This is a genomic window from Pseudarthrobacter sp. Y6, assembly GCF_050156205.1.
Taxonomy (GTDB): domain Bacteria; phylum Actinomycetota; class Actinomycetes; order Actinomycetales; family Micrococcaceae; genus Arthrobacter.
This window is the reverse complement of the sequence record NZ_CP189574.1, coordinates 1698157-1928842: the sequence shown is the minus strand read 5'-3', so window position 1 is coordinate 1928842 and position 230686 is coordinate 1698157. Positions and strand designations below refer to the sequence as shown.

Below are 230686 nucleotides of genomic sequence, written 5' to 3'. Positions count from 1 at the left end.
CGGCCCACGCTTCCGCGCGACATCAAGGTGATGCTCGCTGCGGCGTTCCTGATTGCCCTCGGTTTTGGGCTGGTGGCGCCCGTCTTGCCCCAGTTCGCTACCACTTTCGACGTCGGGGCAACAGCCGCCGCCGTGATCGTGAGCATCTTCGCCTTCATGCGGCTGGTGTTCGCGCCGGCGGGCGGGGCCTTGATTGCCCGATGGGGTGAGCGGCCGATCTATGTGGCGGGGCTGCTGATTGTTGCGGTTTCAACCGCGGCGTGCGCCTTTGCCCAGGACTATTGGCAGCTCCTGGTCTTCCGGGGGCTTGGCGGTGTGGGCTCGGTGATGTTCACGGTGGCTTCCATGGCCCTTGTGGTGCGGCTGGCGCCGCCGGAAGGCCGGGGCAGGGTATCCGGCGCTTACGCGTCCGCGTTCCTGATCGGCAGCGTCCTGGGCCCGGTGGTGGGCGGGCTGCTGGCTGGATTCGGCTTGCGGGTACCGTTCCTTTGCTATGCGGCCGCGCTGATCCTTGCTGCCGCTGTGGTGCAGACCCAGCTCAGCCACGCGCCGTCCGCGGCCCGGTCCGCAGTGGGCCGCGCCCCTGACATGCCGTTCATCGAGGCCTGGCGAGTTGGTGCGTACCGCTCGGCGCTGATGTCCAGCTTCGCCAACGGCTGGGCCACGTTCGGTGTGCGGATGGCCACCGTCCCGCTGTTTGCCGTTGCTGCGCTCGGCGCCGGTCCGGAGGCTGCGGGCCTTGCCCTGGCCGTTTTTGCTGCGGGCAATGCCGCCGCGCTGACGTTCTCCGGCCGGCTGGCTGACAGCCTGGGCAGGCGGCCGTTGATGGTTGTTGGGCTATTGGTCGCCGGGCTCGCCACGGCCGCCATCGGCTTCACGTCCCACCTGGGATGGTTCCTCGCCGCGTCTGTTGTGGCCGGGGTGGGGTCCGGCCTGCTGGGACCTGCCCAGCAGGCCGCCGTCGCGGATGTCATCGGCAATGAGCGGTCCGGTGGGCGGGTCCTGGCCGCGTACCAGATGACCTCGGACGTCGGGGCGATCGCCGGACCGGTGCTGGTGGGGGTCCTGGCGGACCGGCTGGGCTACGGCTGGGCATTCGGAGTCACGGGCGGCGTGCTGGTGCTCGCGGCGACCTGCTGGTCCGTAACGCGCGAGCCGCTAAAACACAACGAGGGGTGAGATCCCGCCGCCATAGCTTCTGCATAGCGGCCGGATCTCACACCTCGTTTGGGTGAACCCAGTGTTTGCCTAAACTCGCTCCCTAGTTCAGCAGGGCGTCGACAAAGCTCTCAACTTCAAACGGAGCCAGGTCATCGGCGCCTTCGCCAAGACCGATCAGCTTGACCGGCACGCCGAGTGATTTCTGGATGGCCACCACGATGCCGCCCTTGGCGGTCCCGTCCAGCTTGGTCAGGACAATGCCGGTGATGTTCACTACCTCGGAGAAGACGCGCGCCTGGTTCAGGCCGTTCTGGCCGGTGGTGGCATCCAGCACCAGCAGAACCTCGTCAACCTCCGCCAGTTTCTCGATGACGCGCTTGACCTTGCCGAGTTCGTCCATCAGGCCGGTCTTGTTCTGCAGGCGGCCGGCGGTGTCAATCATGACAACGTCCACTTCCTGGTCAATGCCGGCCTTGACTGCCTCATAGGCGACGGACGCCGGGTCTGCGCCGTCGACGTCGGACTTCACGGTGGGAACACCCACGCGCTGGCCCCACGTGGCCAACTGTTCGGCGGCTGCGGCGCGGAAGGTGTCCGCTGCGCCCAGCAGGACGTCCTTGTCCTCGGCAACGAGCACGCGGGCGAGCTTGCCGACAGTGGTGGTCTTGCCCACGCCGTTAACGCCCACCACTAGCACGATGGCCGGCTTGTCCGCGTGCCTGTCAGTGCGCAACGCGCGGTCCATGCCGGGATCCACCAGCTTGATCAGTTCCTCGCGGAGCAGTGCCTTGACCTGCTCGGGACTCCTGGTGCCGAGCACTTTAACGCGCTCCCGGAGGGCATCGACAAGCTGCATGGTGGGTTCAGTGCCAAGGTCGGCCAGCAGGAGGGTCTCCTCCACTTCATCCCAGACGTTCTCGTCGATCGTGTCGCTGGACAGCAACGCGAGCAGGCTCTTGCCGAGGATGTTGTTCGACCGGACCAGACGCTCGCGGAGGCGGGTCAGGCGGCCCGCAACGGGAAGGGGGGTCTCAACCTGGATGGTTTCCAGGCCTGCCACATCATCAGGAACATCGGTTACTTCGAGGTCTTCGAGGCCGACGCCGGCGGGAGCGTTAGGCTCGGCCGGAACCCCGGGCGCGTCCTCGAGCAGTGTTCCGCCGCCTGTGACGGGGTCATTGGCGTCGCGCGTCCCGCGGTACTGGGTGATGTTCTTCCGCGTCTTCAACAGGACCGGGATCAGCCCGCCAATAACCGCCAGGGCAGCAACAATGGACAGAATAATGGGGAGGATGTCATTCACTCCCCTAGCTTCTCACAACGTTTCGCACAGGCGTCACGAAGGCGTCACGCTCGGGTGGTTGGCACTGGGGACAGTTACACGTCGGCGCCCAGGCGCTGGCTGATGACGGTGGACACTCCGTCGCCGCGCATGGTGACGCCGTACAGCGCATCCGCCACTTCCATGGTCCGTTTCTGGTGCGTGATCACGATCAGCTGGCTGGACTCCCGGAGCTCTTCGAAGATGGTGATGAGCCGGCCGAGGTTGGTGTCATCAAGGGCCGCTTCAACCTCGTCCATGACATAGAACGGCGAGGGTCGGGCCTTGAAAATAGCCACCAACAGAGCGACGGCGGTGAGGGACCGTTCGCCTCCTGACAGCAGTGAGAGCCGCTTGATTTTCTTACCGGCCGGGCGCGCTTCGACTTCGATGCCGGTGGTGAGCATGTCCGAAGGGTCCGTGAGGACCAGCCGGCCTTCGCCGCCAGGAAAGAGGCGTTCAAAGACGTGGACGAACTGGTCCCGGGTGTCCTCAAAGGCCTCGGTAAAGACGCGCTGGACCCGATCATCCACTTCCTTGATGATGTCCAGCAGGTCCTTGCGGCTGGATTTCAGGTCCTCCAGCTGGGTGCTGAGGAACTGGTGCCGTTCCTCCAGGGCCGCAAACTCCTCCAGCGCCAGCGGGTTAACCCTGCCCAGGGCTGACAGGTCCCTTTCGGCTTTGCGGAGACGTTTCTCCTGCTCGTCCCTGACAAAGGGTTTGCCTTCGGGGACCGGTGTGCCGTCATCGTCCACGGGTGTCCGCAGTGCCGCCCATTTGTCCCCGCTTTCCTCCGCGGGGACGGGCACGGGAACGTCCGGGCCGAAGTCCGCCACCAGGACGTCGGGGGTGATCCCGAGTTCCTCAATGGAACGTGTTTCCAGGGCTTCAATCCGTGCCCGCTGCTGGGCGCGGGCCAGTTCGTCCCGGTGAACCGAGTCCGTCAGTTCTGCCAGCTCGCGGGCCAGGGAGTCATTGGTTGTCCGAGTCTCCAGCAGTGCACGGTCCCGCTCTTCCCGGTTCTCCTCGGCGAGGTCGCGTTCATGCCGGGCCAGCTCAACAGACACGTCGATGAACCGGATTGCCAGCTCCACCGCAGCGGAGACGGCGGCTGCCCGAATGGCCTGGATCCGACGGCGGCGCGCCCGTTCGGCAGCCTCTTCACGTGCCCTGCGTTCGGTGGCCGCTGCCCGTTCCAGCGATAGAGCCCGGTTGCGGGTGGCGGTCAGCTGCTCTTCCGTGCTGCGGAGCGACAGCCTCGCGTCCATCTCCGCAGACCTGGCCAGCGACGCCGCCAATGCGAGGGCATCACGCTGCTCGGTGGGGGGTTCCTCTTCGGCCGGCGCCTCCTGCGCCGCAGCCAGCCGCGCCGCAACGGCGGCGAGCGCCTGCTCCTCTGTAACAACATTGGCCTCCGCCTTGGCCAGCGAGGTGGCCAGCCTGTCGCTTTCGCCGACGGCGCTGCGCAGGATGGAGTTCAGGTGGCCGAGCTTTTCGGCCACGGCCGCGAGCCGGGCGTCAGAATCGTGCAGGCGGTCCAGGGCAGCCTCTGCCCTCGTCCGGGCTTCGGCGCGCCGGACCTCGGCGCCGGCCAGGGCGAACCTGTTCCGTTCCAGATCCGCGGTGACAACGGCCAGCCGGGCCTCGGCGTCGTCCACGGCGGCCTGCACCTCAAGCAAGGACGGCGCCTTCGCCGAGCCTCCCGTCACCGTGAGGGCGGTAAACACGTCCCCTGCCCGGGTCACGGCTGTCAGGTCCGGGCGTCCGGCAACCAGCAGCCCTGCACCATCCAGGTCTTCAACAACTGCCACCCCGGTCAGGAGCGCGGCCACCGCGGGGGCGGGCCCGCCCCCGGCGGATGCCAGGTCCGCAGCCCAGCGTGCGCCCGCCGGCAGGGGTCCGCCCATGGCGGAGTTTGCGTCCGGCATCGGCACAGCAGACGCCAGCAGCAGGGAGGCACGCCCCGCATCGTCGTCCTTCAGGAGTTGCACCACAACGGCGGCCACGGCCGGATCCCGGACCACGATCGCTTCAGAGGCATCGCCCAGCGCCGCGGCAATAGCTGTCTCGTACCCCGGGTGAATGGTGAGGGAGGAGACAAGGGTGCCCACAACACCGTCCAGTCCGGAGTTGAGGGCGTGCGCCGTGCCGTCTTTGCGGTTGAGGCCAAGCTGCAGTGCATCCCGGCGGGCCACGAGGGCGTCACGCTCACGGACAGTTTCTCTCCCCGCAGCGGTCAGGTCGGCAATCTCCTGCACGACGGCGTCGAGCTCTGCGCTGGCGTCCTCGTAGTCGGCGTCGAGGCTTTCCTCGCCTTCCTCGACCCCCGCCACCTGGGTTTCCAGGGCGGTGAACTCGGACTGGGCCCGGCGGCGGCGTTCCTGTCCGGCGGCCAGTGACTCCCGCAGCCTGCCCAGCTCGGCCTGCGCGGATTCAACCCGCGATCTTGCGGCACCAACTTGTCCGGCAAGCTTCGCCAGACCCTCGCGGCGGTCCGCTGCAGCCCGGAGGACGGCAGTGAGCCTTTTCTCCTCGGCAGACGCCTCGAGTTCGGCCCCGTTCTTCGCCGCCGTCGCTGAGTCCAGCGCGCTGCGCCGGTCAAGGATGTGGCGCTCCAGCTCCGTCAGCTCATCCCGGACCCGGACGGCCTGCCGTTCCAACTGCTCAGGATCCCTGCCCGAGTACGGTTCAGCATCAACGGCGCCCAGGAGCCGGCCGCGTTCCTGGGCCAGCGACCCCAGGGAACGGAGCCGTTCCCTGGAAGCGGAGAGCCGGTACCAGGTATCCCGCGCGGCGTTGAGCCTTGGCGTGGCCTCGGCTGCGAGCTGTTCCACAGCTGCCTGTTGACGGCGCCCCGACTCCAGTTGCTGCTCCACTACCGCGCGGCGGGCCTTCAGTGCCGTTTCGTCCGCCACGTCCTGCTCGAGTGAATTCTGCTGTTGGACAAGGTCGTCGGCCAACAGCCGTGCGCGTGCGTCCCGGACATCGAACTGGACCCGCTGGGCGCGGCGCGCCACATCAGCCTGCTTGCCGAGTGGCGTGAGCTGGCGCCTGATCTCACCGGTCAGGTCGCTCAGCCGTTGCAGGTTCGCCTGCATGGCTTCCAGCTTGCGGACCGTTTTTTCCTTGCGGCGGCGGTGCTTGAGGATCCCGGCCGCTTCCTCGATGAAGCCTCGGCGGTCCTCCGGGGTGGCATGCAGGACCTTGTCCAGCTGACCCTGGCCCACAATGACATGCATTTCCCGGCCCATACCGGAATCCGAGAGCAGTTCCTGGATGTCGAGCAGGCGGCAGCTGGCACCGTTAATAGCGTATTCAGAGCCACCGGTGCGGAAGAGGGTCCGCGAGATGGTGACCTCGCTGTACTCGATGGGCAGTGCGCCGTCGGTGTTGTCGATGGTCAGGGAGACGTGGGCCCGGCCCAGCGGCGGCCGCCCGGAAGTCCCCGCAAAAATGACGTCCTCCATTTTGCCGCCGCGGAGCGTTTTGGCTCCCTGCTCCCCCATCACCCAGGAGAGGGCGTCCACCACGTTGGACTTGCCGGAACCATTCGGCCCCACCACTGCCGTGACTCCGGGTTCAAAATCGAAGGTTGTGGCCGACGCAAACGACTTGAACCCACGGACGGTAAGGCTTTTGAGGTGCAAGGTGTTTCTGGTCTCCTGAGTGGCTGAAGCGGCTGCTTTGCTTTCCCAAATCTACTGCGTCGGCGCGGAATTCCGCGGATTTCCGGGCGATTGTCCGCACCCCGGCGCTTCCGGCGGATGATGTCCGGCGGCTGGCGGGTGGGGACTACCAGCGGCCGTTGCGCGGGCGCGGCTGACAGACCGGGCAAGTGTAGGACGAGCGGTTCATGAACTGTTCACGGCGGAGTAAGGAGTTGATTCCGACGGTTGCACAACGGCTGCAGGGTTTCCCTTCCCGCCCGTAGGCGTTCAGGGAGCGGTCGAAGTAACCAGAGGCCCCGTTGACGTTGACGTACAAAGAATCGAAGCTGGTGCCGCCGGCCGCGAGAGCGTCCAGCATGACCTCGCGCGCACTGATGATGAGCCGTTCCGCGTCGCCTCGGCGCAGCGTGTCGGTGGGTCTGGCGTAATGCAGTCTTGCCCGCCACAGGGCCTCGTCTGCGTAGATGTTGCCGATTCCTGAGATGAGTCCCTGGTCCAACAGGGCGCGTTTGAGGCCCGTCTTGCGCATCCGCAGCCGGCTGTAAAAAAGGTCAAAGGAAAACGCCGGGTCCAGGGGGTCCCGGGCGATGTGGGAGGCTTCCTCGGCGATCAGTGCAACGGGAGATTCCGCCTGGCCGCCCGGGCCGCCGTCGTCCGTGGGAACCATGCCCGTGACGAACAGCCCGCCGAAGATCCGCTGATCAACAAACCTGAGTTGTTCAGGCATTCCTGCCACGGGGCTCAGGCGCAGCCTGACCTTGAGGTGTTTCTCATCCGGCACTTCGCCGTCCTGCATCAGGAGCTGGCCGCTCATCCCGAGGTGGGCCATCAGTGCGACACGCGGCTCGCCGGCGGCCTCCGCAGTCTCGCTCAGCGGCATCCACAGGAATTTTCCGCGGCGCACCACGTCCACAACCGTGGTGCCTTGGAGGTTGCCCTTGAAGTCCTCCGGGCCCAGGGCATGGCGGCGGAGGGAACGTGAGTCCAGCACGTCTACCGATGTGATGGTCCGGCCGCGGAGCCAACTCACCAGTCCGCGGCGGACCACTTCGACTTCAGGCAGTTCGGGCACGGCTCCGCCTAGACGCTGCGGGAGGACTCTGGTGATGCGCCCTCCGATGCTGAGGCCACGGCGGCTCCCGCCTTTGGGGAGAGCTGACGCCAGGCGTCCGCGGCAGCTTCCTGCTCTGCTTCCTTCTTGGAGTGGCCTGATCCATTGCCGTATGGCCTGCCCCCGATATTCAGGACAGCCGTGAAGGTGCGGGCGTGGTCCGGGCCGGCCCCCTCAACGGCGTAGTAGATAGTGCCAAGCTGCCGGCTGGCGGCCAGTTCCTGGATGCTGGTCTTCCAGTCCGTGCCGGCGCCGAGTGCGGCAGCATCCTTAAGGAGCGGGCCAATCAGGCGCATGACCAGCTGGCGGGCAGTCTCAATGTCGTTGGACACGTAAGTGGCACCAATGAGTGCTTCCATGGTGTCCGCCAGGATGGAGGCCTTGTTCTTGCCCTCGGTGAGCTTTTCGCCCTGCCCCAGGTAGATGTAGTCGCCGATGCCGAGGCTTCGGCCGATGCCTGCGAGGGCGCGCGTGCTGACCACCGCAGAGCGGCGTTTGGCAAGGTCACCTTCGGGCAGCGTGGGGTTGTCCCGGTACAGGGCATCGGTCACGGAGAAGCCCAGGATGGAGTCGCCCAGGAATTCGAGCCGCTCGTTGGTGGGGATGCCGCCGTTTTCGTAGGCGTAGGAACGGTGCGTGAGAGCAAGACGAAGCGTCCCGGCGTCAATGGAGACACCGAGACGCTTCAGAAGCTCTTCAGTTGAAGACATCATGTCAGCCCAAGCGGCCGATTAGACGTCTGCGACCTTGCGGCCCTTGTACTCAAGGAACAACGCAGTGCCAGCCGAGTCGGTGACGACCTTCGCCTGGTGCGGCAGGCTGTAAGTAACCTGGCCGTTCTCTACGGTCTTCACCAGGTGGGGGGCAGTTGCCTTCCACTGGGAGCGGCGGGCGCGGGTATTCGAGCGAGACATTTTCCGCTTGGGAACAGCCACGGCTAACTCATTTCTCTCTAGACAAACACGTACAAATCAATTTTGCCGGTCAGGCTTAGCCATATCAGCTAGGGCAGCCCAGCGAGGATCCAAGACCTCGTGGTGGTGCCCCGGCTCGTCTTCCAGGCGAATTCCGCATTCGGAACAAAGGCCCTGGCAGTCTTCCCGGCACACCGGCTGGAACGGCAGCATGGTTACAACTGCGTCCCGCAACACCGGTTCAAGATCGATCAGATCGCGCTCGACTCGATATTGCTCTTCTTCGTCTTCTTCGTCCGACAGCACAATGCCCTCGTAGAAGAAAAGTTCTTGCACATTGACCTCAAGGTCATACGCAAGGGGATCCAGGCATCTGCCACATTCGCCTTTTACTTCGGCGACAGCGGTTCCTGATACCAGAATTCCTTCGTGTACGGCCTCAAGCCTCAGATCCAGCTCGATATCCGAGCCTTCCCGAACGCCAATGAGTGCCACACCAAGATCACTTGGTGCGGGTACATGTTCCTTCAGTGTCCGCATGCTGCCCGGGCTGCGCCCGAGATCCTTGACGTCGAACGCCAAGGGCGAACTAGCATCTCGTTTAATGAGAACTCCTGTTGAACATATGACCGACGTACCATCCTAGCCTGAAGAACCGCAGGGACTCAAACCAGGCGACGGACGGCCGTCGAAGTACCGGACTAGCCTACCCTCTTGGTGGCTGATCGGGTGCAGACTCGCCAGCGAGCACCCTTTTATGTCTCGCCCGCGAGTAACCTTTTATGTACTGACCGGGGCACATAGTCGGACACGCTGCCACCCAGGCCCGCTACCTCTTTAATGAGGGTGGACGACAAATGAAGATAGTGCGCCTCGGCTGGCAGGAACACCGTTTCCACGCCGCTGAGCTGCCGGTTCATCGTGGCCATCGGAAGCTCGTAGTCGAAGTCTGAGGATGAGCGGAGTCCTTTGACGATCGCGGAGACACCGCGCTGGCGGCAGTACTCAGCCAGGAGACCATCGCCCACCGGTTCCACCACAATGCCTTTCAGGGACGCCAGCGTTTCGCGCGCCATATCCAGGCGGTCCCCCAGGCTGAACCTGTACTTCTTCGCATAATTGGTCGAAACCGCCACGATCACCTCATCGAAGAGGCCGGCGGCACGGGCGATGACCTCGAGATGGCCGTTGTGAATGGGGTCATAGGATCCGGGGCAGACAGCGCGTCTCATGCACCGAACCTACCGCATGGGACGGCCGGGATACCATGACTGGATGCATCCACCACGGGACCTTTCCACGCCCGCTGCGCCTGCTCCGTGGCAACGCACGGCTTCAGGCGCCAACCTGCTCGGACCCGCCGGCCAACTGGGCGTCACCATCTTCGAGGAGATGACCACCCTGGCGGCGCAGACGGGCGCCATCAACCTCGGGCAGGGCTTTCCGGACGAGGACGGCCCCCTGGAAATCAAGGCGGCAGCGATGGCCGCCCTCGAGGCCGGGGCCAACCAGTACGCGCCGGGCAAGGGCATCCTGGAACTGCGTGAGGCCGTGGCTGCCCACCAGGAGCGGTTCTACGGGCTGACCCCTGACCCGCAGACCGAGGTCATCATCAGCACCGGCGCCACAGAGGGGATCGCCGCAACGTTGCTGGCGTTCGTCGGCCCCGGCGATGAGGTGCTGACCTTCGAGCCGTTCTATGACTCGTACGGCGCCGTCATCGGCCTGTCCGGCGCCACCCACGTCACGGCCCCGCTGCTGGCTCCCGACTTTTTCCCGGACATGGCGGCCCTGGAAGCGGCCTTCACCGACCGCACCAGGGTGGTGCTGTTGAACAACCCGCACAATCCCACCGGTGCCGTCTTCCCCCGCCATATTCTTCAGCGAGTCGTCGAGCTTGCCGCAAAGCATGACTGCCTCATCATCACCGACGAGGTGTACGAGCACCTCACCTTCGGCGCCAGGCACATTCCTGTGGCCACCCTGCCGGGTGCAGCTGAGCGGACCATCACCATCTCGTCCGCCGGAAAGACCTTCTCCTTCACTGGCTGGAAGATCGGCTGGCTGACAGGCCCGGATCACCTGGTGGCGGCTGTCCGCACGGTCAAGCAGTTCCTGACCTACAGCTCCGGTACACCGTTCCAGACGGCCATTGCAACCGGCCTGGCACTGCCGGATGAGTTTTACCATGGCATTTCAGCCACTCTCCAGAAGAAGCGGGACATCCTCAGCGAAGGCCTCCGCGCCGCAGGATTCGACGTCTACACGCCGCAGGGCACATATTTCGTCAACGTGGACACCGCACCCCTTGGCATTGGCGACTCCGTGGACCTGGCCCGCAGGCTCCCCGGACTGGTGGGAGTAGCGGCGATCCCCGTCCCGGTGTTCTGCCACCCGCAGGGCGCGGAACGGACACGCAGCCTGCTCAGGTTCGCGTTCTGCAAGAAAGTAGAGGTCCTCGAGGAGGCCGCTGCCAGGCTGGCGACCCTCAGAGGAAAGCTCTGATGGCGGCTCCGGGCGGCACACGTTCCACGCGGTTCCTGCGGACCACGGGACAGCACGCCTCCATCGAGCCCGATGCCTTCACCGACGGCGGCTACGTCCTGAGCATCGGCGGGGCCGAGCAATCCCACGTTAACCTGGCGCACCCCGAGGAGATCTTCTACGAATACCTGCGAAGGATCGGCCACCTGGTGGATCTCGCCGCTCCCGAAGGCCAGCCGATCACAGCCCTGCATCTTGGGGCCGGGGCTCTGACCCTCGCCCGCTATGTCCAGGCGACAAGGCCCGGATCCGTCCAGTACGCGGTGGAGCTGGAACGGGAACTCCTCGACTTTGTCCTGCAGCAACTCCCGCTGCCTGGCGGAACCGACCTGCATACTGTGATCGGTGATGCCCGCGACGCACTGGCGGACCTGGACACGAAACTTCAATTCGACGTCGTGATCCTGGACATCTTCTCTGGTCCGGAAGCCCCGGCCCACATCGCCTGCCAGGAGTTCTACCAGGAGGCCCGTGCACGCCTTGCACCGGAAGGGTTGCTGATCGTCAACGTGGGCGACGAACCGGGCCTGACCCTGGTGCGAAGCCAGGCCGCCGCCATGCGCCGCGCCATGACCGACGTTGCAGCTTTCGCCGAAACCGGAATGTTCGCTGGCCGCTACCCCGGCAACATCATCCTCGCCGGAACGCAGGCTCCCTGGCCCGAAGCCTGGACAGCCGAACTGACGGCACGCGGCCCCCACCCCGCGAAGGTTCTGGCCGGCGTGGACCTGGATGGGCTCGCCGGCTGAGCCAGGACTCCCTGCGCCTCAGGCGTCCCGGGCCTGGCCCAGCTCCTGCTCCTCAATAACAACGTCCGGAGCGATGGCGTCAGGCACGAAGGGCTCCGCGAACCAGAGCCGCGTTTCGCCGTACTTCTTCTCGGCAAACCGTTCCAGGCCGGCGGGCCAGAACGGCTCCGGTGAACGCGAGGACCGCTCCACCACAACCACCGCTGCCGGAGCCAGATGATCGGCTAGTTTGCCCAGCACCGCGGACAGGGCAGGGTCATCCAGCGGATACGGCGGGTCCAGGAACACGAGGTCCCAGCTGGCCGTCTCCGCCGCGCGCTCCAGGAAGGACTCCACCTTGGACCGGTGGACCGTCACACCTTTGCGGCCCAGCACGCCGTTGATCAGGTCCGCGTTGCGCTGGCACACGGAACTGGCTTTGGCGTCGAATTCCACGAGGTCCACGGCCTCGGCGCCCCTGCTGCCGCTCTCCACTCCCAACGATCCGGACCCTGCGTACAGGTCCAGGACCCGGGCACCGGCAATGATTCCGAAGGCGTCGAGCCTGGAGAACAGTGCTTCCTTGACCCGGTCGGTAGTGGGCCTGGTCAGGGAGCCGGGGACGCTGACCAGGGGGGTCCCGCCCGCGGCGCCCGCGATGATGCGGCTCATGGCCGCCTCCTATCCGCGCTCAAGGAACGCCTCCTTTTCGGGGTTCAAGTACTCGTCAATGGCCTCCGCCAACCGCGGATGCCGCGCCAGGTCCGGATCCGAGCCCACAATTTCCTGGGCGTCCTGGCGCGCCTGCGCAATGATGTCCTCGTGCTCCAGCACGCGCAACAGTTTCAGGGTGGAGCGGCCGCCGGACTGCGACGCGCCCAGGATGTCGCCTTCGCGGCGCAGCTTCAAGTCCTCCTGCGACAGTTCGAAGCCGTCGGTGGTTGCCGCCACGGCGTCCAGCCGGCGCCGGCTGGGGTGCCCGCGTTCCAGGCTGGTGACCAGCAGGCACGTTCCAGGAAGCCCGCCACGGCCCACCCGGCCGCGCAGCTGGTGCAGCTGCGAAATGCCGAAGCGGTCGGCGTCGAGAATCACCATCAGGGTTGCGTTGTGGACATCGACCCCCACCTCGATGACCGTGGTGGAGACCAGGAGCTTGGTCCGGTTGGCCGTGAAGTCTGCCATCGCTGCGGACTTGACTGCGGGGTCCAGGCGGCCGTGCATTGGCCCAAGCGGCACACCGGCCAGGGCCGGTTCCTGCTGGAGATGTTCGACGACGGCAGTCACCGACGCGAGCTCACGCGCGGCGCCGTCACCCGCCAGGTCAGCCGCGGAAGGTTCCGCTTCCCCCGGACTGAAGTCGCCGTCGTCGTCCGTACCGATCCTGGGGCACACCACGTACACCTGGTGACCGGCGTCGATCTCCTCACGGGAACGGGACCAGATGCGGTCCGCCCAGCCGGGGTTCTCGGCGAGGCCCACCACATGCGTGGAAATCGGCGCCCGGCCGGCGGGAAGCTCGTCCAGGACGGAGGTTTCGAGGTCGCCGAAGACCGTCATGGCCACGGTACGCGGAATGGGCGTGGCCGTCATGACCAGCAGGTGCGGCGGCTTGTTGGCCTTTGACCTGAGAACGTCCCGCTGCTCCACACCAAACCGGTGCTGTTCGTCCACCACGATCAGGCCAAGATCGTAGAATGCGACGTTATCGCTGAGCAGCGCGTGTGTACCGATCACGATCCCGGCCGCGCCGGATGCGGCGTCCAGCATGGCCCGTTTCCGGGCGGCGGCTGGCATGGAGCCGGTGAGGAGAGTGACCTGCACGGCCCCTTCGGCCAGGCTGCCCAGCAGCCCGTCCGGGGACAGCATCGGGTCGCGGGACAGGGAGCCCAGGGTCCGCCGGATGGATTCGAAGTGCTGGGCGGCGAGGACCTCCGTTGGCGCCAGGAGCGCAGCCTGCCCGCCGGCATCCACCACCTGCAGCATGGCCCGCAGCGCGACGATGGTCTTGCCCGATCCGACCTCGCCCTGCAGCAGCCGGTTCATGGGGCTGTCCTGCGCCAGTTCCGCGGCCAGCGTTTTTCCGACGGCGGCCTGCCCGGCGGTGAGCGTGAAGGGAAGCTGCTTGTCGAACGCCGTCAGCAGCCCGTTGGTGGCGGTGCGCCGCGCCGTGGCTTCCTCGGCCGCAAGCTGGGCACGGCGCCGGGCCAGTGCCGCTTGCAGGACCAGGGCCTCCTGGTAGCGCAATCGCTCCTGGGCCTTCTTCCAGTCAGCGTGCGATTCCGGCTTGTGGATGAGCCGGTAGGCATGGGCCACCGGCAGGAAATCCTCCCGCGCAGCGACCGTCTCCGGCAGCGGATCCGGCAGTGCGTCCAGATCCACGGTTTCCAGGAGCGTGGAGATGACTTTCTGAATCGACCAGCTGGTGAGCTTTGCGGTGGCCGGATACACGGGAATCGGCATGGCGGCCAGCTTTTCAGGGTCCATACCGGGCATGTCCGGGTCCTCGTCCAGGAGGTGGAAGTCCGGGTTGGTCAGGCCCAATGACGGGCCGTACCGGGTCACCTTTCCCGAGAACATCACGCGCCGGCCGGGCAGGAGTTCGGCCCGTGCCCGGTGGCCGCTAAAGAAGGTGATCTTGAGCGTGCCGTGCCCGCTGCCGGGGCCTACTGCCGCAAGGCGCGGACGGCCATGGGAGGCGGCGTCGTCGGTGATAACGACGTCGGTGATGGAACCGCGGCGGGTATGCATCTTGCGGGTGCTGTTGGAGAGTACCCGCGCAATGAGGGTGACTTCCACGTCCACAGGCAGCTCGCTGATGGGGGTCAGCTCGCCGCGGTTCAGGTAGCGGCGGGGGAAGTAGTTCAGCAGGCCGCCGACTGTGACGATGCCCAGGTGCTTCTCAATAGCCGAAGCTGACCGCTTTCCGATCAGGCGTTCCAGGCCCAGGTCGAGTTCAGCGCTCATGCCCACTGGAGTTCACCGGAGCTGGTTCGGGATCGCGGGCCAGGGCGAGTTCGCTGACCGAAATGTCGCTGGGTTCGCCGAGGGAACGGATCAGGGCGACCGCGCGTGCGGCTTCTGGGACGTGGACGTGGACCCGCCACCGGTAGCTGCCCTCAGCATCTGCCATGCTGTCCACCTGGCTCATGATGACGGACTCACCGATCTCGTCGAGCCGCTGGCGTAGCGTTGCCGCGCTGAGCGGCGAAAGGCTGATGGTGCACATGACCTCAACGCCGTCGTCGTCCGGCATGTCGGCGTGGATGTGGGGGTCTTGGACGTTATAGCCGTGCAGGCCGTCGAGGAGTTCGCCCTGCAGTTCTTCGCCTAGGACGGCGGAGCGCAGGCAGTCGAGGATGAGCAGCATGCCAACGCCCCCGGCATCGACCACGTGGGCGGCTTCGAGGGCGGCCAGCTGGCTCTCCGTGGTGACCACTGCTTTCAGCGCGCCGTTGACGGCAGCGTCGAGGGCTTTGCCCAGGGCGTGGTTGCTGTCGTCGCCGTTGTGGCCTGCGTCCACTGCCGCGGCGGCACGGGCGGCGGCTTCCATGACAGAAAGCATGGTGCCTGGTACGGGATCGCTCAACGCGGACCAGGCCCGGATCTGGGCGCGGTTCAGCGCGGCGGCCAGAAGGGTTGACGTCACGCGGGTGTGACCGGCCAGGGGCTCAGCCGCGGCGCAGAGGAAGACTGAGAAGAGGGTTCCGGAGTTGCCGCGAGCCTGCTCCATCGCGGCCCTGCCGGCGCGCGCCAACACTGCTCCGACATCCGCCTGCCCGGCGTCAGCGGGGACTGCCGCACCGTGGCCCGCCGGGTCGCTGTGCAGGGCACGGGCGGCCGCCCGAACCGTGAGGTAAAGGTTGGTGCCGGTGTCACCGTCCGCCACGGGGAAGATGTTGATGGCATTGAGGCGGTCGCTGTGGTTGGCAATGGCGGTTTCAGCCTTGTCCAACCACCGCTTCATCGCTTGCGCGTTGGCGGCAACCTTAGTCTGCAAAGTGATCCCATCCCCCGGTGCCAACGGCGTGGCCCGCAATTGTGACGCCCGGAGGTGTGGAGCTTTCCGGGGCTTGTACAGAGCCTATCGCAGTGAATCCGGCCGGCAGCTGAACGTCGGCCGGGAATGTGGCCAGCAGCCCGTGGTCCTCTCCCCCGCCCAGCACCCAGGCCATGGGGTCAGCTCCGAGAAGGTCCGACGCCGGCGTGAGCCCTTCCGAGAGCGGTTTAAGTGCTGCGGGGTCAAGGTCAAGGACGATGCCGCTGGCGAGGGCCAGCCGGGTTCCGTCGCGGACGAGGCCATCGGAGATATCCAGCATGGCCGTGGCGCCGGCCGCCATGGCCAGCGGCCCGGCGGACAGGGGCGGCCGCGGCCTGCACTGCAGTTCCACGAGCGCCCGCTGCGCCGGCGCCAGGGACTGCACGGCGTTCTCCGATTCCAGGAGCGCAAATCCGGCTGCGGCCCGGCCCACCGTCCCGGCCAGGGCCACGACGTCGCCGGCACGGGCCCCTGACCGCAGGACCGCCTCGCCGCCAGCCAGTGAGCCCAGCACGGCGACCGTCACGGAGATTTCCCTGCCGCGGCCCAAATCGCCTCCGGCGACCGAGCAGTCAAGGGCCCCAAGTTCGCTGATTCCCGCAGTCAGGCCGTCGGCCAGGTCCGCCACCCAGCTGACAGGAGTTTCGGGCGGCAACGTCAGGCTCACCACCAGCGACATGGCCACGCCGCCCATGGCGTTGATGTCGCTGAGGTTCTGGGCCGCCGCCTTCCAGCCGACGTCGTACCCTGTGGTCCGGTAGCCGTTGTTCCACTCGAGGCGGAAGTCCTGGTCCTGGGTCTGGGTGTCGATGGAGATCAGGGTCCGGCCGTCAGGGGCCGACACCAGCGCGGCGTCGTCCCCCGGACCCAGCAGTGTGGCCGAACCGTGCGTTCCGCCCATTTCCAGCCGCGGAAAGATCCGGGCCAGCAATTCGGCTTCGGACAGCGCGGCGACAGTCAGAGTGTGTTCAGTCAACGGAATTTCAGGCACGCCCCTACGCTACAGCGCGGCACTGACATTGCTGATCCGCCCATCGCTGATCAGGTGCTCTCAACGGGCGTACGGTCCTTCGCACCTCCCGCGCCACACGGCGGCGACGCTAGGCTGGATGGATGCGCAATCCCCGTTTCCCCTTGCCTGTCCGCGTGTCCGGAATCCTTCTGACGGCGACCCTCACTGGAGCCGTTCTGTCCGCCTGTGCCCCGACTGTGGATGTCACCGCCGCCAGCGATGCGGCGAACCCTGCGTGCGCTCCGATGATGGTGGCCCTCCCGGACGCCATCGGGGATGCTGCACTGAGGAAAACCAACAGCCAGGCCACCGCGGCCTGGGGGGAGCCTTCACAGGTGATCCTGCGCTGCGGCGTCAACGTTCCAGGCCCGACGACGGACCGGTGCGTGAGTGTCAACGGCATCGACTGGGTCATCAAGGAGGGCGATCCGGTGTGGACACTGACTACCTTCGGCCGCGAACCCGCCACGGAAATCCTGATGGATCCGGAGAAGATCAGCTCCGCGACGGTCCTGGCTGACCTTTCCGCCTCAGTGGGAAAGATTCCGGCCAGCCGGAACTGCGTGGGTCAGGAAGACCTGCAGAACCAGCCCACCACCCGGTAGGGTGCCGGTGGGGGCCCACGCCAGCAGGGTTCCCTGGCCGAAGCGGAGCGAGGTTAGGGTGCCGGTGGGGACTATCGCAGGCCGGTCTTCCGGTTCAGGGCCAGGTAGATCAGTTCGTCGATCAGGTCCGCATAGTCCAGGCCTGATGCTGCCCACATCTGCGGGTACATGCTCTTGGGCGTAAACCCCGGCATGGTGTTGATCTCGTTGATGATCAGTTCGCCGTCGGGCGTATAGAAGAAGTCCACGCGGCTCAGGCCTTCGGCTCCGACAGCATCAAAGGCGGCCGCCGCGAGTTCACGGACACGAACAATGGCTTCTTCGGGAAGGTCGGCGGGGCAGCTCAGCGCGGCGGCGTCGTCCTCAACATACTTCGCGTTGAAATCATAGAATTCGTGCGTTCCGCCGGCAACGGAGATTTCACCCGGCATGGAGGTCCGGGGGGAATCGGTCCCACGGCCTTCCAGGACGGCGCACTCAATTTCACGTCCCACGATGCCGGCCTCGATGACAAGCTTGAGGTCGTGGCGGCGGGCTTCCTCGACGGCGGCATCGAGTTCGTCCAGCGAGTCCACTTTGGAGATCCCCATGGACGAACCCGCCCGCGCCGGCTTGACGAACACGGGAAAGCCGAGCTGGTCAACCTGTTTGCGGACGGACTCCGCGTCCTTGACCCACTGACGGTCCGTGACGGCAGTGTAGGGCCCCACGTGCAGCCCGGCGGCCTCGAAAACAACCTTCATGTAGTGCTTGTCCATGCCCACAGCCGATGCGAGCACACCGGCGCCGACGTAGCGGGTGTCGGACAGTTCCAGGAGTCCCTGGATGGTGCCGTCCTCGCCAAAGGGACCATGGAGAAGCGGAAACACAACGTCCACCGTGCCGAGTTCCTGCGGGACCTGGTTCGGTGAGGCGACGATCAGCTGGTGCTCGCCGCCGATCTCGGCCAGTGTCACGGTTTCCGACGACGGCGGGACCTCCGGCAGCGACGACGCGGACAGCGACCATTGGCCGGTGTCGCCCGAGGCCAGCACCCACTGCCCCGATTTGGCGATGCCGATGGGGATGACATCGTACTTGTCTTTGTTGATGGCGCCCAGGACGCCGGCGGCGGTCACGCAGCTCACGGCATGCTCGCTGGACCGGCCACCAAAAAGCACCGCGACGCGGGGTTTGGCCCGGGGAGCTGGGTCCGCGGCGGTCAGGTTTTCGTCGGACATCGTCAGTAATCGCCTTCGGGTTTCAGGTCCCGGGCCAGCAGCAGCGGCCCCAGTTGGTCAACGGATAGTTTGCCGGCCAGGACGGCTACGACGGCGGCAGTAATGGGCATTTCGACGCCCATTTTCCCCGCAAGCTCATGCACGGCCTGGCCTGATTTGATTCCTTCGGCGGTCTGGGTCATTTTTTGCGCCACCTCATCCAGGGTCAGGCCCTCGCCCAGCAGCCGGCCTGCGGTGTGGTTGCGCGACAGCGGGGACGAGCACGTGGCCACCAGGTCGCCCAGCCCTGCCAGGCCCGCCATGGTCTGAGCCTCGCCGCCGAGCGCGAGTGCCAGCCGGGACGTTTCCGCGAGGCCCCGGGTGATCACGGAAGCTTTGGTGTTGTCCCCCATCTGCTTGCCTTCGCAGATGCCTACCGCCAGGGCGATGACGTTCTTCACGATGCCGCCGATCTCCACGCCCACAACGTCCGCGGTGGTGTAGGGACGGAAGTACGGGGCCGTGCAGCTTCTGGCGATCCAGCCCGCGGCCGCCGCGTTGGTACAGGCCACCACGGAGGCCGTGGGTTCCTCGCGGGCGATCTCCATGGCCAGGTTGGGACCGGAAACCACGGCGATACGGTCTGCGGGAATCCCCAGTTCTTCGCTGATGACCTCGCTCATCCGGGCGTCCGTGCCGAGCTCCAGACCCTTCATCAGAGATACCACCACGGCGTCAGAAGCAATCAGCGGCTTCCATTCACGGAGCTGGAGGCGCAGCGACTGGGCAGGGACAGCGAGGACCACCAGGTCCGCGCCCGCCAGCACGTCACGGACGTCCGTGGACGCCGTGATGCTGGACGGCAGCTCGGTGTCCTTCAGGTACTGGACGTTGCGGTGGGAGCTGTTGATCTGCTCCACCACTTCGCTGCGCCGGCCCCAGATCCGGATGCTCCGCTGTTCCCCCGCTGCCCGGGCTGCATCAGCGAGGATCTTGGCGAATGTGGTTCCCCAGGAACCGGCGCCCAGGACGGCGACAGACCGCGCGGAATCCTGACGTGCTCCGTCGGCCATCAGGTGGCATCCGCAGCGTCGTCAGGATTTCCCCGCTCAATGAAACGACCGTGCGTGGCTTGGTTGTGCTTGGAAGGGTCCCAGCGTTCCGCGGGAGGCTCCTCTCCGCGGATGCCGGCCAGCAACTCCGTCACGGCGTCCATGATCGCCTCAGTGGCCGCGGCCAGCGTTGCTTTGTCCAGTGGCCGGTCAGCGTAATGACTGAGGTCCACGGGCTTGCCCACCATCACGCGGGACGTCTTGCGCGGGAAAACGTGGAACCGTTTCGCATAACGCGGGAACACCTCATGAGCACCCCAGTGCGCGATCGGCACCACGGGAATTCCAGCCTCCAAGGCGAGCCGGGCAGCGCCGGTGTGACCCTTCATCGGCCACAGCGCCGGATCACGCGTGAGGGTGCCTTCGGGGTAGATGATGATTGCCCCGCCGTCGGCCACAATCTCCTTGGCGAGCTGCAGCGAGCGGTTCGCCCCCGCCGTCGAGCGTTCCACAGGGATCTGCCGGGTGGCCCGCAGGACCGCGCCCAGGACCGGAACCTTGAACAGCCCGGCCTTGGCCAGGAAATGCGGGGCGCGCTTCTGGTTGTAGAGAATGTGCCCCACGATCAGGGGATCGATTTCCGTGCAATGGTTGGGCGCGGCAATAAACCCGCCGGCGGGGAGGTTCTCGAGGCCTTCCCACTTCTTGTTCATCATTGCGTTCAGCACCGTGCGCACTATGGCTGCGACCACAACGAATGTGGCCTGGCTCTTGGCCGTTTCCTTCACGTACCCACCGCTACTTTGTCGAGGTGATGTCGAAATCGGCGCCGAGGCCGGCCAGCTTTTCGGTAAAGCGTTCGTATCCGCGGTTGATGATGTCGATCCCGGTCACGCGGGACGTGCCGGAAGCGGCAAGCGCAGCGATCAGGTGACTGAAGCCGCCACGCAGGTCCGGGACGTCGATGTCGGTGCCCTTGAGCTGGGTGGGGCCAGAGATGACGGCGGAGTGGAGGAAGTTGCGCTGGCCGAAGCGGCACGGCACGCTGCCCAGGCACTCGCGGTGCACCTGGATGCTGGCGCCCATCCGGATGAGCGCATCGGTGAACCCGAACCTGTTTTCATAAACGGTTTCGTGGACGATCGAGACGCCTTCGGCCTGGGTCAGTGCCACCACCAGGGGCTGCTGCCAGTCGGTCATGAAGCCGGGGTGGACGTCCGTTTCCAGGACCAGCGGGTTGAGCTTGCCGCCTCGGTGGTAGAAGCGGATGCCGTCCTCGCCGATATCCATGCCGCCGCCTACCTTGCGGTAGGTGTTCAGGAACGTCATCATGTCCCGCTGCGAGGCACCTTCGACGAAGATGTCACCGCGGGTCACCAGGGCTGCGGAAGCCCACGACGCCGATTCGTTGCGGTCCGAGAGGGCACGGTGGGTGTAGCCGCCCAGATCCCGGACCCCTTCAATGCGGATGGTCCGGTCGGTCTGGACACTGATGATGGCGCCCATCTTCTGCAGCACGGCAATGAGGTCGATGATCTCAGGCTCGGTGGCGGCGCCTGAAAGCTCGGTGATCCCTTCGGCGCGGGTGGCGCTGAGCAGTACCTGCTCCGTGGCACCTACCGAGGGGTAGGGCAGATTGATCTTGGCGCCATGGAGGCCCTTGGGCGCCGAGATGTGAATGCCGCCCGGGCGCTTTTCCACCACGGCACCGAACTGGCGGAGTACGTTGAGGTGGTAGTCGATGGGCCGGTCACCGATCTTGCAGCCGCCAAGGTCCGGAATGAAGGCCTCACCGATCGCATGGATCAGGGGTCCGCAGAGCAGGATGGGGATCCGCGAATCACCGGCGTGGGCATCGATCGCAGTGCTCGGGGCGGTTCTGGCCGCCTTCGGATCCAGGGTGAGGTCACCGCTGACGGGATCCTTGACCACCGTCACTCCGTGCAGCTGCAGGAGCGAGGTGACAACCTCCACATCCTTGATCTCCGGAACGTTCCGCAACACCGACGGCTCGTTGCCCAGCAGTGCTGCCACCATTGCCTTGGGAACAAGGTTTTTGGCCCCCCGGACGCTGACGCGGCCTGTAAGCGGGACTCCGCCGCGGATTGTCAGAACACTACTCATATACCGGTTTCCTTACGATTACTCGCCCCAAAATCCTTGCAAAGGCTCCAGCTAAGCATAGGAGGTTGCGTTACCGAACCGAAATACGGGCGCCGAAAGCCTCCGGCGCGTCGCCGCGAAGGCGGCTCCGTCCGGGGCGGGAAATTCCGGGCTCCGGCTCAGGAAAGGCGGGCCGGAAGCGTGGTGGGCTTGAAGGTGGGGCGGGTGGCCTCGTACGCGGTGATGTCCTCTTCGTGCTGGAGTGTCAGGCCGATGTCGTCCAGGCCTTCCAGGAGGCGCCAGCGCGTGTAATCGTCGATTTCAAAAGGCGCCACGATGCTTCCGCAGCTGACGGTCTTGGACGGCAGGTCAACGGTGACTTCGGTGCCCGGGGCGTTTTCCAGTTCCTTCCAGATCAGCTCGATGTCGTCCTGCGCGAGTTCGGCGGCCAGCAGCCCCTGCTTGCCGGAGTTGCCGCGGAAGATATCCGCGAAACGGGACGACAGGACAGTCTTGAAGCCGTAGTCCTTCAGGGCCCAGACGGCGTGCTCACGGGACGAGCCGGTACCAAAGTCCGGGCCGGCCACCAGGACGGATCCGGCGTTGAACGGCGCCTGGTTCAGGATGAAGGACGGGTCCTTCCGCCAGGCGGAGAAAAGTGCATCCTCGAAGCCGGTGCGGGTGATCCGCTTGAGGTAGACCGCGGGGATGATCTGGTCCGTGTCAACGTTGCTCTGGCGCAGCGGGACCCCGATGCCGGTGTGGGTGGTGAATTTTTCCATGGCGGTCTCCTAGGCTGCGTCGGTGCGGATGGCGGTGGATTCGGGAGCCGGATCGAGGTCCGACGGCGAACTCAGGGTGCCACGGATGGCCGTGGCCGCTGCCACCACCGGTGATACGAGGTGCGTGCGGCCGCCCTTGCCCTGGCGGCCCTCGAAGTTACGGTTGGACGTTGAGGCGCAACGCTCCCCCACCTCCAGCTGGTCCGGGTTCATGCCCAGGCACATCGAGCAGCCGGCAAAGCGCCACTCGGCGCCGAAGTCCTTAAAGACCTTGTCCAGTCCTTCCGCCTCTGCTTCCAGCCGCACGCGGGCCGAACCGGGCACCACCAGCATGCGGATGTTGGGGTCCTTCCGGCGCCCGCGGATGACGTCCGCCGCGGCCCGGAGGTCCTCCATGCGTGAGTTGGTGCAGGAGCCCAGGAACACCGTGTCCACCCGGATCTCCTTCATCGGCGTGCCGGCCTCGAGCCCCATGTACTGCAGGGCGCGTTCGGCGGCCGCCTTGGCGTTTTCGTCGCCGAAGTCCTCAGGGAACGGAACCCTGGCGGAGAGCGAAACGCCCTGGCCCGGGTTCGTGCCCCAGGTAACAAACGGCTCCAGCGTGTCGGCGTCCAGGTCCACCTCGACGTCGAACGTCGCGTCGTCGTCGGTCCTCAGCGTGTTCCAGTACTCGAGCGCGGCATCCCAGTCCGCGCCCCGCGGCGCGTGCGGGCGTCCGTCCATGTAGTCGTAGGTGATCTGGTCCGGGGCCACCAGGCCGGCGCGGGCACCGGCTTCGATGGACATGTTGCAGATGGTCATGCGGGCTTCCATGGACAGCGCGCGGATGGCGGAACCGCGGTATTCCAGGACGTAACCCTGGCCGCCGCCGGTGCCGATCTTGGCAATCACGGCCAGGATGATGTCCTTGGCGGTGACGCCCGGGCGCAGGGTGCCTTCGACATTGATGGCCATGGTTTTGAACGGCTTCAGGGACAGCGTCTGCGTGGCCATGACGTGCTCCACCTCGGACGTGCCGATGCCCATGGCCAGGGCACCGAACGCGCCGTGGGTGGACGTGTGGGAGTCACCGCAGACAACGGTCATGCCGGGCTGGGTCAGGCCAAGCTGGGGGCCAACAACATGCACGATGCCCTGCTCCGCGTCGCCGAGCGAGTGAAGGCGGACGCCGAACTCTGCGCAGTTGTTGCGCAGCGTCTGGATCTGCGTACGGCTGGTGAGATCGGCAATGGGCTTGTCGATGTCCAGCGTGGGAGTGTTGTGGTCCTCCGTGGCGATGGTGAGGTCCGGGCGGCGCAGCTTGCGGCCGGCCAGGCGCAGACCTTCAAATGCCTGCGGAGACGTCACCTCATGGACAAGGTGAAGGTCAATGAAGAGGAGGTCGGGCTGGGCATTGGCTCCTTCGCCGTCGCCTTTGCGCACCACGTGTGCGTCCCAGACTTTCTCGGCCAGTGTCTGTGCCACGGCCATCTCCCTTCACTGCTGTTTGGTTGTTTGGTTCCACTGAACCAGCAGGGCTGCAATATGTGCCAGCCCAAAGATTTGCATCTCAGATAATGAGACGGCAATATCATTACATGGACAATTCTAGTGGAGTCGGTGTCATTGATAAAGCGGCCCATGTGCTTGATGCACTGGAGGCCGGACCCACCACGCTGGCACAGCTGGTGGCCGCCACAGGGCTGGCCCGGCCCACCGTCCACCGGCTTGCCCTGGCCCTGATCCATCACCGGCTGGTGAGCCGCGACATCCAGGGCCGGTTTGTCCTCGGCAGCCGCCTGGTGGAGCTCGCCTCCGCCGCCGGCGAGGACCGTCTCATCGCTTCCGCGGGGCCGGTCCTGATGCAGCTGCGCGACGCCACCGGCGAAAGCTCGCAGATCTTCCGCCGCCAGGGCGAATGGCGTATTTGCGTCGCCTCCGCAGAACGCCCCATTGGCCTGCGCGACACCATCCCCGTGGGCACGAAACTTTCCATGAAGGCCGGCTCCGCCGCCCAGGTACTGCTCGCCTGGGAAGACCACGACCGGCTTCTTGAGGGCCTGCAGGCCGCCCGTTTCACCCCTACCGTGCTGGCAGGCGTACGACGGCGGGGCTGGGGCCAGAGCCTCGGCGAACGCGAGCCTGGGGTCGCCTCAGTCTCGGCGCCTGTTCGGGGACCGTCCGGACGCGTCATCGCCGCCGTCTCGATCTCCGGCCCCATCGAGCGGCTCACCCGCCAGCCGGGCCGCCTCCACGCCGAGGTGGTCTGCAACGCAGCGCGGCTCCTCACCGAGGCCCTGCGCAAGAGCAACGACTGAGGGCCTCGCCTCGGTCCAAGCCTGGCTGCCCACGGATAGGCTGTCGACATGAACAGCTACGCAGTCTTCCTCCGCGGGATCAATGTTGGGGGCATTAACATCAAGATGGCGGACCTCAAGAACGCTCTTGCATCACAGGGGTTCGGGGAAGTCAAGACACTGCTGGCCAGCGGCAATGTGGTGCTTGCCAGCGACGAGGATCCTGCCGCGGTCAAGCGAAAGATTGAAAAGTGCCTGCGTGGCGCGTTCGGCTACGACGCCTGGGTGGTTGTCCTGACGGCACAGCGGGTCTCCGAACTTGTGGCGGCCTGCCCGTTTCCGGCGGACGACAAGGCAACACACGCCTACATCACGCTGGCCTCGGACGCGGCCAGGCTCGATGAGCTGGATGCGGCCGGCGCAGCCCTTGAAGGGACTGAACAGAAACGGCTCGGCCCGGAGGCGCTGGCCTGGCTGGCTCCGGCTGGCGGGACGCTGGACAGCCCCTTCAGCAAGATCTCGTCCAAGGCAAAGTTCAAGGCAACCACCACCACCCGGAACCTGCGGACGCTGATCAAGGTCAGGGACGCCGCAACCGCCCTGGCGTAACGGCCTCAGTTTCCAGCCGCGTCCTTCAGCGCCCCGTTGAAGGACGCGAGCCTGCTGACCTCAACTTCCACCGGCTCCACCACGAAGTCCCGGGCAACCTCGCCCACCGCTGCCCTCAGCCGTTTCCTGGCCTTGGCTGCACGCGCCCTCGCGGCTCCTGACCCAATGAACATTCCGGTCAGCGCCAGGAAGGTCCCCAGCACCACCCCGCCGGCAATCATCAGCGTCGGCACAGGCCAGCCTTCGACCCTGGGCACCTCAGGCACCGGCATCTGAAAATACGCCAGGCCCGCCAGGACACCAAGCCAGCCCAGGCCACCCAGGACTGTCAGTAGCCCAAGCCATTGGACCACGTTAAACACCCCCCACCACCAGGACTTCCGGGACGCCATCAGGTCCGTGCCTGCGATGGCCTGGTCCAACGCATCCGGCAACTGCTCCCGGCCTTCGCGGGCAGCACCCCGGATCGCGGCACGCCATGGTCCGGGCGCGCCCGCACTTGCCGCGTCCGCAAAATCACGGACAGCAGCATCCGTCCGGGCGCGTTCCGGAGCGCCCGCGGCCGGGAGCGAGGTCCGGTTGAGTTGGGACGGGGACGAACTTTTCAGATTGAGCCGGCGGAGCGGATCCGGCCGGAACCGCACCAGCCACCGCGTCGCCGGCCACCCCGTGCGGCGCGTCGACTCGATGCGGTAGGACCGGGCGACTGCGTCGACCACCACGGGCACGTTGGCAGCCGTCGCCAGCTCATCGGTCAGCCGGGATCTGGACGCCGGTCTGACGCCGGCGGCTTCCCCAACGCCTGAGGCTTCCCGGAGCTGCCCGGAGGCCCGCGAAACGTCCGCGGCCAGCCGCTGCGAAAGCGCCTGGCGCTGCACCACCACATGCCGGATGGCGCTCCGGACCCTGTCCACGCCGGTTCCCTTTAAGGCGGATGCTCCCAGGACCTGCACTTTTCCGAGCCCGTCGCGGGCAAGGATCCCTTTCAATGACTCCAGCACAGGCTGCACATCCCGTTCGGGCAACCGGTCCACCTGGTTGAGGACCACCAGGGTCACGGCTCCATGGGCGGACAGGGGCGCCAGGAAATCGTTGTGGACTGCCGCATCGGCGTATTTTTGGGGATCCAGGACCCAGACCAAGACATCGACCAGGCCAACCATGCGCTCCACGATCTCGCGGTTCGCGGCCCTGGTGGAATCGAAGTCAGGCAGGTCCAGCAGGATCAGCCCCGTGCCCTCGTCCGCGAAGCCTGCCACGGGCCCGGCATGGTGGCGGTTGCGCACCTCAAGCCAGTCCAGCAACGGCTCACTGCCCTCCGCGCCCCAGACACCTGCCAACGGTTCCGACGTTGTGGGCCGGCGGGCGGCCGCCGTCGCGATTTCAGCCCCGCTGACCGCGTTGAAGAGTGACGATTTTCCGCTGCCGGTGGCACCAAAGAACCCCACAACGGTGTGATCAGCCGACAGTGACCGCCGGGAGCTCGCGCGTTCGAGGAGATCGAACACCTCCTCGAGTGCGGCGTCCGGCAAGACGCCTTCGGCGAGTTCGCGGGCATCATTGAGGGCTTCGAGCCTGCGGTCCAGCTGCGACGCTTCACGGGCAACACTGTGGCGGCTCATGCGTTGTCCGCCAGCCGGGCCAGTGCAGCGGCGTGGTCCGTCAGGATCCGGGCGGTGTCCGTGCCGCCCTCCGGCAGGCGTTGGAGGAACTTCTGCTGCTCTGCCTGCAGGAGGCGCTGGCAACGGGCATGGAGGTCATCCCGCGCCGTCTGCGCAAGCCGGCGGACCGCGCCTTCGCCGAACGCTGCCTCGAGCAGTTTCTGGCCGACGACGGCGGTACCGCCCGCCACGCCGATCTCCAGCCCGGTGAGGCCGGCGGTCATGGAAAACACCACGATCATCAGCGCGGCACCAAGTCCGTTTATGCCGAAGGAGAGCCATCTGGCCTGCGTGCGCTTGCCTTGCCCCTCTGTGCGGATCAGTTCCATGAGGCCGGCCTGCCAGGCCCTGATCTCCGCTGCGGCCACATCGGCAAAACCGGGGCTGGTGCCGGACAGATCGTCCGTCGCCAGGAGCTCGCGGCCGGCCGGGTCGGAGCGCCACCGCCGGTCAGTCTCTTCGCCGGCGTTGGCGGCCTCGTCCAGGATGACGGCCTGCAACCCTGTTTCGATGGCGGCCTCGACCCGTACGGCCGGCGTCGGTTCACCCCGGAAGAACGCGCCCACGCGGTCCCGCAGCCGTCCGATGTTCTGTTCCAGCGCCCGGAAGAATTCACCTGTTCCGACGAAGTCCTGCCAGCGCGCCAGTACTTCCCCGCGGAGGAGGGCGCCGTCCTTTGTTGCGTCCAGGATCCGGGTTCCGGCATCGCGGTAGGCGGCCTCAGCGTCTGCCCGGAGCGAGGCCGCGGCCCGTTCCTGCCCCTGGACCGCGTGCGCCACAGTGCCCACCCGCCCGGCCAGCGCCTTCACCGTCCCGTTGAGGGTCCGGCGGGCAATTTCGGACCGCCCCGCGGCGTCAGCTGCAAGGTCCTGCAGCCAGCGCCGCAGCGGCTCCACGGCGCCCGTTGGCAGCATGCCGAGATGGTCCAGGGCGGCCTCCGGCACAATGAACAGTCCGGCATCGCCGAGGCCTTCCTTCTGGAGCAACGCGCGGAGATCGGCGCTGACTTCGGCTTCCGCCTCCGCCGGCACACGGTCCAGGACCACGGCCACCATGATGTCCCGCGAGGACGCGTCCAGGAGCAACTTCCACGGGACCGCGTCTGCGTAGCGGTTGGCAGTGGTCACAAAAACCCAGAGGTCCGCGGCGGCCAGCAATTGACCGGCGAGCCTGCGGTTGTCATCGGAAATGGAGTCGACGTCGGGAGCGTCCAGCAACGCGATCCCCTGCGGTACAGCCAGGTCCGCCACCAGCACCAGGGAGGAAATGGCCTCCGCATCGGGTGTCGCGCCGGCCCGGCTGGCCGGGACGGGTTCCGTGGAGACGGTGTTCCGGATCCGGCTAAGGGTGGGCAGCACACGGTGGCCTTCGAACCAGCCGGCATCGGCCGGGTGGTGCAAAAGAATGGGTTGCCGGGTGGTTGGCCTGATGGCGCCGGAGCGTGTAACCGGGTGCCCCACCAATGCGTTCACAAGCGTTGACTTGCCGGCGCCCGTGGAACCCCCGACGACGGCAAGCAGCGGTGCGTCCAGGCTCCGGTACCGCGGCAGGATGTAGTCGTCCAGCTGGGCGACGGCGTTCCGCGTGTCCTGGCGTGCCTGTTCGACGTCCGCAAGGGCGAGCGGCAACGACACCGCGGAAAGATCCCCACGCACCGCCTCAAGCAATGCCACGGCTGGCTCCGACGCCGGGTTGGGCGGGCCAGCCGGCAATTTCGGTGCGCGCGTAGGCGGCAGAGGCTGCGTGGGACGAAGTCCGTCTGAGGAGGTCACAGCATCATCATGCCAGTTGCCGCAGCTTTTCCACCGGGCCCCGGTTGTCCCCTCACCGACACGGCGGCGTCCACAACGAAAAACGGCCCCGGGCTGATGCCCGGGACCGTTCAATGGTGACCCCAGCGGGATTCGAACCCGCGTTACCGCCGTGAGAGGGCAGCGTACTAGGCCGCTATACGATGGGGCCGCGTACTTCCAGGAAGTTTTCACTTCCAACCGGCGCCAGGCCGGTTTGCTAAGTGAGTATTTCATACACTCAGCGCGTGTTTCAAATCGGCGAACCGACCTGAAACCACTGATTTGCCGCGGTTAGCCTGCGACCAAACAGAGCTGGGATACCAGGACTCGAACCTAGAATGACGGTACCAGAAACCGTAGTGTTGCCAATTACACCATATCCCAATGATACTTTCGGGCCGGAGTTTCAGGCTTCAAGCCGCGCTCCGTGCGCCTCAGCACGAGAAATTACTTTACCCGAGACTTTGGGCTGGCACAAATCGGCGCTGACGGCTTGAGCGCCGAAGCCCTTGCCAGATCCCCCGGAGTAAGTTTACTCTCGGTAAGTTACTAGAGAGTAACCACCTCCTGCCTTTGCTGCAGGCACTTCGGAATTTTGTTTCTCGTCCGAGCTGCCGCCTGGTCCAGGTGTGTGGCCGGCAGCTTTCACTGCTGGCAAACCGTCGAGAGGACCCACCGTGACACAGAGTCGTGCCGCCGCGCCCACCAAGACCCGAACCCGGGCACAGCAACTCACTATCGCTGCCCTGGCCCTGATGCTTATTGCTTTGCTTGGGTTTTACACCCTGGTCACCGGCAGGATCACCGACGGATCGGCCAAACTGCTGGACGGTGCGGGCCAGGCCTCGGCTGGCGCTGAGCAGCTCAAGGACGGCGCCGGTCAGCTGGCGGCTGGTGCGGGCATGGCAGACACCGGTGCCGGCAAACTCTCCTCCGGCGCCGACAAAGTCTTTCTGGGTGTCAGCGAGAGGCTGGCCCCGGGTGCTGAAAAACTGCAGGCCGGCGCCGACAAGCTCGCCGCTGGCGCTGTCAAGATCGAGACTGACGTCAACAACAAACTCGCGCCCGGCGTCTACAAAGTGGACGATGGCGCCCGGAAGCTCGCCGCCGGAGCCACCCAGCTCGCTGCGGCGCTGACGCCTACTGCCGCTGGAAACGCCGAGAACAACCTGGCGGACGGCGCTACTGCGTTGGACGCCGGAGCCGCCCGCCTGAGCTCGGGGACCGGCGAGCTTGCCGCTGGCGCGGCACAGCTGAAGGGCTACCGTGGAGCGAACAACTCACCCGAGGCAGGCACCGGCACGGCAGCCTTGGCACAGGCCCTTGAGCTGCTGGAGGCGGCAGCCTCGGACCCGCTTCGGGGGCTGGTTCCACTGGCCGTTGTCAAGGACAAGATCGCCAAGATCACCGCCGGAGCCCACAAACTCGACGCCGGGGCGTCCCAGCTGCAGGCCGGCGCCGGGAAGCTCAATGACGGAGCCGAGCAGCTGCATACGGGAACAGGGCGCCTCACCGCCGGCTTCGCCACGCTGGGTGAAAAGCTCAACAGCCGCGATCCCAACAACCCGGGCGTTGTGCTCGGTACCGAACTGCTGGCCGCCGGAACATCCCAGATCCGCACCGGCATGGATGGCGTGCCCGGCAATGCCGACCGCCCGGGCCTGATCAATGCCGTCGCCAGCATCACTGAGGGCAGCTCACGGCTGGCGGACGGCACGTTGGCACTGAATGCCGGCATCAAGGGCGATCCGGCCGATCCCGGGAACCCCGGCCTGCTCCAGGGCTCCCAGGCGCTGGCTGCCGGCGCTTCGGAGCTGGCTACAGGCAACACCAAGCTGGCCTCGGGAACGACAGAGTTGGCGACCGGTGCCGAGAAACTTGCTGATGGCAATGCCCGGATTGCGGATGGCACGGACACCCTGCACTCCAGCGCAGCCGCCATCTCGCCCACCAGCATGGTGGGGAAGTCGGATACCGCCGTTGCCTTCGGCCTGGTTGCTGTGCTCGTGTTCGGATCCGTGGGCATCTATATCGTGCTGTGGAACAGGCGACGGCTGCAGTCTGCTGAGTAACCGGCCGGTCAGCCCAGCAGCTGCGACAGCGAGCTGACCGCGTGACCGGCGAAATCCGGCGCCGGCTCCCCCGCCCTGTTGAGCCAGACGCCTACCAGTCCTGCCGACGTCGAACCTTCAGCGTCCAGCATCCTGTTGTCCCCCACATAGAGTGTCTCCTCCGGGACAGTCCCCAGCAGGCGGACGCCTTCGAGATAGATGGCCGGCTCAGGTTTGGCCACCCCTAGGGTGTCCGTGCCAACCAGACGCATGACACGTTCCAGGCCGGCGCCGTCGAGCTTTGCCCGCTGGTAATCGTGGACGTTGTTACTGACGGCACCGTAGGGGATGCCGGCCGCGTCCAGCAGGTCCAGGAGCGGAAGCACGTCCGCGAAGGTCCGCACATAGGTGGGCTGCAGCCGGCTGTAGGCCGAGAGCCACCGGTGCGCTTCTTCGCCGTCGGCAAGATCCACCCCGAAGTGCCCCAGGGCGGCGCGACCCCGCAGGAGGCGCTGGTCGTTGAAGGTCAGCTCCCCCGCCAGGTACCTGTCGTAGTAGTGCGTGGTCTCGTGCGTGAAGATCCTGCCGAAACGCTCCCACCCGGTCTGGTCCAGACCGGGCAGGAGGTGTTCGCTGACCTCGCGCAGGGCGGTGGTCATGGCGTATTCAAGATCCACCAGGGTGTCGTCGATGTCGAACAGGACGCCCCGGATGGTCCCGAAGCGCGTGCTCAGGACTCCGCCAGCCGTGGTGCCGGTGGTAGACATCAGCCGCGGAAGGTGCGGAGCCGGCTCAGGGACGAATTCTTGCCCAGGATCACCATGGATTCGAAGAGCGGCGGCGAGATCCGGCGCCCGGAGATGGCGGTGCGGACGGGACCGAAGGCCAGCCGCGGCTTCAGCCCGAGGTCCTCCACGAGTGCCTGCTTCAGGGCCGTCTGGATGTTCTCCGGGTTCCAGTCCTGAACAGGCTCAAGGGCCGCCAGGGCGGCGTCCAGCACTTCGGTCAGGTTGGCGGGCAGGCCCTTGCGGGCATCGTCTGCGACATCGATGGCGTCGTCGGCCTTGAACAGGAAGGCCAGCATCTCCGGGGCCTCCCCCAGCAGGGTGATCCGTTCCTGGACGAGGGGTGCGGCCTCGGTGAGGATCTCTTCCTCCCGGTCCGTGAGGATCTCCCCGGCCAGGTCCGCGGCCCGGAGGTACGGCACCAGGCGCTCACGGAAATCGGCCGCCTCAAGCAGCCGGACGTGCGTGCCGTTGATGGCCTCTGCCTTCTTCAGGTCAAAACGCGCCGGGTTGGCCAGCACATCGTGGATATCGAAGTGCTCCACCAGCTGCTTGACGGTGAAGATGTCCTCGTCGGCGCTCAGGGACCAGCCCAGGAGGGACAGGTAGTTCAGCAGGCCCTCGGGGATGAAGCCGCGTTCGCGGTGCAGGAACAGGCTGGATTCGGGGTCGCGCTTGGAGAGCTTTTTGTTGCCCTGGCCCATGACGTAGGGAAGGTGGCCGAACTCCGGCATGTACTCGGCCACGCCGATGGCGTAGAGGGCACGGTACAGGGCGATCTGGCGGGGCGTGGAACTGAGCAGGTCTTCGCCGCGCAGCACGTGCGTGATTCCCATCAGGGCATCGTCCACCGGGTTTACCAGCGTGTACAACGGCGCGCCGTTGGCCCGGACCACCGCGAAGTCCGGCACGGAGCCGGCCTTGAATGTGATGTCGCCACGGACGAGGTCCTTGAACGTGAGGTCCTCCTCCGGCATCCGTAGGCGCAGCACAGCCTGGCGGCCTTCGGCCTTGTACTGGGCCAGCTGTTCCTCGGTGATGTGCCGGTCAAACCCGTCATACCCCAGCTTGGGGTCCCGGCTGGCCGCACGGTGGCGGGCTTCGATTTCGGCGGGCGTGGAGTAGGACTCGTAAATGTGGCCGCCGGCCTTCAGCCGAGCGATGACATCCTGGTAGATGTCGCTGCGCTGGGACTGGCGGTACGGCTCGTGCGGGCCGCCCACCTCCACGCCTTCGTCCCAGCTGATGCCCAGCCACTTCAGCGCGTCCAGCAGCTGGTGGTAGCTTTCCTCGCTGTCCCGCGCCGAGTCCGTGTCCTCGATGCGGAAGACCAGGGTGCCCTTCGTGTGCCGGGCATAGGCCCAGTTGAACAGCGCCGTGCGGATCAGGCCCACATGAGGAGTGCCCGTGGGTGACGGGCAAAACCGCACCCGGACCGGGGTATCGGCAGTGACGGACGGGATGGCGGCAGGGTTCAGCGCGGAGGCAGTAGTCATAGTGGTTCCAACTTTACCCGTCAGCGGCGGACCACCGGGTTGGACAGGCGACCGATGCCCTCTATCTCCACGTCGTAGCGGTCCCCCGCGGTGACGAGGTCGACGCCGGCCGGGGTGCCGGTCATGATGACGTCACCGGGGAGCAGCGTAAAGGCCCGGGACACGATGGAGACGATTTCCCGGACGCCGCGGATCATCTGGCTGGTGCTGCCGTCCTGGCGCAGTTCGCCGTTGAGCCAGCCCTTGATGGCCAGGTCTTCGGTGTCCAGCTCGGTCTCGATCCAGGGTCCGAGGGGTGCCGATGTGTCGAAGCCCTTGGCCCGGGCCCACTGCAGGTCCGTTTTCTGCACATCGCGGGCGGTGAGGTCGTTGCCGCAGGTGTAGCCGAAGATGACGTCGTCGACGCGGTCTTCCGGGACGTCCTTGCAGATCCGGCCGATGACCACACACAGCTCGGCCTCGAACGAGACTTCGTCGGAGAATTCCGGCAGCACGATGGGGTCGCCGGGGCCGATGACGGAGGTGTTCGGTTTCAGGAACAGCAGTGGCTGCTGCGGGACTTCATTGCCCAGCTCGGCTGCGTGCTCGGCGAAGTTGCGGCCCACGCCGATCACCTTGCTGCGGGGAATGATCGGCGCCAGGAGCCGGACGTCTTCGAGCTTGTGCTTAACGTGGGTGCGCTCCACCCCGTTGAAGAAGGGGTCGCCGTTGATGACAGTGATTTCCTCACTGCCGGGCTCGCCTTCAACAACGCCGTAGAGGGGATCAGAATCGACTACAAACCTGGCAATACGCATGGGTGCTAGCCTACCGTCTCGAGCGGTAGCCCCTGCCCTGCGTCTCGTCGTACTGTCAGGCCTCAGGCTGCCCACGGAGGTAGTCAAGCTGCGCGGCCACCGACATTTCGGCCGCCCGCCGGACGGAAGGTTCGACGTCGGCGTACACGTCGTCTGCCACGTCCGCCACGGTGGCGTCCCCGCCAAGACGCACCAGGGCCGCGCGGATCTGCGCCAGCCTCTCGTGCCGGTGCTCGCGGTAGGCGCGGGTAATGACCGCCAGGGAAGGCAGCGCCGGGCCGTGGGCCGGCAGGACGGTGGCCTGGCCAAGGGCTTCAAGCCGGTCCAGGGACTCGAGGTAGTCCCCCAGCCTGCCGTCCGGGTAGTCCAGCATGGTGGTGCCGCGGCCCAGGATGGTGTCGCCGGTCAGCACAGAGCCGTGCTGGCCGTCGTCGGGAAGGTGGAAGCAGACCGAATCGGAGGTGTGGCCAGGCGTGGCCAGGACCTGGACCGTCACTCCCGCCGCCTGGATGGTTTCACCGTCCTGCAGGGGCTCGCCGCCGCCGTGGCAGTGCCGGGGATCGGCCGCGCGGACCGGGGCGCCGGTGAGCTCATGGAGCCGCAGGGAGCCCGCCGTGTGGTCCGCGTGCCGGTGCGTCACCAGAATGAGTTCCACGGAGCCTACGTCCGCGAGGCGGCGGAGGTGGTCTTCGTCCGCGGGGCCCGGATCCACCACCACCGAGGTACTGGCTCCGGGCGCGGAGATGACGTACGAATTGGTGCCGTCCAGGCTCATGGGCCCGGGGTTGGGTGCCAGGATGAAAGCCGTCAGCGGGCTGCCGGCATGGAGAGAGCCGCTCGAGGTGGAGTTCACTGCACCATCTTCGCATCACGTCGGCACGGAATAACCTCACCCCCGGTGCAGGTTATGGCTGGTGAACCCACCGCCAAGAGAGAGCAGCCACCCACGCCCATGAGCACTTCATCCACCATCTCCTTGCCCGAACTGTTGTCGGGCGCCGACGCCGCGGGACACGATCACGCACTGACAGAGAAGAACAGCGGCCTGCAGCACATCCACAACCACGCGACGGGCACCATTGTCTGGTTTCCCACGTGGCAGAAGTTCCGTGAGACCACTGACTGGAGCGAGGCGGTGGACGGTGTCGCCGAGGATTTCCGGTCAGGTTCAGCACCCATCGAAGAATGGGCGGCCACCTTCCTGGCTGCAGACCTGGACTCGCTCCTGAAACGCGCTGCTGCCTCCAGCGAGGCAAACATTTTTGTCCAGGAGAACCTCACGCACCATCTGACACGGACCTGGGCTGTGGGCGACGCCGTCGCGAAGGCAGCAGGGACGGATCTGCCCACCGGCAGCACCAATCCGTCCATCTTTGCTGACTATCCCTATGACGTATATGCCCAGGACGGCGGCGCCTTCGCCACCGCACTCTGGAACGACGTCATCGACGCCCGCCGCAACCGCGCCCTGGCCGACGAAGCGGCGCGCAAGGCCCTGAAACCGGTCTCCCGCAAGGCCCTGAAGAACGCTGCCCGGAAGGCAACCGGCCGCTAAAGAACAACGCGGGGTCACTTAGCGCCCATCCCGATGGTAGAAATGGGCGCTAAGTGACCCCGCGTTGTGGTGGTCAGGGTTGTTGTGGTCAGGCCAGGCGGGTCAGCCAGCCGTGCGTATCCGGCACGGTTCCGGTCTGGATGCCGAGGAGCTGTTCGCGGATGGCCATGGTGGTCTCCCCCGCCTTCGCGTCCTCGGAGCCGATGAATTCGGTGGTGTCCTTCAGGACACCGATCGGGGTGATCACGGCTGCGGTGCCGCAGGCAAAGACCTCGGCGATCTCGCCCGAGGCCACGCCGTCGCGCCATTCCGCCAGGGTGATCTTGCGCTCGGTGACCTCCCGGCCCATGTCCTTCGCCACCTGCATCACGGAGGAGCGGGTGATGCCTTCCAAGATGGTCCCCGTGAGCGCGGGAGTGACCAGGGAGCCGTCCTTCATCACAAAGAACACATTCATGCCGCCGAGCTCTTCCACGGCGTCATCGTTGAAGTGATCCAGGAACAGCACCTGCTTGCAGCCGTTGGCTTCGGCTTCCTGCTGGGCGATCAGGGAGGCGGCGTAGTTGCCGCCGCACTTGGCCGCCCCGGTACCGCCGCGGCCTGCGCGCGCGTACTCGCGGGAGATCCAGATGGACACGGGCCTGAGCACGCCGCCGAAGTAGTTGCCGGCGGGCGATGCGATCACCCGGAAGGACACCTCACGCGCGGCCCGGACACCCAAGAACGCCTCGGTGGCGATCATGAACGGGCGCAGGTACAGGGCCTCGCCGTCACCGGCTGGAACCCATTCCTTGTCCGCCTGCACCAGTTCCCGGATGGCGCCGAGGAAGTATTCCTCGGGCAGTTCCGGAAGTGCAAGGCGTCGCGCCGACTTGTTCAGGCGGGCGGCGTTGGCCTCCGGACGGAAGGTCCAGATTGAGCCGTCAGCGTGGCGGTATGCCTTGAGGCCTTCGAAGATCTCCTGGCCGTAGTGCAGCACCGCGGCAGACGGATCCAGGGAGATGGGTCCGTAGGCCTCAACGCGCGCGTTGTGCCAGCCACCCTCGCCTTGCTCGTCCACGCTGTAGTCGACGACGGCGGTGTGGTCGGTGAAGTAATTGCCAAATCCCGGGTTCGCCAGGATGGCTGCACGCTCTTCAGCTGACTTCGGGGTTGCCGAGAGCTGCTGGTTAAATTCGACGCCATGGGCGGTCTGAGTCATGGTTCCTCCACGATCGGCTGCCTTCTGAATGTGGTTCAGCACTGAACCGCAGGGCAGCATTTGGTGATTCGAAACAAGCTTACGCCCGTTGGCAGGACCTGCTGGCCGGGCCTAGAGCGCTGCAGCGATGGCATCCCCGACGGCGCTGGTGCTACGGGCGCCGCCGTCGCGGGTTTCGACGTCGGCGATCACCGCAGCTTCGATCCTGCGGGCCGCGGCGGTGTAGCCGAGGTGGTCCAGCAGGAGCACCGCTGACAGGATGGCCGCAGTGGGATCTGCCTTCTGCTGGCCGGCGATGTCCGGGGCCGAGCCGTGGACCGGTTCGAACATGGACGGAGCGGTGCGGTCCATGTTGATGTTGCCGGATGCCGCCAGGCCGATGCCGCCAGTGACGGCTGCAGCGAGGTCAGTCAGGATGTCGCCGAAGAGGTTGTCTGTGACAATGACATCGAAGCGGGACGGGTTGGTGACCATAAAGATGGTGGCCGCATCAACATGCAGGTAGTCGTGGGTGACCTCGGGGAATTCCTGGGCCACCGCCTCGACCGTGCGCTTCCACAGGTGACCGGCGTAGACCAGGACGTTGTGCTTGTGCACCAACGTCACATGCTTGCGATCACGGGTGCTTGCGCGGCGGAAGGCATCGCGGACAACACGCTCCACGCCATAGGCCGTGTTCAGCGAGACTTCGGTGGCCACCTCGTGGGGCGTGCCCGTACGAAGGGAGCCGCCGTTCCCCACGTAGGGCCCCTCGGTTCCTTCCCGGACGACGATAAAATCGATGATGCCGGGATTGGCCAGCGGGCTGCCTACCGTTCCGTACAGCCGCGACGGCCGCAGGTTGACGTAGTGGTCCAGACTGAAGCGGAGCTTGAGCAGCATCTCCCGCTCGATGATGCCGGACGGAATCCGGGTGTCGCCGGGGGCGGCACCCACTGCGCCGAAGAGGATCGCGTCCCGCGTGCGCAGGTCGGCGAGGACCTCATCCGGAAGGGTCTCGCCGGTGGCCAGCCAGTGCTCGGCGCCGAGCTTGTAATGGGTCTGCTCGAGGACAACGCCTTCAGCGGCGACTGCCTTTTCGAGGACTTTCAGTGCCTCGGCAATGACCTCTGGGCCAATGCCGTCACCGGGAATGACAGCGAGATTGATCGTGGATGCGCTCATGCTCCAAGAATATTAAGATCATCCGCATGCCGGACAATCAGTCTCATTTGTTGAGACGAAGGCGCGGGTCCTCCGGTGAGGCCACCACCACCACGTTGGTGCCCCAGAAATCACCCGTGTAGCAGGAAATGAGGACCAGCCTGTTGGGCGCCACTTGCCAGATGGGACTGTCCTTGAGGCCGGACTTGACGTAGGTGGTCACCGAATCCACCAGGTAAGCCACTTCACCCGTGGCTGTGGCCACGGTCAGCCTGTCACCTGCCGCCGCGTGGGTACTGAGCCGGTTGAACGGCGCGTCCCTGTCCGTCCAGCTGTGGCCGGCGATGTAAGTGGTATTGATTGAGCCCGCTCCGGGCACACCGTAGGGCGACAGCCAGTAGCCGTCCATGGTGGGGGGCGGCACGATGGTCTGGGTGGCCTGGTCCTCGCCGGTGGGTTCGAGCGGATGGACCGCCACATCGATGTCTGCGGCCGGGTACACCAGTCTCTGCGGAGGCGACGCTGCCGGACCGGCCGGGACCGGCGCGCCGATGTCCACCGGGGGCGTGGGGGTGGACGGTGTTTGCGCCGGGACCGTCGGCTGCACAGCAACCCCGGTCACCGTCGGCGAAGTCCCGGGCCCGGCCAAGAATGGGAGGAATGCGAACGCCAGGTAGGCCAGCACGCCACAGAGCGCCACGAAGGCGATGCTCTTGGCGGTGAAGAGCCTTTCCCGCCCCGCTTCCGGCAAACGGTCTGCCTGATCCTGGGACGGAGTTGATGCCGTTGAATGATCGCTGTCCATGGTTATCCCGAATGTCAGTCGGACTTGCCCGGTGTGCCGGCAGGCGCCGTGCCCTTGCGGCCACGGCGCCTGCCGGTGATTCAAGCAGTGCCCCTGCGGGCGCCGGCCTCCGGCATCATTCCTTCCGGGGCCCGGACCCGGTACCGCTGGCCGCCAGCGTCTTGCGGGCGGCTACTCCCGCTGCAGCGAGCAGCATCACCACGATGCCGGCGGCCCAGGGGGCAACGGCAACGTCAGTGGAACCTGCCACTGCAGTCTGGACATTGAAGCCAGGGTTGTTGGCAGCTACGGCACCTTGACCCGTCGGTGTACCCACAACTGCCCCACTGGGAGTTTCGCCCGGCGTCACCGGAGGCACTACAGGCGGGACTACCGGAGGAACAACAGGCGTCACTACCGGAGGAACAACAGGCGGCACTACTGGCGGCACAGTTGTGGGAACGCAACCGTTGTTGAAAGTTGCCTGCCCCGAGGCCGTCCAGTTCTGGCCCTCCGGCACAATGCTTCCACTGTTCGGCGGGATGATGTCCTCGCTGAGCTGGTGGTTGGCATTGGCGTGACCATTAAGTCCGTTCAGGTCGATGGTGATCACCACATACGGATTAGTCGCCGAACCGGTGGCGTGGCAGATGGTGACCTTGTGGTCACCGTTACCATTCCCGTTTCCGTTCCCGTTCCCGTTGCCGTTTCCGTTCCCGGGCGCGTTGCAGCCCGCGTTCCACCAGTCCATCTTGTCCAGGTTCTGCCCTGCTGGCAGGACTTTTCCTGTATTCGCAGGGATGATGTCTTCCTCGAGCTGGTGGTTGGCGTTTGCGTGCCCTTGGAGCCCGTTGAGGCTAATGGTTATCTGCTCATAGGGATGGGTGGCTGAGCCCGTTGCATGGCAGATTGTGATCATGTCCCCACCACCCGGTGATTCAGTTGGTGAAGCCACTGCTATAGCTGAGGCACCGAGCAGTGCGAGACTCGTGACGCCTAATGCGGCAAGGATACGTTTCATTTCCGTCTCCATCATTGTCTGGTTCAAACTGATCAGACATAAAAGAGAACGGCGACCGCCCCAACCTGACGGGTCAAACGGCAAACAGACAGCATCGGGGGGCGACGGTTCTCCCAGATGCGAAACATCAGTTTGCTAACCAGATAAGGCTAGGCAGACGGACAGCAAGGTGTCTCCAGTACTCAGTACCCGCCTTCCAAGTCGGGTCCTACTGACAGGCACGGAAACCTACTCGGTCCGGGCCGGCACAGAGAGCCCGCCCGGACTGCTCTTAGGCTTCGGCCGGCTCTTCGTACTTGGGGAAGACGGGCGCCGGAGCCGGCAGCGGCGTTCCGGCGACAATCGGCGTGGTGAGCGCGGAGAACTGGCGGGATCCGCCGTCGGGCTGTCCCAGGGTGTCCAACAGCGCGGCGGTGGCGGTGGGCATCACTGGCTGGGCCAGGATGGCCACGATGCGCAGCACCTCCAGCGTCACGTACAGCACGGTGTTCATGCGTTCGACGTCGGTCTTCCGCAGCACCCAGGGGGCCTGCTCGGCGAAGTAGGCGTTGGTGTCCCCCAGGACGCCCCAGATGGCCTCGAGTGCGCGGCTGAATTCCTGCTTTTCGAAGGCTGCCCGGGCCGTTTCGAGGAGCCCGTTGGCCTGCGCCAGGATCGCGTTGTCTTCAGCCGCGAAGGCACCCGGAACCGGTACCCGGCCCTCGCAGTTCTTGGCCACCATGGACAGCGAACGCTGCGCCAGGTTGCCGAAGTTGTTGGCCAGGTCCGAGTTCATGCGGCCAACAATGGCCTCATGGTTGTAGCTGCCGTCGGCACCGAACGGGACCTCGCGGAGGAAGAAGAACCGTACCTGGTCCAGGCCGTACTGCGCCACAAAGTCTGCCGGCGCCACCACGTTACCGAGGGACTTGGACATTTTCACGCCGTTATTGTGCAGGAAGCCGTGGATCACAACGCGCTTGGGGAGTTCGATGCCGGCGCTCATCAGGAACGCCGGCCAGTAGATGGCGTGGAACCGTGAGATGTCCTTGCCGATCACGTGCACGTCGGCGGGCCAGAACTTCCTGAATGATTCCGAATCGACGTCCGGGTAGCCGACGCCGGTCAGGTAGTTGGTGAGCGCATCCACCCAGACATACATCACGTGCTTGTCGTTGCCGGGGACGGGGACGCCCCAGTCGAAGGTGGTGCGGCTGATCGACAGGTCTTCGAGGCCGCGCTTGACGAAGCTGATGACCTCGTTGAAGCGGGACTGCGGTGCGCCGAACTCCGGCTGGGCCTCGTACAGCGCCAGCAGGCGGTCCTGGTAGGAGGACAGCCGGAAGAAGTAGCTCTCCTCAGCCGTCCACGTCACCTCGGTGTCCGTCTCCTTGGAGTACCGCACGCCGTCGTCCTTGACCACGGTGTCGTCCTCGACGTAGAACGCTTCGTCCCGGACGGAGTACCAGCCCTCGTACTTGGACAGGTAGATATCGCCTTTGGCTTCCATCTTCTTCCAGATGGCCTGCGACGCGGCGTAGTGGTCAGCGTCCGTGGTCCGGATGAAGCGGTCGTAGGTGATCCCCAGCGCGGCGTGGGCAGACTTGTAAACTTCCGCGTTGCGGTCCACCAGTTCCTTGGGCGTGACACCTTCCTTCTCGGCCGCCTGCGCAATCTTCATGCCGTGCTCATCCGTGCCCGTCAGGAACATCACGTCAAAGCCGTCAAGCCGCTTGAAGCGTGCCATGGCGTCGGTGGCGATGTACTCGTAGGCATGCCCGATATGCGGAACACCGTTCGGGTAGGTGATGGCCGTGGTGATGTAGAACGGGGTTTTGTCTGTTGCGCTCACGTGCGGACGTTACCTTTGGTGCGAAGGGGTAGGGCTAGATCAGTTCAGTCAGCGTATCGCTCAGGCGGACCAGTTCGTGGTCGTGGGAAGCGACCAGTACTGCGATTCCGTCCGAGGTGGTGTCCTTGAGGATGCTGATGATGCGGTTGGCGGAGGCCCGGTCCAGGCTGGCCGTGGGCTCATCAACCACCAGCACACGCGTGCCCAGGATCAGGGCGCGCGCGATCGCCACACGCTGGCGTTCACCACCGGAAAGCTGGGCCGGACGGTGCCGCATCCGGCGGCCCAGACCCACCAGGTCCAGGAGGTCCTTGGCCATGTCGCGGCGCTGGTCCACCTCGCCGTCGGGAACGGCCGGCAGGAGCACGTTCTCGAGGGCGCTCATGCCGTCGATCAGGGCGCCGCCCTGGTCAACGTAACCGATCAGGGCCCGACGGCGGTCGGCGATTTCGTCGTCGCCCATGCTTTCGAGGGAATCCCCCTCCCAGAAGACACGGCCCGACGTCGGCAGGGTCAGTCCCGCGCCCACTGTCAGGATGCTGGTCTTGCCGGATCCGCTTCGGCCGGCCACGCAGTGCATCTCGCCGGCGTGCAGCGTGAGGTCGAAGCCCTCCACAACGCTGACGGCTTCGGCACCGCTCTTGCCGCCGCCGTAGCGGATGGTGATGTCGCTCAGTTCCAGCGGGGTCCCGTGGTCCGCGGCCTTGACGATGGTGTTGGCACGGGTCTGCAGGGGCGCCACAGCCGGGCCGGACCTCCGGCTCCGGTGAACATTCGTCTCGTTTATCATTGGACCACTTTCGTTGCAATCGGTATCCAGCAAAGTACAGCCACCAGGCCGGCGACTCCGGCCCACAGCGCGGCATACGGGGCAAGGAGCAGCCCGATGCCCAGCGCGCCCAGGACGCCCAGCGGCAGGGCCACCGTGCCCACCAGCGCGTTTTCGAAGAGACGGACCTGGCGGAGCATGTCCGGGTTCCAGCCCATGGCTTCGAGGATGCCCAGGTACTGGCGTTTGGCGTTGAGCTCAAACCTGCCGGTGACCAGGGTCAGGGTGAGGCCCACGGCGACGCCGGCGAGGGCCAGGAGCATGCTGGGCAGCGCCACGCTTGCTGCAGCCAGCCCGCTGAGCGCACTCGCTCCGGCCGCACGGGGGATGTCGATGAGCAGAGCCACCAGCCCGCCCACTGCGGCTCCGAAGACGCCAACTGCGACCGCCAGGGAAAGGGTATTGAACTTGTTGGTGCTTAGCTGCCGGTTGGCAAACGTCAGCGGGGAGTCCACCGGGATCAGCCGCTCGTCGTGCTGCGGTTCCTGGTCCACCTCATCGCGGTGACGCAGCTGCTGCGCGGCGAAGAAAGCCGCTGCCGCATACAGGACCAGGACGGAGGCCGAGACGATGGCGGTGGTCACGCTCCAGCTCACCAGGCTCAGGACAATCCCGGCCACCGCGAGCAGCGCAGCGCCGACACCGAATTCCTCGAGCACCCAGTTCCTGATGCGCACCTGGGTCCAACCCATGGCGCGGAGGGTTCCGGCTTCGCGTTTGCGTTTGCGGATGTAGCTGACGGTTGAGGCGCCGGTCAGCAACGCGGCTCCGCACAGGGTGAGGAAAAGCAGCGTGACGTTGGTACCGGTCAGCGAGCCGGAGACTGCGTCGGCCGCGTTCTGGCGGACCCAGGACTGCTGGACAGTGCCCAGCGCTGACTCCTTGCCGGCGTCGTCCTTTGAGTATCCGGGAACAAAAATGCTGGCGTCTTCACGGGCCGAACCGGCCACAACAGTAGCTTCCAGGCCCATTTCGCGGATCTCGCTGGCGAGCTTTTCGACGTCCGGCTGGGCTTCCTTCCAGCTGCCGGGGGCCTTGGCCCGGACACGCACCGCATCGATCACGGCGGCGTTGTCCTTGTAGCCGCGGGCCGCTGCCAGGCCGTAGAAGTCGGTGATGGCGCCGGCGGACTGGCTTGCAAGTCCGGTGGCACTGAGTGAGGGCTTGAGTTCGGTACCGGTGACCGTCTTGCCGTCGGCGTCCTTGGTGAGGGTAAACGGCGTGGGGTCGTAGCCACCCAGCGGGAGGCGGTTGACGTCGCCGGCCGCCTTCTCGACGGCCGAGGGGTCGAAAGTCCCGTAGACCATGGCCAGCGGAGCCGCGAGCTTCTCCCCTGTCGCCAGGTCTTCGCGGTACGAGCGTTCATCGACGGGTTGACGCTGCGTCTGGTCCACCGGGGCGCCGTTGGCACCCTTCTCCGGCAGCCGGTTCACGGTGACCCAGTCGCTGGGAACTGCGGCCTTCTGGACCGCGCCGTTGGCGGCCGATTCACCATCGGTGTACTTCGGCGCGGCGGCAAAGTCGGTGCTCCACGTGGCCGGGGTGTAGAGCCCCTGGTTGAAGTTGCCGGCACTGCCGAGAAGACCGGAGTGGTCGGTGGAACCGGGCCAGGACAATGCAAAGGGGTCCTTGGACACAAACGGCAGGTAGTCCTTGCCGAGGGAGCGTGTGGCGGTACCGACGTCCTTGACGACCTTGCCGGAGGCGTCGATCTCTTCGATCTTGACGTTGTATTTGAGGTCCAGGGACGTGCCGGAACGGACAATCAGGGGAATGGCCTGCGAGTCCGCGGTGAGCTGTCCGCTGCGTTTCGCCTGCTGGTACTGGGTCATCAGGGGTGCCCAGTACTTAAGTTTGACGCCGAGGAAGTCAGGGCCTTCGTTGAGCTGGTCCATGCTGATGCCGTTGGTGAAGAGGCTTTCGAAGTGGCGGCCAATGGCACCGGCGTTCCGCGCGTCGGCGGGCGGGGCCTTCTCGAGGGGGGCCAGGAAGTCGCCGGCTGAGCCCAGCAGTGCGCGTTCGGAGACGGGGTCGACGGCGACTACGGACTCGGTCACTTCGGGAGACAGCGGCAGGGATACCGAAAGGTTGAACAGGTTGTGTTCGGAGCCGCCGGCTGGAGCGGGGAACTTGATGCCCGTCTCGTTTGCGGGAGGGGCGATCCGGATGCTGGTGCCACCGGCCGTCTTCTCTTCGATCAGGCGGGCCTTGCCCAGGCTGCCCTCGGCGGTGGACTTGAACAGGGTCTTCTCGGAGACGCCGTCGGAGCTGACGGCGCTGGCCGTCAGGCGGTATTTCTTGGCGGTGTCGCTAAGCACGGACTCGGCGGCGGGCCATTTGCCGGGCTCCGTTGCGCCGGCGGCCTGGTCCGTGGTGGCCGTGCCTGCCAGTCCGGAGTTGTAGCCAAGGTAGTCCATGGCGTCGAGCCGCGGAGCTTCGAGGTTCTGCGTCACGCGGGACACCAGGCTGATGGGCGCTGCCACCGAGGTTCCGGAGAGCTTCCGGATCTTCTCGAGCTGGTCAAAGCCGATGCCGCCGCCGCCGTTGGCGATTTCCGGCTGCATCAGCGCACCGGAACCTGCCTTGGCCTGGACCAGGACATCGTAGAGACCTCGCGAATTCTCATCCACCGTCCGGTTAAGTGCGGCCTGCGACTGGCCTTGGACGAGGACCGACAAGCACATGGCTGCGATCAAGATGGCCGCGGTCAGCAGCAGCACTTTGCTTCTGATGAACCTCTGGACGGCGTTCATTGGGGCTCCCTGAAACCTGGATTGCGTGCGCACACCGGGATCCGCAGGCGGCGGATATAAAGGATTTCCTGCCTGGTGTGCAAAAAGTATTGGCCGGTCTGCCGGCATGGTCCCGAAACAGGACCCAGCCATTGTAAGCAGACCGGCCAATCATACGTGGCCGGCGTTAATCTCCGGTCACGCGTCGTTGATGGCGGTGCAGTTCCTAGTCCTCGAGGTCCACTTCACGGACCATCTCGGCGCCGATGCCTGCCTTGATGGCGTCAAGCACCTGCTGTGGAACGGAACTGTCGATGGTGAGCAGCGCCAGAACCTGGCCGCCTTCCGCCTGCCGGGCCACCTGCATGCCGCCGATGTTGATGTTGTTCATGCCCAGGATGTGTCCGATGGTGCCGATCACACCCGGCCGGTCGGCGTAGGAAACCACCACCAGGTGCTCACTGATGGGGATTTCGACGTCGTAGCCGTTGACTCCGACGAGCTTCTCCACCTGCTTGGGGCCCGTAAGCGTGCCGGCCACGGAGATCTGCGATCCGTCGCTCAAAGCACCCCGGATAGTCAGGACGTTGCGGTAGTCCTCCGCTTCCGCCGTCGTGATCAGGCGGACGTTGATGCCGCGCTGTTCGGCGATGACCGGGGCGTTGACGTAGGAAACCTGTTCGGTCACCACATCGGCGAAGATGCCCTTGAGCGCGGCAAGTTCGAGGACCTTGACGTCCAGCGCCGCGATCTCGCCGGCCACCTCGACGTCGATCTGGGTCAGGGAGGCGTGGGTCAGGGCGGTAAAGATCCGGCCCAGCTTTTCGATCAGCGGGATGCCCGGACGGACGTCGGGCGCGATCACACCGCCGGCCACGTTCACGGCATCCGGTACGAGTTCGCCGGCCAGCGCCAATCGCACGGACTTGGCAACCGAGACGCCTGCCTTCTCCTGGGCTTCATCGGTGGATGCACCAAGGTGCGGGGTGACCACTACGTTGTCCAGGGCGAAGAACGGCAGGTCCGTGCTGGGTTCCTTGACAAAGACGTCCACGGCCGCGCCGGCGATCTGGCGGTCCTGCAGGGCAGCGTAGAGCGCCTCTTCGTCGACGAGGCCACCACGGGCCACGTTGACCACGTAGGCGGTGGACTTCATCTTGGTGAACGCGTCAGCGCCGAGCATGCCGACGGTTTCCGGCGTCTTGGGCATGTGGATGGTAACGAAGTCCGACTGGCTCAGCAGTTCATCGAGGGTGACGAGCTTGACGCCGAGCTGCGCGGCGCGGGCCGAGGTGATGTACGGATCGTAGGCGAGGATTTCGGTGTCGAAGCCCTGGAGGCGGGCAGCAACGAGGGCGCCGATGCGGCCCAGGCCGATGATGCCGATCTTCTTCTCGAATAGTTCGATGCCCGTGTACTTGGAGCGCTTCCATTCACCGTTTTTCAGCGCGGAGCTGGCCTGCGGGATGTGGCGTGCGAGGCTCAGGATGTGGCCCACCGTCAGTTCCGCTGCCGAAATGATGTTCGACGTCGGGGCGTTGACCACCATCACGCCGGCCTGTGTGGCGGCTTTAATGTCAACATTGTCCAGGCCAACGCCGGCGCGGGCGATGACCTTGAGGTTCTTCGCGGCGGCAATGGCTTCGGCGTCCAGATGGGTGGCGGAGCGGACCAGGATGGCGTCCACGTCCGCGATGGCGGCGAGCAGCTGGGACCGGTCGGAGCCGTCAGTCTGGCGGATCTCGAAGTCCGGGCCGAGGGCCTCGATGGTGGCGGGCGAAAGTTCTTCGGCGAGCAGTACTACGGGTTTTGACACGGGTGATCCTCTGCGTTGCAGTCCTTGGGATGGAACAAGTCTAGGCGGACGGAAAGGCCGGGCTCACATTGTTAAGTGAACCCGGCCTCATAATGGCACCCCGAGGGGCACCGGCACAGCAGACTTAGCGGGCTGCGGAGCCCTCTACGTAGTCCTCGTCCGTCTGCTGCCAGGCGAACAGGGAGCGCAACTCGCGGCCAACGGCCTCGATCGGGTGCTGCTCAGCCTTGGCACGCAGGGCCTTGAACTCTTCGCCGCCGTTGTCCTGGTCGTCGATGAAGCGCTTGGCGAACGCGCCGCTCTGGATGTCGGCGAGGACAGCCTGCATGTTTTCCTTCACCGCGGGGGTGATGACGCGCGGGCCGGAGACGTAGTCGCCGTACTCGGCGGTATCGGAAACGCTCCAGCGCTGCTTGGCGATGCCGCCTTCCCACATGAGGTCAACGATGAGCTTGAGTTCGTGAAGCACCTCGAAGTAGGCGATCTGCGGCTGGTAGCCGGCTTCGGTCAGGGTTTCGAAGCCGTACTGGACCAGCTGGGATACGCCGCCGCAGAGGACGGACTGCTCGCCGAAGAGGTCGGTTTCGGTCTCTTCGGTGAAGGTGGTCTTGATGACGCCGGCGCGGGTGCCGCCGATGGCCTTGGCGTAGGACTTGGCCAGGTCCCAGGCTGCACCGGTGGCGTCCTGCTCCACGGCGATGATGTCCGGGATGCCACGGCCGGCTTCGAACTCGCGGCGCACGGTGTGTCCCGGAGCCTTCGGGGCGATCAGGATGACGTCAACGCCCTCCGGTGCCTCGATGTAGCCGAAGCGGATGTTGAAGCCGTGGGCGAAGGCCAGTGCCTTGCCCGGGGTCAGCTTGTCCTTGATGGAGTCGTTGTAGATCGAGCGCTGGTACTGGTCCGGCGCCAGGATCATGATGACGTCGGCCCATTCGGCAGCGTCGGCAACGGTCAGGGCCTTGAAGCCGGCTTCTTCGGCCTTGGCGATCGACTTCGAGCCTTCCTTGAGGGCGATGACAACCTCGACACCGGAGTCGCGCAGGTTCAGCGCGTGGGCGTGGCCCTGGGAGCCATAGCCAACAATGGCAACCTTGCGACCCTGGATGATCGACAGGTCGGCGTCGTCGTCGTAGAACATTTCAGTCACTTGGGTAACTCCTCTTGAGTGGATTCACTGGGTAATTAGTCTGTGGTACTGCGGTACTGCACGGGCATTGCGCCGCAGGTGGGGCCGTGCCCCGCCTTACTAAGCGCTGCGCAAAGCCCTGTCACTCATGGAGCGGGATCCCCGTCCAACGGCCAGGGTGCCGGACTGCACAATTTCGCGGATGCCGAAGGGCTCGAGCACTGAGAGCAGCGCCGTGAGCTTTTCGGGGTGGCCGGTTGCTTCAATGACCACGGAGTCTGTGGAGACGTCAACCACTGAAGCACGGAACAGGTCTGCGGCTTGGGTCACCTGCAGGCGTGTTGCGGCATCCGCACGTACCTTGACCAGGATGTGGTCTCGCTGTACGGAAGATTCGGAGGTCAGCTCAACGATCTTGATCACGTTGACCAGTTTGTTGAGCTGCTTGGTGACCTGTTCAATGAGGTCACCGTCGGCGTCGACGACGACGGTCATCCGGGACATGCCCGGAACTTCCGTCGGGCCCACGGCCAGGGAGTTGATGTTAAAGGCGCGTCGGGCGAACAGGCTCGCGACGCGGGTCAGCACACCGGGCTTGTCTTCAACCAGAACGGACAGTGTGTGGCGGGTCATGTTCAGTCCTCCTCTTCCCATTCCGGGGTCATGTTGCGGGCAACCTGGATCTGGTCGTTGCTTACTCCGGCGGGCACCATCGGCCACACCATGGAGTTGGGGCTCACCACGAAGTCGATGACCACGGGGCGGTCATTGATCTCCAGCGCCTTCTGGATGGTGGCGTCGATGTCCTCGTCGCGTTCGCAGCGGAACGAGGCGCAGCCATAGGCATCGGCCAGCTTGACGAAATCCGGGATCCGGACGGTGTCGTGGCCGGTGTTGAGGTCCGTGTTGGAGTAGCGGCCCTCGTAGAAAAGGGTCTGCCACTGGCGCACCATGCCCAGCGAGGAGTTGTTGATGATGGCAACCTTGATGGGGATCTTGTTGATGGCGCAGGTGGCAAGTTCCTGGTTGGTCATCTGGAAACAGCCGTCACCGTCGATCGCCCAGACCACACGGTCCGGCTCGCCTACCTTGGCGCCCATGGCTGCCGGTACCGCGTAGCCCATGGTGCCGGCGCCGCCGGAGTTGAGCCAGGCGTGGGGGCGCTCGTACTTGATGAACTGGGCGGCCCACATCTGGTGCTGGCCGACGCCCGCAACGTAGATTCCTTCCGGCCCCGTGAGTGCACCGATGCGTTCGATGACGCGCTGGGGCGCGCTGAGTCCATCTTCCGGCTCGGTCCAGCCCAGCGGGTAGGTGTCCCGGAGGTTCTTCAGGAACGCCCACCAGTTGTTCAGATCGGGTGTACCGGAAATTTCGAACTGGGCCCGCACAGCCTCGGTGAGTTCCGGAATAATTTCCTTGACCGAGCCGACGATGGGGACGTCGGCCGTGCGGTTCTTGGAGATTTCCGCCGGATCGATGTCGGCGTGGATGACCTTGGCGTGGGGTGCGAAGGACTTCAGGATGCCTGTTACCCGGTCATCAAAGCGCGCTCCCAGGGTGATGAGGAGATCGGACTGCTGAAGGGCCGTTACCGCCGAGACCGTTCCGTGCATGCCGGGCATGCCAACGTGCTGGTCATGGGAATCCGGAAAAGCGCCGCGGGCTGTCAGGGTGGTGACTACGGGCGCCCCTGTCAGCTCGGCCAGCTCGCGGAGTTCCGCGGACGCGTGCGCCTTGATCACGCCGCCGCCCACATACAGGACAGGCTTGCTGGCTGCGGCAATGAGCTTGGCGGCTTCGCGGACCTGCTTGTTGTGGCCGCGGGTCACGGGCCGGTATCCCGGAAGGTCGATTTTCGGCGGCCACGAGAACGTCATCTGCCCCTGCTGGGCATCCTTGGCGATATCCACCAGCACCGGGCCCGGGCGGCCTGTGGACGCGAGGTGGAAGGCCTCGGCCATAACATGCGGAATATCCTGGGGGTTGGTGACCAGGAAGGAGTGCTTGGTGATCGGCATGGTAATGCCGACGATGTCAGCTTCCTGGAAGGCATCGGTGCCGATCACGGCGCTGGACACCTGGCCGGTGATGGCCACCAGCGGTACGGAGTCCATGTGTGCATCCATGATGGCGGTAACGAGGTTGGTGGCTCCCGGGCCTGAGGTGGCGATGCAGACGCCAACCCGCCCGGTGACCATGGCGTAGCCTTGCGCGGCGTGGCCGGCTCCCTGTTCGTGACGGACCAGTATGTGATTCATGCTGGAAGCCATCAAGGGGTCATAGGTAGGCAGGATCGCGCCACCAGGCAAACCAAAAATATCGTCGACGCCGAGTTCTTCGAGCGATCGGACAATAGCTTGTGAGCCGGTCATCACCGTTGGGGGTACAACGTTGTTCGGCCCAAGGACAGGAGAGACAGCGGCAAGATCAGCGACGGCGGCGGCCTGGTCAGCCGTACGGTCGGCGCGTTCCGGAGCCTTGGGGGCTCCAGCGGACTTAGTAGCCATCAGCGAGGGGCTGATCGGCGATCCTTTGCTCATCGGACTCTTCCTTGTGGATCATCTGTGTACTTGGAAATGCGGGAAATAAAAAAACCCCTCAGCCTGGTGGCTTTTCGAGGGGTTGCGCGTGACGGTTCGTTACCAGTCGGGCTAGTCAGCCACGCGCTTGGTAAGGACGACGACTGCTTCTGCAGCGGCGCAGCTAGTAACGAATGCGATCATGCGTTCAGTTTTCCCTCTGCGTGAGATGCGTGTCAATGAGGACAATTCACATCTCACCATGTGGACACCATTGTCCACTGGCCGAACATGGTGTCCGGCCACATATTCCAAAGGTATCCCCCTGAACAAACCCCTCCAAGGCGGAAGGGCTTAATAAGGGGGATTCCGAGGGCCCCTTGGTGCGCGGCGCCCGCGCCGCGCACCAAGGGAAGGAATCACCCGCAGTATGCGCCCGTGGAGGCGCTGTGGACCAGCTTGGCGTACTTGGCGAGCACACCCTTGGTGAACTTGGCCGGGAGGGGCTCCCAGCCGATCTTGCGGGATTCGAGCTCTGCATCATCCACCAGCAGGTCGAAGCTGCGGGCGGCGATGTCCACGCGGATCCGGTCCCCGTCCTTGACGAAGGCGATGGGGCCGCCGTCGACGGCTTCCGGTGCCACGTGGCCGATGCAGAGGCCGGTGGTTCCTCCGGAGAAGCGGCCGTCCGTCAGCAGCAGGACGTCCTTGCCGAGACCGGCGCCCTTGATGGCACCGGTGATGGCGAGCATCTCTCGCATGCCGGGGCCGCCCTTGGGGCCTTCGTAGCGGATGACCACAACGTCCCCGGCCTTGATCAGGCCCTTGTCCAGTGCGGCCAGGGCGCCCTGCTCGCGTTCGAACACGCGGGCGGTGCCTTCAAAGACGTCGGCGTCGAAGCCGGCACTCTTCACCACGGCACCCTCAGGCGCCATGGAGCCATGGAGGATGGTGATGCCGCCGGTCTTGTGGATCGGGTTGTCCATGGCACGGAGGATCTTGCCGTCGAGGTCCGGCGGGTTGATCGCGGCGAGGTTCTCGGCAACGGTCTTGCCGGTGACGGTGAGGCAGTCGCCGTGCAGCAGGCCGGCGTCGAGCAGTGCCTTCATGATGACGGGTACACCGCCGATCTTGTCGACGTCGGTCATGACGTAGCGGCCGAAGGGCTTGAGGTCACCCAGGTGCGGGATCTTGTCGCCTATGCGGTTGAAGTCCTCCAGGTTCAGCTCGACTTCGGCTTCGCGGGCGATGGCAAGCAGGTGAAGGACGGCGTTGGTGGAGCCACCGAAGGCCATGGTGACGGCGATGGCGTTTTCAAACGCCTTCTTGGTCATGATGTCCCGGGCGGTGATGCCAAGGCGGAGCAGGTTCACCACTGCTTCGCCGGACTTGCGGGCAAATTCGTCACGACGGCGGTCTGCCGAGGGCGGGGCGGCCGAGCCGGGCAGGGACATGCCCAGCGCCTCGCCGATGCACGCCATGGTGTTGGCCGTGTACATACCGCCGCAGGCGCCTTCGCCGGGGCAGATGGCCTTTTCGATGCGAGTCAGGTCTTCGAGGCTCATCTTGCCGGCGGCACAGGCACCGACGGCCTCAAACGCGTCAATGAGGGTGACTTCCTTTTCGGAGCCGTCCTCGAGCTTGACCCAGCCCGGCATGATGGACCCCGCGTACAGGAAGACGCTGGCCAGGTCCAGGCGGGCGGCAGCCATCAGCATGCCCGGCAGGGACTTGTCACAGCCGGCGAGCAGGACAGAGCCGTCGATGCGCTCGGCCTGCATGACGGTTTCCACGGAGTCGGCAATGACCTCACGGGAAACGAGCGAGAAGTGCATGCCTTCGTGGCCCATGGAGATGCCGTCGGAGACGGAGATAGTGCCGAACTGCATGGGGAAACCGCCGCCGGCGTGGACACCCTCCTTGGCGCCCTGGGCCAGCCGGTTCAGGGAGAGGTTGCAGGGAGTGATTTCATTCCAGGAACTCGCAACGCCGATCTGGGGCTTCGCGAAGTCGTCATCGCCCATGCCGACTGCGCGGAACATACCGCGCGCGGGGGCGGCATGGATCCCGTCGGTGACGACCCGGCTGCGGGGCTTGATGTCAATCTTGTTCTCGGTTGCTGTTTGGGTGTCCTCACTCATGGGTCAAAGTCTATGACTCCGATCGGGACGCCAACGACTCGAACAGCCCGTTTGGCCCATATTCAGGAATATTTCGATCAAATAGTGGACTCTCGTCTCAAATTCTGAGACGGACCCTTGCGGGCCTGCAGGAACCTAGACAGTCCCGTTCGCGCCGACGTACCGTCAGGGAACGGCAACCATGCCATCCGGACTGAAGGGCCCTGCTATGGATATTGTCTTCTGGATTATCCTCATTGTGCTGATCGTGGGCGTTGTGTGGTGGCTGCTGAACCGCAGCAGCTCCTCGAGCACAGGCGACTCCACGCCGGTCCGGGCGGACGGCGGCCTCTCCGGTGGAAGTGCGGCCGCCTCCGCAGAAGCCGCCGGCACGGCGGGCATCCCCAGCGCGGCGGGCTTCGGCGCCGCTGAGCCGGCACCACCGACGACGGCGGACGAGGCGCCCGAGCGGTCCAGCACGGTAATACACCAGGAAGCCAACACTGGGCACGAAGCCAGCCTTGCCGAAGTAAGCGATGAAAAGGACACCAGCATCGGGCAGGACGCCCGCGTTGAACCCGACGCTGCCGGTTCCACAGATACTGCCGCAGCTGCTGCACCGGAACGCGTGTCCTCCGAAGAACTGTCATCCCCTGAGGAGTCGGCTGGCTCTGAGGAACCGTCGTCCCCGGAGCAGCGGGCCCGCCCCGACGGGCCGGCTGGCCACGAGGAGCCGGCTCTCCCGGAGGAGCTAACAACCCAGGAACCTGGCAGCCAGGAGAGCGTGAACCGGCAGGCAGACGACGCCGAGTGGGAAACCCAGTGGTCAGAGGCAAGCGCGCCAACCCAACTCGCCGCAAGCCACCGGCCGACAGGCGAGGCGTCCACCGTTATTGCAGACCCCCCGCTGCCCCAAGCGCCACCGGCCCAGGACACCGGATTCGTGCATCACCCGGAATACACGGAGCCCCACGCGGCCACGCTGCCCGGCGCCGAAACGGCCGCTGCCGAAGCTGTTGACGCGGAAGTGGACGCCATCGATTCAGCCCGGGACGCGGCAACCACGGATTCCGTGCAAATTGCAGGATCCACGGAGGCTGCAGTATCCACAGGGGCCGCGGAACCCGCGGAACCCGCGACCATGGACCCCGCAGCGGTGGCGGACTACGAAGCTGCGCCGGAACCCACGGGGCATCTGGGCGCGGACCAGCCCTACGGCGCCGGTTCCGCGTCGCCCGGCCCGGACGGCAGCGGCCCGGCGGATTTCGACGTCAAGGCCGACGCCGGAGCGATGGTCTATTACGAGGAGGGGCATCCTGACTATGAGCAGACGAAGGCCGACGTCTGGTTTGAGTCGGCTGCCCATGCGGAAGCCGCCGGTTTCCGGGCTCCCCGGCGCACCCGCATCTGACCGGACGCAGGCGCCCTTTCGGGCCTTCACGGCGGCCAAGCCCACGGCGGGCGCCTTCGCAGTGGGCTTGGCCTTGCTGCTGTCGGGCTGCACGGGCGACGCCAACGACGCTCCCACCGGGAGCATCACAGGAGCCGGGACCGGGACCGGCACGGAAATCGCGACGGGCACGGGAAGCGCCACGCCGCCGAAGGTTGTGGGCCGCCTCGATCTCCAACTCGACATTCCCTGGGCAGCGGTATTCCTGCCGAACGGGACGGCCATCATCTCCGAGCGTGACTCAGCGCTGCTGAAGGCTGTCCGCGACGGCCGGGCGGCCACCATCGGCCGGGTCCCCGGCGTTGCTCCAGGCGGTGAGGGCGGCCTGCTGGGACTCGCCCTCTCCCCCGGCTTCGAGGCCGACAACTACCTGTACCTGTACTTCACGTCTGCAGAGGACAACCGCATTGCCCGGCTCAAGCTAACGGAACAGCCTGACGGATCCTTGGACCTTGGCGACCCCGAGGTGGTCTTTGCCGGAATCCCGAAGGCATCCACTCACAATGGCGGCCGGATCCGGTTCGGCCCGGACGGGTTCCTGTACGTGGGCACAGGCGACTCCCAGCGCCGCGAACAGCCTCAGGACCCCAATGCCCTGGGCGGGAAGATCCTGCGGCTGACTCCGGAAGGTGACCCCGCGCCAGGCAACCCGTTCGGCAATGCCGTGTACAGCCTGGGGCACCGAAACGTCCAGGGACTCGCGTGGGACAGCGCCGGCCGGCTCTGGGCCAGCGAATTCGGCCCGGACGTCAACGATGAACTCAACCTCATCGAGCCGGGAGCCAACTACGGTTGGCCCGCCGTGACCGGCGCACCGCACCGGAAGGAGTACCGCGACGCGAAGGTGGTGTGGCCTTCGACGGCGGACTCCTCACCCAGCGGCCTGGAAATTGTCGGGTCGACCGCCTACATCGGCGCCCTGCGCGGCCAACGTCTCTGGACGGTGCCCCTGTCCGGCGAGGAGGCAAGCGCCCCTGTGGCCTATTTCACACGCGAATACGGCAGGATCCGTGACGTCATCCGGACCCCCGACGGCGGCTTCTGGCTGCTCACTAACAACAAAAACCCTGATTTTGTGCTGGTTCTGGGCCCTCCCGACTGAACCCGAGGGCAACGGCGGCTTCGATTTCACATGGCCCGAAAGTTCGTGTAGAGTTTCATGTCGTTGCGGAGATCAACCGGGAAAGAAAAAGCCTGGAAGGCCACCACAAAAGAGATGCACCTCTAGCTCAATTGGCAGAGCAATTGACTCTTAATCAATGGGTTCCGGGTTCAAGTCCCGGGGGGTGCACCAAGGGAAAAACAGCCCCTGGCACGCGGAAACGCGGCCAGGGGCTGTTTTTGTTTGTGGCGGGAGAAGATTCCGTTTGTGCTGCCAGGAACCACATCGGCGAAAAAAATCCAGCACCACCACTGCGGAACTTTGCAGCGGGGATGCCGGAGGGGTCGTTCCCGGATTCCGGGACTGCTAGCCGAGCGGGGCACCGTCCACCAGGGCGCGGGTTGACGGCGAGGCGAACTGGCTGGCCAGCTCCCGAACCACTGCCTGGAGCTCCTGCCGCAAAGCGTCAGGGTCAATGGCTGCCGCAGCGAGTACCGAGCGTTCCATTTCAACGGCTGCGGCTGCGGCTTCCCGGCCGCTGTCAGTGAGGGACACCACCTGGCTGCGGCGGTCCGACGTGCTGCGGACGCGGGCAATGTGGCCGTGGGACTCCAACCGGCTCAGAGTCTTACCCATGGTCTGGGCCTGAACGCGCACATATTGAGCCAGTTGGGCCTGCGTCATAGGCCCTTGCGCTGAGAGGACTTCGATAGCGATCACGCCGGCATGCGTCAGTCCGATGGCGCTCAGCTTTTCGTTCCAGGAGTGTTCAACGAGGCGTGCCGCGGTGGACAATAGGCGCCCAGTGGGCCAGCGATCCATGTCAGGCATACCAGCAAGTATAGCTAAGGCTGGTTAGCATCGGCTCTGGATGCTTACTAAAATGGTGTGTTCCGCCCGCAACAAGGAGATTAATAGTGGCTGAAAGACTCTTGACCGGTGACGTAGCGCCCGGCTTCACGCTGAAGGATTCGTCGGGTAAGGACGTCAACCTGGCTTCCGGCCATGACGGCAGCACCATCGTGTATTTCTACCCGGCTGCCGCCACCCCCGGCTGCACCAAACAGGCCTGCGATTTCCGCGACAGCCTGGCGTCCTTCAGGTCAGCTGGCTATCGCGTCCTGGGAGTTTCCCCCGATTCCGTGGACAAACTTGCTGCCTTCGCCGCCAACGAGGACCTTAGCTTTCCGTTGCTTTCGGACGAGGACCATGCCGTGGCCGAGGCCTATGGCGCTTGGGGCGAAAAAAAGAACTACGGACGGACCTATGAGGGACTGATCCGCAGCACCGTGGTGATCGATCCCGACGGCAAGGTGGCATTGGCCCAGTACAACGTCCGGGCCACCGGCCACGTGGCAAAACTGCGGCGCGACCTCAAACTGGCCGCGTAACGCATTACGCGGGAACAGGCGGCCGGAACATGCAGCAGGAACCGGCTGACCGGAACCCCGCCGACCCGAGGCTACAATGGAAACTGGCATCCGCCGTCGTACGTTCTTATCCCTTGGCCACCAGGCCAAGGACGAAGACAGCGGCGGCAACTGCCAAGCGCGAGTGGTGAAATTGGCAGACACGCAGGATTTAGGTTCCTGTGCCTTCGGGCGTGGGGGTTCAAGTCCCCCCTTGCGCACACTGATACAGAGATCCCGGGCCCACAGGCCCGGGATCTCTGTCATTTAACTGCCGCCAGCCAGGGCGTTCTCCCCGGTTTGGCATGAAATTAAAAAACTCTTGGTGATCCACCCATCCGCTTCCGCGCTCCGGCCGAATACCCATTGAGACACCAGCCAAAGGCAGGTGCCCAACAGTCGGAAAAGGCCACGCGGCAGGCACAACGTCTGCGGCAGGCAAGAAATCGGCAGAAACCAAAAAACAAGGAGAACCGAAATGCAGTCATTCAAGCGCACATCCTTCACCGTCGCAGGCGTTGCAGCTGCAGCCCTGTTGAGCCTCACCGCCTGCGGTGGAGCCGCAACAACAACCCCCAGTTCCTCCGCTCCGGCCGCCGCACCGTCGGCGTCCAGCAAGGCCCCGTCACCCTCCGCCAGTGCTAAAGCCATGGATCCGGCGGCAAACCTCGTTGGCGCAGGCTGCGCCGGCTACGCAAAGAAGGTCCCCACCGGTGCGGGCTCGGTTGCCGGTATGGCCCTTGACCCGGTAGCGGTCGCGGCATCCAACAACCCCATCCTGACCACCCTCACGGCAGCTGTCTCCGGCAAGCTGAACCCCAAAGTTGACCTGGTTGACACCCTGAACGGCGGCGAGTTCACGGTCTTCGCTCCGGTGGATGACGCCTTCGCCAAGATCGATGCCGCCACCATTGAAACGCTCAAGACGGACGACGCCCTGCTGAGCAAGATCCTGACCTACCACGTGGTCCCCGGCCAGATCACCCCGGACAAGATCGCCGGCACACACGCCACGGTCCAGGGCGGATCAGTCACCGTGACCGGCAGCAAGGATGCCCTCATGGTTGATGGAGCCAGCGTGATCTGCGGCGGCGTCCAGACCAAGAACGCCACCGTTTACCTGATCGACTCGGTGCTGATGCCCAAGTAGTCCCCGTTTCCAGCCCAGAGGCCTGTTCCCCCGCCGGAACAGGCCTCTGGCGTGTGTCCAGGGAACACCGGGGTGTGTCAACTAGACTGTGTCCTTGGCCCGCAGTCGGCGGTGCCGGCCAGAAGCAGCCAGAGGTGATAGACGAGTGCCCAGCAGTACTTCGCGGCGAACGGTCATCAAGACCGGCGCCGTTTTTATGGCGTTAGGCCTGACATCCTGTACCGGCAACCCACCGCCTTCGCCCTCGGCAACGTCACCTTCGACGGCGCCCGCCGGCGCTGAGGCCACCGAAACGTTCACGTTCGGCACGGCGTCCCAGCCCCTGGGCCTGGACCCTGCGCTCTCGAGCGATGTGGAAAGCTACCGGATCACCCGGCAGATCCTTGAAGGTCTGGTGGGTGTGGACCAGACCACGGGCAAGCCCACGCCGCTGCTGGCAACGGAATGGTCCGAAGAGGACGAAGGCCGCTCCTACACGTTCAAACTCCGCAGCGGCGTCTCGTTCCAGGACGGCACGCCCTTTAACGCCGACGCAGTATGCGCCAACTTCAACCGCTGGTTCGCTTTTTCCGCGGAACTGCGGCGCCAGGCCCCGGGAAGCTCCTTCAAGGGTGTGTTCAAGGCACATTCCGACGATGCTGCGCTCTCCATTTTCAAAAGCTGCACGGCCCTTTCCGCTGACACTGTCCGGATCGACCTGACCCAGCGCTTCACCGCGTTCCTCCAGGCACTCACCCTGCCGGCGTTCGCCATGGCGTCCCCGGCAGCCCTCACCGCGGGCACAGCGGATGTCCTGGATCAGACACGTGGCGGAAATCCGGTCTCCCGGTTCGCCACCAACCCCGTCGGAACCGGACCGTTCAGCCTGGCCGCCTGGGACGAAGCCAGCGTCCGGCTCGTCAGCCACAAAAACTACTGGGGCGACCGCGGGCAGATCTTCACCATCAATTTCGTCACGTACGATCACCCCCAGACCCGGCTCCAGGCCCTCCTGGACGGCAAGATCGACGGCTACGACGCCGTCACGGTGGGCAACTTCGATCAGCTGGTGAAGCGGGGCATGCAGATTGTCCAGCGTGACCCTTTTTCGGTGATGTACCTGGGCATCAACCAGGAAATTCCGGTTCTCCAGAACCAAAAAGTCCGGCAGGCCATTGAGCTGGCCATCGACAAAGAAACCCTGATCCGCAAGTTCTTTATCGACAACACGGCCAAGGCCTCACAATTCGTCCCGCCCAAGATCAGTGGTTTCAACAACGACGCTCCCGCGCTGGGCCACGATCCGGTCAAAGCCAAGGCCTACCTGGCCGAGGCCGGCTACATCGGGGAAGAGATCAGGTTCTACTACCCGCTCAATGCCACCCGCCCATATCTGCCAACGCCGGAGAAAATCTACGCCGAAATCAGCCGGCAACTGACCGCCGTCGGGTTCAACATCAAACCTGTCCCGGTGGACTGGTCTGCGGGCTACCTCCAGAAAGTGCAGTCACCCGGGGACCACGGGCTCCACCTGCTGGGCTGGAACGGCGCGTATGCCGACGCCGATAACTTTGTGGGCCCGCTGTTCGGCGAGAAGAACGGCGAATTCGGTTACCAGGACCCGCAGGTCTTTTCCAAGATCAACCGCGCCCGCGGCCTCCCCGCAGGCAAGGAACGCGACGAGCAGTACCATACCATCAACGCCCAGATCGCGGCCACTGTGCCGGCCGTTCCCATTGCCTTCCCGATCTCGGCCCTGGCACTCTCGGACCGCGTCAGCAGCTACCCGGCGTCCCCGGTACTGAATGAAGTTTTCACAAAGGTACAGCTAAAGCCTTGACGGTCCGGCCCAATTTCAGTATGCGGGCTGCCCGGGGATATTCTTTGACAGCCAGAGCCGCTGCTATCGGAGACTGATTGTGACCTTCATATCCAAGACCCAACATGCCGACGTCGTACTGATTGGCGGCGGCATCATGAGCGCCACGCTCGGGGCGTTCATCAAGCAGCTTGAACCGAACTGGACCATCGCACTGTTCGAACGCCTGGATCAGCCCGGGCTGGAAAGCTCCGACCCCTGGAACAACGCCGGAACGGGCCATGCCGCACTGTGCGAGCTCAACTACTCCCCCGCAGCCAAAGACGGCTCGGTGAACCCGGCCAAGGCGCTGCTCATCAACGAACAGTTCCAGCTGTCCCGCCAGTTCTGGTCCCATCTTGTGGAAGAATCCCTGATCGGCTCGCCGAAGGGCTTCATCAACACCGTCCCGCACATGAGTTTTGTGATCGGCGAGAGCAACACCCAGTTCCTCAAGACCCGTTACGAAGCGCTCAAGTCCCACACGCTGTTCCGCAGCATGGAGTACTCCGAGGACCACGCACAGATCGCCAAGTGGGCGCCGCTGATCGTCAAGGGCCGCGACCCCAAGCAGAGCATCGCCGCCACCCGGGCCACGGAGGGGACCGACGTCGACTTCGGGGCACTCACCCGTGAACTGACCACCTACCTCGGGAACAACGGCGTCGAAATCAATTACGGCCATGACGTCACCGGGATCTCCAAGGCGGCCGACGGCGGCTGGGACCTTTCGATCAAACACCCGGCTTCCGGGGAACACGGCAAAATCCACGCCAAGTTTGTGTTTGTGGGCGCCGGCGGCGGCGCGCTGCACCTCCTCCAGGCCTCCGGTATTCCCGAAAGCAAGGGCTACGGCGGGTTCCCCGTGTCCGGCCAGTTCTTCCGCTGCACCGACGAAAAACTCTCCGCCCAGCACAGCGCCAAGGTCTATGGCCAGGCTTCGGTGGGCGCTCCGCCCATGTCAGTCCCCCACCTGGACACCCGCTACGTGGACGGGAAGCGTTCACTGCTGTTCGGCCCCTACGCCGGATTCTCCACCAACTTCCTCAAACACGGCTCGTACCTTGACCTGCCGCTGTCCATCCGGCCCAGCAACATCATCCCGATGCTTGCCGTGGCCAAGGACAACATGGACCTCACGGCGTACCTCATTAAAGAGGTGGCCAAGCGCCACGGCGACAAGGTGGAAGCGCTGCGCGAGTACTACCCCGAGGCCAAGGACGGCGACTGGGAGCTGATCACCGCCGGCCAGCGAGTCCAGATCATCAAGAAAGACCCGAAGAAGGGCGGCATACTCCAGTTCGGTACCGAAGTCATCGCCGGCCGCGACGGCTCCATCGGTGCTCTTCTGGGCGCCTCGCCCGGCGCCTCCACAGCGGTGCCCATCATGATTGAGCTGCTGCAGAAGTCCTTCCCCAAGGACTTCAAGGGCTGGCAGGGCAAGCTCAAGGACATGATGCCGGGCTACGGCGTGAAGCTGGATGAGAATCCGGAACTGGCCGCCGAGCTCGAGACGGCAACGGCCAAGGCATTGCAGCTGGAGAGCGTTTCCGCCAACCACTGACGCCCGGCAGTCCGGCGGGCCGGCAGGCCCGGCTGGACGGTCCGGTCCGCAGGAGTCCGTCAACACCACAGGAGAGACCCGCGATGTTCCGGCTGGCACAACTTTCATTGGCAAACCGGGCGCTGATCGCGCTGATCACAGTCTTCGCGACGGTGTTCGGCGTGATCACCATGTCATCGCTGAAACAGGAACTCATCCCCTCCATTGAGTTCCCGCAGATCACCGTCCTCTCCGCCATGCCCGGCGCCTCGCCCGAGGTGGTGGACAAGCAGGTCAGCGCACCGCTCGAAACTGCCCTGAACGGCGTCGAAGGCCTGGAGTCCACGTCCTCGACGTCGCGCAACGGCGTCTCGCAGATCTCCATGGTGTTCACCTACGGGACAAACCTCGACCGCGCCCGGAACCAGATCGACCGGGCCATCTCCAACGCAAAGCGCTCCCTGCCGGAGGACGTGCAGCCGCAGGCCATCGCGGGCAGCATCAGCGACTTCCCCATCGTGTTCCTGGCAGTGTCCTCAGACAAGCCCCTCAGCGAACTGAACGCCGATCTCCAGCGCCTCTCCGTTCCCCGGCTCCAGAAGATCGACGGCGTCCGGGGAGCCGACGTGACCGGCGGAGCCACCCAACACATCGAGATCCTCCCCCGCCCCGATGCGATGGCCGCCAAGGGCGCCACGATCGAGTCCATCCGGAACGCCCTCGGCAACAGCGGCGCGCTGATCCCTGCCGGGTCCATCCAGGAGCAGGGCAAGACGCTCTCCCTCCAGATCGGCAGCCCGGTGGATTCACTGGACACCATCAAGGCATTGCCCCTGGGCGGAGCCAAGGATGCCGCGACGATCGGCACGGTGGCCGACGTCAGCCTGCAGGACGACGAACGGACCTCCATCACCCGGACCAACGGCCAGGAAACGCTGGCGGTGTCCGTGACCAAGAAGCCCGAGGGAGACACCGTGGGAATCTCCCACGCCGTGAACGACTCGTTGGCGGCCCTTGAGGCCGAGCTGGGATCCAACGCAAAGTTCACTGCAGTGTTTGACCAGGCTCCGTTCATCGAGAAGTCCATCAAGGACCTCACCACCGAGGGCCTGCTCGGTCTGGGCTTCGCCGTCGCTGTCATCCTTGTTTTCCTGATGTCAGCCCGCTCCACCCTTGTTACCGCGGTGTCTATTCCGCTCTCGCTGCTGATCACGTTTATTGGCCTCTCCGCTACCGGCTATTCACTGAACATCCTGACCTTAGGCGCGCTCACCATTGCGATCGGCCGGGTGGTGGACGACTCGATTGTGGTGATCGAAAACATCAAACGCCACCTCAGCTACGGGGAGGAGAAAGTCTCGGCGATCCTCACCGCTATCCGGGAGGTGGCCGGCGCCATCACAGCCTCCACCTTGACCACCGTTGCGGTCTTCCTGCCCATTGCCTTCGTGGGTGAGCTCGCGGGCGAACTCTTCCGACCCTTCGCCCTGACAGTCACCATGGCGCTGCTGGCATCCCTGCTGGTATCGCTGACCATCGTGCCGGTCCTGGCCTATTGGTTCCTCAAGAGCCCCGCCAGTTCCGCCGCCGGTTCGCCTGCCGCCCGCGAAGCTGCCGCCGCCGCCCGTGCCCAGGCCCAGGAGGCCGAACAGACGAGCCGGCTGCAGCGTGCGTACCTGCCCGTCCTCAGCAAGACCCAGAAGCATCCGGTGCTGACGCTGGTCGCCGCCGTTCTGGTCCTCGGCGCCACGGCCGCCATGACGCCGCTGCTTTCCACCAACCTCCTCGGCGATTCCGGCCAGAACAGCATGACTGTCCGCCAGGTGATGCCGGCGGGCACAAGCCTGGCCGACACCAGCACCGCCGCCATCAGGGTCGAGGACGTGCTCCGCGGCATCGAGGGCGTTAAGAATGTCCAGCTCGCCTCCGGAAACGCGCAGGCGGGCTTTGCCGCGCTGACGTCCTCCGGCGCGGCCAACTCCTCATTTACTGTGGTGACGGATGAGAAGGCGAATCAGGCAAAGCTCCAGGAAACCGTCCGGGCTGAAGTAGGCAAGGTGGCCGGTGCCGGAAAGATTACCGTCGGCTCCCAGCAGGGTGGCTTCGGGACGTCCTCCACGGTGGACATCACCATCAAGGCGGCGACGTCCGAGGACCTTCGCAGGGCCAGCGAGGCGATGGTGGCAGCTATGACCGGCGTACCGGAAACCAGCGAGGTGACAACCAACCTCGCGGCCAGCCAGCCGGTGGTCCAGGTCAAGGTTGACCGGGCCAAGACCGCGGCGGCCGGACTGAACGAGGAACAGGTAGCCGGCGTCCTGGCTGCCACCATCAGCCCCATCCCCGCCGGCACGGTCCGGATCGACACCAACGATTTTCCGGTCCAGATCGGCAAGGGCACCCGGTTTACCAGCATCGATGCGGTGCGCAACATCTCCCTGCCGGCCACCGGCGCCCCCGTGACCCTTGGCAGCATCGCGTCCGTGGAACAGGTGGACGTGCCGGTCTCCATCACAGCCAGCAACGGCCAGCGGACCGCCAAAGTGTCAATCACGCCGTCGGGCTCCAACCTTGGTGCCGCGAACGCGGAGGTCCAGAAGCGCCTCACCGAGGTCAGTCTCCCCGCGGGGGTCACCGCCGAACTTGGCGGCGCCACCACGCAACAGGCTGAGTCCTTCCAGCAGCTGGGCCTGGCGCTCCTCGCGGCGATCGCGATTGTCTACGTCATTATGGTGGCCACCTTCAAGTCGCTGATCCAGCCCCTGATCCTGCTGGTGTCCGTTCCCTTTGCCGCCACCGGCGCCGTGGCCCTACTGCTGGCCACGGGCGTTCCCCTGGGCCTGCCGTCGCTGATCGGCATGCTGATGCTTGTGGGCATTGTGGTCACTAACGCCATTGTGCTCATCGACCTCATCAATCAGTACCGGCAGCCACGGGACGGTCACGGCGGGATGAGCGTGGCGGACGCAATCACCCATGGCGCTCGGCAGCGCCTCCGCCCCATCCTGATGACCGCGCTGGCCACCGTTTTCGCCCTGACACCCATGGCGCTCGGCCTGACCGGGGGCGGCGGCTTCATTTCCCAGCCGCTGGCCGTGGTGGTGATCGGCGGCCTGGTCTCGTCCACAGCGCTGACCCTGGTGCTGGTTCCCGTGCTGTACCGGCTTGTGGAGGGACGGCGCGAACGCAAAGCTCTGCTGCGCGCCATGCACGAGCGCCCGGAGTTTTCAGAAGCGGACGACGTCGACGCCGAGTTCAGCGACTGGACCACCGGCAAGGTGCCCCGCGTCAGCGGCCGCCGGGCCGCCGCGGGCGACCCCCAGTAGCATCTGGAATATTCTCGCCGGGGATGCGTTATATCCGTCGATACATGCAAACGCATGAAAATTGGGTATAGTGGAAACAAGCCCAGAGAAGTCCAGGAAACGGAAGGCACACCATGCAGATCGGCGTATTCAGCGTCAGTGACATCACCACTGACCCCACCACCGGCCGGACGCCCACGGAGAACGAACGCATCAAAGCGGCCGTGGCGATCGCCAAAAAAGTCGAGGAAATCGGCATGGATGTCTTCGCCCTCGGCGAGCACCACAACCGCCCGTTCTTCTCCTCCTCGCCCACCACCACCCTCGCGTACATCGCCGCGCAGACCGAGCGGATCACACTCTCCACTGCCACCACGCTGATCACCACCAACGATCCGGTCAAGATCGCCGAAGACTTCGCCATGCTGCAACACCTGGCCGACGGCCGCGTGGATCTGGTCCTGGGCCGTGGCAACACGGCTCCGGTGTACCCATGGTTCGGCAAGAACATCCAGGACGGGGTGGAACTGGCCATCGAGAACTACAGCCTGCTGCGCCGGCTGTGGGATGAGGACACGGTGAACTGGTCCGGCAAGTACCGTACCCCGCTGCAGAACTTCACCTCCACCCCGCGCCCGCTCGACGGCGTAGCCCCCTTTGTGTGGCACGGCTCCATCCGCACGCCGCAGATCGCCGAAGTGGCCGCCTACTACGGCGACGGCTTCTTCGCGAACAACATCTTCTGGCCCAAGGAGCACTACCAACAGCTGATCAGCCTCTACCGGGAGCGCTACGAGCACTACGGCCACGGCAAGGCGGACCAGGCCATCGTGGGCCTCGGCGGCCAGTTCTTCATGCGCAAGAACTCCCAGGACGCCGTAAAGGAATTCCGGCCCTACTTCGACGACGCGCCTGTCTACGGCCACGGCCCGTCGCTGGAGGACTTCACCTCCCAGACACCGCTGACGGTCGGCAGCCCGCAGGAAGTCATCGAAAAGACCCTCACCTTCCGCGAGTACTTCGGCGACTACCAGCGCCAGCTGTTCCTCATCGACCACGCAGGCCTGCCCCTGAAGACAGTGCTGGAGCAGCTTGACCTGTTCGGCGAGGAAGTCCTCCCGGTCCTCCGCAAGGAATACGCGGCCCTCAAGCCCGCGCACGTCCCGGACCCGCCCACCCATGCCGGCCGCGTGGCCACACTGATGGCTGCACCGGCGCCTGAAACTGCCCCTTCGGAGGCGTGATGGCTGCCAACGGAAACGAATCACCCATCCGCTTGGCGGCGGAAACCTGGGAATCCCTGTTCCGGGCGCAGGTTGCCGTCATGCGCAGGCTGCAGGCCGGTCCTGCCTTCCGGAAGGTGGCACTGAACGAATACGACGTACTGTTCACGCTGTCCCGGTGCCCGTCCGGCTGGCTCCGGCTCAATGAACTCAATGACCATGTCCTACTGAGCCAGTCGAGCCTCAGCAGGCTGGTTGAGCGGCTGGAAAAGCGCGGACTCGTGGCCCGAATGGCGGCCCCCGACGACGGCCGCGGCGTACTGCTGAAGCTCACCGAGGAGGGGTCTGCCCTCCAGAAGGAGATCGGTCGGGAGCATGTGCGGGACATCTCCAGCTTGGTGGGGCCAGCCCTGACGGCTGCCGAGCAGAAGGAACTTCAGCGGCTGACCGAGAAACTCCGGCATTCCGTGGGAGCGCGGCCGGCAAAGTAACTGCCTGGGAAGTACTGCCCGGAAGTGGCCGGGCCCTGCCGGGAAACTAGCCCAGCATGACCAGCTTGGCCGGATCTTCCGACGGCAGCTGGCCGTTGACCACAGCGCTGACGCGCAGCTCGGTCAGAGTCAGGCGCCCGCCCACCGTGGACAGGAACGCGGTGTCGGACGAGTCGCGGCCGGCCGAGATCCGCAGCATCGACTCCCGCGGGGCCAGCCCCGTGGGGTCGATGACATGCCAGGCGCCATTGACATGCGCCTCGGCTACCGCGTGAAAATCCATGGGACTCAGCCCCGGCGCGTACACAGCGGTGAGCCGGGCCGGGACGTCCTTGGAACGCAGCAGGGCGATGGCCAGGTGCGCGAAGTCCCGGCACACTCCCCTGCGGTGCAGCAGCGTTTCCACGGCGCCGTCAGTGCCCCTGGACGAACCGCTGATATACCGCAATTCCCCATAGACCCAGCTCCGCACCGCGTGGAGCAGTTCGGCACCGTGCAGGCCGCCAAATTCGGCGTAGGCCGTGGGCAGCAGCCGGTCCGACTCTGCGTAGCGGCTTGGCCGCACGTAGCGGATGAGATCAGCCAGGGTGGCCTCTTCCGGGACGGCCTGCCCTGCCACCGTCGCTGAGTACTCAACGGTGACCTCGGCGGGTTCAGTGAACTCCATATAGTGCAGGCGGCCGCCATGATGGTCCGCGAGTTCCTGCAGCGGAACCGGCTGCCCGTCGGCCGTGACAGTCAGTGATTCATCAAACGAGGTGTAGCCGGGATTCCTGGCCACAGCGACGGCCAGGGCTGCCTTCGTGTCGGCGATGGTCCTGAAAACCATACGTGCTGAAACGGTGCGTTCCATGTATCTCCGGGGTGTGAGGTAGTGGCCGAACTTTCCGCATTGGCCCGGGGTTGTGGGGGCCGGGGGCGGGACTAGTTTTTGATCTCCAGAGACATTAGCATCCGCTGGACGTTCGCGAATTCCGAGCCCTCGTCCACGTACTTTGCGGCCTGGCCCAAGGTGTCAAACGCCTTGGCCGGGGCCACCTTCTCATCCGGGGCGAAGGCCTTCAGGACTCCGAGGTCACCGAACGAGTAGTCACCTTTCCCTGCCGGGCCACGGACCACGTTGCGCAGTTCGCAGGCTTGGCCGTCTGCCCCGCCCACAATGTTGGTGATGCCGTAGGAGCCGAAGTAGCGGTAGCCATGGATGACGCGGAACACCACGTGCGGCGCGATGGCACCTTCCCCCGTCAGGCCGGGAAGCTCTACCGGCACGCTGCTGATCACAACGTAGGGTTTCCGGGCAGCCTCGGGGCACTCGGACGACGACGACGACGGCAGTCCCGTCCGCAGGGCAGCCACAACCGTGTTGTCCTGCTTTTTCACCTCGATCTTCAGGGCACCCGGCAACGTCCCCTCCTCGGGCGTGACGGACTGGGCGATCCATTCCTCCGGCAGGTCAAAGCTGACGGTCTTAGCCGGATCGGTAAAGGTCTTCCAGGCAGCCGCTGTTGCGGCCGGGCCGGGTGATGTGGACGCCGAGGGGCCCGGTGCGGCCGAAGGATCCGGCGACGGGGAACCGGTAGCGCCGGCGGTAGGGCTCTTACTGGCACCGGGGCTGGCCGATATGTCCGGCTGCGCCGTCCACGCCGAATCGCTGTTACCAGGCGCGCTGCACCCGGCCGCCAGGGCACCGGCCATCAGCAGCGCTGCCGTCCGCACTCCCCACATTGTCGCCTTGTGTGTCATGCAGCCAGCCTATCGGCGGACGACGGCGGCCAAGAGACGGAGCCTCGTGTCGCCGTCGGACATTCCCCGCACGCAAGGCACTAGGCTGGTTCCTATGGCGGATGAGCAGTACGGCGCGGACCTTGAGAGCCTGGCGGACATCTCTGCCATCGACATTGCGGACTGGCGGCTGCGGACGTTTGCCCTGTACGACACGGTGCGGAAGGTTGCCGCTGAAGATCCGGCGGAGGCCCATTCCCTGTGGCGGCATGAACGCGACCGTATGTTCGCAACGCATCCGGCCTCAGCCCTCAGCGCGAAGGACAAGTCGCAGTTCGCTGGCCTGAAGACTGCCGACTACGATCCCATCTACCGATTCTATGTGCCGCTGACCCTTGAGGGGGCCGGCCGGGAAATGACCGTGGAAACCGCCACTGACGGCGTGGTCCGTTTTGTCCGGCTGGGCACGTTCGATCTTCCCGAGCTGGGCCAGCTTGGCGTATGGAAGCTGCACGGATACGGCGGGGGGATTTTCGTTCCGTTCCGGGACGCCACGGCAGGCCAGCCGGGCGGAACCTACGGCGCAGGGCGGTACCTCCTGGACACCATCAAGGGCGCGTTCCATGGCGTCCATGGTTCCGGGGCGGGCGCCGAGTTTGTCCTGGACTTCAACTTTGCCTACAACCCGTCCTGTGCGTACAACGAGGCCTGGGCCTGCCCGCTGCCCGGCCCGTCCAACCGCCTGGCCGTGGAGATCCCGGTGGGCGAGCTGTACTGAGCCGGCCGGCCGGAGGACGTAGGATGTCATCATGACTGCCAGCGCTCCCCGCCGCCTTGCCCGTGTCCGTCCCCTGTCCCCGGCTGTTGCCGACGAGCACTTCTTCGTGGCCAACGACGCCCCGGACTTCGGCTCCGACGCCGGTCGGTCCTGGACAGTCATTGATTCCCCCTTCGCGGCGTCCCGCGCAAACGCCAACCACCCTGCCCGGCCGGGGTGGGAGACCGGCACTGTAGTGGACCAGGAGTCGTTCACATTCCTGGCCCCATCCGTCCCCGCCAACGTCTTCGGCATGGCCCACAACACCGGCCAGCCCGGCCGCGACCTCCCGCCGCAGGCCTTCCACAAGGCCGCATCCAGTGTGATCGGCCCCGGCGACGCCATTGAACTGAGCTCAACGGTGGGCTACGTGGACCCGGAAGCGGAACTGACCGTCGTCGTCGGGCGCACCGTCCGCGGCCTGACGCTGGAGACTGCCCGGAGCGCCATCCTTGGATTCACCATCGGCAACGATGTCTCGGCCCGCGATCTGCAGAAGTCGGACGAACTGTGGATCAGCGCCAAAAGCCAGGACACTTTCACCCCCGTAGGTCCGTGGATCGTGACGGACCTTGACGACTCGGACCTGTCCATCGGCATCGTCCACAACGGCACCCAGCTGAAGGCCGCCAGCAGCACAGACCTCGGCTGGAAGGTGGACGAAATCCTCGTGTACCTCAGTTCCTTTATGACCCTGTACGCCGGCGATCTGGTCCTCACCGGCTTCCCGGCGGAGTGTGCCCGCATCCACCCCGGAGACACAGTTGTGTGCCGCGTGGAGGGCATTGGCGAGCTGAGCAACCCCGTCAACGCGGCGTCCTGGGAGGAAACCCCCGCCTGATATGTCAGGCTTAGGCCATGGAATCCCCTGCTGCGCCCAGTGCCCAGCTGACGCAGCAGCCCACCCGTGGCGCGCCTGCCACCAGGCACTACCGCGGAATCTTCAGGTTTCCACTGGTGCGGCAGCTCCTCCGCTTCACCGGCGTCGGAATCATCTGCACCGCCACCTCCCTGGCGCTGTATGCGTTGCTGCGCCCGTGGCTGGGACCGCAGCTGGCCAACGCCGCGGCACTGGTGCTGACGTCCTTGATGAACACGGCGCTGAACCGCAGGCTGACGTTCAAGATCTCCGGGCAGCGCCGGATGGCCCGCGACCACCTCAACGGCGTGATCGTCATCGCCGTGGCGCTGGTCATTACCGGTGGCAGCCTGGGCGTGCTGCATTGGCTGCACCCGGACGCCACCGTGTCCGACGAGCTGTGGACCACCACGTTGTCGGGCTTCGTGGCCACCGCTGTGCGGTTCACGATGCTGCGGCACTGGATCTTCCGCCGCGCCCGCCACATCTGAGCCGCTCCCCCTCCCCAATGAGTGGCAGTTAACGTCGTCATTCGCGTTTTCGGCGACATTAAATGCCAGTCAGGTGGGCTATGGATCGTCAGCTGCGGCCGAGTGTCCTGACGCTCCCGACGGCGGTGCCCACGGCCGCCGCCGCCTGCTCCAGTTCGTCGGCGGTCACCGTGGAAGTAAAGCTGAACCGCACAGCTGTCTGCGCCACTTCGGCGTCATAGCCCAGCGCGGTCAGCACCGGCGACGGCGCATCCGAGCCGGCGGCACACGCCGAACCGCTCGAGCACACCACACCCTGCCGCTCCAGCTCCAACAGCACGGATTCGCCGCTGGTGCCGGGGAAACAGAACGACGCTATTGACGGCAGCCGTTCCGTCCGGTGCCCGGTGAGAAGTGCACCCGGAACCGTGTCCAGGATGGTGGCGATGAATTGTTCGCGGAACCCTTCCACCCGGGTGGCCAGTTCCGGCCGTTCGGCGTGGGCGAGCGTCAGCGCGGTGGCCAGCGCCACGGCACCGGCCACGTTTTCGGTCCCCGACCGGCGGCCGCGTTCCTGCCCACCGCCGTGCACCAGGGGCTCGACGCGGGTCCGGCCACGGACATACAGCACACCGCAGCCCTTGGGGGCACCGAGCTTGTGGCCGGAAATGCTCAGGGCATCCACACCCAGCGCCTTGACGTCCAGGGGCAGCCAGCCGGCTGCCTGGACGGCGTCCGTGTGGAACGGGATGCCGCTCGCGGTGGCCGCGGCGGCCAGCTCGGCTACCGGCTGAATGGTGCCCACTTCATTGTTCGCGTACATGACGCTGACCAGGGCAGTCTCCGGCCGGAGCGCGGCGGCGAGCGCCTCAGGCGTCACGCTGCCTGTCCCGTCCACCGGAACCACGTCCACGGTAAACCCGTGGAACCGTTCCAGGTAACGTGCGGATTCCTCCACCGCGGGGTGTTCGACGGCGCTGATCACCACGCGGTTGAGCGCCGGGTCCGCGGCCTGCCGGGCCAGGGCAATGCCCTTGACCGCGAGGTTGTCAGCCTCCGTGCCGCCGGAGGTGAACGTGATCTCGCCCGGGCGGCAGCCGAGGACCTTGGCCACGGCCGCGCGGGCGCCTGCGAGCGCGGACGCCCCAGCTTCGCCCAGGGTGTGATGGCTGGAGGGGTTGCCGAACTCGCCGCTCAGGTAGGGCCACATGGCCTCGAGGACTTCGCGGCGGACGGGCGTGGTGGCGGCGGCGTCGAGGAAGATCATGGCCGCGTCAGCTGGTCCTCAGTTCGACGTCCAGGCCCAGGTCCAGTGCGGCGACGCTGTGGGTGAGTCCGCCGATCGCGATGACGTCCACTCCTGCGGCGGCGATGTCCGCGACGGTGGCAAGGTTGACGTTGCCGCTGGCTTCGACCCGGACGCGCCCTGCCACCTGCCGGACACCTGCCCGCAGGTCCTCAAGGGAAAAGTTGTCCAGCATGATGGTGTCAACGCCGGCCGCGAGGACGGGTTCGATCTGCTCTGCATTGTCCACTTCCACCTCGAAGTGGGTGGTGTGACCCAGCTGGGCCTTGGCCGCGGCCAGAAGCTCGGTCAGTTTCGCCGGATCGCCCCCGGTCATCACGGCAAGGTGGTTGTCCTTGGCCAGCACGGCGTCGGACAGGCTGTAGCGGTGGTTGGCTCCCCCGCCGCAGCGAACGGCGTAGCGCTCCAGCACACGCAGGCCGGGCGTGGTCTTGCGGGTGTCCGTGATGCGCGCCTTGGTGCCTTCGACGAGCCGGACGAACTCCGCGGTCTTGGTGGCGATGGCACTCATCCTCTGCACGAGGTTCAGCCCGACTCGTTCGGCGAGCAGCACCGAGCGCGCGTTGCCGGTAACACGCGCGAGGTGCGTGCCGGCGTCGAACGCTGCACCCTCAGCGAGCAGCAGCTCCACGTCGGTGTCCGGGTCCACGATCTTCATGGCGTCGCGGAACACCGTTCCACCGCTGAATACGCCGGGCACCCGGGCGTTCAGCACCGCAGTGGCGCGGGCTTCGGCGGGGATCAGCAGCTGCGAGGTGATGTCACCGTTGGGCGCGTCCTCGGCAAAGGCCCGCTCCAGGATGTCCCGGACGGGTGCTGCGGGGAGGGTCAGGCTAGTCATTAACGAGGCTCGCTTTCCGGCTCATGGTGTAACGCATATCAAAATGTTCGACGGCGGCATCCGCGGGCACGCTGTCGCTGCGGTAATGCGCCCCCAAGGATTCCCGCCGCTCCCGCGCGGAATGAACCAACAGCTGCGCAGCCAACAAAAGATTGGCATCCTCATGCTCCCGAGGATCGAACGAATCAGGAACATTGACCGGATTGTCAGCAGAGGCCCAAGCCCCAAGCAAACCAGAAGCCTCCCTAAGCAACCCGCCATTACGCAAAACCCCAGCGTTAGCAGTCATAAGCCGCCGAAGTGCCACCCGGGAAAACGGCCCAGGATCCGAAAACGACGTCTCAACAGGCCCCGGCGCAGGGTCCAGGTCAAACTCCCAGCCATTCAACTGGCGCTGCCGGTCGTCGTCTGACGGCACTGCTGATGTATCCCCCGACATAAGCGAGGCAATGTCGTCCGAGGGTGTTCCGGAAGCGAGCGTCAAGGGGAGGCCGCCCGCGGCCGAGACAGCGAGCGGAGGAATAGCCTCGGGCGACACCCCACCCGGCGCGTCCTCAAAGAAAGCAGAGACCGCCCGGCGTCCGAAGACAAGCCCTTCGAGCAAAGAGTTGCTGGCAAGACGATTAGCCCCCTGGACGCCGGTGCAAGCAACTTCTCCGGCGGCCAGCAACCCAGGCACCGAGGTCCGCCCGTAGAGATCGGTACGAACCCCGCCCATCCAGTAGTGCGCTGCAGGTGCCACGGGGACGAGTTCCCGGGTCCAGTCGACGCCGGCTTCGCGGGTGCGTTGGGTGATGGTGGGGAACCGCTTGGCCAGGTAGCCCTTTCCCCGCCGGGCCTCGACCACCATGGCGTCAAGGAACACGTGCCCGTGGGGATCCCCGAGGGTGGCGAGGTGCAGGGCGATGCTGCGGGAGACGACGTCGCGCGGTGCAAGTTCTGCGTCGGGGTGATAGGCGGGCATAAAGCGTTCGCCGAGCCCGTCCAGCAGGATGGCGCCTTCGCCGCGGACGGCTTCAGAAATCAGGAGCGGCTCACTGCCGTTGCCGGCTGCCTCAAGGGCATCGGCCGGCAGCACCATGCAGGTGGGGTGGAACTGGAAGAACTCCAGGTCGGCCACTGCGGCTCCCGCCCGCCAGGCGAGCGCCAGCCCGTCGGCAGTTGCCACGGCAGGGTTGGTGGTCTGGGCGAAGAGCTGGCCTGCTCCCCCGGTCGCCAGGAGCACGGCATCGCCGTGAACGCCGAGTTCCCGCCCGTCGTGGAGGAAATTCACGCCTGCCATTCGGCCTTCGCTCTGCGACAGGGACGTGACTTGAGCGTGCCCGATGACCTGGATCCGGCCAGCGGCCTGCGCATCCAGGACGGTCTTGATGAGCGCCCTGGCTACGCCGGCACCGGTTGCGTCGCCGCCGGCGTGCAGGATCCGCGGCGCGGAATGGGCGGCTTCGAGACCCAGCGAAGGGTCGCCGTCGTCGTCCATGTCGAAACGCACGCCGAAGCGTTCCAAGCCGGCGATATCCAGGCGGGCCTCCGTGCAGAGCACGCGGACGGCCTCCTCGTCGCAGTGCCCGGCCCCGGCCTTGAGGGTGTCTGCGATATGCGCGGCCACAGTGTCCCCGGGCGCGGGCTCGTCGAGGACGGCGGAGATGCCACCTTGGGCGTAGTAGGTGTTGCTGTCCGCGAGCGCGCCCTTGGTCAGCAGCACCACTTCGGCGTCCGCATCGGCGGCAAGCAACGCGGAGTACAGTCCCGCAATGCCGCTCCCGACGACGATCAGCCGCCGGGGTGCCGGACCGCCGGCAGTGCTCTCTGCGCTCATGTAGGGCTCGTTTCGAATTCCGGTGTTACAGGAGGTGGACTACAGCGGACGGGCGGCGAGCATGCGCTCAAGCGCGGTCTTGGCGTTGTCCTGGACGGAATCGTCCACGCTGATGCGGTTGACGATGCGGCCTTCGACGAGTTCCTCCAGGACCCAGGCGAGGTAGCCGGGGTGGATGCGGTACATCGTGGAGCAGGGGCAGATCACCGGGTCCAGGCAGAAGATGGTGTGCTGCGGGTACTCGGCCGCGAGCCGGTTTACCATGTTGACTTCCGTGCCGATCGCGAAAGTGGTCGGTTCGGTGGCGGCTGCGATGGCCTTCTTAATGAAGTCGGTGGAGCCGGCGGAATCAGCGGCGTCCACCACCTCCATGGGGCACTCGGGGTGCACAATCACGTTGACGCCGGGGAACTCGGCCCGGGCCTTTTCGATCTGGCCCACGTTGAAGCGCTTGTGGACTGAGCAAAAGCCGTGCCACAGGATCACGCGGGAATCGAGGAGGTCCTGCTCGTCGTTGCCGCCCAGTTCCTTGCTCGGGTTCCACATGGGCATCTGCTCCGGCGGCACACCCATGGCCTTGGCGGTGTTGCGGCCCAGGTGCTGGTCAGGGAAGAACAGGACCCGCTGGCCACGCTCGAAGGCCCACTCCAGGACCACCTTGGCGTTGGAGGAGGTGCAGACGATGCCGCCGTTGCGGCCGCAGAAGGCCTTCAGGGCGGCGGAGGAATTCATGTACGTGACCGGAATGACCGGAACCCGCCCCTCGGCGTCGGCCTTGGTACCGAAAATCTCTTCGAGCTGTTCCCAGCACTCCTCCACGGAGTCGGTGTCCGCCATGTCCGCCATGGAGCAGCCGGCGGCGAGGTTGGGCAGGACGACGGCCTGTTCGGGGGTGGAGAGAATATCCGCGGTCTCGGCCATGAAATGCACGCCGCAGAAGATGATGGCCTCGGCGTCGGGCCGGGTGAGGGCTGCGTTGGCAAGCTGGAAGGAGTCGCCCACAAAGTCTGCGTACTGGATGACTTCGTCGCGCTGGTAGAAGTGGCCCAGGATTACTGCCCGGTCGCCCAACTTTTCCTTGGCCGCACGGATGCGGACATCGAGCTCGGCGTCGCTGGCGAGCTTGTATTCCTCCGGGAGCTGGCCCTGACGCGGCGTCGCGGCCGGGGCGACGTCCGCGCTGGAGGCGCCGGGTCCGTAGGCAGGGGCACCGGCGAGGGCCTCGGCAAGGTCGTATTCCCACGGGCCCTTGGCGAGCGCCGGGCTGCAAGTGGCCGCTGCTTTGCCTGCCGCCGCGCTCCGGGCCGCGTTTTCGGCTTGTTCGCGCGTGATCAGCTGGATGGCTGTGTTGACGCTGCTCATGGTGTGCTCCTGTTATCGGGGTCAAGGCCGGGGCGGCCGGTGAAGCGGTAAAGACGGGGCGGGCGGTGTTTGCCGCCCTGGAGGTATTCGCCGGTCTCTTCGATCTCCGGCGTGGATTTGAGCTGGCGGCGGAAGTTGGCCGGGTCCAGCCGGGTGTCCAGGACGGCTTCATAGACTTCCCGGACCTGGGCGAGCGTGAAGTACTCGCCCAGGAAGTGGTAGGCCACCGAGCCGTAGGCCAGCTTGTTCCGCAGGCGCCGGAGCGCGTAGTCAACAATGGCATTGTGGTCGAAGGCCAGGTCCCCCACCTTGTCTGCCCGGAACCACGTCACGTTCTCCGATTCGTCGGCCAGGGCGGCCTCGGTGGGCTGGACCAGCGCCCAATAGACGATCGACACCACGCGCTGCGTGGGTGAGCGGTGCAGCCCGCCGAACGCGTAGAGCTGCTCCAGGTAGCTCGGCGTGAGTCCGGTGGTTTCCCGGAGGTTCCGGGACGCAGCATCCTGCAGGGATTCAACATGCGTCAGCGGTCCGCCGGGAAGGGCCCAAAGGTCCTTGTACGGCTCGCGAATCCTGCGGACCAGGGGAAGCCAGAGTGTAGGCCGGCCCGAGGATTCGCTGGGCCGCAGGGCGAAGATGACGGTGGAGATAGCGAGCGAGGGTGCAGCGGTGGCCCGTTCGGAGACGTTCGCTGAGCTGCTGTACACGGTCACTCACCCGCTCCCCTGCTTCTGGGCTTCATTGCCATCACTTAGTTATAGTCAATTTGACTAGAACTGATTCTACGGCCACATTCCTCTGATTCAAAATGTTTCGCCGCCCAGCGCGACTGGGCGAGAACTCCTTGGACCGGTCCCCGCACACCTATTCCGGCTTCACAGCGGCTGCGGCTTCGAGCAGGTTCAGCGTCCTGCCCTGGAAATGGGTGTTGAGGACAATCACGGACGACGCACGGAGCACGGTCTTGGTGGCGATCATCGCATCGAGAACGCGCTGCAGGTCCGGATTGGACCGCGCGGCGATCCGTGCCATGAGATCCGAGCTGCCGGAAACGGTGTGGACCTCGATCAGTTCCGGGATCGCGGCCAGCGCCTCAGCCACAGCGTCATGGCCCAGGTCCTGGTTGATGGTCAGCGAGCAGAATGCAACCACCGGGAAGCCGAACTTGGCGGGATCAGGCCGGGGTACCCACGAGCTGATCACGCCGGCCTCCGTCATCCTGTCCAGCCTCGATTGGATCGTAGCGCGGGCGACGCCCAGGACCCTCGAGGCCTCCAGCACCGAGCCCCGCGGTGTGCCAGTAAAGAAACGGACAATTTTGGCATCCAGGGCATCGACGTTCATACAATCTCCTTCGCGCACCACCATAGGGTAAGCAAGTTGCTAGCCAATATTCGTCCGAGTGATTCAAAGTGCCACTATCGTTGCACAACCGTGTGCCTGCGGACCAGCGACTTAGGCGGTAAATTCAAGTGGTCCCTGCGGGGGGCACCAACCCCAACCCCAAGAAGGTTCACAGGCATGACATCGAAGTCCACGGCAGTGCGGCCGGTATCCCACCTCGGCCACACCATGAAACCCCGGCAGCTCACCATGATGGGACTGGGCAGCGCCATCGGCGCCGGCCTGTTCCTGGGTTCAGGGGCCGGTATCCAGGCCGCGGGGCCCGCCGTGCTGATCTCGTACCTGGTCGCCGGGACGCTCATCATCCTGGTGATGTGGGCGCTGGGCGAAATGGCTGCTGCGAATCCCACCAGCGGCGCGTTCTCCGTCTACGCCGAGCGGGCTCTCGGAAAAACCGCCGGCGCCACAGTGGGCTGGCTGTGGTGGCTTCAGCTGGTGGTGGTCATCGCCGCGGAAGCACTCGGCGCCGCAGGCCTGCTGTTTTCTGTCTGGCCGGTTATCCCCGTCTGGGCCCTGGCCCTGGTCTTTATGGTCGTGTTTACGGCCATCAACCTGACGGGGGTCAAGAACTTCGGCGAGTTCGAATTCTGGTTCGCCATCCTGAAGGTTGCCGCCATTGTGGCGTTCCTGGCCGTGGGGGCCGCCCTGCTGCTGGGCCTCCTGCCCGACGTAGCTTCGCCTGGACTCGCTAACATCACCACTGATTTTGCTCCCGCCGGGCTTGGTGGAATCGCCACGGCATTGTTCGTGGTGATCTTTGCCTTCGGCGGAACCGAGATCGTGGCCGTGGCCGCCGCGGAAACGGAGGATCCGGAGCACAGTGTGGGCAAGGCGATCGGCACGGTGTTGTGGCGCATCCTGGTCTTCTACATCGGGTCGGTTTTTGTCATCGCGGCCGTCCTGCCGGTCACCTCCGAAGGACTCGCCTCGCCTTTTGCCGGCGTGCTCGACGCGGCCCGGATCCCGGGCGCCGGCACGGCGATCACCCTGGTTGCCGTCGTCGCACTTCTCTCCGCACTGAACGCCAACCTCTACGGCGCGTCCCGCATGGTGTACTCGCTCGCCGAACGCGGCGAGGCTCCCCGGTTCCTGGCCAGGCTCAGCGTCGCCAACGTGCCCATGGTGGCGGTAGGCGTCTCCGTCGCGTTCGGCTTCTTCGCCACCGTTCTGGAGCTGCTGTTCCCGGACCGGATCCTGCCGGCCCTGTTCCAGCTGGTCGGATCAACATGCCTGGTGGTCTGGGGGACGGCCCTCGTTTCGCAGCTGATCCTCCGGCGCCGCGCGGACCGGGCCGGTGCCGTACTTCCCCTGCGGATGAGGGGGTTTCCGGGCCTGACATTCTTCGGACTGGCGCTCCTGGGCCTGATCTTCGCCGTCGGCTTCAGCGCGGAAAGTAGCCGCGGACAGCTACTGAGCACGTTCGTTCTGGTTGCCTGCCTCGCGGCAGCCTGCTGGATCGGCGCCCGGCTCACCACCCGAGATCGTCAGCCCAAGTAAGTAGCAGTAGATGTCGTTATGAGCCGTCCTAACGACATCTACTGCTACCCAGTTGGGTGAGGGGCAGAAAGACCGACGGCGGCTTGCGCTTGGCATCAGTTGTCCAGATCCAGCTCCGCGGCACGGTCGTCGTCCAGAACGACATGACCTGCTGCAGGAGCTGCGCGAGCGCCGCTTTCGCCCTGAACGGCATCACGGACGAGACGAAGTTCGCGTGGACGTACGGCGGGCAGGGAAACGAGCTCGTCAGCCACAGGCGGTGCCTATGACTGCAACAACCAGACCCACTGCGGTCAGTATCAAGGCGAACGGCGTAACCCCTGCACACTCGGCCTGCCTAGCCCAGGCACGAGACTCGTCGACCAAGGTCTCCCCGACATCGAACACCACGCCACGGACGCCCGCAGGCAGAGTGATATCTCGCATGGTGCAATGCTCCCAACATCCAAGTTCCTTGTACGGTGACAGTTCCCGCAATGGGCGGGCTCGACCTTCTTCACAACGGCATGCTCAGGACTGACCGGACTGAAATGTTGCCGCCATGATCGTCAGAAATACGATGTATCCCGATCTTTTCGGCGACTCGCTCCGAGGGTCGGTTGTCGGGATGGATGATGGCTACGAGTTCGGTTGCGTCGCTGTGCCCACGAGCGAAGTCGCGACACGCCATGGCTGCCTCTGTCGCATATCCGCGCTCATGGAGCTGGAACAGTACGTGGTACCCCACCTCTAGTTTGGGTGAACCGTTCACCTGCTGCCAGGTGAGGCCGCAGTCGCCTACGAAGTCACCATCCAGCGTCTCGATGACCCATAAACCGTAACCGTGCTCCGCGTAGTTGGCCCGGTTCCACTGGATCCAGCCTGCAACCTCGTCTCGGGTCTTGGGAGCGGGGTAGAAGCGCATCACCTCAGGATCTCCAAGCAACGCGGCCATGTTGTCTAGGTCGGACTGAATCATCTCGCGGAATCGGAGCCGATGAGTTGGAGGTGGAGGCGTCATCTGACCACGATATCCAACCGCGCCGAACTGCCCGTTAGCCGGTCCTCTCCTGGGACAACGGGAGCATCTTGAGATTCGGGCTCGAATCCGTACGCAGTCGCGCGTGGGTCTCGACGTCGAAGCGTTCAGTACCGTACAGCAGCTTCTGGCGCTCGAGACCTTCGGGGATGAAGCCAGCAATGGTGGCGACCTTGCACGATGAGGGATTGTTGACGCGATGCCCCAGCTCGAGGCGGAAGAGGCCGTCCTCAAAGGCTGCGGCGGCGATTGTTGCGAGGGCTCGCACTGCATAGCCGCGACCACGAGCTGCAGAGGTGAGCCAGTAGTACGTCCAGGCAGTTCCGTGGCGCAGGTCAATGGCTGACAGTCCTACATTGCCCACAGCGACACCGTCGATCGTGATAGCCCAGTTGCGCCTTGATTCTGTCAAAGGAAGTTGGGCCCGGATGTAGTCACGCGCCAGGTCGACGGTGGCCAGATCCGCACTGCCAAATTGCGTCCCAAGGTCCGGGCTCTGCCGGTACGCAGCCCACAGCGCGGGCGCGTCTTCAAGCGTCCAGGGGCGAAGTTCGACGGTCATAGCTCTTATCGTGCCCGACGAAGGGCGGATGCCATGAATTTGCCCGTAAGCCGATCCACTATCGGCCTACTGGTCGACGGCAGGGTCGCAGTCGAAGACGGGCGGGTCCTGGTCCAGGAGGTGCAGCGTACAGCGGCTTTGTTGGCCGTCGAACACGACATCGACGTATCCGGGGGTAGCCCGGCCCGGACGGTGCACAATCTTGATGACCTCGCCGCCCCTGACTTCGATGGTGGATACGACATCCGCCTCCAACCGCGGCCGGTCCATGTGAATTTGGATGCCCCACGTGCCAAAGCACACCAAAACGACGATCGAGAAAATGATGGGCGCGCGTCTCCAGATGTCCTTCTGCCGCTGGGAAGGGCGCTTTCTTGGGGCCCGCTGCGCCGCTTGATCGTGTGAAGTCATCTGGATGTTGATTCTCCGTAAATCCTCGTTCCAGGTCCAGTCTCTCTTGTTGAGGAGCACAGGTACCGACACAGCCCTCGTTACCGGCTACGGAACCGCCGCACTCTTCGCGTTCCTCACCCTCCCAAAAGCGAAGAGCACCACCTGAGCTGAGCACCGCTGGCGATTTGCTTACAGTCAGGCCCGTCCCAGAGAGGGATCCCTTAGTGGGATGCGTATTGGCTCCGCCCGGGAGTTGGCTTGGCCAGCTTGTTGGCACGCAGTAGCGTTCTTCGGGTGAATGAGGAAGCTGAAGAACTTGCAGGCGGAAACGCCTCAGAGTGAGCTGCCGCGAGGTTCTCGGACAGTGGGCCCTCTTAAAATGGGGGTCTACTGAAAGTAGAGATCAGCATGACTGCAGCACGCCGGCGTTTCACCCAGGAGTTCAAAGACGAGTTGTGCCGTGAGGTGATCAACACGTCCAAGCCCATCAAGGACGTTGCCACCGCATACGGTGTCGGGCCCGAGACTCTGCGCAACTGGCTGAACAAGTACCGCGAGGCCAACGGCGGTACCGAGACGGACCTGACGTTGCCGGAGCGGGCCCGTTTGAAGGAGCTCGAGAGGGAAAATCAGGAGCTGCGCGCGGAGACTCTGTTCCTGAATTATCCCGATATTCGGGTTATGCCGATATCGGCATAACCTGAAAAAAGCAGCCGCTTACTTCGCGCGGGAGCAGCGGTAGTGAGCAAGTACGAATACATCGACTCCCAAAAAACTGAGTCCGCCAACCTGAATTCGGTCGTGAAGATGTGCCGCTGGTTGGGCGTCTCAACGTCCGGGTTCTATCACTGGCTGACGCGCCCGCAATCGGCGACTGCCACTCGCCGGAAGGCCCTGACAGCGCGGATCCAGCACTATTTCGAGGAGTCCGAAGGCACCTACGGGTATCGTCGAATCCATGCCGACCTCGCGGCGGAAAAGACTGAATGTTCGCCCGAGCTTGTGCGGCAGGTCATGCGCCAGGAGGGCCTCCTGGCCTGCCAGCCGCGGCCATTCCGGGTCACGACCGAGGCCGACGCGTTGGCAGCGGCCAACATGCCTGATCTGGTCAGGCGTGACTTCACCGCCACTCGTCCCGGGGTGAAGTTTGTCGGCGACATTACTTACATCCACACCTGGCAAGGGTTCATCTACCTGGCCACCGTCATCGACTGCTACTCGAAGAAGGTCGTCGGCTGGTCGATCGCCGATCACATGCGCACCGAACTCGTCGCCGACGCCCTCAACAACGCCGCCGCAACGACCCTGATCGAGCCTGACGCGATCTGGCACTCGGATTAAGCCGAGGAAATCGTTAAGCCGAATGTCGGGCTTGTTGCTACGTCGTTTCGGGACTCCGGGGTAGTTTTCTCGGCTTAACGATTAGGCGCTCTTTGGCCCCTCAGGCCACAGCTCCATCGCGAAGGTATGCCCACCGTTTACGCCTTCATACATTCGTCACGCTGGGCATGGCGAAATATGGCTGGATACCGCCGCTTCCTCCATCAGCCAGTCTCACTGACGAGGATTGGTCTGGCGACAACAACCTACAAAAGTTCGACACTCCAGATGACCCACGCAACATTAAGCCGAGGAACAAGGCACAAACCCGTGGAAGTACGGGCCCACAGGGCCAGTCCCCGGCTTAACGATTTCCTCGGCTTAATCGGAGTTAAGCCGAATTCGGCTTAATAGTGACCGCGGCAGCGTGTATACCTCGGCCGGGTTTCGGGCCTTGGTGACCGGCCTGGGGATGCGCTCATCGATGGGCCGCACAGGCGTGTGTTGGGATAACAGCATGGCGGAATCTTTCTTCTCGATGCTCAAAAATGAGCGTGTTTACCGGACCGTTTACCCGACGAAATCACAAGCACGCAGCGACGTTATCCGCTACATCGAGGGGTTTTACAATAGTCGGCGCCGACACTCCGCACTCGGTTACCGACGGCCCAACGAAGTCCACTATGGTTATCAACAGCCAGCCTTGGCAGCGTAGAAGAATCCACCAATTCCGCTGTCCGAAATCCTCGCGGCAGCTCACTTCGATGATGGCGCGCTTGTATCCGTGTAAGCGAGGCGAAGGTTGCGTCCCCATCTCCGCTGGCCGGGCACGAGGGCAGGTTAACCTGGCGTTAGCTGCCAACAAACCGATGACAGTACCGGGGAAAGACACAAGATTCAGGTGTTTCCCCAGGCAGCAAGTCCGATGCAGGGATGCCGCCCCGACTCAGTCGGGGCGGCATCGTTCTCGGTTCTACTCGGTTGCGGCGGGATCCAGCACGAAGTTGTAAGCGACTTCGCGTCCGGTGCCGTCTGCCGTGGGTTTCGGGTCGAGGACCAGTTCGGGTTTGACTGCTGAGGCGATGTCGTCTGACAGGTGTTCGTCGGCGGTGAAGTACAGCTGTGTGGTGATGAGCTGGTGTCCGGGTGCGCTGACTTTGAGGTGAAGATGCGCTGGTCGCCAAGCGTGCCAACCTGCGGCCGAGATGAGCTGCCCGCACGCGCCGTCGGTGGGGATTTGGTACGGTGCGGGCTGGAGGGTGTTGATCTGGTAGAGCCCCTCATCGTCGGCGACCACGGTGCCGCGGAGATTCCATTCGGGAATGCCGGGTGCGAACTGGGAGTAGAAGCCCGCACCATCCGCGTGCCAGATCTCAACATGGGCCCCTGCGAGTGCTTCTTCGTTGACGCTTGTGACTCGGCCCTGGAACAGGAGTGGGGTTCCTGTTTCATCCTCACGCTTAGGCAATGTCGCCGGCGACTGAAGGATCGGAGATCCCGGGACGTAGTAGGGCCCCTCGATGGTGCCCTTGCTTCCTTCGCGGTCGGCGTTCGCCACTTCCTCGACTGCATGTTCTACCCAGACGTCCAGGAACAGGGGCCATTCGCCGTCTTCTCCCACCCGGATCAGCCAGGCTTTCAGGGCGTTGTATTCGTCGTAGGTGACCTGTTCTTCGGTGACGGTGTCCACGAGGGCCTTGATTGCCCGTGAGGCCAGCAGGTTGACTCGTTCAGTGCTGACTTGGGAGCCGACGGACTTGTTCGCCCGGAATTTTTCGGTGGCGTTGGCGCCCGAAGCGGCCGCTGTTGCAGTGGTTTCGACAGACATTGTTTTGAGGTCCTTTCTTGGTCCGCCTCATCCATGAGACGGACATTGTTGTGCGGTTCAGATCCCTGATGTGGTGATCGCGGATGGATGTTGGGCTAGCGGCGTGACGTCAACCTTCATGTACGGAAACAGCGGCAGACCCTGGAGGAGGTCGTGGAGTTCGTCGTTTGTGTCGACGTCGAATATTGAGTAGTTCGCGTACTCTCCAACGACCCTCCAGAGGTGGGGCCAGCGGCCCTCCTTTTGCAAGGCCTGAGAGTAGGCCCTTTCCTCCTGCTTGATTGCCGAGGCTTGTTCTTCGGGCATTTCGGGGGGGACGTTAACGTCCATACGGACCAGGTACAGCACGGATGCTCCTTTGCTTATCGGGTTGGATGGAAGTGCTGCGGCCCTGCTACTTGTCCTGTCGGTAGCGCGCGAGTTTGTCCTCATCGATGTCCGCTCCGACGCCAGGGGCGCTCTTGACGGCTATGCGTCCGTTTCTGATGCGGATGGGCTCCGAAAGCAGGTCATCGGCCATGTCCAGGTAATTGGACAGTTCACCGGCGCGCCGGGAAGTGGCTTCGTGGGCAGCGCCAAAGGTGATGGTGGCCAGAGTTCCAATCTGGGTGTCTATTTGGTTTCCCATGACCACGTCCACGCCCAGCCCTGTGCAAAGGCCAAGGATCTGCTGGGCTTCAGTGAAGCCGCTGCGGGCGGTCTTGATGCTGATCGCGTCGCATCCCCCGGAGAGGAGTTCGCGGGACGCGTCACCGGCGGTGGGGACGCTTTCATCGCCCACCACGGGAATGGGCGACTTTTGGACGAGCCTGCGACGGCTCAGTCCTTCCTTGGCATCGCAGGGTTCCTCGAGGAGGGAGAGTCCCAGGTCCGCTGTGCGTCGGAGTACTTCCATCGCTTCGTTGGCCGTCCAGCCCCGGTTGGCGTCCAGGTACAGTTCGGTGTCCGGTCCCAGTCCGGCGCGGAGGACTCGGCAAGCCTCGACGTCCAGGGCCAAGGGCCGGCGCCCTACTTTGAGCTTAAAGGTGTTGATTCCGTATTTCTCCCGGAAACTCAACGCCTCATCCAGAAGCTGCTGGGCGGGCCGGAAGCCCAGCATGTGGCTTACTTCCATGGAATCGGTAAAGCCCCCGAGCAGCTGATGTACAGGGACTGCGTTGGCCTTTCCGATGATGTCCCAGAGAGCTATATCGAGGCTGCCCTTGGCCACCTGGTTATGGATTGTTCTGTTCAGAATGTGGTGGATCTTGCCTCTGTCCATCGGATCAAGGCCGGTGATGGCTGGGGCAAAGATCTTAGTGACCACCGCGATGATCGAGTCCTGAGTCTCCCCGTAGGTGAACGGGCGGGGCGGGGCGTCGGCGATGCCCACGATCCCGTCATCGGTATGGACACGGATAAGGACATGTTCCGCATCCGCTACCTCACCACTCGCGAACTTCAGTGTCTTGACGTAGGGGATCGAGTACGGAACGGCCTCAATACGCTCAATCTTCACGTGGGAATGCCTTCAAGGTAGGAGAGTCGGTTGCGACGGCGGCGCTCTGCTTCTCGGGAAAAGCTGAACTTGCTGCTGCCGCCTACCTAATATCCTCGGCCCCAATGGAAGGTGTGGAAAGGCGAGAAATCACGGTCTGCGGTAAAGATTTATCCCCTTTCGGGGTAAGGAAATCCCCAATAGCCTGCTGACAAACAACGTGAAAGGAGAATGTCCATGGCTTACCCCAAGAATCATGATCGTATGTTCCTGACGTGCTACACGGACACGTTTGGCTATGGCTGGCACCATGTCGATCTGTTCGTTCACGACGAGAATGACCTGGAAGTCAACTGGGTGCACTGGCAGGTTGATCAGGATGGGCCCGAGGCTGCAGACGCCAGCACAGCCAGGGTGGAACCGCGGCTGCGACGTACGTCTGAGTGGGAGCACGGCACCAGCGCCAACGGTTTGGAGTACTGGACTGCTGAAGCAGCCTGGGCCTGAACGACGCTGATGATGCATCGCTGATCCGGCAATGGGCAGCACAGGCGAAGACCAGCACAAAGGCTACGGTCCCATCCGGAAATCCGGGCGGGACCGTAGCCTTTGTGTTTAGTGCGCCGGGGAGACTACGCGGCGGCGCTGGGGTTGTCGGCTGCGGCAGGATATTTGGTTTGGAGTTTTGCTGCAGTCCTGTCCGGGTTCAGGAAGAAGACGGAAAGGACGCCGGCGATCAGGAGCAGCGCACCGGCGACGCTGAACGATTGGTGAACGCCCGTGGTCATGTTCATGATCATCTCGGCTGTGTCCTTTGTGCCCGGAGCGGGGGTTCGGTAGCCTGCACCGTCCATGAAGAGTGCGACGGCGGTCGGCGAGACAATGGCGCCTATGGAAGCTACGCCACCAAGGACGGCCATCAGCACGGGCCGCTGCTTTGGTCCGACCGCGTAGGCCATGGCGCTGGGCGCCATGGGGTAAATGACACTGCATCCCGCAGCGACGGTCAGCAGCGCCACCGAGGCTAGGCCGGTAGTGGCCGGGAGCAGCAGGAAGCAAATGCCAGCCACGGCGAGCGAAATGCCGAACGGGATGCCGATCGCCTTGTGGACGCTCTGGCCCCGACGCATCAGGTGCCGTCCCAGTACACCAAGGCCCAGCAGCACTGCTGCGCCAAACAGCCAGGGGAACGTGAAAAACAGCGCCACAAGTTCCGGTGAAAGGTTGACTGCGCCGGCCAGGTACTTGGGCGACCATGTGGTGAGGAAGCCCTGGGTCCAAAAGTTAGTGAATCCCGCGAAGACGGCAATGACGAAGGATCCGCTGAGCAGGATTGCTCGCCAGGGTACTTGGTGCTGGGAGTCGAAGGCTGCCAGCCGGTCATTTTCTTGAGCCGCCGGCTCTGGCGGTGCAATATTTTCGGCTGCGGGGTTCTCGTTGCGTGCCTGTTCGGCTTTCTTGGGGAATTTCGCACCAAAGGGCCCGTCTGCCCCGACAAAGAACCAGACCACGACCCACACAGCTCCGGCGATGCCCAGAGCTCCAAAAGCCCACCGCCAGCCAAAAGAAACGATCACGATGGCGAGGGCAGGGGCAGCAATTACTGGACCGAGTGTTGAACCGATAGCGATCAGGTTGCTCGGCAGCGCCCGGTCTGCGGGGCGGAACCATGAGTGGGCGGAGGACAGCGACATCGCTGTGGCGGGCCCTTCAGCGCCGCCCAGCAAGATACGCGTGACGAGCAGGATGGCTGCACCGCCACCAAAGAGCATCGGAAATTGGAGGACGGCCCAGCTGAGCCCCATGGCCAGCAGTACCCACTTGATGGGGACCCGGCCAGCCCACAGACCGATCAGCACGGATGCTATGGCGTAGAGGAAGAAGAATGCGCTGCCGATAAAACCGAATTCCACGGTGCTGATGCCCAGCTCGGGGATGGCCTGCTGCGCCACGAGGCCAAGGACGGCTTTGTCGGCGAAGGCGATGATTTGGAACAGGATGAGCATAGTGGTGATAACCCACGCACGCCTGTTCATTTTCCGCATTGAGACGGCTTCAGCTAGTGACCCTGGCGAGGGTGAAATACGGGTGGATGACATGTTGTTACCTAGCGGTTGGAGAAAGTGGGGAGGGGAGTGGGAGTTAAGGAGGATTCGATCTTCGTCGCGATTGAAAAGAGTCGGTCCTCACGGCCGGGGAGTCCAATGAGCTGGAGCCCAAGCGGCATCCGGTCTGCGTCTCGAAGACCGGGAATGGTGATGACCGGGAATCCGAGTGCCTGCCAGGGTCTGCTGAGCACCGGTGAGCCCGTAGCTTCGATGCCGGCCGGGGCGGCTCCGAGGGCTGCCGGTCCCAGGACGGCATCTACCGAATCCAGCAGGGCTAGGACTATCCGGCGGCTGGAGGCGACGGTTTGCAGTGCGGCCTCGTATTTTTTCTCGGTCATGCGCAGACCGGTGGTCAGGAGTTCTCGCAGCTGGCCGCTCAGCTCCTCGGGGCGATCGAGCTCGGCTGCACGCTCCCTGGCCGCTTCGTAGGCCATAACATCGGCGTGGGCCTCGGCCAGCTGCTTGATGAGGTCATGTTCGGACCATTCGGTCACGTGTCCGCCGGTCGAGCCGAGGTTGGTTGCCGCTTGCTCGAGTGCGCAAGCCATCTCGGTGCTGACGTCCCCGAGGCCGCTGCCGTTCCACAACAACACGCGCGTCGGTTTGTCGGAATCTGAACCTGAGTCTCTCCCCGGGCGTTTCGCCAGAGCATTCCACACAAAATGAAGGTCGGCAACGGAGTGGGCCAGAAAACCAAGGGTGTCGAGCGAGTGGCTCAGCCCGGTGACACCGTGCAGCGAGAAAGTACCGATCGGTGCGACAAAACCTGCGGCTCCGCAGAACGATGCTGGTCGGGTCAGGGAGCCGGCCGTCTGCGTGCCGAGGGCTAGCGGTATGACTCCGGCGGCCACGGCAGCTGCCGATCCGCTCGAGGATCCCCCCGGAGTGTGTTGCAGATTGGCGGGATTCCGCGTGGGACCGGGTTTGAAGTAACCGAACTCGGTGGTCACGGTCTTGCCGATTATGACGGCACCGGCCTCGCGCAACAGGCGGACGCAGTCGGCATCGTCTTGGGCGGGTTCGGCACCGCGCAGGGAGCTGCCGCAACGAGTGGGCAGGCCCGAAACGTCGATCAGGTCCTTGATCCCGACCGGGATTCCCCAAAGGGGTCCACGGGGGCCGTCCACCAGCTCCAGTTCCCGTGCGGCGGCCCGGGCAGCCTCTGCGTCCACGTGAACCCAGGCCCTGATGTCTGCTTCGGTTTCGGCGATGCAGGCCAAAGCGATTTCCACGGCACTGCTGGGTGTGGTTTCCCCGGTCCTCAGGGCCGCAGAAAGCTCGCGCAGGGACATCAGGCCACGAGCTCCGGCGTTACGGAAAGGCGATGAAACTGCCTCTTGAAGTAAACGAGGCTGTCACGCTCCTCCTGAACTTCCACGCGGTCCACCTGAATGAAGATGACGGAGTGTGAGCCCTGGGTGCTGCGGCCGCTGATCCTGCCAACAATCTTCACCAAGGCATCCCGCAGCACCGGAACCGAGTCCTGCCCTTTTTCCCAGATGTCCCACCCGAACCGTTCTTCCATGGGAACGCGGGTAGCCCCGGAAAAGTGTCGGGCAAGCTCTTCGTGCTCGCCGCTGAGGACGTTGATGCAGACCTGGCCATTGTTGTTGAAGATGTCATGCGTCTCGCTGTTCTGGTTGACGCATACAAGGACAGTGGGCGGGGAGTCCGTTACAGAGCAGACCGCACTTACCGTGATTCCCACGCGGCCGTGAGGACCGGCTGTGGTCACGACATTAACGGCTGCCGGCAGATGCGCCATGGCGGACCGGAAATCCTTTTGGATTTGCGTAAGCTCAGACATTTAAATTTCTCCCACTGTCGTGACCAATGAAGCTGGTCATTTCATGAATGCTTATGGAAGAAATCTATTGTTCGGTAGACCTAATAGGTATTGCGAGTAATCCCACCTCATTTCAGAATTGCCCTTAGGTGCGTAAGTAGATTCCTTAGGGAGGTTTGATTGACTTCGGTCCCCTGTGTTGGATAACGTCAAATTCCCACTCCTAGGCCTTAGGCAGTACAAGGTGCTCCCCATGCATTCACCCGAAGCTCTCGTTTACATCGTCGATGACGACCAAGAGTTGTGTAAGTCGCTGGCGTGGCTCCTGGAATCAGTCAGTATCCAGTCGCGCAGTTTCTACGACGTCGCCTCGTTTCTTGCCGACTACGACCCCGATTTTCCGTCGTGCCTGGTCCTTGACGTCCGGATGCCCAAGGCCGGCGGATTCCAGCTTCAGGAGGTCCTGAACCAGATAGCCTCCCCCATGCCCATCATTTTCGTCTCGGCACACGGCGACATCAGGATGTCCGTGAAGGCACTGCGGCAGGGAGCCGTTGACTTTCTGGAGAAACCGTACGATCCGCAGCACATGCTCGATGTCGTGCAGGAGACACTCGATCTCGCCCAGGAGCGCTTCGAAGCGAGCCGGGGACGGCGGGTGATCGAGCAGCGGATAGCTTCGTTGACGCCGCGCGAACGCGAGATTCTGGCGCTGGTCATCGAGGGTCTGCCCAGTCAGAATATCGCGCGAAGGCTCGGTACCAGCGTGAAAACCGTGGACGTTCACCGGACCAGGATCAAGGCCAAGACCGGTGCTGATAGCATCGCCACTTTGGTCAGAGACATACTTCAGCACAACGTGAGTATCAACTGACCTAACTCAGGACTACCTCGGGCGGAGCTTCCCGGAACGGTGAACTCGAAATATTCAGTAGGGGGAAACCAGAGACCCTGTTAACGTGTAGCGAAGCTGACCCCTCGCCCGCTGGGCAAGGGGTCAGCTTCGCTGTCAAACAGGACGTTCAGTTGGGAACTGCGGGACGGAATCAGAACAGTTCAAGTACCAGCCGGGGTGACTTAGACCGGGAAACGCAAGCGGCGATCTGGTCGTTCGCCTTCTTTTCGCTACTGGACATGCACTGGTCCCGGTGGTCCGGCTCACCTTTGAGGACACCCATGATGCACGTGCCGCAGATTCCTTCCTGACAGGTGGTATCCACCTCGACGCCGTTATCCTCGAGCACCTGGACGATGGACCTGCCTACTGGCACCTCGTACACTTCATCATCCACTTCGATTTCGAAAGGTGTATCAGCGCTGGTGTCAGTCGGTTCGCCGGCCTGGAAGTGCTCGATGTGAACGTGGTCTTCCGGGATGACCCTGGAGGCGCTCTCGCTGACCCGGTCCATGAAGCCTTCAGGGCCGCACGTGTACACGTGCGAGTCCGGGGTCAGATCTGCGAAAGCAGTGGCTAGCACTGTCGGCTGGTCGGCCCGCTGCAGCCCGAAGTGAAACTTCACCCGATCGCTGAATCCGCTCCTGTTTTTCAAAAGGTCAACAAAGGCCGCCTCCTCACGCGAGCGTGCAAAGTAGTGAAGTTCGAACTCCCGCCCTGCCCGGTGCAGATGGTAAGCCATGCTGATCATGGGTGTGACGCCGATCCCGGCGGCCACCAGGAGGTGGCGGTCCGCGTTCTCAGCCACGGCCATGAGGTTTCGCGGTGCGCTGATTTCGAGTTCTTGACCTACTTCGACGTCGTGCAGGGCTTCGGAACCGCCGCGCGACTCCGGCTCGAGTTTGACCGCGACGACGTAGTCATCGAGTTCATACGGCGGGCTGCACAGCGAATATTGCCTGACGACGGCTGTGGGCCCGACGACGTCGATGTGCGCTCCCGCGGGGTAGGGGTCAAATGGTGCCCCGTCCGCGCGCTTGAGCCGGAAGGATTTGATGTTGCTGGTCTCCTCCAGCACTTCGGCAACGCGTACTTTGAACATACCCATGGGGAACGCTCCTTTCTTGTCCTGGCAGTTGTCTTGTTCAGCTGATCGGGCACCTCGCCCTATCAGCGCATGTACAGCCCGCCATTGATGTCCCAGCAGGCTCCGGTCACGGACGCTGCCCGCGGAGAAGCCAGGAGAACAACCGTGTCGGCGATGAAATCGGCATCGCCCAGGCGGCCGACGGGGATGATGCCCTTTACGGTCGCCAGCTTCTCGGGATCCACTGTCTCGTATACCACGGGAAGGTCAAGCGGACCCGGCGAAACTGCGTTGACGGTTACCCCGGCGGCAGCGAATTCGCGTGCGAACACCTTGGTGAGGGTAGAGACGCCACCTTTGGATGCGGCATAGTGGGCGCCGGTCGAGGTGCCGCCGTTGTGGCCCGCGAGGGAGTGGATGTTGATGATCCGGCCGTAGCCGCGGTCCCGGAAATGGGGCCCGAAAACCTGGCAGCCAAGGAACGTGCCATTGAGGTTGATCTCAACGTTTGCGGAGAATTCCTCCGGGGTGATCTCCAGCAGCGGGGCAACCGTCGAACGCCCGGCGTTGTTTACGAGGACGTCGGTGCCGCCCCACTTCTCCGCGAGAATGTCCCGCACAGACTCGAAATCGGACTTCTTGCGGACATCAAGTGCCCCTGCCCAGACGGTTTCTCCTGAGGCATCCAGGCTGTCCGCCACGGGCTGCACGGAGGCTGCGCTGGTGCCGGTGATGGCGACCTTATAGCCTTCCTTGTGGAGCTTGCGGGCGATAACTTCGCCGAGGCCGCGGGCGGCTCCGGTGACGAGTGCGACGTTGTTCATGATTGTCCTAAAGGAGGAAGCCGGAGGCGTTGACGGCAGAGTCGGAGTTGACCAGACGGATCAGCTTGAGTTCGATCCGGGCGTCGTCGCCGGCGAACCGGATTCGGTGGGTCAGATCGGCGCCGAGCACCTGGAACTTGTCGCGCTTGAAGCCGACGAGAACCTGGGCGGATCGCAGGGTGACGGTGTCCTCGGTCAGGTCCTCGACGGTGAAGCGGGAGATCGTGCGGGACGTGCGGGCGGCTGCGACGGCCGACATGGAGTAGCCCTGCACGAGGCGGGTGACGCGCATGTGGCGCATCCGTGCGTCGTCATACACCATGTTCAGGGACGATTCGAAGTCCTCGGTGGCCGGGTCGACAGGGATGACGTACTTCGCGTCCTCCGTGTAGAGGGTCTGCCACGCCTCATAATTCTTGTCGTCCAGCAACTGGGCTTCGTGCCAGATCAGTTCGATCGCCCGGCTAACCAACGGCTGGGACAGTTTGCCGAGTCCCAATTCGTAGGTCTCCGGTGCCGGACGGTTGTCGATAGCGTTCACGTCTGCGACGGTCTCAGTTGTCATTGCCTATCATCCTTTTCCACATTGCATACGCTTCCCGCATGCCGGTTTCATCGGTCACGTGCGAGGTCTTCCATCCCTCTGCCACGGTCTCCTCGCGGCCAAGTCCCCGATTAATAAGGATCGGCATCTCAGGATTTGCCACTGCGCCGCGCTGCACACGGTCCCATGCCTCGGAGTCATCGGAGGTGCCGAAGCCAAAGGGCCCCTGGAAGTGCTCGTGAATGCGCAGCCGTTCGCGATTGACGCTCTCCGGGCCGCCGTCGAGGCCCAAGGCCATGTGCTGGATCTCCGTCTCGTTCACGGAGATGGGGCGTAGAACGCGGAAGAATGACATCGACAGCGACAGGTTCGGGAACAGATTCAGGTTGTACCCTGCGCCATGCATTGACCTGACGATCCGGCGGACCTGGTCCTGGGGCATGGTTTCTGAGAGCTCGTCGATGATGTGCCGGAAACGCTCCTGCAGTTCCTCGGTGCCGTCATCCTCTTCGAGGTCAACGTGGTCAGGGACCATGACGGCCACACTGTGTCCGTTGCCGAGGGCATGGGTGACAGCCTTTTCGTCGGTCATGAACGAGAGCATGTCTGCCGTCTCGGCGTCCACCGAGGCCATCCAGGAGCGGTGGACGATGGGGAAGTGATAGCCGTCAGTGGTGTTTTCAAGCTGGATTTTCCAGTTCCCGTCGAAGCGGAACTTGTGCTCGCCCTGGACCTTGACCGGGAAGCCGGCGCCCTGCTTCATAAAGCGGTCGATCCAGATCTTCGCGTCGCCGAGGAAGTCACCTAGGGGCTCGATATCTGACTTGAAGGTGGCGAAGATCAGGCCATTGTAACTCTCGACCCGAAGCCTCTGCAGGGGCAGATCCTTCTTCTCCGCCACCCCTTCATAGCCGTCGGGGTAGGGAATGCCACGCAGGTTGCCTTCAAGGGAATAGGACCAGGAGTGGTAGGGGCACGTGAACCCGTTCGCTTTGCCCTTGGGGACCTCGCACACGCTGGCGCCGCGGTGCCGGCAACGGTTCAGAAGCACGTTGAAGTTGCCCTTGCGGTCCCGGTTCACGATGACAGGCTGCAAACCGATGTGGCTCATCTTGAAGCTGCCGGCGTCCGGGATTTCACTTTCGTGTGCAACCCACACCCAAGTGCTGTAGAAGATCTTTTCCATCTCCCAGTCAAAGATCTCCGGGTCGGTGTAAAGCTGCGCCGCGACCCGGTCGGCGGCGGCCAGGCCTGCGAAACCGCCGGTCCCTTCTGATGTTTGTGACGTCATGATGTACTCCTTGATGGTTGGTGCTCTTAGGCGTTGACGGGGGTGGCCGCGAGATCGGCCGTGAACAACTTCTCGGTGCGGAAATGGGAGATTCTGGCGCTGCCCTCGGCATATTCGAAGTCCACCGATAGCCGCGCCGAAATCAGTTCCCTGCCGCCTGTCTCGAATGCGGAGAGCTGCTGCATGATCCACTCACCCGTCGCCGTGTTGTCGGAGACAGCGATTCGTCCGTTGCCGAGCAGATGAACGTTGTGTGTGAAGTGCAGCGAGGGCGGAAGGTAGTCTGCGAGCATCGAAAGTATGGCGTCCCGGCCTTTCAATTGGCCGAACTTGCCCGTGTATTCGGGTCCGATGCCTTCCCAGACAGCCTCCGCCGTAAACAGGGCCGCCATGTCGGCCCAATGAAACTCAGCCCGCGGAACGTCGCATAAATCCATGTACCTGCTGAGCGTGTTCTGTGCTGCCTCGCGGAGTTCGAATTGGACCAGGCGCTGGGCGAGGCCGGCGACCGTTTCGCGTTCCATCGCTAGCCCGCTGTTTCCACGTCGTCGCGGATAACCAGGGCTCGACCTATCCGTGCTTCGATCTTGGCGTAGCGCCACAGGGCGTTATCGCCCACCATCGTGGTGCGGAAAAGGTTGCAGGCGGCCTTGACGGTTTCCTGGCTATCTACATCGGCGAGGATGTAGCAGGTCCAGGGCCACCCTTCAGACGGGCCGACCATGTGGGAGTCGTCGTCCATGTTGCCGATAACGTTTACGCCGGGCATTCGAGCCATGTCGGCCATCATCCCGGAGAATGCGGTCCATACCGCCCCGATCCCGCTTTTGGGCAGGTCGAAGAAATTCTGGTTGATGCCGATGCAGAACAGGACGCGCAGTGGCTGTGTCTCAGGATTTTCGCTCATGAAAGTTCCTTAGGTCCTAGGTCAGAGAAAAGCGGGAATGGCGGGCGGGAGATCCATCAGGACAGCTCCTGCTCCGTCGTAGATGCCGTCGCCGAGGAAGGCGTGTTGCGTGACAACCGAGGCGTCGCGCAGGTAGCGCTGCATGGGGTTCGTGTCATAGATCGCCGCAGTACCAGAGAGTGTGTAGGCGGTCTGCACTGCCTTGGCACCGACCCGGGCGACATGAGTGGAAGCCAGACGCAGCAGAGCCTTCTGTTTGTCTGTCGCGGGGTCTCCCGCTTCTACCGTTGCGTACACCTCGTCGGAAATCTCGTAAAAGAAGGCACGTGCTGAACGGAGTTCCGCTTCAGCTTTGGCGACATCCATGCGGTAGTAGGAGCGGTCGGCCAGCTTGGGGGCTCCTGTGATGCCGGTACGGCCGCTGCCGGTCTTGATGGCGTAATCCAGTGCAGCCCGTCCCGCACCCAGGTTCACCACAGCCAGGACCTGGGCTGCGTAGGCCACCGTCGGGTAGCGGTACAACGGTTCATCAATGGTCGGCTCGCCGCCGCGCACGAAAGTCCATTCGTCTTTCACGAACTTTCCGTGAACACGGAGGTCGTGGCTGCCGGTTCCGTTGAGACCGATGACGTCCCAGTTTTCGACGATTTCGACGTCTTCCGGCCGCAGTAGGGCCGTCAGGGGCTTTCCCTGGCTTTGGTCGTTGCCCACTAGACCGACGCCCAGTATGTCCGCGCCCTTGCAGCCGCTGGCGAACTTCCATTCACCGGCGACGTTCCAGCCGCCCGTCACGCGCTCAGCTTTCTGGACTGGAAACAGTCCCCCGGCAAACGCCACGTCCGGGCCGTCAGCGTAGAGTTCGGCCTGGGACTGCAGGGGCAACGCGGCCAGGTACACATTGGCAGAGCCGAAACTGGCCACCCAGCCAGCGGATGCGTCGACGGCAGAGATCTTTTCGATGATGCGCAGGAATTCGCTCGGCCGCAGCCCGCCCCCTCCGAATCGTTTAGGTGTGGCTGACCGGAAAATGCCTGCTTTCTTGAACTCGCAAATTATGTCCTGTGAGACGAATTTCTGTTCTCCGAATTCTTGCCGGCGCTCCGCGATCACTTCGAGCACATGGTCAAGTGTTGTCTGCGGTGCAGTGGTCAGAATGTCGGTCATAAGAGTTCCAATCTCAATCAACGGCTGAACGTATCTCTTCTGCCATCAAAAGTATTTGGTACAGCGGTTGCGTTCAATCGGTGATTCGTAGCTGTCGCCCAAAGAAATACCGGCGTGGAATAAAGAAATTACCTATGGGTCAAAGTCCGACTGTGGGCTAACATCTCTTGTGGCCACTTCCCCGAGCAGTGAACCCCTATCCGCGACCGGCGAGCCGGACCGGCCCAAGGACTCAGCAGAGCCCCCCGCGACGGTCCCTGCCGGCCAGGATTACGAACGCCTCACACAGGCGCTGAGCTACTGCATCCTCGTCCACGACGCAGAGACAAAGAACATCCTGTGGGCAAACGACGCCGCTTGCGACATGCTTGGCTTCACACTGGAGGAGCTAAAACCCCTCAAGGCCCCTGACATGAGCAGCCCCGATTTCCGATATCGACGGGCCGTTGGTGTGCAGTGGCTCCAGGACGCTGTCGACCGCGGCATCAGCAGAACCGAATGGATGTACCGCTCCAAGTCCGGCCGGAACATCCTGACCGAGGCAGTAGCTACCCGGGTGGAACTGAGCTCCGGCAGGGCCATCATGGTGCAATTCAGGGACATTGAAAAGGAAGAATCCCTCAAATCAAACCTGCAGCGCAGTGAGGGCAGGCTGCAAGCATTCCTGATGCGCATGGCTGAGGGAATCCTCGTACTGGACGGCGAAGGAAAAATCACTTTCGCCAGCGGGGCAGCCTCAGCCCAGCTGGGCCGCGAAGGCGAAGAACTGTACGGCGAAAGCTTCCTCGACCTGTGCAGCAATTCTTCCAGGCCCGCCCTGCGAAAGGCTCTGGCCAAGGATCCCGCTGACAGCACATCGTCAATCCTTCGGGTCCAGGTCGCGCAGCCCGATGGCACCATTAGGTGGTTCGGAGTCAGCTGCCAGTACATCGCCCTGGAGCAAGACCTGACAGGCACTATGCTCCTTCTCCAGGACATCAATGACCAGGTAGCGGCGGAGGAACAGCACCGAAGGGATCTTGAGCACCTGAATTATCTGGGACGTTACAACGCAATGGGCGACATGGCCATGGCGATCGCGCACGAACTTGGACAGCCGCTGGCAGCAGCAACGAATTTCGTGGATGGCGTATCGCGGCGGGTGCACGACCCTGCGACGGGCATCGAAGACCTGGTATATGGCTTAGATAACGCCAGGATGCAGATAGATCGGGCAAATCAGATCGTCAAAAGCCTCAGGGACTTCGTGGTTCAGCTCGAGCACTCCGAGCAGGTGGTGGACCTGAACGAAATCGTGAGGGACTGCATGTACTTTGTTCAGCTTCGAGCAGATCAGAACGACACCGAAGTTCAGCTCGTTATGAGCGAGGACCCTATATGGATCCGGTGCGAAAAGGTCCTTACCGGACAGGTGATCCTGAATCTGTGCCACAACGCAATAGACGAAATGTCCGGCTGGCCCCAACGGGAACGGCACGTCACCATCACGACGTACGCAACTGCCGACGCCGGCGTCTTCCGTGTGGCAGACCGCGGCAAAGGCCTCTCCCACATCCCGGACGGCCGCATCTTCGATGGGGCCTTCACCTCGAAATCGACAGGCAGCGGAATCGGGCTGGCTCTCAGCCACCGCATCATCACCCGACAGCACGGACGCATCTATGCAGTGGAAAACGAATCCCGCGGTGCCTCGTTTACGTTCGAACTGCCCCTGGCGGAGATTGGGGATCTGCTGTAGAGGTCGGTTTTGGCATTCCACTGCCTTGCAGGGCAATGCTAATTACCGCAGCGCCGTCGCTATTCGGTCCAGGGGTACGGAGCTGGCGCCGTCAACAGCCGACCCTCCTACAACGTGGCGAAGCTGCTGGCCGGGACCGGCGCCTTGCTCGACTGGTAAAGGCGGGAGCCATTCGCGTTATCGTTACCCTCAACTTCGACCGCCTCCTGGAGCAAGCAATCCGCGCCGAAGGCATCGAACCAACCATCGTGACAACAGCGGGTGACGTTAGCGGACTTACTCCTCTGCACACTCTGCAGTGCTGCGTGATCCATCTCCATGGTGACTACCTGAACCCCGCTTCTATGCTGAATACGCGCACCGAACTGGACGCCTATGATCCGCAGATGATGGTCCTGCTGCAGAGGGTACTTACCGACTACGGCCTGATCATCGCTGGCTGGTCGGGTACTTATGATCCCGCTCTAATGGAAGCCATAAAGACGCACTATCCAGCGCGGTACACACTTTCATGGATCGAGCCAGGCACTCCTAGCCCGGAAGCGACACAGTTTCGACACCTCATGAACGGAATTCTTGTACCCACAAATGCAGATGCTGCATTTGGACTTCTCATCGACGCCCTTACGGCCTTTGAGGGCAGGCAATCTCGCCATCCCCTCACTGTTGAAGTTGCCGCCGACGCGGCAAAGCGGGAGCTTTCTGGCCGTTGGGTGGCAATTGGCCTACATGACCGACTGGGCGTGGAGTTCGAACGGCTCCGCCTACTCCCAGAATTCAACCTTCAGAGTTACCAGCAAGACGCGCCAGACGGATACGTGGCGATGCTGGAACGGGTCGAGGAGGCGAGCAAGGTTTGCTTGGCCCTGGTCACGTCAGTCGCCTATTGGGGCGATGAACGCACCGATCATTGGTGGATAGAGGAGATAGTGCGATTCTCTCGGCAGAACCACGCCTCCGGCTCAGTTAGGCTCGTGACGCTGCGTCTCACTGCTGGATCCGCTCTCTTCTATGCCGCCGGCATCGCGGCGCTAGCCGCTAAGCGCTAAGACCTCCTGGCACGCATCCTCACGCTAAAGCGATCTCATCCGTACTCCGATGACGACCAACTTCTTGCCGATGCGCTGGAAGCAGACCGCGCCCTGGAAAACACCCCACCTCGTCTGCACGCATTCTTGGCTCCTCTCCTAGCCGACTCCCTTTCGCTCGGGCATGAACGTATCGATGAAACCTGGCAGCTTTTTGAGGTTGCCCGAATCAGCTCTGTGCTACTCGCAAATCCGTCCTGCGGCAGGCTAAGCAGGATATTCCAGTACGCGGACCATGCCGTCGTCAAAGCGGAAGAGCAAACTAAATCTGCAGAGCAAGCTGGCACGGGAGTCGAAGAAGCCCGCGTCGTACGGGCAAAAGCTGCCGAAGCTAGGCGTGAGGCACTCGAAAATCTCGCGAACCTCGCGCCGGTCCATGGCGCTCATCTGTATGTTGTTGAACGGCGGCTTGACCACTGGCACGTCCCCGTGGCTGAGCGCTTGGCGAAAGAACTCGATGCCGAAGGGGAGGCCCACCCTCTTGCCCAATCATGGAGTTCCGGCGATGCCAAGGAACTGGCCGCGGCTATCAGAGCCGTGAGCACAGCAGCCGGGCGATCAGCGGATCGGCTTTCGTGGAATGGCATCGGCATGGGTGGCGGCACCATACCCTCCGAAATATGGTTGGACTCCTGGCAGGGTTAGCAGCCTAGCCACCGCAATCGGTATGAGAACCCTTTCCGTCCTTCGGCCGGGGTGATGCCCTCGGAGATGCTCGGCAGGGTCGGTGTCCTGGATGAGTTCGAGTACGGACTCCCGCTGTGATCGGGCGCTTCTGGCCTGTGGACCATCTTCGCCGGTGCGCGGAATCGGCGAGACCGTGATGATCGGCGCAGCCCACGACATCGCCCTCAGCCTCGGACCAGGGTCCGGAGCAGCTTAAGTGCCACGGAAATCGATTGGATGTCCACCTGGCCGGGGTTGGTCACCTCGGCGAACGTGTCCTTGATGCGCACCAACTGCTCCTGGTGTCCACGCTCCCACGCGACAATCCGATCGATGGAATCGGCACCTGATGCCTCGGCATCGGGAGTCATCTGCATGACGGCGATGGTCATATCAGCCACGGCAGCATAAACGTCGTCGCGCAAAGCCGCCCTGGCAAGCGCCTCCCAGCGGTTCTGACGCGGCAGGTCCGAGATACGGGGCAGCAGGTGAGCGGCGTCGATGCGCTTGAACACCGTGTAGTACAGGTCGGCAATAGCGGCAATTGGCTCGCTGACCTGTTCCGACACCCGCGAAATGTCCAGTAGGCCAAAGCTCTCCAGAAGGTCCGCGGAACGGAGCGACAGGTCCGATGGTAGCCCGACGCCATCCCAGTGAGCCTGCCGGTCCTGTACCCGGTCAATATGCCGATCACATGCGCGCCAGGCTGTGTACCGACGCGCTGGGAATGGCCCGTGACCACGGATACTTCAACGGCTCCGCCACAAAGGTATGAGCGCTACCCTGGCCTTCAACGTCGTCCTCATTCTGGACATAGCGAAACACTCACTGAAAGCCGCCGCGCCCACCAACTGACGATCTCACACGCGAGAATTGACCTGACCACTGCCAACCATAAAAGCTCGACAGCTCCGATAATCCACGAAACATTAACCTCGAGATTTCATCGGGGGTGTTACCGGGCCGCGTAATTAAAGCCTGAAGGGTGCCCTGACGTGGGAAAATGTAGTTACCACACAACATTTTTCATGACACATCAGGAGCACCCTGCAGGTGAGTTACTTTCCCGGTTTTTACCCGTCTGTCCGTGTTGATTCTTCCGGAGACGGGGTGGTGTCTCAGGCTGGCGGTGTGGTCCTGACCTCAATGGTGAAGGTCGCTGGTCTTGGTGCTGGTTTGTCGGAGGCTTTAGAGCCGTGGCGCAAACCCTTTGCCACGCACGACCCGGGCAAAATCCTCAGCGATCTGGCCCTGTCATTGGCCACGGGCGGCGACAGCGTCTCTGACATTGACCGGCTCCGCAACCAGCCCGAGGTCTACGGGCTCGTTGCCTCGGATCCGACCATCAGCCGGCTGTTCAAGATCCTGGCAACGGTAAAGCCTGCCAAGGCGCTGGCGGCCATCAACGGCGCCCGTGCCAAGGCTCGGGCCCATGTGTGGGCGCAGGCCGGCAAGGACTCGCCCCTGCACGGCGTGAGCGCGGAGAACCCGCTGATCATCGACCTCGACGCTTCCCTCCTGAATTCCCATTCAGAGAAGGAAGACGCCCGTCCAACGTGGAAGAAAGGATTCGGATTCCACCCACTGTGTTCCTTCCTTGACCACGGGATTCTGGGCACCGGTGAGCCGCTCGTGACTCTGCTGCGGCCCGGAAATGCCGGTTCCAACACGGTTGCCGATCACATCCAGATCGTCAAAGACTCTGTCAAACAACTCCCCACGGGGTACCGGTCCGGGCGGAAAATCATGATCCGCACGGATTCCGCCGGCGGCACCCACGGCTTCCTGGACTGGCTGACCGCCAAACACCGCAACTTCTCCTACTCGGTCGGGTTCCCTATCCATGGAGCCGTGGCCGAGGTCCTGCCATTGGTCCCCAAAATCGGGTGGACGAAAGCATATGACAGTGACGGGGTCGAGCGTGACGGCGCCTGGGTCGCGGACATCACCGGCATGCTGGACCTGTCCTCTTGGCCTGCCGGGATGCGTGTCATCGTCCGCAAGGAAGTCCCGCACGCCGGGGCCCAGCTGCGGATCACCGACATCGACGGAAACCGCTACACGGCCATCGCCACCAACCAAACCAAAGGCCAGCTGGCCGTCTTGGAGGTCCGCGACCGCCTCCGGGCGCGCTGCGAGGACAGGATCCGCAACGCCAAAGACACCGGCCTGGCCAACCTGCCCTTCCACGCCTTTACCGGCAATGAACTCTGGTGCCACGTGGTCATGCTCGCCGCTGAGATCATGGCCTGGACCCAAATGATCGCTTTCACAGGTACGAAAGCCAGGCGTTGGGAGCCCAAGAAACTCCGGGCAAGGCTGTTCGAAATCGGCGGCAAGCTTGCCAGCCATGCCCGCCAAACAACCCTGCACCTCGCCGCGACAGCACCGGAGGTAAAGCTGCTGCTCAAAGGGATGGAACGAATCGCGGCGCTGAGCCCGCCATAGGCGCAGCCGTCATCCGTCCGCACTCACTCAGAAACAAAAACAGCATCACCGTGACCGGTGTGGAACCGTCACCGACAGCCGCCATCAGGCCAGCGGTCAAAATGTCACACCCAAATGCCACCATGGCAACCGTCAGGCAGCCAGTAAGCCCTGATCCACTGAAAACGTCGCCTCATGAAAGATCGAGGTTAAGCTGAGAACCAAGACGCGAAATCGCGGAAAAACGGGCCCACGAGGCCGGTCCTCGGCTTAACGTTTTCCTCGGCATAATCGGAGTTAAGCCGAATTCGGCTTAATAGTGATCGCGGCTCTCGATACACCTCTGACGAATTCCAGAACTGGTGTGGCGGGAACCGTGCTACGCAGTCCATGGGAGCCGTCGGGGTGTGCTGGGACGCCGTCGCCGAAAATTTCTTCTCGCACCTGAAGACCGAGATGTACCACCAGCACACCTTCGGCGGCAGGCTTGCCGCGAGGACCGCTGTCATGGAATACATCGAGGGCTGGTACAACCGCCGCCGGCCAAACCGAAGGGCTGGCGGCATTCCACCGGCAGCAGCCCTTGCCACCCATCAAACCCGCGCCCAGGAAACCCTGGCCGCGTAACCCGAATCAACTACGAAACTGTCTCAAAAACTTGACGACCGCACCCCGCGCTGCTGCCAATGCGCAGGCTGAAGCTCCGGCAGCCTGACATGTTTACTCTTTCGCGCCCCCGTCGATGCCGATTACGAGATGTTTACCGTGACTTACATGGGGCGAAGCGTGACAGCCGCCTTCGGATAGGCGTCTCTTGCGAGTGAGCCTCATGTCGAAACCAGGAGTGGCTGACTTCGATTCTTGACGGTGTTCAGTGAATCAAAGTATCGACCGATCCATCGGAGACGACACAATTCTCACGAGCGGACCCAATAGTCGAGTTCTGCGGTCGTTCCGGAGGGGACGTCTTCGGTTAGTTCGACGGTGAAAGTTCTGTGGTCATGGCGGACGACGAGCACGCCTTGCCGACCAGTGATGCTTGCCGCTTCTATTGCTCCTTCAACCGCCCTGTCCAACTCTTGTTCAAGGTTTAGGCGGTTCGTTACCATGACGCGCATTGAATACGGATCCGACCGAGTTGTCATATGCTTCCTTCGAAAGACAGGACAGGCGCCCTTCCGGACCGATCTCGCCAGTCCCTGCTTTTCAAGTCTGCGGAGGCAGCCGGACCACGGGTGACCGCCGATCGCTGTCGAGCCGGGCTGTTGCCGAGGCTCCTCCCTGCTTCAGCGCTTTCGCTGCGCGCGATCACCAATCCAGAGCCCGATGCCGCGAACCGCCTGCCTATCCGGCCGAGCCACGGTGCACGGGCGGCGCCGTTCAGGGGGGTCCGGCGGCCATCTTGGCAACGTTTTCCACGGGGTGGAGCGAATCGCCGTCGAGGAACGGAACTCCGAGCTCCCGTGCCACGAGGTCGCCGACGGTTGTTTTGCCGCAGCCGGAGACGCCCACCACCACAATGCGTCGCGGCGTTCCCGGGGCTGTGTTCGGGTCACCAGTTATTGCCATGTTCCTACCAGTCATGAACGGTGCCGTCCACGAGGCGGTTGTAGGGCAGGTATGCCTGCTGGTATGGGTACGCCGCTGCGGCTTCCTCGTTGAATTCGACGCCGATGCCGGGCTTGTCGCCCGGGTGCAGGTAGCCGTCCTTGAAGGTCATGGACTGCTCGAAGACCTCGTTGGTCTTGTCCGAGTGCTGCATGTATTCCTGGATGCCGTAGTTGTGGATGGCCAGGCCCACGTGCAGCTGGGCGGCGAAGCCCACCGGGGAAATGTCCGTGGGGCCGTGGAAGCCGGACTTGATCTGGTACTGGGCGGCGAAGTCCATGACCTTCTTCAGCGGGGAGATGCCGCCGAAGTGGGTGGAGGCTGCGCGCACGTAGTCGATCAGCTGTTCCTTGATGAGGGTCTGGTAGTCCCACACGGTGTTGAAGATTTCACCGATGGCCAGCGGGGTGGTGGTGTGCTGGCGGACCAGGCGCAGGCCCTCCTGGTTTTCGGCCGGGGTGCAGTCCTCGAGCCAGAAGAGATCGTACGGTTCCAGGGCCTTGCCGAGCTTGGCGGCCTGGATGGGCGTCATGCGGTGGTGGCCGTCGTGCAGCAGCGGGATTTCCGGGCCGAACTCGTTGCGCACGGCTTCAAAGACCGTGGGCAGGTGGCGCAGGTAGGCGCGGGTGTCCCAGTCCTCTTCCTGCGGGAACGCGCCGCGGCCGGCGGGCTCGTAGTCGTAGCGTTCGCCCGAGGCCTGTGCCTGCGCGGCCACACCGTAGACGGCCTTGATGCCGGGGACGGCGGTCTGGATGCGGATGGACTTGTATCCCAGTTCCAGGTGCTCACGGACGGAATCGAACAGCGACTCGAGGTCAGCGCCGGACGCGTGGCCGTAAGCGCGCAGGCCGTTGCGTGAGGCGCCGCCCAAGAGCTGGTAGACCGGCATGTTCGCCATCTTGCCCTTGATGTCCCACAGTGCCATGTCCACGGCAGCGATGGCTGCCATGGTGACCGGCCCGCGGCGCCAGTAGGAGCTGCGGTACAGGAACTGCCAGGTGTCCTCGATCCGGTGCGGATCCTTGCCTATCAGCAGCTGGGCCACGTGCTCTTTGAGGTACGCGGCAACAGCCAGTTCGCGGCCGTTCAGCGTGGCGTCACCAATGCCGGTGACCCCGTCGTCTGTAGTGATGCGCAGGGTCACGAAGTTACGTGACGGGCTTGTCACGAACACTTCAGCGGCAATGATTTTCACGGCAGATCCTTTCGGGGCGGGCTGAAGATGATGAGGGAGCGGCCGGACCGTTGTGCGATGAGCGCCATACCGACGTCCATCCGGACTGCAAATGAGGCGACCCAGTAAGATCCACAATGAACAGTGCTGACCCGAATCCTAAGACGGGTAACCTTCGGAGATAGGAGGGAAAGCCTCACGCCTGCCCGAATCCGACGGGGTGAAATTACCGCCCTTCCGATGGGCGCAAGTCCCGGTCAGCGGGCGAGGTAACCTCCGTCGACCGGAATCGTCGCCCCGTGGATATAGCGGGCAGCATCTGAGACGAGGAACAGTGTTGCGTCTGCAATATCTGCTGTCTCGCCCCATTTGCCAGCAGGAATTCTCTTGTTGACCTCGTTGACCTTTTCGACGTCGGTCAGGGCTTCGGCGTTCATGTCGGTGTAGAAGAATCCCGGTGCGATGGCGTTAACGTTCACGCCCGACTCGGCCCATTCAGTGCACAATGATTTGGTCAGTTGGACGACCCCGCCCTTGGCTGCAGAATATGCCGATGAGGCGTAACCGCCGGTAAAGGCAAGCATGGACGCGATATTGACGATCTTGCCGCTTCCACGGCTGACCATTGCTGTGCCGAAGATCTGGCTCAGCTGCATGACCGCGGTCAGGTCAACCTGCAGGACCCGGTTCCAGTCGGCCAGGGGATAGTCCTCGAATCGGTGCCGAAGGGTAATGCCCGCGTTATTGACCAGAATGTCAATATGATGCTCGACGTTGATGGCGCGGGCTGCCGCATCCACCTCATCCGGGTTTGAGAGATCGGTTTGCACCACCTCAAAATCACCGGTCAGATTGCAGTTTCCGCGGCGCTGCAGCGCGATGACCTTTGCTTTCGAATCCAGCAGCGCCTGAGCGATGGCTTCTCCAATACCGCCACTTGCTCCAGTGACGACAGCGGTCTTCCCCTCCAGATCGACGGAAAAGTTCTTCATCGGGAACCCTGGTTCAGCGCATCAACCGATGCCGTCGCAGGGTCCTCCGGACTGGCGAACGTGGACCCCCACGGCAATTCGATGACAGTGGGCCCCTTACGTCCGAGGGCACTCGAGAGCGCTGCTTGGAAATCCTGTGGTGTATCCACGTAGACTCCTTGGGCACCATAGGCTTCGGCAAATTTGACGAAGTCGACCCGAGTCAGGTCTACAGCACACCCTTCGCCGTATTTTGCGTTCTGCTGCATCTTGATCATTCCGTAGGCGCTGTTGTTGGCTACGATGATCGGCAGTGAGAGGCCCTGCTGGACGGCCGTACCGAGCTCCGTCCCGGTGAACTGGAATGCCCCATCTCCCACGATGGCTATCACCGGAGCGTCCGGGCACCCGATCTTTGCGCCGATGGCTGCCGGAATCCCGAAGCCCAGCGTGCCCATCCCCCACGGGAACAACACACTGCGGGGCTCCATGACCGGAAATGCCCCGAGCATATCGGCCCAGAACAGGCACATATCCGCTGCAATGATGCCGTCTTCGGGTAGGGCGGCCCGCAACGCGGTCATCCACGGACGCGTGGTTCCTACTCTCGCCGCCAACGCGGAGGCGAACTGTTTCTGTGCTACTTCCAGCTCGCCATCGACGACGCCTCTACGGTCCAGACCCATTTCGTCGAGCCAAGCATTGATCCGCAGCAGGGCGTATTTGGCGTCCGCAACTATGTGGTGCTTCGTGGGGATGTTGCGCTCGATCTCGGCCGGGTCGATGTCTATCCTGACGGAACACTCGGGAAAGTCCAGGTCCCATTCATGGGTCAGTCCCTCGTTGAACCTTGTTCCCACGGCCAATACACCATCCGCAGTTTTGACCAGCTCGCGCATGTCACCGGAGGCGATCCAGGTCACTCCTGTTGCGAGGGCGGAGTCTCCACTGATGGCTCCGACGCCCATGCCGGTAGTCAAAACCGGGGCACCGAGCTTCTGCGCAACCATAGTCAGTTCTGCTGCCGCGTTGCTTGAGACTACGCCGCCGCCGGCGAGAATTATCGTGCGGGAGCAGCCCGCAAGTTCCTTGAGGGCCGTATCTATGGAGCTTTCAACTCCTGCATTGGCAGAAGAGGACGATCGTGCCTCTGCCAGACCGGACCAGGTCAGTCCGATGTCGGCCGGACCGGAAAATACTGCTTCCTGCACATCTAAGGGAAGTTCCAGCTGCACGGGACGGTATCGGCCGGTACCGAGCGTGGTGAGGACTTTATGAGTCGTCTCGAAGAGATCCGATGGCGACAATAGCCGTTCGCCCGCCTTCATGACTGAATTCACGACGTCAAACTGTCCCGTGAGCTCATGAAGCTTGCCGGCGTTTTCGTCGATCCACGGTGTCTGGATTTGAGAGTTCAACAGCAGCACGGGAATCGAGGAACCGTAGGCTTCGCTCAAACCCGTCATCGCGTTGAGTACCCCGCAACCGGGCAAGGTAGCCACGACTGCCGGGCGGCCCGTTGCGCGGGCATATCCGTCCGCCATGAAGGCGGCTCCCTGCTCATGGCGCACCGTGATGACCTTGAGTCCCGCAGTACGCATGGCGTCAAAGAGTGGCATGTTGTAGAGACCAGGAATACCGAATGCGGTATCGATACCATAGTCCATCAGATATTTCACCAATACGGTAGCAACTGAACCCTGAATCAAAACAAGCCTCCGGCAGATTGAAGTATTTGTAAAACTCCACAACTGTACGTCCGGCATGTCCCGAGGACAAGGGGATCGAAGGAAATAATCCGGAAACTACAGAAAATCCCTAGAATCAGGGCATGGACACTGACCACTGTGGGGGTGACAGGAGAGATCCCCCGATCGACAGTGAAATTTCACCAACCACTGTAAAATTGAATGTAGAGTGTTCCTTGCGCCCGACGATAACTCAGTACCGGAGTGCGAAGATCTGGGCAACCCGCGTAAGGGGCATAGCGGCATGAAAGAAGGGAACCATGAGTCAAACAACCATGGGCGAGGAACCAGCCGACCGGGCCCCGGCCTTCGGACCGAAGATCCGCCATGCCCGGAAACAACTTGGCCTGACTCTTACCGAACTGGCAGCACAATGCAACATCTCGCCCTCTTTCCTCAGCCAGATTGAACGGGATCTGACGCGACCTTCGGTGGCCACGCTCCACCGCCTGGCCGTAGCGCTTGGGCTGCCGATGTCAGAGATGCTCGCGGCACCCCGGACTGGTTCTGCCGCAGATTCGGCGGTGCTTCCTTTTCCCACTCCGAAACAGCACGTTTCCGTAAGATCGCATTTTGGTGCCAACCACGAGAGTTCTCAATATGCGAAGGTCGTCCGCGCCGACAAGAGGCCTGTAATCCTGTACCCCGGCAGTCAGATCCGCAACGAGATGCTGTCTCCGGACCTGAACCATGCCCTGCAGATGATGTGGGTCGTCATCCCGCCCGGGGAAGGGACGGGCGATGAAGGCCTGGTTCATGAAGGCGAAGAATGTGGAGTGGTCATCCAGGGACGGGTTGGCATCTGGGTAGGGCCCGCAAACGCTGAAGAATACTATGAGCTTGGACCGGGCGACGCGATTTACCAAGACAGCACGATTCCACACCGCAGTAGGAATATTGGCGCGGAAACTGTACTTATCGTGACGGCCATGACCCCGCCGTCGCTCTAACCCGAAGCTTCGTTTGTTTGAGACGCTGCCCCCATGTTTACGGGGGTTTCGGCGTTTTCGGGGGGGTGCGGTTCTGGCTTTTGGCAATCGATGATCTTGCTGGCGGCGCGGATCCGGACGCGGCCCTGGCGAGCCGGTCCACAGCCAAGGCGTCGCGGATCTTGGCCGGTTCACAGGTCGGTACAATCGAGAAGCTCGGTCCGTTTGCGGCCCCGTTCGGCGACCAGTACCGGGTTCTGGCATGCGATCAGCGGTTCGCAATGGTAGTCGGGGTCGATGATCTCGGCCAGTTCCTGCCTCGTTTAAAAGGCTCTTGCGCGGCGCGGCGCCGTCGGAGTCGAGGGCCTGCGCGGCGGGGCCCGCAGGCCGGTCACCAGGAGCAGGCCGCCGAGCTCCTTGAACTGGTGAGCCGCGCGGCCTGCAGGCCAAGGACGATGTCGCCGAGCCGGCCCTCGGGCCCCAGCAGCGGTCGGCAAGCCCAGTGCCTTGACCATCACAGTAGCGGCGTCACGGCGCGTGCGGCAGCCGGCCGGGCCAGGTCAGGTTCCACGGCGGCTGTCCTAGCGAGCAAATTTGAAAAATCTCAAAGAAACCATTGACACGCTGAGACTCTGACAGCCAAACTTGACCTAAATCACATTTTTACTATAAGTAAAAATATAGTTCAAATCGAAGTTGCTTGCAGAGGAGATACATGTCAACGTACGACGCAATCATTGTGGGCGGTGGTCACAACGGTCTGGCGGCCGGCGCGGTGCTGGCCAAGCACGGGCTCAAGACCCTTGTCCTGGAGCGCAATAGCCGTTTGGGTGGGGGCTGCACGACGGACGAGGTGACGCTCCCCGGCTTCAAGAATGACCTCTACGGCTCGTCTCATGTGTGGATCCACATCAACCCCCAGTTCCGGGACATCATGAAGGAACTGGAATCGGATTTTGGCCTTGAATACATCTGGGCTGATGATCACATTACGGGGCACCCCGGTCTGGACAAGTCGGGTCCCGGCATCGTTGTCTACAAGGACGTCGACAAGACGTGCGCATCCATTGCACAGCACTCCGAAAAGGATGCCAAGCGCTACCGCGAGATCTATGACAACTTCATAAATATCCGCGATGGTTTCGTCACCGGCATGTTTTCATCCCCGGCACCACCAAGCTTGATGCAGTCAAGCCTGGAAACGACGCCGGAGGGCGTGGAGATGCTGCGCAGCTTCACTCTGAGTCCTTTGGATTTCACGATGGAGAACTTCGAGAACGAAGAAGTGCGTTCCTTCATCCTCGGCTGGGCAACCGCTCCCGGGAACCGTCCCTGGCAGGAAGGCCGGGGTGAATTGATTTACATCATGATTCCCGCCATCCATGTGTTCGGTGAATCCATCCCGAAGGGCGGCAGCATTGAGCTGCCGAACGCCTTGGCACGCATGATCGAACACTACGGCGGCACCGTGCTGACCAAAGCTTCCGTCAAGCGGTTCCTCACAGAAGGGGATAAGGCGGTCGGCGTCGAACTCGAGGATGGCCGGACTTTCCGGGCAGAGCAAGCTGTTGTCACGAGCCTGAACCCCAAGCTGTCCTTCGGTGACATGATGGATCCAGGGGTTCTTTCCGAGGACTTCCGACACAAAGTCGATAACTACAACCCTGGCGATTTCACTATCGTCCGTGCTCAACTTGCCTTGAATGAGGCGCCCGACTATTTCGGGAACGAAGAGATGAACCAAACCCCGTTCCAGCGGATATTTGGTTCGGTGGACGATATCCGCCGCCAATACGCTGAAATTGAACTCGGCATTGCGCCGACGAACCCTTTCCTTTGGGTGGCCTGCTGGACCTTAAAGGATCCAAGCCGCGCACCTGAAGGCAAGCACACGCTCATCGTGGATACGTTCGTTCCCATCAAGCTTGCCTCGGGCGAATCATGGGACGACGCCGGTGAGAAGTACTATAACGACACCCTTCTCCCCAAGCTGCGCGAGTACACCAGCAACATGGGCGACGACAACATCCTCGCAACATACATTCAAACAGGACCCAGCATCGAGCGGGACAACCCATGCCTGGTAAACGGGACTACAACCGGCGGTGTCATGCGCCAGTCACAGGGGGGTATCTTCCGCCCGTTCGCCGGCTATTCGGATTTCCGTGGGCCTCTCAAGAACCTTTACATGGCTGGACCGTCCTGCCATCCGGGTGGTGCAATCTCTGCGGCCGGAACCATGACCGCCCAGGTGATCCTCCAGGATGCAGGCATCGTATCCGCTGAAGATCTCGAATTCGATTTTTAGGAGCAACGAATGAGCGAGCGGATAGAGAAATACACGGCACTCGTTATCCAACCGGACATTGTTATGCCGAAGGATCACGCCGGCATTATGGCCAACTTGGACCGAATCTGCCAGCTGATTGACTTTGGTGTTGGCTATTTTTGGGAGGTTCCGGTCCGGCTGGTTGTACTCCCTGAATACTTCATGCAGGGTGTCACCACTCCAGGTAAGGGTGAAGACGGCATTGAGGGCTTCCTGAAGAAAGCCATCAGAATGCCCGGCCCGGAAATGGATGTCCTGGCAGCCAAGGCTAAGGAATACGGCATTTACATCGCCGGCGGTGGCATTATCGAAGTTATCCCAGAGTTTCCGGACCGCTGGTTCAACACCGCCTTCATCCTGGATCCGAACGGCGAGATTGCGTTGAAGTACCACAAGTGGCACATCAACGTGACTCTCGGTCTGGGCACGAGTCCCCATGACCTGTATGACGACTATGGCAAGGTCTTTGGAAACAGCATCAAGGACCTGTTCCCCGTCATTGATACTCCTATTGGCAAGTTGGGAACCATGACTTGCCATGACGGAGCCACCCCCGAAGTTTCCCGGGCGCTGGGCTTCAACGGAGCCGAGGTTATTTGCCATCCTGGAGCCATCCAGGAGGTCGAAGGAGTCAGCGATCCCTGGGATTTCTGGACCTTCACACGCCGCACCCGCGCCCACGACAACATGGCCTACCTGCTTGGCTCCAACTGGGGCGAGGTGCAGGCCGACTTCTACCCGAGGGCTTTCTGCCCAGGAAAGTCGATGATCATCGACTATACGGGAATGGTGCTGCGTGAGGCCCCGTACCCCTCGGAAGCAATCATTGCGGCCACCATCGACATCGAGGGGCTCAGGGAGCACCGGACGATTGCCAACCACAACACATGGATCGACGTTCGAACCGAACCTTTCCGGGAAATTTATGAGAATCCCATTTACCCCCCGAACATGTTCCCGGATGGAAAACCACCCCGGAACCTCGCTGAAAAGATTGTTGGCGCAAAACAGGCCTACCAAAAAATCTACGATTCCGGCATGTTTACTCCGCCTGCCGGGCTCACAGCCGAAGAAATGCCGGAATTCCTCCACAACAGAGTGCGAGCAGCGCAAGCCCGCGGCACACTGCGGAAGGACTAAGACATGAAAGTCGTTACAAAACTCGCCAAGATGGAATTTACCATCGGGACTCTCGTTCGCAAGGACGACTTCCTCATTATGGAAAGCGGCGATGACACCGAAACGATGAAGTTTCGGGCCCAAATTACGCCCGAGGACGTAGTGGCCACCATCAAGGCCGGTCTCAATCTGCAGGTTCTCTTCTACGTCCTCCAGCTGCCGATCCTGCTTCGCCGTCGGCAGCGCTTGGAGCACCAGAAATCTCGAGCCCCCTCACGACAGGCTTCCCCCAAATAGAGAATTGAGATTCAAAGATGAAATCTTCAAAATACTTAGCGCTAGCTGCGCTTGTATCTAGCGCATTGGTGCTTGGTGGTTGTTCCGGGGCGACGACGCCCACAGCTGGAACACCCGCGACCAATGTGACCTTTGATATGGACGAAGGGCAGCCGGGCTCGGTGGACAACTTCAGCCCGTATGGTCCGAACCAGACCAACGGCCTGGTTCAGGCCGTGTACGAGCCCTTGTTCATCACCAACGTCAAGACCGGTGAACTGGAGCCGTGGCTGGCCAACTCGGCTACCGCCAACGCCTCGTTTGACGTATGGACGCTGGTCCTGAAGAAGGGCATCAAGTGGAGTGACGGCAAGGATTACACCGCCGATGACGTTGTCTATACCTTCAACTTGCTGACCTCCGGAACCGGACTGCAGACGTCCGTGCCCCTGGCTAAAGGCGTCACCGCCACAGCTAAGGACGCCCTCACGGTGGAGTTCACCCTGCCCAAGGCAGACCCGCAGTTCGCGGGCAACCTGTTCGGAACCGGCCTCGCTTCCAAGGCTTTCACTGTTCTTCCCAAGCACATCTGGGAAGCACAGGCGGATGTAGCGACGTTCACTAACTTCGATATAGCCAAGGGATACCCTGTGGGTACCGGGCCCTACAAGCTGACAGGAACGTCACCAAACACGTTCAGCTATGAACGGCGCGATGACTGGTGGGGTGTCTCCGGTGGCCTGGGCCAACTTCCGGCGCCTAAGACTCTGACCTGGTCCTACCTCGGCACCGAGTCCACGCGCGCTTCCGCGCTTCAAAGCGGGGCGCTGGACGCTGCGGCGCAGTTCTCCCTCGGTACCTTCCAGACCATTAAGGCGCAAAATCCCGGCATCCAGGCATGGGACGACAAAACACCGTTTGGCCAGAGCGACGTCTGCGGCTATTCATTGGACATCAATGCGTCCAAGGCTCCTTGGGATGACGCCAAGTTCCGCTGGGCCATCAACGATAGCCTGGACCGGAACAAGCTCATCAATGTTGCTTTCCAGGGCGCTTCCAAGCCCATGGACACTCCGTTCCCGGATCTCGACGCCGTTCAGAAATTCGCATCCAAGCTGCCGGCTGCTACCCAGAAGCTGAAGGAAGATCTTGTGACCCCGGACGCGGCAAAGGCACAGAAGGTCTTCGAGACCGCAGGGTACGCCAAGAACCAGGACGGGATTTACGCTCAGGGTGGCCAGACTCTCAAGCTGGAGGTCAGCAACTTCGACTCTCCGCCAAAGAATGCACTGGCTGCTGCCGTGGTTGAGCAACTGCGGCAGGCAGGTATCGACGCTGTCCAGGCCAAGAAGACGGTTCCGAACTTTATTGCCGACGAACAGGCCGGCAACTTCCAGGCGAATCTGTTCTTTGGATCGTGCGGTTCTCTGACAAATCCTTGGCTGTCGATGGATGCTTTCAACGTCAGTCACCTGCCGGCCGACGGCGGAAAGATCGCCGGGTTCTACTCCAATCCCTTCCGTTGGGGTACCACCGCGGCTGCTAACTACAGCGCGCTGGTCGATGAAATGAAGACGACGCCGTCTACGGATGCCAAGTACCAGGAGCTGGTCAGCAAGGCACTGCAGATTTGGTACGAGGAGTTGCCCATGATTCCGTTGGCCTACAACTACCAGCTGAACCCGGTCAGCACGGCAAACTGGAAGGGCTGGCCGTCAGCCCAGGACAGCTACGCGTGGGGTCTGTACACCACACCGTCGGTCAACAAGGTTCTTCAGCATCTGAAGCCCGCCAGCTAGCACGACACGGTGACGGTTCCCGTCCTCCTCGGACGGGAACCGTCGCTATCAGCGATAGGTCAACAAAGGAGTGCCCTGACTATGAAGAGTCTGAGCTGGCGTTATCTTCTCGGGAGGGTGGCACGCCTCGCCCTCACCATCTGGATCGCATTGACATTGATGTTCGTCATCCCGCGCCTCGGTAAGAGCGATCCCGCCGATGCCATCATGGCCAAACTTGCAGAATCCGGTGGCAGTGGCAATCAAGCCCTGGTGAATTCGTTGATCGAACGATTCGGTCTCAACGAGCCATTGTGGCGACAGTATTTGAACTATGTATGGAACACCATCCGGTTCGACAACGGCTACTCGATGTCGCAATTTCCGACACAAACGAATTCGCTGGTCGCCCAGGCGGCGCCATGGACATTCGGACTGGTGATCATCTCGACGCTTGTGGCGTTTGCCATCGGCACAGTCATCGGAGCCGCGATGGGTTGGCGGAAAACGCCGCGCTGGCTAGCGCGCATTCTCCCTGGCTCCCTGGTGTTCAGCTCTCTACCGGCCTTTATGCTCGGTATCATCCTGCTCTTTCTCTTTTCGCAGGTATGGCCTTTGTTCCCCTTCTCAGGGGCTTATGACCCCTTAGTGCCACCGGGGTGGAATCTTCCCTTCGTGAGCAGTGTCATCCGTCACGGTGCCCTTCCGGTCCTGTCGGTCGTGCTGGTTCAGATGGGCTCGTGGGCCATCGGAATGCGGGGCGCAATCGTTAATACAAGTGGTGAAGACTACATGCTGCTCGCGGAGGCGAAAGGGGTCAAACCCTGGACGCTATTCCACAGATATGCCGTCCGAAACGCGATCCTGCCGCAATTCACGGCCCTCGGTCTTGCCCTCGGCACCGCGGCGAGCGGAGTCGTCGTCGTCGAGACCGTCTTTGCCTACCCGGGACTGGGAAGCCTCCTGTACCGGGCGATCCTGGCGAACGACTACTCGGTGATCGAAGGCATTTCCTACTTGCTGATCCTTGGCGTGGCGGTCTCTGTATTCATCCTGGACCTCATCTATCCACTTCTGGATCCACGCATTAACTACGGAAGGAAGTGAACATGACGCAGCCAGATATTGTCGCCAGCACGCGACTCCGGGCGCATTCTGGAGCTCCCCGACGTCTACGCAGTCCGTGGGCGAACAAGAAGCTCATCTTTGGTTCCGTAGTCCTCGTCGGCCTGTTCGTTATGCAGTGGGTAACTCCATTGTTCATGTCCTACGACGGGGCACTGATTGGCGCCAGCACGGTGAACATGGTTCCCTTCGGGGTTGAGGTCAATGCAGCCCTGGGATTCTTCCCGAACGAGCCTGGGCATCTCTTGGGCACCGATTCGCAGGGGCGCGACATCTTCACGGCCTTGCTGGTTGGAATTCCGCAGACACTGAACGTGGGTCTCATCGGGGCGGGGTTGGGTGTCGTCGCCGGCGCGCTGCTGGGCTTTACGGCCGGTATGCGACCCGGCAGGGTCGACTCACTGATCTGTCTGCTGACCGACGTTGCCCTGTCGATTCCGGGGCTCGCGGTGCTCGTAGTCGTGGCCAGTTACATCACCGACGTCGGTGTCGTCGGGCTGGGCGTGATCATGGCCCTTATGGCTTGGCCGATTCCGGCTCGCGTTTTCCGATCCCAGGTTCTTTCCCTCAGGGAATCGGGATACGTCGCGATGGCCAAGCTGTCCGGCTCATCCGTCCTTTCCATCATTGTGCGGGAAATGGTTCCCAACCTGATCCCTTATATTGGCGCAACATTCGTACAAACGATGTCCGGCGTGATCCTTGTTGTCACAGGGCTGGAGGCACTGGGACTGGGCAACGGACGCTACCCCAGCCTGGGTGGAATGATTTCTGCTGCACTGGAGGGCACCGCGATCCTGCGAGGAATGTGGTGGTGGTGGCTGTGCCCGGTGGCCGTCCTCATAGCTATCTTCCTGTCGTTGTTGTCCGTAACCCTGGGGTTAGACCAGGTAGTGAACCCGAAACTGAGGAAAACATCGTGAATGAATCCCGATCGGCCCTTACAGTCAAAGGGCTGCGTGTCGGTTACGAAACGTCCCGAGGGACCATTACCGCCGTCGACGGCATTGACTTTCATGTCGACAAGGGTGAGCTGCTCGCCCTTGTCGGGGAATCGGGCTGCGGTAAGACGACGACGGCGATGGCCCTGCTGAGATTGCTGCAGGAGCCAGGCAAGGTGCTGGGCGGCGAAGCCGATCTGGACGGCATGGACCTGCTCTCCCTGAGCGGCGAGGAACTTCGCGCCGCCCGATGGACCCGCATCGCGTTCATTCCACAGGGTGCCCAGAATTCCCTGAGTCCCCTGCTACGAGTTGAAGCGCAGATCCGCGATGTGATGACATCCCATTCGGCCACCAGAATCTCCAAGAAGGCGTCCCACGAACGGGTCGAGGAACTGCTGGAAAGCGTGGGCCTGCCTCAGCGGGCGGCACGGATGTATCCGCATGAACTCAGCGGCGGCATGAAGCAACGCGTATGTATCGCGATGGCCATCGCCCTGAACCCGCAACTCATCATTGCCGACGAACCGACCAGCGCCCTGGACGTTATCGTCCAGCGGGTTGTTGCCCAGACACTGACCCGAATCAAAGAAACGATGCAGATTTCCATTATCATGATTGGTCATGATCTGGGACTGCTGGCACAGCTGGCGGATCGTGTAGCCATCATGTACGCCGGGAAAATCGTAGAAACCGGTCCTGTTGCCCAGGTATTCGCCGATCCGCGTCACCCCTATACGAGGGAGCTGATGGCATCGGTGCCCACTTTGGGCGAGCTGTCCCAAACCGATACTCGCGAGCGTGGCATGCCGGACCAGCGGAACCTGCCCGTTGGCTGTATCTATCAAGGCCAGTGCCGCTTCGTCACCGACAAGTGCAGACACGAAACACCGCCGGAACGGACCGCGCCCGACGGACAGCGGTGGTCCTGCCACTATGAGCGACTGGCAGCCTTGCCCACCGAAGGACTGGAGGTTCAGCACAGTGAATGAGAATCTGCTGGAAGTTATGCACGCGACCAAGAGCTATCCCGGGCGCGGCGGCTCCGAACACACGGTCCTGAAAGATGTCAGCTTTTCCATCGGTCCCGATGAGGCAAAAATCATTGCCATTGCCGGCGAGAGCGGAAGCGGAAAGTCAACCCTGGCCCAGGCGGTACTGGGACTGCACCCGCTGACGTCCGGAACCATCCTCTATAAAGGCCAGGACATTGCGGGTTTGAAAGGAGACGGAGCCCACCGTTTCCGCCGCGAGGTGCAGGCCGTGTTCCAGGACCCGTACGGCAGCTTCAACCCGTTTTATCCAGTGGCACACACCTTCGAGACCGTCTTCCGCAATTTCAAACTGGCACGGGGCAAGGACGATAAAGCCGAGCAGATTCGCGCAGCGCTGAAGGTCGTTTCCCTGCGGGCAGAGGAAATCCTGCACAAATATCCACACCAGCTCAGCGGAGGCCAACGCCAACGCATCATGATGGCCCGGGCCTACCTGCTGCGCCCCTCGATCATCGTCGCTGACGAACCGGTTTCAATGGTTGATGCGTCGCTGCGGTCCATGATCCTGCAGATCATGAATCGGATGAAGGAGGAACAGAACATTTCCTTCCTCTACATCACCCACGACCTGGCGACCGTCAGCAAGGTGAGCGACGAAATCTACCTCCTCTACCGGGGCCAGGTGGCCGAACACGGAAACGGTACAAAGGTCCTCAGGGACCCGAAGCATCCCTATACCCAACAGCTGGTCGAGTCGATCCCCCGGGTCGACAGGAAATGGTCGGGAACCATCGAAATACCCAATGAGTCGGCGTCGGCCGGAACCGTCGGCTGTCCCTTTGCCAGCCGCTGCCCGTTCGTTATGGACATCTGCCGGACAACGATGCCTGCGCTGTTGCAGACGCCGGACCCCAGCCACAATACGGCGTGTTGGCTATACACCGCCGAGAGCGAAAGGCACTTCGCATGATTCATTTATCGGGCAAGCCCCGCGACATCGTTTGTGCCTACACGGGCGAAACGATGAGCACCGTCAACGATGCGTCCGCCCAGGACGTTGACGACGCCATCCAACAATCCGCCCTGGTCTACCGCAAGCACTGGTCTGGCACATCCGCTGATGAACGCGCTTCCCTTCTCCGGGCCCTGGCTGCCAAGGTGAGGGAAAACGCGGATGAGCTGGCGCGGCTAGAGACCAGTAACACGGGAAAAGCCATCCGCGAAAGCTCCCAGATGGATGTGCCCGGCACGGCGGCTTGTCTGGACTACTACAGTACCTGGACTGACAAGCTCTATGGCGAGGTGATCCCGCACTCCGGCGAACAAATATTGAACTACACCCTCAAGGAATCCGTGGGCGTGGTCGGCGCGATCGTGCCGTGGAACGGCCCGTTGTCCATCGGAACCTGGAAGATTGGGCCTGCAGTGGCCGCAGGGAACACCATTGTCATTAAACCACCGGAACTCGCGCCCTTATCGTTGCTGAAGCTCGGTGAGCTGGCGCTTGAGGCGGGATTCCCTCCCGGTGTGATCACGGTCCTCCCCGGAGACCGTGAGGTCGGCACACTGATGGTGCAGGACCCGCGAATCGCGGCCCTTACTTTCACCGGGTCCACACCGGTGGGCCAGCAGATCATGCGAACGGCCGCCGGTACGCTCAAGCGGCTCACTCTTGAATGCGGCGGCAAGTCCGCGAATATTATCTTTGCCGACGCGGACATGGACAAAGCCATTGAATCGGTGCTGTTCGGCATATTCATGAATCAGGGCCAAGTCTGCGCGTCGGGATCGCGTCTGCTGGTTCAACGCGAAGTCCGAGAAGAGTTCGTGAACCGGCTGATCGACCGCGCGGCACGGATAAGGGTAGGAGATCCGATGGACCCTGACACGGAAGTTGGCTCCCTCATTTCGCCGGAGCACCTTGCGAAGGTTGATGCCTGCGTCCAGCGCGGAATTGAAGAAGGCGCGGAACTCGTTGCAGGCGGCAGCAGACGCCGGATCGAAGGCCTCGCCGACACCTTCTATGAACCGACAATCCTGACGTCCGTCAGCAACCAGTCCCGTCTCGGGAAGGAAGAAGTTTTTGGTCCCGTCCTGGCGGTCATGGACTTTGACCACGCCGACGACGCCGTCGAAATTGCCAATGACAGCATCTACGGATTGGTTGGAAACATCCACACAACAGATCTGTGGACGGCCCATTCGGTGGCGTCCAGGCTGCAAGTGGGTTCCGTCTTCGTCAACCAGGCGGCCGTACCCTATGCGCGTGCACCCTTCGGCGGCCGTAAGCAAACGGGATTTGGAAAAGACCTTGGGCGCCAGGCCTTGGACGCGGTGACCTTCGACAAGAGTGTCGTCATCAACATGACACCACAGAATGAGCACTTTCGCTGGTATGCCCAGTAGAGAATAGACAGGAATAGTCATGGTATACGTAGCAGGCAAATCGTCCGAATCCCTGGCAAGGGAATTGGGGCTGGAATCCGTTATCAAGCTGGGGTCCAATGAGTCTCCGCTTGGTCCTTCAAAGGCCGCGATAGCCGCAGTGGAAAACGCGGCGCGACAAATGCACCTTTACCCGGGGGTCGAAGCCGGGGACCTGCGCGCCGACATCGCGGAAAGGGCGGGCGTTCCGGTCGGAAGTGTCGTTATTGGGAACGGATCCAGCGATGTTCTGTTGAAGGTGGCAGCAGCTCTCCTGCGCGGAGGAGGAGAAGCCATCATCCCCGAACCGTGTTTCTCCATGTACGAAGTCGCCGTGGACTGGGCCGGTGGTAGCCGTATCCATGTCCCCGGGCTTGACTACCGCTTTGATGTGGCCGGGATCGTCAGTGCCATCACTCCGCAAACAAGAATGATCTTTCTGACGAATCCCAACAACCCCACCGGGCTGCCCCTGTCCCGGCAGGAAATTGAATTCGTCCTTAGCAGCATCAACAGCAACATCACCGTGATCCTCGACGAAGCGTACTGCGAATACGTCGACCCAGGGGACCGGGTCGACGGCGTTGACTTCTTCAAAGCCGGCCACCGAATAGTCGTAACCCGCACCTTTTCGAAAATCCACGCCCTGGCGGGCATGCGGGTCGGCTACGGAATCGCAGCCGAGGAATTGGTGAGCGAAATTACGGCCCATATTCCGCCCTTCTACTCGGGATCCTTGGGATTGAAAGCCGCGCGAGCCAGTCTGTGGGATGACGAACACCTCATCCGTTCAAGGGACGTCAATGACGACGGCCGCAAATACCTCACAGCAGCTTTTACCGCGATGGGACTGCGCGTGCTTCCATCCGCAGCGAATCACGTACTGATCGTTGAGATGGCAAACGTGGATGCCGTGGACCGCTTGATGAATGAGCGGGGATTCATCGGCAGACCTACCGGCTCCTCCTTCGGGCTTCCGGGTGGCTATCGGGTGACCGTAGGGACTGCTGAACAGAACCGGGCGTTCGTCACCAATCTTGCGGCTGTACTTGACTCGATGGCACCGTAAGACGGCACTGAGGGTAGCCCCCGAAACCGGTTTCAGGGGCTACCCGCACGGCCAGAACCGGTGATTTCAGGCTAGCCCCGGGTTTTCACGGGTTCGGCGTTGAGGGGTGTGTTTAAAAAGGCGAAAAGGTGCTCTAACTAGGGAAAATATTGGTGTCCAAGCCAATAATCCCGGTCGTGAAGGAGCCCCTTTTCGGCGCACCACTCTACCCTTAGTTTTCCGTCCGTTCCGGTCACTTTCACCGGCCAGTCTCTGATCTCCCATGCCGGAGTCACGGTCCTCACTGGCTTCATGGACGCCTTGGTTTTTGGCAGGCTGTGCGAGGAAAGGCTCGGCCAGTTTGTCCCCCGGCGCACGGCATCGTTCCGGCAAACTCCTCGGATCCCTGGCAGCGATGCTCGCCGCCGGAGGCGAACACGCCTCAGACCCGGATATCCTGCGTTCCTCACCAGGGGCCTTCGGACAACTGCCGACGAACGCGACCGTGTCCCGTGCCACCATGCGGGAAATCGCGGCAGAGGCGGGATTCGCCAATGGTGCCCTAAGGCCCTACTTCCGCAGCAAAGAGGACCTGCTCACCTTCGCCTTCGAGCATGTATTTCAGGAAACGAACAAGAGAATAGACAAGGCCACCGGGAGCAAGAAAGGCTTGGCGGCCCTCCGCGTGTTCTGCCATGAAATACTCCCGCTGGATGAGGAGAAGCAGAGCGAAGCCCGAATCGTCATAGCGTTCTGGCAACGCGCGCTGGCCGATGCATCTAAATCCGCCATGCACGAACAATCAGTGGAGCAATGGCGCCAACGGATCCTCAACAGTGTTCTGCACTCAGTATTTGCAGAAGGACTGGCACCAGCGGCTCGGCTCCGGCGTCCATGCGGACGCGATCATGGACCGGATCATCCACAACACGATCTGGGTCGAGACCGGCAACTACAACATGCGCGAACACGCAGCACTCGTGAGCGCCTAATCCTGTGACAGAGAGCGTCAGCGGCGCCAAGCCACGCGACTGCTGGCGCTCTCTGGCACGATCCCCGGCGCTCAACCGCACGAATGGGTGGCGCTCAGGGCTTCAAATACTCACGCTACTACCAAAATCAAAGGGAGGCGCTTCGCCGTGACCAAACTTGACCGGCTCGCACGGTCCCTGCCGGATGCAAGGGATATAGCCGACGAGCTCACACGCAAGGGCGTGACCCTCAACATCGGCGGCAGCATCTACAACCCCCACGACCCGGTCGGAAAGCTGCTGTTCAACGTCCTGGGCATGGTCGCCGAATTCGAATCCGACCTCATCCGCGCCCGGACCCGCGAAGGCATGGCCGTGGCGAAGTCCAAAGGCAAGCTCCGAGGTCGACAGCCCAAACTCTCCAAGAACCAGGAAGCACACCTCGTGAGCCTCCACCGGGACGGCACACACACCACAACGGAGATCGCCGAACTCTTCGGCGTCGCCCGCTCCACCGTCTACCGCGCCATCCAGCGCGCCGCGCCGGCCACGTAACCCTCTCCCGCCAGCGAGCCGGCGCATCGTGAACATCGGTTCGGTTCCGCATTGGCGCTCAATTTCGCGCCGCTACTACCAAGTCCTGCACCGGCACCCTCATTCAAGGCCTCCCGAGACGCTGACAGCCGGGACCCCGGGCAACTCCTAGGCGCGCCTCAGTACCCTGACGTTTCATGCAGGCGACTCCCGACCAAAGTGACGCTTTGTGCAGGGGACTTCGGACACCAGATGTCCATACCCGACTCCACAACTCCCGTACTTTCGGGTCAGCTTGTGCAGACTACTTCGGAAAATGACAGATGTGAAGAAGGCCCAGGGGGGCAGCGCCGGGACGTCCGGTGGACGACCGGCTTACGGGCAGGTAGGACGTGATGCTATCTTTGACCGCAGTGACATTCTTACTTTCTCTGTGACCCAGAGTCGATGCAGCGGTTCCCGTTCGCTTCCCTCGGAAGCGGTGATTCCGTGTGCCCTCGAAGGGGACTCCCTCGCGAGTTCCCCTGGCACCCGGCCCCTCACCGAACTCATCCAGAGAAGATCACATGCCCTTCATATCGAGCGACTCCACCGCGCCCTCACCTGCCCTTGACCGGGAATCACTGCGCCCTGATTGCGGCAACTGCTTCGCGCTCTGCTGCACCGCCCTAGGCTTTTCCCGCACCACGGACTTCGCCATCGACAAACCAGCAGGAACTCCCTGCCAGAACCTTGCCTCCGACTTCTCCTGCACCATCCACGACAGACTGCGCCCGCGAGGCTTCCGAGGATGCACCGTCTTCGACTGCTTTGGAGCCGGCCAAAACGTCTCCCAGAACCTCTTCCAAGGAATCAGCTGGAAAGCGGATTCAGCAACAGCGAAAGACATGTTCCCGGCGTTCAAGGTCGTCCGGCAACTCCACGAAATGCTCTGGTACCTGGCAGAAGCCATCAGCAAGACCTTCGACCCGGACACCTCGCACCACGTCAACGAGCTCAGAATGACCATCGAAAATGCGTTGGCCGAAACGCAGCAGGTCCTCTCCCTGGACCTCGGTGACATGCACGCCCGGGTTCGTTCCGTACTGATGGGTGTCAGCGAAGAAGTGAGATCTTCATACTTGGCAACTGGTGACGATCACCTGGATGCTGCGCTCGTCCCGGGAGTAGACCTGATAGGTAAGAAGATGAGGTCCAGGTCGCTATGTGGGGCGGACCTTCGAGGCGCCTATCTCATCGCTACGGACCTGCGAGACTGCGACCTTTCAGGTGCTGACCTCCTCGGCGCTGACCTCAGAGATGCCCGTCTCGAGGGGGCCGATCTGTCCAAAACCCTCTATCTGACACAGGCCCAACTCAACGCCGCCCAAGGCGACGCGCACACACGCCTACCCTCCGACCTCAACAGTCCTACTCATTGGCCGGACAACAGCTGAAGACGACACAACGGTGCCCACCGGCAGGCAACTACACTCAGCAGTTGCCTGCCGGTCAATACCTAAAACCATCGACGGAAAGTGTCCGGTGAGGGATCCCCTTACGGGCTGTGGGGTGACAAATAGCGCTGCGAAAAGGCCGCCATTTATCGCTGAAAGTCACATGCCGGGCAGTAAATGGTTGACGCCTATCTCGGGTATACCCCAAACAGACGAGACCCTTGCCCGCAGGACTTCGGGCTACGCGAACGTATCGGAAAGGATCATATGAGACCCGTGCGGTCGCGGGCGGCACGAGAGAGAACGTCCGCGGTTTCCGCGGGGTGTGACCACATCGGCCAATGCCCGGTCGGCAGGTCGAGGTAGGTCACATCGCGCAGTTCTGCTATCGCGGCGAACATGGGGTCGCCGGAGGCGACGAGTTCTTTCACCGTGGTGCTGGGAAACGAGCAGCAGATAATCGTCGCTGGCACGGCATGACGCGCCGGATTCACCAGCTGGATGGGCTCGCGAACTGCTCCGGCAGGATGTGGAACAGCGTTGTCCCGGAACCGCTGGAGGGTTGCACCGTCCAGCCCATCGAGGCTGGCCCCGCTGGCTTCCAGCTCGGCGAACGGCGGTAGTGGCAACTCGACCGCATCCGGTCCGACATCGGGCCGCGGAACAGCACCCTGCGACGCCGGACCGCTGTCCAGATAGATCACGCGCGAAACGAGGTGAGGAACCGCATCGAGCACAGCGGTCACGACCGCCCCGGCTCCGCTGTGCGCGACGAGAACGACAGCATCCCCGACCGCACGCACGCACGCACTCACCGCGCTCACGTGGTCGGCGAACCGGATCCCGGCCCGCTCTGTCGCGGGGGACTCCAATCCCGGAAGTGTTATCGGATACGTTTGGTGCCCCTTGTGGCGGAGGTGTTCGGAGACGGTTTCCCACGCCCAGGACCCCAACCAGTAGCCGGGGACGAGGACGACGGGCGATTCAGTATTTGCAGTAGTGATCATGGTCCCAGTGTCCAGCAGCAAGATGACACCCTTATGGCACTATTAAAGAATGAATCGAACCGATCGTCTTTACGCGATTCGGGAGGAATTGCGCAGGTCCGGGGGAATGGGAAGAACCGCCGAGCAGTTGGCCGACGCGTTCGAGATCAGCGTCCGGACGGTCAAGCGCGACATCTCCGCGCTCCAGCACAGTGGCTTCCCGGTCTGGGCGCGACTCGGACGCATCGGCGGCTATGTGGTCGATGCCGCCGCAACACTGCCGCCGGTGAACATCACCGCTGCGGAGGCCACCGCACTGACGGCAGCGCTGGCCTCACACCGCGGGCAGCCCTTCTACGCCGAAGGACAGGCAGCGCTTGTCAAGATCCTCGCCGTCATGGATGACAGCGCCCGTGTCCGATCGGCCCGTCTCGCCGCACGAATCTGGATCAACGACGACGACACCCGAACACAGACCGGCCGCGTTCTTCCCACAATCGAACGTGCCATACAGGACCGACGCGTTATCACACTCTCCTACCGCGACAAAAACGGCACGGTCACATCTCGACGCATCGACCCGCAGTTGCTCGCCCGCACCGACGACCACTGGCACCTCGTCGCCCACTGCCAGCTCCGCCACGCCGTCCGCTGGTTCCGCATCGACCGAATCGTCAACGCCACCCTCACAACCGAAACAGCACAGGATCTCCCACTCACCGACCTCGGCCACCCACCCGCTACCGCGCAACCGCTGAGCATCCAGCGAATCCCCGCTAACGACAACGGCACGAGCCCCGACCGCTGACCCAATTGCTTCGCTGCCGGGTTACAGCAGGGAAACCGCCACTACGTTCCGGGCTCGTGCACGCTTTCCCAGCCTGCCGCTTAGCGTAGGATTTCGCGCTAATTCTGTCGCGACCCGGAGCAGGCCCAGGACCTTGGCCTCGTGCTTGTCGCCCAGGGCCGCGGTCGGATTCCCCATCGCGTCCTCTTCCTGGGCCGGCGCGGGGATTCGGCCCAGCCGGACATCCAGCTTGCGGACGGCCGCGAACTCGCAGACTGAACCGGCAACAATGTCGGTAGCGGACAGGATCAGGTCGTCCGCGAGTCTCGGGTCGGGATTTGGTAGGAAAAACACTTGTGCCTCCGGTACGTCGTTACTGCTTACTGATTCTCATGCGTAGACCCGGCCCACCTCGGGACGGCCCGCCGTCATTGGGAGGGTGTGGGCCATGCGTCGAAGACCGTCGCCAGGGCGATGAGGATGATGCCCAGCGCGGCCAGGACGAGACCGCCAAGCATCGGGGTCACTCGCCACGGTGGCCAAGCGCGCCCTGGAGATTGACCCGGTCAACGTCTACCCGGTCGTCCCCCCTCCTACTTCAGCACTTTCTACTCCGCGCTGGCCCAGGCCACCACGGGCCAGGTCATCGTGGACGGCGGCGACACGAAAGCTGCCCTGACCACCGCGCTGACCCGGCTGCAGGAACGCCCTGTCGCCCTCCTCCAGCACCCCGCATACTGGGGCCCGGCCGGCCAGGAGTTCACCTTCGACGCATCGGCCTCCTACTCGCCCAACTCCTCGATCGTGAAGTACGACTGGGATTACAACGGTGATGGGACCTACGAACAATCCGGCTCCTCCGCCGTCGCCAGGCACACCTACGCGGCCAACTCGGACGGAGTGATGCAGGTCCGTATGACGGACGCCAACGGCCTTGTGGCCAACGCATCGGCCGCCGTTCACGTCGGCTCCGGGCCCCGCGACAACCTCCCCGCCGCACCGTTGAACGTGAAGGCTGTAGCAACCTCCACGACCGGCACCACGAGCACCGTCCAGGTGACCTGGGAGTCCAGCGACCCACGGGTCGGCGTCTGGGGCCTCAGTGTCGACGGCATCCCGGCAGGGGTCGTCGACACGGCGGCACGGACTGCCACGATCACCGACGTCTCACGGACGAAAGCCACCGAGATCGGGGTCGTCGGGTTCACCGCGGACCACGCCATGGGAGACACGGGAACGGTGACCCTCCCGGCGGCCGGACCGGCCTACACCTTCGGCGGCTTCCAAGCACCGTTGGATCCGGCGCCGGCCCTGAACGTCATGACAGCCGGACGGTCCGTGCCGATGAAGTTCAGCCTTGGCGGCGACTTCGGGCTGAACATTCTGACCGCAGGCTCTCCGACGTCGGTGCCGGTCACCTGTGACACCGGAGCCGCGCTGGCCGAGGTCGAGACGACGTCCACCGCGGGTGCCAGCAGCCTGTCCTACGACGCCGCCACGGGCACCTACACCTACGGCTGGAAGACAGACAAGGCGTGGGCCAACTCGTGCAGGATGTTCCAGATGAAACTCACTGACGGGACAGTCCACGCCGCCCTGTTCAAGTACAGGAACTAAAGCTCCGCCCAAGTATAGAAGCACCCCGCGCCTTCCGGTGCGGGGTGCTTCTCTTTTGCCGCGCGGACGCCTTCGCTACTTGCAGTTGGCGAGGATTCCGGCGATTGCGTCGTGCTCGGGCTGGGTCATCCACAGCTTGTACTCGGCCTTCACGGCGGTCTGCCGGGCCACGTACTCGCACCGGAACGCCTTGTTGGACGGCAGCCACGCGTCGGCCGAGGAGTCTGACTTCTGCATGTTGGCGGGGCCGTCCGCGGCCATCAAGTTCAGAGGGTCGTTGGCGAGCTGGAGACGGGCGTCGGCGCTGATCTGCTGGGCGCCCGTCTGCCAGGCCAGGGACAGCGGAGTAATGTGGTCGATCTGGACGTCGGCGGAGTTCTCGCCGCGGGTGAAGTTGATGGTCTTGCCGGTGTATTTGTCGGCGAGTTTCCCGGAGGCAATGACGCACTGCTTGGTGCCCGGCTTGGTCATCAGTTCGGTGAGGTCCCGGCGGAGGATGTCGTTGCGGGTGTCGCAGCCGTTGTGGTCGACGTCGGACCAGGCGGCGCCGAACTGCTCGCGGCTGTACCCGGTCTTCGGGGCTTTGCCCTTGATCGGTATGGTCGCCAGCTGCTGCACTGCCGTGGCGGTTTCGCCCGGGTTGGACGTACCGGCGGCCGTGGGCTGCGATGGTGCGGCAGCAGCCGCGCTATGGACCGCGTCGGCGACCTTGTTTCCGACCTGGGTTGCGGTGTTGCAACCGGCGAGAGAGCCTGCGAGAAGCAGGCCGGTCAGGACGGTCAAGGACTTGGTGGCGGCGGAGCGGGTGATCTTCATGTTCCTTCATGTGTGCGGCACCCCGGACTTCCGGACCCGGGCAATCCAGACTAACCGCCGGGTCTTCAGCGGTTAGTCTGGCTCGCCGTCAGCGGATCAGGCGGCGGTCCGTTTCCCGGAAGACTTCACGCAGGTGGCGGGCGGCTCAGTGGCTGCCCGGGCCGAGGGCTATGGCATCCCCGCCGTACAGGTTGACGGCAACGACGTGGTGGCCGTCGTGGAGACCACCCGGCGGGCGCTGGCACACTGCCGGGCCGGAAACGGTCCCGTCCTCATCGAGGCCATGACCTACCGCCGCGGCCCGCACTCCACCTCCGATGACCCCGGCCGCTACCGCACCCTTGAGGAAGAGCACGACGACGCCGGCCAGGATCCGCTGGAACGATTCCGTCAGGTCCTGCTCGCCGACGGCGTCGCTGACGAGGAGTTCGTTGCCGCCGCCCTCGCCGCGGCCAAGGCGGAAGAGGGACAAATCCGGGAGGGACTCCAGGCCCTGGCGCCGCGCCCAGGCAGCGAAATGTTCAGCCTGGTGTTCCAGGAAACCACGCCCGCCCTGGAGGCCCAGGCTGCCGACTGGCGGAAGGAGTCCGAGCATGTCTAACTCGGTCATTGGATTTCGACAGGCTCAATCACCGGAAGGGAAGGCACAAACGCCGGAGGCCACCGTGATGTCAATGCAGCAGGCCCTGAACCGGGCCCTCGATGAGGTCCTCGCGGAAAACGCCAAAGCCGTCATCTTTGGCGAGGACTGTGGCCGGCTCGGCGGAGTCTTCAGGATCACGGACGGCCTGCAGGCAAAGTACGGCGAAGCCCGGGTCTTCGATACACCACTGGCGGAGTCCGGCATCCTGGGCATGTCCGTGGGCCTGGCCATGGCCGGTTTCCACCCGATCCCCGAGGTGCAGTTCGACGGCTTCGCCTACCCGGCCATCAACCAAATCGTCTGCCAGATCGCCAGGATGAACTACCGCAGCCGCGGCGCCTTGCCGATGCCCATCACCCTGCGCGTTCCCAGCTTCGGCGGCATCCGCGCCCCCGAACACCACGGCGAATCACTCGAGGCGCTCTTCGCCCACGTGCCGGGCCTGAAGGTGGTGTCGCCGTCGAACCCGCACGAGGCCTACCACCTCCTCAAGTACGCAGCCTCACGTCCGGATCCGGTGACCTTTATGGAGCCGAAGTCCCGCTACTGGCAAAAGGGTGAGGTTGACGTCGCCAACGCCGATGCCGGCGGCGGCTCCCCCACCGGCGCCAAGGTCATGCGCGAAGGCCGTCACCTCACGCTCGTGGCCTGGGGTGCCATGGTGGCGCGCTGCCTGCAGGTGGCCGACCTGGCCGCTGAGGACGGGGTGGACATCGAGGTCCTGGACCTGCGCTGGCTCAAGCCCATCGATGCCCAGGCACTGGTGACGTCCGTGGGGAAGACGCGGCGCGCCGTCGTCGTCCATGAAGCCCCACTGACCTCCGGCCTCGGTGCGGAAGTCGCACAGCTCATTACCCAGGGCTGCTTCAGGACCCTGAAAGCGCCGGTGGAACGTGTGACAGGCTTCGATGTCCCGTACCCCTCCGGTGGCCTGGAGGACGAATACATCCCCAACGTTGACCGGATCCTTAGCGGGATCCAGCGAGTATTGGAGTACCGCCGTGGCTGAAATTTCATTCCCGCTCCCGGACCTCGGCGAGGGCCTGATCGAGGCGACTGTGCTTGAGTGGCTGGTTTCACCCGGCGATCAGGTGGAGCGGAACCAGCCGCTGGTGGAGTTGGAAACCAGCAAATCGGCTGTTGAACTGCCCAGTCCGCAGGCAGGTAAAGTGGTGCGTACCTTCGGTGGGGCAGGCGACATGATCAACGTCGGCGAACCCCTGATCGTGTTCGAGGTGCCGGACAACATTGCCGGAATCGTGGGTACGGTCCCGAAGGATAAGGAACCGACGCGCCGGGTCCGCCTGAGCGCCGTACTTGATGAGGACTGACACCATGAGCGGCAGGCACACCGGCGAGATGCATTCCCACACCGTTGAGGGCACCGACCCCCAGCTGTACGTGGAGGTGCACGATCCCCAGCACGACGCCGGACTGCGCCCTGTGCTGCTGCTGCACGGCTTCTCCTCTTCCAGCAAGCTCAACTGGCATGACACCGGCTGGGTGGCCGCCCTGCTGGAGGCGGGCCGCCGCGTCATCACCGTGGACCTGCCCGGACACGGCCGCAGCGGCGCCCCCGAGGACATGGACTCCTACTCCCCCAGCCGGATCCGCGCGGACCTGCTGCAGATAGCGTTCGACGCCGGCGTGCGGCCATTGCACAACGGTGACCCCTCCAGCGGGGTGGACCTTGTGGGGTATTCGCTGGGCGCCCGGCTGGCCTGGGAATTCGGCGCCACCCAGCCCGAGATCGTCCACCGCCTCGTCCTGGGCGGACCGAACATCGCCGATCCGCTGGCAGCTTTTGACCTCATCGCCGCCCAGAACTACCTCGCCGACGGAACCCCCATCGCGGACGAGTCCACGGCCGGCCTGCTCAAGATGGCCATGCTCCTGCCGAGCAACAACATCTTCGCGCTGCTGTCCCTGGTGGATGCCATCAAAGCCGAACCCTTCGATCCTGCCGAAGCCGTTCCCCACATGCCCATGCTCCTTGTGGCCGGCGACCAGGATGAACGTGCGGCCACCATGCCGCAGCTTGCGGAACTCGGATTCCGGGCTGGCTCCATGGCTGAACAGCTGACGTTACCCGGGCGGAACCACACCAACGCCATCACCAGCCGGGCTTTCAAACAAGGCGCCATCGCTTTCCTGGGTGTCTGATCCCGGCCGTCTGATCCCTGATCAGGGGTTTCATAGCTCCCGCATAGGTTCCACTGTTTGGATCGTCAGATGCACGGTCCCTCCCAGCCACGCCCGCCGCACGTCGGCCGCCCTACACCACCGTTCCGTCCTGGTGGCTGCCGCCGGTTTCTCGCCGTAGTCCTGATCGCCGCCGTCTACATGCTGGCGCCTGCCCGGCCCGGGAAGGGAGCGGCATCGCGCACATCGACAGGCATCGACACCTTTGCAAACTCCGCCCCGATTGACGCGGGCCTGGACCTGCACCAGCGTTCGGCGTCCCTCGACGATCCCCTCGGCGCCTTCACCTCGGGATTCCAGATCCAGACGATGGTCCAGGACAGCAATAACGTCGTGGAGCCTGCTGATCGACGCCGTGGGCCGTTCCGGACTCTCGGAGTACGCCGCCTCCATCGACTTCACCTATGACCCCGAGGTGAACACGCTCTCGACCGCCGACATGGCCCATGTCCTGGCGGAACTGTTCGAGGGCCGGCTCCTGGACCAGGAGCATACGGAGCAGCTGCTGTCCTACATGCAGGACACCAACTACGAAAACCTCATTCCGGCCGCAGTTCCGGACGGCGTCACCGTCTTCCACAAATACGGGCTGCTCGATGACGAACTCCACGACGCCGCCATCGTCTCCATGTCCTCCCGCAGCTACGTGCTGGTGGTTTTCGCGAAGGGTACCGACCTGAGCGACATCCCTGAACGGACGGTGGTGATCCAGGACATCACCAATGCCGTTACCGCCGCCCTCGAGTAACTCAGCAGTGCGCGGCCGGCAGTATCCCCGCTTCCCGGCGCGGCGGCAGAAGGTAGGCTGGAAGCGGGGCGGAGACAGCCGGAGAGGGAACAATGAGCACGCGTTTTGAAGACCGCACCGATGCCGGTGAGCGGCTGGCGGCGGTGCTCACCCAGTTCCGGGAACGCCCCGACACCATCGTCCTGGGGCTGGCCCGCGGCGGAATCCCCGTGGCCGCCGCAGCTGCCAAGGCCCTGTACCTGCCACTCGGCGCCGTTCTTGTCCGGAAACTCGGCATCCCCGGCCACGACGAAACAGCGTTCGGCGCGCTGGCCTGGTCCGGAGGCCGGATGGTGCGCCTGCTCAACCGTCCCCTGATCACCCGCATCCTGGACCACGGCGTCCGCCAGGAATGGCTGGACGAAGTGGAGGCACGCGAGAGGGCCGAGCTGCTCCGCCGGGCCGGGACCTACCCGGGGATCAGCAACCACCTCACCGGCAAGACAGTCCTCCTGCTCGACGACGGCCTGGCCACCGGAGCTACCATGCGCGCCGCCGTCGAGGCCGCCCGTTCCAGTGGTGCGGCACGGGTCGTTGCCGCAGCACCGGTGGGTTCCGTGGAAGCCTACGCGGCCGTGTCGCGGGTGTGCGATGCCGTGCTGTGCCTACATCTGCCGGGCAAGTTCCGCGCCGTGGGCAGCTTCTACCGGCACTTCGAACAATTGACCGATGAGGACGCCATCAGCCTGCTGAACCAGTAGGCTGCCCACGGCAACACCGGGCCCTCACGGCAAACGGCGGGCGCAAGCCAGATGGCCGGAACCCGCCGTTCTGCGATGCGGACAACCTTAGTGGTGGCTGCTGACGCCGAGCGGGTTGCCCTTCGTCTCCTTGGCAAGCAAAACTCCGACAGCCGAAATCACGCACAGGATCATGATGTAGATGCCGATGGATCCGGTCCATTTAGTGCTCAGCAGCAGCGTCTCCGCAATGGTCGCAGCGAAAGCACCACCCAGGATCGCACCGAAGGCGTACCCGATGGAGATGCCCGAGTAGCGGACATTGGCCGGGAACATCTCGGCGTACATGGCCGACATGGGGCCGTAGGAAAGACCAAGGCCGATGGTCAGGACAAACAGCGCCACACCGTATAGCCAGATGTTCCTGGTATCGATCAGGGCAAACATCGGGATCATCCAAACGAAGATGATCGCATAACCGATCAGGAAAGTCTTGACCCGGCCGATCCGGTCCGAGAGCCAGCCGCCTGCGAGGGTGAAGATCAGCCAGCCGAAGGAGGCAAGGGTGGTGGCGAGCAGGATTTCCGGGACCGGCATCTTCAACGTCCTGGTGGCGTAGGAGATGAAGAAGGCAATCAACAGGTAGCCAGCGGCGTTGTTGGCGATGAAGATCATGGTCGAGTAGAGCACGGGCCTCTTATGGCTACGAATGAGCTCGCTGAGGGGCGCCCTGCTTTCGGTCTTTCGCGCCGCCATCTCCTGGAAGACTGGGCTCTCGGCCACAGCCCGCCGGATCAGGTATCCCACCACAATAAGCACGATGGACAGCAGGAACGGCACCCGCCAGCCCCACGACGCGAAGTCTTCCTTGGACATGTTCGAGTTGAGTATGAAGAGCAGGCCGGTGGCCAGGATCATGCCGACCGGGACACCGATCTGCGGGTACGCGCCGAACACACCGCGCCGGCTCTTGGGCGCGTGTTCCACTGCCATCAGGGCAGCGCCGCCCCATTCGCCGCCTGCGGAGAAGCCCTGGGCAATGCGGAGGATGATCAGCAGGATGGGGGCCCAGACGCCGATCTGCGCATAGGTCGGCAGCATGCCGATCAGTGAAGTGGCTGCGCCCATCATCAGGAGGGTGAAGACCAGCATGGCCTTGCGTCCGAGCCTGTCACCAAGGTGGCCGGCAACGACGGCTCCCAGCGGGCGGAACAGGAAGCTGATGCCGATGAGGGCGAAGGACAGGATCTGGGCCAGGCCCGGGTTGGATTCGTTCAGCGGAGCCAGGAACAGCGGGGACAGCAGCGTGCCCGTCAGCTGCGCGAAGATGAAGAAGTCGTACCACTCGATGGTGGTGCCGACCAGCGTTGCTGCGAGGACCTTGCGTTCCTCGTGCTTGCTGCTCGGGCCCGCCTCGGAATCGACGCGTGAAGTTTCGGTCATTGGAACTCCGTGGCTTGGGGCAGCCGGGTTGGGGATTACGGCTGCCGACGGTGGATTCAGACCGTCCGAATTACCGATCGAACGGTCAGTAAGTATGACGTTACGCGAAGATGTGACGAAACGCACTACTTTTCTTGATTCTTCGCGCGGATCAGTTCCATAGTTGAACTGCCTTTTCGAAAATCAGCACGAAGTATTACGAAATCAGCGCACAGCCAGCGTGCGGGAAGCACCATCACGGCACACGGGCAGCGCCCGTGCAGCCGCCTAGGATGGAATCCATGACCCCCACCGCAGTCCCCGCCGGAGCAGCTCAGGCTTCGCCGTCCCAGACCCTTTCGCGCGGAATACGGGCACTGGAAATCCTGGCCGCGGCGCAGGCGCCATTGACCATTGCGGAACTTGCAGACGCCATGGGGGTTCACCGTTCTGTGGCCTACCGGATCCTGAGGACCCTGGAAGACCACTCCTTACTGGTGCGCGATGACGCGGGAAAAGTCCAGCCAGGGCCCGGTCTCGCTGTCCTGGCGAGGGGCGTTGCCCGCAACCTGCAGACGGCGGCCCTGCCGGAGCTGACACAACTCGCCAATGCGCTGAACATGAGTGCCTTTGTGGCCGTCTGGGACCGCGATGACTGTGTCACCCTGGTCACCGTGGACCCGCGGCATACCGGCGCCGCCATTGTCCAGCATCCCGGCTCCCGGCATCCCATCAGCGCCGGTGCCCCCGGAATTGCGATCCAGTCAGCCTACTCGGAAGCAGATTGGCATGCGGCTGCCCCGGGAATCCCCTACCGGCCCGAGGCCGGAACCGCACGGCACCGGGGCTATGCCGCCAGCCATGATGAAGTCATCGCCGGCGTCTCCTCGATGGCAGTTCCGGTCAGGGTCCCTGGCGGCCGGCCGGCCGCGCTGGCCGTCGTCTACATCCGGGCAGCCCAGAATCCGTACGAAATCGCCGCGGCGCTGATGGCGGGCGCCGGGCGCATTGAGGCCCAGCTGGGCTGACCACTGCACACGCGGCGGTGGCCCGGCGTCGGTTAGTGGCGTTTGCGGAGAATGGCCGCGGCCGCGGCACCAAGCACCAGCAAGCCGCCTGCGGCTACAACAGGCACAACGAATGCGGCGTGGTAGCCGTGGGCCTGCGCGAGCTGGCCACCAACAGCGGCCCCCAACGCGGTTCCCGCCACGATCCCGCTGGCCAGAGCCGTCATCACGGTCCCCAGCCGTTCTACCGGCGCCACCAGGCCTCCGATTGCGAAGACCGTGACCATCACGGGACCCACCGGCATTCCCAGGACCAGAAGCACCGCGACCATGCCGCCCAACGATCCCGGGACCAGAAGCAGCAACGCGAGCACATTCATCAGAGCCGCGCTGACCAGCCACCGGGCGGCCGGGGTGAAGCGCTGGGGCCAGTACGCCACGGACAGGGCTGCGGCGGCCGAACTCAATCCCATGACCGCATACAGCAGTCCGGCGATTTCGGAGGTGGCGAAACTAGCGGAGAAGGAGCTCAAAGCCGTCTGGGCGGACCCGAAGAAGGTGCCCATGGCCACCATCGCCAGGACGGGCAGTGCGACAACGGCGGGAATCCTGGCTGCCTTACGCGAGGCTGCGGAGCCCCGGTTCAGGGGAACCGCCTTGTGGGTGGAGTGCACGGCAAAGGCCGGCACCAGCGTGATGGTCATGGCTGCAGCCAGGGCCAACGGGAGCCAAGGGGCCACCAGGCTGGCCAGGATTCCCACAAGAGCCGGCCCCAGGACGAACGTCAGCTCATCGGCCGTGCCCTCGTAGGACAGGGCCGTGTCCAGATCCCTGCCGGCCTTCCCTCCCTTGCCCCGCGAGGTGAGTGCCATCCAGCGCACCCTGGCCAGCGGCCCTACCTGCGGGCAGCTGGCACCAGCAAGGAACGCGGCGGCGATCACGGCCACGGGAAAGGATCCGGCTTCGGGCGCAGCCCAGGCCGTGCCGATCAGCGCCAGGACCGCCAAGGTGTTGAGCACCGCCGCAACCAGGAGGACGGGACGCTGCCCCCTGCGGTCTGCGAGGGCACCAAAGACCGGGGCGCCGAGGGCCGAGCCGATCCCCACGGCACCGGCGGCAGTGCCACCCAGCGCGTAGGAGCCGGTCACGGACGTGACGAGAGTCAGGGCGCCGACGGTAAGCATGGCCAAGGGCAGCCGGGCGAACAGGCCCAAGGGGATAAAGCTGCGGCCGGCGAGGTGCGGGAGCCTGGCGAACCGCCCCGTCGGCGGAGAGTTCAGGACCTGGGGCGACGGCGGGACTTGGCCCGATTCAGGGACTTGGCCCGATGTTGGGACGGCAGTGGCACCGGCGCTGGCGGGAATCGCCGCAGCGGAGGCCGGCGCAGTGTCAGGAGGGAGAGGCGCTTCCAGGGAAGAAGGTAGGGAGGACATCGTTGAAGAGTTCAAGGTTCCGGGCTCGTTCGGTAATGCGCATCGTCCCTCCTCCCGATGCGCGCGACCCGGTAACTGTTCAATTATATAGGCCGGTTGGGCCAGTCCGGCCCGCCATGGCCGCCGTCACACCAGCGCCCCGGCGGCGTCGGAAATGCGGAGGGTGGAACCGTTCCGGCCCTTGAGGACCTGGAGCTGGGTTCCGATGCGCTGTTTCATCTCCCCCACATGGCTGACGAGACCCACCACGCGCCCGCCGTCGCGAAGGCCTTCGAGGGCATCCATGACCTGTTCCAGGGATTGTTCGTCCAGGCTGCCGAAACCCTCGTCTACAAAGAGCGTCTCGATCTGGATGCCGCCGGATTCCTGCTGCACAACGTCTGCCAGCCCCAGGGCGAGGGACAGGGACGCCATAAAGGATTCGCCGCCGGAAAGTGTGGAGGTATCCCGGCGGTGTCCGGTCCACTGGTCCACCACTTCCAGGCCCAACCCGGATTTCGCGCCGCGCGCGGCCTTGGCGTCTGAGTGCTGGAGAAGGTAGCGGCCATCGCTCATGGCGACCAGGCGTTCGGAAGCAGCCAATGCCACCTGTTCAAGCCGTGCCGCGAGGACGTAGCTGTTCAGGCTCATGCGGTACGTGTTGTCCCCACGGCCTGCGGCGGTATCAGCCAGGGCGGTCAGCAGCTGGGCGCGTTCCCTGGGAACCCGCCCGGAACCGGCCAGCTGTTCGTAGTCAGTGCGGACAGCGGCCAGCGATTCCACACAGCGCAAGGCCATACCGGCGGCGAGATCGGCGCCGCGTGCCTCCTGCCCGGCCTGCTCCGCGGCGGCTTGCAGCTCGGCGAGGAGGGCTTCGTCCACCAGGGGATGGGCTGATTCTTCCGTCAGTGCCAGCAACAGATCCTCGGATGCGAACAGCTCCGCAATCCGCGCTTGTTCGTCCTGGCCGGCCCGGACCTCAGCCAGCAGGGCATCGGCATCGTTGGCCGACAGCAGCTGCGCCCGGGCTTCCACGTCCGAGCTGAAGCCAGCCTCCGGCAATGCCAGTTCAAGCTGGATTCGTGCTTCCGCGGCCCTGGCCTTGGCTCTGCTGAGCAAGACCTGGGCCTCCACGGCCTTTTCCAGTGTGGCGGCGGCGCCCTGCAGCGACCGCAGCCGGTGCGTGAGGCTGCGGTGACCGCCACGCAGCGCGGACAGGGCGCTGTCAAGGGACGCCAGCTGGTCCACCAGTCCCGAGAATTCAGCGCTGACGTGCGCGAGTTCGGATGCTGCGCTGTGCCTGGCGGAATCCGCTGCGGTATTTCTGGCTTCCGCGGCTTCAAGCTGTTGCCGGAGGTCTGCGAGGTTTTTCACCGCCAGCTGCGACTCTCCGGCGGCGGTGCGGGCCGACTCGAAGGCCGCAACCGCATCCTCTTCGGGCATGTCCCCGCCCTGGCCTTCAAGGACAGCCACCAACTGGTTTGCGTCACCCAACTCACGGGCCCGCGCTGCCAGCTTTGTCTCCGCGGCCTCATGGTCCTGCTGGGCGGCTTCCTCGGCCTGGCTGAGGCCCAGCGCTGACGCCACAGCCTCCGCGGGAGCCGGGTGGTCCGCACTGCCACAAACGGGGCAGGCCTCCCCCTCGGCCAGCTGGGCGGCGAGCTCGGCGGCGGCGTTGGCGAGTCTTTCCTCGCGCAGGTCCAGCCAGCGGTGTTTCTTCTCGAGCTGGATCTCCCGGGACGCCGAGTGACGCTCCGTGGCCAGTCCCTGCGCCGCACGTGCAGCCGCATAGCGCCGGACGACGTCAAGAAGTTCTTCAGCCGCAGCCGCTTCCTTGGCATGGAGGACGGCGGCTGAGGCCAGTTCCGCCATGGGCTCGAGGCCTGCGGTCAGGGTTTCCTGCTCCACGCGGAGGGCCTGCAGCGAAACGCCCAGGTCAATGTCCTTTTGTGTGAGTTCCTGCCGCTTCGTAGTGAGCGCGGCGCGTCTGGCAATAAGCGAATGGAGGCGTTCCTCGTCCGGCAATCTGGCTTCCACAACGGCCAACAGGGACCGGAGGCGGCCGAGCTCACCAGCGATGTCAAGAGCCCCTGCGGCGGAGAGCCCGGCATCGGCGTGGTCCGCATCCAAGGCCCCAAGGTCCAGCTGGTCCAGTTCGGGGTCTTCGTCCGCCGCCATCCGCAGCAGTGTGATGGCGGACTCCATGGCTCCCGCCGCGTGCCGGACCTGGGTCTGGCTGGACTGGGCAGCCTGCAGCTGACCTGTGAGCACCTCGGCGCGGCGGTGTTGTTCGAGCCGGGCGGCATGCAGCTCCAGGGATGGCAGGGCTGCCTCAGCCGCTGCCTTCCGGGCCCCGGCGGCTGCCAACCTGCGGTGCCGTTCCCGCCGCGCGGACTCGCTCTCCAGCCGGCCTGACGTGTGCCTGCTGACGGCCGCCGCGGCCTCAGCCGCGGCAGCCAGTTCCCCTGCGCGGTGGGCCACTGTTTCCTGCAGCCATTCGATCCGGGCAGCGGATTCCTCCTGGGCAGGGGCTGCAGAATCATCAATGGCCAGCGCGGCGGCCTCGGCTTCGGCGCGACCCGCCAGCAGCTCAAGCTCCCCGTTCAGCCGGGCAACATCGCTCCGCGCGGCCTGGGCCTGCGCCGACAGTTCCTGTTCCAGTGCCTCGAACCGCTGGGTGCCGAAGAGCTTTTGCAACAGTTCCAGGCGATCGGCTGCCTTGGACCGAAGGAAGGCGGCAAAATCGCCCTGCGGCAGCATGACCACGCGTGTGAACTGTTCCCGGTCCATTCCCAGCAGGGCGGTGATTTCAGCGCCAGCTTCATCGTTGCGTCCGGATCTGTCTGTCCAGGTCCCGCTGATGCGCTCCCTGAGGAGCGTTTTGGCCTGCTGTGTGGTGAAGCCGTTCTTCCCCCGGGCGCTGGGTTTATCCCAGGCCGGCGACCTGGTTACTTCGAAGTGGCGGCCCTGGGCGGAAAACTCGCAGGTGACCGCCGGTTCGAGCGACGGCTCGGCATGATCGCTGCGCAGGCGCTTACCCTCCTGGCGCGCCCCAGGCACGGATCCGTACAGCGCAAAGCAGACGGCGTCCAGCACGCTGGTCTTCCCTGCTCCGGTGGGGCCGTTGAGGAGGAAGAGTCCGTGGGCGCTCAACCTGTCGAAGTCGATTTCCTCGGTACCCGCAAAGGGCCCGAAGGCGGAGATGACAAGGCGATGGATCCTCATAGCGATGCCTCCCTGAGGCGTACGTTATCCAGCGCCGCGGCGATGGCCGACCGCTCGGCGTCGTCCGCGTCCCGCCCCCGCACATGATCGAGGAATCCGCAGCAGAGCGAGAGATCATCCTGGGCTTCGGCGAGCCGGCTGCTGTAGCTTTTGGGCGCCTTGACGGCGCCGCCCTGCGGATCAAACCCGAGGACCAGCGTGTCCGAAAAACGGGCCCGCAGTCGCTCCATTGCCTGCGCGGGCCTCTGCTCATCCGTGAGGGTGATCTGGCAGTACGCTCCTTCGGCCCAGGAATGCTCCGCGGACTCCAGGAGCTCTGAGATTTCTCCCCGGAGCACGGCCAGCTTCCGCGGGGCTTCCCACGACAGTTCCGATACGCCGGTCACGCCTTCCGGGCCGACGTCGATCAGCCAGCTTCCCTTGGTGTGCTTGGCTTCGGAGAACGAGTAGGCCAGGGGCGATCCCGAGTACCTGACCTGCGGCGACAGGGTCTGCCGGCCGTGCAGGTGCCCCAGCGCGGTGTAGCTGAATCCGTCGAACAGGTCCAGGGGCACGGCTCCGACCCCGCCGATGCTGAGGTCCCGCTCACTGTCGGAGCTGATCCCGCCGCTGGCGAACGTGTGGGCGAGGACCACCGAATGGACGGTTCCCGCTGCACTGCGCTGCGCGAGGTCCGCCCGGATGCGGTCAGTGGCGGCGCGGGTGACTTCGAAGTGGCTGGCGGTTTCTGCACCAAGTTGTTCGGCGACGAGGCGCGGTTCCAGCCAGGGGATTCCATAGATGGCCAGGACGGCGCCGGGCGACTCCCCGTCACCTGTGCCCAGCGGCAGGACGACTGGCTGGTCCAGGTCCGCCAGCCTGGTCCGCAAGTGGACGCCGCCACGTTCCAGCAGCCGCGAGGCGAATCCCAGCCGGATGGCGGAGTCGTGGTTGCCGGATGTCAGCACCACCGTGGCGCCGGCCGCCGTGAGCCGCACCAGGGCATCGTCCAACAGCCCCACAACGTCGACGCCGGGCAGGGCGCGGTCGTAGACATCGCCGGCGATCAGGACAACGTCGACGGCGTTTCCGGTGACGGCGCTGACTAGCTGATCAACAAATGACCGCTGGGCGTCCAGCATCCCGACGCCGTGGAAGGACCTGCCCAAGTGCCAGTCCGATGTGTGCAATAACCGCATATTCTTACGCTAGCGGCTGCCACCGACAGTTTAGGAAACCGCCGCAACAGGCCGTTGCCCAGTCAGGCCAGCTAGCCGCGCTTTCCGTCGAAGAATTCCTGTGCGTCGTCGCGGCTGTCCGGCTCGTCATCGGCGGCATGAGCCGGGGCGGGCTTGGCCGGGGCAGCTGCCTTGGCAGGCACCGCAGCGGCCTCGTCGGCGGCGTCGGCATCCTCGTCGTCGTCGAAATCCTCAACGTCGTCGGCGGCACTGTCGTCAATCACTGATCCGTCAGCGGCTGATCCAGCGGCAGCAACCGGCTCGGCGAACCCACGGAAGACCAGCCCGGCTATGGCCGCGCCTGCCAAAGGAGCAACCCAGAAAAGCCACAGCTGCTCAAGGGACCAGCTGGAGCTGAAGAGGGCCGAGGCAGTGGCGCGGGCGGGGTTGAACGGCGCGTTGCCCACGGACAGGCCTAGCTGCAGCAGAACGGCGAAGGCGAGGCCCACGGCTACGGCGGCTGCCGTCTTGTTGATGTTGTTGCGTGCCGTGGTGCCCAGGAAGACTGCGACCAGGATGGCGGCCCCGAGTACTTCCAGCAGGAGCACACCGGCGAGGGGCGCCTGGATAATGGAATGTTCGCCGAATCCGGCGGTCACGGTGTCGAACGCCGTGCGGCTGTCCTGAATGCCAGGCAGGGTCCGCAGGATGCCGAAGAGTGCGAGGGCGCCCAGAAGCCCGCCCACCAGCTGCGCGCCGATGTACGCGGCGGCGTCGCTGAGCCGGATCCGGCCGGCGACGGCGTGGCCAACGGTCACCGCCGGGTTGAAGTGTCCGCCGGAAACGTAGCCGAAGGCCAGCATCGCCGCGGTCACTGCCAGGCCTGCTGCGAGCGCGGCGGGCAGCGGGCTGGACTGCGGAATGGAGAACAGCGGCACGCCCAGGCCTGCCACCACGATAAAAAGGCTGCCAAAGGCTTCCGCAGACAGCCTGGACACCAGCCCGTGCCGGATTTCGGCACCGCTGCCGGCAGTCAGCCCGGAGGCGGGATCACGGTGGACGGGCACAGGCGTGGTCATGGTGGGGCAATCCTTATCGTTGGGGTGTGGTGCCTTTGCATTCTGCCAAGGGATTCTGGGCGTTGGCTGAGTCCGAGCTTAGTGGACGGACGGCGTGGCGCCCCTGCGCGTTCCACCGCCGTCCCGCGGTAAATTTACTGTCATGAGCATTGAACCGGACGCCGTTTCCGCGCCCCCGCTGAAGTCCCGCATCCACGGCTGCCTCCTGGGCGGGGCATTGGGCGACTCGCTGGGCTACGCGGTGGAGTTCGACTCGATCGAGGCCATCCGCCGGCGCTTCGGCCCCGAGGGCCTGACGGACCTGGCAGCGCTCGACGGCGGCAGTCACTTTTCAGACGACACGCAGCTGACGCTGTACACCGTGGACGGGCTGGTGGAGGTGCTCGAATGGGCCAATGACGGCGTGGGTGCCGATGCGAACGCCTGCCTGTGGCTGGCGTATTTGCGCTGGCTGGACACCCAGGGCGAGTCCGTACCGCCGCAGGCCCCGTCACAGCCGCCGCGGTGGATCGACGGCAACGAGGTGCTGAGGCACCGCCGCGCCCCGGGTAACGCCTGCATCAGCGGGCTGGCCACCGGCGAAATGGGAACGGTTTACCGGCCGGTGAACCCGGACTCGAAGGGCCGCGGAACGGTGAAGCGGTCGGCACCGTTCGGCCTGATTCCCTACATAGCGCCCGACGCCGTCTATAAGTTGAGTGCCGACGCCGCCGCCCTGACGCACGGCCATCCGTCCGCACGGCAGAGTGCCGGCAGCTTCAGCCTGCTGATCCACCGCCTGGTGGCCGGTGACACCCTGGCGGAGGCGGCGGCGGCAGTCCTGGCCGAGGTCCGTGGCCTGAAGGATGTGGCCGCGGAACTTCCCGAGCGGCTTGAAGCGGCCATCCGCTGCGCGGGAACAGGCGTCCTGTCTCCCGAGGAACTGGTTCGGCAGCTCGGCGAGGGCTGGGTCGCGGAGGAGGCGTTCGCCGTCGGGCTCTACGCTGTCCTGGCCACAGCGCCGGACGCGGACTCCACCCTGTCGCCGGAGGACCATTTCCGGGCGGCCATTGCGCTGGCCGTCAACCACAGCGGCGGCAGTGATTCCACGGGATCGATCGCGGGAAACATCCTGGGCGCCTTCTACGGCGAAGAGTGCCTGCCCCCGGAATGGCTCGACGCCCTCGAAGGGCCGGACGTCATCCGCGGCGTGGCAGATCTCCTGGTGGGCGTTACGACCGCCTGAGCGCGACATTGTTGCAGGCCTCGCAGATGTCCTCCGGGATCAGGCCCCGGCGCTGCAGCACTCCGAAGATGACGCAGCCCAGGCAGAATCCGGCGAAAGCCTCCAGCGAGGCAGCCGCAATGAGTACCGCGACCGCAATCCAGGCTGCGGGGGCAGCACCGGCAAGGAACAGGATCAGCGCCGTAGTGGACACCCCCGTTCCCATGCCCTGGGCAAAACGCTTGGGCGGTCCGGGAACCAGGCGAACGCGGCCCAGGCGGGGCGCCAGGACCTTGACGGAGAGCAATGCCAGGGGCGAAATCCGTGGCCCGAAGAGCACCCGCAGCCAGAAGCCCGCGGCGATCAGCACCAGTCCCCAGACGGACCCGCTCAGCAGTGTGGCGCCCGCCAGCAGCACTACCAGGCCGGCGGTGATCCGGGCCGCGTACTCATTGACGGGGTTGGGAAAGGCGAACACGGCGGACCAGTTGATTCCGGTTGTTTGGCCGTCCGTTAGTTTGCTCATCCTGCAAGGCTAGGAGCCGGGCCTGCCGCAAGGAAGATTTGTTGCGCCGGATGAACGCTGTACCAGGTCAGCGCAGCCGGACAAACAGTGCGGCTCAACCGCCCACCATCTGCAGGAACTCGCCTTCGGAGAGTACTTCGATGGGCTGGCCGCGGTCGTGGAGCTCCAGGACGCGCCGGGCCTTGCCGGTCAGCCTGCCGGACCGCAGGTCAGATGCCACAAAGCCGTCACCCACCACCAGCACCGTGGTGCGGGCCGTCACCCGGCTTTCCGGCCGGGCACCCAGCTCGGCCGAACGCACCTTCGCTTCCGGCCGGGCCATGGCGAGCTCGCCGGTGAAGACAACGGTCTGGCCGTACAGCGGGTGGGAGGGTTCGGCGTCGGCATTAGGGACGGGGTTGGCGCCCTCCTCCGGCCACCCGGACAGGAACGGGCGGACCAGCGCGGCGCTGTTTCCTCCGGCAGCGGCGCCGGCAAGTGCGGTAAGGCTTGCTTTGGACAGGACATCGTGCGCCGGGTCAAACGCGTCCTGATGCGGCAGGACCAGTCCCAGCGACAGGTAAAGCTCGGCAATGCTGTTGGCGTTGTTCCGCCCAGCGATGTCGATCAGGATGCCGGCGCAGGCACGGGCGTCTTCTGCGGCATCGTGATGGTTGACCAGCGGCACGCCGGCTTCCTCCGCGGCGAACGGCAAGGAATTGGAGACCAGGGAGTAGCAGCGCCGGGACAGCATCACCGTGCAGACGTAGTCATAGGCTGGGCCGGGCAGGCCGGACACCTCAAGCCCTGACCGGATCACACCCAGGTCAAAGGCCGCGTTATGCGCCGCCAGGATGTCGCCCCCGATAAAAGCACCAATCTCCGGGAACAGCTCACCGAAGCGGGGACGGCCGGCCACATCCGTGGCCTTAATGCCGTGGACCCTGACGTTGTGGTATTCGAAGTGGTCGTGGTTGACCGGCGGCCGCATCAGCCACGACGCCTCGTCCACCACACGCCCGCCCCGGACTTTCGTCAGGCCAACAGCGCACGGTGAACCCCGGAAGCCATTGGCCGTCTCGAAGTCGATCGCCGTAAAGTCCAAACCCACGGCCCATACTTTACCGCCGGACAGGGCCGTTCCCGTGTCACCGGGGCGGCCCTGTCGCGCAAATCACGCGTCCGACGCCGGATGGCGGGGTTAAGGAATCGCTCGCCGCAGCCTCAGGTAGGACAGCGTGGTCTAGCCGGCCCCGTTGCGGCCCAGCAGGCCATAGATCCGCCCTGCAGAAAGGCTGATGCTCACGCTGTCGAGTGCCAGGACATCCCGGGAGCGCCACCAAAGCTGCCCGGGCACCTGTGCAGACAAACATTCCGGTCCCCCGCCTTTTATAGAGGAATCCCTCTTCCACCAGCAGGTTCACGCCCTTTGCTGCCATGGCGGGGTTGATCCGATGGAACGCCGCGAACTCGTTGGTGGACGGGACCTGGGCTTCCTCCGGGAGATTGCCGTCAACGATGTCGTTTTCTATCAGTGCGGCAATCTGCAGGAAGATCGGCCTGCTGTCGTTAATCACTGGCGCCGCCTTGATCCTCAGCCAGGAGGCTGGACAGCCTCACTGGTTAGTTACTGATGTAACTAACCAGACAACCAGGACGCCCTGGTGCGTAAAGTACCCTGAGGAGGTGAACTATCTTGCGATCAGCGACCTTGCCGTGCCCATGCTGGGTGGTGCAGGACCGGTCCAGCCGCAGCTGGCCTCCTTCCTGCCCGACTGGCTGAACCCCCAGATTTTCCTGGCCGATCCCGCACTCGCTCCCTGGGTAGTGCTGCTGGTCTGCGGAATTGTCTTCGCCGAGACGGGACTGCTGGTGGGATTCTTCCTTCCCGGCGATTCGATGCTGTTCACGGCCGGGTTGCTGGTAGCAACGGACACCATCCAGTTCAATGTCTGGCTCCTGGCGCTCCTGATCACTATTTCCGCCATCATCGGCAACCAGACCGGCTACCTGATCGGCTCCAAGGCCGGCCCCGCCATCTTCAACAAGCCAAACTCCCGCCTCTTCAAGCGCGAAAACGTTGAGAACGCCCACGCCTTCTTCGAAAAGCACGGCGGCAAGGCACTGATCCTCGCCCGCTTCGTGCCGATCATCCGGACCTTCGTGCCCGTGATCGTTGGCGTGGCCCAGATGGACAAAAAGAAGTTCTTCCTGTTCAACGTGATCGGCGCGGTCCTGTGGGGCGGTGGCGTCACACTGTTGGGCTACCTGCTGGGCGACAGGGTCCCCTGGGTCCGGGAGAACCTGGACATCATCTTCATCGTCATCGTGCTGATCTCCGTGATTCCGATCGGCATCGAAGTACTCCGCGGCCTCTCGGCCAAGCGCCAGGCCGCCACGTTAGGCACCGACGCCGTCGACGAATTCATTGAGGAACACGCTCCCCGCGAAGAGCGCAAGACCAACCCGGACTAGTTCCTTGAAGTGCCGCTGGCCGGCGCTGGATCCAAAGACAAAGCTAAGGGAGTCCCACCAGAGTGGGGCTCCCTTAGCTGTTCATAGGCGTCTCGGGTGTGGGGCCCTACTGCCGCGCCAGTGCGTCGACGATGGCCGGCACGAGGGCCCGGAAGGCCTGCCCACGGTGGCTGATGGCGTTCTTTTCCGCCGCTGACAATTCAGCGCAGCTGCGGTCCTCGCCGGCCGGCTGCAGCACGGGGTCGTAGCCGAAGCCACCGTCACCGCGGGGTTCGCGCAGGAGGGTCCCCTCAAGCTGTCCGTACTCCACCACTTCGCGACTCCCGGCACCTGGTCCCGGGACCGCCAGGGCCGCAGCGCAGACAAATGCGGCCCCCCGGTGCCCGTCCGGGACATCCGCGAGCTGGTCCAGCAAAAGCCTCAGGTTGGCAGCGTCGTCACCGTGCCGGCCAGACCAGCGCGCGGAAAAGATTCCCGGCGCCCCTCCCAGCACGTCCACGGCCAGCCCCGAATCGTCGGCGATCGCCACCAGGCCGGTGGCCTCGGCAACAGCCCGCGCCTTCAACAGCGCGTTTTCGGCGAACGTCACACCGGTTTCGACGACGTCGGGCGCACCTGCCGCCGCGGCGTCCACCACCTGCGTGTCGACGTCGAGCCCGGGGACCTGTCCGCGCAGCAGCTCGCGGAGCTCCTTGAGCTTGCCCTTGTTGTGCGTGGCCAGGACGAGGCGCGGTACGGGCGCGCCGCCAGGTTCAGCGTTGACGGCGTTCGGGTTCACGGCGCTGGTGTTCACGGCGTTCAGGTTCACAGTGCGTCTGCGAGGGTTTCGCGCTGGATCGCCGCCAGAGCGGTGGTGCCCAGGAGGGCCAGGTCCAGCAGCTGATTGAGTTCGTCACGGTCGAAGGGTGCGCCCTCTGCGGTGCCCTGGACTTCCACGAACTTCCCGGAGCCGGTGACCACCACGTTCATGTCGGTTTCGGCGCGGACGTCTTCAACGTAGGGCAGGTCCAGCATGGGCACGCCGTCGATGATGCCCACCGATACGGCTGCGATTGTGTCGATCAGGGGCTGGGCGTTTTTGGCGATCAGCTTGTTGTCGCGGGCAAAACGGATGGCGTCCGCCAACGCCACGTAGGCTCCGGTGATGGCCGCGGTGCGGGTTCCGCCGTCGGCCTGGAGGACGTCGCAGTCCAGGACTATCGTGTTTTCGCCCAGGGCCTTGGTGTCAATGATGGAACGCAGCGACCGGCCGATCAGCCGGGAGATCTCGTGGGTCCGCCCGCCGATTTTCCCCTTGACCGACTCGCGGTCGGAGCGGGTGTTGGTGGCCCGGGGAAGCATGGCGTATTCCGCCGTGACCCAGCCGCGGCCTTCGCCCTTGAGCCAGCGCGGCACCCCTGCCGTCAGGGACGCCGTGCACAGGACCCTGGTGTTGCCGAACTCGATGAGGGCCGAGCCCTCGGCCTGCTTGGACCATCCGCGGGTGATGCTGATGGGGCGGAGCTGGTCGGGGGCGCGGCCATCGGCGCGAACTACGGGCACTGCGGTTGCTTCAGAAGTCATGCCTTTAGCTTATCGACTCGCCGTGGGGCGTCCTGCCAACAACGCTTGGTACTAGTGCGTTGCAGGCTCATGCGATAGCAGCTCTCCGACGCTGCACTCAAGGACCTGGCACAATGCGGTCAGCGTGGAGAACCTGATCGCTTTCGCCCGGTCGTTTTTCAGTACAGACAGGTTCACCAGGCTCACGCCCACGCGCCGGCTCAGTTCCGTCAGACTCATGCCGCGTGCAGCAAGTAATTCGTCCAGCCGGCAGTGGATAGCGGAATAATCCTCGGCCGGCATTAGACGAGTCCCTCCGTGTCCTTCTGTAACCGGCGGCCAAACTGGAAGACCCCGGCGATGAGTACCAGGACGATGCCCGCCAGCAATGGCGCGAAATTGAAGTCGGCCGCGAGGATAACGCCGTCGGTTTGCCCGTTGGCGGCGATCAGGCGGGCAACCCCGGCGCGGGCGATCGCGTCGAGAACCTGTCCGGCGCTTGCGGCGAGGGCCAGTACCACGCCGCAGCTTCCCACAATCCATGCCGAAGCCGGCGTGAACAGGTTCTCCCCGCGGAGCCGAAGGGCGAGCAGGAACAGCAGTGCAGCCACCGCCAGGACGCTGACCTGGAACAGGACGCTGGCCCAAGCCAGGAGCGCGGCTTCGCCCAAAGGAAGGGCAGGAATGGTTGCTTCCATGGCGGTGAACCGTGCTGTGGCGTCCAGTTCAAGCCCGGCAGGGTCTTGCGGGGACGAGTGTAGAGGAAGCGCCAATGTCACAGGTCCCACGAACGTTGCGATGATGCTCCATACCGTCAGGAAAGTCGTTGCTGCGGCCACTATGGCCGCGACGGCCATGATCGCTACTGCATCGGTGCGGGACACCACTTTCCTTTGTCCGGACTGCCTGCGGTTCTCTGTCTGCTCCAATGTCTCCCCCAAGGTATTATCGATGATCGTTATTAACGAATATCGATAAGGTATCCCATACGCAGCCATCTGGCCAGTGGAGAATGGTTGACCTGGCCGGCCAGGAGCCGGCGGGAAACGGCTCTAGACGGTGTAGTGCACACCGGCCACGGCAACGGCCACGTCGCCGCCGAACACGGGGCGCGCTTCGGCCATAACGGTGGTGGGCGATGTCCAGACGGGGATGTGCGTGAGCAGCAACCGGCGCGCGCCCGCGCTCTCTGCCGCCTCGCCGGCGCGCTTTCCGGTCAGGTGGACATCCTTGATGTCGTCGTCGCGGCCTTCCTCAAACGCGGCCTCACAAAGGAACAGGTCAGCCTCCTTCGCCGCTTCCTCCAGTCCTGCGCAGGAATCGGTGTCCCCGGAATACGTCAGGACCCGGCTGACCGGGTTGCCCTGCTTGTCGGGTTCAGTCACTTCCACCCGCAGGGCGTAGGCCTCCTCCACCGGGTGGTTCACCGCGAACGGCGTCACCGTGAACGGCCCCACCGTGACGGATTCCCGTTCGGTCCAGTTGGTGAAGTCGAATTCCTCGTGCATCCCCGGATCCAGCTCCAGGCCGTAGGCGGTGGCCATCCGGTCCGCCGTCGCTGCGGGGCCCCACACCGGAATCCTGCCGCGTCCCCATCCGCCGGGCTTCCAGCGGACCGCCACGTGCAGGCCGCACAGGTCCATGCAGTGGTCCGGGTGCAGGTGGGTCAGGAAGATCGCGTCGATGTCCTCAAGGTCCGTGTAGCGCTGGATGGCGCCCAAGGCTCCGCTGCCAAGGTCCATCACGATCTTCCACGTCCGCTCGCCGTCGTTGGCGGTCAGGAGGTAGCAGGACGCCGGGGAGCCTGGGCCGGGGAAGGAGCCGGTGCAGCCGACGATGGTGAGCTTCACAGGGCAGGACCTCCGGCCCGGCGGGCGCCCACAAAGTTCGAAGTCCTGGGTCCCGACGACGACTGCCGGGCGCTGGCGGCCTGCGCGGCGGCGATCATCTCGGGGGTGATCCGCGCCAGGCTGCCGGTGGGGTACTGGGCCGCCACGTGGTCCACGTGCCGGACAGACAGGACCTCCGGGCCCAGGAAACGGCGGGCCAGCGTTTCGAACTGGCCGGCGTCACCGGTGGCGATGAAGTGGTGTTCCGGCGGTGTTGCGGCGGTGCGCTGAAGATCGTGGGTGACGAGAGCACGGTAAACGTCCTTCGCCGTTTCCTCGGCGCTGGACACCAGCGTCACGTCCTCCCCCATCACGAAGGAAATGACGCCGGTCAGCAGGGGATAGTGCGTGCAGCCCAGCACCACGGTGTCCACACCGGCTGACTTCAGCGGCGCCAGGTATTCTTCGGCAATGGCCAGCAGTGCGGGTCCGGTGGTGATCCCGGACTCCACGTAGCTCACGAACTCCGGGCAGGCCACGGACGTGATCGCCAGGTCCGGCGCGGCGGCAAACGTGTCTTCGTAAGCCCGCGAACCAACGGTGGCAGAGGTACCGATGACGCCGATACGCCCGCTCCTGGTGGCAGCGACAGCCCGCCGGACGGCCGGCTGGATCACCTCGATGACCGGAATACCGTATTTCGCCGTGTACCGCTCGCGGGCGTCCCTCAGGACAGCGGCCGACGCCGAGTTGCAGGCAATGGTCAGAAGCTTGACGCCGGAGTCCACCAGTTCGTCCATCACGCCGAGAGCGTTGGCGCGGACTTCGGCAATGGGCAACGGCCCATAGGGCCCGTTGGCGGTATCCCCCACATAGAGGATGGACTCGTTGGGGAGCTGGTCGATGATGGACCGCGCCACAGTCAGTCCGCCGACACCGGAATCAAAGACGCCGATGGGGCGGGACCCCACCTGGCCGGTGGTGCTGCTGGCTGCGGAGTCCGGTGCGGCTGCGTCTGACGGATCCATGCTCGAGGCTGTAGTCATGATTATTCGAGGATAGGTCTTCCCCGGGGCCGCAGCCATCACATTGTGGCGCCGGACTCATGTCAAATTTGTCACATTGGCGGACGTATCCCGGAACAGGACAGCAGTTCAGGCCCGGGAATCCAAGGACTGGAGCATCGCCTGGACCAGGGATTCCTGCAGCCACGTCGTGAAGTTGTACACCAGGGCGAGGTAGCTTTCCACGTCCTCGGCCTGGGACCAGTCCTGCATCAGGTGCACGTGTTCGGCGTCCTCTTCATCCCGGATATCCAGGCGCTCCGCAAGCACCAGGCGCACATCGTTCAGTGCCATGGACCAGAGCCCGGCCCCTTCGGCGGTGAGGACCACTTCGTCCTTGTCCAGGTCCAGCGCGGCGGCGCGCAGTGCGCCGATCTTGGTTTCGCGCAGCGAGCGCTCGGTGAGCTGACGGAACTCCAGGGACGCGCCGTCGTCGTTCTTCATCACGTTGGGCAGCAACCGCTTAACCGCACGGTCCGTCGGTTCCCGGACGTCCATATCCAGTCCGATCAGGGCGGCCAGGGGATCCTGGCTGACGTCTTCGGCCGGCTGGAGCATGGAGACGACGTCATCGATCAGGCTGCGGAGCAGCTCCCGTTCGGCGGGTTCCAGGAACCCTGTGATGCCTTTAAGCCCGTATTTGAATGCCTTAGCCACGTTTCCCCTTGCCCTGCCCGGACCCGCCGGATTTTCCTGAGTTGCCGCCCGGACCTCCAGTGGCCTTCTCCACGGTGGCCCAGAGGCCAAAGCCGTGCATGGCCACGGCGTGCCGCTCAACCTGTTCCTTGCTGCCATGGGCAACAATGGACCGGCCCTTTTTGTGGACTTCCATCATGAGCTTGTTGGCTTTGGACTCGGCGTAGCCGAAGTAGCTTTGGAATACATAGCTGACGTAGCTCATCAGGTTGACGGGATCGTTCCAGATCACCAGGTTCCAAGGGATGTCCGGGGCGGTCAGGGAGTCGGTGGACGCCTCTGTCCCGGTCCGGGTGCCCTCCTGTGTATCGGGGCCGAGCGCAACGCTTAAGGTCATCTGTCCATTCTATGGGGATGCACACTAGAGTGAATTTTGTGAGTACCTCCGCCGGCTGGGACCATCCCCGCACGTCCTTTTACACAGACCACTACGAGCTGACCATGCTGCAGGCGTCGCTGCATTCGGGCGCCGCGAACCGCCGGTCGGTCTTCGAGGCCTTTGCCCGCCGCCTGCCCGATGGCCGGCGGTACGGGATTGTGGCGGGAACGGGCCGTCTGCTGGAAGGCATCGCCGACTTCCGGTTCGGCGAAGCGGAGCTGGACTTCCTGGGCCGGACCGGCGTGGTCAACCAGGACACTCTGGACTACCTGGCGAACTACCGGTTTTCCGGTGACATCTGGGGCTACCCGGAGGGCGAGGCGTACTTCCCCAACTCCCCCATCCTGATTGTCGAATCAACGTTTGCCGAAGCCTGCATGCTGGAAACCTACCTGCTCTCGGTCCTGAACCATGACAGCGCCATCGCCTCCGCCGCATCCCGCATGATCACCGCGGCCGGCAACCGGCCCTGCATCGAAATGGGATCCCGGCGCACGCACGAGGAATCGGCAGCAGCGGCCGCCCGCGCCGCCGTCATCGCCGGGTTCGACAGCACCTCCAACCTCGAGGCCGGCATCCGCTACGGCATCAAGACCGTGGGCACCGCAGCGCACTCCTTCACGCTCCTCCACGACACCGAGCGGGACGCCTTTGAGGCACAGATCGCCTCCCTCGGCCCCGGCACCTCGCTGCTGGTGGACACGTACGACGTCGAAGCAGCGGTGCGTGCCGCCGTCGAGTTGGCGGGGCCCAAGCTGGGGGGCGTCCGCCTGGACTCCGGGGACCTCGTGGCCCAGGCCCAGTGGGTCCGGCAGCTGTTGGACGAGCTCGGCAATGTGAACACCAAGATCGTGGTTACCTCGGACCTGGACGAATTCGCCATCGCCGCGCTGCAGTCCGCCCCGGTGGATTCCTACGGGGTGGGCACGTCGCTGGTCACCGGCTCCGGTGCACCCACAGCGAGCATGGTCTACAAGCTCGTCAGCCGCACCGACGACGCCGGCAATTTCGTCTCCGTGGCGAAGGTCGCCAAGAACAAAACCAGCATCGGCGGACGGAAATATGCGCTGCGCAAACTCAACGAGCGAGGGGTGGCTACCCAGGAAATTGTGGGCATCGGACACCGCCCCGAAGACGACGGCAACGACCGGCCGCTGCTTCAGCAGTTTATGAAGAACGGCGAGCTGCTGCCGGGCTGGACCGGACGCGAGGGTGTGGTCCGCGCCCGCCAGCGGCACGCGGACACCATGGCCGAACTGCCCGGCGTCGTCAACCGCCTGCAGCGCGGCGAGCCTGCCATCCCCACCATCTACGAGGAGAACTGATGTCCCGCGCCCTGATCATCGTTGACGTCCAGAACGACTTCTGCGAGGGAGGCTCCCTGGCCGTGGCCGGCGGTGCCGATGTTGCCGGAGCCATCAGCGAGTACGTAGACGCCCATCACAACGAGTTCGACCACATTGTTGCCACCCAGGACTGGCATATCGATCCCGGTGCGCATTTTTCCGACACGCCCGATCTCAAGGACAGCTGGCCGCGGCACTGCGTCGCCGGCACGCGCGGCGCCGAACTCCATCCGGATCTGGACACCGAATACATCCAGGCCTACTTCCAGAAGGGCCAGTTCGCCGCGGCGTATTCCGGCTTTGAGGGCCTGCTGGCCCCTGAGGATGCCGTCCCTACCGGGGAACGGCAGCCTGGTGCCATGCCCGCCGACGCGGACGCCTACGCACCGGCGGACAACGCCATCGGACTGGACGACTGGCTGCAAAGCCACGACGTTGAGGACGTTGTGGTGGTGGGGATCGCCACCGACTACTGCGTCATGGCCACCTCGCTGGACGCGGTCCAGGCCGGCTACTCCGTCACGGTCATCCGCTCACTCACCGCTGGCATAGCCGAGGACCTTGAGGATGCCGTCGCCGAAATGGAGCTCGGCGGCGTCGAAGTCGCCTGACGCCGGACGTCGCCTGACGCCTGACGCCTGACACAGGACCAATGACGACCGTGGTCCGGGATGCACAGTACCCGGGCCGCAGCTGTCTCCTGGGCGCTACTTCCGGCCGATGAACCAGTCCTGGAGCTTGCGCAGCCTGGACTGAAGCTGTTCCTCGTTCGCCTGGGCCACGGGCGGGCCGCCGCAGACCGTCCGCAGCTTCGTGTGCACCACACCATGAGGGGTTCCGGTCCGCGCCGACCAGGCCGCCACGTTTTTGGCCAGCTCGTTGCGCAGGTCCATCAGCATCCGGTGGTCCGGTATGGCCGGCGCCGCGGCGGCCGGCTCGGCTGCCGGTGCGCGCCGGTTCTTGCGGTTGAGCTGTTCGTGCTGGCGCTGCCGCAGCAGGGTACCGACTTGCTCGGCGTCCAGCAGCCCGGGGATGCCCAGAAAGTCCAGTTCGTCCTCCGAACCCACCTCTCCCCCGGTGCCGAACTCGCCGCCGTCGAACAATACCCGGTCGAAGGACGCCTGCGAGTCCAGGGCCTCGAACTTGCCCTTGGTGAGGCTGTCGGACGCCTTGTCCTCCCGGTTGGCCTCTTCCATCAGCGAGTCCTCGGGATTGAACAGGCCGTCGCCGTCCTCTTTCTCGGGGCGGTCCAGCGCGTGGTCGCGTTCGGCCTCCATCGAGTTGGCCAGGGCCATCAGCTGCGGCACGGACGGCAGGAAGACCGAGGCCGTTTCGCCGCGCTTCCGGGCACGCACAAAGCGGCCCACCGCCTGGGCGAAGAACAGCGGCGTGGAAGTGGACGTCGCATAGACGCCGACGGATAGCCGGGGCACGTCCACGCCTTCTGACACCATCCGGACGGCAACCATCCACCGCTTCTCGCTCACGGTGAATTCCTCGATCTTGCTGGAGGCCTTGGCGTCGTCGGAAAGGATCACGGTGGGCGATTCGCCGGTGATCCTTTTCAGCTGCCCGGCATAGGCCCTGGCATCCTCGTGGTCCGTGGCGATGACCAGCCCGCCGGCATCCGGAACCGTGCGGCGCACTTCGCTGAGGCGTTTGTCCGCCCCTGCCAGGACAGCAGGAATCCATTCCCCGGCCGGGTTCAGCGCCGTCCGCCACGCCTGCGACGTGATGTCCTTCGTGACCGCGGCCTCGCCGAGTGAGGCCGCCATTTCTTCGCCGGCGCTGGTGCGCCACCGCATCTGGCCCGAGTAGGCCATGAACATGACCGGGCGCACCACGTGGTCCCGCAGGGCGTTGCCGTAGCCGTACGTATAGTCAGCTTTCGAGCGCCGGATCCCGTCCTTGTCCTGCGCGTATTCAACAAACGGGATGGGCGAGGTATCGGAGCGGAACGGCGTACCGGTCAGGGAAAGTCGCCGTGCCGCAGGGTCAAACGCTTCGCGGAGACCGTCGCCCCAGGACAGGGCTTCGCCGCCGTGGTGGATCTCGTCGAGGATCACCAGAGTGCGGGCGGCCTCGGTTTTGGCGCGGTGCAGCATGGGTTTGCTGGCCACCTGGGCGTAGGTGACAGCCACGCCAACGAAACCGCGGCCGTGCTGGCCGTCGGAATTCTTGAAGTTGGGGTCGATGGCGATGCCCACCTTGGCAGCCGCGTCGGCCCACTGCCGTTTCAGGTGGTCCGTGGGCGCCACGATGGTGACCCGGTTGACCGCCCCGGATTCGATGAGCATGGAGGCCACGCGCAACGCGAAGGTGGTCTTGCCGGCGCCGGGAGTTGCTACGGCCAGGAAATCTCGGGGATCGGTCCTGAAGTAGAGGTCAAGGGCTTCCTGCTGCCAGGCACGGAGTTTTTGGGCGGTCCCCCAGGCTGCGCGTTCCGGATAAGCCGGTGGCAGGGTGGGGCCGCCAAAGAGCGTCTCCGTCACTACTTGTTGTTGCCCGAGTCCCCTCCGGGACCCTTGCCGCCGTCGTTGCCCGGGCGGAGGCCGTCATAAACCTCTTTGCACATGGGGCACACCGGGAACTTCTGCGGGTCCCGGCCCGGCGTCCACACTTTGCCGCAGAGGGCAATGACAGGATCACCCGTCAGCGCGGATTCCATGATTTTCTCCTTGCGCACGTAGTGCGAGAAGCGTTCCCGGTCACCGGGCTCCACTTCCTGGCGCAGCTCTTCGCGCTCGATGGTTGCCGTGGACGTTCCAGCCCCGGAAAGCTCGCGCATCGGGTCGTTTTCGAGAGGGTCCGTCATGCTAGTCATGGCATCCATCTTAGCGTCCCGGGACGGAGGACGTTCGACGGCGGGAGGACCGTTTTGCACTCACCGCACCCGCCGCCGTCGGCCGTTCCGCGCAAGGCCGGTACCCGCCGCCCGTGGTGTGTGGCCGGAATTACAGCCCCTGCCAGGCAGGTTTGTGATCGTACGTGTGCCGGTAGAAGTCGGCGAGCCTCAGCGACGATGCCGCGGCCTCATCCACAAGGATCGTGGCGTGCGGGTGGAACTGAAGGACCGAGGCCGGGCAGATGGCGGCGACGGGCCCTTCCACGAAGTCGCGGACGGCCGGTGCCTTCTGTGCCCCGGTAGCAATGAGGACAACGTGCCGGGCCTCGAGAATGGTGCCCAGCCCCTGGGTCACCACGTGGTGCGGCACCTCTGCCAGGCTGGTGAAGAACCGGGCGTTGTCACGGCGGGTCTGCTCAATCAGCGTTTTGATGCGGGTCCTGGACGCAAGCGAGGAACCGGGCTCGTTGAAACCGACGTGGCCATCCGTACCTACGCCCAGGAGCTGCAGGTCCACACCGCCCGCTGCCCGCATGGCATCTTCGTAGGCGCGGCAGGCCGCGGGCAGGTCAGCGGCCGCACCGTCAGGCGTATGGACGTTGCCTTCAGCGATGTTGACCCGGCTGGAGAATTCCCGCCGGATGACTTCCCGGTAGGACTCCGGATGCTCCTGGTCCAGCCCCACATACTCATCCAAGGCAAAGGCCTGGGCATTGCTGAAGTCCAGCCCGTCACGCTGGTGCCGTGCCGCCAGCTCGTCGTAGACAGGCAGCGGCGATGACCCGGTGGCGAGGCCCAGCACAGCGGTGGGCTTGCGCCGGAGCAGGGCCTCGATGGCATCGGCGGCGAGCCGTCCGATCTGTTTGCTGCCCTGGAGGATGACAACTTCCATGTCCGGCCACCTTTCTGGTGCTTTACGGAATCAGCGGTTGACGGTCAGTTGGGCCAGCATTTCCGGGCCACGGGCCTCCAGCCAGCGGCCACCGATCCTGATGCCCAACACAAAAAGTACCAGTCCCAGGATCGGGCCCACTGCAAGGTTCAGCCACCCGAAGACGGGATTTCCCGTCAGGCTTTGGGCAATGATCAACCCGGCTTCCGGAAGCACCAGGATGGACAGGACACCCATGCCGCCGAACTGCACGGCCATGGTCTGGCCGACGTTGCCGGGTGGCTTCTTGAAAGGGCTATCTCCGGGCAGGGGCACTGCGACGTTGTACCGCGCCGATACTACCGACGAGAGGCCAAGACCGGTCAGGAGAATTCCCACCGACAGTCCCAGCACTCCGGGCAGCCATTCCCAGCTGCCGGTGAACATAAACGGCACCAATGAAAAGGCCATCACCACCGGGACGGCGAGAATCAGGCACGCCAGGGCCCGGCCCAGCCGGTCCGGGACACCCCGCACGCCGGTGGCAAGGTGGAGAGCGAACGCGGTGCTGTCGTAGGAGATGTCTGCGGAGATCGACCAGGCCATGAGGAAAGCGGTCAATGGGCCCAGCATCGCGAGGATTCCGAAGCTGTCCCCCTGGCTCGCCTGGAAGAACATCACCACCGCCAGCAGCGGAATCACAATGAGCGATCCGCCGTAACGGGGATCCCGCAGCCAGTAGGTCAGGGCACGCGCTGTGACGGCACCGGTCGGCGTTGCGGGCAGGAGCGCGAACAGCCCCAGCTTTCCGCCCTTACGGCTCCCGCTCCCCGTATACGGAGGGTTAACCAGGGCACGTTCCAGGAGGACTTTCCAGCACCACGCAAGTCCGGCGAGGGTGAGCAGCGAAATGAGCAGCTTCACGGCGGCCTCGCCGGGCCGTCCGGCGTCGACGTCTCCGCCCAGGGACCAGGCAGCACCGAGCGGCGTCCAGGCGAGAATCCGGGCGAAGTCAGGCAGGAACCCGGCGGACGCTGAGATCCCCTGCGACACTCCTGCCAGGATGGGGCCCATCAGGATCAACGGAATCATAAAGACAACGCCGCTGACGTCCTTGAAGCGCCGCGACGCCGCCAGGCTGGCCGTGGCGGTGGTGACCACTTTGGACAGCACAATGCACGTCAGGACACCGAGGGATGCTCCCAACAACGCGGCCACGGCAGGAACGAAGCCGCGCGCCCACGTGCCCACGGTTGCCAGCGCTACGAGCGACGTGGCCACCCCCGGAATTCCGATCAGGCCACCCAAGGCCAGACCGGTTAGGAGCTGCCGCATGGGGACCGCAAACGTGGTGAAGCGGGCCGGATCGAGGGTCATGTCGGTGGCCCAAGCCGCCACCGGGATGATCCCCCAGCCCAGGATGGCCGCTGAACCGCCAAGCACTACGGCTGTGTACGCCAGCTCGTTGTTTTCCTGTCGCAGCATCACCAGGGCCACGACCAGCGCACCCACGATTCCGAGTGCATAGAGACCGCCGAACGCCAGACCCACGAGCTGCCAGGGGCTGCGGCGAAGGCCGTTCCTCAGCAGCGTCAGCTTGAGCCTTAGGAGGTGCGCAACCATTCCAGGCCTTCCGTGTGGTTGCGTCCGCCGACTAGCTGGACGAACCTTTCTTCCAGCGATGCCCCGGCGCGGACTTCGTCCACGGTCCCGGCAGCGAGGAGCCTTCCGGCCGCCACCACGGCGACGTGGTCGCACATACGCTGGACCAGGTCCATGACGTGGCTCGAGACGATCACCGTCCCGCCGGAGGCTGCGTAACTGTCCAGGATGGACCGGATGTTGGCCGCCGAGACCGGATCCACGGACTCGAAGGGTTCATCGAGCACCAGCAGCCGCGGGGCGTGGATCAGGGCCGACGCCAGGGCGATCTTTTTTGTCATGCCGGCCGAATAGTCCACCACGAGCGTCCCGGCGTCCTGGTTGAGGTCCAGGGCCGACAACAGCTCCCCCACGCGGGAGGCCACCACGTCTTTGTCCATGCCACGCAACAGCCCCGCGTAGGTGACCAGCTGTTCGCCGGTGAGGCGGTCAAAGAGGCGGACACCGTCAGGGAGGATGCCCATCAGCTTCTTGGCCTCCAGCGGCCGGGCCCAGACGTCAACTCCGTGGACAACGGCTGTGCCGAAGTCGGGCCGCAGCAGGCCGGTGGCCATGGACAACGTCGTGGTCTTGCCAGCGCCGTTGGGGCCCACGATGCCAAAGAATGAACCCGCCGGGACGTCGAGGCTGATGCCGTCCACGGCGATTTTTCCGCCGAAACGCTTGGCAAGCCCGCGGATGGACAGGGCAGGAACGGGCCGGGTGTGCGCCACCGGATCAGAGTGGGGATCAGGATGCGGAGCAGTCATGATGCCAGCCTAGACCCAGGGTCCTGCCGACGGAGTCCTCCCGCAGGAGTAGGGCCAAAGGCGTAGGGAAGCCTAGAACGAATACCGCGGCATGGCACGTTCGTACTGCGGTGCCCATGGGAGGTCGTGCCCCAGTTCGAACGCCGCCCGGAGCCACCAGTGCGGATCCCGGAGCGCGGCCCGGGCAATAAACACGCCGTCGGCCTGCCCGGTGGCCACGGCATGCTCGGCCTGGCCTGCGGACGTCAGCAGGCCCACGGTGCCGGTGGGGACCCCGGCTTCCCGGCGGACGCGTGCGGAGAACTCCGTCTGGTAGCCCGGACCCGGCTTGATGTCCTGGTGGGCCACGGCCCCTCCGCTGGAGGCGTCGATGAGGTCCACCCCGTGCTCCACCGTCTGGGCGGCCAGCCGGACCGAAGCCTGGACATCAACGCCGCCCGGCGCCCAGTCGGTGGCCGAAATCCGCAGCAATAGGGGCATGGATTCGGGGATGACATTGCGGACCGCATCAACGACGGCGAGCACCAGCCGGTTCCGGCCGGCCTCGTCCCCGCCCCAGGAATCGGTCCGGGTATTGATCAGCGGGCTTTGGAACTGGTGCAGGAGGTAGCCGTGCGCGCCATGGATCTCTACGGTGTCGAAGCCGGCGTCCACGGCACGCACTGCTGCCGCCGCGAAATCGGCAATGACCTCCCGGATCTGCGCCTCAGTCATTGCGGCGGGTTCGGCATAGCCGTCGAAAGCAAGCCCTGATGGACCCACCGTGGGCCAGCCGCCGTCGGATTCCGGGACGCTCCCCCGCTGCCCGGCGAACGGCCAGTAGGTGGACGCTTTCCGGCCGGCATGGGCAAGCTGGGCGCCGATCTTCGCTTCCGCGGCACCATGCCTGTGCACAAAGGACGTGATCCTTTGCCAGGCCTCGGCTTGTTCGTCGTTGTACAGCCCGGCGTCACGGGGGCTGATCCTGCCGGCCGCATTCACGGCGGCCGCCTCGGTGAGGATCAACGCGGCGCCGCCCGCGGCGAAGGAGCCCAAATGCATCAGGTGCCAGTCGTTCGGAACCCCCGGGGCGCCGTCGGGACCGCAGCTGTATTGGCACATGGGTGATACCCAGCCGCGGTGCGTGAGCTCCAGGGAACGGAGCTTGAGCGGCTGGAACAGGGCCGGCACTAGAACAGGACCCTGGCGAGTCCTTGGCGTGCCTTGGCAACACGGGGGTCGGACGTGCCCACCACGTCAAAGAGCTCCAGGAGCCGCACGCGAGCGGTCTCCCGTTCCGGGCCGAAGTTCCGGCCGATGAAGCTGACCACGCGGTTCAGCGCGTCCTCCACGTGGCCGCCGGACACGTCCAGATCCGCCACGCCCAGCTGGGCGGCCAGATTGTCAGGTTCATTGGCGGCGAGGGTACGCAACGCTTCAGAGTCCTCGGCGGAGAGCGGCTGAAGCCGGGCCATCAGCTCCACCTGGGCCAGGCCGGCTTTGGCCTCAGCGTCGGCCGGCATTTCCAGCAAGGCCTGGCGGTAGGCCACGGCGGCTGCCTCATAGTCGCCTGCCTCGATGGCGTCGAAGGCGGCCTGGTGCAGCGGCGGAAGGGGTGCCGGTTCCGTTTCCGGGGGCGTAACGCCCCCGCCGAGGCTGCCCGTGACACCGTTGGCCGCCGCCACTTTCAGCAGTTCATCCAGGAGAGGCCGGATCTGGGCTTCTTCGGCGCCGCCCTGGAAGAGCGGTACGGGCTGGCCCTTGAGGACGGCGACAGCGGTGGGAACGGCCTCGACCTGGAAGGCCTGTGCCAGCTGCGGGAAGGCTTCGATGTCAGCCGCCCCCAGTACCAGGCGGCCTCCGTAGCTGTTGATGACCCGCTCCAGCGAGTCAAGCATCGCCGCGGATTCCGGCGAGTACGCCGCCCACAGCGCGAAGACCACCGGCACCTGGGCGGAAAGCTCCACGAGTTCCTGGAAGTTGCCTTCGGTGACAGTGACCCGCAGCGGCGCCGCGCCGTCGTCGGGCGTTACCGCACCTGCCTCTGCGCTGACACCCACATCCACGGGAACCGGCGGATTGCCGGGAGCCGCAGGGGGCGCCTGGCGCTGTTTCAGGGATGAAAGGTCGACGGCGCCACGCAGGTTAAGCAGGCTGGCAGCGGCTGGAGGGACTGGGCGGGAAGCTGGCGAACTCATGCTTTCCACTCTAGCCACTCCGGCCGCTGCCGGGGGTACTGCATCAGGGGACTGGACCCTGCGGACCTATTTGAAGCTTGCGCCTACCAGCCCGCGCGTTGCGGCCACCAGCTTGATGGGATCCGTCGAACCTGCCGGCGGGATGTATACCGCCATTGATTCAGCAAAGTTCAGCACCATGCCGGTGGTGGTTTCCTTGCCGCCTGCGAGCGCCGCGGCGTCGTCGCCGATGGCGAGTTTGTCACCGGAGGCTTTCGGCGTGCCATCAAAGCCGAAGTTGATCCGACCCAGCACCAGCGCCCCGCCGTCGGCCGTCCGGAACACAACAGTGCTTTCCGGCACCACCTTGTGGGTGAAGGAGAAGTTGCCGTTTATACCCGAGGCGACCACTTCTGCCTGGTAGGAGAGCGTGTCAGCGATGTACGGCGAGGATGCGCCCTCCACCAGCTTGTCCTTGAAGCTCGACTCTGGATTGGTCAGGCGGTCGGCCAGCCCGGCCAAGGCCTCCTCGCCGCTGTACAGCAGGCCCGATTTGTCGCTGGCGGCCAGCGTGTCGGTGCCGTCCCGGCCGATGGCGGGGAAGGTGGTTCCCGGCTGCAGCGGGGTGGTCTCGGTCAGCTTGTAGTTCTCCCGGGGCGAGGGCTGGACCAGGGTGAGCAGCTGCGGGACGACGTTGCCGTCACCCTGCGTGACGGCAAGGACCGAGCGGGGCCAGCTGCGGTCGCTGGTGACCACCGTGGTGAGGAGCTTGGTGGAACGGACAGGCATCCGGGCTTCATAGGTGCCCACCTGGGAACGGATCTTGTAGTTCTGGGTACGGACCTCAAGCTCGGCCCCGGCTACGCGCTCCCCGAGCTGGGCGGCGTCCTTGGCGGCGTCGCCGGCGTCGGCGGCGCTGGAGACCTGCTCCAGGATCCTGCGGAACTGGGCGTCCAGGAGGACCGGCGCGGCTGCCTGGCCGGCCTCCGGCGATGTGGATCCGGTGGCGGGAGCCGGGGCGGGGGTGGTGGCCGCGTTGGCAGCGGCACCCGTGCCGGCCACTACAAGGGCGGTCACAGCGGCGGTGACCATGCCGCTGGAAACCATGCCGAGCCGTGAGGAGGACCTTGCCTCGGCCTTGGCCCGGGCGCGCCGGGCGAACAGGCTTCCCTTGCCGTTGCCTTCGCCGTCCCGCTTGGGTGCGGACAGGACCACCAGGGCGATGCCGGCGAGGATCAGGAGGCCGCCGATCACCATCAGCGGGATGGCCCACGGGGTGGAGGTGTCATTCGGGAAGGTCATGGAGATCGACGACGGTGCGGGCTTGGTGCCATCGGAGGCCAGCAGCAGCGACCATTCGCCGTCCGCGGGGGGAGTCCATGAGTACTCCAGCTCGCCGCTCGCGTTTTCGGTGGACACCCAGAGGTCGGATCCGGCCGGATTCGGCGCCGTGGCGTCGCCGTCGGCGTGCTCAACCTGCAGGGTTTTGTTGTCCTCGGAAACCCCAGTGATGTTGTTGTGGGCCGTCGGGCCCACCCAGGCATCCACGTCGTCAGGCCGGCCGGCCGCGAGCAGGAAGTTGCCGTCGCCTTCGATCTTGATCTTCACCGTTCCGCCCTGCGCGGTACGCAGGTTCTGGTCAATGACGGTCAGTGGCGCCTCCGCGGCATCTGCCGGGGCGGAAACCGTAAAGGTCTCGGAGGGAGCCCAAATTGTCTTCTGGCCGATACCGGCCAGAAGTGTCAGGAGGCCGAGCAGCACGAGTGCAACTGCAGTCTTGAAGCGCAAAGGAAACACCTATCATTCGCGGGGGTTTACTTTCAATAGTAACCGTTTTGTTACCAGAACCCCCGTTCGGGCGCCGGCGGGGTCCGGAAACAGCGGCGCCAGGACGGCCCGGCGGGCGCCCTCGCTCCCGTTGGCAAGGCTGCTGATAGTGTTTGCGATGATCATCACATCGGCCCGCAAATGCGGCGCCACGCACGGAACAGGTCCCAGAATCCAGTGACTGACAAGACGGAAGAGTCCTCCACGGGACACGAAAATCAACCGGCCGCTGGCGCTTTGGGATCCTCGCCGGATAGGCCTGCGACGGCGAAGCTGCGGGGCTCCGCAGCTGCCGCTCTTGGCCAGCTTGTGCGGCGCCTGCGCCAGCCGCTGCCGGGCGCCCAGCCCAGGCTCCGGTTTGAGATCCCGCCGGAATACAACCACACTGAAGAACCTGCCGCCACGGCAGACGGCGGGACGGCCGCGCAGTTTGGCAGTCCGGGTCCCCGGATGTCGATGCAACACCCCCTCTATATGGGCTTCATGGGCACTGTAGGGGTGGGGCTTGCCCTGCTGGTCTACTGGATCGGCTCCAACACCACGCAGCTGCTGCTGTGGATTGTGGCTGCCCTGTTCATTGCCCTCGGCCTGGAACCCGTGGTCGGCTGGCTGGAGAACCGCCGGATTCCCCGCCCGGCCGGCATTCTTCTGGCCGTCCTGGTCCTGGTGGTGGCTGTGGGAGGGTTCTTCGCTACCCTCATCCCCACCATCGTGGAACAGGTCACGCAGATTGTAGTGCAGGCACCCACCTGGGTACGGGACTTCATCGACTCTGAATTCTTCCGCAACGTGGATGACCAGTTTGGTGTGCGCGACCGCATCAACGAGGAACTCGACAAGTTCGTCAACAACCCCGAGGCGATGGGCGGGATCTTCGGCGGGGTGGTGGGCTTCGGTTCCACCCTGGCCAACGGGCTCTTCGGCACCTTGATCGTCCTGGTCCTGAGCCTCTATTTCCTGGCAGCCCTTCCGGCCATGAAGAAGTGGGGCTACCGGCTGGCGCCGCGGTCTCGCCGGGCCCGGGTGGAAGCCCTCTCCGAGGAGATCACCCGTTCCGTGGGCAACTACGTGATCGGGCAGGCCTGCGTGGCACTGCTCAACGCCACGTTTGCGTTCATCGTGATGTCCATTGTGGGTGTCCCGTTCGCCCTTTTGCTGGCTTTCGTCGTGGCACTGCTGGCGTTCATCCCCCTGGTGGGCGGCCTGATCGCCGGCATCGTGGTCCTGCTGGTTTCGCTGACGGAGGGCTGGCAGACCGCCGCCGTTTACGGCATCTGCTACTTCGCCTACCTCCAGTTCGAGGCTTACTTCATCTCGCCGCGCATCATGCAGAAAGCCGTGGCCGTGCCGGGGGCCGTTGCCGTGATCTCCGTGATTGCCGGCGGCAGCCTGCTGGGAGTCCTGGGCGCGCTCATCGCCATCCCGACGGCGGCCGCCATCCTGCTCCTGGTCAAGGAGATCTACATCGTCCGCCAGGACAAGCACTAACGGGCAGGCACTAGGCGGCTGAGGTAGCCACCGGGCCGTTCCACACCTGCGGCAGGCCTTCTGGTCCGGAGCCTGCTTCGGTCACCTCATCCACGATTTCATTGAGCACGCGGGAAGCGTACTTCTCCCCCACCCAAAGGTGCTTGGCGCCGTCGACCCCCACCACTCGGGCCTGCGGCACCAAACTGAAGCGTTCAGCGGCGGCCGCGGGCTGCAAGTAGTCGTCATGCTCCGGCACGAGCACGGTGAGCGGCTTGGCGGAGTCCGCCCAGAGGCGCAGGTGGGCGTCGGTGGCACGGTGCAGCGGAGGCGACAGCAGCACGGCACCTTCGATTTGGCTGGCCACCGGCTCAACCGCCCCGTACATCAGCGCCAGCTCGGTGCCGAAGGACCAGCCCACCAGCCAGCGGTTGGGCAGTTGGCGTTCGACGGCGAAACGCACCGCCGCCTCAACGTCCTGCCGCTCGCCGATCCCCTCTTCGAAGGAACCTGCGCTGGTTCCCCGCGGCGAACCTGTCCCGCGGGTGTTGAAGCGAAGCACAGCCACGCCGGCCAGGGCAGGAAGCCGGTACGAAGCCTTGCGATAGACATGCGAGTCCATGAACCCGCCGTGCGTCGGAAGCGGATGCAGCGTGATCAGCGTCGCGGTGATCTGGCCGGACTCGGGCAGCGCCAGTTCCCCCACCAGAGTGTGGCCATCCTCGGTGCGGAGCTCGATGTTCTCGCGCCCGGCCGGCAGCACCGTTGATGCGCGGATGGGTGCGGGCCGTGTTGGCTGGCTGAATTCGTACGACGCCGGATCAAAAGTCATGCCTGCCAGCTTAGCGACTCCCGGCGCCCGACAGGTGCTGTGCTCCGGCTCGTTAGCGCGGCTTCTCCGGCGCCGAACGTCAGCGGTAACGGTAGGTCCGGGACAGCCAGCAGTTCGTGTGCCAGTGGCGGCGTTCAGCCAGGCCTGCGGCCGCACCGAACATATGATCGTCCTTCCACACCACCAGGTGGGCGATTCCGGGGACAACCGCGGTGGAGCAGCCGGGGCAAATATAGGTCTTTTCCGCGTTCCTGGCGGTCATGGTCCTGACCATCCACTCGCCGTCGGGCGCGCTTTCCCGCCGGGCGATTCCAGCACGCGCCCGTTCCAAATCCAACTCAGGAACGTCGCCGTTACCCTTCTTGCCGGCCGGCTTTCCGGCAGCTACGCCCGGCCTTCCGGAGGCGGGGCGGCGGGGACGGTTGGAACGCGGCATGCCTCCATTCTGCCCCAGCCCCGGTAGTGTGTACGGCGTGCGACTTGTCATAGCCCGATGTTCAGTTGATTATGTTGGCCGGCTCAAAGCCCATCTCCCCCTTGCCACCAGGCTCCTGCTGGTCAAGGCCGACGGCTCGGTGCTGGTCCATTCCGACGGCGGCTCCTATAAGCCGCTGAACTGGATGAGCCCGCCCGCATCCCTGCGGGTGTCCTCGCCGGAGGACGTTGACCTGGAGGTTGGCGTCACGGAACAGTGGACAGTCCAGTCCGCCAAGACTGATGACCGCCTGATCATCAACATCCACGAGCAGCTGCACGAGTCCGCCCACGATCTGGGGGTGGACCCCGGACTGATCAAGGACGGTGTCGAAGCTGACCTCCAGCGCCTGCTCGCCGATCAGATTGAGACCCTGGGCTCAGGCTTTTCGCTCATTCGCCGCGAATACTTCACCGCTATCGGCCCGGTGGACATCCTGGCCCGCGACGCCAGCGGGGCCACGGTGGCTATCGAGCTGAAGCGGCGGGGCGACATAGACGGCGTGGAGCAGCTCACCCGCTACCTTGAACTCCTGAACCGCGATCCACTGCTGGCGCCGGTCCGTGGCATCTTCGCTGCCCAGCAGATCAAGCCGCAGGCCAAGGTGCTGGCAAACGACCGCGGCATCGACTGCATCACGCTGGACTATGATGCCATGCGCGGTGTGGACGACAGTGACTCCCGGCTTTTCTGACGCCGGGTATCCGCACCTGTGACGGCTTTCGGCCCCTGACAAGGGGATTCACCCGTTTTTTACGCAAAACTTGCGTTATTGGCCGTTCGGACCGTTGACCTGACGGAATCGGCGTGAAATTCTTAGGTCAGTCTTTGTGTAGGTGTTTTTCATGCTCGCAAGACTTGTTGCGAGCGCGAAGCTCCTGCAGCGCATGTTCCCAGGAACGGCATTGAAGGATTCTTCTCGCGGAGTGACCGAGTCCGGCACGAGGTGTGCCGGACTTAGACAAGTTCCATAATGAGGAGAAATAAATGGCACAGGGAACCGTCAAGTGGTTCAACGCTGAAAAGGGCTTCGGCTTCATCACCCCGGATGACTCCGATGGCGATGTCTTCGTTCACTACTCGGAGATCCAGACCGGTGGCTTCAAGACCCTCGACGAGAACCAGCGTGTTCAGTTCGAAATCGGTCAGGGTGCCAAGGGTCCCCAGGCTACCGGCGTAACGCTGGTCTAGTCCCCCGCCCGGACCGCCATATACGCGGCTTCCAGCGAAGAACAGGTCCCCAGCATCCGTGCCGGGGACCTTTTCTTTGTCCATGTGACTTTGTCCACCGTGACTTTCCAGTCACAAATGTTTAGGGCCGCGTCCTATTGTGTCAACTTCCTTGGCCCACCAGGCCCCGGACCAGCCGTGCCCCCTGCTGCAGCGAAAGGCCGGGCAAATAGGCCCGGGTCAGCGCCCGTCCGATCGCAGGCAACTGCAAAGGATCCTGGTAATACAGGTAAAGCGCCCGGTACTCGGGTTTGAAGCGTGATTTGAAAGCCGCCAGGGACCGGAATCCGTAGACCGGTTCGAGGGCGTGGCCCACCACATCGAGGATGCGGACGAGGTTCTCGGCCTGCACTGGTCCCCCCGGTGTTTCGTCGTCGGGCAGGCTGGCGAGCGGGGACCCGGAGAGCGAGATGACCTCCACGGATTCGCGCAACTCCAGGACCGCCGAAGCAATCAGGAACTCCATCACCCCGGGAAATCCGTCGGCACCCCGGCGCATAACGTCCAGCGTGCGGCTGACCAGCGTCCCGCCGTCGTAAACCGGCAACCAGCTGGTGACCCCGTGCACTTGGCCGTCCCCGTCCACGGCCAGGCAGCACAGCACTTCGTCGTCCATCAGCTCATCCATGCCGCCGAGCGTGAATCCCATTTCCGGAACTGATTTTCCTGCCGCCCATTCCTCCGACACTTCGCTGAGACGGGCACGAAGGGCGGACGGAAGCCCGTGGTAGGTACCCCAGACGGCTTTGACGCCCATCTTAGCGGCGCGGTTCCGCGCAGTCCGCACGTTCTGCCATTCTTTGCCCGTGAATTCGAGTTGCCGGACGGACAGCCTGGTCTCCTGCGCCACGGACACGCGCTGGAAACCCCGGTCCTGCAGGAGGGGCCACAGCGTGTCATCGCATGAGTAGAAGGCTGGGATGAGCGCGCGGCTGCCACAGTAGGAAAGGAACCCTTCGGCGGTCCGCCGACGGGAGTCGGCCGCGCCGAAGGGGCCCGCTAGCGTCAGGGCAACACTGCCGTGCAGCTGGTAGGCGACGGCGCCGCGTCCATCCGGGCTGAACCAGTACCGGTTGGGCTCCCAGAGGGCCATCCACGACAGTGAATCGCCGCCCTCGTGCAACAGCTTCCGCGCTGCGGCCCTGTCGTCGTGGCCCGAATCGCTGCCATGATGCCGGCCCAGGAGCACGGACCAGACGCCGGCCAATGCAACAAGCCAGAAGACCGGTCCGGAGTAGCCAAAAATCAGGGACTCGAGGCTGTTCCGTTCAGCAAAAACCCGGTGGTAGAGATTCGGAAGTGGAACCGGCAGATACTGCCTGGACAATTCGGCCAGCAAGCCCAGCAGGCCGCCGTCGCGCCTCATTCCCCCTGCGGCAAACCAGGCCAGGGTGTAGCTCCCGGCCAGCAACAGCCATACGGCACCTACCACTGCCAAGAGCCGACGGCGGGCGGCAGGGATGGTCTCGACGCGGAACTGGCGGCGGTTAACCCAGAGCAGCACCGCCAGCAGCAGTGGGACGATCACCAAAGGCAGGATGTGGGCAAAACCCGAACCCATGGCGGCAGTATGCGGACGGGCGGGATAGTGCGGGATCAGCGCGAAGAGGGCCAGATAGACGGCGGCCATCGCCGTGACCGCCACCTGAAGGGCCAACGTGATACGCAGTGCCATTCGGCGGCCCCGGCGCATTCCGTCAGCACAGATGAGGAGCAGAACTACCGGGACTACTGCCAGGGCCAGGCCAAGGGGTCCGGCGAAGCCCGTTCGCCCCACCTCCAGGCAGGATGCCTCCACTGTTGGTCCGCAGTTTGCTTCAAGCTGGCCCAGTGTGGGCATGGGGTTCAGCAGCACGTCCCGGAGCAGCGCCAGCGGGCCGGTGGGCGTCCGGGCAACGGCGGTAAGGATGGGGCCTACAGCGAACACGGCCACCGTCAGGGCAAGGAGGTTCCTGGTTTCCCTGCCGCTCGAGCGGGGCGGGTGAAGCTGGCCGTGGTCGCCCTGGTTCCACCAGCTGGCTGCGAGACCCACCGCTGCACCTGCCAGGCCGATGACGGTCTCGGCATGCCCCACGTACAGAACCAGCAGGAGCGATACTGAGAGCAGCGCCGTCCGCAACCGGCGCCGCCACAGAACAGGAATCCTGCCGCTCGCGGCGAGGGAAGCGGCCAGGATAGCGGCGTAGGGTCCGATCAGGCTGTTGTCCGCCATCAGCCCCAGCCAGCCGTCTCCCGCGTACCGCGCCAGCTGGGTCAGCAGCAGGAAGACGGTGACAGCTGCAAACTGGCCACCGAGGAAAAACGCTGCCGTCTGAAGAGTCCCAAGGTTCCTCTCGGCCAGGCCCAGCAGCAGCAGGATCATTAGGGACGCCACCAGATAGGCCAGCGGGTTGGTGGCAAAGAACAGTGACGTCACCAGGCCCCACCAGTTGCCTGCCTTCAAGCCAGGGGCGCTGACGCCTGCGAGGGGAAGGAGATCCTCCGGCGGCCCGCTGAGGAAGCTGCCAGTTACCGCTCCGACCAACAAGAAAATCCCGAGGATACTGAGCGTCAGTGGCACTGACCGAAGGAAGCTCCACATTCTTCGGCCGGCCGGAAGCACGACAGTTGACCAGAGCAGGGCCGGCGCACGGGTTTCGCCAGCTTCCCTCATTTGACCCACCCCCAGTGTGCGGTCAGCAGCTCAAGCCCATTGTCCATGCCGGGAGTCAGCACGTCCCACGAATGGCCGGTGTGCGCCACCACGTCCGAGCCCACCGTGAAACCTGCCCCGCGGGCCGCCGCCTCAAGGGTCCGCAGATTTGCAACAAACTCAGGATCGGTGGCCCCTGCCGCCAAATACGCCACGCTGCCAGGATATTTGTGCTCCATCAACAGCGTCAGCGGCACCTGGGCGTCAAAGGCGGCGGTGTCGCCGTGGAAAGCTGCGTCAACCGTTTTCTGGCGTTCCTTGGCCAGCGCAGGCTCACTCTCGCTGGAAAAGGCGAGAACACCCGTGTACAGCTCCGGGTGGCGGGCGGCCATCTGTACCGCACATGTGGCACCAAAACTGAAACCGCCTATGGCCCATTGCCGGTGGTCGGGGTCCACGTCCAACGTTCCTGAGATCCATGCCGGCACGTCCACCGAGAGGTAAGTGTCTGCCTTGGCTATGGCGCTGTCCATACAGAGATTATTCGACGACTGGCTGCCGTTGGGATCAACCACCACAACAACAGGCGCCACTCCCCCGTGCCGGGCGGCGAAAGTGTCCATGCGTGCCGGGAGCGACCCGCCGGTCAACCAGTCGGCAGGGCCGCCGGGCTGGCCCGGCACCAGAACCAGCACCGGAAGGCTGGGACGGTTCGAAGCAAAGTAGGCCGGCGGAAGGTAGATGTACGAGTCGCGTGTCTGCAGGCCCGACGACGTTCCTGGAATGGATGCGGTGCGAACAAGGCCATCGGCAGGGAGATCATTGGCGGGTTTCCATCCGTCCAGAGGCGTGGCCGGAATGTCCGGCTGGCGCATCAGCTCCTGTTCCAGGGCCGGGATACGGGTCAGCGCCGCTCCCGTCAGGTCCGCAACTGTCCGGTTGAGGCCGAAATACGCGTTGATCTGCACCGCGGCCAGCAGCACCACGGCCAGGAGGGCGAGCACATCCAGCCCACGGCGGCGCCACGACGCCGTGGGGAGCCTGAGCACCACCAGCAGGAGGGCGGCCACGGCCGGAACCATCCACGCCAGAACGTCAAACGGAAGTTCTTCGGGGAAAGTAGAGGCCCAATAAATAAGGACCCAATGCACTAGCAGCACCACGGCGGCGGCGGCGGCCACTGCGGCGGCGACACTGAGGAACCAGCGGCGGCGGCCAAGGGCACGCGGACGCCAGATCAGGGACAGTGCGGCGGCGGCACCAAGGACCCAGGCGGCCCAGTGCACCGGTCCGTCGGTCAACCGGATATCAGCAATCCAGTCCACGTGGCTAGCGCCAGGTACCCACGCCGATAACCGGCCCGGCTTCCAGCCAGGAGGACAGCCCCGTGTACGCATCGAATTTCATGGCCAGCCGCAGATCCTGACCTTCGTACCGCAGCTCGACAATCACGACGTCGGGCTGGACCTTCACGGCTTCGGCCTCGGTGGGTTTGCGGCGACCCAGCAGTTCCAGGGAACTGCGTTTGAACTTATGTTTGGGACGCACGCTCAGGGAAAGCAGGCGGAACCATTCAAGGTCGTTGTCCTGATAACGACAAACCCCCATCTGCCAGCTGTTTCCAGCCATGCAAATGGAGGCGTCCACCGTGCCGAGGGCGCGCCGCAGATTGAAGCGGCGCACCCCCGAAAGGCACAGTGCAAATATCAGCAATCCAAAAGTGATTGCCAAAGCGATGAACGGAAAAGTCGGAGCGTCCATCAGTGTGGTGCTAGCGGATCCCAGCAGTAGCCGCGTCGCCCAGTTGGGCGTTGTCAGCAACAATCACCACGCGGTTGTTGTCGACGGAGAAGAATCCGCCGTCAACAACTACGGCAATACGGTTCCCGGAAACCGGCTCGATGGCCAGTTCACCTTCGGCCAGGATCGCCAGCAGGGGCGAGTGGCCGGGCAGGATTCCGATTTCACCATCGCTGGTGCGGGCCTTGACCATCTTGGCCGCTCCGGACCACACGAAGTGATCCGCTGCGACAATCTCAACCTCAAGCTCAGCCATACTACTTGGTCTGTTCCTGGATTTTGGCCCACTGGCGCTCGACATCGTCCAGGCCGCCAATGTTGAAGAAGGCCTGCTCGGCTACGTGGTCGAAGTCGCCGTCGCAGATAGCGGTGAAACCTTCAACCGTGTCCTTGATGGTGACGGTGGAGCCTTCGACGCCGGTGAACTGCTTGGCGGTGTAGGTGTTCTGGGAGAGGAACTGCTGGATGCGGCGTGCACGCGACACGACGATCTTGTCCTCTTCCGAAAGTTCGTCAACGCCGAGGATGGCGATGATGTCCTGGAGTTCCTTGTTCTTCTGCAGGATCTGCTTCACACGGACAGCCGTGTTGTAGTGGTCCTGACCGATGTACTGCGGGTCCAGGATGCGGGAGGTCGACGTCAGCGGGTCAACGGCCGGGTACAGACCACGGGAAGCAATTTCACGGGAAAGTTCCGTGGTTGCGTCGAGGTGTGCGAAGGTCGTGGCCGGGGCCGGGTCGGTGTAGTCATCTGCGGGGACGTAGATGGCCTGCATCGAGGTGATCGAGTGGCCCTTGGTGGACGTGATGCGCTCCTGGAGGAGACCCATCTCGTCTGCCAGGTTGGGCTGGTAGCCCACAGCCGACGGCATGCGGCCGAGGAGGGTGGAAACCTCGGAGCCCGCCTGGGTGAAGCGGAAGATGTTGTCGATGAAGAGCAGCACGTCCTGGTTCTGCACATCGCGGAAGTACTCCGCCATTGTGAGTGCAGACAGGGCGACCCTCAACCGCGTTCCCGGCGGCTCATCCATCTGGCCGAATACAAGGGCGGTGTCCTTCAGGACGCCTGCCTCTTCCATTTCAACCCAGAGGTCGTTACCTTCACGGGTACGCTCGCCGACACCGGCGAACACCGAGGTGCCGCCGAAGTTGCGGGCAACACGGGTGATCATTTCCTGGATCAGCACGGTCTTGCCCACGCCGGCGCCGCCGAAGAGGCCGATCTTTCCACCCTTGATGTACGGGGTGAGAAGGTCGATGACCTTGATGCCGGTTTCCATCATCTCGGTGGAACCCTCAAGCGTCGCGAAGGCGGGTGCCTTGCGGTGGATGGGCCAGCGCTCGGTGATCTCGAGTTCCGACTCAGCCACGTCAAGCGGTTGGCCGAGGACGTTGAAGATGTGTCCCTTGACGACGTCGCCGACCGGCACGGAAATGGGGGCTCCGCTGTCCACCACAGCGGTACCGCGGACCAGGCCGTCGGTTGCCTGCAGGGAGATGGCGCGAATGACGTTATCGCCGAGGTGCAGGGCAACCTCGAACGTGATCGTCTTGGTCTCACCGTTGAGGGTAATCTCCGTGGTGAGGGCGTTGTAAATCGAGGGGATTGCGTCAGCCGGGAATTCGACGTCGACAACCGGGCCAATAACACGTGCAATACGGCCGGTAGCACCGGTCGTCGCGGCTACGTGTTCGGTAGCAGTGGCAGTCATCTCTCTCACTTCACTCAGTAGATGGCGTAGGGGTTAAGTTTACTTTGGTGCAGGTACAGCTGGATCCGGGCTCGAGGAGGCTAGGACGCGTTCAACGCGTCGGCACCGGCCACGATCTCGGAAAGCTCCTGCGTAATTTCAGCCTGGCGGGCAGTGTTGCGCAGGCGCGTGAACTTCTTGATGAGGTCCGTGGCATTGTCGCCGGCGGACTTCATTGCCCGCTGGCGGGCAGCGAGCTCCGAAGCTGCTGCCTGCAACATGGCGGCGAAAATGCGTGACTCGATGTAGCGCGGCAGCAGGGCATCAAGAACCTGCTCAGCTTCCGGCTCGAATTCGTAGAGCGGCAGGAGGTCCGACTCGGACGCCGCCTGCTCTTCGACAACCTCGAGCGGAAGCAGACGGATAACCGTCGGCTCCTGCGTCACCATGGACTTGAAGCGGGTGTAAACGACATGGATCTCGTCGACGCCGCCCTCTTCGTAGTCCGTCGCGAAGGCTTCGAGCAGTGCCGCGCCGACTTCACGTGCAGTTCCAAACTTCGGCGCATCGGTGTTGCCGGTCCACACACGCTCGTAAGGAAGGTTGCGGAAGTCGAAGTACGCCTGTGCCTTGCGGCCCATCACGTACGTCTTGACTTCTTTGCCCTCCCCGTGGAGCAGCTCGGTGAGACCAACCGCCTGCTTAAGCACAGTCGCCGAGTAGGATCCTGCAAGGCCGCGGTCAGCACTGATGACCAGGACAGCTGCCCGGCGGATCTGCGCCGGCTCGGTGACCAGCGGGTGGTCGATTTCGCTCTGGCTTGCGACAGCAGAAACGGCACGCGTAATCGCGTTTGCGTAAGGCAGTGAAGCCGCTACGCGTGCGCGGGCCTTGCCAATGCGCGAGGTAGCGATCAGTTCCATCGCCTTGAAGATCTTGCGCATCGACGTGGTCGAGCTGATCTTCTGGCGGTAGACCCGAATCTGGGCTCCCATACTTTTCCTTTCCTAAGATCCCGATGGCCGGGACTGCCGGAACCTCAGAGGTTCCGGCAGTCCCTGCCAGCGAAACTAGCGCTTCTGCTTGACGATTTTTTCCTGGTCGACGTCGCCCTCGGAGATAGCTTCGTGCTCCTCGTGGCCGGCGCCTACCAGGCGGTTGTCACCCTCGCCGAAGAAGCCCTTTTTGAAGCTCACAATCGCGGTCTTCAGTGCTTCAGCGGTGTCATCGTCCATAACGTTGGTCTGCGCCAGCGTGGTCAGGATGGAGGACTTGTGCTTGAGGTGCTCCAGGAATTCGGTCTCGAAGCGGTTGATGTCCTCAACCGGAACCTCGTCGAGGTGGCCGTTGGTACCGGCCCAGATGGACACAACCTGGTTCTCGATCGGGAACGGTGAGTACTGGCCCTGCTTGAGCAGTTCCATCAGGCGGGCGCCGCGGGTCAGCTGCTGGCGCGATGCGGCATCGAGGTCCGATGCGAACATGGCGAAAGCCTGCATGTCGCGGTACTGGGCCAGTTCCAGCTTCAAAGTACCGGAGACCTTCTTCATGGACTTGACCTGCGCAGCACCACCCACGCGGGACACAGAGACACCCACGTCGACGGCCGGACGCTGGTTGGCGTTGAAGAGGTCCGACTGCAGGAAGATCTGGCCATCGGTAATGGAGATCACGTTGGTCGGGATGTAGGCAGAGACGTCGTTTGCCTTGGTTTCGATGAGCGGCAGGCCGGTCATCGAGCCGGCACCGAGCTCATCGGAGAGCTTGGCACAACGCTCCAGCAGACGGGAGTGCAAGTAGAAGACGTCGCCCGGGTAGGCTTCGCGTCCCGGCGGGCGGCGCAGCAGCAGTGAAACTGCACGGTAGGCTTCGGCCTGCTTGGAGAGGTCATCAAACACGATGAGGACGTGCTTGCCGCCGTACATCCAGTGCTGGCCGATGGCCGAACCGGCATACGGTGCCAGGTACTTGAAGCCTGCAGGGTCAGACGCGGGGGAAGCCACAATGGTGGTGTATTCCAGTGCGCCGTTGTCCTCAAGGGTCTGACGGACAGCCGCGATGGTGGATGCCTTCTGACCGATTGCCACGTAGATGCAACGCACCTGCTTGGTCACATCGCCCGAAGCCCAGTTGGCCTTCTGGTTGATGATGGTGTCGATGGCGATAGCCGACTTGCCGGTCTGGCGGTCACCGATGATCAGCTGACGCTGACCGCGGCCGATCGGGATCATGGCGTCGATAGCCTTCAGACCGGTCTGCATCGGCTCGTGGACCGACTTACGCTGGGTCACGCCGGGCGCCTGGAGTTCCAGTGCACGGGTGGCTTCGGCCTTGATCTCGCCGAGGTCGTCGATGGGCTGGCCCAAGGGGTCAACCACGCGGCCGAGGAAGGCGTCGCCTACCGGTACGGACAGAACCTGACCCGTGCGGTGGACTTCCTGGCCCTCTTCGATTCCGGTGAAGTCACCGAGTACGATGACACCGATCTCGCGGACGTCAAGGTTCTGGGCCAGGCCCAGGGTGCCGTCTTCAAAGCGAAGCAGCTCGTTCGCCATGACCGAGGGAAGGCCCTCAACACGGGCGATGCCGTCACCTGCGGTTGTTACACGGCCAACCTCTACGCGCTCTGCGTTTCCGGGTTCGTAGGACGCCGCGAACTCGTTCAACGCATTACGGACGTCGTCGGCGTTGATGGTCAATTCGGCCATCTGCAGTCCCTGCTCTCCTGTTTTCGTGATCATCGTTGCTCACGATGACCGGGGTTTCGTTTCGTTAAGTTGTGCTTGTCCGGCTAACCGGCCAGTTGGCGGTGAAGCTGTCCCAGCCGGGTGATAACCGAAGCATCAAGCACTTCGTCACCCACCTGGACACGGATTCCGCCGATCAGTTCAGGATCAACGGTGATGTTGATCTTGAGCTCGCGGCCGTACAGGGAATTAAGCCCTGCCTGGAGGCGGGCGAACTGCGTCTCCGTCAAGGGACGGGTGACGCTGACCGTTGCAATCCAGCGCTGCTGCCGTTTGGCTGCAAGCTCGGCGAACCGGGCTACGAGCCTCGTCGGCTTGATGCCGCGGGGCTGGGAAACTGCCTGCGCAATGAGGACTTTTGCTTCCTCGCCTGCGCCGGGATGCAGCTTCTGCGCCAACCCGACCTTCGCTGCAGCACTGGCCTGCGGCTCCGACAGAGCACGTTGTACCTCATGGTTGGAGGCAACGGCCTGGTTGAAGGAGAACAGATCGTTCTGCAGCTCTTCCAGCCCAGAGATTCCGGAGGCAGAAACGGCCGACTTGTTTTCAGCAACGGCGATGACCACCGTTGCGGCAAGCGTCTCGAGTGCATCGCCGATATCTCGGGCCGATGCCCAGCGTGAACTGGCCAGTCCGCCCGCGATGTCCGCAGCCTCAGCGGAGACTTTTCCGCTAACAAGCTGCTTGACCAGCGCCGACTTTTCGTCACCGGTGCGGGACGGGTCAGTCAGGGCGCGGCGCAAGCCAGCCGAGCTGTCCACCGTTCCCAGGATTCCGAAGAGTTCCTTAGCCAACTGCAGCGAGGCCAACGGAAGTTTTGCTTCCAGTTGGGTCAGCGCCGTGGTCAGCGATTCGCTCGATACACCTGACATTACTTAGCTGCACCTGCGTTCTGGTTCTCCAGATCTGCCAGGAAGCGCTCAACCACACGGGCGGAACGCTCGTCATCGTTGAGTGCTTCGCCAACGATGCGGCCTGCCAGCGTGGTGGCCAGCGTGCCTACCTCGGAGCGCAGGGACACAACTGCGGCCTGGCGCTCTGATTCGATCTGCACGTGTGCTTGGGCCGTGATACGCGCAGACTCAGAGGCGGCCTTTTCCTTCAGATCTGCAAGGATCTGGGCGCCTTCAGCACGGGCTTCCTCGCGGATGCGGTTAGCTTCCGCGCGGGCGTCCGTGAGCTGCTGCTTGTACTCTTCGAGGGCGGCTGAAGCTTCTGCCTGGGCCTTTTCAGCCTTGGCAATGCCGCCTTCGATTGCCTCTGCGCGCTCTGCAAACGTCTTCTCGAACATCGGGACAACGAACTTGACCACGATGAACATGAGGACAGCAAAGCCGGCGAGGACAACGCCCATTTCCCAGACGTTGGGTACCAGAGGGTTAGTACCCTCCTTGGCGGCTGAGATGATCACCTGGTTCATAATTCACCCGTCCTTATCTACTCGGTTCTGGATGTTCGCTTGGTTCTGAAGTTCAGACTAGAGAACGAAAGCGAAGACCAGGCCGAGGATGGCGAGGGCTTCAGTCAGCGCGAGGCCGAGGAATGCGATCGGCTGGAGCACACGCTGTGCTTCCGGCTGACGTGCCACGCCGTTGATGTAAGCGGCGAACACGAGACCAACACCGATACCACCTCCGATTGCGGACAGACCGTAACCTACGAGGTTGAGATTGCCTTCCATTTTTTTCCTTTCAAGATGCCATCTGTGTGGCAGGTTGTTTGGTGTACTTCATCCCCCGTGAGGGGAAGTTTTTTGGGTGCCTAGTGGCTATCCGCGTGCAGGGCGCCTTCGATGTAGATGGCGGTCAGCAGGGTGAACACGTAAGCCTGCAACGCCATGATCAGCGCTTCAAGCATGTACATGGCAATCGCACCGCCGAGCACGAGGACCGAGGTGCCCTTAAGGAGCACGTTCTCCTGCATGACGAGGTACTCGATGCCGGAACCGGCGATCATCACGATCAGGTGGCCGGCCAGCATGGTCGCGAACAGACGGAGGCTGTGCGTGACGGGGCGGACCAGGAAGTTGGAGATGATCTCGATCGGAATGACGATCGGGAGGATGTAGAACGGCACTCCGGACGGCACGGTGGCCAGCTTGAAGTACTTCAGGCCGTTCTTCCTGACGCCGATGGCGATCCAGGTGACGTACACGATCCCGGCCAGCACGTAGGCGCCGCCGACGTGCGAGAAGCTCGGGAGCTGGATCACCGGGATGGCGCCATAAATGTTGTTCACCAGAATAAAGAAGAAGAGGCTGAACAACAGCGGGACGTACTTCATAAAGTCTTTGCCGCCGATAATGTCCTTGGCAATGCTGTTACGCACGAAGCCGTAGGCCATTTCACCAGCAAACTGGAGCTTGCCGGGGACAAGCTGCTGCTTCCGCGCAGCTAGCAGAAAGAATGTGGCGATAATGACGACCGAAAGGATTACCAGCAGCATCTGCTTGGAGAATCCGTCCGCCGCCCCCCACGGCAGGATTGCCGGCAGGTGCATTTCTTCAATTCCAGGAGGCGTAAAAGGTCCTGAATCTTGGGCCGGGAGCGCAAGCGCGATCAACGCGTTTCCTCTCTGCAGTGTCCATCATTGGGCGTTGGTCGAGGACCCGCGGATTTATTCTCCGCAGCTCCCCCTGTGAAATTATTTGGCATTTGTGTTTCCGTCCGCGGACGGGCCGCTGTCTGCGCTGCTCTTACCGGCCGTGGTTCTGGAACTGGTAAGGCCATGCATGTGGGAAAGATAGAAACCTCCGAGAGCTCCAAGCAGAGCGCCTGCGAGCACGATCCAGCGGGTTCCCCACAGATAATCCAGACCCCACCCTATCAAACTCCAGACGATGATTCCGCCAATAATGTAGCTAAAGACGGCCATTCCGGCGTTGTATCCGCCGTCGTTGTTTTCGTCCGACACCCCCGGCGTGGGAGCAGCGTTCTTGGGCACGGAGGAACTGTTTTTCGCTGTTCGTTTCCGATCAGACATCGTTCGGCTCCTTGGGCTCGGGGTCGTTGTAAATCTGCAGGCGCGCCGTGCTGAAGCCGTAGATTTCGGCGGCCTGCCAGAAGACGACAGTGGCAACGGCACCAATCAGGAACCATTGTCCGTGAAGCCAGGCAGGTGCTCCGATCACAAACAGGACAACCGCAAAGCCCACTACCTTGACAAAATAGGTGGCCACGAACATTCCGATGGCACCGGAGGGGTTGTTGCGCCCCATGAAGTGGCCCACGAGAAGACTGATGGAGAAGAAGAGCATCACCAGGAGGCCGCCCAAAGTACTGGACAGGACGCCGCTGGGGCCGTTCAGGATCACAGCCGGGATGCCCGCCAGGATCAGTGCGCCTGCACCGGCAGCTGAACTGAGTGCGAGGAGGCGAAGCCACAGGGACCGCGTGGGACCGGAAACACCAACGGGTCCGCTGCCGGACGCACGTCCGGATTCGGCGTTGGAGTTCATAAGATCCCAATCGTCGGCGCCCTGGGGCTGGGTGGAGGGCAGCTTGGGCTGCCCCTAAATTCTACACGAGATAGAAATGAGTCCGAACGCTGTTACGCCGGCGACTGGTCACTGTGGCGGCGCAGGTATGGCCAGGCCGTAATCAGGCCCATGACCAGCGTGGCGAAGATGTCCGCGGCCAATACAACTTGCCAGGGGAAGACTGCAAAAGCCAATCCCCCGAAGGACAGGATGGCGGTCCAGAGGTACATCAGGATCACGGCCGTCCGGTGCGAGTAGCCGATTTCCAGCAGCTTGTGGTGGAGGTGGCCGCGGTCTGCGGACCATGGCGAACGTCCCCGCGCCGTCCGGCGGACGACGGCGAGGCCCAGGTCAAGCAATGGCAGGAACAGCACGGCGAAGGGCAGCAGAATCGGTATGACGGTGGAGATACCGTTGGCGCGGTCGTACAGCCCTGAGGTGATCTGGCCCGTGGAGATGATGCCGGCGGCCGCCATCAGCAGGCCGATCAGCATGGCACCGGAATCGCCCATAAAGATCTTGGACGGGAACCAGTTGTGCGGCAGGAAACCGATGCAACTGCCAACGACGACGGCGGTGAGGAGGGTGGCCAGGTCCGAGTAGTCCAACAGGACGGCGTTCCGGTGCACCCAGTACGCCGTGAAGAAGAAGGCAGTTCCACCGATGATGGCCACGCCGGCGGCCAACCCGTCGAGGCCGTCAATGAAGTTGAAGGCGTTCATGGTGGTAACGATGAGCCCGGCCGTCAGCACCACCCGGAGCAGTTCGTTCTCCAGGTAGATCGGCTCCGGAACCCACGGGACAATGGTCATCCGGACTCCCCAGATGGCCACCACCATGGCTGCGGCGCTCTGGCCGATGAGTTTCACCCACCAACGGATGTCCAGGAGGTCGTCCGCGATCCCCACGAGCACGATCAGCGCCGCGCCCGCCAGTACGCCCCATGGCGAGAAGTTGTTCCGGTAGATGTCCTTGACGAAGAAGGACTGGCTGGCCACGATGAGGGCCACCAGCACGCCAAGAAAGATGGCCACACCGCCCAGCCGGGATATCGGCGTCGAATGCATGTCTCGGCTGCGGATGGGGGCGTGGAGTTCAAGTCGGTTGCCGATGACCCGGGCAACCCACGTGGCCCCGTAGGACACAATGGCAGCCGTCAGCCCCATAAGGAGGTACATAATCATGTGACTGGTCCCCCTGCACGCCGCACATCGCGGAGCGGATAGATTCCGCTGAGGACCTGCTCGTTGCTCCGGGGCGCCTTCATTCCATGCAGCAGCCCGCGCAGGAGTCCCTTGATGAGCAGGAGCTTGTTCGGTGAGCCGGCTATTGTCCGGGTCCAGTTGCGGGCGGAGGCGCCTGAGTACAGCACCTTCTCCCATGGAGTGAGCGCCGCTGAACGTGTGTAGACCCAAAGTTTGTTCCGCACTTCGTAGTAGAAGCGCGCACCAGGATCAGCTCTGGCGTCCTCAATGGACTTCGTGTGGTGGTTCGCCACGGACTTTTCAACGCAGATGGCATTGCTGGCCCGGGAGATCCGAGCTGTGTACTCCAAATCGTCATTCCAGATGAAGTAGTCGGCAATGGGAAGTCCATGGTGTCGTATCTGCCCGGCTTCGATCAGGATCGAGACGAAAGACGCGGTCCTGATCTGCACTCCCCCGGCACGGCCCGCGATCCCGCGGTCGTCCTCGCTGGCACCCAGCCGTGGACGCATTCGGTTCATCGGATGGTCCCGCCCGTCGGTCCAGACCACACGGCTGGCAATAAAACTGGGCTCCCCACCGGCTTCAGCAGCGTAGGCCTGTGAAGCTGAAAGGGCTTCTTCAAGCGTCCGGGGCTGCGGTTCCGTGTCGTCGTCCATGATCCAGACATAGTCTGCTGCATGGTCCAGGACCGCGCGCTCCATGCCTACCACAAACCCGCCGGCCCCACCCATGTTCTGCGGGAGCCTGACGGTGTCCGTGGGAACCGGTCCGGCATACGCGGCCAGGAAACCCTGGGTGCCGTCCGTGGACGCATTGTCGACGATGACGATAGTGGAAGGCAGAACTGTTCCGGAGGTGATGCCTCGGAGCGTGGTCTCGAGGAGGTCCCGCCGGTTGTACGTGACAACCACGGCGACGACGTTCTTGGTCATTTGTTGGCCCCTGTATCCGTGGATTGAAATTTCCGGCTGGCCAGGACAGCGGCCAGCTTCCAGGGCTCAATGAACACGCGTCCGAATACCCTCCGGGGTGAGTGAATGAGACGCCATAGCGATTCAAAGCCCAGCCGGCCCAGCCACCGTGGGGCGAGCCGCTGGTGGCCGGAAACCTGGTCCAGCGCTCCGCCCACGGCACCATACACCGCGTCGGGGAGATCGCCGCGGCGCTGCCATAGGAAGGTTTCCTGCAACGGCATCCCCAATCCCACGAGGACGAGGTTCGGCTGGAAAGCCCGAAGTTCCTCGACGACGGCGTGTTCGCGGCCCGGGCCCCAGTTCTCCCCGGCGAGGCCCAGAACCTCTGTTTGGGGCAATTGCATCCCCAGCCGGCGGCAGGCCTCCGCATTGCTGAGGCTATTGGTCCCCACCACGGCCAGCCGGTCAAGGCCGGTCACGGACGCCAGATGTTTGATCCAGTCCGTGGAACCGACGCGGAAGCTGGAATCGGCCGCCGCGGCTGTTCCTTGCCGCTTCCAGGTCGCGTATACCGGTGCGCCGTCCATCAGCACAACGTCTGCGGAGTCGTACAGCGCCTTGAAGCCGGGAAGCGTGTGATAGAGGTAGCAGCTGTGCAGGTTATGACCGACAACAGTGCGTCGGCCCCCCGCGGCAATCAGATCGCCGAGGACTTCTGCCATCCGGTGTTCGGGCAGCGCAGTGACCTCGATGTCCAGGAGTCTTAGGCGGTCGCGGCCAACGATCATGCCTCCGGATCCTTCTCGGCGGGCGCTGAAGACTCCCGTGTGGCAGGTGCGTCTTCCCCGGCTTCTTCGGTTTCCTTGGCCACTTCGGCCGCTGTGGCTCCTGCAGCCTCTGCGGCCTCCTCGGTCACGGCGGCTTCCCCGGGCTCAGCCATCGGAATTTCGCCCAGGCCCAATACGCCCGGAACATGCTCCCGGAGCTCCTCCAGGGACACGGCGCCGTTGCGCACCACGCGCAGGAGCGTCCCGGTCGCATCCACAATCGTGGAGGGCACGGCGTCAGTTCCTTGCACAGGCCGGAAACCGCCTTCGAGGTAGACCTCCACGGACTCCGCGAGCTGGGCCCGTGCCTCCGCGGCGGTCTGCGCCGGCGGCTGGCCGGTCCGGTTGGCGGAGGACACAGCCAGCGGACCGGTCAGCGTCAGGAGTTCCTGGGCCACTTCGTCGGCAGGCATGCGTAGGGCCACTGTTCCATGGGTCTCACCCAGGTCCCAGTCCAATGACGGCTGGGCGTGCAGGATCAAGGTCAGACCCCCGGGCCAAAACGCCTCTGCGAGCTTACGGGCATCAGCGGAAACATCTGTGGCCAGGCCGTCCAGCGCATTGATCCGGGGAATCAGTACGGGCGGCGGCATGGTGCGGCTGCGCCCTTTGGAGGCCAACAGCATGGTGACGGCCTGCGGCGAGAAGGCATCGGCGGCTATCCCGTAGACCGTGTCCGTGGGGAAAACCACGCACTTCTTTTCGCCGATGGCACGCTGGGCATGCTCCAGGCCAAGGGCGCGCTGATCCTCTGACGTGCAGTTGTAGGTTGTGGTCACTGGCCTATTCTTTCATCACTCGTGGTGCGGACCGGCAAGGACGGCGCTGGTGGCGCGTTCCTTGCCGTTGAGGTCCAGGTGCGTGGTGATCTCCGCCCAGGCACCCGTCCGCTGCATCATGCCAGCGATCCAGCCGGCCTGGACTTCCGCGTGTTCCATTACGAAGTAGCCGCCGGGAACCAGCAGCCGGGCAGCCGAGGCGGCCGCCGCCGTCGGAAGTTCCATGCCGTCCGCACCCCCGCCGTATAGGGCTTCGGGGGGATCGTGCAGGGCAACTTCGGGTTCATTCGGGATGGCTTCTGCGGGAATATACGGCGGGTTGGAGATCACGACGTCGAAGGTTCCGTTGAGTTCCGGCAGCGCGTTGCGGAGGTCGCCCAGCACCGGTTTGACGCCCAGGGGCGCCAGGTTCCTGGCTGCCCAGGCATGGGCGAACGGACTGTACTCCACGGCGTGGACTTCGGCGCCGGGCACCTCGTGGGCAATGGAGCCGGCGATCGCGCCCGACCCCGTTCCCAGATCCACAATCCGCGGGTGCGCCATGCCCTTGACATGGTCGATGACCAGTTGCACAACGGACTCTGTTTCCGGGCGGGGGATAAAAACCCCCGGCCCGACCGCAAGCTCCAGGTACCTGAAATGCGCCACGCCGGTGATGTGCTGCAGCGGGATCCGTTGGGCCCGTTCAGCAACAAGTTCGGCATAGCCAACAGGTGCTGGAGTGTCCCCCAGCATCATCGCGCGGAGCCTGCCGAGCCCTACACCGAGCAGGTGGTCCGCCAGGAGTTCCGCGTCGACGCGGGGGCTGGGGACCCCGGCGTCCCGGAGGATCGCCGTGGCCTCGCTGACGGCAGCCGCGAGGGACTGCTCCGACCCGAGTGTCATGGGCGCCGGGGCTAGTCGCCGATGGCGTCCAGGCGTGCCTGTTCGTCCATCTCGATGGCGGACTGGATGACCGGTTCCAGGTCACCGTTCATGACCTGGTCCAGGTTGTATGCCTTGTAGCCGGTGCGGTGGTCCGCGATCCGGTTTTCCGGGTAGTTGTACGTGCGGATGCGCTCCGAACGGTCCATGGTGCGGATCTGGGACTTACGCTGGGCCGAGTTCTCGGCGTCGATAATTTCCTGCTGGTGCGCCAGGATGCGGGCGCGGAGCACGCGCATGCCTGCTTCGCGGTTCTGCAGCTGGGATTTCTCGTTCTGCATGGCCACCACGATGCCGGTGGGAAGGTGCGTGATACGGACAGCGGAGTCCGTGGTGTTCACGGACTGGCCACCGGGACCCGAGGAGCGGTAGACGTCGATCTTGAGGTCGTTCTGGTTGATGTCCAGCTCTTCGGGCTCGTCAACTTCGGGAAGGACCAGGACACCGGCGGCAGAGGTGTGGATGCGGCCCTGGGATTCGGTGACGGGCACACGCTGCACGCGGTGGACGCCGCCTTCGAACTTGAGCCGCGCGTAGACGCCCTCGGCAGGATCGTTCGAGTTGCCTTTGACGGCCATCTGGACGTCCTTGTAGCCACCGAGATCGGATTCGTTGGCTGAGATGAGTTCAGTCTTCCAGCCGCGGGATTCAGCGTACCGGGTGTACATGCGCAAGAGGTCGCCGGCGAACAGTGCGGCTTCGTCGCCACCTTCGCCGCCCTTGACCTCAAGGATCACGTTGCGGGCGTCGTCAGGGTCCCGCGGAATAAGCAGCCGGCGCAGGTTGGCCGAAGCAGCCTCCAGGGCCACCTCCAGCTCAGGCACTTCGGCAGCGAACTCAGGGTCCTCCGCAGCCATCTCCTTCGCCGCGGCGAGATCGTCCTCCAGGGCATGCCACTTGTTGTATGCCTCCACGATGCCATTGAGCTGCGCAGAACGCCGCCCCAGCTTCCGGGCCACCCGCTGGTCAGCATAAACAGCCGGATCCCCCAACTGCGCCTGGATAGCATCATGCTCATCAAGCAGGCCCTGTACGGACTCAAACATTTCAAAACCTCTTTCGACTCTTACAAGTCTAGTTTCACGTGACTTAACGACGAACCGCCCAAAATATGCCGGCCACCAGGCCGGCATATTTTGAGCGGTGAGCGCAGCTACTTGTCGTTATCCGACTTCGCACCAAGCGTTGTCTTCTGGACCTGCATGAGGAACTCGACGTTGCTCCCGGTCTCCCGGATCTTGTTGGTCAGCAGCTCAAGGCTCTGCTGCGTTTCGAGTCCGGAAAGGACACGGCGCAGCTTCCACATGATCTTGACTTCCTCGGGGGAAAGCAGGTTCTCTTCGCGGCGCGTACCGGACGCGTTGACGTCCACGGCCGGGAAGATCCGCTTGTCCGCCAGCTGGCGGGACAGACGCAGCTCCATGTTGCCGGTGCCCTTGAACTCTTCGAAGATGACCTCGTCCATCTTGGAACCGGTCTCCACGAGAGCGGTTGCCAGGATGGTCAGCGAGCCGCCGTTTTCGATGTTGCGGGCTGCACCGAAGAAACGCTTCGGCGGGTACAGCGCAGCGGAGTCGACACCACCGGACAGGATACGGCCGGAGGCCGGTGCTGCCAGGTTGTAGGCACGGCCCAGGCGGGTCATGGAGTCCAGCAGGACCACCACGTCCATGCCCATTTCCACCAGGCGCTTGGCGCGTTCGATGGAGAGCTCGGCCACGGTGGTGTGGTCATCGGCGGGACGGTCGAAGGTGGAGGCAATGACCTCACCCTTGACGGTCCGCTGCATGTCCGTGACTTCTTCGGGACGCTCGTCAACGAGCACCATCATGAGGTGGACCTCAGGATTGTTGATGGTGATGGCGTTGGCGATGGACTGCAGGATGAGCGTCTTGCCGGCCTTCGGCGGGGACACGATCAGGCCGCGCTGGCCCTTGCCGATCGGGGCAACCAGGTCGATGACGCGGGGGCCGATCTTCTTGGGGTCGGTCTCGAGGCGCAGGCGCTCGGACGGGTACAGCGGAACCAGCTTGGCGAATTCGACGCGGTCCTTGAGCTCGTCCGGCGTCTTTCCGTTGACGGAGGTGACGCGGACCAGGGCGTTGAACTTCTGGCGTGCAGTCTGCTGGCTGCGGTCTTCGCCTTCACGCGGTGCACGAATGGCACCGACGCAGGCGTCGCCCTTACGCAGGTTGTACTTCTTGACCTGGGCCAGGGAGACGTAAACGTCGTTCGGGCCCGGCAGGTAGCCGGAGGTGCGGATGAACGCGTAGTTCTCAAGCACGTCCAGGATGCCGGCGACGGGCAGCAGGACGTCATCCTCAGTGACCTCGACGTCGTCGACGTCCGGTCCCTGCGCACGGCCCCGACGGCGGTCATTGCGGTCGCGGAAACGGTCGTTGCGGGAGTTGTCCCGACTCTCCTGGCCGCCACCGGAGCGGTCGTTGCGGTCGTTCCGGTCGCGGCGGTTCCGGCGGTTCCGGCGGCTTCCGCCGTCAGAATCGTCGTTGTCGCGGGTGTTGTCGCGGCTGTCATCGCGGCGGGTGCCTTCACGCTGGCCGGCGTCACGGCTACCTGCGTTGTCGCGGCCACCATCAGTGGTCTCGCGGGCGGTCGTGTCACGAGCCGTGGTGTCACGAGCCGTGGTCTCGCGGGCCGTGGTGTCACGGGCGCCACGGGTGCGGCCGCCCTCGCGGCGGTCAGCACGCTGGCCGTCGCCTGATTCGGCACCTTGGGAATCGGCACGCTGGGTTTCGGTGCGGTCAGCCTGACGCTGTTCAGCGGCGGGCTGCTCGGCCGGAGCCTCAGTAGCTTCTGCCTGCGTTGACGTGGCGGCCGCGTCGCCGCGGCGGCGGTTGCGGGTGCGCGGCTGGCGGCGTTCGCCTTCAGCTGCTGCACCGGCCTCAACGGGCGCCGACGCCGGAGCCTCAACGGGTGCAGCGGCCGGAGCTTCGGCGGCTGTTGCCGCGGCGGGTGCCGCGACCACTCCATCGCTGACGGCGCGGCGGCTGCGTCCACGGCCACGGGCACGGGTCCCCTCAGCGGCCGGGGCCTCCGAGGTTTCGCTTGCGGCAGCCACCGGTGCGGCAGCGGCCGGGGCTACGTGGTTTTCGGTCGCCTTTTCGGCAGCCTTGGCCGGGGCCTTGCTGGCTGACGTGCCTGCGCGATGGGCGGAAATGGCGGTCACCAGATCCCCCTTACGCATGCGGGATCCACCGGAAATCCCCAGCTGGCTGGCAAGTGCCTGCAGCTGGGCGAGCTTGAGGCCGGCAAGGCCACTGCTCTTGGCGGGTGCGGCCGTTGACGATCCGGCAGCAGAAGTTGATAGTTCCACAGCTGAAGACAGCTCAGTGGTTTCGGTCACGAAGGATCCTTCCCCCTCGACGGCGTCCAGACTGGGAGCTGGACGCGATGATTTTGATCTGGGCTGCAGTTCAGATCTGCAGCCGACATTTTCGGTCTTGCCGGTTGGATTTCGGCCAGCAGGGCCGGATACTGATTCACCTCACGCACCGATTAATGGCGGGGCGCCGGGCTGACGGTTCAGGGGCAGACAATTCAGCTGCAGATTCCTGCGACAGACCAAGCAGGTGGCACCGGAAAATATTGCGCAGTAGGAGATCACTAACAACTGAATGCAGCTGCCGATCAGATAGGCGGAATTACCGCCGGTGCAAGTCCACCTTAGCACCTTCGACGTCCACTGCCAGCTTCAGCACGCGCCAGCCGATGCCCGGCGTGTTCGCCTCTGTAAAGGACTCAATAAACCCAAGCACGTCGGCGGCTTCGGCTTCGCCGTCGGCGAGAACCAGGACCGTAGGTCCGGCACCCGAAACCACTGCCGCGTGGCCCGCGTTGCGCAGCGCCCTGATGAGGGCCGCGCTGGGGCGCATCGCCTCGGCGCGGTAGCTCTGGTGAAGGTAATCCTCCGTGCCGGCGTGCAGAAACTCGGGCTTCTGGGTCAGTGCATGGATCAGCAGCGCAGCCCGTCCGGAGTTCATGGCCGCGGCATGATGGCCCACAGACGCCGGTAGAAGGGCGCGCGCGGCCTCGGTGGACAATTCAAAATCGGGAACAGCCACGATGGGAATCACGGAACCGGCCACGGTAGCGCACGTGCTGCTGTACTGGTCACTGTCCTGCCATGACAGCGCCAGTCCGCCGAAAATCGCGGGCGCGACGTTGTCCGGGTGGCCTTCCATCTCGCTGGTCAACTGCAGGATCCAGTCCCGCCCGCGACGCGCTGCTTCGGGCACCATGGCGTTGGCAGCCGAGACGGCCGCCACCACGGCCGATGCGGATGATCCCAAGCCGCGGCCATGGGGGTTGACGTTCGTCGCCGTAATCCTGAGCCCGCCGTGCCGGTAGCCCAGCCGGGAAAAGGCAGCCTCCATCGCCCTGACCACCAGGTGACTGGCGTCCCTCGGCAGCGTGTCCGCCCCCTCGCCGCTGAGCTCGAAGACGAGCTCAGCGGATTCGAGGCTTTCCACAGTCAGGGTGTCGTGCAGAGCCAGGGCAAGGCCCAGGCTGTCGTAACCCGGTCCAAGGTTGGCACTGGTGGCGGGCACCCTGACGGTGACGCGCTGTCCTGCTTCGATGACGGGCACATCAACGGCGGTGGGCGAGGAGGCTTCCAAAGCTACTTTTCTTCCAGTCCCAGTTCAGCTGCGACGGTCACGACGTCGTTGGAGACCTTGACGGGCTGCACTTCGCTGCCGTCCTCGGTCCGGAGGGCCCACTGGGGGTCCTTGAGGCCGTGGCCGGTAACAGTGATGACGATGGTCTTGCCGGTGGGAACTTCACCGGCGGCGTGCTTCTTGAGCAGGCCGGCCACACCGGCGGCGGAGCCGGGCTCCACAAAAACGCCTTCGCGGGCGGACAGCCAGCGGTGGGCATCCAGGATCTGCTCGTCAGTCACGGCGTCGATGAATCCGCCGGACTCGTCACGGGCCGCGATGGCACCGTCCCAGGATGCCGGGTTGCCGATCCGGATGGCAGTGGCAATGGTGTCCGGCTCCGTGATGGGGTGCCCCGCCACGAACGGTGCCGCGCCGGCTGCCTGGAAGCCCCACATCTGGGGGGTCTTGGTGGACACGGCAGGCAACGTTCCGGCTGTTTCGGATTCGAACGGCGCCGAGTATTCCTTGTAGCCCTTCCAGTACGCGGTGATGTTGCCGGCGTTGCCTACGGGCAGGACGTGGATGTCCGGAGCATCGCCGAGCGAATCGACAATCTCAAACGCGCCCGTCTTCTGACCCTGGATGCGGGCGGGGTTGACCGAGTTGACCAGGAACACCGGGTAGGACTCCCCCAGCTTCCGTGCAATATCCAGGCAGTTATCGAAGTTGCCGTCCACCTGGAGCAGCGTGGCGCCGTGCGCGATGGCCTGGCTCAGCTTGCCCATGGAGATCTTGCCTTCGGGGACCAGCACGGCGCATTTCAGTCCCGCTGCCGTGGCGTAGGCGGCAGCGGAAGCCGAGGTGTTGCCGGTGGACGCGCACACCACTGCCTTGGCACCGGACGCAACGGCGGCCGTCATGGCCATGGTCATACCGCGGTCCTTGAACGAACCGGTGGGGTTCATCCCCTCGACCTTCAGGTACACCGTGGACCCGGTGAGCTCGGAGAGTTTCTGCGCGTAGACCAGCGGAGTGCCGCCCTCGCCCAGCGTGATGACCCTGGTGGATTCCGTTACGGGCAGACGGTCGGCGTATTCGCGGATAACTCCGCGCCATTGGTGAGCCACTTAGACTCCTTCTACCCGCAGAACGGATGTCACTGAATTGATGACGTCCAGGCCCTTGACGGCCTCGACGGTGGCTGCGAGGGCAGCCTCTGATGCGCGGTGCGTAACGATCCGCAGTTCGGCCGACTCCACATTGGACTCTGCGTCCCGGTGGATGGTCTGCCGCATGATTTCGATGGACACGCCATGCTCCGCAAAGAGCTGGGCGATCCGGGCCAGCACGCCAGGCTGGTCAGCAACGTCCAGGCCGATGTAGTAGCTGGTCATGACCGCGTCGATGGGCAGCGCCGGGACATGGCCCGTGGTGGTCTCCGTGCGTCCAGGGCCACCCAGCACAATGCGGCGGGCGGCCGAAACGAGGTCACCCAGCACGGCAGACGCCGTCGGAGTTCCGCCGGCACCCTGGCCGTAGAACATCAGCTCGCCGGCGTTTTCCGCCTCAATAAAGACCGCGTTGAACGCGCCACGAACGGCGGCCAGCGGGTGCTCGCGCGGCAGCAGCGTGGGGTGCACGCGCACGGAAACGCCTTCGCCGCCGTCGGCATCGGTGAGCTTTTCGGCGATGGCCAGCAGCTTGATGACAAAGCCGGCGTCTTTGGCCGCGGCAATGTCCGCCGCGCTGACGGACGTGATGCCCTCACAGTGGACGTTCTCCAGTGCAAAGCGGGTGTGGAAGGACAGCGAGGCCAGGATGGCGGCCTTGGCTGCAGCATCGTGGCCTTCGACGTCGGCGGTGGGGTCAGCTTCCGCGTAACCGAGGCGCTGGGCCTCGGCGAGGGCGTCCGCGAACTGGGCGCCGGTGGAGTCCATCTGGTCCAGGATGAAGTTGGTGGTGCCGTTGACGATACCCAGCACGCGGGTGATGCGGTCGCCGGCCAGGCTGTCCCGGATGGGGCGAAGGATGGGGATGGCACCGGCCACGGCCGCCTCGTAGGACAGCTGCACGCCGGCCTTGTCGGCCTCTTCGTAGAGGGTGGGACCGTCCTGGGCGAGCAGGGCCTTGTTGCCGGTGACAACACAGGCGCCGTTGCGGAGCGCGGAGAGGATCAGGGTGCGGGCAGGCTCGATCCCGCCCATGAGCTCGATCACCAGGTCGGCGTCCTTGACCAATGTGTCGGCGTCGGTAGTGAAGAGGTCCTGCGGCAGGTCCACGTCCCGCTTGGCATTGACGTTGCGCACCGCGATGCCGCTGAGCTGCAGGCGCGCCCCGGTACGGGCGGCAAGGGCGTCGGCGTCCTCAATGAGAATCCGCGCAACCTGTGCCCCAACGTTGCCACAGCCCAGCAGGGCTACTTTCAGGGTTCGCAATTCAGTCATTCGGCACTCCCATGTCGCGGTTAAGCAGATCTTCTTCGGTTTCCCCGCGGACAATCAGCCGGGCAGATCCGCCGCGCACCGCGACAACGCCCGGCCGGGCCAGATAGTTGTAGTTGCTTGACAGGGCCCAGCAGTAGGCGCCGGTCCCCGGTACAGCAAGCAGATCACCGGCTGCCACGTCCTCGGGCAGATATACATCTCTAACAACTATGTCGCCGCTCTCGCAATGTTTGCCCACCACGCGGGACAGCTGCGGGGACGCGGCGGACGTACGGGAGGCCAGAATCGCCGAATAATCCGCGTCGTAGAGCACCGGGCGGGCGTTATCGCTCATGCCTCCGTCCACTGACACATAGCGGCGGGGATGCGTAACGTTCTCCTGGCCCGCTTCGCCGGCCGGAGCGTCCACCCGCACGGTTTTCAGGGTGCCCACCTCGTACAACGTGAAGGTGGTGCTGCCCACAATCGCGCGTCCGGGTTCGATGGAAATCCGGGGTGCGGTGATCCCCAGTTCAGCACACGTGGAACGCACGACGGCGGCCATCGCCTGCGCGATGTCAGCTGCGGGGCGGGGAGTGTCCACCGGGGTGTAGGCAATGCCGTAGCCGCCGCCAAGATCCAGCTCGGGCATGACGATGGAGTACTTTTCCTGCATGGCAGCGTGGAAGCGCAGGAGCTTCTGCGCAGCGAGTTCAAAGCCGTCCGGCTCGAAGATCTGCGAGCCGATGTGGCAGTGCAGGCCCAGCAGTTCGATGCTGGCGTAGCCCGTGGCCGCAGCCACAGCTTCCTCCGCTGCTGACAGTCCGGCCTGCTCAGTGGAATCCCCGGCCATGGAGAGGCCGAACTTCTGGTCCTCGTGGGCGGTGGCGATGAACTCGTGGGTGTGCGCGTGCACGCCCGGTGTCAGGCGGAGCATGACCTTGGCTATTTCGTCGCGGCCCGAGGCGATCTTGGCGACGCGGTCCAGCTCATCGAGGCTGTCCACCACGATGCGTCCCAGCTTCATATCCAGCCCACGGTTGATCTCGGCGTCGGATTTGTTGTTGCCGTGCAGACCCAGGTTTTCGCCCTTGATGCCGGCACGGGCGGCTACAGCGAGCTCGCCGCCGGAACAGGTGTCCAGTCGGAGCCCTTCGTCTGCCACCCAGGCGGCTACTGCGGTGCACAGGAAGGACTTGCCTGCGTAGTAGACGTCCACTCCCCCGCAGATGTCGGCGAACGCGGCATCAAAGGCGTCCTTGAAGGAGCGGGCGCGGGCCCGGAAGTCTGTCTCACTCATCACAAAGAGCGGCGTACCGAACTTTGCCTTGAGCTCGCTGACGGCGATGCCATCGATGGCGAGCTCACCGGCGTCGTTCTTCCGGACGTCCTGCGCCCACATGGGCTCGTGGAGCGCGTTCAGGTCCGCGGGAACGGCGAGCCATTCGGGGGCCAGCGGGGATGCGGTGTTGGTGTCCTGCGCTGAAATTTCCTGTGCCGACATGGGTTTCACATCCGTTCCGGCGCGGATACGCCCAGCAGGTCCAGACCGTTGGCCAGCACCTGGCTGGTGGCGTCGTTCAGCCACAGGCGGGTGCGGTTGACGTCGGTGACGGGTTCGTCTCCCTGCGGGGCAACACGGCAGGCGTCGTACCAGCGGTGGTAGGCGCCGGCAATTACCTCGAGGTGGCGGGCAACACGGTGAGGTTCACGCAGTTCGGCGGCCTTGGCCACAATCGAGGGGTAGCTGCCCAGGTAGGAGAGCAGTTCGTTTTCCGTAGCGTGGTCCAGCAGGGAGGCGTCGAACGCGCTCCGGTCCACGCCTGCAGCCACGGCGTTGCGGGCAGTGCCGCGGGACCGGGCGTGGGCGTACTGGACGTAGAACACCGGGTTCTCGTTGCTGTGTTTCTTCAGCAGGTCAGGATCCAGGGTGAGCGGGGAATCCGCCGGGAAGCGGGCCAGGGAATAACGAACCGCGTCCTTGCCGAGCCAGGAAATGAGGTCCTTGAGCTCAATGATGTTGCCCGCGCGCTTGGACAGCTTGGCGCCGTTAACGGACACCAGCTGGCCGATCAGCACCTCGATGTTCGCCTCGGGATCATCGCCGGCACAGGCGGCGATGGCCTTGAGGCGGTTGATGTAACCGTGGTGGTCAGCACCCAGGAGGTAGATCTTTTCGGTAAAGCCGCGATCCTTCTTGGAGAGGTAATAGGCGGCGTCCGCGGCAAAGTAGGTGGGTTCGCCGTTCGCGCGGATCATCACGCGGTCCTTGTCGTCCCCGAAGTCGGTGGTGCGCAACCAGACCGCACCGCCGTCGTCGAATACGTGGCCCTGCTCGCGAAGGCGGGCAACGGCATTCTCGATGGCGCCGGCGTCGTGCAGTTCCTGCTCCGAGAAGTAGACGTCAAAAGCAACGCCAAAGTCGGCGAGGGTGTCCTTAATGTCCTTCATCTGCGCCTTGTAGGCGGCGGCGCGGATGACGGGAAGGGCGGCGACCTCGGTCAGTTCGCGGATATCGGGGTGCTGGGTCAGGACGTCGTGGCCGAGGTCGGCAATGTACTGGCCGGGGTAGCCGCCGTCCGGCACGGGATGTCCGTGCAGCCGCGAGTAGACCGAGTTCGCGAACACGTTCATCTGCGAACCGGCGTCGTTGATGTAGTACTCGGCGGTGACCTCCGCGCCCGAAGCACGCAGCACGCGGGCGATGGCATCGCCCAAGGCGGCCCAGCGGGTGTGGCCGATGTGCAGCGGACCGGTGGGGTTCGCCGACACAAATTCCATATTCACCACGTGGCCAGCGAGCGTGGTGGTGGTGCCGTATTCCCGTCCGGCTTCCACGATGGCCTTCGCCAGGGCACCCGCTGCGGCGGCGTCCACGGTGATGTTCAGGAAGCCGGGGCCGGCGATGTCCACGGCAGAGACGCCGTCGATGGACTTCAGGCGGGCGCTCAGGATGGTGGCGAATTCGCGCGGGTTGGTGCCGGCCTGCTTGGACAGCTGGAGGGCGATGTTGGTGGCCCAGTCCCCGTGCTCCCGGTTCTTCGGTCGCTCCACGCGCACCTCATCAGGGACAGCTGATGCGGAAAGCTCGATTTCGCCAGCGGCGACGGCGTCTTTCAGGCAGGCGGATATGGCGAGGGAGAGTTCTTCGGGAGTCACCCCTCTAGCCTACCGGGGGCCGCCACGTGGACGAATTTCGGCATGGTGCGTGACTGTTTCCGCACAACTTTTCCCCACAGCGGACGCACTGCTGATTCACAGGGTGAACCAATACGCTGAATCCGACGTTGAGTACACCGTAAGGACCCAGCCCACGAAACGAGCCCCAATATGAGACCGTCAGTCCCAAAGAGTGTTTTCGTCGGGATCGCCGGCCTGTCCCTCGCCGGAACGGTGGCCGGCTGCGCGCCGTCGGCCACACCCGCCCCGACTTCCGACAGTACCTCCGGCGCCTCCACGACCCCTTCCGGCCCGGCATCAACGCTGGCCAGCAGCGGTTCCGTCTATCAGGACGGCACCTACAGCGCCGACGGCACCTATGTTTCCCCCAATGGCACCGAAACCGTGGGGGTTGAGCTGACGCTCGCCGCGGGCACGGTCACGGCCGTGAACATCACCCAGCACCACTCGAGCCCCAACACACGGAAATTCCAGGGCGAATTCGCCGGCGGGATCGCGGCGCAGGTTGTGGGTAAAAGCATCGACGAACTCAAGGTCTCCAAGGTGGCCGGGTCCTCGCTCACCAGCGGCGGCTTCAACCAGGCCCTGGACAAGATCAAGGCCGAGGCCCAGTAGGCCGTGCCGGACTCGGAGAACTTCCGCTTCGACGGGATCGGTACCCGTTGGGAAATCTCCACGCCCCGTCCGCTCGATGCCAGTGTCCGCGCCCGACTGCTCGCCGTGGTGGAGCGGTACGACGGCGGCTGGTCCCGGTTCCGGTCCGATTCGACAGTCAGTGCCATGGCCCGCAAGCCAGGGCGGTATGAGCTGCCGGCGGAAGCGGCGGACCTTGGCCGGCTGTACCGCTCCCTGTACGACATCACCGGCGGTGCAATGACCCCTCTGATCGGCGGCAGCCTGGAGCGTCTGGGGTACGACGCCTCCTACACCCTCCGGCCTGCGGGGTCCGCCCTTCCCGCACCCCGCTGGGAGGACGTACTGACGTGGGACGGCAGTGTGCTGACCACCTCCGCTCCCCTGGTCCTGGACATAGGTGCCGCCGGGAAAGGGCAGCTGGTGGACCTTCTCGCTATTGAGTTGCGCTCCTGTGGCGTGGACTCCTTCGTGATTGATGGCAGCGGCGACCTGTTTCACCGCGGTCCTGAGCCGGTGTCCGTGGCGTTGGAGCACCCGTACGATCCGGCGAGGGCCATCGGGGCCGTGCCGCTGGCAGGCGGCGCCTTGTGCGCGTCAGCTTCCAACCGCCGGGCATGGGGCGACGGCCTGCACCATGTACTCGATGGCACCACCGGGCTGCCCGTGAGCACGGCGGTAGCCACGTGGACCATGGCGGACAGCACTATGGTTGCTGATGCTCTGGCCACGGCCCTGTTCTTTGTCCCCGGCAGCGAGCTGGAACGGAGCTTCGACTTTTCCTGGCTGACGGTTTTTTCTGATGGAAGTGCTGCCTATTCAGCCGGATTTGAAGGGACACTGTTCTCATGAGCCCCGTTGACGCACCCAAGGCAACCGCCGTTTTCGCCGACGGCCGGTTGGACACCCTGTTGGGCAAGTACACGATGTACCGGCTGATCCTCCTGGTGCTGGCAGCCCTTGCCGCGTACAGCCTCCTACTGAATGCCCTTGGCTGGCTGACGTTCGGCATCGCGCAGATGCTGGTGCACCTAGTGTTGTGCCTTGGCTTGACCTACGTGTCCAACCGCGGGCTGGCTGCCCTTTTCCACGTCCGTCCGCATTCCGAGTCGTCGCTGATCACCGGCCTGCTGCTGTATTTCCTGTTCTGGCCCTCCTTTATGCCCATGGATGCGGCGGGCGTGGCCCTGGCTTGTGTGCTGGCCTCCGCCTCGAAATACGCGTTGGCCTGGCGTGGCCGCCACATCTTCAACCCCGCCGCCGCCGGAGCGTTTGTGACCGGGCTGACCGGGCTGAACATCGCGACGTGGTGGGCCGCGACCCCTGCCATGCTGTGGCTGCTGGTCCCGGGTGTCCTCCTGGTGCTCTACCGGACGCGGAAGTTGCTCATGGCGGCCGTATTCCTTGTGGTGGCCACGTCGATTGTGAGCGCTGAGCTCCTGCAGGCAGGGCTTACCCTGGGCAGCGCACTCGGGCAGGCTCTGGCCCAACGGCCACTGCTTTTCTTCGTCGGCTTTATGCTGACGGAGCCGCTCACCCTCGCGCCGCGCCGCTGGCAGCAGCTCGCGCTCGCCGCCGTCGTTGGTGCGGTCTTCGCCGTGCCTTACAACTTCGGCTTCATCGCCAACTCGCCGGAGCTGGCCCTGCTGGTTGGCAACCTGCTGGCGTTTCTCGTGGGCCAGCGGGGCGGGCTCAGGCTCCGGTTCACTGGCGCCCGTCCTCTGACGCCAAGCACCACGGAGTTCGCCTTTGAACCGTCGCGGCCGGTCCGCTTTGTGCCGGGGCAGTACATGGAACTGGATCTTCCGCACGCCAAGTCTGACGGTAAGGGCCGACGCCGGGTGTTCAGTTTGACCAGCGCCCCCGGTTCGGAGACGGTGAAGTTTGGCGTCCGGACGGCGGAGCCCCTGTCCGCGGCGAAGAAAGTCCTGCTGGACCTGAAGCCTGGTGACGAAGTGGCGGCCACGTCCGTGGGCGGAGATTTTGTCCTGCCCCGCGATCCCCGGGTCCCTGTCCTCCTCATCGCCGCGGGCATCGGCATCACGCCTTATCTCGCCCATCTGGCTTCCGGCGCCGCGCAGGACCGGGACGTGGTTCTCCTGCTGCTGGCGCGCAATCCTGCGGAAATTGCCTATGCGGCCGAGCTGCAGGCGTCCGGGGCGCGCATCCTGGCACGCCTCGCGGACGGTTCGGTCCCGCCGTCGTTCATCACCGATGCCGGGAACGGAGGGTACCTGGACGGGCCCGCATTGCTCGATCTCGTCCCCGACATTGCCGACCGCACTGTCTACGTCTCCGGGTCGCCGGCGAGCGTCGCGTCGCTGCGGAGTGCAGCCCGGAAGGCTGGCGCGCGACGGGTGCACGTCGACTCTTTCTCCGGGTACTGAAGCCAGCCGTTTTTCCTTGCAGGCACCTTCCTGCTAAGCTCTAGGACGTCCCGCTGGCAACGGCAGGATCCCTGGATTGCCCTCGTAGCTCAGGGGATAGAGCGTCTGCCTCCGGAGCAGAAGGTCGTTGGTTCGATTCCAATCGAGGGCACAAATGAAACCCCCGCCGCTTGCAAAAGCGGCGGGGGTTTCTGCGTTCGCCCGTCAGACGCGAACGCCGGCTGCCCACACCTCGGTCACGCAGCCCTCACGCAGGGCCCCGGCTCAAAGAGACAATGATGAAATGCACCTAAGTCGCCGGACTTTCAGGCTCTGTCCGCTCGACCTGCGCGTGCAATTCTGTTCCGTTGGAATTCTGTCCTGTTTGGAGATCGCGCCATCAGGCGGTGACGACGAGTTGCCAGTTCGGGTAGGGGTCATCGGGCGGCGGACCGCCCAAGGGTGCGTCGTCCGGGAACAGCGCACCGTCGGGCAGTTCATCGTCGGGCAGTTCATCGTCGGACAGTTCACCGTCGGGCAGTTCATCGTCGGGCAGTTCATCGTCGGACAGTTCACCGTCGGGCAGTTCATCGTCGGGCAGCTGATCATCGGGCAGCTGAAGGTCGGCAAGGTGAAGCTCCGGAAAGGGATCCTCCGGCAGCGGGCTGGCCGTAAGGGCGTCTTCGGGTGCTCCCGGATCGGCATGGAGGGCGGCGTCTGGCCAAGGTATTGGCCACCTAAGTGGTTCCCAGTCGGAGTGTTCGCTGGCGTAGTGCCGTCCGGTCGGTGATATCCAGCCGGGTGGTTCGTTTTTGGTGGCGGTGGTGGGTGTCCAGCCGGTGGTATGTCTGAGCCGGTGGTGTTTGGGGCACGGCGAACCGAGATTCTTGATACCGGTGGTGCCGCCGTCGGCCCAGGCGAGGATATGGTCGGCTTCGTTGTCGAGGGAGTGGTTGCTGCAGCCGGGGAACGGGCACTTCCCGTCCCGCAGCCTGAGCCATTGGCGTTGGGCTTTCGTGACGCGGTAGCTGGTCCGCCCGATTTCCAGCGGAGCACCGTCACGTGGGTCGATCAGGACGCGGTGGAAGGACTCGGCGCCGTCGGCGATCAGTTGCCGGGCCATCGACGGCGGGATCGGCCCGTATCCGTCCAGGGTGGCCGGTTCATCGGTGACACCCAGCAGGGACAGCACCGGGACCGTGACGAGCACCTGCGCCCGCGGCGACGGAACACCCCCGATTAGTTCGCCAGATGGGTCACCGGTGTTGCCGAGGAGCCAAGCGGCGGCGATGTCGGCGCGGAGCTGGCTGAGAGTCCGGTCTTCGTCCGGGCCTTGGAGCGCTCTTGCCGCGCTGGTGGTGCGTTCCCAGATCCCCGCGGCCTGATCGGCCGGCAGGTAGGCGGAGAGCCAGGCCATACCGTCGCGGTCCGGTGCATACTCCAAGCGCCGATCTGCGGCGCTCGTGATGTGGCGCTTTTCGATGCTGACCGGGTGATGCCGTTCCCGCCACGTCCGGGCCTTATGGCGGAACCGGCCAGGGACGAGCTCCCCGGCCGGGCACCCCCGAGCCGGGTTCACCGCGTCCGGGTCCAGAAAATGCGCCTCGAGCGCATGGGCGCCGGCAGGGTCCAGGTTCACGGTTTCGTCGACCATGATCCGGGCGTGTTGCCACGAAATCGTCCCGGCTTGCAGCGCGGACATCGTCAGAGGCAGGCTGGTGATGAGAGTGTGGGCTTCGGACAGGAGCGCACCGGCCGTCCGTTCACTGACCGTCAAGACACAGGCGACCTCAGCAACCACAGCCATCTCCTGGGCTGCGTAGTCCTGCGGTGACATAGCAGAGGATGACACTAGCCTGGCCGCGTCGGCATACTCGACGGCCGTCTGGATCTTCAACGCCGCGGTCCGGGCTTCCAGCCGGGCGATTTCGGCCAACCGGTCCAGACAGTCCTCGGCTCGCCGGCGTAGAGGGTCAGCATCGCACCCGTCAGAGCCGGCCCCGCGGCCAATCCGGCCGAGCTCGGCCACGGACGCGGCGATAGCCTCAAAGGCGTCCCTGCTTTCCGTTCCCGAAGCTGCCCTACTTTCCATACTCAAAGCATCCCAGCGGGGTCTGACATTTGAGGCGCTCGGTCGGTTGTCCTACGGCGAATCCGTGCACGTGTGCTTCGGTCTGCCTGCCCAGCGGGTCAGCATCACAAGGTCCGGCCGGGTCGCAGCGGCAGCGGCGCATCAGATTTGGGGCGGCAAAAGAAACTCGGGCCACAACTGTCGGCTGGCGCTAGTAGGTAGCGGTGAATCAGGGCCGCAAGTGTCCATTCGCCCTGGCTTGAGTGCGCCTTCAACAGATTGTCGGTGGCCCCTCGTAGGCTGATTCAACGAACTCGAGGGGGTAGGCCATGCACGTTCCAGCCACATTCTGTTCAATCATTCCGCCTTACATGCTGCGGCGGCTGGCCCGCCTGGACGAGCCGCAGTTTTCAGCCGCCGCGCGGGCGGCCAAGGAAGCGCTGAGCCACGTCCGGTCAGTCCAGTCGGCCCGTACCCTGCCGGTTCCGGCCGCTCCCCCGGCACTGCGGGACGTCCGCCCGGGCCCGCCCAAAAGGAGCATTTACGATGCCGGCGGTTCCGAGAACCTTCCCGGAAAGCTCGTACGCAAGGAAGGCGAACCGGCTTCCGGCGATCCGTCCGCTGATGAGGCGTACGACGGCCTTGGGCACACGCATCGCCTGTTTGCCGACATCTTCGGCCGTAACTCCATCGACGGCGAAGGCCTGCCGCTCGATGCCACTGTGCATTTTGGCAAGCTCTACGACAATGCTTTCTGGGACGGCCGGCAGATGGTCTTCGGCGACGGCGACGGCGAAGTTTTCGAACGTTTTACGCGGTCGCTGAGCGTCATCGGGCACGAACTCACACACGGCGTCACGCAGTACTCGGCGGGGCTGGCTTACCGCAACCAGGCAGGTGCCATCAACGAATCCATGTCCGACGTTTTCGGCGCGCTCGTGGAACAGTACCTGAACAGGCAGTCCGTGACCGACGCCAGCTGGCTGATCGGCGAAGGACTTTTCACGGCTCAGGTTGAGGGATCGGCTCTCCGCTCCCTGAAAGCCCCGGGAACAGCGTACGACGACGACGTGCTGGGTAAGGATCCCCAGCCAGATTCGATGGACTCGTACGTGCGGACCAGCGCCGACAACGGCGGCGTCCACATCAACTCCGGCATCCCCAACCGGGCCTTCTACCTCACGGCGGAGTCCCTCGGCGGCAACGCCTGGGAGGCACCGGGACGGATCTGGTACGACGCACTGACCGGCGGCTCGCTGCCTGCCACCGCCACCTTCCGCCTATTCGCGAGGGCGACGGCGGCATCCGCCGTCGACCTGTTCGGCACCGATTCTCCGGAGCATGACGCCGTGCGGCAGGCGTGGGAAACTGTGAAGGTCAAGCTTTAGTTGAACGCCTGCCCGCCGCGAGCCCCGACGGCCAGGCTGCAGGAAAGCCCAGGACCCAGGCCATGAAGATCAGTGTCGAGCGCAGCGGCGGCATCGCAGCCCTGACCCGCATATGGACAGTGCACGCCCAGACCGAGAGCGCAAAAAGCCAGTGGCAACCCATTGTGGAAGCATGCCCTTGGGACGCGGTGCCCAAGACCGTCAGGGCCGCAGCCGCGGAGGTGCAAGGCAACCAGCCCGACCGATTCATCTATTCGATCCGGGCCGGCCAGCGCCGTGCGGCACTGTCTGAGCAAGCTGTCACAGGACCATGGCGCGTGCTGGTGGACAGCACCCGGGCGGCCTCCGAGGACAGCCCCGGACGGCAAGACACTCCTGGACCGCAAGGGCCTGCCCCGGCTTAGTCGCCCGGCTAAGGCCTAGCCGCATGGACGGCTACCCCGCCGTTACCAGTTGCCCGCGGAACGCCCGGCGGTAGGACTGCGGGCTGGTGTCCAGCACCTTGGCAAAGTGATGCCGGAGCAGGACGGGGTGGCCAAAGCCCGATTCCCGGGCAACTTCGTCGATGTTCAGGTCAGTGGATTCCAACAGCTCCTGCGCCCGGAGGACCCGCTGCGAGTTCAGCCAGGCAGCAGGTGTCGCCCCCGTTTCGGAGCGGAAGCGGCGGGCAAAGGTCCTGGCTGACATGTGCACGCGGGACGCCAATTCAACAACGGTGTGCTCCTGCTCCAGGTTCTGCACCATCCAGCGCAGCAGCTCTTCCATCGGCGCCGATCCACAAGCAGGCACGGGCCGGTCAATGAACTGCGCCTGGCCACCGTCACGATGCGGCGGCACCACCATGTCCCGGGCAATTGCGGCGGCTACATTGGCGCCGAACTCAACGCGCACCAGATGGAGGCAGGCATCAATCCCTGCCGCGGTTCCGGCGCTGGTGATCAGGTTGCCGTCCTGCACATAGAGCACGTTTTCATCGACCTGCACGTCCGGGTACCGGCTTGCGAGCTCATGGGAATAGTGCCAATGGGTGGTGCAGCGCCGCCCGTTCAGAAGACCGGCGCGGGCCAGGGCGAAGGCTCCGGAACAGATGGACATCACCCAGGCGCCCCGGGCGTGCGCGGCCCGCAATGCCTCCATAACGGATTCCGGAACGTCCTCATCGCGTCCGAAGGGCGTCATGATCACGAGGTCCGCGTCCGCCGTGGCATCGAGCCCCAAGGGGACATTCATGGAGAGGCCTGATTTCAAGCGGACGTTTCCGGGCTCGGGCGTGCAGGCCCGGAAGTCAAACGCGGGGACGTTACTGCCGCGACCCGACCTGTCGATGCCGAACACCTCGAATGCGGTGGCGAACTCGAAGATCGAGAAGTTGGGGACCATGATGACTGCCACTGATTTCAGCATGCTTCCATTGTGGCAGAAATTCGCGCTTTTTGGGCATTTCTGCCACTGTTTCTTGAACATGCACCGGAGCAGCATTGAGTCATGGAAATCTTCGGAATCGCCCTAGTGGTCCTGCTCCTCGTCGTTCTCGCCGCCACCGCCTCAGCGCTCCTGCGTGATGGCCGCGGCCACACCCCGCCCGTCGCCTCCGACCAGCCCTGGTCCGCCCGGGACCTGCCCAGCGTCAACTACACCCTGCGCATTTTCTAACCCGCAGGCATCCCTCAGGCCGCCATTATTAACCCATCAGTATTAACACGAAAGGACCCGGCTCATAAGAGCCGGGTCCTTTCGTGTGCTGACATATCAGGCGCGGACTGCATCCAGAACGAAGTAATAGGTGACCTCGCTGCCTGCCCCGTTGCCGCGCTCGGTGGGGCTCAGAACCAGTTCCGGCTTGACGGCCGAAGCGATGTCATCGGAAAGGTGCTGGGCTCAGCAATAGGGAAGCCGCCGCGGAGCTGCATGTCTCGGTCAAAACGGCGCAGTTTCACCTGACCCGGATCTACGCGAAGTTCCACGTCACGTCCCGCTCCGGCGTCCCGGCCGCCTATCCGGGAGGCCGGGAGCAGGTCGGGGTGGACGGCGGGGTCGACGGTGGCAAGAGCGGGAAACAGACGCCTCCCCAGTAGACTGGCTGCAGCCATGACATTTCATATCTCCTACCCTGCTGAGCTGCCCGTTTCCGAGCGCCGCGAGGACCTGATGGCTGCCATTGCCGCCAATCAGGTGACCATCATTGCCGGCGAGACCGGCTCCGGCAAGACCACCCAGATTCCCAAAATGTGCCTTGAGCTGGGCCTTGGCGACAACGGCCTGATCGGGCACACCCAGCCGCGGCGGCTCGCAGCCCGCACGGTCGCTGAGCGCATCGCCGAGGAACTCGGTGTGGAGATCGGCCAGGAAGTCGGTTTCCAGGTGCGGTTCACCGGCGAAGTCAGCCGCGCCACCAAGGTCAAGCTCATGACTGACGGCATCCTGCTAGCAGAGATCCAGCGGGACAAGCTGCTGCGCAAATACAACGCCATCATCATTGACGAAGCGCACGAGCGCAGCCTCAACATCGACTTCATTTTGGGCTACCTCAAGCGCATCCTGCCGCAGCGGCCGGATCTGAAAATCATCATCACCTCGGCCACGATCGATCCGGAGCGTTTCGCCAAGCACTTCGGGTCCGACGACGAGCCCTCCCCCATCATCGAGGTGTCCGGGCGCACGTTCCCTGTGGAGATCCGGTACCGGCCGCTTTCCCAGCCAGCCGGCGGTGCGGCCGACGACGAGGCCTCCGATGACGAACTCGAGGAGGACCGCGATCCCCTGGACGCCGTATGCGATGCCGTGGACGAGCTCGCCAGCGAGGCTCCCGGCGACATCCTGGTCTTTTTCACCGGCGAGCGCGAGATCCGCGATGCGGCCGACGCACTGAACGCCAGAATCCAGTCCAACCGGCGCCTGGCCGGCACCGAGGTACTCCCGCTGTTCGCCCGCCTAAGCCTGCAGGAACAGCACAAGGTGTTCCACCCCGGCCGAAACCGCCGGATTGTGCTGGCCACCAACGTGGCCGAGACGTCCCTGACCGTCCCGGGCATCAAGTACGTCATCGACACCGGCACGGCCCGCATCTCGCGCTACTCGCACCGCACCAAGGTCCAGCGGCTGCCCATCGAGCGTGTGTCGCAGGCTTCGGCGAACCAGCGCTCCGGCCGGTGCGGCCGTGTGTCGGACGGCATCGCCATCCGGCTCTATTCGGAAGAGGACTTCGACTCCCGGCCGCTGTTCACGGATCCGGAAATTCTGCGCACCAACCTGGCGGCAGTCATCCTGCAGATGACCGCCATGGGTGTTGCCCGTGGGCCCAAGGACGTGGAGAACTTCCCGTTCGTCGAGCCGCCGGACTCAAGGGCAATCAACGACGGCGTTACTCTCCTGCGCGAGCTCGGCGCCTTGAATGCCGTCCGGCCAGGTGACGCCAAGAGCGGCGGGCTCACCGCCGTCGGACACCAGCTTGCCCAGCTGCCGGTGGATCCCCGCCTCGGCCGGATGATTGTGGAGGCCGGCAAGCGCGGCTGCGTCCGCGAGGTAATGATCCTGGCCGCGGCACTGACCATCCAGGACCCGCGCGAGCGTCCAACGGACAAGCAGCAGCTCGCCGCCGAGAAGCATGCCCGCTTCCGCGATGAAAACTCGGATTTCACCGGTTTCCTGAACCTGTGGAACTATCTGCAGGAGAAACAGCAGGAACTCTCGTCCACCCAGTTCCGCCGCCTGTGCCGGACCGAGTTCATCAACTACCTTCGGGTCAGGGAATGGCAGGATCTCTTCGCCCAGCTCCGCCAGATGGCCAGCCCGCTCGGGATCAGCCTGGACAACAAGCGCCTGGCCGATCCCGTGGGCAACCACGAAGGCATCCATATGAGCCTGCTGTCCGGCCTGCTGAGCCACATCGGCATCCTGGACGAGCGCAAGCGCGAATACGCGGGCGCCCGCGGCAGCCGCTTCGCAATTTTCCCTGGCTCGTCGCTCTTCAAGAAGTCCCCCACGTTTGTGATGGCGGCCGAACTCGTGGAGACGAGCCGCCTCTGGGCCAGGGTGGCAGCCAAGTTCGATCCCGTCTGGGCAGAACAGGTGGCGCCGGACCTCGTCAAGCGCAGCTACAGCGAGCCGCACTGGTCCACCAAAATGGGCGCGGTCATGGCGTACGAGAAGGTCACCCTGTATGGCGTGCCCATCATCCCGCAGCGCCGGGTCAACTACAGCCGAGTGGATCCTGTGCTGGCCCGCGAGCTGTTCATCCGGCACGCCCTGGTGGAAGGCGACTGGAAAACGCACCACAAGTTCTTCCACCGCAACCGCGCCCTGCTCCTTGAGGTCGAGGAGCTCGAGGCCAGGATGCGCCGCCGCGACCTGCTGGTGGACGATGAAACGCTTTTTGAGTTCTACGACGCCAGGATCGGCCCCGACGTTGTGTCCGAACGGCACTTCGACAAGTGGTGGAAGGAGGCCCGGCAGCAGAATCCGGACCTCCTGGCCTACGACAAGTCACTGCTGCTGAACAACGACGCCGATGACCTGGACGAAGCCGCTTATCCGAAAACCTTGTTGCACAAGGGCTTCGAGCTGCCGCTCAGCTACGAGTTCCACCCGGTGGCGCCCGGTTCACCGCCCAACCCGTCCGACGGCGTCACGGCCGAAGTCCCGGTGCTCTTCCTCAACCAGCTCGATGATGCCGCCTTCCGCTGGCTGATCCCTGGCCAGCGGGCGGAGCTTGTGGCTGCCCTGATCAAGTCGCTCCCCAAGCAGGTCCGCAAGAACTTTGTCCCCGCTCCGGATGTGGCCCGGCAAGCCGTCGCTGCCCTGGAATCGGACTTTGATCCGGCCCACGATGAGCTGGAAGCTTCACTGGAACTGGCCCTGCGCCGGATCCGCGGCCACGTCATCCCGCCCGGTTCCTGGAACTGGGACGCGGTGCCGTCCCATCTGCGGGTGAGCTTCAAGGTTATCGATACCCAGGGCAAGGTGGTGGATGAGGGCAAGGACCTCGCAGCCCTGCAGGAGCGGCTGGCCCCGGCAACACGCCGCGCTATTGCTGAATCCCTGGGGGCGACACCCGGAACCACGGCTCCGCAGTCTCTTGGAAATTCGAAGTCACCCGGAAAGTCCGGCGGGACAGTACCCGCGTCATCGGCAGGCGGAAATTCGGCCGGCAGCGGCACAGGCTTCAAGGAACAGACCGGCCTGACCGAGTGGGCCTTCGGCACGGTGCAGCGGCAGGTCAGCAACACCGTCAAGGGCCACACTGTCACCGGCTATCCAGCCTTGGTGGATGAAGGAACGTCCGTGGCGCTGCGCGTCTTCCAGACCTCGTCGGAGCAGCTTGAGGCCATCCGCGGCGGCGTGATCCGGCTCCTCGCCCTCAGGGTACCGGCACCGGACCGCTACGTCCTGGAACATCTGAACAACACCGAAAAGCTGACGTTCAGCCAGAATCCGCACGGTTCAGTGTCAGCCCTCATTGCCGATTGCGCCCTGGCTGCCGTGGACAAACTGACCCCGGCGGAACTCCCGTGGGACCGGGGGTCCTTCGACGCCCTCTACGAGCAGGTCCGCGCGGAACTCATCGATACGGTCTTCAGTGTGACGGCCGTGGTGGAGCGCGTCCTGGCCAGCACCCGGCGCATTGAGACACTGCTGAACGGCACCACCAGCCTGGCGCTGATCAGCGCCCTGAAGGATGTCAGGAGCCAGCTTGAGCAGCTCGTGTTCCCGGGATTTGTGGCCCGCACGGGCTACAAGCAGCTGAGCCAGCTCCCCCGCTACCTTGCCGCCATCGAGAAACGCCTCGAAAAGCTCCCCGGCAACGTCCAGCGGGACGGCCTGAGCATGGCCGCGGTCCAGCGGCTGGAAGACGATTACGACGACGCCGTGTCGGCTCTGCTGCCCGGGCGCCGGGTGGGTGCCGAACTGACCCAGGTCCGCTGGATGATCGAAGAGCTGCGGGTGAGCCTCTTCGCCGTCGAACTCGGAACGGCCTATTCCGTCTCCGAAAAGCGGATCAGGGCTGTCCTTAACAAGGCGCTCGCGCCGGCCTAGACCGGCGCGAGCAGCAGGCTCAGTTTGCGGGAACGAACTCCGCGTAGCCGGCGGCCCGGAGCCCGGCACGCAGCTTTTCGGCGTTCGCGTCCAGCACTGCGGGGTCCGGGTTCTGGTCGGCCGAGGCGAAATCGAAATCAGCCATGGTCCTGGACGGCCACACGTGGACGTGCAGGTGGTTGATCTCGTACCCGGCCACAATCAGCCCCGCCCGCTCGGCCGGGAAGACGTCCAGCTGCACGGCACCGATCCGGCGGGCCACTTCCATCACCTTCGCGAGGGTTTCCGGGGGCGCATCGGTCCAGCGGTCCACCTCCTCGATGGGGACCACCAGCGTGTGCCCGTCTGCCAGGGGAGCCGTGGTCATGAAGGCCGCAACGTCAGCCTCCCGCCAGACAAATCGTCCGGGGATCTCGCCATTGATGATCTTGGTGAACAGGGTGCTCATGCGTCTGCCTTCTCGGCCGGAGCCTGCAGGGTGCTGGTGTCCAGCACAAACCGGTATTTAACGTCGCCTGCCACCATGCGGTCGTAGGCCTCATTCAGCTGCTCTGCGCGAACCAGTTCGATATCCGCCACCACTCCATGGGCGGCGCAAAAATCGAGCATCTCCTGCGTTTCGGCAATGCCCCCGATCAGCGAGCCAGCGTAGGCTATCCGCCTCCGGATCAGGGCTCCGGGGTTGACCGGCGGCATGGCGTCCGACGGCAGGCCCAGCTGGAACAGCGCACCGTCCACGCGCAGGGTACGGAAGAACGGATTCAGGTCGTGCGGAGCGGCCACAGTGTCGATAATGAGGTCGATGGTGCGGTCCGCGGCGGCCATGGCGTCCGTGTCCCGGGACAGGATCACTTCGTCGGCCCCGAGTTCCAGCGCGGCCGGCACCTTGCCTTCGGAAGTGGTGAAGACTTTCACCACCGCCCCCATGGCCTTGGCGAGCTTCACGGCCATGTGTCCGAGCCCGCCGAGCCCCACCACGCCCACAACGTCGCCTTCCTCCACGTCAAAGTGCCGCAAGGGAGAGAACGTGGTGACACCCGCGCAGAGCAAGGGGGCGACGGCGGCCGGGTCCAGGTTGCCGGGCACACGGACCACGTAGCGCCGGTCCACCACCACGGCCGACGAGTAGCCGCCCTGGGTGATGGCATCGCCGTTACGCGAATCCTTGCCGCCGTAGGTCCCGGTCATCCCGTTTTCACAGTACTGTTCCAGGCCGTCGAGGCAGCTTTCGCATTCGCGGCAGGAATCAACCATGCACCCGACGCCCACGCGGTCCCCCGGGGTGAAGTCAGTCACGGCCGAGCCGACGCGGCTGACAGTTCCGACGATTTCGTGGCCGGGGACCAGTGGATATTTCTGGTTACCCCATTCGCCACGGGTGGCGTGCACATCCGAGTGGCACAGGCCGCAGAATTCGATGGCAATCTCGACGTCGTCCGCTTTCGGGGCACGCCGGGCAAGCGTCAGGGGTGCCAGGCCGCTGTCAGGGGAAACCGCGCCATAGGCGGCGGCCAGCAGGCCGGTGCCCGGATCGGTGTCCAGGTCCGCAGCAGGATCGGTAACAGCATCATTCGGCATTACGGGGCGGGCAAGGGGCGGCGGTACGGGGCGTCCTGGGGTCATCCTTCGACGCTACCCCCGCGGGCCGCCGCATCGCCACTCGGCCTGTTGCCCGTCGCTACCGGCAGCGCGGGATTGTTCGACCATTCCGAGAAGGATCCCGGATAGAGGGCGGCCCGGAATCCAGCGATTTCGAGGGCGGCCACCTCATGGGCGGCGGTCACGCCCGAGCCGCAGTACACGGCCACCGGGACGTCGTCGCGGATGCCGAGGTCCTCGAACCGGCGCCGCAGCTCGTCCGCGGGCAGGAAATAGCCGGCCCCGTCCACGTTCGCCGTTGTTGGTGCGCTCCGGGCGCCCGGAATGTGGCCGGCGCGGGGGTCAACGGGTTCAAATTCGCCCCGGTACCTTTCGCCGGCCCGGGCATCCAGGAGGACGCCCGTTGCCGGCCAGTCTGCAGCTCCGGCCGCGTCGATGCTGGGCATCCTGCCTCCAGCAGGGGAAACGTCAAAGGAAACACGCCCGACGGCGGCCTCCGCCGGTCCGGTGTCCAACGGCAGTCCGGCGTCCCGCCAGGCGGCCAGGCCGCCGTCGAGCAGGTACACGTCCTGGAACCCGGCGTTGCGGAGCATCCACCAGAGCCGGGCGGCAGCCATGTTGCCGCTGTTGTCATAGGCCACCACAACGTCGCCGTTGTTGATCCCCCAGCGCCTGGCAGTCTCCTGGAATTCCGCGTCGGTGGGCAGCGGGTGCCTGCCGCGGGCCGGGGTAGCCGGCGTCGCCAGCTCGGTGGCAAGGTCCACAAAAACTGCCCGCGGGAGGTGGCCCCCAAGGTAGTGTTCCCGGCCGTGCGGGTCCCCCAGCGCCCAGCGGACGTCCAGAACCACGGTCCGATGTCCGGCGTCGAAGCGCGCCGCCAAAGCCTGGACAGCCATCAGTGGGCCCATCGTTCTCCTTAGCAATTGTGCTGGTGAGGTGTGCAGTCGCTGATCCAACTCTAGCTGCGGCAGCGCCTGGCAGGGAGGGCCAGGCGCTCTGTCGCAGCTAGAGTTGGTCCGGTGAAGAACACGAGCACGGACCGGGCCTGGGCTGACGAGGCCATCAGAAAAGTCAACGCAGAAAACAACCGATCCGCCGATACCCATCTCTACTCGGTACCGCTCCCGCAGCACTGGGGCGTCCAGCTTTACCTCAAGGACGAATCCACGCACCGTTCGGGGAGCCTCAAGCACCGGCTGGCCCGCTCGCTGTTCCTCTTTGGCCTGGTCAACGGCTGGATCCGCGAAGGTACCACCATCGTGGAGGCTTCCAGCGGCAGCACCGCGGTATCGGAGGCATATTTCGCGCAGCTCCTGGGGTTGCCGTTCGTAGCGGTCATGACCCGCACGACAAGCCCGGAGAAGATCGCGCTGATCGAACAGTTCGGGGGCTCGTGCCTGTTGGTTGACCATGCCTCAGAGGTTTATGCCGCGGCGACGGAAGTCGCGGCCACGTCCAACGGCCACTACATGGACCAGTTCACCTACGCGGAGCGTGCCACGGACTGGCGCGGCAACAACAACATCGCGGAGTCCATCTTCGGGCAGTTGGCGCTGGAGGAACACCCCGTTCCCCGCTGGATCGTGGTGGGCGCGGGGACCGGCGGCACCAGCGCGACCATCGGCCGCTACCTGCGCTACCGCGGCCACGACACGCGCCTTGCGGTGGTAGACCCGGAGAATTCCGCGTTTTACCCCGGTTGGGTGAACGGTGCGGGTGGGACCAGCACCGGCCTGCCGTCACGGATCGAAGGCATCGGCCGCCCGCGGATGGAACCGAGCTTTGTGCCCGCCGTCATCGACCACATGATCCAGGTTCCCGATGCCGCCTCCGTCGCAGCAATGCGGCACCTGCACACCGTCGCCGACCTGCACGCCGGACCGTCCACCGGCACCAACCTATGGGGTGTCTGGCAACTCGTGGCGGAAATGGTCGCCGAAGGACAGCGCGGCAGCATTGTGTCGTTGATGTGCGACGGCGGCGACCGCTATGCGGGCAACTACTACAATCCAGAATGGCTGTCAGGCCAAGGCCTGGAACCCGAGCCGCATGAGGAAGGCATCCGCCGGTTTTTCGAGACCGGCGTCTGGAACGCGTAGCTGATCAGACCTCCACCGATTCCCGCGGGGCAAGGCGGCTGTACTCGGTGCCGTATTTCCGACCCAGCCTGGCAACATGGGATTCTGCGACCTTCAGGCCCCTTTCGTTGAGGAGCCCATCATGGATCTGGAACGCACGCGGGGCCCGGACGGCGATGACAAAATCCACCACCTCGCTGACCTTGCTCCACGGCGCGTGGAGCGGAACCAGCAGCGTCTGCACGCTGAGGCCGTCCGGGATGATGAAGGAGTCCCCCGGGTGGTAAACGTTGCCGTCCACCAAATAGCCGATGTTGGCGACGATGGGAACCTGAGGATGGATGAGTGCATGCTGTCCGCCGAAGCTGCGGACATCGAAGCCGGCTGCGTCAAAACTGGAACCGGGTTCGACCGTGTGGATCCGGGCTGCCGCCTGCGGTGCCTCCTCCCGCAGGTGGGCGGCCACGCCGGCCGGCGCGAAGACCGCCAGGCCGTCCGAGCCGCCCAGCGCGTTGACCATGGCCGGCACATCCACATGGTCGCCGTGCTCGTGGGTGATGAGCACGGCCTGCGCCCCGTCCAGGGCTTCGGCCGTCTCGGAGAATGTTCCCGGATCCAGCACCAGCACCCGGCCGTCCTTCTCGAGCCGGATGCACGCGTGGGTGTATTTTGTCAGCTTCATGGCGCCAGCCTAGGGTCCGGCCCCACGCTTGTCCAAGGCTCGCTTGGCGGGGCGCTCCCGGCTGGTAATCTTGATGATTGCCACCGTCCCTCAGGGAAGCGAGTACCTTCATGCCGTTCGGCACCAAAGCTGACGCGACGCCGTCGAACGCTTCATCCGGCGCAGGCGCCGGGAGTGTGCCCGGCAAGGAGCAGCGCGTCACCAAGCAGCGCGTGGCCGTTAGCGCTGCCCTGGACGAGCTGGATGACTTCGTCAGCACGCAGGAGCTCTACCGCATCCTGCAGAACAAGGGCGTCTCGGTTTCCTTGGCAACGGCGTACCGGATCCTGCAGTCCCTCGCCGACGAAGGCCTCGTGGATGTGCTGCGCAACGGCGAGGGAGAAGCCGTTTACCGGCGCTGCGCCGTTACCGGGCACCACCACCATCTGCTGTGCCGCAGCTGCGGGAAGGCTGTGGAAGTCGAGGCCCCGGCGGTGGAAACCTGGGCCGCCCGGATCGCCACCGAACACGGCTACACCGAGGTGGCGCACACCGTGGAGATCTTCGGCCTGTGCCCGGACTGCACAGCCCTCAGGGCCGCCGGCAAGCTTTGACGGCCTGCGCCGCCGCACCCTAATGCATCCCGCTTGACCGTGTCAGCGGGCGTGCACCAGCCGGCCGTTGATGCCCTTCTTCGCCCGGACACTGCCGACGATGCGGCATACCACGTAGATCAGGAATGACAGAGTGGTGACATAGGGGCTAATGGGGATCCGCCCGCCCAGGGCCAGCAGGATTCCGCCCACCGTGGCCGTGACGGCGAAAACAACGCTGAGCGCCACCACCGCCACGGGAGCGGACGTCACGCGGAGCGCCGCCGCTGCCGGGGTGATCAGCAATGCGAGCACCAGGAGCGCACCCACCACCTGGATGGACAGCGCTACGCTGACTCCCAGCAGGACCATAAAGATCAGCGCGAGCGTCCGTACGGGCACCCCGCGGGCTTCTGCCAGTTCGGGATCAACGCTGGCAAAGTTCAGCGGGCGCCAGATGGCTGCCAGGGCCGCGATGACCACCACGGCGGCACCGGCGAGGACCTGGAGCTGGACGGTGTCCACGGAGACGATCTGCCCCGTGAGCAGGCCGAATTTGTTGGCGGCACGGCCTTCGTAGAGCGACAGGAACAGGATGCCGAGCCCCAGTCCGAACGGCATGATCACCCCGATGATGGAGTTTTTGTCCCGTGCCCGGACCCCCATCAGGCCCAGGAGCAGCGCCGCCGCCACCGAGCCGATCAGCGAGCCGAACACGATGTCCGCGCCGATCAGGAGCGCAAACGCCGCGCCTGCGAAAGAGAGTTCGGAGATGCCGTGGACGGCGAAGGCCAGGTCCCGTTTCATCACGAAAGTGCCCACCAGCCCGCCGAGCAGGCCCAACACGGCCCCGGCCCAGATCGAGTTCTGGACCAGCACCAGCAGCTCGCCGTAGTTCTCGAAGCTGAAGATCGCTCCGATGATGCTGTCCGCATCCATCAGGCCACCTCCCCCGCCGTGGCGTGGACATCGGCATGGTGGTGCGTGGTCGCGTCGGGTAGGCCGACGACGACGATGCGCCCGTTCGCGTGGATGACTTCCACGTGGCTGGCATAGAGCTCGGACAGGACCTCAGTGGTCATGACCTCTTCCGGGGTCCCCACCCGGAACCGCCCGCCGGCCAGATACAGCACCCGGTCAACGTAATCGATGATGGGGTTGATTTCGTGGGTGACAAAAACCACCGCGCTGTTCTGGTCGTGGCACTGCTTGTTGATCAGCGCGCTGACGGCCTGCTGGTGGTGCAGGTCCAGGGACAGCAAGGGTTCGTCGCAGAGGAGGACCTTAGGGTCCGTGGCCAGCGCCTGGGCCACCCGGAGGCGCTGCTGCTCGCCGCCGGAGAGCTGGCCTACCGGGACTTTGGCGTAGTCACTGGCGCCCACCAGTTCCAGAAGCTCATCGATCCTGCGGTTTGCCCGGGACCTGCCCAGTCGCAGCCCCCAGCGGTGGCCGTCCACGCCGAGCCCCACCAGGTCCCGGGCACGCATGGGGGTGTCCGGAGCAAAGGATTTCTGCTGCGGAATGTAGCCGATCAGATTGCTGCCCCGCTCCACGGGACGGTCGCCCAAAGTGGCCCGGCCGGACTGCAGTTCCTGAAGGCCCAGGAGAACCTTGAGGAAACTGGTCTTTCCGCTGCCGTTGGGTCCCAGGACCGCGAAGAACTCACCTGGCCTGATATCCAGGTCGAGATCCTCCCAGAGCAAGCGTTTGCCGAACTGCAGGGACGCCCCGCGGAGGCTGACCACCGGTTTCAACTATTTTTCTCCAAAACTTTGCTGACGTTGTCAACATTGTCCGTCATCCACTGCAGGTACGTCTTGCCTTCGGGCAGGGTTTCGCTGAAGTCAATGACGGGAACGCCGGCTGATTCGGCTGCCTTTTTCAGTGCCTGCGTCTGGGGTCCCTCTGTCTGCGCGTTGTAGGCGAGGAATCTGATGTCCTTGGATCCGGCCAGGTCCGTAGCGTCCTTCAGCACGGCTGGCGGAACGTCCGAGCCTTCCTCGATCGCGGCCGTGTAGTCGGCCGGAGTCCTGTTCTCCAGCCCTGCCGCCTCGAGCAGGTACAGCGGGACAGGTTCGGTCACGGCCACGGCCGCGCCGGTTCCGTTGGCCTTCAGTGCGGCGAGCTTGCCGGCCAGCCCGTCCACCTCGGCTTTGAAGGTTGCGGCATTGGACGTGAACAGGGCGGCTGAGCCCGGTTCGAGTTCACCCAGCTTGGCCGCCAGTGAATCAGCGAGCTTGCCCATGGCATCCAGGCTGTACCAGGCGTGTTCGTTGAACTCACCGTACTCGTGACCATGATCGTGAGCTGACTCGCTCGCCGCCGACGACGACGAATCAGCGTGGTCTTCCTCCGGAGCCAGGCCAGCCACTTCGACGGCAGTGACGATATTGCTGTGCGGGATGTTGCTGTCATCGGCCATCTTGTGGAGGAAGGCGTCGTAGCCGCCGCCGTTCTCGATCACCAGTTCTGCTTTGGAGACCAGCAGCCGGTCCTGCGCGGTGGCCTCGTACGAATGCGGGTCCTGGCTGGTCTTGGTGATGATGGAGGTGACGTTGACTTTGTCCCCGCCGATGATCGCGGCGATGTTCCCGTACACGTTGGTGGACGCCACAACGTCGACGACGCCGGCGGATGAATCCGTGCCGGACGACGCCGACGGCGCGCCGCCTCCGGAGCCGCAAGCGGTGAGCAGCAGGCTCACGCCGGCGAGGGCTGCGAGGGACGTTCGGATGGCGGCGGGGTGGTGCACGGAAACCTCAGTTCAATACAGGGATGGACTTTGCGTCTCCAAAAAGCTTACCCCTAAATGTGAATGATTCCTATTTAGGATAACCCCGCCTGGTCGCCGTTCGACTCGTGCAGCCTCCTGATGCCGGTGGCCTGGGTGGCGTCCCGGATCTCTCCCACAAGCTGCTCGATCACGTCTTCCAGGAAGAGGACGCCGTGGGTCTGCCCGTCCGCGCCGATCACGCGGGCCAGGTGTGAGCCCGTACGCTGCATGACGGACATGGCCGTTTCAACTTCGTCGTCCAGCGCGAGGTTGGCAAGCGAACGGATCCTGCTCTCTGCGATGGGGTGCTGGTAGTCCGACTCGGGAATGGACAGCACATCCTTCACGTGGAGGTATCCGGACAGCATGCCGTCATCGTCCAGCATCGGGAACCTTGAGAACCCGGTCCTGCTGACGGCCTTTTCAAACTCCACCGGTGTGGTGGCCGCCTTCAGCATGACCAGATCGTTCAGCGGAACCATGATGTTCGAAGCCGTGTATTCGGAGAATTCCAGGGCGCCGGTGATCAGGCCTGCGTCATCATCCACGAGCCCGTGACGTGTGGATTCCTGCACGATCGATTGGACTTCTTCGAGCGTGAAGGACGAGTTCACCTCGTCCTTGGGTTCAATCCGCAGGAGCTTGAGGATGTGGTTGGCGGACCAGTTCAGCGCGACGATGGCCGGGTTGACCAGCTTCGCAACAAACATCAGCGGCGGCGCCAGCAGCAAGGCAGCCTTGTCCGCCACCGATACCGAGATGTTCTTCGGCACCATCTCGCCGAACGTCACGTGGAGGAAGGTCACCACCATCAGGGCAATGGCGAACGCTGCGACGTCGGCAATCTCCACCGGCAGCCCAACAGCTTCCAGGGGAGCCGCCATCAGGTGGTGGATGGCCGGTTCGGCCACCTGCAGGATCAGCAGCGAGCACACGGTGATGCCCAACTGTGCGCAGGCCAGCATCAATGAGACGTTCTCCATGGCGCGCAACGTGGTCTGCGCCCGTTTTGAACCGGCCTCGGCGAGGGGTTCGATCTGGCTGCGCCTGGCTGACATCACGGCGAACTCGGCGCCGACAAAAAACGCGTTTCCCAGCAGGAGGACAACCAGCCAGGCAATTCCGGCCCAGTCACTCATCGTTCGCTCCCGTCTTCCGGAGCGGGCACCGCTTCAGGCGCCGCCGGATGGAAGGAGATCCGCTCGATCCTTCGGCCGTCCATCCTGGTCACGCTCAGGGTGCCGCCGCCTACCCCGACGGTGTCCCCCACTGCCGCGATCCGGCCCAGTTGACTCATGACGTACCCGCCTACGGTTTCGTAGGCGGCTTCGTCCGGAACAGTCAGCCCCGGGATCTGTTCGGAAAGCTCGTCGGGGCGCAGCAGTCCGGGGAAGTACCAGTCCCCGGAGGCGCTCTGGAGCAGTCCCGGGCGTACCTTGTCGTGCTCGTCGGACACTTCACCGACGATTTCCTCCACCAAGTCCTCAAGGGTGGCGATGCCCGCGGTTCCGCCGTATTCATCCAGGACAACCGCGAGTTGGAGGTTTCCCTCGCGCAGCTCGGCCAGGAGGGCATCCAGGTGGATGGTCTCCGGCACGCGGAGGACATCGGTCATGATGGCTCCGGCCTCCAGGTTGGCCCGCCGGTCCCACGGCACGGCAACGGCCTTCTTGACGTGGACCAGGCCCTTGATGTCGTCGGAGGACTCCCCGATGACGGGGAAGCGGGAGTACCCGGTGCGCCGGGCGGCGTCCAGGATGTCCGAGACAGGCTGGTCGGCGTCGATGGTCTCCATCCGGATCCGGGGCGTCATAACATCGGCGGCCGTCCGGGCCGAGAAGTTCAGCGTGCGCGCCACAAAGTTAGCCGTCCCGGCGTCGAGCGTACCCATGGCGGCGGAGCGCCGCACCAGGGAGGCGAGCTCGGCCGGCGTCCGGGCACCGGAAATCTCTTCCTTGGCCTCCAGGCCAAAGACGTTCAGTACCTTGTTGGAAAAGCCGTTGAGCACCACGATGGCGGGCTTGAAGATGGCCGTAAAGACCAACTGCGGCCGCGCCAGTGCCTTCCCCACGTGGAAGGACAGCGCAATGGCCATGTTCTTGGGCACCAGTTCGCCAAGCAGCATGGACAGCAGCGTGGCCAGCACCATGGCTATGACCAGGGAAACGGATGCCGCCGCCGCTTCGGGAATTCCGACGGCGGCCAACGGGCCCTCAAGGAGGCGCCCTACCGACGGTTCCATCACGTAACCGGTCAGAAGGGTGGTGAGGGTGATGCCGAGCTGACAGCTGGAAAGCTGGGTTGAGAGGGATTTCAGGCACTTGAGCAGCGGGACGGCACCGGTGTCACCGTTATCGATGGCACGTTGGACCGTGGCCTGGTCAAGGGCAATCAGGGAAAATTCGACGGCGACGAAAAAGCCGGTGCCGGCGATCAGCAGGAGGCCTGCCGCGAGGAGCAACCACTCCATTCAGCATCCCGCCCGAAAATCGGGAGAAGCTGCGTGAATCCGGGGGAAACTGCCCGGCGGAGGATGATCGGCCGAAGCCGAAGCTGTTTCCTTAGGGGCTCCGCCGGGATGGACTGGCGGAGAGTGATGGGCGCGTGTTCGGGGTTTGCCGGCTCTGCGGGTGGACTGCGCGGTGCCGTACTTCATGCTCCGCTGACAGCCCCCAGGCCGGCACCTAGATTTACTGTCCATAAGAATTTCAGTCTACAGGAGCAGATTGCGCCTTCCGGATGGCCGCCCGGAGGTCCCGACACACCCGCGCCGGGACGGCTTCCGGACGCCACAATCCGTGAACTCCGCGTCATGGCCATGATTTGGGTCACCGTTATTGGCAGTTAACACAGAATGCTCATTAGACTGGCAACGGTCCGGGTTCAGGACGCAGAGACTGGTTCGAATGTTGTGCTGCGGCACCGTGGCGGCCAGAGGGAAATCAAACTCATGGAAGAGGCGTATTTCAAGTGCCAGAGCAGCCTAGCCACCGTCTACCAGAGGAATTTGGCGGAAACGAGTGGCTCGTTGACGAACTGTACGAGCAGTATCAGAAAGACAAGAACACGGTGGATACCAAATGGTGGCCCCTTTTCGAGTCCTTCGATTCAGGCAGCGGTTCTTCTTCCAACGGAAGCACGGCGGTAGCCGTGGCCCACCCAGCAACCCGCGAAATGCCGGCTGTACCGCCGGCGCCTCCGGCTTCTGCAACTGCTGCACCGGCAACGTCGCCGGCCGCACAGCCCGCAGCGCCGGCCGCCGCCCCCGCGGCGGCAAAAAAAGCTCCCGCTACGGTCGCCCGCGATGGCGCGAAGAAGATCGAGCCCGGAAGCGCGGCCCAGCCGATTCCCGCCCAGCTTCCCAAGAACGTCAAGGCACCCACTGCTCCGGAAGAGGACGTGGTCTCCGTTCTTCGTGGCCCGGCCAAGGCCATCGCCACCAACATGGTCACCAGCCTTGAGGTCCCCACGGCCACCAGCGTCCGGGCTATTCCGGCCAAGCTGCTGATCGATAACCGCGTGGTCATCAATTCCAACCTGGCCCGCGCACGCGGCGGCAAGGTTTCCTTCACGCACCTCATCGGCTACGCCGTGATCCGCGCACTCGCCCAGTTCCCGTCGATGAACGTCTACTACGACGAAATCGACGGCAAGCCCAGTGCTGTCCAGCCGGCACACGTCAACTTCGGCATCGCGATTGACATGCCCAAGCCGGACGGCACGCGCCTGCTCATGGTGCCCAACATCAAGAAGGCGGAGACCCTCAACTTCTCCGAGTTCTGGCACACCTATGAGGACCTGATCAAGCGTGCCCGCAGCGGCAAGCTGACCGCTGATGACCACTCCGGCACAACGGTCTCCCTGACCAACCCCGGCGGCATCGGCACCGTTCACTCCGTGCCGCGTCTGTCCAAGGGGCAGGCTGCCATCATCGGCGTCGGCGCGCTGGACTACCCCGCCGAGTTCCAGGGCGCCAGCGAAAAGATCATCGCGCAGAACGCCATCAGCAAGGTCCTCACGCTGACGTCCACCTATGACCACCGCGTCATCCAGGGAGCCGGCAGCGGCGAGTTCCTGAAGCTTGTGCACCAACTGCTGCTCGGTGCCCAGAACTTCTACGACGAAATCTTCGAGTCCCTGCGCATCCCGTATGAGCCCGTGCGCTGGAGCCTGGACCTCCAGGTGGACCCTGCCGACGAGATCAACAAGGTTGCCCGGATCCAGCAGCTGATCCACTCCTACCGTGTGCGCGGCCACCTGATGGCAGACACCGATCCCCTGGAGTACGTCCAGCGCAAGCACCCGGACCTTGACGTCCTCACCTATGGGCTGACCCTGTGGGACCTGGACCGCGAGTGGCCCACCGGCGGTTTCGGCGGCGCGCCCATGCTCAAGTTCCGCGACATCCTCGGTGTCCTGCGTGATGCCTACTGCCGCACAACGGGCATCGAGTACATGCACATCCAGGAGCCGGAGGAACGCAAGTGGTTCCAGGATCAGCTGGAGCACGCGTACTCGAAGCCGAGCCGCGAAGAGCAGCTGCGCATCGTGTCCCGGCTCAACGCGGCTGAAGCGTTTGAGACCTTCCTGCAGACCAAGTTCGTCGGCCAGAAGCGCTTCTCCCTGGAGGGCGGCGAATCCCTGATTCCGCTGTTGGACGCCATCATTTCCGAGGCTGCTGACGACGGACTGGACGAGGTTGCGATCGGCATGGCCCACCGCGGCCGCCTGAACGTCCTCACCAACATCGCCGGCAAGACCTACGCCCAGGTGTTCCGCGAATTCGAAGGCACCCAGGATCCCCGCTCCGTGCAGGGCTCCGGCGACGTGAAGTACCACCTCGGTACCGAAGGCACGTTCACCTCGGAAAACGGCAACGAGACCAAGGTCTACCTCGCCGCCAACCCGTCCCACCTCGAGGCTGTCGACTCGGTGCTCGAGGGCATCGTCCGCGCCAAGCAGGACCGCCTGGACCAGGGCGAGGCCTTCCCGGTCCTGCCCCTCATGGTCCACGGCGATGCTGCGTTCGCAGGCCAGGGCGTGGTTGCCGAGACGCTGAACCTCTCCCAGCTCCGCGGCTACCGGACCGGCGGCACCATCCACGTGGTGGTCAACAACCAGGTGGGCTTCACCACGGCGCCGTCGTCGTCGCGCTCGTCCACGTACTCCACGGACGTCGCCAAGATGATCCAGGCGCCGGTGTTCCACGTGAACGGTGACGATCCCGAGGCAGTGGTGCGCATCGCCCAGCTCGCCTACGAGTTCCGCCAGCGGTTCCACAAGGACGTTGTGATCGACATGGTGTGCTACCGCCGCCGTGGCCACAACGAGGGTGACGACCCCTCGATGACCCAGCCCATGATGTACAACCTGATCGAAGCCAAGCGCTCCGTCCGCAAGCTGTACACCGAGGCGCTCATCGGCCGTGGCGACATCACCGAGGAAGAAGCCGAGCAGCTGCTCCGCGACTACCAGGAACGGCTGGAACGGGTCTTCGCCGAAACGCACGCGGCCCAGACCTCGCCCATCCCGATCATCACCGCGGACTCCGCCGCCGTCTCCGACATTGAGCGTCCCATCGCCCAGCAGGCTGACTCCGGCACCAACGCCCCGGCGTCCACTGCCATTTCGCCGGAGACCCTGGCGCACATCGGCAAGGCCCACGTCCAGATCCCCGAGGGCTTCACCGTCCACGCCAAGCTCAAGCAGCTCCTCGAAAAGCGCGAGCAGATGTCCCGCGAAGGCGGCATCGACTGGGGCTTTGGCGAGATCGCGGCCTTCGGTTCGCTGATCATGGAAGGCGTTCCTGTCCGGCTTGCCGGCCAGGACTCGCGCCGCGGCACGTTTGTGCAGCGCCACGCAGTGTTCCACGACCGTGCCAACGGCAGCGAGTGGCTGCCCCTGGGCCACCTCTCGGGCAACCAGGCCAAGCTGTGGATCTACGACTCCCTGCTGTCCGAATACGCGGCCATGGGCTTCGAATACGGCTACTCGGTGGAACGCCCGGATGCCCTGGTGCTGTGGGAAGCGCAGTTCGGTGACTTCGTCAACGGCGCGCAGACCATCATCGATGAGTTCATCTCCTCGGCAGAACAGAAGTGGGGCCAGCGCTCCTCCCTGGTCCTGATGCTGCCGCACGGCTACGAAGGCCAGGGCCCGGACCACTCGTCGGCACGCATCGAACGCTTCCTGCAGATGTGCGCCGAAGAGAACATGATCGTCGCCAACCCCACCACCGCGGCATCACACTTCCACCTGCTGCGCCGCCAGGCCTACAGCAGGCCGCGCAAGCCGCTGATCATCTTCACGCCGAAGCAGCTGCTGCGCCTCAAGGCAGCCGCGTCGTCCGTCGAGGACTTCACCACCGGCGCCTTCCGCCCCGTCATCGGTGACCACGAGCAGCTGGCGGCAGACGCCGTCGAACGCGTCCTGCTGGTCTCCGGCCGCCTGTACTACGATCTCCTGTCCACCCGGCAGAAGACTGAGGACAAGACCACCGCGATTGTCCGCGTGGAGCAGCTCTACCCGCTGCCGCACGAAGAGATCGCGGCGGAACTGGCCAAGTACCCGAACGCCGAGGTTGTCTGGGCACAGGACGAGCCCGCCAACCAGGGACCGTGGCCGTTTATGGGCCTGAACCTACCGGAGGCGCTGGACCGGCGCGTCCGCCTGGTGTCGCGTCCCGCATCGGCCTCCACTGCGGCCGGCTCCATGAAGCGGCACGCTGCCGAGCAGGATACGCTCCTGAAGCAGGCATTTGCACGGAAGTAGTACCAGTGGCTGCCCGGCCGGACGTCGAAATACCAGACTCCGGCCGGGCAGTTCTGTTTAATGGAGATGAATCATAGCCACGCCGATTGGCCTCATTCGGCACGGACGTAAAGAGGGACTTGTGGAAGACAGGAAGCTGCGGATCGCAGCTGTTGGAGACGAACTGCTGGCCGGACTGGGCGATCCCAGGGCCCTCGGCTGGCTGGGCCGCGTGTTGGCCCGCACTCCGCAGGACGGCATGGTCATGGAGACGTATGCCCTCCCCTGTCCCCAGGAAGGAACGGAAGGGCTGGCTGCACGCTGGCAGGAAGAGGCCGGGCGGCGGTTCGGCGACCAACACGAGAACCGCCTGGTGATCGGCCTCTCGGGCCGGGACATCGAGTTCGGTCTTTCCACCGCCCGGAGCCGCCTGAACCTGGCCAACATCCTGGATACCGCCACCCAGAACCGGATCGAGGTGTTTGTGGTGGGCCCGCCGCCCACGCTGGACCCGGTACAGAACCGCCGGCTCGCCGATCTCAACACCGCTTTTGCTGACGTCACCACCAGGCGCAAGCACCTCTATGTGGACACATTCTCCCCGCTGCTGAACCACGAACAGTGGCGCCAGGACCTTGCGGCCAACACCGGCACGCCCGGGCAGGCGGGCTATGGCCTGATGGCCTGGCTGGTCCTCCACCGTGGCTGGTTCCAGTGGCTGGGCATGGACGCCCCCGAGTAGGTTTCCCAACCTTCCAATCGCGATATAGCTTGACGGGTCCGGCGGTCCGTTATACCTTGGGGTATCAGTCACGATATATCGCGGTTTTGGAGGATTCATGACAGAGGACAGCTGGACCGTCACAGGTCCGCAAACCATCGATGTTGACCACGTCAGGTCGCTGAAGCTGGGCATGGTCCGCGGCAGGTTCGACGTTGTGACCCACTCCGACACCGTTGCCCGTGTGGAGATCAACGAGGTCCATGGCGATCCCGTGTCCGTGACACTAACGGACGGCAGGCTCGAGGTCCGCCATCAGCTGCACGGCCCCCAGGGCTGGTTCAAGAACCTGATGGGAACGGTCAACCACAACAGCAACAACTCAGCGGTTATCAGCATTGCCTTGCCGGCCGGCGTGGAGGTGGAGGCCGGCACGGTCAGCGGCGATGGCCTCGTCTCCGGAATCAGCGGGCACACCCGGCTCAATACCGTCTCGGGTTCTGTGATGGCAGACGGAACGTCCGGAGAACTTCACGTCAATACCGTCAGCGGAGAGGTCATCGCGCGAAACCACGACGGCGTCCTGACCGCCAAGAGCGTCTCCGGCGAGGTCACCGCATCCGGCCGGTTCAGCAACATCCGGGCTCACACGGTCAGCGGCGACATGAGTTTTGACCTGCTCGGCTTTACCCACGACTTCGGTGCCAATTCAGTCTCAGGCGACCTCACCATCAGGCTGCCCCACGACGTCGGGGTGGACATCGTGGCGAAGTCTGCCAGCGGCGTGGTGGTGATTGATGACCAGCAGTACTCCCAACCCGGCGGCAAGGTGGAAACCATTGCCGGACCGGACGGCAAGCTGATGCTGGTCCGGACCAACTCGGTGTCCGGCAAGACGTCCATCTTCCATGGCCAGCCGGCCCGCAATGACGACGCAAGAAGCCCGGAAGCGGGGCACTGATGCCCCCGGTGTTCGCCCATGGTGCGCTCCGGTTGTACCTGCTCGCGCTGCTGGAGTCGGGGCCAAAACACGGCTATGAGCTGATCAAAGCCCTCAGCGAACGTTTCGGCGGCACCTACTCCCCCAGCTCGGGTACCATCTATCCGCGGCTGGGGAAGCTGGAGGAAGAGGGGCTCGTCGCCACTGAATCAGAAGGCCGCCGCACCAACTATCGCATCACCGCGGCGGGGCTTGCCGAACTCAACAAGCGCCGGGAGGAACTCGCCGGCGTCGAGAACGACATTTCCGCTTCCGTCCGGCGCCTGGCGGACAACCTGCGGGCGGATATCCGCGCCAACATGCGCGGGTTGCGGGCAGACCTGGCGGCCACAGCGGAGGCGGCCCGTTCCACGGCGCGCGCCGCCGATTTCAGGAAAGCCGGCCGCCAGTCTTCAGAAGGCATCCGGGAACTGAAGGAAGCGGAGATGCTGCTGCAGGCGTTCCGGGACGATCTGCGCGTGGAACTGCGGCTGCAGGCCACCCGGCAGCCGCTCAGCGCCGTCACGCTGGAAACCGTCAGGACCGTGCTGGACCAGGCGCGGATCTCCATCCGCAACTCACTGCCCGGCTGAGCCGCCGAACCGAGCCGACGGACTGCGCCGCCGGTCGGTGTTGCCCCCGGTCACAGCCCGTTTCGGTTTCGCGGCGTGTCCCATGGTGTGGGAGACTTGAGGGCAGCTCTTTTGAGTACCAACATTTAAGGAGGCCAGCTATGAGCAAGCGTGCACGTAAACGTCGTGACCGTAAGCGTGGCGGCGCGAACCACGGGAAGCGCCCCAACGCCTAAGCTAAAGCTTGGAAAACGGTTTAAGCGAAGGACCCCGGAAGCCACACGGCTTCCGGGGTCCTTCGTCTTTGCGCTGCTTTTTGCGCCTGCAGTACTCCCGACGGGCATCGCCGCAGTCAGGCGTCCACGCGGTCACGTGTCCCTGCAGACGGGTACCGCCTGCGTCAGGCGTCTACCGGGCGGATGGAGTGGATCCGGTCCAGAATGGCGTTCTTCAGGTTTTCCGGAGCGGCCTCGGTGCACGAGCGCTTCACCATGGTGCGGATGACGCACTCGAGGTCGTACTGCTCGGTGCACTCAGGGCACTCATCAAGGTGATGCTTGATTTCCCTGATGTCCTCGCGGGTCAACGCCCCGTCGAGGTATTCGTAGATGCGTTGCATCCGGGCGTCATCGCAGTCGCCCAATCCCTGGCAGTCGCTCATTTCCTGTTCTCCTGTTTTGTGGTCGCGGCCGTGTCCTGTGATTCGACGGCGCCTTTGAATCCTCGTTCGGCGGCATAGTCCGCCAGCATGTCCCGCAACATTTTCCGGCCACGGTGGAGCCGGGACATCACCGTCCCGATGGGAGTGTTCATGATGTCCGAGATTTCCTTGTACGCGAAGCCCTCGACGTCGGCGAAGTACACGGCCAGCCGGAACTCCTCGGGGATGGCCTGGAGCGCCCGCTTGACGTCCGAGTCCGGCAGGTGGTCCAGCGCCTCAGCCTCGGCCGAGCGCAGGCCGCGGGACGTGTGCGACTCCGCCCTGGCAAGCTGCCAGTCCTCGATGGTGTCCGAGTTCGACTGCAGCGGTTCGCGCTGCCGCTTGCGGTAGAGGTTGATGTACGTGTTGGTCAGGATGCGGTACAGCCAGGCCTTGAGGTTGGTACCGGGCTTGTACTGGTGGAACGCTGAGAACGCCTTGGTGTAGGCCTCCTGGACCAGATCTTCCGCATCGGCGGGGTTCCTGGCCATCCGCATGGCGGCCGAGTAGAGCTGATCCACGTACTGCATGGCATCGCGCTCAAAACGGACCCGCCGTTCTTCCGCTGATTCGGTGGCCACATCCACGGGTTGCTCAGCGGGCGCAGGGACGTCCGCTTCAGGCTGCGCGTCGCTGCCTGCCGGCACATCGCTGCTGGCATTGGCTTCGCTGCTTGTTTTGGCGTCGCGTTCGGATGCCTCATACATGGCCTCTACGGCCGGATCCAGGGTGCTCATTGCGTTCAAGTCTACTGTGACGGCCTTGGCGCGCGGCGTTCCGTACTCCGGAGGATCGGATTCCAGAGTCTGCAGTGCTACGGGTCCGGCGGGCTCCGTCCCGTCCTTCAATATCCTCAAGGGCAACTCCACTCTGTGTCAGGCCATGATGTTCCAGGCAAATACGTGACAGGCAATCCGTGGTGATTAAATTCGTCCGGTGTTCAGCGGACCCGCAATCCATAACCGCTGGCGGCAGGCAAATATTCCTCAAAAGTGCAAGACTAGAACGGACTCCGCCGCATTCGGTGCGGTTCGTCCAGCCAGGAGGAAATCCATGTCCTTTGTCCGTACTCTCGCCCGCCCCATGCTGGCTTCCAGTTTCGTAGTCGCCGGACTGGACAAGCTGAAGAACGCCGATGACACCGCCACCCAGCTCTCGCCGCTCCTGCAGAAGGCAGCCGCGTCTCTGCCGTTCCAGGCCGACGAAAAAATGCTGGCACGGGTGATGGGCGGAACGCAGGTGGGTGCCGGCGTACTGTTCGGCTTGGGCAAGTTCAGCCGCCTCTCGGCAACACTTCTGACCGTCATCTCGCTACTGAACACGTTTGTGGAATGGCGCAGCGCGGACATCAGCACCAAGGAAGGCCGCGAGGCCCGCCGGAACCAGCTGCTCAAAAACATTTCCCTCAGCGGCGGCGCCCTGTTGGCCTCCGTGGACACCGCCGGCAAGCCTGGCCTGGCCTGGCGTGCCGAGCACCTCGCTGCGGACGCCCGGAAGACTGCCGCCGATGCCCGGAAGACCACCGGCCAAAAGCTCCACAAGGCGGACAAAGCCGTGCGCCGCGCCGTGGAACACGCAACGGGGGCGTAAGGACGGATGACCGGTTCCACCCCGCCAGCAGCCACCGACTCACACAGTTCCACCGACACTGTTCCGCACTGGCCGGCCCCCTTCGCCAGCAGGCCCATCAACGCCACCGTCACGGTGCCGGGCTCAAAGTCCCTGACCAACAGGTTCCTGGTCCTGGCCGCGCTGGCTGACGGGCCGTCCCGCCTCCGTGCTCCCCTGCATTCCCGGGACTCTGCATTGATGATCGATGCCCTCCGCCAGCTGGGAGCCACCATCACGGAGGTGCCCGGCGACGGTGCGTTCGGCCCGGACCTTGAAGTCACGCCCCTGAGCCAGGGGGCGTCGTCGTCACGGACGCACATTGATTGCGGCCTCGCCGGAACAGTGATGCGCTTCGTTCCGCCGCTTGCGGCGTTGCGCAACGGCGTGAGCGTGTTCGACGGCGACCCCCACGCCCGGAAGCGCCCCATGGGCACCATCATCGAGGCCCTGAAGGCCCTCGGGGTGGCCCTGACCGCGGACGACGGCGGAACCCCTTCGTCGCTGCCGTTCACCGTTGAAGGCACCGGGGAAGTCCGGGGCGGCCACCTGGTGATCGACGCCAGCGCGTCATCCCAGTTCGTCTCGGCCCTCCTGCTGGTCGGCGCCAGGTTTACCGACGGACTCCACCTGGAGCACATAGGCAAAGCGGTCCCGAGCCTGGACCACATCAACATGACCGTTGCCGTGCTCCGCGGCGTCGGTGTGTCCGTGGACGATTCCCTGCCGAACCACTGGGTGGTGGCACCGGGCCCCATCCGCGCTTTTGACCAGCGCATTGAGCAGGACCTCTCCAATGCCGGCCCGTTCCTGGCCGCCGCCCTGGCCTCCGGGGGCACCGTGCGGATCCCCGGCTGGCCCACCGGCACCACCCAGGTGGGAGACCTTTGGCGGAGCATCCTGGCGGACATGGGCGCGGACGTCAGCCTGGCTAACGGAGTCCTGACCGTCACCGGCGGGCCAGAGATCAAGGGTGCCGATTTTGACGAAACCAGCGAACTCGCGCCCACCGTGGCGGCCCTCTGCGCCCTGGCCAGCGGACCCTCGCGGCTGACCGGCATCGCGCACCTTCGCGGCCACGAGACGGACCGGCTGGCCGCACTCGTCACCGAAATCAACCGCCTCGGCGGCGACGCCGAAGAAACCAGCGACGGCCTGGTGATCCGCCCGGCACGGCTGCACGCCGGCGTCGTCCACAGTTACGCGGACCACCGGATGGCTACCGCCGGCGCCATCCTCGGCCTTGCAGTTCCGGGTATCGAGGTCCAGGACATCGCCACCACGGCTAAGACCATGCCGGAGTTCCCGCAGATGTGGGCGGACATGCTCGCACAGGGCGCGGCTGCCCCCGACGGCACGGAAGGTTCCAACGGTGGCACGCAGCACTGATTCCTGGGACGAGTCCGATGTCCGGATCCGGCCCAGCAAAAAGGGCTCGCGGCCTCGCACGAAGGACCGCCCCAGCCACGACGACGCCGTCACGGGCCGAATCATCACCGTGGACCGCGGCCGGTACACCGCCGTCGTCGGTGAGGACTCGGGCGACGAGCGGATCATCATCGCAGCGAGGGCCCGCGAACTGCGCCGCTCCCCCGTGGTGGCCGGCGACTTCGTCTCCCTTGTAGGCGATGTGTCCGGGGAGCCCGACACCCTGGCACGTCTGGTCCGGATCCAGGACCGCAGGACCCTGCTGCGCCGCAGCGCCGATGACACGGATCCGATCGAGCGTGCGGTGGTGGCCAACGCCGATCAGCTGGTGGTGGTGGTGGCCGCCGCAAACCCGGAACCACGCACTGGCTTCATCGACCGCGCCCTGGTGGCCGCTTACGACGCCGGCATTGAGCCGCTGCTGCTCGTCACCAAGGCGGATGTCAAGGATCCCGCGGAACTGTTGTCCAACTATGAGCACTTGGACTTCCCGGTGATCATCAGCCGCACGTCGGACTCCGAGGCCTCAGGTATCGATGCCCGCTCCGATGACGGCCTCTCGGCCCGCCTGGACAGTGCCGCAGTTTCGCAGCTCCGCGCGTACCTCGAGGGCAAGGTCTCGGTGATGCTGGGTCATTCCGGCGTGGGCAAGTCCACCATGGTCAATGCCCTCACCGGGGCCGAACGGGCTACCGGTGGCGTGAACGCGGTGACCGGCCGCGGCCGCCACACGTCGTCGTCGGCCCTTGCCCTGAAGCTGACCGGCGCTCCGGCCGGAAGCTGGATCATCGACACCCCTGGCATCCGCTCGTTCGGCCTGGCCCACGTGGACCCGGACCGGATCCTTCGGTCCTTCCCGGACCTGGAGCCGGGCACGGACGCCTGCGAGCGTGGCTGCAAGCACAACACCGCGGCCGTCAACTGCGGAGTGGATGCCTGGGTGTCCGCCGGCCAGGCGGGTCCCACCGGCCCGGCCCGGCTCGCGTCGCTGCGGCGGCTGCTGGGCACGGATCCCCGCCTGGTTGGCCAGGAAACCAAGGAACTGGGCAGCATCGGTTAGCGGCGGAACGCCGACGTCCCCAACCCCGCGGCTCTGAGACGGTAGTTTGGAACCATGATCCAACCCGCTTCGAGCTACAACGATGACCTGCGCCTTGCCCATGTGCTGGCCGATTCCGTGGATGACCAGACCATGAGCCGCTTCAAGGCACTGGACCTCCACATCGAGACCAAGCCGGACCTGACACCGGTCACGGACGCGGACAAGGCCGCGGAAGAAGCCATCCGCGGACAGCTCTCCCGCTCGCGTCCCCGGGACGCCGTGCTGGGCGAGGAATTCGGCAGCTCCGGCCACGGCTCCCGCCGCTGGATCATTGATCCCATCGACGGCACCAAAAACTTTGTCCGCGGCGTCCCGGTTTGGGCCACCCTGATCGCCCTCGTGGACGAAGGCGAACCCGTGGTGGGAGTGGTCAGTGCGCCCGCACTGGGCAAACGCTGGTGGGCCGCCAAGGATTCCGGTGCGTACATGGGCAAGTCCCTCGCCGCCGCAACGCGGCTCCGGGTCTCGGACGTCTCCAAACTCTCGGACGCCTCCCTGTCCTATTCCAGCCTGGGCGGCTGGAAGGAGCGCGGCAACCTGGATGAGTTCCTGGGCCTGACCGAGGACGTGTGGCGCACGCGCGCCTACGGTGATTTCTGGTCCTACTGCATGGTGGCCGAAGGTTCCGTGGACATCGCCTGCGAGCCGGAACTGAACCTGTACGACATGGCCGCCCTGGTGCCCATCGTGGTGGAAGCCGGCGGCCGCTTCACTTCTCTGGAGGGCGAGGACGGGCCATTCGGCGGCAACGCCCTGGCCACGAATTCCATCCTGCACTCAGAGGTCCTCAAGCGGCTGAACCCGGATCTGGACGATCTCCTTTAGGCACTTATACCGAATTATCGACGGCGGGCACCTCCTCAAGGGGGTGCCCGCCGTCGTATATTCGAGTTTTTGGTCATTACTCAAATGCACGTAACAAAGTCCTTAACATTCGGCCGGGCTTCTTCCTGCCGCGGCCCATGTTCTACGCTCTTAACAGGTCACGAGTGCCAGCGCTAAACCCCGGTTTGCTGGCCGGCAACCCTCCATTCGCGGTGGGGTGCCCCGGGTGACGACCAGGCCGGTCCGGAACGGACACGGCAAGCGCGGATTCCCGGTACGGGGAGTCCTTTTAGAGTGAGGTCTCCGTGACAACTGCCACCGTCTCCCCCAAAACCGCCGCCGACGCCGCTGCGTTGTTCAACGATGCCGCCGCCCCCGCCGGGCGCCCTCTCTCCGCCGTCACCGGCGCGGAAATCCAGGCTCCGCTGATCCAGGGCGGCCATGTCCGCTACGCAAACCTGGACTACGGCGCATCCGCTCCCGCCCTCTCCGTGGTGTCCGCCTATCTCAACGAGATCCTGCCGTTCTACGCCAGCGTCCACCGCGGCGCCGGCTTTGCGTCGCAGATCAGCACCTCCGTCTACGAAAACGCCCGTAACATCGTGCGCGACTTTGTGGGCGGACGCCCGGACGACTCCGTCATCTTCACCCGGAACACCACGGACTCGCTGAACCTGCTGGCGGGTTGCCTGCCGGCGACGGACGGGCAGCCGAATGGCGATGTCCTCTACCTGGACATCGAGCACCACGCCAACCTCCTGCCCTGGCAGGGCGTACCGCACCGGAGCGTCGTGGCTGCCGACACGATTTCGGGGACCATCGAGGTCCTCCGCGCCGAACTTGAGCAGGGCAACGTCAGCCTCCTCGCGGTCACGGGCGCCTCCAACGTCACCGGCGAGATCCTCCCGGTCAAGGCCCTGGCCGCCCTCGCCCACGAGTACGGCGCACGGATCGTGGTGGACGCCGCGCAGCTCGCGCCGCACCGGCGCATCAATATCAGCACCGACGACGTCGACTACCTCGCCTTCTCCGGCCACAAGCTTTACGCGCCGTTCGGCTCCGGGGTCCTGGTGGGCCGCACAGACTGGCTCGACGCCGGCACTCCCCACCTGGCCGGCGGCGGCGCCGTCCGCGAGGCAAAGCTCGACGGCGTCAGCTGGGCCACCGGTCCGGCCCGGCACGAAGGCGGCTCCCCCAACGTCCTGGGCGCGGCCACCCTGGCCCGCGCCACCCAGGTCATCGCGTCCTTGGACCACGACCGCTGGCACGCCCATGAGGCGGCCATCAGGTCATTCCTGGTGGACGGGCTCGGGAAGATCGACGGCGTCACTGTGCACCAGATCTTCTCGGACACGGACGCTGAAACCGGCACCATCGGCGTGGTGAACTTCTCCGTTGCAGGGTACGACGCCGGACTCGTGGCCGCCTACCTGTCGGCCGAGCACGGCGTTGGCCTCCGGGACGGCCGCTTCTGCGCGCACCCGCTGCTCAAGCGCCTCGGCCTTCCCTCCGGTTCGCTGCGGGCCAGCTTCGGCGTGGGTTCCCGGCTGGAGGATGCCCAGCGGCTCCTTGCCGGCCTTGAGCAACTCCGCCGGACCGGCCTGGGCTGGGACTACGTGGTGGACGAGGGCCGTTGGGTTCCGGCCAACGACACCCGCACGTACCCGCACTGGGCGCCCAACACGCCGGGCACTGCCGGCGCGGCTCCGTGCCTTGACGACTGACTGACGCTTTCCTGACCTGGCAGCTGCGGCCCATGCGGTAAATTCAAAGGATACTCATGGGCACAGTTAAGGATACTCATGGGCACAGTTAAGGGAGGCCGCATGGCACGGGGTGGCCCCAGGCTTGAGGACGGACGCCGTCTGGAACTCGGACAGAGTTTCCAGGACGGCGGCGAACATTACCAGCGTGTACGCCCTGGCTACCCTGACGATTCAGCGGACTGGCTGATCCCGGCAGGGGCCACGGACGCCGTAGACGTGGGCGCCGGGACAGGCAAGTTCACCACCCTGCTGCTTGAACACGGCTTGGCGGTTTCTGCCGTGGACCCGTCGCCGGACATGCTTGAACAGCTGCGGGCCCACTACCCGGCGGTGGCCGCGACCCAGGGGACCGCAGAGGCCACCGGCCTCGCTGACTCCACGTTCGACGTCGTCAGCGTTGCGCAGGCCTGGCACTGGTGCGATCCGCTGCCGGCAAGCACCGAGCTGGCGCGGATCCTGCGGCCCGGCGGGACCCTGGGGCTGATCTGGAACCAGCTGGACACCTCTGTTCCGTGGGTCCACCGGCTGTCACGCATCATGCACGCCGGCGACGTCTACAAGCCCGGCTTCCGCCCGGTGGTAGGGCCGGAGTTTGAAGGCATAGAGAGCCACGTGACGCGGTGGGAGGACAGCCTCAGCACGGCGGACATCATGGAACTGACGAAGTCCCGCAGCTACTACCTGCGTGCCGGCGAAGTCACCCGGAACAAGGTCCTGGCCAACCTTGACTGGTACCTGCACGAGCATCTGGGGCACGCCGTGGAAGAGGACATCAGCCTGCCGTACCTGACGCTGACGTGGCGGGCCAGAAAGGCGTGACGGGCCCGGACCACCGGGTAGGCTTGGAGACGTGAAGACCAGCGCGCCCTCCTCCTCGATCGAGGACTACGTCAAGGTCATCTACGGCTTCACGGAGTGGCAGGACAAACCCATCACGTCCTCACAGCTCGCGCAGCGCCTGGGGGTGGCCAACTCCTCGGTCTCGGAGATGGTCCGCAAGCTCAAGGACCAGGGCCTGGTGGACCACAAGCCGTACAGCGCCATCACCCTCACGGACTCCGGGGTTCGGCTGGCGTTGTCCATGGTGCGCCGGCACCGCCTCATTGAGACCTACCTCGTGCAGGAGCTCGGCTACAGCTGGGACGAAGTCCATGACGAAGCCGAACTGCTGGAGCACGCGGTGTCGGACACCTTTATTGAGCGCATGGCGGCAAAACTCGGCAACCCGCAACGTGACCCGCACGGTGACCCGATCCCCGCCGCGGACGGCACGGTGCTACTGCCAGAGGCCCATCTCCTCGGCGAACTCGATCCCGGGCAC

At 64.3% G+C, this 230686-nt stretch carries 211 protein-coding genes, 5 tRNA genes, 7 pseudogenes and 1 riboswitch (2 of these 224 running past the window's edge); of the genes and pseudogenes, 87 read left to right on the top strand and 136 right to left on the bottom strand.

The genetic code is table 11. From position 1 onward, the window contains the following. On the top strand, positions 1-1179 hold the 3' portion of the coding sequence (locus tag ACQCSW_RS09200) for an MFS transporter (protein WP_426990461.1). It extends 63 nt beyond the left edge of the window; the window shows 1179 of its 1242 coding nt (coding positions 64-1242); its start codon lies beyond the left edge, outside the window; its stop codon occupies positions 1177-1179. 82 nt (positions 1180-1261) lie between these two features. Here ACQCSW_RS09200 and ftsY read toward each other — a convergent pair whose 3' ends face one another. The 7 genes from ftsY to coaD form a co-directional block, all read right to left on the bottom strand. Further along, positions 1262-2464 (bottom strand): signal recognition particle-docking protein FtsY, encoded by a 1203-nt coding sequence (ftsY, locus tag ACQCSW_RS09195; protein WP_426990459.1) that lies wholly within the window; start codon positions 2462-2464, stop codon positions 1262-1264. Between the two features lie 74 nt (positions 2465-2538). Further along, a complete protein-coding gene (gene smc, locus ACQCSW_RS09190; protein ID WP_426990458.1) occupies positions 2539-6129 on the bottom strand; it encodes a chromosome segregation protein SMC in 3591 nt (1196 codons plus the stop codon). Between the two features lie 145 nt (positions 6130-6274). Next, complete coding sequence (gene mutM, locus ACQCSW_RS09185; protein ID WP_426990457.1) at positions 6275-7222, bottom strand: bifunctional DNA-formamidopyrimidine glycosylase/DNA-(apurinic or apyrimidinic site) lyase; 948 nt, start codon at positions 7220-7222, stop codon at positions 6275-6277. A gap of 8 nt (positions 7223-7230) precedes the next feature. Then, positions 7231-7971, bottom strand: coding sequence for a ribonuclease III (gene rnc / locus ACQCSW_RS09180; RefSeq protein WP_426990657.1), 741 nt, complete (start codon positions 7969-7971; stop codon positions 7231-7233). A 21-nt stretch (positions 7972-7992) separates the two neighbouring features. After that, positions 7993-8196, bottom strand: coding sequence for a 50S ribosomal protein L32 (gene rpmF / locus ACQCSW_RS09175; protein ID WP_009356569.1), 204 nt, complete (start codon positions 8194-8196; stop codon positions 7993-7995). A gap of 36 nt (positions 8197-8232) precedes the next feature. Further along, positions 8233-8757, bottom strand: coding sequence for a YceD family protein (locus tag ACQCSW_RS09170; protein ID WP_426990456.1), 525 nt, complete (start codon positions 8755-8757; stop codon positions 8233-8235). Positions 8758-8930: 173 nt separating this feature from the next. After that, positions 8931-9407, bottom strand: coding sequence for a pantetheine-phosphate adenylyltransferase (gene coaD / locus ACQCSW_RS09165; RefSeq protein ID WP_426990455.1), 477 nt, complete (start codon positions 9405-9407; stop codon positions 8931-8933). Between the two features lie 43 nt (positions 9408-9450). On the opposite strand from coaD, the gene ACQCSW_RS09160 reads away from it, so the two are divergent. Continuing rightward, positions 9451-10680, top strand: coding sequence for an aminotransferase class I/II-fold pyridoxal phosphate-dependent enzyme (locus tag ACQCSW_RS09160; protein WP_426990454.1), 1230 nt, complete (start codon positions 9451-9453; stop codon positions 10678-10680). Then, on the top strand, positions 10680-11468 hold the full coding sequence (locus ACQCSW_RS09155) for a spermidine synthase (protein ID WP_426990453.1): 789 nt from the start codon (positions 10680-10682) through the stop codon (positions 11466-11468). The genes ACQCSW_RS09160 and ACQCSW_RS09155 overlap by 1 nt, the downstream gene beginning before the upstream one ends. A gap of 18 nt (positions 11469-11486) precedes the next feature. Here the strand turns inward: ACQCSW_RS09155 and rsmD are convergent, their stop codons facing one another. The 4 genes from rsmD to thiL are packed head-to-tail and all read right to left on the bottom strand — an operon-like array spanning position 11487 to position 16474. Then, on the bottom strand, positions 11487-12119 hold the full coding sequence (rsmD, locus tag ACQCSW_RS09150; protein ID WP_426990452.1) for a 16S rRNA (guanine(966)-N(2))-methyltransferase RsmD: 633 nt from the start codon (positions 12117-12119) through the stop codon (positions 11487-11489). 9 nt (positions 12120-12128) lie between these two features. Next, a complete protein-coding gene (locus ACQCSW_RS09145) occupies positions 12129-14411 on the bottom strand; it encodes an ATP-dependent DNA helicase RecG (protein WP_426990451.1) in 2283 nt (760 codons plus the stop codon). Further along, positions 14401-15411 carry a DAK2 domain-containing protein gene (locus ACQCSW_RS09140; protein ID WP_426990450.1) on the bottom strand — a complete coding sequence of 337 codons (1011 nt, stop codon included), beginning with the start codon at positions 15409-15411 and terminating at the stop codon, positions 14401-14403. The genes ACQCSW_RS09145 and ACQCSW_RS09140 overlap by 11 nt, the downstream gene beginning before the upstream one ends. 22 nt (positions 15412-15433) lie before the next feature. Continuing rightward, complete coding sequence (thiL, locus tag ACQCSW_RS09135) at positions 15434-16474, bottom strand: thiamine-phosphate kinase (RefSeq protein ID WP_426990449.1); 1041 nt, start codon at positions 16472-16474, stop codon at positions 15434-15436. Between the two features lie 122 nt (positions 16475-16596). Here thiL and ACQCSW_RS09130 point away from each other — a divergent pair, with 122 nt between their 5' ends. Beyond that, a complete protein-coding gene (locus ACQCSW_RS09130) occupies positions 16597-17100 on the top strand; it encodes a DUF3515 domain-containing protein (RefSeq protein ID WP_426990448.1) in 504 nt (167 codons plus the stop codon). 71 nt (positions 17101-17171) lie between these two features. Here the strand turns inward: ACQCSW_RS09130 and ACQCSW_RS09125 are convergent, their stop codons facing one another. The 6 genes from ACQCSW_RS09125 to leuC all read right to left on the bottom strand — a co-directional run bounded on the left by ACQCSW_RS09125 (position 17172) and on the right by leuC (position 23700). Continuing rightward, positions 17172-18320, bottom strand: a complete 1149-nt coding sequence (locus ACQCSW_RS09125) for a D-alanine--D-alanine ligase family protein (RefSeq protein ID WP_426990447.1) — start codon at positions 18318-18320, stop codon at positions 17172-17174. A gap of 2 nt (positions 18321-18322) precedes the next feature. Next, complete coding sequence (locus tag ACQCSW_RS09120) at positions 18323-19372, bottom strand: NAD(P)H-dependent glycerol-3-phosphate dehydrogenase (protein WP_426990446.1); 1050 nt, start codon at positions 19370-19372, stop codon at positions 18323-18325. Continuing rightward, a complete protein-coding gene (locus ACQCSW_RS09115) occupies positions 19372-20139 on the bottom strand; it encodes a lysophospholipid acyltransferase family protein (protein WP_426990445.1) in 768 nt (255 codons plus the stop codon). Before ACQCSW_RS09115 ends, ACQCSW_RS09120 begins: the two co-directional genes overlap by 1 nt. Positions 20140-20149: 10 nt before the next feature. Next, positions 20150-21475, bottom strand: a complete 1326-nt coding sequence (murA, locus tag ACQCSW_RS09110) for a UDP-N-acetylglucosamine 1-carboxyvinyltransferase (protein WP_354250954.1) — start codon at positions 21473-21475, stop codon at positions 20150-20152. A 158-nt stretch (positions 21476-21633) separates the two neighbouring features. After that, positions 21634-22236, bottom strand: coding sequence for a 3-isopropylmalate dehydratase small subunit (leuD, locus tag ACQCSW_RS09105; protein WP_426990444.1), 603 nt, complete (start codon positions 22234-22236; stop codon positions 21634-21636). A 9-nt stretch (positions 22237-22245) separates the two neighbouring features. Further along, positions 22246-23700, bottom strand: coding sequence for a 3-isopropylmalate dehydratase large subunit (gene leuC / locus ACQCSW_RS09100; RefSeq protein ID WP_354250952.1), 1455 nt, complete (start codon positions 23698-23700; stop codon positions 22246-22248). A 113-nt stretch (positions 23701-23813) separates the two neighbouring features. Between leuC and ACQCSW_RS09095 the strand changes: the two genes are divergently transcribed. Both ACQCSW_RS09095 and ACQCSW_RS09090 read left to right on the top strand, forming a co-directional pair. Continuing rightward, positions 23814-24533 carry an IclR family transcriptional regulator gene (locus ACQCSW_RS09095; protein WP_104061235.1) on the top strand — a complete coding sequence of 240 codons (720 nt, stop codon included), beginning with the start codon at positions 23814-23816 and terminating at the stop codon, positions 24531-24533. Between the two features lie 48 nt (positions 24534-24581). Further along, complete coding sequence (locus tag ACQCSW_RS09090) at positions 24582-25121, top strand: DUF1697 domain-containing protein (protein ID WP_426990443.1); 540 nt, start codon at positions 24582-24584, stop codon at positions 25119-25121. Positions 25122-25126: 5 nt separating this feature from the next. On the opposite strand, the gene ACQCSW_RS09085 is transcribed toward ACQCSW_RS09090, so the two are convergent. From ACQCSW_RS09085 to ACQCSW_RS09070, 4 genes are all read right to left on the bottom strand, one after another. Then, positions 25127-26743, bottom strand: coding sequence for a GTPase (locus ACQCSW_RS09085; RefSeq protein ID WP_426990442.1), 1617 nt, complete (start codon positions 26741-26743; stop codon positions 25127-25129). Beyond that, positions 26740-28455 (bottom strand): dynamin family protein, encoded by a 1716-nt coding sequence (locus ACQCSW_RS09080; RefSeq protein WP_426990441.1) that lies wholly within the window; start codon positions 28453-28455, stop codon positions 26740-26742. The genes ACQCSW_RS09085 and ACQCSW_RS09080 overlap by 4 nt, the downstream gene beginning before the upstream one ends. A 213-nt stretch (positions 28456-28668) precedes the next feature. After that, positions 28669-28744: transfer RNA gene (locus tag ACQCSW_RS09075), tRNA-Glu, on the bottom strand. Positions 28745-28887: 143 nt separating this feature from the next. After that, a tRNA-Gln gene (locus ACQCSW_RS09070) sits at positions 28888-28959 on the bottom strand. A gap of 293 nt (positions 28960-29252) precedes the next feature. Between ACQCSW_RS09070 and ACQCSW_RS09065 the strand changes: the two genes are divergently transcribed. After that, positions 29253-30647, top strand: coding sequence for a hypothetical protein (locus ACQCSW_RS09065; protein WP_426990440.1), 1395 nt, complete (start codon positions 29253-29255; stop codon positions 30645-30647). An 8-nt stretch (positions 30648-30655) separates the two neighbouring features. Here the strand turns inward: ACQCSW_RS09065 and ACQCSW_RS09060 are convergent, their stop codons facing one another. The 4 genes from ACQCSW_RS09060 to ACQCSW_RS09045 are packed head-to-tail and all read right to left on the bottom strand — an operon-like array spanning position 30656 to position 34557. Continuing rightward, on the bottom strand, positions 30656-31393 hold the full coding sequence (locus ACQCSW_RS09060) for an HAD family hydrolase (protein WP_426990439.1): 738 nt from the start codon (positions 31391-31393) through the stop codon (positions 30656-30658). Continuing rightward, complete coding sequence (gene gltX / locus ACQCSW_RS09055; RefSeq protein WP_426990438.1) at positions 31393-32907, bottom strand: glutamate--tRNA ligase; 1515 nt, start codon at positions 32905-32907, stop codon at positions 31393-31395. The genes ACQCSW_RS09060 and gltX overlap by 1 nt, the downstream gene beginning before the upstream one ends. Positions 32908-32927: 20 nt before the next feature. Then, the gene (locus tag ACQCSW_RS09050; protein ID WP_426990437.1) at positions 32928-33704 is read right to left on the bottom strand and encodes a fumarylacetoacetate hydrolase family protein; all 777 of its coding nucleotides are present in this window, start codon (positions 33702-33704) and stop codon (positions 32928-32930) included. Positions 33705-33759: 55 nt separating this feature from the next. Next, positions 33760-34557 carry an MBL fold metallo-hydrolase gene (locus ACQCSW_RS09045; RefSeq protein ID WP_426990436.1) on the bottom strand — a complete coding sequence of 266 codons (798 nt, stop codon included), beginning with the start codon at positions 34555-34557 and terminating at the stop codon, positions 33760-33762. Positions 34558-34656: 99 nt separating this feature from the next. Here ACQCSW_RS09045 and ACQCSW_RS09040 point away from each other — a divergent pair, with 99 nt between their 5' ends. After that, positions 34657-35259, top strand: a complete 603-nt coding sequence (locus ACQCSW_RS09040) for a hypothetical protein (RefSeq protein WP_426990435.1) — start codon at positions 34657-34659, stop codon at positions 35257-35259. An 88-nt stretch (positions 35260-35347) separates the two neighbouring features. Here ACQCSW_RS09040 and ACQCSW_RS09035 read toward each other — a convergent pair whose 3' ends face one another. The 12 genes from ACQCSW_RS09035 to ilvD all read right to left on the bottom strand — a co-directional run bounded on the left by ACQCSW_RS09035 (position 35348) and on the right by ilvD (position 52408). After that, the gene (locus ACQCSW_RS09035) at positions 35348-36460 is read right to left on the bottom strand and encodes a branched-chain amino acid aminotransferase (RefSeq protein ID WP_426990434.1); all 1113 of its coding nucleotides are present in this window, start codon (positions 36458-36460) and stop codon (positions 35348-35350) included. Positions 36461-36571: 111 nt separating this feature from the next. Further along, the gene (locus ACQCSW_RS09030; protein ID WP_426990433.1) at positions 36572-37624 is read right to left on the bottom strand and encodes a 3-isopropylmalate dehydrogenase; all 1053 of its coding nucleotides are present in this window, start codon (positions 37622-37624) and stop codon (positions 36572-36574) included. A 43-nt stretch (positions 37625-37667) separates the two neighbouring features. Beyond that, positions 37668-38408 (bottom strand): class F sortase, encoded by a 741-nt coding sequence (locus ACQCSW_RS09025; protein ID WP_426990432.1) that lies wholly within the window; start codon positions 38406-38408, stop codon positions 37668-37670. 115 nt (positions 38409-38523) lie between these two features. After that, positions 38524-39306, bottom strand: a complete 783-nt coding sequence (locus tag ACQCSW_RS09020; RefSeq protein ID WP_426990431.1) for a hypothetical protein — start codon at positions 39304-39306, stop codon at positions 38524-38526. A 373-nt stretch (positions 39307-39679) separates the two neighbouring features. After that, on the bottom strand, positions 39680-41239 hold the full coding sequence (gene metG / locus ACQCSW_RS09015; RefSeq protein WP_426990430.1) for a methionine--tRNA ligase: 1560 nt from the start codon (positions 41237-41239) through the stop codon (positions 39680-39682). A 34-nt stretch (positions 41240-41273) separates the two neighbouring features. Beyond that, entirely contained in the window at positions 41274-42029 is a 756-nt protein-coding gene (locus ACQCSW_RS09010; RefSeq protein WP_426990429.1) for an ABC transporter ATP-binding protein, read from the bottom strand. Beyond that, positions 42026-44821, bottom strand: a complete 2796-nt coding sequence (locus ACQCSW_RS09005; RefSeq protein ID WP_426990428.1) for an ABC transporter permease — start codon at positions 44819-44821, stop codon at positions 42026-42028. The genes ACQCSW_RS09010 and ACQCSW_RS09005 overlap by 4 nt, the downstream gene beginning before the upstream one ends. Before the next feature lie 205 nt (positions 44822-45026). After that, positions 45027-46616, bottom strand: a complete 1590-nt coding sequence (serA, locus tag ACQCSW_RS09000; protein ID WP_426990427.1) for a phosphoglycerate dehydrogenase — start codon at positions 46614-46616, stop codon at positions 45027-45029. Between the two features lie 124 nt (positions 46617-46740). After that, entirely contained in the window at positions 46741-47766 is a 1026-nt protein-coding gene (ilvC, locus tag ACQCSW_RS08995) for a ketol-acid reductoisomerase (protein ID WP_354250935.1), read from the bottom strand. Between the two features lie 99 nt (positions 47767-47865). Further along, on the bottom strand, positions 47866-48378 hold the full coding sequence (gene ilvN / locus ACQCSW_RS08990) for an acetolactate synthase small subunit (RefSeq protein ID WP_028271611.1): 513 nt from the start codon (positions 48376-48378) through the stop codon (positions 47866-47868). Between the two features lie 2 nt (positions 48379-48380). Then, on the bottom strand, positions 48381-50288 hold the full coding sequence (locus ACQCSW_RS08985) for an acetolactate synthase large subunit (RefSeq protein ID WP_354250934.1): 1908 nt from the start codon (positions 50286-50288) through the stop codon (positions 48381-48383). A 398-nt stretch (positions 50289-50686) separates the two neighbouring features. Continuing rightward, positions 50687-52408 (bottom strand): dihydroxy-acid dehydratase, encoded by a 1722-nt coding sequence (ilvD, locus tag ACQCSW_RS08980; protein ID WP_354250933.1) that lies wholly within the window; start codon positions 52406-52408, stop codon positions 50687-50689. Between the two features lie 208 nt (positions 52409-52616). Between ilvD and ACQCSW_RS08975 the strand changes: the two genes are divergently transcribed. From ACQCSW_RS08975 to ACQCSW_RS08965, 3 genes are all read left to right on the top strand, one after another. Beyond that, entirely contained in the window at positions 52617-53798 is a 1182-nt protein-coding gene (locus ACQCSW_RS08975) for a hypothetical protein (protein ID WP_426990426.1), read from the top strand. Next, complete coding sequence (locus ACQCSW_RS08970) at positions 53752-54939, top strand: PQQ-dependent sugar dehydrogenase (protein ID WP_426990424.1); 1188 nt, start codon at positions 53752-53754, stop codon at positions 54937-54939. Before ACQCSW_RS08975 ends, ACQCSW_RS08970 begins: the two co-directional genes overlap by 47 nt. A gap of 116 nt (positions 54940-55055) precedes the next feature. Then, a tRNA-Lys gene (locus tag ACQCSW_RS08965) sits at positions 55056-55131 on the top strand. Positions 55132-55305: 174 nt separating this feature from the next. On the opposite strand, the gene ACQCSW_RS08960 is transcribed toward ACQCSW_RS08965, so the two are convergent. Next, positions 55306-55761 (bottom strand): MarR family winged helix-turn-helix transcriptional regulator, encoded by a 456-nt coding sequence (locus tag ACQCSW_RS08960; RefSeq protein WP_426990656.1) that lies wholly within the window; start codon positions 55759-55761, stop codon positions 55306-55308. Positions 55762-55856: 95 nt separating this feature from the next. Here ACQCSW_RS08960 and bcp point away from each other — a divergent pair, with 95 nt between their 5' ends. The 8 genes from bcp to ACQCSW_RS08920 all read left to right on the top strand — a co-directional run bounded on the left by bcp (position 55857) and on the right by ACQCSW_RS08920 (position 65897). Next, positions 55857-56330, top strand: coding sequence for a thioredoxin-dependent thiol peroxidase (gene bcp / locus ACQCSW_RS08955; protein WP_426990423.1), 474 nt, complete (start codon positions 55857-55859; stop codon positions 56328-56330). A 157-nt stretch (positions 56331-56487) separates the two neighbouring features. Then, positions 56488-56569, top strand: a tRNA-Leu gene (locus ACQCSW_RS08950). 257 nt (positions 56570-56826) lie between these two features. Then, positions 56827-57498, top strand: a complete 672-nt coding sequence (locus tag ACQCSW_RS08945) for a fasciclin domain-containing protein (RefSeq protein ID WP_426990422.1) — start codon at positions 56827-56829, stop codon at positions 57496-57498. A gap of 145 nt (positions 57499-57643) precedes the next feature. Next, on the top strand, positions 57644-59317 hold the full coding sequence (locus ACQCSW_RS08940; RefSeq protein ID WP_426990421.1) for an ABC transporter substrate-binding protein: 1674 nt from the start codon (positions 57644-57646) through the stop codon (positions 59315-59317). Positions 59318-59396: 79 nt separating this feature from the next. After that, positions 59397-60899: a malate:quinone oxidoreductase gene (locus ACQCSW_RS08935; RefSeq protein WP_426990420.1), complete on the top strand. Its 1503-nt coding sequence runs from the start codon at positions 59397-59399 to the stop codon at positions 60897-60899. 83 nt (positions 60900-60982) lie between these two features. Then, entirely contained in the window at positions 60983-64204 is a 3222-nt protein-coding gene (locus ACQCSW_RS08930) for an efflux RND transporter permease subunit (RefSeq protein WP_426990419.1), read from the top strand. A gap of 113 nt (positions 64205-64317) precedes the next feature. Continuing rightward, on the top strand, positions 64318-65427 hold the full coding sequence (locus ACQCSW_RS08925; protein ID WP_426990417.1) for an LLM class flavin-dependent oxidoreductase: 1110 nt from the start codon (positions 64318-64320) through the stop codon (positions 65425-65427). Beyond that, on the top strand, positions 65427-65897 hold the full coding sequence (locus ACQCSW_RS08920; RefSeq protein ID WP_426990416.1) for a MarR family winged helix-turn-helix transcriptional regulator: 471 nt from the start codon (positions 65427-65429) through the stop codon (positions 65895-65897). The genes ACQCSW_RS08925 and ACQCSW_RS08920 overlap by 1 nt, the downstream gene beginning before the upstream one ends. 46 nt (positions 65898-65943) lie before the next feature. On the opposite strand, the gene ACQCSW_RS08915 is transcribed toward ACQCSW_RS08920, so the two are convergent. Together ACQCSW_RS08915 and ACQCSW_RS08910 are read right to left on the bottom strand one after the other, a co-directional pair. Beyond that, positions 65944-66750, bottom strand: coding sequence for a transglutaminase-like domain-containing protein (locus ACQCSW_RS08915; RefSeq protein WP_426990415.1), 807 nt, complete (start codon positions 66748-66750; stop codon positions 65944-65946). A 71-nt stretch (positions 66751-66821) separates the two neighbouring features. Next, on the bottom strand, positions 66822-67640 hold the full coding sequence (locus ACQCSW_RS08910) for a hypothetical protein (RefSeq protein WP_426990414.1): 819 nt from the start codon (positions 67638-67640) through the stop codon (positions 66822-66824). Between the two features lie 94 nt (positions 67641-67734). Between ACQCSW_RS08910 and ACQCSW_RS08905 the strand changes: the two genes are divergently transcribed. Genes ACQCSW_RS08905 through ACQCSW_RS08895 form a run of 3 tightly spaced genes read left to right on the top strand, consistent with a single transcriptional unit; the run spans position 67735 to position 69786 of the window. Next, positions 67735-68397, top strand: a complete 663-nt coding sequence (locus ACQCSW_RS08905; RefSeq protein ID WP_111907869.1) for a DUF1684 domain-containing protein — start codon at positions 67735-67737, stop codon at positions 68395-68397. Positions 68398-68428: 31 nt separating this feature from the next. Next, entirely contained in the window at positions 68429-69277 is an 849-nt protein-coding gene (locus ACQCSW_RS08900) for a fumarylacetoacetate hydrolase family protein (protein WP_426990412.1), read from the top strand. 17 nt (positions 69278-69294) lie between these two features. Continuing rightward, positions 69295-69786: a GtrA family protein gene (locus ACQCSW_RS08895; RefSeq protein WP_354250920.1), complete on the top strand. Its 492-nt coding sequence runs from the start codon at positions 69295-69297 to the stop codon at positions 69784-69786. Between the two features lie 88 nt (positions 69787-69874). On the opposite strand, the gene ACQCSW_RS08890 is transcribed toward ACQCSW_RS08895, so the two are convergent. From ACQCSW_RS08890 to ACQCSW_RS08865, 6 genes are all read right to left on the bottom strand, one after another. Then, entirely contained in the window at positions 69875-71032 is a 1158-nt protein-coding gene (locus tag ACQCSW_RS08890; RefSeq protein WP_426990411.1) for a cysteine desulfurase family protein, read from the bottom strand. 7 nt (positions 71033-71039) lie between these two features. After that, the gene (gene nadC, locus ACQCSW_RS08885; protein ID WP_426990410.1) at positions 71040-71912 is read right to left on the bottom strand and encodes a carboxylating nicotinate-nucleotide diphosphorylase; all 873 of its coding nucleotides are present in this window, start codon (positions 71910-71912) and stop codon (positions 71040-71042) included. Further along, a complete protein-coding gene (locus ACQCSW_RS08880; RefSeq protein WP_426990409.1) occupies positions 71905-73731 on the bottom strand; it encodes an L-aspartate oxidase in 1827 nt (608 codons plus the stop codon). The genes nadC and ACQCSW_RS08880 overlap by 8 nt, the downstream gene beginning before the upstream one ends. 39 nt (positions 73732-73770) lie before the next feature. Continuing rightward, complete coding sequence (nadA, locus tag ACQCSW_RS08875; RefSeq protein WP_426990408.1) at positions 73771-75093, bottom strand: quinolinate synthase NadA; 1323 nt, start codon at positions 75091-75093, stop codon at positions 73771-73773. Further along, positions 75090-75800 carry an NUDIX hydrolase gene (locus tag ACQCSW_RS08870; protein WP_426990655.1) on the bottom strand — a complete coding sequence of 237 codons (711 nt, stop codon included), beginning with the start codon at positions 75798-75800 and terminating at the stop codon, positions 75090-75092. Before ACQCSW_RS08870 ends, nadA begins: the two co-directional genes overlap by 4 nt. Positions 75801-75957: 157 nt before the next feature. Beyond that, on the bottom strand, positions 75958-76437 hold the full coding sequence (locus tag ACQCSW_RS08865) for an Lrp/AsnC family transcriptional regulator (RefSeq protein WP_426990407.1): 480 nt from the start codon (positions 76435-76437) through the stop codon (positions 75958-75960). 177 nt (positions 76438-76614) lie between these two features. Here ACQCSW_RS08865 and ACQCSW_RS08860 point away from each other — a divergent pair, with 177 nt between their 5' ends. Then, positions 76615-77994 carry an amino acid permease gene (locus ACQCSW_RS08860; RefSeq protein WP_426990406.1) on the top strand — a complete coding sequence of 460 codons (1380 nt, stop codon included), beginning with the start codon at positions 76615-76617 and terminating at the stop codon, positions 77992-77994. Positions 77995-78089: 95 nt separating this feature from the next. Here the strand turns inward: ACQCSW_RS08860 and ACQCSW_RS08855 are convergent, their stop codons facing one another. The 4 genes from ACQCSW_RS08855 to ACQCSW_RS08840 form a co-directional block, all read right to left on the bottom strand. Continuing rightward, complete coding sequence (locus ACQCSW_RS08855; protein ID WP_426990405.1) at positions 78090-78248, bottom strand: hypothetical protein; 159 nt, start codon at positions 78246-78248, stop codon at positions 78090-78092. Positions 78249-78490: 242 nt separating this feature from the next. Continuing rightward, positions 78491-78994 carry a GNAT family N-acetyltransferase gene (locus ACQCSW_RS08850; RefSeq protein WP_426990404.1) on the bottom strand — a complete coding sequence of 168 codons (504 nt, stop codon included), beginning with the start codon at positions 78992-78994 and terminating at the stop codon, positions 78491-78493. A gap of 34 nt (positions 78995-79028) precedes the next feature. Then, positions 79029-79574, bottom strand: a complete 546-nt coding sequence (locus ACQCSW_RS08845) for a GNAT family N-acetyltransferase (protein WP_426990403.1) — start codon at positions 79572-79574, stop codon at positions 79029-79031. Positions 79575-79640: 66 nt separating this feature from the next. Further along, on the bottom strand, positions 79641-79985 hold the full coding sequence (locus tag ACQCSW_RS08840) for a hypothetical protein (protein WP_426990402.1): 345 nt from the start codon (positions 79983-79985) through the stop codon (positions 79641-79643). 390 nt (positions 79986-80375) lie between these two features. On the opposite strand from ACQCSW_RS08840, the pseudogene ACQCSW_RS08835 reads away from it, so the two are divergent. Together ACQCSW_RS08835 and ACQCSW_RS08830 are read left to right on the top strand one after the other, a co-directional pair. Next, positions 80376-81305: pseudogene (locus ACQCSW_RS08835) on the top strand (IS3 family transposase); the annotation flags it as partial. Between the two features lie 367 nt (positions 81306-81672). Beyond that, positions 81673-82002, top strand: a pseudogene (locus ACQCSW_RS08830) (integrase core domain-containing protein); the annotation flags it as partial. A gap of 258 nt (positions 82003-82260) precedes the next feature. Here ACQCSW_RS08830 and catA read toward each other — a convergent pair. The 3 genes from catA to ACQCSW_RS08815 are packed head-to-tail and all read right to left on the bottom strand — an operon-like array spanning position 82261 to position 84613. Next, complete coding sequence (gene catA / locus ACQCSW_RS08825; protein WP_426990401.1) at positions 82261-83115, bottom strand: catechol 1,2-dioxygenase; 855 nt, start codon at positions 83113-83115, stop codon at positions 82261-82263. A 57-nt stretch (positions 83116-83172) separates the two neighbouring features. Further along, the gene (gene catC, locus ACQCSW_RS08820; RefSeq protein WP_426990400.1) at positions 83173-83463 is read right to left on the bottom strand and encodes a muconolactone Delta-isomerase; all 291 of its coding nucleotides are present in this window, start codon (positions 83461-83463) and stop codon (positions 83173-83175) included. Between the two features lie 46 nt (positions 83464-83509). After that, positions 83510-84613, bottom strand: coding sequence for a mandelate racemase/muconate lactonizing enzyme family protein (locus tag ACQCSW_RS08815; RefSeq protein WP_426990399.1), 1104 nt, complete (start codon positions 84611-84613; stop codon positions 83510-83512). A gap of 216 nt (positions 84614-84829) precedes the next feature. Between ACQCSW_RS08815 and ACQCSW_RS08810 the strand changes: the two genes are divergently transcribed. Next, positions 84830-85099 (top strand): hypothetical protein, encoded by a 270-nt coding sequence (locus ACQCSW_RS08810; protein WP_426990398.1) that lies wholly within the window; start codon positions 84830-84832, stop codon positions 85097-85099. A 125-nt stretch (positions 85100-85224) separates the two neighbouring features. Here the strand turns inward: ACQCSW_RS08810 and ACQCSW_RS08805 are convergent, their stop codons facing one another. The 3 genes from ACQCSW_RS08805 to hpaC form a co-directional block, all read right to left on the bottom strand. Next, on the bottom strand, positions 85225-86628 hold the full coding sequence (locus ACQCSW_RS08805; RefSeq protein ID WP_426990397.1) for an MFS transporter: 1404 nt from the start codon (positions 86626-86628) through the stop codon (positions 85225-85227). A gap of 71 nt (positions 86629-86699) precedes the next feature. After that, the gene (locus ACQCSW_RS08800; protein WP_426990396.1) at positions 86700-87992 is read right to left on the bottom strand and encodes an amidase; all 1293 of its coding nucleotides are present in this window, start codon (positions 87990-87992) and stop codon (positions 86700-86702) included. After that, positions 87992-88507 (bottom strand): 4-hydroxyphenylacetate 3-monooxygenase, reductase component, encoded by a 516-nt coding sequence (gene hpaC / locus ACQCSW_RS08795; protein ID WP_426990395.1) that lies wholly within the window; start codon positions 88505-88507, stop codon positions 87992-87994. The genes ACQCSW_RS08800 and hpaC overlap by 1 nt, the downstream gene beginning before the upstream one ends. 232 nt (positions 88508-88739) lie before the next feature. On the opposite strand from hpaC, the gene ACQCSW_RS08790 reads away from it, so the two are divergent. Further along, positions 88740-89360 (top strand): response regulator transcription factor, encoded by a 621-nt coding sequence (locus ACQCSW_RS08790; RefSeq protein WP_426990394.1) that lies wholly within the window; start codon positions 88740-88742, stop codon positions 89358-89360. Positions 89361-89532: 172 nt separating this feature from the next. Here ACQCSW_RS08790 and ACQCSW_RS08785 read toward each other — a convergent pair whose 3' ends face one another. The 7 genes from ACQCSW_RS08785 to ACQCSW_RS08755 form a co-directional block, all read right to left on the bottom strand. Beyond that, positions 89533-90489 (bottom strand): PDR/VanB family oxidoreductase, encoded by a 957-nt coding sequence (locus ACQCSW_RS08785; protein ID WP_426990393.1) that lies wholly within the window; start codon positions 90487-90489, stop codon positions 89533-89535. 62 nt (positions 90490-90551) lie between these two features. Continuing rightward, a complete protein-coding gene (locus ACQCSW_RS08780; RefSeq protein WP_426990392.1) occupies positions 90552-91292 on the bottom strand; it encodes an SDR family NAD(P)-dependent oxidoreductase in 741 nt (246 codons plus the stop codon). A gap of 7 nt (positions 91293-91299) precedes the next feature. Then, positions 91300-91857: an aromatic-ring-hydroxylating dioxygenase subunit beta gene (locus ACQCSW_RS08775; protein ID WP_426990391.1), complete on the bottom strand. Its 558-nt coding sequence runs from the start codon at positions 91855-91857 to the stop codon at positions 91300-91302. Further along, a complete protein-coding gene (locus ACQCSW_RS08770; protein WP_426990390.1) occupies positions 91847-93127 on the bottom strand; it encodes an aromatic ring-hydroxylating oxygenase subunit alpha in 1281 nt (426 codons plus the stop codon). The genes ACQCSW_RS08775 and ACQCSW_RS08770 overlap by 11 nt, the downstream gene beginning before the upstream one ends. Before the next feature lie 26 nt (positions 93128-93153). After that, positions 93154-93651, bottom strand: coding sequence for a nuclear transport factor 2 family protein (locus ACQCSW_RS08765; protein WP_426990389.1), 498 nt, complete (start codon positions 93649-93651; stop codon positions 93154-93156). A gap of 2 nt (positions 93652-93653) precedes the next feature. Continuing rightward, positions 93654-94034, bottom strand: coding sequence for a hypothetical protein (locus ACQCSW_RS08760; RefSeq protein WP_426990388.1), 381 nt, complete (start codon positions 94032-94034; stop codon positions 93654-93656). A gap of 21 nt (positions 94035-94055) precedes the next feature. Beyond that, positions 94056-95198, bottom strand: a complete 1143-nt coding sequence (locus ACQCSW_RS08755; protein WP_426990387.1) for an acyl-CoA dehydrogenase family protein — start codon at positions 95196-95198, stop codon at positions 94056-94058. 169 nt (positions 95199-95367) lie between these two features. Between ACQCSW_RS08755 and ACQCSW_RS08750 the strand changes: the two genes are divergently transcribed. Next, on the top strand, positions 95368-96936 hold the full coding sequence (locus ACQCSW_RS08750) for a PAS domain S-box protein (RefSeq protein WP_426990386.1): 1569 nt from the start codon (positions 95368-95370) through the stop codon (positions 96934-96936). A 35-nt stretch (positions 96937-96971) separates the two neighbouring features. Next, the gene (locus ACQCSW_RS08745) at positions 96972-97985 is read left to right on the top strand and encodes an SIR2 family protein (RefSeq protein WP_426990385.1); all 1014 of its coding nucleotides are present in this window, start codon (positions 96972-96974) and stop codon (positions 97983-97985) included. 246 nt (positions 97986-98231) lie between these two features. On the opposite strand, the gene ACQCSW_RS08740 is transcribed toward ACQCSW_RS08745, so the two are convergent. Both ACQCSW_RS08740 and ACQCSW_RS08735 read right to left on the bottom strand, forming a co-directional pair. Next, the gene (locus ACQCSW_RS08740; protein WP_426990384.1) at positions 98232-98513 is read right to left on the bottom strand and encodes a hypothetical protein; all 282 of its coding nucleotides are present in this window, start codon (positions 98511-98513) and stop codon (positions 98232-98234) included. A gap of 362 nt (positions 98514-98875) precedes the next feature. After that, positions 98876-99373: a hypothetical protein gene (locus ACQCSW_RS08735; RefSeq protein ID WP_426990654.1), complete on the bottom strand. Its 498-nt coding sequence runs from the start codon at positions 99371-99373 to the stop codon at positions 98876-98878. 370 nt (positions 99374-99743) lie between these two features. On the opposite strand from ACQCSW_RS08735, the gene ACQCSW_RS08730 reads away from it, so the two are divergent. Continuing rightward, entirely contained in the window at positions 99744-101138 is a 1395-nt protein-coding gene (locus tag ACQCSW_RS08730; RefSeq protein ID WP_426990383.1) for an IS1380 family transposase, read from the top strand. A 369-nt stretch (positions 101139-101507) separates the two neighbouring features. Further along, positions 101508-101744 carry an IS3 family transposase gene (locus ACQCSW_RS08725; protein WP_426990382.1) on the top strand — a complete coding sequence of 79 codons (237 nt, stop codon included), beginning with the start codon at positions 101508-101510 and terminating at the stop codon, positions 101742-101744. A 753-nt stretch (positions 101745-102497) separates the two neighbouring features. Here the strand turns inward: ACQCSW_RS08725 and ACQCSW_RS08720 are convergent. The 4 genes from ACQCSW_RS08720 to ACQCSW_RS08705 form a co-directional block, all read right to left on the bottom strand. Continuing rightward, on the bottom strand, positions 102498-102686 hold the full coding sequence (locus tag ACQCSW_RS08720; protein WP_426990381.1) for a shikimate kinase: 189 nt from the start codon (positions 102684-102686) through the stop codon (positions 102498-102500). A 4-nt stretch (positions 102687-102690) separates the two neighbouring features. After that, complete coding sequence (manD, locus tag ACQCSW_RS08715) at positions 102691-103920, bottom strand: D-mannonate dehydratase ManD (RefSeq protein WP_426990380.1); 1230 nt, start codon at positions 103918-103920, stop codon at positions 102691-102693. Between the two features lie 236 nt (positions 103921-104156). Further along, entirely contained in the window at positions 104157-104891 is a 735-nt protein-coding gene (locus ACQCSW_RS08710) for an SDR family NAD(P)-dependent oxidoreductase (protein ID WP_426990379.1), read from the bottom strand. Next, positions 104888-106636: a thiamine pyrophosphate-binding protein gene (locus ACQCSW_RS08705; RefSeq protein WP_426990378.1), complete on the bottom strand. Its 1749-nt coding sequence runs from the start codon at positions 106634-106636 to the stop codon at positions 104888-104890. The genes ACQCSW_RS08710 and ACQCSW_RS08705 overlap by 4 nt, the downstream gene beginning before the upstream one ends. A gap of 242 nt (positions 106637-106878) precedes the next feature. Here ACQCSW_RS08705 and ACQCSW_RS08700 point away from each other — a divergent pair, with 242 nt between their 5' ends. The 16 genes and pseudogenes from ACQCSW_RS08700 (at position 106879) to ACQCSW_RS08625 (ending at position 122523) form a co-directional block, all read left to right on the top strand. Then, positions 106879-107568, top strand: a complete 690-nt coding sequence (locus ACQCSW_RS08700) for a helix-turn-helix domain-containing protein (protein WP_426990377.1) — start codon at positions 106879-106881, stop codon at positions 107566-107568. A 694-nt stretch (positions 107569-108262) separates the two neighbouring features. Continuing rightward, the gene (locus ACQCSW_RS08695) at positions 108263-109855 is read left to right on the top strand and encodes a phytoene desaturase family protein (RefSeq protein ID WP_426990376.1); all 1593 of its coding nucleotides are present in this window, start codon (positions 108263-108265) and stop codon (positions 109853-109855) included. A 9-nt stretch (positions 109856-109864) separates the two neighbouring features. Beyond that, positions 109865-111016, top strand: coding sequence for a nitrilase-related carbon-nitrogen hydrolase (locus ACQCSW_RS08690; RefSeq protein ID WP_426990375.1), 1152 nt, complete (start codon positions 109865-109867; stop codon positions 111014-111016). Positions 111017-111019: 3 nt separating this feature from the next. Then, the gene (locus tag ACQCSW_RS08685; protein WP_426990374.1) at positions 111020-111292 is read left to right on the top strand and encodes a hypothetical protein; all 273 of its coding nucleotides are present in this window, start codon (positions 111020-111022) and stop codon (positions 111290-111292) included. 125 nt (positions 111293-111417) lie between these two features. Further along, positions 111418-113070, top strand: a complete 1653-nt coding sequence (locus tag ACQCSW_RS08680) for an ABC transporter substrate-binding protein (protein WP_426990373.1) — start codon at positions 111418-111420, stop codon at positions 113068-113070. A gap of 81 nt (positions 113071-113151) precedes the next feature. Then, entirely contained in the window at positions 113152-114156 is a 1005-nt protein-coding gene (locus ACQCSW_RS08675; RefSeq protein WP_426990372.1) for an ABC transporter permease, read from the top strand. 2 nt (positions 114157-114158) lie between these two features. Continuing rightward, positions 114159-115097 carry an ABC transporter permease gene (locus ACQCSW_RS08670; RefSeq protein ID WP_426990371.1) on the top strand — a complete coding sequence of 313 codons (939 nt, stop codon included), beginning with the start codon at positions 114159-114161 and terminating at the stop codon, positions 115095-115097. Continuing rightward, positions 115094-116107 (top strand): ABC transporter ATP-binding protein, encoded by a 1014-nt coding sequence (locus tag ACQCSW_RS08665; protein ID WP_426990370.1) that lies wholly within the window; start codon positions 115094-115096, stop codon positions 116105-116107. The genes ACQCSW_RS08670 and ACQCSW_RS08665 overlap by 4 nt, the downstream gene beginning before the upstream one ends. Continuing rightward, positions 116052-117080: an ABC transporter ATP-binding protein gene (locus tag ACQCSW_RS08660; protein ID WP_426990369.1), complete on the top strand. Its 1029-nt coding sequence runs from the start codon at positions 116052-116054 to the stop codon at positions 117078-117080. The genes ACQCSW_RS08665 and ACQCSW_RS08660 overlap by 56 nt, the downstream gene beginning before the upstream one ends. Then, entirely contained in the window at positions 117077-118516 is a 1440-nt protein-coding gene (locus ACQCSW_RS08655; protein ID WP_426990367.1) for an aldehyde dehydrogenase family protein, read from the top strand. Before ACQCSW_RS08660 ends, ACQCSW_RS08655 begins: the two co-directional genes overlap by 4 nt. 19 nt (positions 118517-118535) lie before the next feature. Then, positions 118536-119603, top strand: coding sequence for a pyridoxal phosphate-dependent aminotransferase (locus ACQCSW_RS08650; RefSeq protein WP_426990366.1), 1068 nt, complete (start codon positions 118536-118538; stop codon positions 119601-119603). A 252-nt stretch (positions 119604-119855) separates the two neighbouring features. Beyond that, positions 119856-120141, top strand: a pseudogene (locus ACQCSW_RS08645) (IS1380 family transposase); the annotation flags it as partial. A gap of 126 nt (positions 120142-120267) precedes the next feature. After that, positions 120268-120378: pseudogene (locus ACQCSW_RS08640) on the top strand (TetR/AcrR family transcriptional regulator); the annotation flags it as partial. A 31-nt stretch (positions 120379-120409) separates the two neighbouring features. After that, positions 120410-120574 (top strand): annotated as a pseudogene (locus ACQCSW_RS08635) (ATP-binding protein); the annotation flags it as partial. Positions 120575-120706: 132 nt separating this feature from the next. Further along, positions 120707-121108 (top strand): annotated as a pseudogene (locus tag ACQCSW_RS08630) (recombinase family protein); the annotation flags it as partial. A 545-nt stretch (positions 121109-121653) separates the two neighbouring features. After that, positions 121654-122523, top strand: coding sequence for a pentapeptide repeat-containing protein (locus ACQCSW_RS08625; protein ID WP_426990365.1), 870 nt, complete (start codon positions 121654-121656; stop codon positions 122521-122523). 263 nt (positions 122524-122786) lie between these two features. Here ACQCSW_RS08625 and ACQCSW_RS08620 read toward each other — a convergent pair whose 3' ends face one another. After that, positions 122787-123530 (bottom strand): alpha/beta fold hydrolase, encoded by a 744-nt coding sequence (locus ACQCSW_RS08620; RefSeq protein WP_426990364.1) that lies wholly within the window; start codon positions 123528-123530, stop codon positions 122787-122789. 49 nt (positions 123531-123579) lie between these two features. Between ACQCSW_RS08620 and ACQCSW_RS08615 the strand changes: the two genes are divergently transcribed. Next, positions 123580-124317, top strand: coding sequence for a helix-turn-helix transcriptional regulator (locus tag ACQCSW_RS08615; RefSeq protein ID WP_426990363.1), 738 nt, complete (start codon positions 123580-123582; stop codon positions 124315-124317). A 21-nt stretch (positions 124318-124338) separates the two neighbouring features. Here ACQCSW_RS08615 and ACQCSW_RS08610 read toward each other — a convergent pair whose 3' ends face one another. After that, positions 124339-124650, bottom strand: a complete 312-nt coding sequence (locus ACQCSW_RS08610; protein ID WP_426990361.1) for a hypothetical protein — start codon at positions 124648-124650, stop codon at positions 124339-124341. Positions 124651-124944: 294 nt separating this feature from the next. Between ACQCSW_RS08610 and ACQCSW_RS08605 the strand changes: the two genes are divergently transcribed. Continuing rightward, the gene (locus ACQCSW_RS08605; protein WP_426990360.1) at positions 124945-125913 is read left to right on the top strand and encodes a PxKF domain-containing protein; all 969 of its coding nucleotides are present in this window, start codon (positions 124945-124947) and stop codon (positions 125911-125913) included. Between the two features lie 75 nt (positions 125914-125988). On the opposite strand, the gene ACQCSW_RS08600 is transcribed toward ACQCSW_RS08605, so the two are convergent. Then, positions 125989-126729: an HNH endonuclease family protein gene (locus ACQCSW_RS08600; protein ID WP_426990359.1), complete on the bottom strand. Its 741-nt coding sequence runs from the start codon at positions 126727-126729 to the stop codon at positions 125989-125991. 130 nt (positions 126730-126859) lie between these two features. On the opposite strand from ACQCSW_RS08600, the pseudogene ACQCSW_RS08595 reads away from it, so the two are divergent. The 7 genes and pseudogenes from ACQCSW_RS08595 to ACQCSW_RS08565 all read left to right on the top strand — a co-directional run. Then, positions 126860-127330, top strand: a pseudogene (locus ACQCSW_RS08595) (thiamine pyrophosphate-dependent enzyme); the annotation flags it as partial. Positions 127331-127397: 67 nt separating this feature from the next. Further along, positions 127398-128381: an alpha-ketoacid dehydrogenase subunit beta gene (locus ACQCSW_RS08590; RefSeq protein WP_426990358.1), complete on the top strand. Its 984-nt coding sequence runs from the start codon at positions 127398-127400 to the stop codon at positions 128379-128381. Then, a complete protein-coding gene (locus ACQCSW_RS08585; RefSeq protein WP_426990357.1) occupies positions 128374-128703 on the top strand; it encodes a biotin/lipoyl-containing protein in 330 nt (109 codons plus the stop codon). The genes ACQCSW_RS08590 and ACQCSW_RS08585 overlap by 8 nt, the downstream gene beginning before the upstream one ends. Positions 128704-128707: 4 nt before the next feature. Further along, a complete protein-coding gene (locus ACQCSW_RS08580; RefSeq protein ID WP_426990356.1) occupies positions 128708-129535 on the top strand; it encodes an alpha/beta fold hydrolase in 828 nt (275 codons plus the stop codon). Between the two features lie 69 nt (positions 129536-129604). After that, positions 129605-129982 (top strand): hypothetical protein, encoded by a 378-nt coding sequence (locus tag ACQCSW_RS08575; protein ID WP_426990355.1) that lies wholly within the window; start codon positions 129605-129607, stop codon positions 129980-129982. Further along, a complete protein-coding gene (locus tag ACQCSW_RS08570) occupies positions 129930-130322 on the top strand; it encodes a serine hydrolase (protein WP_426990354.1) in 393 nt (130 codons plus the stop codon). Before ACQCSW_RS08575 ends, ACQCSW_RS08570 begins: the two co-directional genes overlap by 53 nt. A gap of 92 nt (positions 130323-130414) precedes the next feature. Then, the gene (locus ACQCSW_RS08565; protein WP_426990353.1) at positions 130415-131062 is read left to right on the top strand and encodes a phosphoribosyltransferase; all 648 of its coding nucleotides are present in this window, start codon (positions 130415-130417) and stop codon (positions 131060-131062) included. Between the two features lie 87 nt (positions 131063-131149). Here ACQCSW_RS08565 and ACQCSW_RS08560 read toward each other — a convergent pair whose 3' ends face one another. Then, positions 131150-132484, bottom strand: a complete 1335-nt coding sequence (locus ACQCSW_RS08560; RefSeq protein WP_426990352.1) for an MFS transporter — start codon at positions 132482-132484, stop codon at positions 131150-131152. A gap of 281 nt (positions 132485-132765) precedes the next feature. On the opposite strand from ACQCSW_RS08560, the gene ACQCSW_RS08555 reads away from it, so the two are divergent. Further along, positions 132766-133491 carry an IclR family transcriptional regulator gene (locus ACQCSW_RS08555; protein ID WP_426990351.1) on the top strand — a complete coding sequence of 242 codons (726 nt, stop codon included), beginning with the start codon at positions 132766-132768 and terminating at the stop codon, positions 133489-133491. A 32-nt stretch (positions 133492-133523) separates the two neighbouring features. Here ACQCSW_RS08555 and ACQCSW_RS08550 read toward each other — a convergent pair whose 3' ends face one another. The 4 genes from ACQCSW_RS08550 to ACQCSW_RS08535 form a co-directional block, all read right to left on the bottom strand. Further along, positions 133524-134903, bottom strand: a complete 1380-nt coding sequence (locus ACQCSW_RS08550; RefSeq protein ID WP_426990350.1) for an MFS transporter — start codon at positions 134901-134903, stop codon at positions 133524-133526. Between the two features lie 126 nt (positions 134904-135029). Continuing rightward, a complete protein-coding gene (locus ACQCSW_RS08545; RefSeq protein ID WP_426990349.1) occupies positions 135030-138107 on the bottom strand; it encodes an AAA family ATPase in 3078 nt (1025 codons plus the stop codon). After that, positions 138104-139285 (bottom strand): exonuclease SbcCD subunit D, encoded by a 1182-nt coding sequence (locus ACQCSW_RS08540; protein ID WP_354250903.1) that lies wholly within the window; start codon positions 139283-139285, stop codon positions 138104-138106. Before ACQCSW_RS08540 ends, ACQCSW_RS08545 begins: the two co-directional genes overlap by 4 nt. Positions 139286-139356: 71 nt before the next feature. Then, on the bottom strand, positions 139357-140343 hold the full coding sequence (locus ACQCSW_RS08535) for an MIP/aquaporin family protein (protein WP_426990348.1): 987 nt from the start codon (positions 140341-140343) through the stop codon (positions 139357-139359). Between the two features lie 142 nt (positions 140344-140485). Here ACQCSW_RS08535 and ACQCSW_RS08530 point away from each other — a divergent pair, with 142 nt between their 5' ends. Next, on the top strand, positions 140486-141568 hold the full coding sequence (locus ACQCSW_RS08530) for an ADP-ribosylglycohydrolase family protein (RefSeq protein ID WP_426990347.1): 1083 nt from the start codon (positions 140486-140488) through the stop codon (positions 141566-141568). On the opposite strand, the gene ACQCSW_RS08525 is transcribed toward ACQCSW_RS08530, so the two are convergent. The 3 genes from ACQCSW_RS08525 to ACQCSW_RS08515 form a co-directional block, all read right to left on the bottom strand. After that, on the bottom strand, positions 141555-142073 hold the full coding sequence (locus tag ACQCSW_RS08525; RefSeq protein ID WP_354250900.1) for a DUF4395 domain-containing protein: 519 nt from the start codon (positions 142071-142073) through the stop codon (positions 141555-141557). The genes ACQCSW_RS08530 and ACQCSW_RS08525 overlap by 14 nt on opposite strands. Before the next feature lie 94 nt (positions 142074-142167). Further along, positions 142168-143163 (bottom strand): exonuclease domain-containing protein, encoded by a 996-nt coding sequence (locus ACQCSW_RS08520; RefSeq protein ID WP_426990346.1) that lies wholly within the window; start codon positions 143161-143163, stop codon positions 142168-142170. 37 nt (positions 143164-143200) lie between these two features. Then, on the bottom strand, positions 143201-143629 hold the full coding sequence (locus ACQCSW_RS08515) for a GntR family transcriptional regulator (protein ID WP_426990345.1): 429 nt from the start codon (positions 143627-143629) through the stop codon (positions 143201-143203). Between the two features lie 124 nt (positions 143630-143753). On the opposite strand from ACQCSW_RS08515, the gene ACQCSW_RS08510 reads away from it, so the two are divergent. Then, on the top strand, positions 143754-144527 hold the full coding sequence (locus ACQCSW_RS08510) for a DedA family protein (RefSeq protein ID WP_426990653.1): 774 nt from the start codon (positions 143754-143756) through the stop codon (positions 144525-144527). 106 nt (positions 144528-144633) lie between these two features. Here the strand turns inward: ACQCSW_RS08510 and rdgB are convergent, their stop codons facing one another. The 8 genes from rdgB to clpS form a co-directional block, all read right to left on the bottom strand. After that, entirely contained in the window at positions 144634-145320 is a 687-nt protein-coding gene (gene rdgB / locus ACQCSW_RS08505; protein ID WP_426990344.1) for an RdgB/HAM1 family non-canonical purine NTP pyrophosphatase, read from the bottom strand. 11 nt (positions 145321-145331) lie between these two features. Continuing rightward, positions 145332-146090: a ribonuclease PH gene (gene rph, locus ACQCSW_RS08500; protein ID WP_058932038.1), complete on the bottom strand. Its 759-nt coding sequence runs from the start codon at positions 146088-146090 to the stop codon at positions 145332-145334. Between the two features lie 51 nt (positions 146091-146141). Next, positions 146142-146372 (bottom strand): helix-turn-helix domain-containing protein, encoded by a 231-nt coding sequence (locus ACQCSW_RS08495; protein WP_426990343.1) that lies wholly within the window; start codon positions 146370-146372, stop codon positions 146142-146144. Then, positions 146372-146953, bottom strand: coding sequence for a hypothetical protein (locus ACQCSW_RS08490; RefSeq protein WP_426990342.1), 582 nt, complete (start codon positions 146951-146953; stop codon positions 146372-146374). The genes ACQCSW_RS08495 and ACQCSW_RS08490 overlap by 1 nt, the downstream gene beginning before the upstream one ends. Before the next feature lie 168 nt (positions 146954-147121). Next, positions 147122-147919 (bottom strand): MBL fold metallo-hydrolase, encoded by a 798-nt coding sequence (locus tag ACQCSW_RS08485; RefSeq protein ID WP_426990341.1) that lies wholly within the window; start codon positions 147917-147919, stop codon positions 147122-147124. After that, positions 147916-148983: a glutamate racemase gene (gene murI / locus ACQCSW_RS08480; RefSeq protein WP_426990340.1), complete on the bottom strand. Its 1068-nt coding sequence runs from the start codon at positions 148981-148983 to the stop codon at positions 147916-147918. The genes ACQCSW_RS08485 and murI overlap by 4 nt, the downstream gene beginning before the upstream one ends. Before the next feature lie 69 nt (positions 148984-149052). Then, positions 149053-149619 carry a DUF2017 domain-containing protein gene (locus tag ACQCSW_RS08475; RefSeq protein WP_426990339.1) on the bottom strand — a complete coding sequence of 189 codons (567 nt, stop codon included), beginning with the start codon at positions 149617-149619 and terminating at the stop codon, positions 149053-149055. After that, positions 149612-149995: an ATP-dependent Clp protease adapter ClpS gene (gene clpS, locus ACQCSW_RS08470; RefSeq protein WP_111907842.1), complete on the bottom strand. Its 384-nt coding sequence runs from the start codon at positions 149993-149995 to the stop codon at positions 149612-149614. Before clpS ends, ACQCSW_RS08475 begins: the two co-directional genes overlap by 8 nt. A gap of 38 nt (positions 149996-150033) precedes the next feature. Here clpS and ACQCSW_RS08465 point away from each other — a divergent pair, with 38 nt between their 5' ends. Together ACQCSW_RS08465 and ACQCSW_RS08460 are read left to right on the top strand one after the other, a co-directional pair. Further along, entirely contained in the window at positions 150034-151362 is a 1329-nt protein-coding gene (locus tag ACQCSW_RS08465; protein ID WP_426990338.1) for a nicotinate phosphoribosyltransferase, read from the top strand. Then, positions 151362-151994: an isochorismatase family protein gene (locus ACQCSW_RS08460; RefSeq protein WP_111907840.1), complete on the top strand. Its 633-nt coding sequence runs from the start codon at positions 151362-151364 to the stop codon at positions 151992-151994. The genes ACQCSW_RS08465 and ACQCSW_RS08460 overlap by 1 nt, the downstream gene beginning before the upstream one ends. Positions 151995-152090: 96 nt before the next feature. Here the strand turns inward: ACQCSW_RS08460 and ACQCSW_RS08455 are convergent, their stop codons facing one another. The 8 genes from ACQCSW_RS08455 to ACQCSW_RS08420 form a co-directional block, all read right to left on the bottom strand. Continuing rightward, positions 152091-153875 carry a DEAD/DEAH box helicase gene (locus ACQCSW_RS08455; protein WP_354250890.1) on the bottom strand — a complete coding sequence of 595 codons (1785 nt, stop codon included), beginning with the start codon at positions 153873-153875 and terminating at the stop codon, positions 152091-152093. Then, positions 153875-154216 (bottom strand): DUF3039 domain-containing protein, encoded by a 342-nt coding sequence (locus tag ACQCSW_RS08450; protein WP_056349372.1) that lies wholly within the window; start codon positions 154214-154216, stop codon positions 153875-153877. Before ACQCSW_RS08450 ends, ACQCSW_RS08455 begins: the two co-directional genes overlap by 1 nt. A 121-nt stretch (positions 154217-154337) precedes the next feature. Beyond that, the gene (gene nagB / locus ACQCSW_RS08445; RefSeq protein WP_426990337.1) at positions 154338-155120 is read right to left on the bottom strand and encodes a glucosamine-6-phosphate deaminase; all 783 of its coding nucleotides are present in this window, start codon (positions 155118-155120) and stop codon (positions 154338-154340) included. 30 nt (positions 155121-155150) lie between these two features. Next, the gene (locus ACQCSW_RS08440) at positions 155151-156722 is read right to left on the bottom strand and encodes a transporter (protein ID WP_426990336.1); all 1572 of its coding nucleotides are present in this window, start codon (positions 156720-156722) and stop codon (positions 155151-155153) included. Further along, the gene (locus ACQCSW_RS08435; RefSeq protein WP_426990335.1) at positions 156704-157510 is read right to left on the bottom strand and encodes an ABC transporter ATP-binding protein; all 807 of its coding nucleotides are present in this window, start codon (positions 157508-157510) and stop codon (positions 156704-156706) included. The genes ACQCSW_RS08440 and ACQCSW_RS08435 overlap by 19 nt, the downstream gene beginning before the upstream one ends. A gap of 72 nt (positions 157511-157582) precedes the next feature. Next, entirely contained in the window at positions 157583-158680 is a 1098-nt protein-coding gene (locus ACQCSW_RS08430) for an NADH:flavin oxidoreductase/NADH oxidase (protein ID WP_426990334.1), read from the bottom strand. Continuing rightward, a complete protein-coding gene (locus tag ACQCSW_RS08425) occupies positions 158680-159687 on the bottom strand; it encodes a tetratricopeptide repeat protein (protein WP_426990333.1) in 1008 nt (335 codons plus the stop codon). Before ACQCSW_RS08425 ends, ACQCSW_RS08430 begins: the two co-directional genes overlap by 1 nt. Positions 159688-159753: 66 nt before the next feature. Further along, on the bottom strand, positions 159754-161454 hold the full coding sequence (locus ACQCSW_RS08420; RefSeq protein ID WP_426990332.1) for a hypothetical protein: 1701 nt from the start codon (positions 161452-161454) through the stop codon (positions 159754-159756). A gap of 276 nt (positions 161455-161730) precedes the next feature. On the opposite strand from ACQCSW_RS08420, the gene ACQCSW_RS08415 reads away from it, so the two are divergent. Next, positions 161731-162981, top strand: coding sequence for an AI-2E family transporter (locus ACQCSW_RS08415; protein ID WP_426990652.1), 1251 nt, complete (start codon positions 161731-161733; stop codon positions 162979-162981). 10 nt (positions 162982-162991) lie between these two features. On the opposite strand, the gene ACQCSW_RS08410 is transcribed toward ACQCSW_RS08415, so the two are convergent. Then, positions 162992-163792: an alpha/beta hydrolase gene (locus ACQCSW_RS08410; RefSeq protein WP_111907832.1), complete on the bottom strand. Its 801-nt coding sequence runs from the start codon at positions 163790-163792 to the stop codon at positions 162992-162994. 79 nt (positions 163793-163871) lie between these two features. Next, positions 163872-164228 carry an ATP/GTP-binding protein gene (locus tag ACQCSW_RS08405; protein WP_426990331.1) on the bottom strand — a complete coding sequence of 119 codons (357 nt, stop codon included), beginning with the start codon at positions 164226-164228 and terminating at the stop codon, positions 163872-163874. Between the two features lie 37 nt (positions 164229-164265). On the opposite strand from ACQCSW_RS08405, the gene nucS reads away from it, so the two are divergent. Then, positions 164266-164961: an endonuclease NucS gene (nucS, locus tag ACQCSW_RS08400; protein WP_111907926.1), complete on the top strand. Its 696-nt coding sequence runs from the start codon at positions 164266-164268 to the stop codon at positions 164959-164961. A 293-nt stretch (positions 164962-165254) separates the two neighbouring features. Then, positions 165255-165458 (top strand): cold-shock protein, encoded by a 204-nt coding sequence (locus tag ACQCSW_RS08395; RefSeq protein ID WP_011692441.1) that lies wholly within the window; start codon positions 165255-165257, stop codon positions 165456-165458. Positions 165459-165600: 142 nt separating this feature from the next. Here ACQCSW_RS08395 and ACQCSW_RS08390 read toward each other — a convergent pair whose 3' ends face one another. From ACQCSW_RS08390 to argS, 25 genes are all read right to left on the bottom strand, one after another. Further along, on the bottom strand, positions 165601-168150 hold the full coding sequence (locus tag ACQCSW_RS08390) for a bifunctional lysylphosphatidylglycerol flippase/synthetase MprF (protein WP_426990330.1): 2550 nt from the start codon (positions 168148-168150) through the stop codon (positions 165601-165603). Further along, complete coding sequence (locus tag ACQCSW_RS08385; protein ID WP_426990329.1) at positions 168147-169454, bottom strand: alpha/beta hydrolase; 1308 nt, start codon at positions 169452-169454, stop codon at positions 168147-168149. The genes ACQCSW_RS08390 and ACQCSW_RS08385 overlap by 4 nt, the downstream gene beginning before the upstream one ends. A gap of 4 nt (positions 169455-169458) precedes the next feature. Further along, complete coding sequence (locus ACQCSW_RS08380; RefSeq protein ID WP_354252236.1) at positions 169459-169890, bottom strand: DUF2550 domain-containing protein; 432 nt, start codon at positions 169888-169890, stop codon at positions 169459-169461. Between the two features lie 10 nt (positions 169891-169900). Next, positions 169901-170185 (bottom strand): F0F1 ATP synthase subunit epsilon, encoded by a 285-nt coding sequence (locus ACQCSW_RS08375; protein WP_354252235.1) that lies wholly within the window; start codon positions 170183-170185, stop codon positions 169901-169903. A gap of 1 nt (position 170186) precedes the next feature. Continuing rightward, positions 170187-171641: a F0F1 ATP synthase subunit beta gene (atpD, locus tag ACQCSW_RS08370; protein WP_426990328.1), complete on the bottom strand. Its 1455-nt coding sequence runs from the start codon at positions 171639-171641 to the stop codon at positions 170187-170189. Positions 171642-171721: 80 nt separating this feature from the next. After that, positions 171722-172615: a F0F1 ATP synthase subunit gamma gene (locus tag ACQCSW_RS08365; RefSeq protein WP_426990327.1), complete on the bottom strand. Its 894-nt coding sequence runs from the start codon at positions 172613-172615 to the stop codon at positions 171722-171724. Between the two features lie 75 nt (positions 172616-172690). Then, positions 172691-174328, bottom strand: coding sequence for a F0F1 ATP synthase subunit alpha (gene atpA, locus ACQCSW_RS08360; protein ID WP_426990651.1), 1638 nt, complete (start codon positions 174326-174328; stop codon positions 172691-172693). Between the two features lie 83 nt (positions 174329-174411). Continuing rightward, the gene (locus tag ACQCSW_RS08355) at positions 174412-175239 is read right to left on the bottom strand and encodes a F0F1 ATP synthase subunit delta (protein ID WP_426990326.1); all 828 of its coding nucleotides are present in this window, start codon (positions 175237-175239) and stop codon (positions 174412-174414) included. Beyond that, entirely contained in the window at positions 175239-175787 is a 549-nt protein-coding gene (locus ACQCSW_RS08350) for a F0F1 ATP synthase subunit B (RefSeq protein ID WP_426990325.1), read from the bottom strand. Before ACQCSW_RS08350 ends, ACQCSW_RS08355 begins: the two co-directional genes overlap by 1 nt. A 57-nt stretch (positions 175788-175844) precedes the next feature. Next, entirely contained in the window at positions 175845-176048 is a 204-nt protein-coding gene (gene atpE, locus ACQCSW_RS08345; RefSeq protein WP_009356484.1) for an ATP synthase F0 subunit C, read from the bottom strand. Between the two features lie 80 nt (positions 176049-176128). Beyond that, entirely contained in the window at positions 176129-176929 is an 801-nt protein-coding gene (gene atpB, locus ACQCSW_RS08340; protein ID WP_354252230.1) for a F0F1 ATP synthase subunit A, read from the bottom strand. Positions 176930-177010: 81 nt separating this feature from the next. Next, entirely contained in the window at positions 177011-177349 is a 339-nt protein-coding gene (locus tag ACQCSW_RS08335) for a hypothetical protein (protein ID WP_426990324.1), read from the bottom strand. Further along, positions 177342-177824: a hypothetical protein gene (locus ACQCSW_RS08330; RefSeq protein ID WP_426990323.1), complete on the bottom strand. Its 483-nt coding sequence runs from the start codon at positions 177822-177824 to the stop codon at positions 177342-177344. The genes ACQCSW_RS08335 and ACQCSW_RS08330 overlap by 8 nt, the downstream gene beginning before the upstream one ends. Positions 177825-177916: 92 nt before the next feature. Further along, positions 177917-179029, bottom strand: a complete 1113-nt coding sequence (locus tag ACQCSW_RS08325; RefSeq protein WP_426990322.1) for an MraY family glycosyltransferase — start codon at positions 179027-179029, stop codon at positions 177917-177919. After that, positions 179026-179985, bottom strand: a complete 960-nt coding sequence (locus tag ACQCSW_RS08320; RefSeq protein ID WP_426990320.1) for a glycosyltransferase family 2 protein — start codon at positions 179983-179985, stop codon at positions 179026-179028. Before ACQCSW_RS08320 ends, ACQCSW_RS08325 begins: the two co-directional genes overlap by 4 nt. Beyond that, positions 179982-180755: a WecB/TagA/CpsF family glycosyltransferase gene (locus ACQCSW_RS08315; protein ID WP_426990319.1), complete on the bottom strand. Its 774-nt coding sequence runs from the start codon at positions 180753-180755 to the stop codon at positions 179982-179984. Before ACQCSW_RS08315 ends, ACQCSW_RS08320 begins: the two co-directional genes overlap by 4 nt. Continuing rightward, complete coding sequence (locus ACQCSW_RS08310; RefSeq protein WP_426990318.1) at positions 180752-181573, bottom strand: L-threonylcarbamoyladenylate synthase; 822 nt, start codon at positions 181571-181573, stop codon at positions 180752-180754. The genes ACQCSW_RS08315 and ACQCSW_RS08310 overlap by 4 nt, the downstream gene beginning before the upstream one ends. Positions 181574-181588: 15 nt before the next feature. Then, positions 181589-182458 carry a peptide chain release factor N(5)-glutamine methyltransferase gene (gene prmC / locus ACQCSW_RS08305; protein ID WP_426990317.1) on the bottom strand — a complete coding sequence of 290 codons (870 nt, stop codon included), beginning with the start codon at positions 182456-182458 and terminating at the stop codon, positions 181589-181591. Between the two features lie 11 nt (positions 182459-182469). Further along, positions 182470-183543 (bottom strand): peptide chain release factor 1, encoded by a 1074-nt coding sequence (prfA, locus tag ACQCSW_RS08300; RefSeq protein ID WP_426990316.1) that lies wholly within the window; start codon positions 183541-183543, stop codon positions 182470-182472. 107 nt (positions 183544-183650) lie between these two features. Then, a complete protein-coding gene (gene rho, locus ACQCSW_RS08295) occupies positions 183651-185861 on the bottom strand; it encodes a transcription termination factor Rho (protein ID WP_426990315.1) in 2211 nt (736 codons plus the stop codon). Positions 185862-186159: 298 nt separating this feature from the next. After that, positions 186160-187134 (bottom strand): homoserine kinase, encoded by a 975-nt coding sequence (gene thrB / locus ACQCSW_RS08290; protein ID WP_426990314.1) that lies wholly within the window; start codon positions 187132-187134, stop codon positions 186160-186162. Between the two features lie 2 nt (positions 187135-187136). Continuing rightward, positions 187137-188243 carry a threonine synthase gene (thrC, locus tag ACQCSW_RS08285; protein WP_426990313.1) on the bottom strand — a complete coding sequence of 369 codons (1107 nt, stop codon included), beginning with the start codon at positions 188241-188243 and terminating at the stop codon, positions 187137-187139. Continuing rightward, entirely contained in the window at positions 188244-189560 is a 1317-nt protein-coding gene (locus ACQCSW_RS08280) for a homoserine dehydrogenase (protein WP_426990312.1), read from the bottom strand. It abuts the gene before it with no gap. Then, positions 189553-191043: a diaminopimelate decarboxylase gene (lysA, locus tag ACQCSW_RS08275; protein ID WP_426990311.1), complete on the bottom strand. Its 1491-nt coding sequence runs from the start codon at positions 191041-191043 to the stop codon at positions 189553-189555. The genes ACQCSW_RS08280 and lysA overlap by 8 nt, the downstream gene beginning before the upstream one ends. 5 nt (positions 191044-191048) lie before the next feature. Next, positions 191049-192698: an arginine--tRNA ligase gene (gene argS, locus ACQCSW_RS08270; RefSeq protein ID WP_426990310.1), complete on the bottom strand. Its 1650-nt coding sequence runs from the start codon at positions 192696-192698 to the stop codon at positions 191049-191051. Between the two features lie 171 nt (positions 192699-192869). On the opposite strand from argS, the gene ACQCSW_RS08265 reads away from it, so the two are divergent. The 4 genes from ACQCSW_RS08265 to ACQCSW_RS08250 all read left to right on the top strand — a co-directional run bounded on the left by ACQCSW_RS08265 (position 192870) and on the right by ACQCSW_RS08250 (position 195890). Continuing rightward, positions 192870-193334, top strand: coding sequence for an FMN-binding protein (locus tag ACQCSW_RS08265; protein WP_426990309.1), 465 nt, complete (start codon positions 192870-192872; stop codon positions 193332-193334). Positions 193335-193337: 3 nt separating this feature from the next. Beyond that, a complete protein-coding gene (locus tag ACQCSW_RS08260) occupies positions 193338-194204 on the top strand; it encodes an FAD:protein FMN transferase (protein ID WP_426990307.1) in 867 nt (288 codons plus the stop codon). Continuing rightward, positions 194201-195739, top strand: coding sequence for a ferredoxin--NADP reductase (locus tag ACQCSW_RS08255; protein WP_426990306.1), 1539 nt, complete (start codon positions 194201-194203; stop codon positions 195737-195739). The genes ACQCSW_RS08260 and ACQCSW_RS08255 overlap by 4 nt, the downstream gene beginning before the upstream one ends. 78 nt (positions 195740-195817) lie before the next feature. Further along, positions 195818-195890: transfer RNA gene (locus ACQCSW_RS08250), tRNA-Arg, on the top strand. Positions 195891-196118: 228 nt separating this feature from the next. Here the strand turns inward: ACQCSW_RS08250 and ACQCSW_RS08245 are convergent. Then, positions 196119-197810: a DUF222 domain-containing protein gene (locus tag ACQCSW_RS08245; RefSeq protein ID WP_426990305.1), complete on the bottom strand. Its 1692-nt coding sequence runs from the start codon at positions 197808-197810 to the stop codon at positions 196119-196121. Positions 197811-198118: 308 nt separating this feature from the next. On the opposite strand from ACQCSW_RS08245, the gene ACQCSW_RS08240 reads away from it, so the two are divergent. Together ACQCSW_RS08240 and ACQCSW_RS08235 are read left to right on the top strand one after the other, a co-directional pair. Then, a complete protein-coding gene (locus ACQCSW_RS08240; RefSeq protein WP_426990304.1) occupies positions 198119-199177 on the top strand; it encodes a M4 family metallopeptidase in 1059 nt (352 codons plus the stop codon). 62 nt (positions 199178-199239) lie between these two features. Beyond that, positions 199240-199581 (top strand): protealysin inhibitor emfourin, encoded by a 342-nt coding sequence (locus tag ACQCSW_RS08235; protein ID WP_426990303.1) that lies wholly within the window; start codon positions 199240-199242, stop codon positions 199579-199581. Between the two features lie 31 nt (positions 199582-199612). On the opposite strand, the gene ACQCSW_RS08230 is transcribed toward ACQCSW_RS08235, so the two are convergent. Further along, entirely contained in the window at positions 199613-200581 is a 969-nt protein-coding gene (locus ACQCSW_RS08230; RefSeq protein WP_426990302.1) for a GlxA family transcriptional regulator, read from the bottom strand. Between the two features lie 81 nt (positions 200582-200662). On the opposite strand from ACQCSW_RS08230, the gene ACQCSW_RS08225 reads away from it, so the two are divergent. From ACQCSW_RS08225 to hrpA, 3 genes are all read left to right on the top strand, one after another. Then, on the top strand, positions 200663-200830 hold the full coding sequence (locus ACQCSW_RS08225) for a hypothetical protein (RefSeq protein ID WP_426990301.1): 168 nt from the start codon (positions 200663-200665) through the stop codon (positions 200828-200830). A gap of 251 nt (positions 200831-201081) precedes the next feature. Next, the gene (locus ACQCSW_RS08220) at positions 201082-201252 is read left to right on the top strand and encodes a hypothetical protein (RefSeq protein ID WP_426990650.1); all 171 of its coding nucleotides are present in this window, start codon (positions 201082-201084) and stop codon (positions 201250-201252) included. A 13-nt stretch (positions 201253-201265) separates the two neighbouring features. After that, positions 201266-205210: an ATP-dependent RNA helicase HrpA gene (hrpA, locus tag ACQCSW_RS08215; protein ID WP_426990300.1), complete on the top strand. Its 3945-nt coding sequence runs from the start codon at positions 201266-201268 to the stop codon at positions 205208-205210. Between the two features lie 19 nt (positions 205211-205229). On the opposite strand, the gene ACQCSW_RS08210 is transcribed toward hrpA, so the two are convergent. Genes ACQCSW_RS08210 through ACQCSW_RS08200 form a run of 3 tightly spaced genes read right to left on the bottom strand, consistent with a single transcriptional unit; the run spans position 205230 to position 207717 of the window. Then, positions 205230-205658: an HIT family protein gene (locus ACQCSW_RS08210; RefSeq protein WP_426990299.1), complete on the bottom strand. Its 429-nt coding sequence runs from the start codon at positions 205656-205658 to the stop codon at positions 205230-205232. After that, positions 205655-206833, bottom strand: a complete 1179-nt coding sequence (locus ACQCSW_RS08205; RefSeq protein WP_426990298.1) for an NAD(P)-dependent alcohol dehydrogenase — start codon at positions 206831-206833, stop codon at positions 205655-205657. The genes ACQCSW_RS08210 and ACQCSW_RS08205 overlap by 4 nt, the downstream gene beginning before the upstream one ends. Then, on the bottom strand, positions 206830-207717 hold the full coding sequence (locus tag ACQCSW_RS08200) for a sulfurtransferase (protein WP_426990297.1): 888 nt from the start codon (positions 207715-207717) through the stop codon (positions 206830-206832). The genes ACQCSW_RS08205 and ACQCSW_RS08200 overlap by 4 nt, the downstream gene beginning before the upstream one ends. Positions 207718-207828: 111 nt before the next feature. On the opposite strand from ACQCSW_RS08200, the gene ACQCSW_RS08195 reads away from it, so the two are divergent. Further along, positions 207829-208908, top strand: a complete 1080-nt coding sequence (locus ACQCSW_RS08195; protein ID WP_426990296.1) for a PLP-dependent cysteine synthase family protein — start codon at positions 207829-207831, stop codon at positions 208906-208908. 4 nt (positions 208909-208912) lie between these two features. Here the strand turns inward: ACQCSW_RS08195 and ACQCSW_RS08190 are convergent, their stop codons facing one another. Continuing rightward, positions 208913-209569 (bottom strand): MBL fold metallo-hydrolase, encoded by a 657-nt coding sequence (locus ACQCSW_RS08190; protein WP_426990295.1) that lies wholly within the window; start codon positions 209567-209569, stop codon positions 208913-208915. A 110-nt stretch (positions 209570-209679) separates the two neighbouring features. On the opposite strand from ACQCSW_RS08190, the gene ACQCSW_RS08185 reads away from it, so the two are divergent. Then, positions 209680-210162, top strand: coding sequence for a Fur family transcriptional regulator (locus ACQCSW_RS08185; protein WP_426990294.1), 483 nt, complete (start codon positions 209680-209682; stop codon positions 210160-210162). 42 nt (positions 210163-210204) lie between these two features. On the opposite strand, the gene ACQCSW_RS08180 is transcribed toward ACQCSW_RS08185, so the two are convergent. The 5 genes from ACQCSW_RS08180 to ACQCSW_RS08160 form a co-directional block, all read right to left on the bottom strand. Beyond that, a complete protein-coding gene (locus ACQCSW_RS08180; RefSeq protein WP_111907796.1) occupies positions 210205-211080 on the bottom strand; it encodes a metal ABC transporter permease in 876 nt (291 codons plus the stop codon). Continuing rightward, complete coding sequence (locus tag ACQCSW_RS08175; RefSeq protein ID WP_426990293.1) at positions 211080-211895, bottom strand: metal ABC transporter ATP-binding protein; 816 nt, start codon at positions 211893-211895, stop codon at positions 211080-211082. The genes ACQCSW_RS08180 and ACQCSW_RS08175 overlap by 1 nt, the downstream gene beginning before the upstream one ends. Then, positions 211892-212893 (bottom strand): metal ABC transporter solute-binding protein, Zn/Mn family, encoded by a 1002-nt coding sequence (locus tag ACQCSW_RS08170; protein WP_426990292.1) that lies wholly within the window; start codon positions 212891-212893, stop codon positions 211892-211894. Before ACQCSW_RS08170 ends, ACQCSW_RS08175 begins: the two co-directional genes overlap by 4 nt. Positions 212894-212967: 74 nt before the next feature. Further along, on the bottom strand, positions 212968-214053 hold the full coding sequence (locus ACQCSW_RS08165) for a hemolysin family protein (RefSeq protein WP_426990291.1): 1086 nt from the start codon (positions 214051-214053) through the stop codon (positions 212968-212970). After that, positions 214050-215384, bottom strand: coding sequence for a hemolysin family protein (locus ACQCSW_RS08160; protein ID WP_426990290.1), 1335 nt, complete (start codon positions 215382-215384; stop codon positions 214050-214052). Before ACQCSW_RS08160 ends, ACQCSW_RS08165 begins: the two co-directional genes overlap by 4 nt. Before the next feature lie 500 nt (positions 215385-215884). On the opposite strand from ACQCSW_RS08160, the gene ACQCSW_RS08155 reads away from it, so the two are divergent. The 5 genes from ACQCSW_RS08155 (at position 215885) to ACQCSW_RS08135 (ending at position 222172) form a co-directional block, all read left to right on the top strand. Further along, entirely contained in the window at positions 215885-219685 is a 3801-nt protein-coding gene (locus ACQCSW_RS08155; protein WP_426990289.1) for a multifunctional oxoglutarate decarboxylase/oxoglutarate dehydrogenase thiamine pyrophosphate-binding subunit/dihydrolipoyllysine-residue succinyltransferase subunit, read from the top strand. 121 nt (positions 219686-219806) lie between these two features. Beyond that, positions 219807-220406 carry a GDSL-type esterase/lipase family protein gene (locus tag ACQCSW_RS08150; RefSeq protein WP_160672124.1) on the top strand — a complete coding sequence of 200 codons (600 nt, stop codon included), beginning with the start codon at positions 219807-219809 and terminating at the stop codon, positions 220404-220406. Positions 220407-220503: 97 nt separating this feature from the next. Then, the gene (locus tag ACQCSW_RS08145) at positions 220504-221346 is read left to right on the top strand and encodes a DUF4097 family beta strand repeat-containing protein (protein WP_426990288.1); all 843 of its coding nucleotides are present in this window, start codon (positions 220504-220506) and stop codon (positions 221344-221346) included. Then, positions 221346-221957: a PadR family transcriptional regulator gene (locus tag ACQCSW_RS08140; RefSeq protein WP_426990287.1), complete on the top strand. Its 612-nt coding sequence runs from the start codon at positions 221346-221348 to the stop codon at positions 221955-221957. The genes ACQCSW_RS08145 and ACQCSW_RS08140 overlap by 1 nt, the downstream gene beginning before the upstream one ends. 140 nt (positions 221958-222097) lie before the next feature. Beyond that, positions 222098-222172 carry a 50S ribosomal protein bL37 gene (locus ACQCSW_RS08135; RefSeq protein ID WP_104061284.1) on the top strand — a complete coding sequence of 25 codons (75 nt, stop codon included), beginning with the start codon at positions 222098-222100 and terminating at the stop codon, positions 222170-222172. Between the two features lie 164 nt (positions 222173-222336). Here ACQCSW_RS08135 and rsrA read toward each other — a convergent pair whose 3' ends face one another. Beyond that, positions 222337-222597 carry a mycothiol system anti-sigma-R factor gene (gene rsrA / locus ACQCSW_RS08130; protein ID WP_354252195.1) on the bottom strand — a complete coding sequence of 87 codons (261 nt, stop codon included), beginning with the start codon at positions 222595-222597 and terminating at the stop codon, positions 222337-222339. Beyond that, the gene (locus tag ACQCSW_RS08125; protein ID WP_426990285.1) at positions 222594-223373 is read right to left on the bottom strand and encodes a sigma-70 family RNA polymerase sigma factor; all 780 of its coding nucleotides are present in this window, start codon (positions 223371-223373) and stop codon (positions 222594-222596) included. Before ACQCSW_RS08125 ends, rsrA begins: the two co-directional genes overlap by 4 nt. 316 nt (positions 223374-223689) lie before the next feature. Here ACQCSW_RS08125 and ACQCSW_RS08120 point away from each other — a divergent pair, with 316 nt between their 5' ends. The 7 genes from ACQCSW_RS08120 to ACQCSW_RS08090 all read left to right on the top strand — a co-directional run. Then, on the top strand, positions 223690-224226 hold the full coding sequence (locus ACQCSW_RS08120; protein ID WP_426990284.1) for a DoxX family protein: 537 nt from the start codon (positions 223690-223692) through the stop codon (positions 224224-224226). Between the two features lie 6 nt (positions 224227-224232). Then, entirely contained in the window at positions 224233-225633 is a 1401-nt protein-coding gene (aroA, locus tag ACQCSW_RS08115; protein ID WP_426990283.1) for a 3-phosphoshikimate 1-carboxyvinyltransferase, read from the top strand. After that, a complete protein-coding gene (gene rsgA / locus ACQCSW_RS08110) occupies positions 225617-226732 on the top strand; it encodes a ribosome small subunit-dependent GTPase A (RefSeq protein WP_426990282.1) in 1116 nt (371 codons plus the stop codon). The genes aroA and rsgA overlap by 17 nt, the downstream gene beginning before the upstream one ends. Positions 226733-226786: 54 nt before the next feature. Next, positions 226787-227599, top strand: coding sequence for a histidinol-phosphatase (gene hisN, locus ACQCSW_RS08105; protein WP_111907783.1), 813 nt, complete (start codon positions 226787-226789; stop codon positions 227597-227599). Between the two features lie 156 nt (positions 227600-227755). After that, positions 227756-227869, top strand: a riboswitch (SAM riboswitch). Between the two features lie 35 nt (positions 227870-227904). Further along, on the top strand, positions 227905-229323 hold the full coding sequence (locus ACQCSW_RS08100; protein ID WP_426990281.1) for an aminotransferase class V-fold PLP-dependent enzyme: 1419 nt from the start codon (positions 227905-227907) through the stop codon (positions 229321-229323). A 102-nt stretch (positions 229324-229425) separates the two neighbouring features. Continuing rightward, complete coding sequence (locus tag ACQCSW_RS08095; RefSeq protein ID WP_426990649.1) at positions 229426-230184, top strand: class I SAM-dependent methyltransferase; 759 nt, start codon at positions 229426-229428, stop codon at positions 230182-230184. Between the two features lie 31 nt (positions 230185-230215). Then, a protein-coding gene (locus ACQCSW_RS08090) for a metal-dependent transcriptional regulator (protein ID WP_111907780.1) crosses the window boundary here: on the top strand, positions 230216-230686 show its 5' portion. It continues 243 nt past the right edge of the window; 471 of the gene's 714 nt are visible here — the first part of the coding sequence; its start codon is at positions 230216-230218; the stop codon falls past the right edge of the window.

Coding starts and splice junctions, on each gene's coding strand:
- ACQCSW_RS08660 (WP_426990369.1), top strand. CDS start 116,052: ATGAGCGACTGGCAGCCTTGCCCACCGAAGGACTGGAGGTTCAGCACA.
- ACQCSW_RS08315 (WP_426990319.1), bottom strand. CDS start 180,755: ATGATCGTTGGCCGCGACCGCCTAAGACTCCTGGACATCGAGGTCACT.
- ACQCSW_RS09060 (WP_426990439.1), bottom strand. CDS start 31,393: ATGTCTACCACCGGCACCACGGCTGGCGGAGTCCTGAGCACGCGCTTC.
- ACQCSW_RS09160 (WP_426990454.1), top strand. CDS start 9,451: ATGCATCCACCACGGGACCTTTCCACGCCCGCTGCGCCTGCTCCGTGG.
- ACQCSW_RS08700 (WP_426990377.1), top strand. CDS start 106,879: ATGAGTCAAACAACCATGGGCGAGGAACCAGCCGACCGGGCCCCGGCC.
- ACQCSW_RS08770 (WP_426990390.1), bottom strand. CDS start 93,127: ATGACGTCACAAACATCAGAAGGGACCGGCGGTTTCGCAGGCCTGGCC.
- ACQCSW_RS08600 (WP_426990359.1), bottom strand. CDS start 126,729: ATGAAGATCACCCGCTCCGCCGCCACCAAGTCCTTGACCGTCCTGACC.
- ACQCSW_RS08165 (WP_426990291.1), bottom strand. CDS start 214,053: ATGAGTGACTGGGCCGGAATTGCCTGGCTGGTTGTCCTCCTGCTGGGA.
- ACQCSW_RS08970 (WP_426990424.1), top strand. CDS start 53,752: ATGCGGAAGCCGCCGGTTTCCGGGCTCCCCGGCGCACCCGCATCTGAC.
- lysA (WP_426990311.1), bottom strand. CDS start 191,043: ATGTCGGCACAGGAAATTTCAGCGCAGGACACCAACACCGCATCCCCG.
- ACQCSW_RS08865 (WP_426990407.1), bottom strand. CDS start 76,437: ATGAACGTCGATGCCCTGGATGCCAAAATTGTCCGTTTCTTTACTGGC.
- ACQCSW_RS09140 (WP_426990450.1), bottom strand. CDS start 15,411: ATGAAGCGGTGGTTGGACAAGGCTGAAACCGCCATTGCCAACCACAGC.
- ACQCSW_RS08590 (WP_426990358.1), top strand. CDS start 127,398: ATGTCAATGCAGCAGGCCCTGAACCGGGCCCTCGATGAGGTCCTCGCG.
- ACQCSW_RS09130 (WP_426990448.1), top strand. CDS start 16,597: ATGCGCAATCCCCGTTTCCCCTTGCCTGTCCGCGTGTCCGGAATCCTT.
- ACQCSW_RS08720 (WP_426990381.1), bottom strand. CDS start 102,686: ATGGCAATAACTGGTGACCCGAACACAGCCCCGGGAACGCCGCGACGC.
- ACQCSW_RS08540 (WP_354250903.1), bottom strand. CDS start 139,285: ATGCGGTTATTGCACACATCGGACTGGCACTTGGGCAGGTCCTTCCAC.
- rsrA (WP_354252195.1), bottom strand. CDS start 222,597: ATGAGCGACTGCCAGGGATTGGGCGACTGCGATGACGCCCGGATGCAA.
- ACQCSW_RS08845 (WP_426990403.1), bottom strand. CDS start 79,574: ATGACCGTCGAACTTCGCCCCTGGACGCTTGAAGACGCGCCCGCGCTG.
- ACQCSW_RS08185 (WP_426990294.1), top strand. CDS start 209,680: ATGCCGTTCGGCACCAAAGCTGACGCGACGCCGTCGAACGCTTCATCC.
- rsmD (WP_426990452.1), bottom strand. CDS start 12,119: ATGAGCCGCATCATCGCGGGCGCCGCGGGCGGGACCCCCCTGGTCAGC.
- ACQCSW_RS08440 (WP_426990336.1), bottom strand. CDS start 156,722: ATGGTTGCGCACCTCCTAAGGCTCAAGCTGACGCTGCTGAGGAACGGC.
- ilvN (WP_028271611.1), bottom strand. CDS start 48,378: ATGACCCGCCACACACTGTCCGTTCTGGTTGAAGACAAGCCCGGTGTG.
- ACQCSW_RS08945 (WP_426990422.1), top strand. CDS start 56,827: ATGCAGTCATTCAAGCGCACATCCTTCACCGTCGCAGGCGTTGCAGCT.
- murA (WP_354250954.1), bottom strand. CDS start 21,475: ATGAGTAGTGTTCTGACAATCCGCGGCGGAGTCCCGCTTACAGGCCGC.
- ACQCSW_RS08140 (WP_426990287.1), top strand. CDS start 221,346: ATGCCCCCGGTGTTCGCCCATGGTGCGCTCCGGTTGTACCTGCTCGCG.
- aroA (WP_426990283.1), top strand. CDS start 224,233: ATGACCGGTTCCACCCCGCCAGCAGCCACCGACTCACACAGTTCCACC.
- ACQCSW_RS08775 (WP_426990391.1), bottom strand. CDS start 91,857: ATGACAACTGAGACCGTCGCAGACGTGAACGCTATCGACAACCGTCCG.
- ACQCSW_RS08620 (WP_426990364.1), bottom strand. CDS start 123,530: ATGATCACTACTGCAAATACTGAATCGCCCGTCGTCCTCGTCCCCGGC.
- ACQCSW_RS08120 (WP_426990284.1), top strand. CDS start 223,690: ATGTCCTTTGTCCGTACTCTCGCCCGCCCCATGCTGGCTTCCAGTTTC.
- ACQCSW_RS08230 (WP_426990302.1), bottom strand. CDS start 200,581: ATGCTGAAATCAGTGGCAGTCATCATGGTCCCCAACTTCTCGATCTTC.
- ACQCSW_RS08580 (WP_426990356.1), top strand. CDS start 128,708: ATGAGCGGCAGGCACACCGGCGAGATGCATTCCCACACCGTTGAGGGC.
- ACQCSW_RS09035 (WP_426990434.1), bottom strand. CDS start 36,460: ATGACTCAGACCGCCCATGGCGTCGAATTTAACCAGCAGCTCTCGGCA.
- ACQCSW_RS08670 (WP_426990371.1), top strand. CDS start 114,159: ATGACGCAGCCAGATATTGTCGCCAGCACGCGACTCCGGGCGCATTCT.
- ACQCSW_RS08205 (WP_426990298.1), bottom strand. CDS start 206,833: ATGACCCCAGGACGCCCCGTACCGCCGCCCCTTGCCCGCCCCGTAATG.
- hpaC (WP_426990395.1), bottom strand. CDS start 88,507: ATGTCTGAGCTTACGCAAATCCAAAAGGATTTCCGGTCCGCCATGGCG.
- ACQCSW_RS08655 (WP_426990367.1), top strand. CDS start 117,077: ATGATTCATTTATCGGGCAAGCCCCGCGACATCGTTTGTGCCTACACG.
- ACQCSW_RS08765 (WP_426990389.1), bottom strand. CDS start 93,651: ATGGAACGCGAAACGGTCGCCGGCCTCGCCCAGCGCCTGGTCCAATTC.
- ACQCSW_RS08755 (WP_426990387.1), bottom strand. CDS start 95,198: ATGACCGACATTCTGACCACTGCACCGCAGACAACACTTGACCATGTG.
- ACQCSW_RS08460 (WP_111907840.1), top strand. CDS start 151,362: ATGTCCCGCGCCCTGATCATCGTTGACGTCCAGAACGACTTCTGCGAG.
- ACQCSW_RS08530 (WP_426990347.1), top strand. CDS start 140,486: ATGAGCATTGAACCGGACGCCGTTTCCGCGCCCCCGCTGAAGTCCCGC.
- ACQCSW_RS08390 (WP_426990330.1), bottom strand. CDS start 168,150: ATGAGGGAAGCTGGCGAAACCCGTGCGCCGGCCCTGCTCTGGTCAACT.
- ACQCSW_RS09085 (WP_426990442.1), bottom strand. CDS start 26,743: ATGAGCCGCCACAGTGTTGCCCGTGAAGCGTCGCAGCTGGACCGCAGG.
- ACQCSW_RS08525 (WP_354250900.1), bottom strand. CDS start 142,073: ATGAGCAAACTAACGGACGGCCAAACAACCGGAATCAACTGGTCCGCC.
- ACQCSW_RS09155 (WP_426990453.1), top strand. CDS start 10,680: ATGGCGGCTCCGGGCGGCACACGTTCCACGCGGTTCCTGCGGACCACG.
- ACQCSW_RS08810 (WP_426990398.1), top strand. CDS start 84,830: ATGGCTTACCCCAAGAATCATGATCGTATGTTCCTGACGTGCTACACG.
- atpA (WP_426990651.1), bottom strand. CDS start 174,328: ATGGCCGAATTGACCATCAACGCCGACGACGTCCGTAATGCGTTGAAC.
- ACQCSW_RS08380 (WP_354252236.1), bottom strand. CDS start 169,890: ATGGACGCTCCGACTTTTCCGTTCATCGCTTTGGCAATCACTTTTGGA.
- ACQCSW_RS08890 (WP_426990411.1), bottom strand. CDS start 71,032: ATGATCTTCCTCGACGCCGCCGCCACCACGCCCGTCCGCCGCGAAGTC.
- ACQCSW_RS08375 (WP_354252235.1), bottom strand. CDS start 170,185: ATGGCTGAGCTTGAGGTTGAGATTGTCGCAGCGGATCACTTCGTGTGG.
- ACQCSW_RS08240 (WP_426990304.1), top strand. CDS start 198,119: ATGCACGTTCCAGCCACATTCTGTTCAATCATTCCGCCTTACATGCTG.
- ACQCSW_RS08435 (WP_426990335.1), bottom strand. CDS start 157,510: ATGACTGCTCCGCATCCTGATCCCCACTCTGATCCGGTGGCGCACACC.
- ACQCSW_RS09145 (WP_426990451.1), bottom strand. CDS start 14,411: ATGAGCGCTGAACTCGACCTGGGCCTGGAACGCCTGATCGGAAAGCGG.
- ACQCSW_RS08985 (WP_354250934.1), bottom strand. CDS start 50,288: ATGAGCAAAGGATCGCCGATCAGCCCCTCGCTGATGGCTACTAAGTCC.
- ACQCSW_RS08675 (WP_426990372.1), top strand. CDS start 113,152: ATGAAGAGTCTGAGCTGGCGTTATCTTCTCGGGAGGGTGGCACGCCTC.
- ACQCSW_RS08880 (WP_426990409.1), bottom strand. CDS start 73,731: ATGAGCGCAGAGAGCACTGCCGGCGGTCCGGCACCCCGGCGGCTGATC.
- murI (WP_426990340.1), bottom strand. CDS start 148,983: ATGGCTGCGGCCCCGGGGAAGACCTATCCTCGAATAATCATGACTACA.
- ACQCSW_RS08860 (WP_426990406.1), top strand. CDS start 76,615: ATGACATCGAAGTCCACGGCAGTGCGGCCGGTATCCCACCTCGGCCAC.
- ACQCSW_RS08395 (WP_011692441.1), top strand. CDS start 165,255: ATGGCACAGGGAACCGTCAAGTGGTTCAACGCTGAAAAGGGCTTCGGC.
- clpS (WP_111907842.1), bottom strand. CDS start 149,995: ATGACCTTAAGCGTTGCGCTCGGCCCCGATACACAGGAGGGCACCCGG.
- ACQCSW_RS08555 (WP_426990351.1), top strand. CDS start 132,766: ATGACCCCCACCGCAGTCCCCGCCGGAGCAGCTCAGGCTTCGCCGTCC.
- ACQCSW_RS08725 (WP_426990382.1), top strand. CDS start 101,508: ATGGGAGCCGTCGGGGTGTGCTGGGACGCCGTCGCCGAAAATTTCTTC.
- ACQCSW_RS08410 (WP_111907832.1), bottom strand. CDS start 163,792: ATGACTTTTGATCCGGCGTCGTACGAATTCAGCCAGCCAACACGGCCC.
- nadA (WP_426990408.1), bottom strand. CDS start 75,093: ATGAGCAGCGTCAACACAGCCATCCAGCTGATCACGCGCGAACAAGCC.
- prfA (WP_426990316.1), bottom strand. CDS start 183,543: ATGTTTGAGTCCGTACAGGGCCTGCTTGATGAGCATGATGCTATCCAG.
- ACQCSW_RS08095 (WP_426990649.1), top strand. CDS start 229,426: ATGGCACGGGGTGGCCCCAGGCTTGAGGACGGACGCCGTCTGGAACTC.
- ACQCSW_RS09005 (WP_426990428.1), bottom strand. CDS start 44,821: ATGAACGCCGTCCAGAGGTTCATCAGAAGCAAAGTGCTGCTGCTGACC.
- leuD (WP_426990444.1), bottom strand. CDS start 22,236: ATGGAAAAATTCACCACCCACACCGGCATCGGGGTCCCGCTGCGCCAG.
- ACQCSW_RS09120 (WP_426990446.1), bottom strand. CDS start 19,372: ATGGCCGACGGAGCACGTCAGGATTCCGCGCGGTCTGTCGCCGTCCTG.
- ACQCSW_RS08975 (WP_426990426.1), top strand. CDS start 52,617: ATGGATATTGTCTTCTGGATTATCCTCATTGTGCTGATCGTGGGCGTT.
- ACQCSW_RS08450 (WP_056349372.1), bottom strand. CDS start 154,216: ATGGATGCCATGACTAGCATGACGGACCCTCTCGAAAACGACCCGATG.
- ACQCSW_RS08785 (WP_426990393.1), bottom strand. CDS start 90,489: ATGGGTATGTTCAAAGTACGCGTTGCCGAAGTGCTGGAGGAGACCAGC.
- ACQCSW_RS08900 (WP_426990412.1), top strand. CDS start 68,429: ATGACTGCCAGCGCTCCCCGCCGCCTTGCCCGTGTCCGTCCCCTGTCC.
- ACQCSW_RS08350 (WP_426990325.1), bottom strand. CDS start 175,787: ATGAACCAGGTGATCATCTCAGCCGCCAAGGAGGGTACTAACCCTCTG.
- ACQCSW_RS08625 (WP_426990365.1), top strand. CDS start 121,654: ATGCCCTTCATATCGAGCGACTCCACCGCGCCCTCACCTGCCCTTGAC.
- ACQCSW_RS08690 (WP_426990375.1), top strand. CDS start 109,865: ATGAGCGAGCGGATAGAGAAATACACGGCACTCGTTATCCAACCGGAC.
- ACQCSW_RS08800 (WP_426990396.1), bottom strand. CDS start 87,992: ATGTCCCTGCGCGAGCTTTCTGCGGCCCTGAGGACCGGGGAAACCACA.
- ACQCSW_RS08255 (WP_426990306.1), top strand. CDS start 194,201: ATGAGCCCCGTTGACGCACCCAAGGCAACCGCCGTTTTCGCCGACGGC.
- ACQCSW_RS08190 (WP_426990295.1), bottom strand. CDS start 209,569: ATGAAGCTGACAAAATACACCCACGCGTGCATCCGGCTCGAGAAGGAC.
- ilvD (WP_354250933.1), bottom strand. CDS start 52,408: ATGAGTGAGGACACCCAAACAGCAACCGAGAACAAGATTGACATCAAG.
- coaD (WP_426990455.1), bottom strand. CDS start 9,407: ATGAGACGCGCTGTCTGCCCCGGATCCTATGACCCCATTCACAACGGC.
- ACQCSW_RS08355 (WP_426990326.1), bottom strand. CDS start 175,239: ATGTCAGGTGTATCGAGCGAATCGCTGACCACGGCGCTGACCCAACTG.
- ACQCSW_RS08760 (WP_426990388.1), bottom strand. CDS start 94,034: ATGAGCGAAAATCCTGAGACACAGCCACTGCGCGTCCTGTTCTGCATC.
- ACQCSW_RS08145 (WP_426990288.1), top strand. CDS start 220,504: ATGACAGAGGACAGCTGGACCGTCACAGGTCCGCAAACCATCGATGTT.
- ACQCSW_RS08705 (WP_426990378.1), bottom strand. CDS start 106,636: ATGCCGGACGTACAGTTGTGGAGTTTTACAAATACTTCAATCTGCCGG.
- ACQCSW_RS08535 (WP_426990348.1), bottom strand. CDS start 140,343: ATGACCACGCCTGTGCCCGTCCACCGTGATCCCGCCTCCGGGCTGACT.
- ACQCSW_RS08895 (WP_354250920.1), top strand. CDS start 69,295: ATGGAATCCCCTGCTGCGCCCAGTGCCCAGCTGACGCAGCAGCCCACC.
- atpE (WP_009356484.1), bottom strand. CDS start 176,048: ATGGAAGGCAATCTCAACCTCGTAGGTTACGGTCTGTCCGCAATCGGA.
- gltX (WP_426990438.1), bottom strand. CDS start 32,907: ATGACTACTGCCTCCGCGCTGAACCCTGCCGCCATCCCGTCCGTCACT.
- ACQCSW_RS08335 (WP_426990324.1), bottom strand. CDS start 177,349: ATGTCTGATCGGAAACGAACAGCGAAAAACAGTTCCTCCGTGCCCAAG.
- ACQCSW_RS08565 (WP_426990353.1), top strand. CDS start 130,415: ATGAGCACGCGTTTTGAAGACCGCACCGATGCCGGTGAGCGGCTGGCG.
- catA (WP_426990401.1), bottom strand. CDS start 83,115: ATGTCTGTCGAAACCACTGCAACAGCGGCCGCTTCGGGCGCCAACGCC.
- ACQCSW_RS08365 (WP_426990327.1), bottom strand. CDS start 172,615: ATGGGAGCCCAGATTCGGGTCTACCGCCAGAAGATCAGCTCGACCACG.
- ACQCSW_RS08840 (WP_426990402.1), bottom strand. CDS start 79,985: ATGACTTCACACGATCAAGCGGCGCAGCGGGCCCCAAGAAAGCGCCCT.
- ACQCSW_RS08160 (WP_426990290.1), bottom strand. CDS start 215,384: ATGGAGTGGTTGCTCCTCGCGGCAGGCCTCCTGCTGATCGCCGGCACC.
- ACQCSW_RS08235 (WP_426990303.1), top strand. CDS start 199,240: ATGAAGATCAGTGTCGAGCGCAGCGGCGGCATCGCAGCCCTGACCCGC.
- ACQCSW_RS08790 (WP_426990394.1), top strand. CDS start 88,740: ATGCATTCACCCGAAGCTCTCGTTTACATCGTCGATGACGACCAAGAG.
- ACQCSW_RS09125 (WP_426990447.1), bottom strand. CDS start 18,320: ATGTCCGACGAAAACCTGACCGCCGCGGACCCAGCTCCCCGGGCCAAA.
- ACQCSW_RS09010 (WP_426990429.1), bottom strand. CDS start 42,029: ATGATAAACGAGACGAATGTTCACCGGAGCCGGAGGTCCGGCCCGGCT.
- ACQCSW_RS08960 (WP_426990656.1), bottom strand. CDS start 55,761: ATGGATCGCTGGCCCACTGGGCGCCTATTGTCCACCGCGGCACGCCTC.
- ACQCSW_RS09050 (WP_426990437.1), bottom strand. CDS start 33,704: ATGCGTATTGCCAGGTTTGTAGTCGATTCTGATCCCCTCTACGGCGTT.
- atpD (WP_426990328.1), bottom strand. CDS start 171,641: ATGACTGCCACTGCTACCGAACACGTAGCCGCGACGACCGGTGCTACC.
- ACQCSW_RS08495 (WP_426990343.1), bottom strand. CDS start 146,372: ATGCCGGCCGAGGATTATTCCGCTATCCACTGCCGGCTGGACGAATTA.
- ACQCSW_RS08930 (WP_426990419.1), top strand. CDS start 60,983: ATGTTCCGGCTGGCACAACTTTCATTGGCAAACCGGGCGCTGATCGCG.
- ACQCSW_RS08915 (WP_426990415.1), bottom strand. CDS start 66,750: ATGGAACGCACCGTTTCAGCACGTATGGTTTTCAGGACCATCGCCGAC.
- ACQCSW_RS08695 (WP_426990376.1), top strand. CDS start 108,263: ATGTCAACGTACGACGCAATCATTGTGGGCGGTGGTCACAACGGTCTG.
- ACQCSW_RS08545 (WP_426990349.1), bottom strand. CDS start 138,107: ATGAGGATCCATCGCCTTGTCATCTCCGCCTTCGGGCCCTTTGCGGGT.
- ACQCSW_RS08210 (WP_426990299.1), bottom strand. CDS start 205,658: ATGAGCACCCTGTTCACCAAGATCATCAATGGCGAGATCCCCGGACGA.
- ACQCSW_RS08615 (WP_426990363.1), top strand. CDS start 123,580: ATGAATCGAACCGATCGTCTTTACGCGATTCGGGAGGAATTGCGCAGG.
- ACQCSW_RS08805 (WP_426990397.1), bottom strand. CDS start 86,628: ATGAACAGGCGTGCGTGGGTTATCACCACTATGCTCATCCTGTTCCAA.
- ACQCSW_RS08280 (WP_426990312.1), bottom strand. CDS start 189,560: ATGACTGAATTGCGAACCCTGAAAGTAGCCCTGCTGGGCTGTGGCAAC.
- ACQCSW_RS08325 (WP_426990322.1), bottom strand. CDS start 179,029: ATGATTATGTACCTCCTTATGGGGCTGACGGCTGCCATTGTGTCCTAC.
- rnc (WP_426990657.1), bottom strand. CDS start 7,971: ATGTCTTCAACTGAAGAGCTTCTGAAGCGTCTCGGTGTCTCCATTGAC.
- ACQCSW_RS08330 (WP_426990323.1), bottom strand. CDS start 177,824: ATGAACTCCAACGCCGAATCCGGACGTGCGTCCGGCAGCGGACCCGTT.
- nagB (WP_426990337.1), bottom strand. CDS start 155,120: ATGGAAGTTGTCATCCTCCAGGGCAGCAAACAGATCGGACGGCTCGCC.
- ACQCSW_RS08405 (WP_426990331.1), bottom strand. CDS start 164,228: ATGCCGCGTTCCAACCGTCCCCGCCGCCCCGCCTCCGGAAGGCCGGGC.
- ACQCSW_RS08920 (WP_426990416.1), top strand. CDS start 65,427: ATGGCTGCCAACGGAAACGAATCACCCATCCGCTTGGCGGCGGAAACC.
- ACQCSW_RS08575 (WP_426990355.1), top strand. CDS start 129,605: ATGCACGGTCCCTCCCAGCCACGCCCGCCGCACGTCGGCCGCCCTACA.
- ACQCSW_RS08560 (WP_426990352.1), bottom strand. CDS start 132,484: ATGACCGAAACTTCACGCGTCGATTCCGAGGCGGGCCCGAGCAGCAAG.
- hisN (WP_111907783.1), top strand. CDS start 226,787: ATGATCCAACCCGCTTCGAGCTACAACGATGACCTGCGCCTTGCCCAT.
- ACQCSW_RS08265 (WP_426990309.1), top strand. CDS start 192,870: ATGAGACCGTCAGTCCCAAAGAGTGTTTTCGTCGGGATCGCCGGCCTG.
- ACQCSW_RS08180 (WP_111907796.1), bottom strand. CDS start 211,080: ATGGATGCGGACAGCATCATCGGAGCGATCTTCAGCTTCGAGAACTAC.
- ACQCSW_RS08320 (WP_426990320.1), bottom strand. CDS start 179,985: ATGACCAAGAACGTCGTCGCCGTGGTTGTCACGTACAACCGGCGGGAC.
- ACQCSW_RS08905 (WP_111907869.1), top strand. CDS start 67,735: ATGGCGGATGAGCAGTACGGCGCGGACCTTGAGAGCCTGGCGGACATC.
- ACQCSW_RS08125 (WP_426990285.1), bottom strand. CDS start 223,373: ATGAGCACCCTGGATCCGGCCGTAGAGGCCATGTATGAGGCATCCGAA.
- ACQCSW_RS09090 (WP_426990443.1), top strand. CDS start 24,582: ATGAACAGCTACGCAGTCTTCCTCCGCGGGATCAATGTTGGGGGCATT.
- ACQCSW_RS08925 (WP_426990417.1), top strand. CDS start 64,318: ATGCAGATCGGCGTATTCAGCGTCAGTGACATCACCACTGACCCCACC.
- ACQCSW_RS08850 (WP_426990404.1), bottom strand. CDS start 78,994: ATGACGCCTCCACCTCCAACTCATCGGCTCCGATTCCGCGAGATGATT.
- ACQCSW_RS09040 (WP_426990435.1), top strand. CDS start 34,657: ATGAGCACTTCATCCACCATCTCCTTGCCCGAACTGTTGTCGGGCGCC.
- ACQCSW_RS08745 (WP_426990385.1), top strand. CDS start 96,972: ATGCTAATTACCGCAGCGCCGTCGCTATTCGGTCCAGGGGTACGGAGC.
- rph (WP_058932038.1), bottom strand. CDS start 146,090: ATGACTTCTGAAGCAACCGCAGTGCCCGTAGTTCGCGCCGATGGCCGC.
- ACQCSW_RS09030 (WP_426990433.1), bottom strand. CDS start 37,624: ATGAGCGCATCCACGATCAATCTCGCTGTCATTCCCGGTGACGGCATT.
- ACQCSW_RS08710 (WP_426990379.1), bottom strand. CDS start 104,891: ATGAAGAACTTTTCCGTCGATCTGGAGGGGAAGACCGCTGTCGTCACT.
- ACQCSW_RS09025 (WP_426990432.1), bottom strand. CDS start 38,408: ATGGACAGCGATCATTCAACGGCATCAACTCCGTCCCAGGATCAGGCA.
- prmC (WP_426990317.1), bottom strand. CDS start 182,458: ATGACACTCGGGTCGGAGCAGTCCCTCGCGGCTGCCGTCAGCGAGGCC.
- ACQCSW_RS08685 (WP_426990374.1), top strand. CDS start 111,020: ATGAAAGTCGTTACAAAACTCGCCAAGATGGAATTTACCATCGGGACT.
- ACQCSW_RS08425 (WP_426990333.1), bottom strand. CDS start 159,687: ATGAGTTCGCCAGCTTCCCGCCCAGTCCCTCCAGCCGCTGCCAGCCTG.
- ACQCSW_RS08245 (WP_426990305.1), bottom strand. CDS start 197,810: ATGGAAAGTAGGGCAGCTTCGGGAACGGAAAGCAGGGACGCCTTTGAG.
- ACQCSW_RS09095 (WP_104061235.1), top strand. CDS start 23,814: ATGGACAATTCTAGTGGAGTCGGTGTCATTGATAAAGCGGCCCATGTG.
- hrpA (WP_426990300.1), top strand. CDS start 201,266: ATGACATTTCATATCTCCTACCCTGCTGAGCTGCCCGTTTCCGAGCGC.
- nadC (WP_426990410.1), bottom strand. CDS start 71,912: ATGACTAGCCTGACCCTCCCCGCAGCACCCGTCCGGGACATCCTGGAG.
- ACQCSW_RS08225 (WP_426990301.1), top strand. CDS start 200,663: ATGGAAATCTTCGGAATCGCCCTAGTGGTCCTGCTCCTCGTCGTTCTC.
- ACQCSW_RS08550 (WP_426990350.1), bottom strand. CDS start 134,903: ATGTCCTCCCTACCTTCTTCCCTGGAAGCGCCTCTCCCTCCTGACACT.
- ACQCSW_RS09020 (WP_426990431.1), bottom strand. CDS start 39,306: ATGATCACAATCTGCCATGCAACGGGCTCAGCCACCCATCCCTATGAG.
- ACQCSW_RS08910 (WP_426990414.1), bottom strand. CDS start 67,640: ATGACACACAAGGCGACAATGTGGGGAGTGCGGACGGCAGCGCTGCTG.
- ACQCSW_RS08650 (WP_426990366.1), top strand. CDS start 118,536: ATGGTATACGTAGCAGGCAAATCGTCCGAATCCCTGGCAAGGGAATTG.
- ACQCSW_RS08780 (WP_426990392.1), bottom strand. CDS start 91,292: ATGAACAACGTCGCACTCGTCACCGGAGCCGCCCGCGGCCTCGGCGAA.
- ACQCSW_RS08200 (WP_426990297.1), bottom strand. CDS start 207,717: ATGGGCCCACTGATGGCTGTCCAGGCTTTGGCGGCGCGCTTCGACGCC.